207 protein-coding genes, 2 tRNA genes and 4 pseudogenes (1 of these 213 only partly in view) are annotated in these 227,613 nt (G+C 71.2%); 90 read left to right on the top strand and 123 right to left on the bottom strand.

Annotated features, from left to right (window positions below):
* Positions 1-351: 351 nt before the first annotated feature.
* The 14 genes and pseudogenes from ABZ780_RS17570 to ABZ780_RS17505 form a co-directional block, all read right to left on the bottom strand.
* Complete coding sequence (locus ABZ780_RS17570; protein ID WP_357008124.1) at positions 352-759, bottom strand: DUF5130 family protein; 408 nt, start codon at positions 757-759, stop codon at positions 352-354.
* Positions 746-1,042 (bottom strand): hypothetical protein, encoded by a 297-nt coding sequence (locus tag ABZ780_RS17565; protein WP_357486659.1) that lies wholly within the window; start codon positions 1,040-1,042, stop codon positions 746-748. The genes ABZ780_RS17570 and ABZ780_RS17565 overlap by 14 nt, the downstream gene beginning before the upstream one ends.
* Before the next feature lie 72 nt (positions 1,043-1,114).
* Positions 1,115-2,581 (bottom strand): amidase, encoded by a 1,467-nt coding sequence (locus ABZ780_RS17560; RefSeq protein ID WP_357486629.1) that lies wholly within the window; start codon positions 2,579-2,581, stop codon positions 1,115-1,117.
* 119 nt (positions 2,582-2,700) lie between these two features.
* Positions 2,701-3,702, bottom strand: coding sequence for an amidohydrolase family protein (locus ABZ780_RS17555; protein ID WP_357008118.1), 1,002 nt, complete (start codon positions 3,700-3,702; stop codon positions 2,701-2,703).
* Complete coding sequence (locus ABZ780_RS17550) at positions 3,702-4,226, bottom strand: 3-hydroxyanthranilate 3,4-dioxygenase (RefSeq protein ID WP_357486628.1); 525 nt, start codon at positions 4,224-4,226, stop codon at positions 3,702-3,704. The genes ABZ780_RS17555 and ABZ780_RS17550 overlap by 1 nt, the downstream gene beginning before the upstream one ends.
* Positions 4,223-4,645: a RidA family protein gene (locus ABZ780_RS17545; RefSeq protein ID WP_357008113.1), complete on the bottom strand. Its 423-nt coding sequence runs from the start codon at positions 4,643-4,645 to the stop codon at positions 4,223-4,225. Before ABZ780_RS17545 ends, ABZ780_RS17550 begins: the two co-directional genes overlap by 4 nt.
* Positions 4,642-5,415, bottom strand: coding sequence for a fumarylacetoacetate hydrolase family protein (locus ABZ780_RS17540; RefSeq protein WP_357486627.1), 774 nt, complete (start codon positions 5,413-5,415; stop codon positions 4,642-4,644). The genes ABZ780_RS17545 and ABZ780_RS17540 overlap by 4 nt, the downstream gene beginning before the upstream one ends.
* A gap of 125 nt (positions 5,416-5,540) precedes the next feature.
* Positions 5,541-6,593, bottom strand: a pseudogene (gene dmpG, locus ABZ780_RS17535) (4-hydroxy-2-oxovalerate aldolase); the annotation flags it as partial.
* Positions 6,590-7,525 (bottom strand): acetaldehyde dehydrogenase (acetylating), encoded by a 936-nt coding sequence (locus ABZ780_RS17530; protein WP_357486625.1) that lies wholly within the window; start codon positions 7,523-7,525, stop codon positions 6,590-6,592. The pseudogene dmpG and the gene ABZ780_RS17530, both read right to left, overlap by 4 nt.
* Complete coding sequence (locus ABZ780_RS17525; RefSeq protein WP_357486623.1) at positions 7,522-8,319, bottom strand: fumarylacetoacetate hydrolase family protein; 798 nt, start codon at positions 8,317-8,319, stop codon at positions 7,522-7,524. Before ABZ780_RS17525 ends, ABZ780_RS17530 begins: the two co-directional genes overlap by 4 nt.
* A gap of 20 nt (positions 8,320-8,339) precedes the next feature.
* Positions 8,340-9,821 carry a 2-hydroxymuconic semialdehyde dehydrogenase gene (locus ABZ780_RS17520; RefSeq protein ID WP_357008261.1) on the bottom strand — a complete coding sequence of 494 codons (1,482 nt, stop codon included), beginning with the start codon at positions 9,819-9,821 and terminating at the stop codon, positions 8,340-8,342.
* Between the two features lie 23 nt (positions 9,822-9,844).
* The gene (locus ABZ780_RS17515; RefSeq protein ID WP_357486621.1) at positions 9,845-11,182 is read right to left on the bottom strand and encodes an NAD(P)/FAD-dependent oxidoreductase; all 1,338 of its coding nucleotides are present in this window, start codon (positions 11,180-11,182) and stop codon (positions 9,845-9,847) included.
* A complete protein-coding gene (gene kynU / locus ABZ780_RS17510) occupies positions 11,182-12,474 on the bottom strand; it encodes a kynureninase (RefSeq protein ID WP_357486620.1) in 1,293 nt (430 codons plus the stop codon). The genes ABZ780_RS17515 and kynU overlap by 1 nt, the downstream gene beginning before the upstream one ends.
* Positions 12,475-12,495: 21 nt before the next feature.
* Positions 12,496-13,398: a tryptophan 2,3-dioxygenase family protein gene (locus ABZ780_RS17505; RefSeq protein WP_357008098.1), complete on the bottom strand. Its 903-nt coding sequence runs from the start codon at positions 13,396-13,398 to the stop codon at positions 12,496-12,498.
* A 144-nt stretch (positions 13,399-13,542) separates the two neighbouring features.
* On the opposite strand from ABZ780_RS17505, the gene ABZ780_RS17500 reads away from it, so the two are divergent.
* The 4 genes from ABZ780_RS17500 to pyrE all read left to right on the top strand — a co-directional run bounded on the left by ABZ780_RS17500 (position 13,543) and on the right by pyrE (position 16,068).
* Positions 13,543-14,007 (top strand): Lrp/AsnC family transcriptional regulator, encoded by a 465-nt coding sequence (locus ABZ780_RS17500; protein ID WP_357008095.1) that lies wholly within the window; start codon positions 13,543-13,545, stop codon positions 14,005-14,007.
* Between the two features lie 94 nt (positions 14,008-14,101).
* On the top strand, positions 14,102-14,626 hold the full coding sequence (locus tag ABZ780_RS17495) for a hypothetical protein (protein WP_357008093.1): 525 nt from the start codon (positions 14,102-14,104) through the stop codon (positions 14,624-14,626).
* A 12-nt stretch (positions 14,627-14,638) separates the two neighbouring features.
* Positions 14,639-15,475 carry a class F sortase gene (locus tag ABZ780_RS17490; RefSeq protein ID WP_357486618.1) on the top strand — a complete coding sequence of 279 codons (837 nt, stop codon included), beginning with the start codon at positions 14,639-14,641 and terminating at the stop codon, positions 15,473-15,475.
* 65 nt (positions 15,476-15,540) lie between these two features.
* Complete coding sequence (gene pyrE, locus ABZ780_RS17485) at positions 15,541-16,068, top strand: orotate phosphoribosyltransferase (protein ID WP_357008089.1); 528 nt, start codon at positions 15,541-15,543, stop codon at positions 16,066-16,068.
* Between the two features lie 75 nt (positions 16,069-16,143).
* Here the strand turns inward: pyrE and ABZ780_RS17480 are convergent, their stop codons facing one another.
* A complete protein-coding gene (locus ABZ780_RS17480; RefSeq protein ID WP_357008086.1) occupies positions 16,144-16,680 on the bottom strand; it encodes an HNH endonuclease in 537 nt (178 codons plus the stop codon).
* A gap of 839 nt (positions 16,681-17,519) precedes the next feature.
* Between ABZ780_RS17480 and ABZ780_RS17475 the strand changes: the two genes are divergently transcribed.
* From ABZ780_RS17475 to cutA, 3 genes are all read left to right on the top strand, one after another.
* Complete coding sequence (locus ABZ780_RS17475; protein WP_357486616.1) at positions 17,520-18,299, top strand: hypothetical protein; 780 nt, start codon at positions 17,520-17,522, stop codon at positions 18,297-18,299.
* The gene (locus tag ABZ780_RS17470; protein WP_357486614.1) at positions 18,289-19,098 is read left to right on the top strand and encodes a hypothetical protein; all 810 of its coding nucleotides are present in this window, start codon (positions 18,289-18,291) and stop codon (positions 19,096-19,098) included. Before ABZ780_RS17475 ends, ABZ780_RS17470 begins: the two co-directional genes overlap by 11 nt.
* A gap of 479 nt (positions 19,099-19,577) precedes the next feature.
* Positions 19,578-19,940 (top strand): divalent-cation tolerance protein CutA, encoded by a 363-nt coding sequence (gene cutA, locus ABZ780_RS17465; RefSeq protein ID WP_357486657.1) that lies wholly within the window; start codon positions 19,578-19,580, stop codon positions 19,938-19,940.
* 4 nt (positions 19,941-19,944) lie between these two features.
* On the opposite strand, the gene ABZ780_RS17460 is transcribed toward cutA, so the two are convergent.
* A complete protein-coding gene (locus tag ABZ780_RS17460; protein WP_357486613.1) occupies positions 19,945-21,216 on the bottom strand; it encodes an XRE family transcriptional regulator in 1,272 nt (423 codons plus the stop codon).
* 296 nt (positions 21,217-21,512) lie between these two features.
* Between ABZ780_RS17460 and ABZ780_RS17455 the strand changes: the two genes are divergently transcribed.
* The 15 genes from ABZ780_RS17455 (at position 21,513) to ABZ780_RS17385 (ending at position 33,851) form a co-directional block, all read left to right on the top strand.
* A complete protein-coding gene (locus ABZ780_RS17455) occupies positions 21,513-21,845 on the top strand; it encodes a hypothetical protein (RefSeq protein WP_167942991.1) in 333 nt (110 codons plus the stop codon).
* Positions 21,846-21,967: 122 nt separating this feature from the next.
* Positions 21,968-22,900: a hypothetical protein gene (locus ABZ780_RS17450; RefSeq protein ID WP_357486612.1), complete on the top strand. Its 933-nt coding sequence runs from the start codon at positions 21,968-21,970 to the stop codon at positions 22,898-22,900.
* A gap of 116 nt (positions 22,901-23,016) precedes the next feature.
* Positions 23,017-23,895, top strand: coding sequence for an FtsK/SpoIIIE domain-containing protein (locus ABZ780_RS17445; protein ID WP_357486610.1), 879 nt, complete (start codon positions 23,017-23,019; stop codon positions 23,893-23,895).
* Positions 23,892-24,077, top strand: a complete 186-nt coding sequence (locus tag ABZ780_RS17440; protein WP_357486608.1) for a hypothetical protein — start codon at positions 23,892-23,894, stop codon at positions 24,075-24,077. The genes ABZ780_RS17445 and ABZ780_RS17440 overlap by 4 nt, the downstream gene beginning before the upstream one ends.
* Positions 24,078-24,165: 88 nt before the next feature.
* Positions 24,166-24,684 (top strand): hypothetical protein, encoded by a 519-nt coding sequence (locus ABZ780_RS17435; RefSeq protein ID WP_357486607.1) that lies wholly within the window; start codon positions 24,166-24,168, stop codon positions 24,682-24,684.
* Complete coding sequence (locus ABZ780_RS17430) at positions 24,681-25,103, top strand: hypothetical protein (protein WP_357486605.1); 423 nt, start codon at positions 24,681-24,683, stop codon at positions 25,101-25,103. The genes ABZ780_RS17435 and ABZ780_RS17430 overlap by 4 nt, the downstream gene beginning before the upstream one ends.
* A 767-nt stretch (positions 25,104-25,870) precedes the next feature.
* Entirely contained in the window at positions 25,871-26,218 is a 348-nt protein-coding gene (locus ABZ780_RS17425) for an RRQRL motif-containing zinc-binding protein (RefSeq protein WP_357486655.1), read from the top strand.
* The gene (locus ABZ780_RS17420; protein WP_357486603.1) at positions 26,215-27,108 is read left to right on the top strand and encodes a hypothetical protein; all 894 of its coding nucleotides are present in this window, start codon (positions 26,215-26,217) and stop codon (positions 27,106-27,108) included. Before ABZ780_RS17425 ends, ABZ780_RS17420 begins: the two co-directional genes overlap by 4 nt.
* A complete protein-coding gene (locus tag ABZ780_RS17415; RefSeq protein WP_357486602.1) occupies positions 27,105-28,694 on the top strand; it encodes a replication initiator in 1,590 nt (529 codons plus the stop codon). The genes ABZ780_RS17420 and ABZ780_RS17415 overlap by 4 nt, the downstream gene beginning before the upstream one ends.
* Positions 28,695-28,788: 94 nt before the next feature.
* Positions 28,789-28,992 (top strand): hypothetical protein, encoded by a 204-nt coding sequence (locus ABZ780_RS17410; RefSeq protein ID WP_167942983.1) that lies wholly within the window; start codon positions 28,789-28,791, stop codon positions 28,990-28,992.
* Positions 28,989-29,183, top strand: a complete 195-nt coding sequence (locus tag ABZ780_RS17405; RefSeq protein WP_357486601.1) for a helix-turn-helix domain-containing protein — start codon at positions 28,989-28,991, stop codon at positions 29,181-29,183. Before ABZ780_RS17410 ends, ABZ780_RS17405 begins: the two co-directional genes overlap by 4 nt.
* A gap of 1 nt (position 29,184) precedes the next feature.
* Positions 29,185-30,426, top strand: coding sequence for a site-specific integrase (locus ABZ780_RS17400; protein ID WP_357486600.1), 1,242 nt, complete (start codon positions 29,185-29,187; stop codon positions 30,424-30,426).
* 105 nt (positions 30,427-30,531) lie between these two features.
* Complete coding sequence (locus ABZ780_RS17395; RefSeq protein ID WP_357486598.1) at positions 30,532-31,698, top strand: mechanosensitive ion channel family protein; 1,167 nt, start codon at positions 30,532-30,534, stop codon at positions 31,696-31,698.
* A 247-nt stretch (positions 31,699-31,945) separates the two neighbouring features.
* Positions 31,946-33,325: an MFS transporter gene (locus tag ABZ780_RS17390; protein ID WP_357008067.1), complete on the top strand. Its 1,380-nt coding sequence runs from the start codon at positions 31,946-31,948 to the stop codon at positions 33,323-33,325.
* 97 nt (positions 33,326-33,422) lie between these two features.
* Positions 33,423-33,851, top strand: a complete 429-nt coding sequence (locus ABZ780_RS17385; RefSeq protein ID WP_357008064.1) for a globin — start codon at positions 33,423-33,425, stop codon at positions 33,849-33,851.
* A 33-nt stretch (positions 33,852-33,884) separates the two neighbouring features.
* Here the strand turns inward: ABZ780_RS17385 and ABZ780_RS17380 are convergent, their stop codons facing one another.
* The 4 genes from ABZ780_RS17380 to ettA all read right to left on the bottom strand — a co-directional run bounded on the left by ABZ780_RS17380 (position 33,885) and on the right by ettA (position 37,441).
* A complete protein-coding gene (locus ABZ780_RS17380; RefSeq protein ID WP_357008062.1) occupies positions 33,885-34,469 on the bottom strand; it encodes a YbjN domain-containing protein in 585 nt (194 codons plus the stop codon).
* A 131-nt stretch (positions 34,470-34,600) separates the two neighbouring features.
* A complete protein-coding gene (locus ABZ780_RS17375) occupies positions 34,601-35,329 on the bottom strand; it encodes a hypothetical protein (protein ID WP_357486596.1) in 729 nt (242 codons plus the stop codon).
* Positions 35,326-35,772: a thioesterase family protein gene (locus ABZ780_RS17370; protein ID WP_357008057.1), complete on the bottom strand. Its 447-nt coding sequence runs from the start codon at positions 35,770-35,772 to the stop codon at positions 35,326-35,328. The genes ABZ780_RS17375 and ABZ780_RS17370 overlap by 4 nt, the downstream gene beginning before the upstream one ends.
* A complete protein-coding gene (gene ettA / locus ABZ780_RS17365) occupies positions 35,765-37,441 on the bottom strand; it encodes an energy-dependent translational throttle protein EttA (protein WP_357486653.1) in 1,677 nt (558 codons plus the stop codon). Before ettA ends, ABZ780_RS17370 begins: the two co-directional genes overlap by 8 nt.
* 329 nt (positions 37,442-37,770) lie before the next feature.
* Between ettA and ABZ780_RS17360 the strand changes: the two genes are divergently transcribed.
* Both ABZ780_RS17360 and otsB read left to right on the top strand, forming a co-directional pair.
* Entirely contained in the window at positions 37,771-39,171 is a 1,401-nt protein-coding gene (locus tag ABZ780_RS17360) for a trehalose-6-phosphate synthase (RefSeq protein ID WP_357008054.1), read from the top strand.
* Positions 39,172-39,212: 41 nt separating this feature from the next.
* Positions 39,213-41,774, top strand: a complete 2,562-nt coding sequence (otsB, locus tag ABZ780_RS17355) for a trehalose-phosphatase (RefSeq protein ID WP_357486651.1) — start codon at positions 39,213-39,215, stop codon at positions 41,772-41,774.
* Positions 41,775-41,984: 210 nt separating this feature from the next.
* Here otsB and cobA read toward each other — a convergent pair whose 3' ends face one another.
* The 3 genes from cobA to cobC are packed head-to-tail and all read right to left on the bottom strand — an operon-like array spanning position 41,985 to position 45,452.
* Complete coding sequence (gene cobA / locus ABZ780_RS17350; protein ID WP_357486595.1) at positions 41,985-43,235, bottom strand: uroporphyrinogen-III C-methyltransferase; 1,251 nt, start codon at positions 43,233-43,235, stop codon at positions 41,985-41,987.
* A gap of 28 nt (positions 43,236-43,263) precedes the next feature.
* Positions 43,264-44,358 (bottom strand): nicotinate-nucleotide--dimethylbenzimidazole phosphoribosyltransferase, encoded by a 1,095-nt coding sequence (gene cobT / locus ABZ780_RS17345; RefSeq protein WP_357486650.1) that lies wholly within the window; start codon positions 44,356-44,358, stop codon positions 43,264-43,266.
* Entirely contained in the window at positions 44,358-45,452 is a 1,095-nt protein-coding gene (gene cobC, locus ABZ780_RS17340; RefSeq protein ID WP_357486593.1) for an Rv2231c family pyridoxal phosphate-dependent protein CobC, read from the bottom strand. The genes cobT and cobC overlap by 1 nt, the downstream gene beginning before the upstream one ends.
* 122 nt (positions 45,453-45,574) lie before the next feature.
* Here cobC and ABZ780_RS17335 point away from each other — a divergent pair, with 122 nt between their 5' ends.
* Positions 45,575-47,707: a transglycosylase domain-containing protein gene (locus tag ABZ780_RS17335; protein ID WP_357008046.1), complete on the top strand. Its 2,133-nt coding sequence runs from the start codon at positions 45,575-45,577 to the stop codon at positions 47,705-47,707.
* 17 nt (positions 47,708-47,724) lie between these two features.
* Here the strand turns inward: ABZ780_RS17335 and ABZ780_RS17330 are convergent, their stop codons facing one another.
* Positions 47,725-49,137, bottom strand: coding sequence for a cobyrinate a,c-diamide synthase (locus ABZ780_RS17330; protein WP_357008043.1), 1,413 nt, complete (start codon positions 49,135-49,137; stop codon positions 47,725-47,727).
* A gap of 172 nt (positions 49,138-49,309) precedes the next feature.
* On the opposite strand from ABZ780_RS17330, the gene ABZ780_RS17325 reads away from it, so the two are divergent.
* Entirely contained in the window at positions 49,310-50,131 is an 822-nt protein-coding gene (locus tag ABZ780_RS17325) for an SURF1 family protein (protein ID WP_357008040.1), read from the top strand.
* 103 nt (positions 50,132-50,234) lie between these two features.
* Entirely contained in the window at positions 50,235-51,086 is an 852-nt protein-coding gene (locus tag ABZ780_RS17320; protein ID WP_357008038.1) for a hypothetical protein, read from the top strand.
* Positions 51,087-51,096: 10 nt separating this feature from the next.
* On the opposite strand, the gene ABZ780_RS17315 is transcribed toward ABZ780_RS17320, so the two are convergent.
* The 5 genes from ABZ780_RS17315 to ABZ780_RS17295 all read right to left on the bottom strand — a co-directional run bounded on the left by ABZ780_RS17315 (position 51,097) and on the right by ABZ780_RS17295 (position 56,278).
* Positions 51,097-52,689 carry an ATP-dependent DNA ligase gene (locus tag ABZ780_RS17315; protein WP_357008035.1) on the bottom strand — a complete coding sequence of 531 codons (1,593 nt, stop codon included), beginning with the start codon at positions 52,687-52,689 and terminating at the stop codon, positions 51,097-51,099.
* Positions 52,690-52,773: 84 nt separating this feature from the next.
* Positions 52,774-52,980 (bottom strand): hypothetical protein, encoded by a 207-nt coding sequence (locus ABZ780_RS17310; protein ID WP_357008033.1) that lies wholly within the window; start codon positions 52,978-52,980, stop codon positions 52,774-52,776.
* 77 nt (positions 52,981-53,057) lie between these two features.
* Positions 53,058-54,401, bottom strand: a complete 1,344-nt coding sequence (locus ABZ780_RS17305) for a dipeptidase (protein ID WP_357008248.1) — start codon at positions 54,399-54,401, stop codon at positions 53,058-53,060.
* Between the two features lie 36 nt (positions 54,402-54,437).
* Positions 54,438-55,583 carry a M48 family metallopeptidase gene (locus tag ABZ780_RS17300; RefSeq protein ID WP_357008030.1) on the bottom strand — a complete coding sequence of 382 codons (1,146 nt, stop codon included), beginning with the start codon at positions 55,581-55,583 and terminating at the stop codon, positions 54,438-54,440.
* A 77-nt stretch (positions 55,584-55,660) separates the two neighbouring features.
* Positions 55,661-56,278, bottom strand: a complete 618-nt coding sequence (locus ABZ780_RS17295) for a hypothetical protein (protein WP_357008245.1) — start codon at positions 56,276-56,278, stop codon at positions 55,661-55,663.
* A gap of 524 nt (positions 56,279-56,802) precedes the next feature.
* Between ABZ780_RS17295 and ABZ780_RS17290 the strand changes: the two genes are divergently transcribed.
* A complete protein-coding gene (locus tag ABZ780_RS17290; RefSeq protein ID WP_357008242.1) occupies positions 56,803-57,204 on the top strand; it encodes a rhodanese-like domain-containing protein in 402 nt (133 codons plus the stop codon).
* A gap of 86 nt (positions 57,205-57,290) precedes the next feature.
* Here ABZ780_RS17290 and ABZ780_RS17285 read toward each other — a convergent pair whose 3' ends face one another.
* The 3 genes and pseudogenes from ABZ780_RS17285 to ssb form a co-directional block, all read right to left on the bottom strand.
* On the bottom strand, positions 57,291-58,832 hold the full coding sequence (locus ABZ780_RS17285; RefSeq protein WP_357008027.1) for a cobyric acid synthase: 1,542 nt from the start codon (positions 58,830-58,832) through the stop codon (positions 57,291-57,293).
* A gap of 176 nt (positions 58,833-59,008) precedes the next feature.
* Positions 59,009-59,974, bottom strand: a pseudogene (locus ABZ780_RS17280) (cobalamin biosynthesis protein); the annotation flags it as partial.
* Positions 59,975-60,121: 147 nt separating this feature from the next.
* On the bottom strand, positions 60,122-60,922 hold the full coding sequence (gene ssb / locus ABZ780_RS17275) for a single-stranded DNA-binding protein (protein WP_357008024.1): 801 nt from the start codon (positions 60,920-60,922) through the stop codon (positions 60,122-60,124).
* 303 nt (positions 60,923-61,225) lie between these two features.
* Between ssb and ABZ780_RS17270 the strand changes: the two genes are divergently transcribed.
* Both ABZ780_RS17270 and ABZ780_RS17265 read left to right on the top strand, forming a co-directional pair.
* Positions 61,226-61,657, top strand: a complete 432-nt coding sequence (locus tag ABZ780_RS17270; protein WP_357486592.1) for an HPF/RaiA family ribosome-associated protein — start codon at positions 61,226-61,228, stop codon at positions 61,655-61,657.
* A gap of 142 nt (positions 61,658-61,799) precedes the next feature.
* Positions 61,800-62,737, top strand: a pseudogene (locus ABZ780_RS17265) (alpha/beta hydrolase); the annotation flags it as partial.
* 312 nt (positions 62,738-63,049) lie between these two features.
* Here ABZ780_RS17265 and ABZ780_RS17260 read toward each other — a convergent pair.
* Positions 63,050-63,757, bottom strand: a complete 708-nt coding sequence (locus tag ABZ780_RS17260) for a hypothetical protein (RefSeq protein ID WP_357008019.1) — start codon at positions 63,755-63,757, stop codon at positions 63,050-63,052.
* A 159-nt stretch (positions 63,758-63,916) separates the two neighbouring features.
* Between ABZ780_RS17260 and ABZ780_RS17255 the strand changes: the two genes are divergently transcribed.
* A tRNA-Arg gene (locus ABZ780_RS17255) sits at positions 63,917-63,992 on the top strand.
* A gap of 215 nt (positions 63,993-64,207) precedes the next feature.
* Here the strand turns inward: ABZ780_RS17255 and ABZ780_RS17250 are convergent.
* Positions 64,208-64,786, bottom strand: a complete 579-nt coding sequence (locus tag ABZ780_RS17250; RefSeq protein WP_357008016.1) for a hypothetical protein — start codon at positions 64,784-64,786, stop codon at positions 64,208-64,210.
* 237 nt (positions 64,787-65,023) lie between these two features.
* On the opposite strand from ABZ780_RS17250, the gene ABZ780_RS17245 reads away from it, so the two are divergent.
* Positions 65,024-65,176 (top strand): hypothetical protein, encoded by a 153-nt coding sequence (locus ABZ780_RS17245; RefSeq protein WP_357008014.1) that lies wholly within the window; start codon positions 65,024-65,026, stop codon positions 65,174-65,176.
* A complete protein-coding gene (locus tag ABZ780_RS17240) occupies positions 65,121-65,339 on the top strand; it encodes a hypothetical protein (RefSeq protein ID WP_357008012.1) in 219 nt (72 codons plus the stop codon). Before ABZ780_RS17245 ends, ABZ780_RS17240 begins: the two co-directional genes overlap by 56 nt.
* Before the next feature lie 20 nt (positions 65,340-65,359).
* On the opposite strand, the gene ABZ780_RS17235 is transcribed toward ABZ780_RS17240, so the two are convergent.
* Genes ABZ780_RS17235 through ABZ780_RS17225 form a run of 3 tightly spaced genes read right to left on the bottom strand, consistent with a single transcriptional unit; the run spans position 65,360 to position 66,773 of the window.
* A complete protein-coding gene (locus tag ABZ780_RS17235) occupies positions 65,360-66,052 on the bottom strand; it encodes an NAD(P)H-binding protein (protein ID WP_357008010.1) in 693 nt (230 codons plus the stop codon).
* Between the two features lie 36 nt (positions 66,053-66,088).
* Complete coding sequence (locus tag ABZ780_RS17230; protein ID WP_357008008.1) at positions 66,089-66,307, bottom strand: helix-turn-helix transcriptional regulator; 219 nt, start codon at positions 66,305-66,307, stop codon at positions 66,089-66,091.
* Complete coding sequence (locus ABZ780_RS17225) at positions 66,300-66,773, bottom strand: hypothetical protein (RefSeq protein ID WP_357008005.1); 474 nt, start codon at positions 66,771-66,773, stop codon at positions 66,300-66,302. Before ABZ780_RS17225 ends, ABZ780_RS17230 begins: the two co-directional genes overlap by 8 nt.
* A 247-nt stretch (positions 66,774-67,020) precedes the next feature.
* Between ABZ780_RS17225 and ABZ780_RS17220 the strand changes: the two genes are divergently transcribed.
* A complete protein-coding gene (locus ABZ780_RS17220; RefSeq protein WP_357486591.1) occupies positions 67,021-67,440 on the top strand; it encodes an ester cyclase in 420 nt (139 codons plus the stop codon).
* 142 nt (positions 67,441-67,582) lie between these two features.
* Positions 67,583-68,476, top strand: a complete 894-nt coding sequence (locus ABZ780_RS17215; protein ID WP_357486589.1) for a septum formation family protein — start codon at positions 67,583-67,585, stop codon at positions 68,474-68,476.
* Between the two features lie 45 nt (positions 68,477-68,521).
* Here the strand turns inward: ABZ780_RS17215 and ABZ780_RS17210 are convergent, their stop codons facing one another.
* A complete protein-coding gene (locus tag ABZ780_RS17210; RefSeq protein ID WP_357486587.1) occupies positions 68,522-69,112 on the bottom strand; it encodes a hypothetical protein in 591 nt (196 codons plus the stop codon).
* Positions 69,113-69,371: 259 nt separating this feature from the next.
* On the opposite strand from ABZ780_RS17210, the gene ABZ780_RS17205 reads away from it, so the two are divergent.
* The 4 genes from ABZ780_RS17205 to ABZ780_RS17190 all read left to right on the top strand — a co-directional run bounded on the left by ABZ780_RS17205 (position 69,372) and on the right by ABZ780_RS17190 (position 73,226).
* The gene (locus ABZ780_RS17205) at positions 69,372-70,550 is read left to right on the top strand and encodes an ATP-binding protein (RefSeq protein ID WP_357486585.1); all 1,179 of its coding nucleotides are present in this window, start codon (positions 69,372-69,374) and stop codon (positions 70,548-70,550) included.
* A complete protein-coding gene (locus tag ABZ780_RS17200) occupies positions 70,540-71,751 on the top strand; it encodes a hypothetical protein (RefSeq protein WP_357486583.1) in 1,212 nt (403 codons plus the stop codon). The genes ABZ780_RS17205 and ABZ780_RS17200 overlap by 11 nt, the downstream gene beginning before the upstream one ends.
* The gene (locus ABZ780_RS17195; RefSeq protein WP_357007989.1) at positions 71,724-72,437 is read left to right on the top strand and encodes a response regulator transcription factor; all 714 of its coding nucleotides are present in this window, start codon (positions 71,724-71,726) and stop codon (positions 72,435-72,437) included. The genes ABZ780_RS17200 and ABZ780_RS17195 overlap by 28 nt, the downstream gene beginning before the upstream one ends.
* Before the next feature lie 72 nt (positions 72,438-72,509).
* Complete coding sequence (locus ABZ780_RS17190; protein ID WP_357007987.1) at positions 72,510-73,226, top strand: hypothetical protein; 717 nt, start codon at positions 72,510-72,512, stop codon at positions 73,224-73,226.
* Here the strand turns inward: ABZ780_RS17190 and ABZ780_RS17185 are convergent.
* The 6 genes from ABZ780_RS17185 to ABZ780_RS17160 form a co-directional block, all read right to left on the bottom strand.
* The gene (locus ABZ780_RS17185; protein ID WP_357486581.1) at positions 73,108-74,088 is read right to left on the bottom strand and encodes a DJ-1/PfpI family protein; all 981 of its coding nucleotides are present in this window, start codon (positions 74,086-74,088) and stop codon (positions 73,108-73,110) included. The genes ABZ780_RS17190 and ABZ780_RS17185 overlap by 119 nt on opposite strands.
* 4 nt (positions 74,089-74,092) lie before the next feature.
* Positions 74,093-74,701 carry an isochorismatase family protein gene (locus tag ABZ780_RS17180; protein ID WP_357486579.1) on the bottom strand — a complete coding sequence of 203 codons (609 nt, stop codon included), beginning with the start codon at positions 74,699-74,701 and terminating at the stop codon, positions 74,093-74,095.
* An 85-nt stretch (positions 74,702-74,786) separates the two neighbouring features.
* Positions 74,787-75,539 carry a lysophospholipid acyltransferase family protein gene (locus ABZ780_RS17175; RefSeq protein WP_357007980.1) on the bottom strand — a complete coding sequence of 251 codons (753 nt, stop codon included), beginning with the start codon at positions 75,537-75,539 and terminating at the stop codon, positions 74,787-74,789.
* 94 nt (positions 75,540-75,633) lie between these two features.
* Complete coding sequence (locus ABZ780_RS17170) at positions 75,634-77,694, bottom strand: glycogen debranching N-terminal domain-containing protein (protein WP_357007977.1); 2,061 nt, start codon at positions 77,692-77,694, stop codon at positions 75,634-75,636.
* Positions 77,694-78,065: an SCP2 sterol-binding domain-containing protein gene (locus tag ABZ780_RS17165; protein ID WP_357007974.1), complete on the bottom strand. Its 372-nt coding sequence runs from the start codon at positions 78,063-78,065 to the stop codon at positions 77,694-77,696. The genes ABZ780_RS17170 and ABZ780_RS17165 overlap by 1 nt, the downstream gene beginning before the upstream one ends.
* 208 nt (positions 78,066-78,273) lie before the next feature.
* Positions 78,274-78,690, bottom strand: a complete 417-nt coding sequence (locus tag ABZ780_RS17160) for a CBS domain-containing protein (RefSeq protein ID WP_357007972.1) — start codon at positions 78,688-78,690, stop codon at positions 78,274-78,276.
* 91 nt (positions 78,691-78,781) lie between these two features.
* Between ABZ780_RS17160 and ABZ780_RS17155 the strand changes: the two genes are divergently transcribed.
* A complete protein-coding gene (locus ABZ780_RS17155) occupies positions 78,782-79,363 on the top strand; it encodes a nucleotidyltransferase family protein (RefSeq protein WP_357007970.1) in 582 nt (193 codons plus the stop codon).
* Between the two features lie 47 nt (positions 79,364-79,410).
* Here ABZ780_RS17155 and ABZ780_RS17150 read toward each other — a convergent pair whose 3' ends face one another.
* The 4 genes from ABZ780_RS17150 to ABZ780_RS17135 form a co-directional block, all read right to left on the bottom strand.
* Positions 79,411-79,851 (bottom strand): PPOX class F420-dependent oxidoreductase, encoded by a 441-nt coding sequence (locus ABZ780_RS17150; RefSeq protein ID WP_357007967.1) that lies wholly within the window; start codon positions 79,849-79,851, stop codon positions 79,411-79,413.
* A 309-nt stretch (positions 79,852-80,160) separates the two neighbouring features.
* Positions 80,161-81,186 carry an aspartate-semialdehyde dehydrogenase gene (locus ABZ780_RS17145; protein ID WP_357007965.1) on the bottom strand — a complete coding sequence of 342 codons (1,026 nt, stop codon included), beginning with the start codon at positions 81,184-81,186 and terminating at the stop codon, positions 80,161-80,163.
* Between the two features lie 198 nt (positions 81,187-81,384).
* On the bottom strand, positions 81,385-82,722 hold the full coding sequence (locus tag ABZ780_RS17140) for a pitrilysin family protein (protein ID WP_357486577.1): 1,338 nt from the start codon (positions 82,720-82,722) through the stop codon (positions 81,385-81,387).
* Positions 82,719-84,011: a pitrilysin family protein gene (locus ABZ780_RS17135; protein ID WP_357007960.1), complete on the bottom strand. Its 1,293-nt coding sequence runs from the start codon at positions 84,009-84,011 to the stop codon at positions 82,719-82,721. The genes ABZ780_RS17140 and ABZ780_RS17135 overlap by 4 nt, the downstream gene beginning before the upstream one ends.
* Before the next feature lie 96 nt (positions 84,012-84,107).
* Here ABZ780_RS17135 and ABZ780_RS17130 point away from each other — a divergent pair, with 96 nt between their 5' ends.
* On the top strand, positions 84,108-84,863 hold the full coding sequence (locus ABZ780_RS17130) for a phosphodiesterase (protein WP_357007958.1): 756 nt from the start codon (positions 84,108-84,110) through the stop codon (positions 84,861-84,863).
* Here the strand turns inward: ABZ780_RS17130 and ABZ780_RS17125 are convergent.
* Positions 84,833-85,045 (bottom strand): hypothetical protein, encoded by a 213-nt coding sequence (locus ABZ780_RS17125; RefSeq protein ID WP_357007957.1) that lies wholly within the window; start codon positions 85,043-85,045, stop codon positions 84,833-84,835. The genes ABZ780_RS17130 and ABZ780_RS17125 overlap by 31 nt on opposite strands.
* Positions 85,046-85,316: 271 nt before the next feature.
* On the opposite strand from ABZ780_RS17125, the gene ABZ780_RS17120 reads away from it, so the two are divergent.
* The 3 genes from ABZ780_RS17120 (at position 85,317) to ABZ780_RS17110 (ending at position 87,161) form a co-directional block, all read left to right on the top strand.
* The gene (locus ABZ780_RS17120; RefSeq protein WP_357007954.1) at positions 85,317-86,411 is read left to right on the top strand and encodes a 3-deoxy-7-phosphoheptulonate synthase; all 1,095 of its coding nucleotides are present in this window, start codon (positions 85,317-85,319) and stop codon (positions 86,409-86,411) included.
* A gap of 307 nt (positions 86,412-86,718) precedes the next feature.
* Positions 86,719-86,943: a hypothetical protein gene (locus ABZ780_RS17115; protein WP_357007952.1), complete on the top strand. Its 225-nt coding sequence runs from the start codon at positions 86,719-86,721 to the stop codon at positions 86,941-86,943.
* A gap of 23 nt (positions 86,944-86,966) precedes the next feature.
* A complete protein-coding gene (locus ABZ780_RS17110) occupies positions 86,967-87,161 on the top strand; it encodes a hypothetical protein (RefSeq protein ID WP_053653058.1) in 195 nt (64 codons plus the stop codon).
* Positions 87,162-87,225: 64 nt separating this feature from the next.
* Here the strand turns inward: ABZ780_RS17110 and ABZ780_RS17105 are convergent, their stop codons facing one another.
* The 3 genes from ABZ780_RS17105 to ABZ780_RS17095 are packed head-to-tail and all read right to left on the bottom strand — an operon-like array spanning position 87,226 to position 88,486.
* Entirely contained in the window at positions 87,226-87,762 is a 537-nt protein-coding gene (locus tag ABZ780_RS17105) for a DUF1360 domain-containing protein (protein ID WP_357007950.1), read from the bottom strand.
* 56 nt (positions 87,763-87,818) lie between these two features.
* Positions 87,819-88,148, bottom strand: a complete 330-nt coding sequence (locus ABZ780_RS17100) for a hypothetical protein (protein WP_357007947.1) — start codon at positions 88,146-88,148, stop codon at positions 87,819-87,821.
* Positions 88,148-88,486 (bottom strand): DUF6158 family protein, encoded by a 339-nt coding sequence (locus ABZ780_RS17095; protein ID WP_357007944.1) that lies wholly within the window; start codon positions 88,484-88,486, stop codon positions 88,148-88,150. Before ABZ780_RS17095 ends, ABZ780_RS17100 begins: the two co-directional genes overlap by 1 nt.
* Before the next feature lie 130 nt (positions 88,487-88,616).
* Here ABZ780_RS17095 and ABZ780_RS17090 point away from each other — a divergent pair, with 130 nt between their 5' ends.
* A complete protein-coding gene (locus ABZ780_RS17090) occupies positions 88,617-89,054 on the top strand; it encodes a hypothetical protein (protein ID WP_357007941.1) in 438 nt (145 codons plus the stop codon).
* A gap of 26 nt (positions 89,055-89,080) precedes the next feature.
* Positions 89,081-89,407, top strand: a complete 327-nt coding sequence (locus ABZ780_RS17085) for a DUF3817 domain-containing protein (protein ID WP_357007939.1) — start codon at positions 89,081-89,083, stop codon at positions 89,405-89,407.
* A gap of 18 nt (positions 89,408-89,425) precedes the next feature.
* Here ABZ780_RS17085 and ABZ780_RS17080 read toward each other — a convergent pair whose 3' ends face one another.
* The gene (locus ABZ780_RS17080; protein ID WP_357007936.1) at positions 89,426-89,908 is read right to left on the bottom strand and encodes a DUF6232 family protein; all 483 of its coding nucleotides are present in this window, start codon (positions 89,906-89,908) and stop codon (positions 89,426-89,428) included.
* A gap of 537 nt (positions 89,909-90,445) precedes the next feature.
* Here ABZ780_RS17080 and ABZ780_RS17075 point away from each other — a divergent pair.
* Positions 90,446-91,423, top strand: coding sequence for an NlpC/P60 family protein (locus ABZ780_RS17075; protein WP_357007934.1), 978 nt, complete (start codon positions 90,446-90,448; stop codon positions 91,421-91,423).
* A 72-nt stretch (positions 91,424-91,495) separates the two neighbouring features.
* On the opposite strand, the gene ABZ780_RS17070 is transcribed toward ABZ780_RS17075, so the two are convergent.
* The 3 genes from ABZ780_RS17070 to ABZ780_RS17060 all read right to left on the bottom strand — a co-directional run bounded on the left by ABZ780_RS17070 (position 91,496) and on the right by ABZ780_RS17060 (position 94,763).
* Positions 91,496-92,446 (bottom strand): sigma-70 family RNA polymerase sigma factor, encoded by a 951-nt coding sequence (locus ABZ780_RS17070; RefSeq protein ID WP_357007932.1) that lies wholly within the window; start codon positions 92,444-92,446, stop codon positions 91,496-91,498.
* A gap of 449 nt (positions 92,447-92,895) precedes the next feature.
* Positions 92,896-93,852, bottom strand: a complete 957-nt coding sequence (locus ABZ780_RS17065) for an N-acetylmuramic acid 6-phosphate etherase (RefSeq protein WP_357486574.1) — start codon at positions 93,850-93,852, stop codon at positions 92,896-92,898.
* Entirely contained in the window at positions 93,849-94,763 is a 915-nt protein-coding gene (locus ABZ780_RS17060; protein WP_357486573.1) for a MurR/RpiR family transcriptional regulator, read from the bottom strand. The genes ABZ780_RS17065 and ABZ780_RS17060 overlap by 4 nt, the downstream gene beginning before the upstream one ends.
* Before the next feature lie 252 nt (positions 94,764-95,015).
* On the opposite strand from ABZ780_RS17060, the gene ABZ780_RS17055 reads away from it, so the two are divergent.
* A complete protein-coding gene (locus ABZ780_RS17055) occupies positions 95,016-95,708 on the top strand; it encodes an SDR family NAD(P)-dependent oxidoreductase (RefSeq protein WP_357486571.1) in 693 nt (230 codons plus the stop codon).
* Here ABZ780_RS17055 and ABZ780_RS17050 read toward each other — a convergent pair.
* Positions 95,693-96,385 carry a thymidylate kinase gene (locus ABZ780_RS17050; protein ID WP_357486648.1) on the bottom strand — a complete coding sequence of 231 codons (693 nt, stop codon included), beginning with the start codon at positions 96,383-96,385 and terminating at the stop codon, positions 95,693-95,695. The genes ABZ780_RS17055 and ABZ780_RS17050 overlap by 16 nt on opposite strands.
* Positions 96,386-96,504: 119 nt before the next feature.
* Here ABZ780_RS17050 and ABZ780_RS17045 point away from each other — a divergent pair, with 119 nt between their 5' ends.
* The 5 genes from ABZ780_RS17045 to ABZ780_RS17025 all read left to right on the top strand — a co-directional run bounded on the left by ABZ780_RS17045 (position 96,505) and on the right by ABZ780_RS17025 (position 98,999).
* Complete coding sequence (locus ABZ780_RS17045; protein ID WP_357007923.1) at positions 96,505-97,152, top strand: nucleotidyltransferase; 648 nt, start codon at positions 96,505-96,507, stop codon at positions 97,150-97,152.
* The gene (locus ABZ780_RS17040) at positions 97,149-97,424 is read left to right on the top strand and encodes a hypothetical protein (protein WP_357007920.1); all 276 of its coding nucleotides are present in this window, start codon (positions 97,149-97,151) and stop codon (positions 97,422-97,424) included. Before ABZ780_RS17045 ends, ABZ780_RS17040 begins: the two co-directional genes overlap by 4 nt.
* A gap of 10 nt (positions 97,425-97,434) precedes the next feature.
* The gene (locus ABZ780_RS17035) at positions 97,435-98,211 is read left to right on the top strand and encodes a metallophosphoesterase (protein ID WP_357007917.1); all 777 of its coding nucleotides are present in this window, start codon (positions 97,435-97,437) and stop codon (positions 98,209-98,211) included.
* Positions 98,202-98,345 (top strand): GPGG-motif small membrane protein, encoded by a 144-nt coding sequence (locus tag ABZ780_RS17030; protein ID WP_007464364.1) that lies wholly within the window; start codon positions 98,202-98,204, stop codon positions 98,343-98,345. Before ABZ780_RS17035 ends, ABZ780_RS17030 begins: the two co-directional genes overlap by 10 nt.
* Positions 98,346-98,504: 159 nt before the next feature.
* Positions 98,505-98,999, top strand: a complete 495-nt coding sequence (locus ABZ780_RS17025; protein ID WP_357486570.1) for a TspO/MBR family protein — start codon at positions 98,505-98,507, stop codon at positions 98,997-98,999.
* 55 nt (positions 99,000-99,054) lie between these two features.
* On the opposite strand, the gene ABZ780_RS17020 is transcribed toward ABZ780_RS17025, so the two are convergent.
* Complete coding sequence (locus tag ABZ780_RS17020) at positions 99,055-99,828, bottom strand: peptidoglycan DD-metalloendopeptidase family protein (RefSeq protein WP_357486568.1); 774 nt, start codon at positions 99,826-99,828, stop codon at positions 99,055-99,057.
* A 249-nt stretch (positions 99,829-100,077) separates the two neighbouring features.
* Between ABZ780_RS17020 and ABZ780_RS17015 the strand changes: the two genes are divergently transcribed.
* From ABZ780_RS17015 to ABZ780_RS16995, 5 genes are all read left to right on the top strand, one after another.
* Positions 100,078-101,424: an ABC transporter substrate-binding protein gene (locus tag ABZ780_RS17015; RefSeq protein WP_357007909.1), complete on the top strand. Its 1,347-nt coding sequence runs from the start codon at positions 100,078-100,080 to the stop codon at positions 101,422-101,424.
* A 69-nt stretch (positions 101,425-101,493) separates the two neighbouring features.
* Positions 101,494-102,540 (top strand): sugar ABC transporter permease, encoded by a 1,047-nt coding sequence (locus ABZ780_RS17010; RefSeq protein ID WP_357007906.1) that lies wholly within the window; start codon positions 101,494-101,496, stop codon positions 102,538-102,540.
* A 1-nt stretch (position 102,541) separates the two neighbouring features.
* Positions 102,542-103,507: a carbohydrate ABC transporter permease gene (locus ABZ780_RS17005; protein ID WP_357007903.1), complete on the top strand. Its 966-nt coding sequence runs from the start codon at positions 102,542-102,544 to the stop codon at positions 103,505-103,507.
* 66 nt (positions 103,508-103,573) lie between these two features.
* The gene (locus tag ABZ780_RS17000) at positions 103,574-104,620 is read left to right on the top strand and encodes a LacI family DNA-binding transcriptional regulator (RefSeq protein WP_357486567.1); all 1,047 of its coding nucleotides are present in this window, start codon (positions 103,574-103,576) and stop codon (positions 104,618-104,620) included.
* 97 nt (positions 104,621-104,717) lie between these two features.
* Entirely contained in the window at positions 104,718-106,391 is a 1,674-nt protein-coding gene (locus ABZ780_RS16995; protein ID WP_357486646.1) for a glycoside hydrolase family 13 protein, read from the top strand.
* Positions 106,392-106,736: 345 nt separating this feature from the next.
* On the opposite strand, the gene ABZ780_RS16990 is transcribed toward ABZ780_RS16995, so the two are convergent.
* From ABZ780_RS16990 to xylA, 3 genes are all read right to left on the bottom strand, one after another.
* Positions 106,737-108,191, bottom strand: a complete 1,455-nt coding sequence (locus ABZ780_RS16990) for an MFS transporter (RefSeq protein WP_357007896.1) — start codon at positions 108,189-108,191, stop codon at positions 106,737-106,739.
* Between the two features lie 74 nt (positions 108,192-108,265).
* On the bottom strand, positions 108,266-109,693 hold the full coding sequence (gene xylB / locus ABZ780_RS16985) for a xylulokinase (RefSeq protein ID WP_357007893.1): 1,428 nt from the start codon (positions 109,691-109,693) through the stop codon (positions 108,266-108,268).
* 9 nt (positions 109,694-109,702) lie between these two features.
* A complete protein-coding gene (xylA, locus tag ABZ780_RS16980) occupies positions 109,703-110,890 on the bottom strand; it encodes a xylose isomerase (protein WP_357007890.1) in 1,188 nt (395 codons plus the stop codon).
* A gap of 87 nt (positions 110,891-110,977) precedes the next feature.
* Here xylA and ABZ780_RS16975 point away from each other — a divergent pair, with 87 nt between their 5' ends.
* Both ABZ780_RS16975 and ABZ780_RS16970 read left to right on the top strand, forming a co-directional pair.
* Positions 110,978-112,216: an ROK family transcriptional regulator gene (locus ABZ780_RS16975; RefSeq protein WP_357486565.1), complete on the top strand. Its 1,239-nt coding sequence runs from the start codon at positions 110,978-110,980 to the stop codon at positions 112,214-112,216.
* A 128-nt stretch (positions 112,217-112,344) separates the two neighbouring features.
* Entirely contained in the window at positions 112,345-114,018 is a 1,674-nt protein-coding gene (locus ABZ780_RS16970) for a PP2C family protein-serine/threonine phosphatase (protein ID WP_357486563.1), read from the top strand.
* Between the two features lie 55 nt (positions 114,019-114,073).
* Here ABZ780_RS16970 and ABZ780_RS16965 read toward each other — a convergent pair whose 3' ends face one another.
* Positions 114,074-114,805, bottom strand: a complete 732-nt coding sequence (locus tag ABZ780_RS16965; protein ID WP_357007881.1) for a MarR family winged helix-turn-helix transcriptional regulator — start codon at positions 114,803-114,805, stop codon at positions 114,074-114,076.
* 56 nt (positions 114,806-114,861) lie between these two features.
* Here ABZ780_RS16965 and ABZ780_RS16960 point away from each other — a divergent pair, with 56 nt between their 5' ends.
* A complete protein-coding gene (locus ABZ780_RS16960; protein WP_357486561.1) occupies positions 114,862-115,992 on the top strand; it encodes a PP2C family protein-serine/threonine phosphatase in 1,131 nt (376 codons plus the stop codon).
* Between the two features lie 7 nt (positions 115,993-115,999).
* On the opposite strand, the gene ABZ780_RS16955 is transcribed toward ABZ780_RS16960, so the two are convergent.
* The 8 genes from ABZ780_RS16955 to ABZ780_RS16920 all read right to left on the bottom strand — a co-directional run bounded on the left by ABZ780_RS16955 (position 116,000) and on the right by ABZ780_RS16920 (position 126,459).
* On the bottom strand, positions 116,000-117,466 hold the full coding sequence (locus tag ABZ780_RS16955) for a sugar transferase (protein WP_357008234.1): 1,467 nt from the start codon (positions 117,464-117,466) through the stop codon (positions 116,000-116,002).
* A 257-nt stretch (positions 117,467-117,723) separates the two neighbouring features.
* Positions 117,724-119,478 (bottom strand): substrate-binding domain-containing protein, encoded by a 1,755-nt coding sequence (locus tag ABZ780_RS16950; protein ID WP_357486559.1) that lies wholly within the window; start codon positions 119,476-119,478, stop codon positions 117,724-117,726.
* Between the two features lie 165 nt (positions 119,479-119,643).
* Positions 119,644-120,681: a lactonase family protein gene (locus ABZ780_RS16945; protein ID WP_357007872.1), complete on the bottom strand. Its 1,038-nt coding sequence runs from the start codon at positions 120,679-120,681 to the stop codon at positions 119,644-119,646.
* Between the two features lie 142 nt (positions 120,682-120,823).
* The gene (locus ABZ780_RS16940) at positions 120,824-121,426 is read right to left on the bottom strand and encodes an ATP/GTP-binding protein (protein WP_357007870.1); all 603 of its coding nucleotides are present in this window, start codon (positions 121,424-121,426) and stop codon (positions 120,824-120,826) included.
* Entirely contained in the window at positions 121,407-121,793 is a 387-nt protein-coding gene (locus ABZ780_RS16935; protein WP_357007867.1) for a DUF742 domain-containing protein, read from the bottom strand. The genes ABZ780_RS16940 and ABZ780_RS16935 overlap by 20 nt, the downstream gene beginning before the upstream one ends.
* Positions 121,783-122,205 carry a roadblock/LC7 domain-containing protein gene (locus ABZ780_RS16930; RefSeq protein WP_357007864.1) on the bottom strand — a complete coding sequence of 141 codons (423 nt, stop codon included), beginning with the start codon at positions 122,203-122,205 and terminating at the stop codon, positions 121,783-121,785. The genes ABZ780_RS16935 and ABZ780_RS16930 overlap by 11 nt, the downstream gene beginning before the upstream one ends.
* Positions 122,205-124,733 carry a nitrate- and nitrite sensing domain-containing protein gene (locus ABZ780_RS16925; protein ID WP_357007861.1) on the bottom strand — a complete coding sequence of 843 codons (2,529 nt, stop codon included), beginning with the start codon at positions 124,731-124,733 and terminating at the stop codon, positions 122,205-122,207. Before ABZ780_RS16925 ends, ABZ780_RS16930 begins: the two co-directional genes overlap by 1 nt.
* Positions 124,734-124,977: 244 nt before the next feature.
* A complete protein-coding gene (locus tag ABZ780_RS16920; RefSeq protein ID WP_357007858.1) occupies positions 124,978-126,459 on the bottom strand; it encodes a catalase in 1,482 nt (493 codons plus the stop codon).
* Positions 126,460-126,696: 237 nt separating this feature from the next.
* Between ABZ780_RS16920 and ABZ780_RS16915 the strand changes: the two genes are divergently transcribed.
* The 3 genes from ABZ780_RS16915 (at position 126,697) to ABZ780_RS16905 (ending at position 128,991) form a co-directional block, all read left to right on the top strand.
* Positions 126,697-127,293 carry a hypothetical protein gene (locus ABZ780_RS16915; protein WP_357007855.1) on the top strand — a complete coding sequence of 199 codons (597 nt, stop codon included), beginning with the start codon at positions 126,697-126,699 and terminating at the stop codon, positions 127,291-127,293.
* Positions 127,294-127,304: 11 nt separating this feature from the next.
* Positions 127,305-128,363, top strand: coding sequence for a hypothetical protein (locus ABZ780_RS16910; protein WP_357007852.1), 1,059 nt, complete (start codon positions 127,305-127,307; stop codon positions 128,361-128,363).
* 241 nt (positions 128,364-128,604) lie between these two features.
* Positions 128,605-128,991, top strand: a complete 387-nt coding sequence (locus ABZ780_RS16905) for a hypothetical protein (protein ID WP_357007849.1) — start codon at positions 128,605-128,607, stop codon at positions 128,989-128,991.
* Positions 128,992-129,116: 125 nt separating this feature from the next.
* Here ABZ780_RS16905 and ABZ780_RS16900 read toward each other — a convergent pair whose 3' ends face one another.
* Positions 129,117-130,898 carry a glycoside hydrolase family 6 protein gene (locus ABZ780_RS16900; protein ID WP_357007847.1) on the bottom strand — a complete coding sequence of 594 codons (1,782 nt, stop codon included), beginning with the start codon at positions 130,896-130,898 and terminating at the stop codon, positions 129,117-129,119.
* Positions 130,899-131,497: 599 nt separating this feature from the next.
* Between ABZ780_RS16900 and ABZ780_RS16895 the strand changes: the two genes are divergently transcribed.
* Together ABZ780_RS16895 and ABZ780_RS16890 are read left to right on the top strand one after the other, a co-directional pair.
* Positions 131,498-132,658: a hypothetical protein gene (locus ABZ780_RS16895; RefSeq protein WP_357007844.1), complete on the top strand. Its 1,161-nt coding sequence runs from the start codon at positions 131,498-131,500 to the stop codon at positions 132,656-132,658.
* Position 132,659: 1 nt separating this feature from the next.
* On the top strand, positions 132,660-133,367 hold the full coding sequence (locus ABZ780_RS16890) for a class F sortase (RefSeq protein ID WP_357007841.1): 708 nt from the start codon (positions 132,660-132,662) through the stop codon (positions 133,365-133,367).
* 70 nt (positions 133,368-133,437) lie between these two features.
* Here the strand turns inward: ABZ780_RS16890 and ABZ780_RS16885 are convergent, their stop codons facing one another.
* The gene (locus tag ABZ780_RS16885) at positions 133,438-138,516 is read right to left on the bottom strand and encodes an NAD-glutamate dehydrogenase (protein WP_357007838.1); all 5,079 of its coding nucleotides are present in this window, start codon (positions 138,514-138,516) and stop codon (positions 133,438-133,440) included.
* Positions 138,517-138,803: 287 nt separating this feature from the next.
* Here ABZ780_RS16885 and ABZ780_RS16880 point away from each other — a divergent pair, with 287 nt between their 5' ends.
* A complete protein-coding gene (locus tag ABZ780_RS16880) occupies positions 138,804-140,771 on the top strand; it encodes a penicillin-binding transpeptidase domain-containing protein (RefSeq protein ID WP_357007836.1) in 1,968 nt (655 codons plus the stop codon).
* 692 nt (positions 140,772-141,463) lie between these two features.
* Here the strand turns inward: ABZ780_RS16880 and ABZ780_RS16875 are convergent.
* The 6 genes and pseudogenes from ABZ780_RS16875 to ABZ780_RS16850 form a co-directional block, all read right to left on the bottom strand.
* Positions 141,464-142,432 (bottom strand): annotated as a pseudogene (locus tag ABZ780_RS16875) (arginase family protein); the annotation flags it as partial.
* An 87-nt stretch (positions 142,433-142,519) separates the two neighbouring features.
* Positions 142,520-143,443 (bottom strand): tetratricopeptide repeat protein, encoded by a 924-nt coding sequence (locus tag ABZ780_RS16870; RefSeq protein ID WP_357007833.1) that lies wholly within the window; start codon positions 143,441-143,443, stop codon positions 142,520-142,522.
* 172 nt (positions 143,444-143,615) lie between these two features.
* Positions 143,616-145,304, bottom strand: a complete 1,689-nt coding sequence (locus tag ABZ780_RS16865; protein ID WP_357007831.1) for a methylmalonyl-CoA mutase family protein — start codon at positions 145,302-145,304, stop codon at positions 143,616-143,618.
* Between the two features lie 95 nt (positions 145,305-145,399).
* Entirely contained in the window at positions 145,400-145,813 is a 414-nt protein-coding gene (locus tag ABZ780_RS16860) for an Asp23/Gls24 family envelope stress response protein (RefSeq protein ID WP_357007828.1), read from the bottom strand.
* Between the two features lie 115 nt (positions 145,814-145,928).
* Positions 145,929-146,933: a methylmalonyl Co-A mutase-associated GTPase MeaB gene (gene meaB / locus ABZ780_RS16855; protein ID WP_357007825.1), complete on the bottom strand. Its 1,005-nt coding sequence runs from the start codon at positions 146,931-146,933 to the stop codon at positions 145,929-145,931.
* Between the two features lie 55 nt (positions 146,934-146,988).
* The gene (locus tag ABZ780_RS16850) at positions 146,989-148,188 is read right to left on the bottom strand and encodes an acetyl-CoA C-acetyltransferase (RefSeq protein WP_357007822.1); all 1,200 of its coding nucleotides are present in this window, start codon (positions 148,186-148,188) and stop codon (positions 146,989-146,991) included.
* Positions 148,189-148,250: 62 nt separating this feature from the next.
* Between ABZ780_RS16850 and mce the strand changes: the two genes are divergently transcribed.
* From mce to ABZ780_RS16825, 5 genes are all read left to right on the top strand, one after another.
* Positions 148,251-148,724 (top strand): methylmalonyl-CoA epimerase, encoded by a 474-nt coding sequence (mce, locus tag ABZ780_RS16845; protein WP_357007819.1) that lies wholly within the window; start codon positions 148,251-148,253, stop codon positions 148,722-148,724.
* Between the two features lie 403 nt (positions 148,725-149,127).
* On the top strand, positions 149,128-150,483 hold the full coding sequence (ccrA, locus tag ABZ780_RS16840; protein WP_357007816.1) for a crotonyl-CoA carboxylase/reductase: 1,356 nt from the start codon (positions 149,128-149,130) through the stop codon (positions 150,481-150,483).
* 299 nt (positions 150,484-150,782) lie between these two features.
* Complete coding sequence (locus ABZ780_RS16835; protein WP_357007813.1) at positions 150,783-152,045, top strand: cell division protein DivIVA; 1,263 nt, start codon at positions 150,783-150,785, stop codon at positions 152,043-152,045.
* 177 nt (positions 152,046-152,222) lie between these two features.
* A complete protein-coding gene (locus tag ABZ780_RS16830) occupies positions 152,223-154,277 on the top strand; it encodes a hypothetical protein (protein WP_357486557.1) in 2,055 nt (684 codons plus the stop codon).
* Between the two features lie 601 nt (positions 154,278-154,878).
* The gene (locus ABZ780_RS16825) at positions 154,879-155,973 is read left to right on the top strand and encodes an AI-2E family transporter (protein ID WP_357007808.1); all 1,095 of its coding nucleotides are present in this window, start codon (positions 154,879-154,881) and stop codon (positions 155,971-155,973) included.
* Positions 155,974-155,983: 10 nt separating this feature from the next.
* Here ABZ780_RS16825 and ABZ780_RS16820 read toward each other — a convergent pair whose 3' ends face one another.
* The 5 genes from ABZ780_RS16820 to ABZ780_RS16800 all read right to left on the bottom strand — a co-directional run bounded on the left by ABZ780_RS16820 (position 155,984) and on the right by ABZ780_RS16800 (position 160,752).
* Positions 155,984-156,793 carry an alpha/beta hydrolase gene (locus tag ABZ780_RS16820; protein WP_355593790.1) on the bottom strand — a complete coding sequence of 270 codons (810 nt, stop codon included), beginning with the start codon at positions 156,791-156,793 and terminating at the stop codon, positions 155,984-155,986.
* 79 nt (positions 156,794-156,872) lie between these two features.
* Complete coding sequence (locus ABZ780_RS16815) at positions 156,873-157,196, bottom strand: hypothetical protein (RefSeq protein WP_357008231.1); 324 nt, start codon at positions 157,194-157,196, stop codon at positions 156,873-156,875.
* Between the two features lie 55 nt (positions 157,197-157,251).
* Complete coding sequence (locus ABZ780_RS16810; RefSeq protein ID WP_357486555.1) at positions 157,252-159,042, bottom strand: 3-hydroxybutyryl-CoA dehydrogenase; 1,791 nt, start codon at positions 159,040-159,042, stop codon at positions 157,252-157,254.
* 134 nt (positions 159,043-159,176) lie between these two features.
* Positions 159,177-160,238, bottom strand: coding sequence for an alpha/beta hydrolase (locus tag ABZ780_RS16805; RefSeq protein WP_357486553.1), 1,062 nt, complete (start codon positions 160,236-160,238; stop codon positions 159,177-159,179).
* A 97-nt stretch (positions 160,239-160,335) separates the two neighbouring features.
* Complete coding sequence (locus tag ABZ780_RS16800; protein ID WP_357007801.1) at positions 160,336-160,752, bottom strand: FHA domain-containing protein; 417 nt, start codon at positions 160,750-160,752, stop codon at positions 160,336-160,338.
* Between the two features lie 252 nt (positions 160,753-161,004).
* Between ABZ780_RS16800 and ABZ780_RS16795 the strand changes: the two genes are divergently transcribed.
* Positions 161,005-162,501 (top strand): aldehyde dehydrogenase family protein, encoded by a 1,497-nt coding sequence (locus ABZ780_RS16795; protein WP_357486551.1) that lies wholly within the window; start codon positions 161,005-161,007, stop codon positions 162,499-162,501.
* Between the two features lie 80 nt (positions 162,502-162,581).
* Positions 162,582-163,235: a class I SAM-dependent methyltransferase gene (locus tag ABZ780_RS16790; RefSeq protein WP_357007795.1), complete on the top strand. Its 654-nt coding sequence runs from the start codon at positions 162,582-162,584 to the stop codon at positions 163,233-163,235.
* A gap of 4 nt (positions 163,236-163,239) precedes the next feature.
* Here the strand turns inward: ABZ780_RS16790 and nucS are convergent, their stop codons facing one another.
* The gene (nucS, locus tag ABZ780_RS16785; RefSeq protein WP_357007792.1) at positions 163,240-163,899 is read right to left on the bottom strand and encodes an endonuclease NucS; all 660 of its coding nucleotides are present in this window, start codon (positions 163,897-163,899) and stop codon (positions 163,240-163,242) included.
* 71 nt (positions 163,900-163,970) lie between these two features.
* Here nucS and ABZ780_RS16780 point away from each other — a divergent pair, with 71 nt between their 5' ends.
* Positions 163,971-164,588, top strand: a complete 618-nt coding sequence (locus ABZ780_RS16780) for a DUF4126 domain-containing protein (RefSeq protein ID WP_357486550.1) — start codon at positions 163,971-163,973, stop codon at positions 164,586-164,588.
* A 72-nt stretch (positions 164,589-164,660) separates the two neighbouring features.
* Here ABZ780_RS16780 and ABZ780_RS16775 read toward each other — a convergent pair whose 3' ends face one another.
* Complete coding sequence (locus ABZ780_RS16775; RefSeq protein ID WP_357486548.1) at positions 164,661-165,242, bottom strand: hypothetical protein; 582 nt, start codon at positions 165,240-165,242, stop codon at positions 164,661-164,663.
* Positions 165,243-166,046: 804 nt separating this feature from the next.
* Here ABZ780_RS16775 and ABZ780_RS16770 point away from each other — a divergent pair.
* On the top strand, positions 166,047-166,343 hold the full coding sequence (locus ABZ780_RS16770; RefSeq protein ID WP_357007785.1) for a DUF1540 domain-containing protein: 297 nt from the start codon (positions 166,047-166,049) through the stop codon (positions 166,341-166,343).
* Between the two features lie 145 nt (positions 166,344-166,488).
* Here the strand turns inward: ABZ780_RS16770 and ABZ780_RS16765 are convergent, their stop codons facing one another.
* On the bottom strand, positions 166,489-168,495 hold the full coding sequence (locus ABZ780_RS16765) for a protein meaA (protein WP_357007782.1): 2,007 nt from the start codon (positions 168,493-168,495) through the stop codon (positions 166,489-166,491).
* Positions 168,496-168,646: 151 nt separating this feature from the next.
* Here ABZ780_RS16765 and ABZ780_RS16760 point away from each other — a divergent pair, with 151 nt between their 5' ends.
* Together ABZ780_RS16760 and ABZ780_RS16755 are read left to right on the top strand one after the other, a co-directional pair.
* Entirely contained in the window at positions 168,647-169,498 is an 852-nt protein-coding gene (locus ABZ780_RS16760; RefSeq protein WP_357007779.1) for an ABC transporter ATP-binding protein, read from the top strand.
* The gene (locus ABZ780_RS16755; RefSeq protein ID WP_357007776.1) at positions 169,495-170,340 is read left to right on the top strand and encodes an ABC transporter permease; all 846 of its coding nucleotides are present in this window, start codon (positions 169,495-169,497) and stop codon (positions 170,338-170,340) included. The genes ABZ780_RS16760 and ABZ780_RS16755 overlap by 4 nt, the downstream gene beginning before the upstream one ends.
* Before the next feature lie 42 nt (positions 170,341-170,382).
* On the opposite strand, the gene ABZ780_RS16750 is transcribed toward ABZ780_RS16755, so the two are convergent.
* Positions 170,383-171,231, bottom strand: coding sequence for a 3-hydroxyacyl-CoA dehydrogenase family protein (locus ABZ780_RS16750; protein WP_357007773.1), 849 nt, complete (start codon positions 171,229-171,231; stop codon positions 170,383-170,385).
* Positions 171,232-171,331: 100 nt separating this feature from the next.
* Positions 171,332-172,774 carry a UDP-N-acetylglucosamine 1-carboxyvinyltransferase gene (murA, locus tag ABZ780_RS16745; protein ID WP_357007770.1) on the bottom strand — a complete coding sequence of 481 codons (1,443 nt, stop codon included), beginning with the start codon at positions 172,772-172,774 and terminating at the stop codon, positions 171,332-171,334.
* On the opposite strand from murA, the gene ABZ780_RS16740 reads away from it, so the two are divergent.
* The gene (locus ABZ780_RS16740; RefSeq protein ID WP_357007767.1) at positions 172,773-173,345 is read left to right on the top strand and encodes a cob(I)yrinic acid a,c-diamide adenosyltransferase; all 573 of its coding nucleotides are present in this window, start codon (positions 172,773-172,775) and stop codon (positions 173,343-173,345) included. The genes murA and ABZ780_RS16740 overlap by 2 nt on opposite strands.
* A 219-nt stretch (positions 173,346-173,564) precedes the next feature.
* On the opposite strand, the gene ABZ780_RS16735 is transcribed toward ABZ780_RS16740, so the two are convergent.
* The 13 genes from ABZ780_RS16735 to glyA form a co-directional block, all read right to left on the bottom strand.
* Positions 173,565-174,020 (bottom strand): DUF2550 domain-containing protein, encoded by a 456-nt coding sequence (locus tag ABZ780_RS16735; protein ID WP_357007764.1) that lies wholly within the window; start codon positions 174,018-174,020, stop codon positions 173,565-173,567.
* Positions 174,021-174,032: 12 nt separating this feature from the next.
* Positions 174,033-174,314, bottom strand: a complete 282-nt coding sequence (locus tag ABZ780_RS16730) for a F0F1 ATP synthase subunit epsilon (protein WP_357007761.1) — start codon at positions 174,312-174,314, stop codon at positions 174,033-174,035.
* 90 nt (positions 174,315-174,404) lie between these two features.
* Positions 174,405-175,547, bottom strand: coding sequence for an LCP family protein (locus ABZ780_RS16725; RefSeq protein ID WP_357007757.1), 1,143 nt, complete (start codon positions 175,545-175,547; stop codon positions 174,405-174,407).
* Between the two features lie 220 nt (positions 175,548-175,767).
* On the bottom strand, positions 175,768-177,204 hold the full coding sequence (gene atpD, locus ABZ780_RS16720) for a F0F1 ATP synthase subunit beta (RefSeq protein ID WP_357007754.1): 1,437 nt from the start codon (positions 177,202-177,204) through the stop codon (positions 175,768-175,770).
* Positions 177,204-178,133 carry a F0F1 ATP synthase subunit gamma gene (locus ABZ780_RS16715; RefSeq protein ID WP_357007751.1) on the bottom strand — a complete coding sequence of 310 codons (930 nt, stop codon included), beginning with the start codon at positions 178,131-178,133 and terminating at the stop codon, positions 177,204-177,206. Before ABZ780_RS16715 ends, atpD begins: the two co-directional genes overlap by 1 nt.
* Positions 178,134-178,137: 4 nt before the next feature.
* Positions 178,138-179,790 carry a F0F1 ATP synthase subunit alpha gene (atpA, locus tag ABZ780_RS16710; protein WP_357007748.1) on the bottom strand — a complete coding sequence of 551 codons (1,653 nt, stop codon included), beginning with the start codon at positions 179,788-179,790 and terminating at the stop codon, positions 178,138-178,140.
* A 90-nt stretch (positions 179,791-179,880) separates the two neighbouring features.
* A complete protein-coding gene (locus tag ABZ780_RS16705) occupies positions 179,881-180,705 on the bottom strand; it encodes a F0F1 ATP synthase subunit delta (RefSeq protein WP_357008228.1) in 825 nt (274 codons plus the stop codon).
* Positions 180,702-181,229 carry a F0F1 ATP synthase subunit B gene (locus tag ABZ780_RS16700; protein ID WP_357007745.1) on the bottom strand — a complete coding sequence of 176 codons (528 nt, stop codon included), beginning with the start codon at positions 181,227-181,229 and terminating at the stop codon, positions 180,702-180,704. Before ABZ780_RS16700 ends, ABZ780_RS16705 begins: the two co-directional genes overlap by 4 nt.
* A gap of 29 nt (positions 181,230-181,258) precedes the next feature.
* Positions 181,259-181,483, bottom strand: a complete 225-nt coding sequence (gene atpE / locus ABZ780_RS16695; protein ID WP_355591314.1) for an ATP synthase F0 subunit C — start codon at positions 181,481-181,483, stop codon at positions 181,259-181,261.
* Between the two features lie 94 nt (positions 181,484-181,577).
* Positions 181,578-182,357: a F0F1 ATP synthase subunit A gene (gene atpB / locus ABZ780_RS16690; RefSeq protein ID WP_357007742.1), complete on the bottom strand. Its 780-nt coding sequence runs from the start codon at positions 182,355-182,357 to the stop codon at positions 181,578-181,580.
* Between the two features lie 42 nt (positions 182,358-182,399).
* The gene (locus ABZ780_RS16685) at positions 182,400-182,621 is read right to left on the bottom strand and encodes a hypothetical protein (RefSeq protein ID WP_355591308.1); all 222 of its coding nucleotides are present in this window, start codon (positions 182,619-182,621) and stop codon (positions 182,400-182,402) included.
* Positions 182,622-182,812: 191 nt separating this feature from the next.
* Positions 182,813-183,244: a hypothetical protein gene (locus tag ABZ780_RS16680; RefSeq protein WP_357007739.1), complete on the bottom strand. Its 432-nt coding sequence runs from the start codon at positions 183,242-183,244 to the stop codon at positions 182,813-182,815.
* Positions 183,241-184,527, bottom strand: coding sequence for a serine hydroxymethyltransferase (gene glyA, locus ABZ780_RS16675; protein WP_357007735.1), 1,287 nt, complete (start codon positions 184,525-184,527; stop codon positions 183,241-183,243). Before glyA ends, ABZ780_RS16680 begins: the two co-directional genes overlap by 4 nt.
* A gap of 35 nt (positions 184,528-184,562) precedes the next feature.
* On the opposite strand from glyA, the gene ABZ780_RS16670 reads away from it, so the two are divergent.
* Positions 184,563-186,026: an SDR family oxidoreductase gene (locus tag ABZ780_RS16670; RefSeq protein ID WP_357007732.1), complete on the top strand. Its 1,464-nt coding sequence runs from the start codon at positions 184,563-184,565 to the stop codon at positions 186,024-186,026.
* A 126-nt stretch (positions 186,027-186,152) separates the two neighbouring features.
* Here ABZ780_RS16670 and ABZ780_RS16665 read toward each other — a convergent pair whose 3' ends face one another.
* The 4 genes from ABZ780_RS16665 to prmC all read right to left on the bottom strand — a co-directional run bounded on the left by ABZ780_RS16665 (position 186,153) and on the right by prmC (position 190,580).
* Complete coding sequence (locus ABZ780_RS16665) at positions 186,153-188,267, bottom strand: transglycosylase domain-containing protein (protein ID WP_357007729.1); 2,115 nt, start codon at positions 188,265-188,267, stop codon at positions 186,153-186,155.
* A 106-nt stretch (positions 188,268-188,373) separates the two neighbouring features.
* A complete protein-coding gene (locus ABZ780_RS16660; protein WP_357007726.1) occupies positions 188,374-188,985 on the bottom strand; it encodes a phosphotyrosine protein phosphatase in 612 nt (203 codons plus the stop codon).
* Positions 188,986-189,633: an L-threonylcarbamoyladenylate synthase gene (locus ABZ780_RS16655; protein ID WP_357008224.1), complete on the bottom strand. Its 648-nt coding sequence runs from the start codon at positions 189,631-189,633 to the stop codon at positions 188,986-188,988.
* On the bottom strand, positions 189,633-190,580 hold the full coding sequence (gene prmC / locus ABZ780_RS16650; protein ID WP_357007723.1) for a peptide chain release factor N(5)-glutamine methyltransferase: 948 nt from the start codon (positions 190,578-190,580) through the stop codon (positions 189,633-189,635). The genes ABZ780_RS16655 and prmC overlap by 1 nt, the downstream gene beginning before the upstream one ends.
* A gap of 72 nt (positions 190,581-190,652) precedes the next feature.
* On the opposite strand from prmC, the gene ABZ780_RS16645 reads away from it, so the two are divergent.
* Positions 190,653-192,200 carry a GGDEF domain-containing protein gene (locus tag ABZ780_RS16645; RefSeq protein ID WP_357007720.1) on the top strand — a complete coding sequence of 516 codons (1,548 nt, stop codon included), beginning with the start codon at positions 190,653-190,655 and terminating at the stop codon, positions 192,198-192,200.
* Between the two features lie 127 nt (positions 192,201-192,327).
* Here the strand turns inward: ABZ780_RS16645 and prfA are convergent, their stop codons facing one another.
* Both prfA and rpmE read right to left on the bottom strand, forming a co-directional pair.
* A complete protein-coding gene (prfA, locus tag ABZ780_RS16640) occupies positions 192,328-193,416 on the bottom strand; it encodes a peptide chain release factor 1 (protein WP_357007717.1) in 1,089 nt (362 codons plus the stop codon).
* A gap of 136 nt (positions 193,417-193,552) precedes the next feature.
* Positions 193,553-193,777 (bottom strand): 50S ribosomal protein L31, encoded by a 225-nt coding sequence (gene rpmE / locus ABZ780_RS16635; protein ID WP_030333150.1) that lies wholly within the window; start codon positions 193,775-193,777, stop codon positions 193,553-193,555.
* Between the two features lie 275 nt (positions 193,778-194,052).
* Here rpmE and ABZ780_RS16630 point away from each other — a divergent pair, with 275 nt between their 5' ends.
* On the top strand, positions 194,053-194,949 hold the full coding sequence (locus tag ABZ780_RS16630; protein ID WP_357007714.1) for an AAA family ATPase: 897 nt from the start codon (positions 194,053-194,055) through the stop codon (positions 194,947-194,949).
* Between the two features lie 54 nt (positions 194,950-195,003).
* Here the strand turns inward: ABZ780_RS16630 and ABZ780_RS16625 are convergent, their stop codons facing one another.
* From ABZ780_RS16625 to argS, 10 genes are all read right to left on the bottom strand, one after another.
* Positions 195,004-198,528, bottom strand: a complete 3,525-nt coding sequence (locus tag ABZ780_RS16625) for a phosphodiester glycosidase family protein (protein WP_357486546.1) — start codon at positions 198,526-198,528, stop codon at positions 195,004-195,006.
* Positions 198,529-198,814: 286 nt separating this feature from the next.
* Entirely contained in the window at positions 198,815-201,019 is a 2,205-nt protein-coding gene (gene rho / locus ABZ780_RS16620) for a transcription termination factor Rho (RefSeq protein ID WP_357007708.1), read from the bottom strand.
* 295 nt (positions 201,020-201,314) lie between these two features.
* Positions 201,315-202,259 (bottom strand): homoserine kinase, encoded by a 945-nt coding sequence (gene thrB, locus ABZ780_RS16615; protein ID WP_357007705.1) that lies wholly within the window; start codon positions 202,257-202,259, stop codon positions 201,315-201,317.
* 63 nt (positions 202,260-202,322) lie between these two features.
* A complete protein-coding gene (locus ABZ780_RS16610; RefSeq protein WP_357007702.1) occupies positions 202,323-203,567 on the bottom strand; it encodes an MFS transporter in 1,245 nt (414 codons plus the stop codon).
* An 11-nt stretch (positions 203,568-203,578) separates the two neighbouring features.
* Complete coding sequence (locus ABZ780_RS16605; RefSeq protein ID WP_357007699.1) at positions 203,579-204,397, bottom strand: polysaccharide deacetylase family protein; 819 nt, start codon at positions 204,395-204,397, stop codon at positions 203,579-203,581.
* A gap of 162 nt (positions 204,398-204,559) precedes the next feature.
* Positions 204,560-207,859, bottom strand: a complete 3,300-nt coding sequence (locus ABZ780_RS16600; RefSeq protein WP_357007696.1) for an efflux RND transporter permease subunit — start codon at positions 207,857-207,859, stop codon at positions 204,560-204,562.
* A 151-nt stretch (positions 207,860-208,010) separates the two neighbouring features.
* Positions 208,011-209,060, bottom strand: coding sequence for a threonine synthase (gene thrC / locus ABZ780_RS16595; RefSeq protein ID WP_357007693.1), 1,050 nt, complete (start codon positions 209,058-209,060; stop codon positions 208,011-208,013).
* Between the two features lie 138 nt (positions 209,061-209,198).
* Positions 209,199-210,509, bottom strand: a complete 1,311-nt coding sequence (locus ABZ780_RS16590; protein WP_357008221.1) for a homoserine dehydrogenase — start codon at positions 210,507-210,509, stop codon at positions 209,199-209,201.
* Between the two features lie 8 nt (positions 210,510-210,517).
* Positions 210,518-211,903: a diaminopimelate decarboxylase gene (gene lysA / locus ABZ780_RS16585; RefSeq protein WP_357007690.1), complete on the bottom strand. Its 1,386-nt coding sequence runs from the start codon at positions 211,901-211,903 to the stop codon at positions 210,518-210,520.
* A gap of 1 nt (position 211,904) precedes the next feature.
* Positions 211,905-213,578, bottom strand: a complete 1,674-nt coding sequence (argS, locus tag ABZ780_RS16580; protein WP_357007688.1) for an arginine--tRNA ligase — start codon at positions 213,576-213,578, stop codon at positions 211,905-211,907.
* A gap of 97 nt (positions 213,579-213,675) precedes the next feature.
* On the opposite strand from argS, the gene ABZ780_RS16575 reads away from it, so the two are divergent.
* The 4 genes from ABZ780_RS16575 (at position 213,676) to ABZ780_RS16560 (ending at position 216,411) form a co-directional block, all read left to right on the top strand.
* Positions 213,676-214,488 (top strand): DUF3105 domain-containing protein, encoded by an 813-nt coding sequence (locus ABZ780_RS16575; protein WP_357007685.1) that lies wholly within the window; start codon positions 213,676-213,678, stop codon positions 214,486-214,488.
* Positions 214,489-214,497: 9 nt separating this feature from the next.
* Positions 214,498-215,166, top strand: coding sequence for a DUF305 domain-containing protein (locus ABZ780_RS16570; protein ID WP_357007682.1), 669 nt, complete (start codon positions 214,498-214,500; stop codon positions 215,164-215,166).
* Positions 215,167-215,547: 381 nt separating this feature from the next.
* A complete protein-coding gene (locus tag ABZ780_RS16565; protein WP_357007679.1) occupies positions 215,548-216,243 on the top strand; it encodes a winged helix-turn-helix domain-containing protein in 696 nt (231 codons plus the stop codon).
* A 93-nt stretch (positions 216,244-216,336) separates the two neighbouring features.
* Positions 216,337-216,411: transfer RNA gene (locus ABZ780_RS16560), tRNA-Arg, on the top strand.
* Between the two features lie 91 nt (positions 216,412-216,502).
* On the opposite strand, the gene ABZ780_RS16555 is transcribed toward ABZ780_RS16560, so the two are convergent.
* Positions 216,503-217,471 carry a WYL domain-containing protein gene (locus ABZ780_RS16555; RefSeq protein ID WP_357007677.1) on the bottom strand — a complete coding sequence of 323 codons (969 nt, stop codon included), beginning with the start codon at positions 217,469-217,471 and terminating at the stop codon, positions 216,503-216,505.
* A 109-nt stretch (positions 217,472-217,580) separates the two neighbouring features.
* Here ABZ780_RS16555 and ABZ780_RS16550 point away from each other — a divergent pair, with 109 nt between their 5' ends.
* Positions 217,581-218,006 (top strand): VOC family protein, encoded by a 426-nt coding sequence (locus ABZ780_RS16550; RefSeq protein ID WP_357007675.1) that lies wholly within the window; start codon positions 217,581-217,583, stop codon positions 218,004-218,006.
* 55 nt (positions 218,007-218,061) lie between these two features.
* Here the strand turns inward: ABZ780_RS16550 and ABZ780_RS16545 are convergent, their stop codons facing one another.
* Positions 218,062-220,203 carry an ABC transporter permease gene (locus tag ABZ780_RS16545; RefSeq protein WP_357007673.1) on the bottom strand — a complete coding sequence of 714 codons (2,142 nt, stop codon included), beginning with the start codon at positions 220,201-220,203 and terminating at the stop codon, positions 218,062-218,064.
* A gap of 126 nt (positions 220,204-220,329) precedes the next feature.
* On the opposite strand from ABZ780_RS16545, the gene ABZ780_RS16540 reads away from it, so the two are divergent.
* Positions 220,330-220,956: a helix-turn-helix domain-containing protein gene (locus ABZ780_RS16540; protein ID WP_357007671.1), complete on the top strand. Its 627-nt coding sequence runs from the start codon at positions 220,330-220,332 to the stop codon at positions 220,954-220,956.
* Positions 220,957-220,966: 10 nt separating this feature from the next.
* On the opposite strand, the gene ABZ780_RS16535 is transcribed toward ABZ780_RS16540, so the two are convergent.
* The 4 genes from ABZ780_RS16535 to ABZ780_RS16520 all read right to left on the bottom strand — a co-directional run bounded on the left by ABZ780_RS16535 (position 220,967) and on the right by ABZ780_RS16520 (position 226,564).
* Positions 220,967-223,348: an excinuclease ABC subunit UvrA gene (locus ABZ780_RS16535; RefSeq protein WP_357486544.1), complete on the bottom strand. Its 2,382-nt coding sequence runs from the start codon at positions 223,346-223,348 to the stop codon at positions 220,967-220,969.
* A 94-nt stretch (positions 223,349-223,442) separates the two neighbouring features.
* On the bottom strand, positions 223,443-223,892 hold the full coding sequence (locus ABZ780_RS16530) for a helix-turn-helix transcriptional regulator (protein ID WP_357486543.1): 450 nt from the start codon (positions 223,890-223,892) through the stop codon (positions 223,443-223,445).
* 243 nt (positions 223,893-224,135) lie between these two features.
* A complete protein-coding gene (locus ABZ780_RS16525) occupies positions 224,136-225,095 on the bottom strand; it encodes an ATP-dependent DNA ligase (RefSeq protein WP_357486541.1) in 960 nt (319 codons plus the stop codon).
* Positions 225,092-226,564 (bottom strand): MFS transporter, encoded by a 1,473-nt coding sequence (locus ABZ780_RS16520; protein ID WP_357486539.1) that lies wholly within the window; start codon positions 226,562-226,564, stop codon positions 225,092-225,094. Before ABZ780_RS16520 ends, ABZ780_RS16525 begins: the two co-directional genes overlap by 4 nt.
* 74 nt (positions 226,565-226,638) lie before the next feature.
* On the opposite strand from ABZ780_RS16520, the gene ABZ780_RS16515 reads away from it, so the two are divergent.
* Positions 226,639-227,073: a helix-turn-helix domain-containing protein gene (locus tag ABZ780_RS16515; protein WP_357007659.1), complete on the top strand. Its 435-nt coding sequence runs from the start codon at positions 226,639-226,641 to the stop codon at positions 227,071-227,073.
* A gap of 99 nt (positions 227,074-227,172) precedes the next feature.
* Positions 227,173-227,613 carry the 5' portion of a helix-turn-helix domain-containing protein gene (locus tag ABZ780_RS16510; protein ID WP_357007656.1) on the top strand. The gene runs 147 nt beyond the window's last position, so only the first 441 of its 588 coding nucleotides appear in the window; it begins with the start codon at positions 227,173-227,175; its stop codon lies off the right edge, out of view.

Here is a 227,613-nt window from a genome sequence, read left to right as displayed (position 1 = left end):
ACACCCCCACATCGGCGATGTGGTGTGGATCTTCGCCCGGTGCACTGCTCACGGTGCATGCTCAGCCGCGTTCACCAAGCCACGAGACGCACGAGACGGGAGATCACACCCGAACATGGAAGTAGGGGCCTCCCGCGCAGGCGAGACCCCTACTTCCATGTTCGAGCGCGATCTTGCGCGGCGCGGGCCGGGTGCGCGGCGTGGGCTAGGCGCGTGGCGTGGGCTAGGCGCGCCGCGTGGCCGGCCGCGACATGGGCCGGGCAGCAGCCGCGGCGTCAGCAGGGCCTCGGCATAGGCCGCGGCATGGGCCGGGCCTCGGCGTGAGCCGGGCGAGTCCTCGTGGCGGGTGGGTCAGCCCTTGCCGGCGTGGCTGGCCAGCTGGTCTAGGCCGTTGATGATGCCGCCGGCCAGGTCGCCGCCGCTGAAGGCGCCGACCATGGAGAGCGCGGCCAGCTTGGCGTACGTGTCGGGGATGCGCTTGCGGGCGTGCCGCCCGGTGACGATCTCCAACTGGCGCTGGTTGGGTGACACCGCGATCAGCACCGACCGGTCGGGGTCGGCGAGCTGACGGTGCAGCCGCTGGGCGTGCTCGCGGATCGGCTCGTCGAGGCCGCCGACGAAGATCGAGAAGACCAGGCCGGTGCCCTGGTCGGCCAGGCGCAGGGCCTCGTCGATGCGCAGCAGCTGGCGGGTCGAGAACGGCCCGTCCAGCACCTCGGGCGGGTTCGCCGTCTCGGTCTGCTTCTCACCAACGGTCACTTGCGCCTCCGGTTCCACCGGCCGGCGCCTGGACGCTGGCCTGCTCAAGCTTGTGGCTGGTCAGGGCGGGTGCCTGAGCGCCCGCCGTCAGCGCGGCGCCGGCCGAGTCGGCCAGCTGCCCCGGGCGGCCCAGGAACCAGACCGGAGTGAAGTCGAAGGGCCGGCCCGGCCGGTAGCGCTTGGCGCCACCACCGCCGCCGGTGCCACCACCACGGCTTCCGGCGTACGCCAGACCGGTGATCACCAACACCGCGACCACCGGGATGCCGACGAAGACCAGCAACGTCTCGGTAACAGACAATCCCAACGCCCCCAGGCGGAAGAAGGACCTCGAACAACCGGGTCGGATGGACGATCACGATGGCGACCGACCGATTCCGTCGCCATTCACGTTAGCGGAGTCGACCGCCCGCCAGATTGCGGGGTGGTGATCCCACCAGTCACTGGCGTGCTCCAGTTGCGCAGCTGTCGCGATGAGACGCGCATCGTCGCCGTACCGGCCGGTGAGCAGCACCCCGACGGGCAGCCCGTCGGTGGCCGTCGTGCCGACCGGCAGGGACACCGAGGGGTCGCCGGTGACGTTGAAAATGGCGCAGTAGGGCGAGAATCGGCGTTGCCGATCGAAGTCGGCCGCCGGGTCACCGTCGGCCGTGAACCAGCCAACGGGCGCCTGCGGGGCGGCGAGGGTGGGGCAGAGCAGCAGGTCGCAGCCAGCGGTGCGACGGGCGCCGAGACGGACCTGCGCCTGCAACTCGCCGAGGGTGACGGCGAGCTCGCCGGCGGAGATCTCGGCGCCTCGTGCCCGCAGCAGCCGGGTCAGTGGCAGCAGCTCCGCCTCGCGTTGCGGGTGCACCGGGGAGAGCGCCAGGACGTACCAGATGGTCTCGAACAGCGGCCACGCCTCGGGCCCGAGCGGCGGTGGCACCTCGACCACCTCGTGGCCGGCGGCGGTGAGCAGCGCGGCGGCCCGGTCGACGGCGGCCACGCAGTCGGGGTGCACCGGCTCGTCGGCGAGCATCGGCGTGGTGAACCGGCCGATCCGCAGCCGGCCGGGCTCGGCCCGGCGGGCGGCGGCCAGGTATCCCCCGGGCGGGGCGGGCGGCGGCAGGTAGGGCTCGCCGGGCACCGGCACGGCCATCACGTCGAGCAGCGCGGCGACGTCGGTGACGGTCCGTCCGAGCGGCCCGCTGGTGGGCAGGCCGAACGCGCCGGAGCCGAGCGGTCCGCCGGACACCACACCGCGACTGGGCTTGTAGCCGACCAGGCCGCAGAGCGACGCCGGGATGCGCAGCGAACCGCCGCCGTCCGAGCCCTGGGCGACCGGGACCAGCCCGGCCGCCACCGCCGCCGCCGCGCCGCCACTGGATCCACCGGCGGTGTACGCGAGCTGCCACGGATTGCGTGCCGGCGGCGCGACGCGGCCCTCGGAGTAGAGCGAGCAGCCCAGCTCCGAGGTGGTCGTCTTGCCGAGGCTGACCAGGCCGGCGGCCTTGATGAACCGGACCACGTCGGCGTCGACGGGCGGGACGAAGTCGGCGAACGCCGCCGAGCCGAAGGTGGTGCGGACCCCGGCGGTGAGGGTGAGGTCCTTGATCGCGGTGGGTACGCCGTGCAGCGGGCCTCGCCCCTGCACGGGCGCGGCGTCGGCGGCGCGGGCGGCCTCCCGGGCCAACTCCGGGGTGACCGTGACGAACGCGCCCACGGTGTCGCCGATGGCCGCTACCCGGCGCAGGTAGTGCTCGACCAACTCGACGCTGGACAGCTCACCGCCGGCGATGGCGGTGGCCTGCTCCAACGCGGTCAAGTCGTGTGGCTCGGCCATCCCGTCATCCTGCCGCCCGTCAGCCCTCGGCGCACTCGACACGCGCCGACAAACAGATCTTGGACAGTTTCCGCTCGCCCCGAACGGAAACTGTCCAAGATCTGCTCATGCCAGGGCGCTCAGCCGTACAGGAAGCGCCTGGCGTTGGCGGACAGCAGCTTGCCGCGCTGGTCGTCGGTGAGGAAGTCGGCGTCGCGGACCACCGCGCCGGCCGGGCGCTCACCCAACGGGTACGGGTAGTCGCTGCCGACGAGCACCCGGTCCTCCCCGATGGTGTCGACCAGCAGCCGCAGCGCCGGAGGCGCGAAGACGACCGAGTCGACGTGGAAGCGGTCGACGTAGCTGCTGGGCGGGCCGGCGGACGCGCCACGGACCAGGTCCCCGCGCCGGTGCCAGGCGTTGTCGGCGCGACCGAGCCAGAACGGGAAACTGCCGCCGCCGTGCGCGAAGCAGATCCGCAGCGTGTCCGGCACGCGGTCGAAGACGCCGCCCAGGATCATCGCCAGCACCGACAGGTGCGTCTCGGCGGGCATTCCGGTGAGCCAGCGGGCCATCCATCGGTCCAGCCGAGGGCTGCCCGGCATGTCCCACGGATGGACGAAGACCGGCGCGCCCACCTCGGCGCAGTGTTGCAGGAAGGTGACCACGCCGGCGTCGTCCAGGTCGCGGTCGCCGACGTGGTTGCCGATCTCCACACCGACGTGCCCGGCGGCCAGGGAACGGTCCAGTTCGGCGCAGGCGGCGTCTGGGTCCTGCAATGGCACCTGGCAGAACGGCACCAGCCGGTCGCCGCCAGCCGCGGTGACCTCCAGGGTCAGGTCGTTGAAGATCCGGGCGACCTTGACCGCCTGGTCAGCGGGGCGGTCGTAGCTGAAGAAGACCGGGGTGGGCGAGACGACCTGCACGTCCACGCCGTCGGCGTCCATGTCGGCCAGCCGCTGGGACGCGTCCCAGCACTCGGCGCCGATCGGACGGAACTCCGTCTCCCCCACCATGATCATCGCGGCGCGTTCGGAGTCGACCCGCAGCCACGGCCACCCGGACCCGCCGCACGCGGCGCCGAGGTCCGGCCAACCCTTCGGTACGACGTGCGTGTGCACGTCGACGACGCCTGCCGCCATCAGCCCTTACCCGGGTGCAGGGTGCCGCAGTTGGCGCAGGTACGAGCCTGCTCGTCGGCGTAGAACGCCTGGAACACCGGCGGCAGGTCGGCCGCGATGTCGCGGACCTGCAACTCCACCTCGTGCACCTTGTGCCCGCACTCCGGGCAGTACCACTGGAACTTCTCCAGGGTGCCGTCCTCGCGGATCCGCTCGACGACCACACCGATCGAGCCGGGCTCCGGCCGCTGCGGAGAGTGCGGGGTGTTACGCGGCAACATCCACATCTGCCCCTCGCGCACGTGCACCGTACGCGGCCCCTCGGGGGTCATCAGGTTGACGTGCATGTTGCCCTTGACCTGGTAGAAGAACTCCTCGTACGGGTCCACGTGGAAGTCGGTGCGCTGGTTGGGCCCGCCCACCACCATCACGATGAAGTCGTCCCCGCCGGGGAACATCTCCTTGTTGCCCACCGGCGGCTTCAACAGGTGCTGGTTGTCCGCGATCCAACCCGGAAAGCTGAACGGTTCGGCGATCTCACTCACGACTGACCTCCGGAGGGAAGAAGGGCCACGGCCTGGATTTCGATGAGCAGGTGCGGGTGGGGCAACTGGTGTACCGCCACCGTCGTTCGGGTCGGCCCCGACGCGTCGAAGAACTCCGCCCACACCTCGTTGTAGCCACCGAAGTCATTCATGTTGACCAGGTACGACGTCATCTGCACCAGGTCGGCGAGGTCCGCGCCGACCGAACGCAGCAGGTCCTGGATGTTCTCGATGACCGCACGCGTCTGTGCCCGGATGTCGAGGTTCGTGGTGCCGAGTTCGTCGACCGACACACCGACGAACGTGTTGTCCGGCCGCCGTGACGACGTACCGGAGACGAAGACGAACCCGCCCGCGACCTTGACGTGCGGGAACGCGCCGCGTGGCACGGCCTTGCCGGCCACCACCCGCGCGGTCACTCCGACGCCCGCAGGGAGGCGGTGCCGAGCTTCTCCACGACGGCACGGACATGGGCGCCGGGCCGCAGCGGAACAGCCGCCGTGGCGGCGCCGGCCAGGAAAACCCATCCGGATTCCAGGCGTACCCCGTGTCGGCCGGCCAGCCGGATGCCCTCGTCGAGCGCCCGGCGCGGGTCGCCGAGGATCGCCGCCGTCGAGCCGACCTGCGCCACCCGACCGTCGACCTCCAGCAGCACGCCGAGGTTGTCCAGACCCGCCGGCACCGGCGACCACGGCCCGATCACGAACGCCGCCGCCGAGGTGTTGTCGGCGATCACGTCCGGAAGCGAGAAGCGGAAGTCGGCGTACCGGGAGTCGATCAGCTCGATGGCCGGGGCGACCGCGCGGACCGCGCTGGCGAAGTCGCCGACCGGCTCGCCCGGCTCGGGCAGCCGGTCCAGCAGGAACGCCACCTCCGGTTCGACCCGGGGATGGATGTACGCGGACGGGTCGACGACACCGCCGTCGGGCACCCGCATCGCGTCGGTGAGCCGCCCCCAGATCACCTCGTCCACGCCGACCTGGGCCATCTTCGCCCGGCTGGTCAGCCCCATCTTCAGACCGATGAGCCGTTCGCCGCGCTCCAGCCGGCGCTGCACCAGCGCGGCCTGCACGCCATACGCGGTCGGCACGTCCAGGCCCACCTCGTCGGCGAGCTGCGGAATCGCCGTGGCGGTGTCGGCGGCCTCGCCGAGCTTCGCCGCGACGCCCAGGGTGTCCACGCCGATCATGCTGCATCTTCCTTCGTTCGCGACTGCGGGGCTCGCAGACCCGGCTCACTCCTCGCGCTCACGGGCTCATCCTTCGTTCGCGACTGCGGGGCTCGCAGACCCGGCTCACTCCTCGCGCTCACGGGCTCCTTACCGGCAAGGTCGAGTGCCACGTCCACGATCATGTCCTCCTGGCCGCCGACCATCCGACGGCGACCCAACTCGACCAGGATCGACCGGACGTCGACGCCGTAGCGCTCCGAAGCTCGCTCGGCGTGCCGGAGGAAGCTGGAATAGACCCCCGCGTACCCCAGGGAGAGCGTCTCCCGGTCCACCTGGACCGGGCGGTCCTGCAAAGGGCGGACGAGGTCGTCCGCGGCGTCCATCAGCGCGAACACGTCGCAGCCGTGCTTCCAGCCGTGCAGCTCGGCGACCGCCACGAAGACCTCCAGCGGCGCGTTGCCGGCGCCCGCGCCCATGCCGGCGAGGGAGGCGTCGACGCGGACGGTACGCCCGTGTGTCGCGTCGGCGCCGACGGGTGCGGACCCGGAGATCCGGCCGTGCTCGACGGCGAGCACGCTGTTGGCCACCCCGAGCGACAGGTTGTGGTGGGCGTGGATGCCGATCTGCGTATCCGGATCGAGGACCTGCCGGTACGCGTCGACCCGCTGCGCCACGTCGGACATCAGCAACCGCCCACCGGAGTCGGTGACGTAGACGCAGTGCGCCCCGTACGACTCCATGAGCTTGGCCTGCCCGGCCAGCCCGGCCGGGTCGTTCATGTGCGACATCATCAGGAACCCGGCCACGTCCATGCCGTTCTCCCGCGCCCAGGAGATGTGCTGGGCGGAGATGTCCGCCTCCGTGCAGTGGGTGGCGATCCGCACGCTTGTCACGCCGAGCGCCTTCGCGGCCTTCAGGTCGGCGATCGTGCCGATGCCCGGCAGCAGCAGGGTGGTCAGCTTCGCCGTGGTCAGCACCTCGGCGGCCGCCGAGATCCAGTCGGCGTCGCTTGCCGCGCCGTGACCGTAGTTGACGCTGGACCCGGCGAGCCCGTCGCCGTGCGCCACCTCGATCGCGGCCACCCCGGCGGCGTCCAGCGCGGCGGCGATCGCGCGCACCTGGTCGACGGTGTACTGGTGCGCGACGGCGTGCATGCCGTCGCGCAGCGTCACGTCCTGGATGTACAGGTCGGTCATTGCGCAGTCACCTCCGAGGAGCGCAGGGCCACCAGCCGCTCGGCGGTGCGCAGCGCGGCGGAGGTCATGATGTCGAGATTGCCGGCGTACGCCGGCAGGTAGTGTCCGGCGCCGGAGACCTCCAGGAAGACCGACACCTGCAACGCGGTGAGCTCCCGCCCGAGCGACGGCAGGTACGCCCGCACCCGCTCGAACTGCACGTCCTGCTTGAGGCGGTAGCCGGGGACGTACTCCTGGACCCTCGCCACCATGTCCGCCACGGAGGCGGCGATGGCGGCGGTGTCGGCGTCGGCGTCCGGGCAGAGGCAGTAGACGGTGTCGCGCATCAGCAGCGGCGGGTCCGCCGGGTTCAGCACGATGATCGCCTTGCCCCGCTCGGCGCCGCCGACCACCTCGATGGCGCGGGCCGTGGTCTCGGTGAACTCGTCGATATTGGCCCGGGTGCCCGGACCGGCCGACTTCGACGCGATCGACGCGACGATCTCGCCGTACGCCACCGGGGTGATCCGGCGTACCGCGGCGACGATCGGCACGGTCGCCTGCCCGCCGCAGGTCACCATGTTGACGTTCGGCTCGTGCAGGTGCTCGTCCAGGTTGACCGGTGGCACCACGTACGGGCCGATGGCGGCCGGGGTCAGGTCGACCACCGTGCGGCCGTGCGCCCGCAGCACCTCGTCGTGGTGCCGGTGTGCGCCGGCCGAGGTGGCGTCGAAGACCAGCTCGACGTCGGCGAACTCGGGCATCGCGACAAGCCCGTCGACGCCTTCGGCGGTGGTGGCGACGCCCAGCCGGCGAGCCCGGGCCAGGCCGTCGGAGTTCGGGTCGATGCCGGCCATCGCCACCATCCGCAGCTCGTCACTGAGCCGCAACACCTTGATCATCAGGTCGGTGCCGATGTTGCCGGAACCGAGCACCGCCACGCCGACGCTCATGCCGAACCCTCCTTGCTGAAACAGGTCCGCACCGAACCGAGGCCGGAGATCCGCGCCTCGTACGCGGCCCCCGGGGTGACCGACACCATCGGGCCGAGCGCCCCGGAGAGCACCACGTCCCCGGCGCGCAGCGGGTCGCCGGCGCGGGCGAGGGTGCCGGCCAGCCAGTGCAGGGCGTGCAGCGGGTTGCCCAGGCAGGCCGCGCCCGCGCCCACCGACACCGGCTCACCGGCGTGCTCCAGCACCATCCCGCACAGCCGCAGGTCGACGTCGGCGAGCCGGCGCGGCGTGGTGCCGAGCACGAAGAGCCCGCTGGAGGCGTTGTCGGCGATGGTGTCCACGATGGAGATGTCCCAGGCGGCGATCCGCGAGTCGACGATCTCGATGGCCGGCAGCAGATAGTCGACGGCGTGGATCAGGTCGGCCGTGGTGATCTGCGGATCCGCCAGGTCCTTGTCGAGCACGAACGCGATCTCCGCCTCGACCCGCGGCTGGAGCAGCCGGTCGATGGGCACCTCGACGCCGTCGCCGACCGCCATCGCGTCGGTCAGCACGCCGAAGTCCGGTTGGAACACCCCGAAGGCTTCCTGCACCGCCCGGGAGGTCAGCCCGATCTTCGCGCCGACCCGGCGTTCGCCGCGGCCCTGCCAGGCTCGCGCCTGGAGTTGCTGCACGCGGTACGCCGACTCGATGTCCCCCTCCGGCAGCAGCCGGCCGCGCAGTGGCGGGCACGGCTTGCCGGTGCTGCGGGCCTCGGCCAACTCCCGGTTGGCGGCCTCGATGTCAGCTTCCATGCCCGCTCTCTCGCTAGGGCTCACGACAGGTCCACGCAGACGTTGGTGAGTTCGGAGTAGAAGTTCAGCGAGTGCACGCCGCCCTCGCGGCCGATGCCGGACGCCTTCACCCCGCCGAACGGGGTACGCAGATCCCGCAGGAACCAGGTGTTGACCCAGACGATGCCGGCGTCCAGGCGGGCACCGGCGCGGTGCGTCACGCCCACGTCCCGGGTCCACACCGTCGCGGCCAGGCCGTACTCGGTGCCGTTGGCCAGGGCGTACGCCTCGTCCTCGGTGTCGAACGGCGCGACGTGCACCACCGGGCCGAAGATCTCCTCCCGGTTGGTGCGGGCGCCCGGCCCGAGGCCGGTGAGCACGGTCGGCTGCACGTACGACCCGCCGTCACGGGCGTCGCCGAAAGTGGGCGCGCCGCCGCCGGTGAGCACCTCGGCGCCCTCGGCGCGGGCCAGGTCGTAGTGGCTCAGCACCTTGGCCCGGTGCTGACGGGAGATGAGCGGCATGGTCGCCGTGGCCTCGTCGGTCGGCCAGCCGTACGCCAGCTCGCCGGCCCGCTTGGCGAGCCGGGCGGTGAACTCCTCGAAGACCGGGCGCTGCACGTAGATGCGTTCGGTGCACAGGCACACCTGCCCGCCGTTGGTGAAGCTGGAACGCACCGAGCCGGCCACCGCGGCGTCCAGGTCGGCGTCGGCGAAGACCAGGCCGGCGTTCTTGCCACCCAGCTCGAAGCTCACCGCCTTCACGCCGTCGGCGGCGGCCCGCATGATGGCCCCGCCGGTGGCCGACTCGCCGGTGAAGGTGATCGCGTCCACCCCGGGGTGGCGGGTGAGGAACTCGCCCGCCGAGTCGGGTCCGAAGCCGTGCACCAGGTTGAACACTCCGGCCGGTACGCCGGCGGCGGCCATCACCTCGGCGAGCACCGTCGCCGAGGCGGGCGTCTCCTCGCTGGGCTTGACGATCACCGCGTTGCCGCAGGCCAGCGCCGGGGCCACCTTCCAGGTGAGCAGCAGCAGCGGCAGGTTCCACGGCACGATGACCGCGACCACGCCGACCGGCTTGCGGACCGCGTAGTTGAGCGCCCGGCCGCCGGTCGGGGTGACAGTGGTGAACGACTCGGTGGGCGCGGTCGCCACGATCTCCGCGAACGCCCGGAAGTTCGCCGCGCCGCGCGGAATGTCCAGCGTGCGGGCCTGGGCGATGGACTTGCCGGTGTCGGCGACCTCGGCGGTGACCAGATCGTCGAAGCGACGCTCCAGCTCGTCGGCGACCCGGCGCAGCACCTCGGCGCGTTCCCGCTCCCCCATCCGGCCCCACGGGCCGCGCAGCGCCGCACGGGCGGCGGCGACCGCGTCGTCGACCGTGGACCGCGATGCCTCGTCGACCTCGAAGACCGGCTCGCCGGTCACCGGGCTGACCTTGGTGAACGTCGACCCGCCGTCGACGAACTCGCCGCCGACGAAGTTGCGCAGCCGCGGTGGCCCGGCCGGCGCGCGGCCGGTCATCAGCTCGGGATCCCAGTGGCCGGTCATCCGCGCCGTCCTCGACTGAGCGCCGCGCCGACCGCACCGATCAGCAGCAGCGCGGCACCACCGGCGAGCGCACCGAGCACCCGGTGCTGCCGCCGGACCCGGCGGCGCACCTCGGCGTACGGGGTGGTGGAGAAGGACACCAGCTCGTACTGGGAGACGTACCGACCGGGCAGGGCCCGCTCCAGCGCGTGCTCCACCCGGCGGCTGAGCTGGAAAACCGGCGAGGCGACCTTGTCGCGCATCTCCACGAAGTTGGTAAGCGCCATCTGCGCGATGGCCTCGGCGTTCTCCTGCCGCCGCTGCTGCAACAGTGGCAGCGCCGCCGACCACTCGTCGTCGCACTCGTCGAGGCAGCGGTCCAGCTCGACGATGTCCTCGAAGGCGCAGTTGGCGCCCTGGCCGTAGAACGGCACGATGGCGTGCGCCGCGTCGCCCAGCAGGCCGACGGTGCCGTTGACCTGCCACGGGGCGCAGCGGACGGTGCCGAGCACACCCACCGGGTTGTGCTCGTAGTCGTCCACCAGGGTCGGGGCCAGCGGCACCACGTCCGGGTAGTGCTCGGCGAAGTACTGCTCGATCGCCGCCGGATTGTCCAGCGCCGCGAAGCTACCGACACCCTCGTTGGGCCAGAACAGCGTGCAGGTGAAGGAGCGGTCCGGGTTCGGCAGGGCGATCATCATCGAGGTGCCGCGCGGCCAGATGTGCAGCGCGTCCGGGTCCAGCGCGAAGTCCCCGCCCAGCGGCGGGACCGTCAACTCCTTGTAGCCGTAGTCGAGGAGGTCCACGTCCTCGGTCAGCAACCCGTCGGCCAGCAACTGCGCGCGTACGGCGGAGCCCGCCCCGTCGGCACCCAGCACCACCGACGCCTTGGCGGCGACCGGGCCCTGCGGGGTCTCGAAGCTCAGGCTGCCGTTGTTCGGGTCGAGCCCGACGAGACGGTGGTCGAAGACGATCCGCACACCGGGCAGCTCGGCTGCCGCGTCGAGCAGCGCGTTGTTCAGCGCGCCCCGGCTGATCGAGTTGATCGCCCGGTCGCCGGCCAAGCTGTACGACTGGAACTGCGGCTCCCCCTCGACCGGGTGGATCATCCGGCCGCGCATCGGCAACGCGTCGGTCATCACCTGCTCGGCGAGGCCGATCCGGCGCAGCGCGTCGAGGCCGCGCTCGGAGAGCGCCAGGTTGATCGAGCGCCCGCGCTCGGCCGTGCCGTTACGCGGGTCGGGCCGACGCTCGTACAGGGCCACCGGGTAACCGCGCCGGGCCAGGAAGCAGGCGGCCAGGCTGCCGGCCAGCCCGGCGCCGATGATCGCGATCTCGTCGCGCTGGGAGGTCATCAGGACTGACCCTTCGTCGAGGACTGACCGACCGTCGCGGCGAGCGCGACAGCGGCCCGCCAGCAGTCGTGGTACGTGGAGTAGAGCGGCACCGGGGCGAAGCGGACGATGTCCGGTTCCCGGGCGTCGGCGATGACGCCGTGTTCGTGCCGCAGCCGCTTGGTCAGCTCGGCGGCGTTGCCGGCGCCGACCCGTACGGAGAGTTGGCAGCCCCGGCGGGCCGGATCACGCGGGGTGACCACCTGCAGCGGCCGGTCGGCGGTGACCTCGTCGAGCAGGCGCTCCAGCCAGCCGGTGAGCCGCAGGCTGCGTTCGCGCAGCGCCGGCATGCCGACCGCGTCGAACAGCTCCAGCGAGGTGCGGACCGGGCCGATCGCGAAGATCGGCGGGTTGGAGATCTGCCAGGCGTCCGCGGTGGCCGGTGGCCGGGAGACCGGGGTCATCTCGAAGCGGGTGGCCGCCGCGGTGCTCCACCAGCCCTCGAAGCGGGGCAGGTCGGGGTCGCCGAGGTGCCGCTCGTGCACGAAGACGCCGCCCAGCGCACCGGGGCCGGAGTTCAGGTACTTGTAGGAGCACCAGGCCGCGAAGTCGACGTCCCAGTCGTGCAGGGCCAGCGGCACGTTGCCGGCGGCGTGTGCCAGGTCCCAGCCGACCACCGCGCCGGCGGCCCGCCCGGCGGCGGTGATCGCCGGGATGTCCATCAGCTCGCCGGTGAGGTAGTTGACGCCGCCGAGCATCAGCAGCGCCACGGTGTGACCCTCGCGGGCCAGGAAGTCCAGGACGTCCTCGGTGCCCAGCGTGTCGGTGCCGGGGCGCGGCTTGAGCCGCACGACCGTGGTGTCCGGGTCCAGGCCGTGGAAGCGGGCCTGGCTGCGCACCGCGTAGCTGTCCGAGGGGAACGCGGTGTCCTCGATGACGATGCGGGTGCGCTCCCCGGCCGGGCGGTAGAAGCTGACCATGAGCAGGTGCAGGTTGACCGTGAGGGAGTTCATCACCACGGTCTCCGCGGGCCGGGCGCCGACCAGTCGGGCGGCCGGGGCCGTCAACAGCTCGTGGTACGGCAGCCAGGCCCGCTCCGCCTCTACATGCCCCTCGACGCCGAGCCGCCGCCAGTCGTCCAGGTCGGCGAGAAGTTCGTCGCGGGTCGCGCGTGGCTGTAGGCCGAGCGAGTTGCCCGCCAGGTACGCCGACTCGGGGTGGTCGCCGCCGTCGGCGGGCGGTACGTGGAAGAGGTGCCGGTGGCCCGGGTCGGCCTCGTCGAGGCGGCGGGCTTCACTTTCAAGGGTGTGCACAGGGGTGTCTCCGCTCTCGGGTCACATCGCGGTACGGGCCGACCACAGCTCGGGGAAGACCACCCGAGCCATGCTGCGCTGCAGCCACGCCAGGCCGGCCGAGCCGCCGCTGCCGACCTTGGCGCCCATGGTCCGCTGCACCGCCTTCACGTGGTTCCACCGCCAGTCGCCGAACTCCTCGGCGACGCCGCTCAGCGCCTCACCGAGCAGCCGCAGCGGGTTGTCCGGGCCGCCGTCGGCGTAGATCCGCACCCACGCCGCCTCGACCGCCGGGTGCGGGTCGTGCTCGACCCCCACATCCCGGTTCAGCAGGTCGGCGGGAAGGTCGAAGCCCTGCCGGGCGAGCAGCGCGACCACGTCGTCCCAGAGGCTCGGGGCGGCCAGCGCGGCGGTCAGCTCGGCGTGCACCTCGGCCTGCCGGCGGAACGGTCGGATCAGCGCCGGGTCACGCAGACCGAGCAGGAACTCCAGGTGCCGGTACATCGCCGACTGGAAGCCGGAGCCCTCGCCGAGCAGGTTGCGGAACCGGTTGAAGTCGGCCGGGGTCATCCAGCGCAGACCCTTCCAGGAGGCGTTGAGCCCCTCCAGGTGCAGGGTGGCGCGGCGCAGCGGGGCCAGGGCGTCCGACAGCCGGTCGTCGCGCAGCAGGCGCTGGGCCTCGCGCAGTTCGTGGCAGGTCAGCCCGAAGTACAGCTCCATGATCTGACTGACCATGAGGAAGGACATCTCGCCGGGGTCGTCGCTGAGCGGCTGCTGCAACTGGTGCAGTGCGCTGGCCCGCACGTACGCGTCGTAGGGCACCAACTCGGCGAACTCCAGCGTCGGCTCGCCGCCGTTGCGCGCGGCCCGCGCGGCCCGCTGCCGCGGGGTCACCGGTCGTACCGTGACGCCGCCGTTGGGCGCCCGCCGCTCCGTCTGATCCACCAGTTGTCTCCCTCCGGATGTGCCGACAACATGATCCCGCGGTTGGAACGGCAGATGGAATGCCGGATCAACGGCTCTTGCCGGCCCTTGGTGGCCAACCCAAGGCAGGTGGGCGAATCCGCTTCACGAAAGTAAAGTCGCAGCGTGGACGACATGGACTGGGCGCTGCTGCGCGAATTGCAGGCCGACGCGAGGCTCTCCTTCAGCGAGCTGTCTCGGCGGGTGCACCTGTCCCCACCAGCGGTTGCGGAGCGGGTCCGCCGGCTGGAAGAGACCGGCGTGATCACCGGCTACCACGCCCACGTCGACCTGACCCGGGCCGGCCGCACGGTGGTCGCGCTGATCCGAATGTCCTGTTATGGGCCCCGCTGCATCCTGCACGACCCCGAAGTGGCCGGCTGGCCGGAGATCCTGGAGATCCACCGAATCACCGGGGACGCGTGCAGCATGCTCCGAGTGGCCGCCGGCTCGATCGGCGACTTCGAGGCGGTCATCGACCGGCTCGCCCCGTACGGCCAGCCATCGAGCACGATGGTCCTGTCGTCCCCGCTGGACTGGCAGCCGATCACCCCACTCCCGCCCGCCAGCCCCGCCGCCCACCGCCGCTGACCCTGCTCGTCGGCGGGTTTGCCTCCGAGCCAGCGGGAACTCAGCGGCGTGCCCAGGGGAGGGTTCCGGCGGTAGTCGCCGGGAGGGGGAAATCATGCAGGGTCTTCGCACGATCAACCGCGCGCTCTCGTCCGCACTGACACTGTTGGGGCTGGTCGGAGCGTTTGTCCTGTTGTCGGTCGCGCCGGCACGCGCCGGTGAGAACACCTTCGTCGAGGTGACGCCGAACAGCGTCCAGGCCGGCAGCCGGGTCACCATCCGGGCGAGCTGCGACAACAACAACAACGACCGGCAGGCCAACGTGCACTCCGACGCGTTCGGGCACGTGATGCTCAGGCCGGACAACGGCTTCCTCAAGGGAGAGGTCACCGTTCCGGGCAACAAGCAGCCCGGCGACTACCCGGTCGAACTGCGCTGCCAGAACAACCAGACGGCCTCGACCATGCTGACCGTGCTGAACATGGCCTCGCCCAGCAAGGGACCGGCGACCGGGGGCGGCGGCACCGCCGGCGGCCGGGGCACCGGCTCGATCCTGCTGCTCGGCGGCGCGGCCCTGGTGGCCACCGCGGTCGTGCTGGGCATGGCGGGCGGCCGGCGCCGGACCGGGGCCGGCTCCTGAGCCGGATACGCCATGACCCGCAGATCCGCGCGTGCGCGGCCGGAGCGTCGTGCCCGCCTGCGGGCCGGGAGGGCGCTGCGCGCCTCCGGCCGGCTGGTGGTCCGGGCCTCGCACCGGCTGCGCCGGGTCGCCAGCCAGGCGGTGTCCGCCAGCGTCGCCACCACCGACCCGGACGCCCGCCCGCTGCCGCCGAGCCGTCCGGCCGGGTCGCCGCTGGCGCGCCGCCGCTTCGACGCCGGGCCGGGGCTACCGGTGCTGGCCGTCGCCGCGTTGATGGTGCTGATCGTCGCGATGCTCGGCGTCGAGCAGGTCACTGGGATCAGTGTGCTGCCCGACAGTCTCAGCGCCGGCCTGCGGCCACCGCCGAAGAAGTTCCCGGTGCTGTCGGCCAGCCGCCCGACGAGTCTCGCCATCCATACGATCGATCTACAGGCGCCGGTGCATGACGTGGGCATCGCCTCCGACGGCACCATCGCCGTGCCGGACGCCGGCCGCGCCCAGGAGGCCGGCTGGTACGACCAGGGCCCCACCCCCGGCCAGTACGGCCCAGCGGTGATCGTCGGACACGTGGACACCACCAGCGGACCGGCCGTCTTCCATCAACTGGGGGAACTGCGCTCCGGCGACGAGATCGAGGTGACCCGCTCCGACAACAGCGTGGCGGTCTTCGAGGTGGACTCGGTGGAGCGGTTCGACAAGGAGCGGCTGCCCGTCGACGAGGTGTACGGCGACTTCAGCCGACCCGGCCTGCGACTGATCACCTGCGGGGGCCGGTGGGTCGGCGGTCACACCGGCTACTCGGACAACGTCGTGGTCTTCGCGTCGCTGGTCAAGGCCCGATCTGGCTGACGCGCGAGCCGTGCCACGATCCGGGCGGGATCGCGCGGTACCGGTCCGGATGCGACGCTGAGGGCGTGACTTCCTCCCTCGGGCGTCGTGTGTACGAAACCTGCCATCTCACCGGGTCCTTCCGCCTGCGGTCCGGGCAGGTGAGCGCCGAGTACTTCGACAAGTACCTGTTCGAGGCGCAGCCCACTCTGTTGCGGGACGTGGCCGAGGTGATGGTCGCGCTGCTGCCGGAGTGCGACGTGCTGGCGGGGATGGAGATGGGCGGCATACCGATCGCCACCGTGATGGCGCAGATGACCGGGCTGCCGACGGTCTTCGTGCGCAAGCAGGCCAAGGAGTACGGGACCGGCAAGGCGGCCGAGGGCGGCCCCGTCAGTGGCCGGCGCGTCGTCGTGGTCGAGGACGTCGTCACGACCGGCGGGGCGCTGCTGGCGTCGTGCCGGCAACTGCGAGCCGACGGCGCCCTGATCGACACGGTCGTCTGCGCCATCGATCGCGAGCAGGGCGGGCAGGAGAACCTGGCGGCGGAGGCGCTGCGGTTACGCCCCGCCCTTCGCCGTCGCGATCTTGAGCCGCCGGCCGCTCGGCTGTAGCACCACGACAATGACCACCAGCACGGCTGACCTGGACGCGCAGCCGGCACCGACTTCCGCTGCTCTCGGTCAGGCTCAGGCGGCGGCTTCGGGCTCCCGCAGGTCGAGCCAGTCGGCCCAGCGAGGGTCGGGGACACGGTGCCCGAGGACCCGCCAGGCGGTGCCCTTCGGAGCAGCCGGGAGCGCGTGCAGCCGCCAGCCCAACTCCGCCGGCGTCTTGTCACCCTTGGTGTGGTTGCACCTCGCGCACGCGGCGACCACGTTCTCCCAGGCGTGCCGGCCGCCCCGGCTGCGGGGGAACACATGGTCGATGGTCTCGGCCGGACCCCGGCAGTAGGCGCACCGCCAGCCGTCCCGGGCGAAGATCGCCCGCCGGGACAGACCGACGTGGGTGCGGTAGGGCACCCGGACGAACCGGGTCAGCCGGACCACGGACGGCACCGGGAGCGCGTCGCGGGCGCTGTGCAGGATGCCGTCGCCGTCGGCCACGCAGACCGCCTTGGCGGAGAGTACGAGGATCGCGGCGCGACGCACCGACACGACACACAGGGGCTCGTAGGTGGCGTTGAGGACAAGCGCGCCAGAGCCCACCGTGGGTCGTATGTCAGGCATCGCGGTCACCCTCCCGGTTCAGCGGCTGCTGCGGAGCGACGCCGACCGGGGCCGGGCACGACGGCCCGCACGGTCGACGCCGGTCCGATCACCGACGTCCGTTGCGCCAATAGTCCCTGATCGGACCCCGGATTGCACGTACTAATCCCTCATGGGGTATGAGGATCATCCGCATCGGGGCGGATCGCCGTCCGGGCCTGGGAGAACTCTGCCGCTGCCTGACACTGGTTGACAGCCCTTGCCGGCCTCAGTTGTGCCGGATCTGTGCCCGATGATCTTCGGCCGCACCCTCCCCCCGGCTGCACCCCTCAGCCATCCCGTCGGCCTTCGTCCGCACACCGTGGAGTGGGTGGGGCCTGCCCGGTCAAGGTGGAGCACCCCACCGTCTGAACGACCTTGACCGGGCAGGCCCCACCCGCTCGGCTTTGCCCGGACGGAGGGTGTCGGGATGGCGCCAACCATCCCGGAGTGTCCGAGGCCCCGCCGGAGGTTCTAACCAGAACAGCAGAGGTTGTTTGAGAGCCTACGCGGCGAGTCGCGATAGGCCTTTAGCCTGGGCAAACAGCCATCTCATCGGGCAGCGCGTGCGGGTCGGCGACTGCCGGCATCCCTGCGAAGTTGTCGGAGGCTAGCGTTATCGTTCGATGGTGGACAGGACGATGCGCCGTACCAGCCCTTGGCGTGGCTTCGTGCTGCCACGTCCGCCGTACGGTGACCTGACTACCCTGCCTGCTTCGACTGGCGAACATGTTAGCCGAACGTGCCTGCATGTCCGGTTCACGGGGGCTACAACACTCGCTACCCTGGGCGATCTGACGGTCGAGCCGGGAGGTGGGGGCATGGCCTCAACTGGTAGTCGTCGTTCCGCCGACGGGCTCGGCTTCTACGGAATCGCCAATCACGGCGCACAAGTAGAAGGCTCCCTTGGTGTGAGCGCCGTCCGTGTCGCCGCATATGCTCGCAGGAACACCGCTGACCGTCCTTTTGGCGTCTTAAACGACTATGTCGCCAGCACCTTGGGCACTGCCATAGGCCTTCCGGTCCCTCCTGGTACGTTGATCCGCTTTTACCAAGACGAACCTGGCTACTTGTCGCTCGGCTTCAGCGATAAAGGGGACAGACCTCCTCCAGTTATCCTGCAGGACTTCGCACGCGAGCGCCCCTGGGAGGCTAGTGGCGTTATCGCGTTCGATCAGTGGGTACTTAACACGGATCGCCACGACGAGAACCTAGCGTATATCCCGACCCTCGGCGTTGCTGTCTTCGACCACGACTTGTCCTTGGTAAATCGGCCGCCCGATGGGAACGCCTGCGCTTCCCTTGAAGCCGGCCTGGACCAAGCAGTTAAGGGCCACGTCCTTGCACCGCATCTGCAAACCTCCGAGCATTTTCCGGAGTGGTGTGAACGGATCGGCAGCATCGGAAGGCGGGAGATCCGCCGTGTCGTTGGGACATGCCGAGACGCCGGCCTCATCGACGTCGCCACCCGGGACAAGCTGGCGTCCTTTCTTGAGCACCGTCAAACTCGTGTCAGATCCTATGTCGATCGCACAATCTCCGAATATGTCAAGGTAACCTCCTGGACCTTGGGGAGTGGCGAGGTGGACGATGAAAGCTAACTGGTATCTCGTCAAGTACGTTCGAGATGCGTTCCGGAACGAACCAGTCAACATCGGCGTGATCATAACCCTAGATCAGCACGGTGTTGCCCGCTTTATTGGCCAACGTGCTGACGGCCAGATAGATGGCCGGCGTGCGCGAAGCGCGGTTGCTAGCCCTGATACTTTACGTGCTTGGGCTAATTACATTCGTCACCACCTAGCCGAAGGTACGTTCGAGGAGAAGCTAGCCTCCCTGAGCGCACGGTCGTTGGATAACTACCGTATTGAGCGGAGGGGCGCCCTCTTAGAACCGCTGACCTCAGAGCGGCTACCGCAGATGGCAGAGGACCTGTTCAGAGAGCTGGTACGGGAAGAGCCAGAAAAGCCAGCACCGACGCTGGATGATCTAACGAACCAGCTCCTATACCAGAAGCTTCAATTTCCGCCAGACCACAAAATCGAGGAGAACGTACGATACGTCATCGATCTACGTGGAGCTCGCCGTGAGTTCAGTTTCGACTACCGATACGTGAACGGTAGAGCTTCTCTGCTGGAGAAGATCAGTCTCGCCGATCGTGAGAAGAGCGTTGAGACGAGGGTCAACGATCTACTCTTTCGGATGGAGCACATAGCTGAGAGTCCCGATGCTGGGGTAACCAACTTCATATCCCTGTTCGATGTCGGCTCCAACGGATCGACCGCGCAGGTAGAGCATCACCTTCGTGCCATCGAAAAATTCTCGCATACCATTAACGTTCGATCCGCGAAAGCTGCAGACGAAGTCGGTGATTGCTTGGGAGTTCCTGTGCTCCGTTAGCTTGTCTGCCGCATCGAAGGCCCCGGGCTTTGCTGAGATCAGCGGCCCGGGGCTTCGTCGTATGTCGCGCCGCCGGCGGGCTAACACCGACGCGCCGGCGGCCGAAGGCCAGAGGCGCGGCGGCGGGCCACCGGCCCGGCCCAGGTTCGGCGGCGCGAGCGGTCCGCGACGCGGGCCGCCTTGACCTCGTACAGAAAGTTCTCACAACATGGGGATCACCCTGGATCACCCTGAAGCCACCTCGGCTGGGTGGCAAAGTCAGGCTGACTTGGCATAATGCAGGCGTGACGACACCTGACCCAAACGCTGAGTGGTGGACGACTTCCGACGTTGCCGCATATCTCGGCGTTCAGATCGGAACGGTCAGTTCCTACCGGAATCGCAACCAGATGCCAGAGCCTGACCAAACTCTTGGCCGCACTCACCTCTGGCGTCCGGAGACCATCACCACGTGGAACGAAGGACGGCCAAGGCTCGGGATCGGTGGAAGAACTGCCGACGCTGATCCGCGTGGCACGTTCTTGCAGGTATCGACAGCGCTAGAATCCCGTGAAGCCGCCGAGAAGCTGGCTCGTGAGATTGTCGAGGCGAAGCTGTCAGCGGGAGCCCAAATCATCGGACCCGTGACATCGGCCTTCTGGCACCTAGGCGAGTTCGGCACGGGCGAAGAATGGCAACTCCTGCTCAAGACTCATTCCGACCGGTTCGAAGATCTTCAGGCGTATCTCACGGAGCATCACCCCTGGGACAATCCAGAGATTGTTGCCGTTCCGATCGTCGCGGGATCTGACGCCTATTTGTCGTGGGTACGGAAGACAGTCGACCCAGGCGAGGAAAGCTAGCGGATCAAGACCTGGCCTTCTCTAGCAAGTCGGCCACCATCGGCACGCTGTGGTGACTTGCGAGCTGCCGCAAGATGGGTTGCAGCCTTTGTCGCGGACGAACGGATGCAACCCCTGCTGAGAGGTTGAGAACTCGGTCCGCGATCCCTGCTGCCGCCTCGATCTCGCCCGCTGTCAGGTACGCGTCTGCGAGCCAACACGAATACAAGGCTTTGTCCCGAGCATGGGCGTCATCGAAGCCGCGGAGAGCATCCTCCAGGAGCGGAACGGCTCGCAGCGGTCGACGCAACTCGGTCCAGCACCTACCCGCCATGATCTGTAGTTCCTGTTCATCTACCCAGCTCGACCAGTCCGGCTGAGCCGTGCCTTGGTTGCTCGCCAGGGCAGCCTGGGCAGCGGCCAGCGCCTCGTCTGCTTCCCTGGCGTTCCCTGCCACCGCGTGTGCCCAGGCTCGCCGCTCATGCAGCAACGCCCCGACGGTGGCCGGCACTCCCCCATCGGCTGCCGCACATGAGGCTTCCGCGACCTCCACGGCCGTCCTTGGATTACTACCGATCGTCTGGTAGGCCAAGAAAGCTAGAGCGTTTCCAGCAAGGGCGGGATCCGATATCCGCGTCGACACACTGTGGCTCTCCTTGTACAGGTGTTCGGCGGCGACGTGGTCACCAGCATCGAAAGCCGCCCATCCAGCCTGCTGAGCCTGCTCTGCAAGAATTGCTAGGAGCTTGCTCTCGGTAGCGGCCGAATAGCTACTGCCACGCAAGATTGCCTTAGTTGCCTTGTATTCGGCGAGATAGATACCTGACGTATCGCCGCCGCCTAGGACGTCGTCCAGGCGACGCAAACGAGCGGTTCGCCGTGCGAGCATCGCTGGCATATCGGAACCGATCCGGCCTCGTGGGAGTTCCTCCAGCAGGGAAGGAATACCGAGAGCCGTTCCGGCTCCAATAGCCGAAACACGCAGGAAGTCTCTTCTTTTCACGGCTTCATCTCCGCTCGACCTAACCGCCTCCAAAGCGGAGGGCGCCTCCCAGCCTCGGGGAGATAGACCCAGCATATGGCCGGGAATCCGTAGAGCATCAGAAATAGCGGCGATTTTTTCGTATGTCGCTATACTTCCCTGCCCCCGGGCGAGAGTCCCGACTCGTTCGGGCTTTATTGCGCAAGCCTCGGCGATCTTCGAATAGCTAATACCTGCCCATTTGCGGGCAAGGACGAAGACTGCACCAAAATCGTGGCGAGCAATTGCATCCTGCATATCCGCGCGTTGCAGCACGTGCGGGGGGATAGCGGTTGGTGAGGCCTGAGGATGCATCAACCCTCCACGTCCTGACAGCTCATGCATTGGTACCACTCGCTCCCGACCCTACCCACCATGGGTACCCCCACGCGAGGCAAGAAACAGACCCCACCCCGGGGCCATGCTGATGCACATGGATCGGTCAGGTCCACCGAAGGACCGAGAGGATCGATGCTTGACGTGTGCTGAGTCAGTCAGTACGTTGTAGTCAGTACCGAGTGGGTACTGAGTCTAACCCGGGGCGTCTGCCCCCAGTCGAGAAGGAGTCAGTCATGGGACGTCTGCTGCTGGACACCTCGCGGGTGTCGTACGAGGTCGCGGTGAACCCGGTTCCGAAGCTGGACCAGACGGGTCAGCAGAAGTTCGACCGGGAGACGAAGCAGCCGATGTGGGCGGTGCAGCTCTACGCCCTGTCGGAGGGAAGCGCGGAGGTCATCAACGTGACGGTGGTCAGCCCGGTGATGCCGGCGGTGGCTGTTCGTCAGCCGGTGGTGCCGATGGACCTGGAGGCGCTGCCCTGGGTCAACGACCGGGACGGCAAGGTCCGCTCCGGTGTGGCGTTCCGGGCGTCGGCTCTGACCGCGCTGGAGACCGCCGCCGTCTAGCGGCCGGAGGTTCCTGTTCGGCTCCACAAGAGGTGAAGAGGTGGACACGGGGTCGCCGTTGATTGGCGTCGTCTGCGACCCCGCGTCCTGTCCAACAAGGTCCCTACTAGGGAGGACTTGTCGTGTCCAAGTCTAGCCAGAGGTCCCCGTTCGGCTGGTCGAACCGTGGGGGCAACAACGTCACTGTCATCGAAGCGCCGGTTGCCCGCTCGTACCGTCGTCGGGCTGTCATCGCGTTCTGGGTCACCCTCGGTGTGGTCGGCCTCCTGGCCGCCACGGTGGCCTCTGAGTACATGCACCCGATCCTGGGTGGTCTGCTCGGCGTCGTCCTCGGCGCGGTGCTTGGCGCGGTGGTGTTCGCGCTGATCGTGGCGTGGCCCGTGCTGCGGGTCTTCTGGCACTGGCTGCCAGAGATCCTGCTCGGCCTGGCCGGCGTCTACGGCTGGACCACGGTGATGCAGTCGACCCCGCTGTGGGGCTCGCTGCTCATCGTCGCCCTGGCCGTCGGCGTCCCCGCCGCGATCGCACCTGTGCGTCGGCGGGTCATGTCCTGGATCTGGTGCCTGGTCGTGCGGCACCGGCTGCGGATGTGCTTCGCGGCGTTCATCGCCACCAACCGGCACGGCTCACTGCCGCTGATCCTGCCCGCCCAGCCGACCCCGGCCGGTGAGCGGGTCTGGGTGTGGCTGCGTCCCGGTCTGTCTCTGCGGGATCTGGAGCAGGACGGGCAGATGCAGAAACTGGCTGTGGCGTGCTGGGCCAACGAGGTCCGCGTCATGCGCGCCGGTCGCAAGTACGCGGCGCTGATCCGCATCGACATCACCCGCCGCGAACCTCTCGCGGGCAAGGTCGTGTCGCCGCTGCCGGACTACGTCCCCACGGACATGCCGGCCAACGCCCCTACCTCTCCGGGCATGCCGCCTGTCGGCCTGGACCTGCCCGACGTGCCCGATCAGCCGGCCACCACGCCGGCCGACACTCCCCGCCAGCGCAAGCCGCGCAACAACCCCACCACTGCGAGCCCGGCCGGGTTCGACCCCTCCGACTACGCCTAACCAACCTCCGGGACGGCGCGGACCAAGCACCCGACGACGGGTCGAGCGTCCGCGCCCCTCCCAATCCCCCACCCGCCTGTGACACGTACGTGTCAACCGACCCCGGGAGCCCTGCCATGGACCTCACGGACACCATCGAACTGCCCACGCCCCCGGACGCGCCGCAGACGGTGCCGGTCGGCGCGGGCCTGTCCATCTTCGACCCGGTCTTCCTCGGCATCGACGAGTTCGGCCAACCCGCCTACCTCCCGATGATCTACCGCAACATCCTCATCGGCGGTGAACCCGGCGCGGGCAAATCCTCGCTGCTCAACACCATCGTTGGGCACGCCGCCTTGTGCCCGGACGTGCGGCTGTGCCTGCTCGACGGCAAGCAGGTCGAGCTGGGTTTGTGGAAGGACGCCGCCGACGTGTTCGTCGGCCCCGACATCGACCACGCCATCCGCACCCTGCGCCGCGTCCAGACCGTGATGGACAACCGGTACGCGTTCCTGCTGTCCCGGCGTCGCCGGAAGATCGGCCCCAACGACCTGTTCGGTCAGATCCTCGTCGCGTGCGACGAGATCGCCTACTTCTCCGCCACCGCCGGAGACAAGAAAGACCAGGACCTGTTCGCCGCACTGCTACGCGACATCGTCGCCCGAGGCCGCGCCGTCGGCATCATCGTCGCCGCCGCCACTCAGCGCCCGTCCTCGGACATCATCCCGCCGTCACTGCGGGACCTGTTCGCGTGGCGGTTCGCCGGCCGCTGCACCAACGACGTGTCCTCCGACATCGTCCTCGGACACGGCTGGTACGCCCGCGGCTTCTCCTCCAACAGCATCGACCCGAACAACCAGGGCGAGGGCTACCTCATCGCCGAAGGCGGCATCCCCAACCGCGTCAAGGCCGCCTACATGACCGACGCCGACATCATCCGCGTCGCCGACTACGCCACCTGGACCCGCCGCCGCTCCGGCCTCGCCGCCCCCGCCGACCTGCGGACAGCGGCATGAAGACCCGGACCGCCAACCCGACTCGGGTCCTGGACCTCGTGCTCATCGGCGACGGCGAAGACATCGCCGCACTCACCGCCATCGCCCGCCACGCGGGCGCGCTCGTCTTCCGCTCCGCACCCACCGCCGCCACCGACGGCCGGCAACGGGTGACTCTCCGGCTCCACCTGCACCACCGATAGAGGAACGGCCGACAGACCGGGATCTGCCCTAGGAAAGCTGCCCGACCTGCCGGCCACCAACCAACGCCCACGAAAGGACGTGGCCGCCATGAACCCTACCCAAAAACAGCTCACCACCCCCGCCGCGCTGGCCGACCTGACCCCGGCCGACACCCTGCGCTGCGCCGCCCGCTACCTCGAAATCCGGGGCTGGACCCAGGGCAGCTACTACGACTGCACCACCGAAACCGCGTTCCCGCCGGCCTGTGTGACCGGCGCTATCGGCATGGCTGTCTACGGCGACCGCATGGCCGTCCTGCTCGGCGAAAGCCCCGACTGCGACAGCACCTTCCGGCACCTGGCCGACTACCTGTGGCGCGACGGCCGCACCCCTGAACACAACTACTACGGCGCGCTGTGCTCCTCCGACCGCGAGATCGTCGCCGACTTCAACGACCACGCCGGCCACACCCTCGCCGACGTCCTCGACATCCTCCGCGACGCCGCCGACGACTACGACTGGACCCACGCCACCGAGGACGACCTCGAAACCTACGCCGACGCCTGCGTGTGGGCTGAGAAGAACCCCACCCGCGCTGGGTTCCTCGCCTGGCGGGCCGCCCGATGAACACCGTCTCTGCCCTGCCGACCGGCAACGTTCACGCCGTCCTCGACCGCGCCGCCCTCTACCTGGGCCGCTACGGCTGGACTCCGACTGGCCTCTACGACGCCCACGACGCCTGCCCGGCTAAGTGCGCTTGTCACCGCACCGGCACCTACCCGGCGTCGATCCTCGGCGCGATCCGGGCCGCCGTATTCGGCCGCCCTCGCTGGTACCTGACCGGCATCACCGACGCCGACCAGCACTCCTACAGCGCCGCCGTCGAGTGGTTCAACACCTACCTCATCGCGGTCGGCCACGCCGGCCTACACGCCCCGGTCTTCGCCTGGGAGAGCACCCCTGGCCGCAAACCGGCCGACGTCATCGAGGCGCTGTGCGCCGCCGCCATCGCCTACCGCCGACACACCATCCGGAGGGCCGCATGAGCACCGCCGCCCACACCCCCGACCTGACACGTACGTGTCAAAACGACATCTCCACTGCCGCGCTTGTCGGCGCGCTTGAGTCCGCCTGGTCTGCGATCCGCGACCAGCATTCCGAAGTTCCGGCCGCCGTCCTCGTGGTCGGCTCCGGCTCCCCCAGCAAGCCCAATCAGGGCATGAAGTGGGGTCACTTCGCCGCCCTGCGCTGGCAAGCCGGCGAGCAGCAGTTGCCCGAAATCCTCATCTCCGGTGAAGGGCTCTCCCGCGAACCGGAAGCCGTTTTCACCACCCTCCTGCATGAGGCCACCCACGCTCTCGCCGATGTGCGCGGCGTCCAGGACACCTCGCGGCAGGGCCGCTGGCACAACAAGAAGTTCGCCACCCTCGCCGCCGAACTCGGCCTGTCCACGACCAAGGACGACAAGCTCGGCTACTCGCCCTGCACACTGACCGACCTCACCCGCGCCCGCTACAAGGCCGCCATCGCCGGTCTCTCCGTGGCGCTGCGCTTCTACCGCCACCCGGAACCGACCGGGGAAGGCAAGACCCGCACGAACAACAACAACGGCGTCTCGTGTGAGTGCGAGTGCCCGCGCAAGCTGCGCATCTCCAAGGCCGCCTTCGAGGAAGGCCCGATTGTCTGCGCGGTCTGCTCGGCGGCGTTCCTGCCCGAGGACATCGACCGCGACACCTACGAACACCCCACCTTCACCACCGGCAGCACCCCTGCCGGCAACGACCAGGCCGACGCCGACGACTCGGAGGACCCGATGGTCTTTTACGACCCGACCGGCGAGCGCTACGGCCTGCCGACCTACCCGTTCAAGTTCGCCCCCGACGGGCTCCTGACCCGCCGGCAACTGCGCACCCGCAACCTGCGCCCCGGCGGCCAAGACCCCGCCGCGCAAATCATGTGGCGGCGCGGTAAGCGCGTCGCCTACCTGTTCCGCCTCGACCTCGCTGTCCCGAAGCGGACCGCGACCGCCGCCCAACAGGCGGCCATCGCCAAGGCGCTCACCGCCCGGCGTACCTGCCCCGACTGCCGGCAGGTCAAGCCCTACTACATCCCCCGCCGCACCGGCTCCTGCCTCGACTGCACACCTGAGGTGACCCCATGACCACGACGAACCTCCGCCCCACCCGCTGGGCCTACCTCGGCCTCGTCCTCGGCGGACTCGTCTCCGTCGCCGCGAACATCGCCCACTCCTTCGTCCCGCCCAAGGGCGCACCGCAGGACTGGAGTCCTGAGCCTGGCGCGGTTGTCTCCGCGATCGTCTGGCCGCTGTTCCTGTTCATCGCCATCGAAATCCTTGCCCGCACCCCCTGGCCTTCGGGCTGGGGCTGGGACGTCCTGCGCTGGGTCGGAATGCCGCCCGTCGCCCTGGTCGCCGCGTTCGTGTCCTACCAACACCTGTCCGGACTCCTGCGTCACTACGACGAAGGAACCCTCGTCATCTGGTTCGGTCCCATCGCCGTCGATGGCCTGATGCTCATGGCCACCGCCGCTCTACTCGCCGCCAAACACGCCAACACCCGGCCCACCGAACTCGTCCCGGCATCTGCGCCGGCCACCCTCGCTGAGGCGTCGTCATCCGACATCACCGCCTCGCCGACGGTCCGCCCGGCCGCCGCGACCCCGGCCACCAACCCCACACCCGAGATCACAACGCCTGTCCACGAACCCACGACCCTGCCCACCTCTGGCGAGGACACCGACACCCCGACGACGGTCGAGCCCACCCCGGACACCACCGACAAGGACCCGACCCCGGAACCAGCAGCACCCGCGACGGTCACCACCGGCCCTGCGCCGGCAGTGCTGTCCAACGCCCGCATCGTCGCCACAGCCCACGAGAAAGCCCACGGTGAACCCATCACCCCCGGCCAACTCGCCGTAAGGCTGCGCGTCCCCACCGCAACGGCCGCCGACATCCTGACGGCCCTCAACACCCAACCGACCACCAACAACCGACCCCACAACGGCACCACTGTGGGAGCCACCGCGTGACGTCCTCGACGTTGCCTCTCGCGCCCGAAACCACCACGGTTTCGGGCACGGGAGCCTCCGCTGAGTCCGCCGGCTACTGGCCCTGGGCTGCCCCCACCCGCACCACCCGCAACCCCGCCGCCGACGGGTGGGTACGCGGCCACGACCCCCGCACCGTCGCCACCGGCCGCGCCCGCGCCCAAGACCCCAACTACCCCGAATGGCTCGGCCACGTCCGCGCCGCCTCAGCCTGCAAGCACCCGATCCGCCTCGCCGGGCAGATCCACGTCAACGACGCCGACGGCAACCGCATGGCCACCGTCGACACCGAGGACATGCCCGACGGGGCGATCTACACGCCGTGCGGCAACCGCCGCGCTGCGGTCTGCCCGTCGTGCGCGGAGCTGTACCGCCGCGACACCTACCACCTGATCAAGGCTGGCTTGCAGGGCGACCGGTGGGGACTGCCGCCGCTCAACGAGCACATTGCGATCTTCCTGACCGCCACCGCGCCGTCGTTCGGGCCGGTGCACCACCGGGTGGTGAAGGTCCACGCGGCGGACTGCCGGAAGAAGGACGGCTGCACCTGCCGGGCCTCGGTGTGCCACCCGTTCGGCCGCGCCTGCCCGCACGGCGTCGACCTGCGCTGCGGCCAGCGGCACAAGGCCGCAGACGCCCACCTGGGGCAGCCGTTGTGCCTGGACTGCTACGACCACACCGGCCAGGTCGTGTGGAACCACGAGGCACCCGAGCTGTGGCGCCGCACCATCCAACAAGCCGACCGGGAACTACGCCGCCTCGGCCGCAGTCTCGGCGTGGACCTGCGCCGCCGCTACATCAAGGTCTACGAATTCCAGGTACGCGGCGTCATCCACTACCACGCCCTCATCCGCCTCGACGGCTACAACCCCGACTGCCCCGAAGCCATCGTCCCCCCACCTTCGGTGATCACCCGCGACATGTTCGAAGAGGCAGTCCGGACCGCGTTCCTCAAGACGGCCTACACCTCCGCACCGCACCCCACGAACGGCGGGCAGGGCTGGCACATCGCCTGGGGCGACAAGGGCCTGGACCTCAAGCACGTCAACGCCCCCGGCCACGAGGTCAACCTCGCCCAGATCACCGGCTACATCGCCAAGTACGTCACCAAGAGCACCGAGGTAACCGGCCTGAGCCTGCGCCGCGTCGACGACCTCTCCGTCGAAGTACACGGCGACCCGGCAACACACCTCGGGCGGCTCATCCGGGCGTGCTGGGACATCGGGGAGCACCCCGACTACGCCCGGCTTCGGCGGTGGGCGCACCAGTTCGGCTACGGCGGACACATTGCCACCAAGAGCCGCGCCTTCTCCGTCACCCTCGGCTTCCTGCGCCTCCAACGCACCATCTGGCGACGCACCGAGGGCCACCCCCACACCTGGGACGACGAGCAGACCGAACGCGTCATCTACGAACTCGGCTACCAGGCCACCGGCTGGATCACCACCGGCGACGCGCTGCTCGCCAACACCGCCGCCGCCATGGCCCGCGCACAACACCTCGCCGGCATCGACGCCCTGGCCGACGAACTCGCCGCCGCTCGCGCGGTCCAACCCCTGGCCGCTTGACACGTACGTGTCAACGCCTGTGAAGCCGTTCCTTGACAACTCCACAGCGCGCGCAACAACGAACCCACCCGCACGACCTGGAAGGAGCACGCCCGTGCCTACACGCCCCCGCCCCCTGGTCGCGGTCCGACTCATCGGCCCGACCGCCACCGTCACCGCCCACGCCGCCACCATCGCGGCCCAACTCACCGCCCACTACGGCCGCGAACGGGTCACCTGCCGCACCAGCACCCGCCACGCCGGCTACAGCGGCGAAAGCCGCACCTACATCACCATCACCCGAAAGGAGCCACGATGACCGCACACACCCCCCTCCCGCTGCCGGACCTCTGGTCCATCAGCGACACCGCCGCGTTCCTGCGCATCCCCGTCGGCACCCTCTACCAATGGCGACACCGCCGCACCGGCCCCCGCGCCTTCAAAGTCGGCCGGCACCTCCGGTACGACCCGGCCGACGTCCGGGCCTGGCTGGAAGACCAGGCGGCCTGACATGCCCATCGATGATCTGTGGTACCTCAAGAAACGCGACCCGGACACGAAAAAGTTCATCCCGTCGAAACGGCACGGTCGGGGGAAGCGCTGGCGCGTGCGTTACACCGACGCCGACAGCAATGAGCGAGACAAGCTGTTCGATCTCAAGCGCGACGCGGAAACCTTCGACCTCAATTGCCGCTCGGGCGTCGCGGCAGAGGTCAAGGTTGGCCGCGAGATGGAACAGCTCACCTTTGCCGAATACGCGCAGCGATGGAAGGAATCCCGCGAGTCCGGGTGGAGCGTCGAGACACGGCGACGCGTCCCGCAGAATCTTCGCAAGCGTCTTGTGCCGGCCTTTGGCGAGCAGTCCATCCGGTCGATCACCCTTACCGATGTGATGGCCTGGCTCGGTCGGCTGCTGGACGATGGCACCGCGAAGTCGTCCATTGGCCTCTACTTCGGTGTTCTCAAGACCATCCTGAACGCTGCCGTCATCGATAAGGTGCTTGACGACAACCCCTGCGACGGCGTGAACCTCGCGCAAGTGCTGCGGGGGATGTCACGAGCACCGAGATGGGTACCGACTGAGGACCAGGTGCTCAAGCTCACCGAGGTCGTACCCCGACGATTCCGCGCGGCCATCTGGCTGGGAGCCGGTGAAGGCTTGCGCATCGGTGAAGTCCTGGGCATGGAAGACAGCCCACGGTGCCTGGATGTTGCTCACGAAGAGCTTCATGTCGTCCAGCAGTTGCGGCACTCCCGGGAGCACTTCGGCGGCTTCTACCTCGCCGCGCCAAAGAGCGGATCGACAGGGACAGTCGACCTGGACGCCGTGGTCGCCGAGGAAGTGGCGACCCACATCAAAGAGGTCGGCCCCGTCGAATTCGAGCTGCCGGACATCACCAGCGAAAGACGGGTTTCTCGTCCCGCAGCTCTCCTGTTCACCACTACAAGCGGAAAGCTGATAACCGACCGCTACTGGTCTGAGCTGTGGGAGGGCTGGCGTTCCGCCGCAGGCTGGCCCAAGTCGGGAACCTTCCACTCCCTGCGCCACTTCTTCGCCACCACGCTGATGAGCAACGGCGTCGAGCCCCAGGAGGTGCAGCACGCACTGCGGCATGCCAGCCTCCGGATCACGCTGGAAACCTACGTGCACTGGCTGCCGAAGAAGGACCGGCCGCGCGGCCTGATCGGGCAGATCCTCCGCCCGACCAAGGGCAGCCACACGGGCGCTCCCGCCGCCCAAGATCGGAACTAATTTGTGCCCTGGTTGTGCCGGATGATCTTCGATCGGCATTCTTGCAGGTCAACGGCGGTCCGGGCCGCCAAATCAGGGATTGCACGTACTAATCCGGGGTCGGACATGAAGCTCCTTCCCGCACCTGTCACGATGGCCGGTTCACACCGGTCCGACCCCGCCCTCGGCGGGATCTCACCCGGCCGGTGGGTCGGCGGCGGGCGGCCGGGCCCCTTGCGGTACGAAGACAGGGTGAGTGCCGCCAGCGTGACCCCCCTCGCCCTGTCCACCGTCGGATCGGTGAACTGTCAGGGCAGCTCCTCCTGCGAGTTCCTGTACCGCATGACCAGGTCCGAATGGTTCGCGGAGGGCAGCTACTGGATCCTGCTCAAGCCACTGCGGGTGCTGGTGATCGTGGCGCTGGCGATGGTGGCCCGCTGGGCGCTACACCGGACGATCAGCCGGCTGGTCCGGACCACCACCGAGGGTGCCGTGCCGACGATGCTGCGGCCACTGCGCGAGCGGGTGCCCACCGCTGCGGTCGACCCGGCCGAGTTCGTGCCCGAGCGGCGTCGGCAGCGGGCCGAGGCGATCGGCTCGGTGCTGCGCAGCCTGACCACCGCGTTCGTCTTCGGCATCGCGCTGCTGATGATCCTGCGCGAGTTCAGCTTCGATCTCGCTCCACTGCTGGCCAGCGCCGGCATCGCCGGTGTCGCGCTGGGCTTCGGCGCGCAGAGCCTGGTCAAGGACCTGCTCGCCGGGCTCTTCATGCTCATCGAGGACCAGTACGGCGTCGGCGACAACGTCGACCTGGGCGAGGCGACCGGCGTCGTCGAGGCGGTCGGGCTCCGGGTCACCACCGTCCGCGACGGCCGGGGCGTCCTCTGGTACATCCGCAATGGCGAGATCATCCGGGTGGGCAACAAGAGCCAGGGCTGGGCCCTGGTGGTGGTGGACCTGCCGATCGGCTTCAGCGGCACCGAGGAGGCCAGCGCCGTGCTGCGGACGGCCGCCGCCTCGGTGGCGCTGGACCCGGAGCTGTCGCCGGAGATCGTGTCGGCGCCCGAGGTGTTGGGTGTCGAACAGATGACGGTGGATGGCGCCGTGATCCGTACGGTGGTGAAGACGACCGCTGACGGTCAGTTCGCGGTGGGCCGGGAGCTGCGCCGCAGACTGGCCGAGGCGCTGGAGAACTCGGGGATCACCGCGCAGATCGCCGCGGCCCGCATCTATCCCGGCGCGCCGGCCCGTCCGTTGCCCGAGGGTGAGACGGGTCAGGGCGGCGCCACCTGACCTCGGCGGTCTGGCCCGGCAGCACTGTCCGCCGATGCAGGGGTCGCGAGCCGCCCGGCCCCTCAGGTATCGTCCGTTCGTTCAGTCGGGGATGCGACGAACGAGCCGTTCGCCCTAGCTAGTTGTCAGACGATCGGGCAGAATCCGAAAGACGCGTTCCCCCCGGAACGTGGTCACATCCTCGCTGATCCGTAGATCTGACGAGTGTTCCCGGCCGGGCTGTCACGAGCGGCTGCTCCGGGGGCCGATGGAGGCGACGGTGCCTGACGAGCGACCTTCCGCGGAAGGCCCGGCCACTTTTCGCGAAGTGTTCGCCCAGCGCGAGTTCCGGGCTGTCTTCGCCGCTGGGGCCCTCTCCTGGATTGGTGACTACGTCGCCAAGGCTGCCGTCACCCTTCTCGTCTACCGGCAGACCCAGTCCGTCGCGCTCTCCGCCGCCGCGTTCGCCATCAGCTACCTGCCGTGGCTGGTCGGTGGCCCGCTGCTCGCCGCGCTGGCCGAGCGATACCCGTACCGGCGGGTGATGGTGCTGTGTGACCTCATCCGGATGACGTTGATGTTGCTCATCGCCCTCCCGAACCTGCCGGTCCCGGCGCTGCTGGTGCTCATCTTCGCCACCACGCTTGCCAACCCACCGAGCCAGGCCGCGAAGTCCGCGCTGATGCCGCAGATCCTCGCCGGGGACCGGCTGGTGGTCGGGTTGTCGCTGAACAGCAGCATCGGGCAGGCCGCACAGGTCGTCGGCTACATGTTCGGCGCGGCCATCGCCGCGATCGACCCGAGGGTCGCGCTGTTGTTCAACGCGGTCACGTTCGGCGTCTCCGCGCTGCTGGTCCGCCTCGGTGTGCGCAACCGCCCGGCGGTGATGACCAGCGCGCACCGCAGCCACCTGCTCCGGGAGACCGCCCAGGGGTTCCAGATCGTGTTCGGCACGCCGGTGCTGCGGGCCATCGCGGTGCTGGTGTTCAGCGCGATGCTCTTCTCGATCGTTCCGGAGGGGCTGGCCGCCGCCTGGGCCAACAAGCACCCCAGCGTCGACATGAACCCCGGCACGGCGCAAGCGGTGATCATGGTCGCCAACCCGGTGGGCTTCATCCTCGGTGGGCTGCTGGTGAGCCGGCTGTTCGGCCCGGCCCGCCGATTAGCCCTGATGCGGCCACTCGCGGTGCTCTCGCCGCTGGTGCTGGTGCCGGCGCTGTTCGACCCGCCTCCGTTGGTGGTGGCGCTGCTGGCCGCCCTCTGCGGGTTCGCGGTCGCTGGCATGCTGCCGATGGCGAACGGGCTGTTCGTCCAGGCGCTGCCAGCCGGGTTCCGGGCCCGCGCGTTCGGCGTGATGGCGACCGGCGTGCAGGTCATCCAGGGCATCGCGGTGCTGGTCACCGGAATGCTCTCCGAGCGGTTCCCCATCCCGGTGGTGGTCGGGGTGTGGAGCGCGGTCGGGGTGGTGCTGATGACGGTCGCCGCGCTGCGCTGGCCGGACAAGCAGACGATCGACGAGACGATCGCAGCGGCCACCGCGGCCAACGCCGCGCCGGCCCCCGAACAGCGTGCCCCGGCTGCCGACGACACGACGACGGGCACCGATCCGCGCTCCGGTGACGACCGTCACCGGCAGGTGGTCACCTGACCGCTGCCCCAGCGCCGAGGCCCAGGCCGAAACGACGTGACCCGACGCACGGCGTCCGGGTCGGGTCGGGTCGGAACGCACCTGGCAGGATGGAACGGTGAACCCCGCAGGTGAATCCGACCGTCCCGGTGCGTCGATGACCCTCTTCGAAGCGGTCGGCGGCGAGCCCACCTTCCGCAGGCTGGTGGATGAGTTCTACGTCGGCGTGGCCAACGATCCTCTGCTGCGGCCGATGTATCCCGAGGAGGACCTGGGGCCGGCTGCCGACCGGATGACCCTGTTCCTGATGCAGTACTGGGGTGGGCCGAACACGTACTCCGCCCAGCGCGGGCACCCGCGCCTGCGGATGCGGCACGCCCCGTTCCGGATCGGCGCGGCCGAGCGGGACGCCTGGCTGCGGAACATGCGCCGCGCGGTGGACCAGCTCGATCTGGAGCCGCAGATCGCCAGCACCCTCTGGGACTATCTGGAGCGGGCCGCGTACTTCATGGTCAACGCCACGGACGACCCGGCCGAGCCCGCCTGACGGCCCGCACCGGGCACCCGGCCCGCGTGACGCTCAGAGCAGCGCGCCCTCGTCGTGCAGCCAGTCCACGAAGCTGGTGGCCACCGCCGCGCCGCAGTCGAGCATCTCGACCAGCAGCGCGTCATGGGTGCCGGCGCCGAGCGGCACCTGGAGCTCGGCATAGATCGGCAGTTGCCCGCGCTCGGTCGGGTCGCCGATGTACGCCTTGCAGAACCGGCGGGTGTGGTTCCACTCGTTGACCACCCGGTAGGCCCGGTCGGCCCAGTCCGGTGGGACCGTGGCGTGCGGACGGGCCCGCATCACCAGGATCTCGTCCTCCGGGCCCTCGAGGGTCACCAGCACGGCGTGCCGCTCCCACATGGCCAGCAGGTTGCCGTCGCCGTCGGCCAGATAACGCACGTCGAGTAGATCGAGTGCGTCACAGACCCGGCCCAGGCTCACCGGCTCGATGGTTGCCGACATTTCGGCCAGCACGGGCCGGTCGCTGCCCGGGCAGTCGTCCCCCGGCTGGCGAGGACTCGGCGGCCCGACCCGGACCGCGCTGTCGACTGTGATCCCGCTTCCGGTTCCCGGATCGCCGCCGTCGGCGGGACCGGGGCGCCATGACCACCACGGCATCGCTCGCGCACCTCACTCCCCAGCGGATCCAGTCGCCTACGGTGCGTTGGATCCGAGGATGGACGGTACCCGGACAGCCGAGTTGAAGCACCCCCCCAACGACAGCACCGAACCAGAAGAATGATCCGGGGTCATCCGTTCGGACGAGTGATCAGGGGTTTCAGAGCAAGATCGGTGGCCTTCTGCAACCAGGCGGCTCCGTATGGTCCCACCAGGCCGACCCAACGGCCGGCGACCCGCACCTGCACCTCGGAGCGCGCAGGGCCGCCAGCCGAACCGTCGACCGCGCTGCCGGCCGGCCCGAGGAAGCCCATCCGGACCAGCCCCTGCACCAGCCGCTGCGGCACCTCCACGTCCGGGCCCGGCGGGGCATCCGGGGTGACCAGCACGGCCACGTGGTCGAGCAGCGCGTCACGCAGCGCCCGCTGGCCCACCGCACGGCCGGCAACGCCCTGCTCGCTCGCCTCGCGCAGCGTGCCCGCAGCCGCGTCCGCGATCCGCCGCACCTCGACGCTGGGCAGCACCTCGACGGGCCGGCTGCCCGTCGGAGGCAGCGGCCAGCGCCACTGCGCGTCCCGACGGGCCGGCAACGTCGCGCCACCGCGTTCCAGCTCGGCCAGCAGTTTCGCGGCCTCCACCGTGACGTCCACGGCGCCGCCGTCGGTCGGCCCGCCGGCCACCGTCCGGACCACCAGCACCTGCCACGGCAGCCGGGCCCAGAGGGCGACCCGGCCGGGCGTATCGCCCGGCCGCAGCCGCACCGGCGCACCCGGATCCAAGCGGACCAACCGAGCCAGGAACGCGCCCGCGTCGGCCACCCCGGTCAAGCCGTGCCCCGCTGCCGGGTCCGGCCGGGTCATCCGCCGCCGCCCTGTGGGGCGTACGTGAGCAGGAAGGCCCGCTCCTCGGCGCTGATCCGTCGGGGCACCTGGCGGGTGAGGTCGAACGGCACCAGCACCGAGCGGGCGCGGCTGGCCAGCACCTCACCGTCGTACATCTCGTAGGCGACGGTGAACCGCGAGGCCCTGATCTCCTCCACCCACAGCTCGATCCGCACGGTGGGCGCGGCCTCCGCGGTGGCCCGACCGAGCGCGTAGTCGACCGGGCGCAGGTAGTCCACCTCGTGGCGGTGGATCACCACCCCGTCGGCGAACGAGCCGACCCCCCAGGCCCGGCCGCCGGAGAACATCAACGCCACCCGCGCCTCCTCGTAGAGCGTGAGGAAGCGCGAGTTGTTGACGTGGCCGTACGCGTCCAGGTCGGACCAGCGCAGCGTGCAGTGGTAGACGAAACGGTCAGTCACGGGTCAGCTTGCGGTAGGTCACCCGGTGCGGTCGGGCGGCCTCCGCGCCGAGGCGGTCGATCTTGTTCTTCTCGTACGCCTCGAAGTTGCCCTCGAACCAGAACCACTTGGCCGGGTCCTGGTCGTCGCCCTCCCAGGCCAGGATGTGCGTGGCGACCCGGTCCAGGAACATCCGGTCGTGCGAGATGACCACGGCGCAGCCGGGGAACTCCAGCAGGGCGTTCTCCAGGCTGGAGAGCGTCTCCACGTCCAGGTCGTTGGTCGGCTCGTCGAGCAGGATGACGTTGCCGCCGATCTTCAGGGTCAGCGCCAGGTTGAGCCGGTTGCGCTCGCCACCGGAGAGCACCTTGGTCGGCTTCTGCTGGTCCGGGCCCTTGAAGCCGAACGCGGCGATGTACGCCCGCGACGGCATCTCGACCTTGCCCACCATCAGGTAGTCCAGCCCGTCGGAGACGACCTCCCAGACGGTCTTGTCGCCGTTGAGGCCCTCACGGTTCTGGTCGACGTACGACAGCGAGACGGTGGGGCCGACCCGGACCTCGCCGCTGGTCGGCTCCTCCAGCCCGACGATGGTCTTGAACAGCGTGGTCTTGCCGACGCCGTTGGGGCCGATGATGCCGACGATGCCGTTGCGCGGCAGCGAGAACGACAGGTTGTCGATCAGCAGCCGGTCGCCGAAGCCCTTGCTGAGGTTGTTCGCCTCGATCACCGTGCTGCCCAGGCGCGGGCCCGGCGGGATCTGGATCTCCTCGAAGTCGAGCTTGCGGGTCTTCTCCGCCTCGGTGGCCATCTCGTCGTACCGGTCCAGGCGGGCCTTGGACTTGGTCTGGCGAGCCTTGGCGTTGGAGCGGACCCACTCCAGCTCCTCGGTGAGGCGCTTCTTCATCTTGGCGTCGCGCCGGCCCTCGACGGCCAGCCGGGCGGCCTTCTTCTCCAGGTAGGTGGAGTAGTTGCCCTCGTACGGGTACGTCCGGCCGCGGTCCAGCTCCAGGATCCAGTTGGCCACGTTGTCCAGGAAGTACCGGTCGTGGGTGATGGCCATGACGGTGCCGGCGTACTTGGCGAGGTGCTGCTCCAGCCAGGAGACACTCTCGGCGTCCAGGTGGTTGGTGGGCTCGTCGAGCAGCAGCAGGTCGGGTGCCTCCAGCAGCAGCTTGCAGAGCGCCACGCGGCGGCGCTCACCACCGGAGAGCTGGGTCACGTCGGCGTCCGGCGGCGGGCAGCGCAGCGCGTCCATGGCCAGTTCGAGCTTGGAGTCGACGTCCCACGCGTCGAGGTGGTCCAACTCCTCCTGGAGCTTGCCCATCTCCTCCATCAGCTCGTCGGAGTAGTCGGTCGCCATCTGCTCGGCGATCTTGTTGAACCGCTCCAGCTTGGCCTTGGTCTCGGCGACCGCCTCCTCGACGTTGCCGAGCACCGTCTTGGATTCGTTGAGCGGGGGCTCCTGGGCGAGCATGCCGACGGTGTAGCCGGGCATGAGCCGGGCCTCGCCGTTGCTCGGCTTGTCCAGCCCTGCCATGATCTTGAGGAGGCTGGACTTACCGGCGCCGTTCGGACCGAGCACACCGATCTTGGCTCCCGGCAGGAAGCTCAACGTCACGTTGTCGAGCACGACCTTGTCGCCGTGCGCCTTGCGCGCCTTTTCCAAGACGTAGATGTACTGGGCCACGGTGCGGGCTACCTCCATCGGTTGCGCTGTCGCTGATCGGCGGCGCGGCGCGGGCCAGGACCTCCACCCGCCGCCGCCGGCCGGGAGCCGGCCACACGCACGCCATCGTCAATCCTGACAGGTACGGCGCGCATCGCCCACATCACCCCGCCCGAGGAGTACGCGGGCGAGCCACATCCTCACCTGCGACCGAAGCTGTCGACAAGATCACCTCTAGGATTCGGCGAACACGGGGCGGGTAGGAGACTCCGGCACGGGGGCCTAGAGGCCGCAGCTACGCTCAGTACGCTCATCGCGGTGGACCCGTCAGTACCCGGAGGTGGCCGATCGTGACCGTCCGTAGCTCCTTTGTCGTAGTGGCGAACCGTCTGCCGGTCGACGAGGTGAGCACACCCGAGGGACGGCAGTGGCGACGCAGCCCCGGCGGGCTGGTCACCGCGCTGCATCCCGTGCTCGCCGAACATCAGGGCACCTGGGTCGGCTGGGCCGGTGGCACCGGCGCCGCTCCCGAGCCGTTCGACCTGGAGGGCATCCGACTCCACCCGGTGCCGCTCAGCGCCGAGGAGCTGGAGCGCTACTACGAGGGCCAGTCCAACGCGACGATCTGGCCGCTCTACCACGACGCGGTCGAGACGCCGGCCTACAAGCGTCGCTGGCGGGAGGCGTACCGGCTGGTCAACGCCCGGTTCGCGGAGGCCGCGGCGGACGTGGCGGCCGAGGGCGCGACGGTCTGGGTGCAGGACTACCAGCTCCAACTGGTCCCGGCGATGCTCCGCGAGCTGCGTCCGGACCTGCGGATCGGGTTCTTCCTGCACATCCCGTTCCCGCCGATCGAGCTGTTCATGCAGATGCCGTTCCGCACCGAGATCCTGCGCGGCCTGCTCGGCTCCGACCTGGTCGGCTTCCAGCAGCGGCTGGCCGCGCAGAACTTCGTCCGGCTGGCCCGGCACCTGCTCGGGCTGCGCTACGAGGGGCAGATGATCCAGGTCGACGGTCGGCAGGTGAAGGCGGGTGCCTTCCCGATCTCCATCGACACGCAGGAGATGGAGCGGATGGCCGCCGACCCGGCGATCCAGGCCCGGGCCAAGCAGATCCGCGCCGAACTGGGCGACCCGAAGACGATAATCCTGGGTGTGGACCGGCTGGATTACACCAAGGGCATCGAGTTGCGCCTGAAGGCCTTCCGCGAACTGCTCGCTGACGGAAAGTTGACAGTTCCGGACGCGGTTATGGTGCAGGTCGCCACGCCGAGCCGCGAGCGCGTCGAGCACTACCAGGCACTTCGAGTCAAGGTAGAGCGCGAGGTTGGTCGGATTAATGGCGAATTCGGCAGGGTCGGCGTGCCTGCCGTGCATTACCTGCATCAGTCGTACAGTCGCAGTGAACTGGCCGCGATGTACGTCGCTGCCGACGTGATGATGGTGACCCCGCTGCGAGACGGAATGAATCTGGTGGCCAAGGAGTACGTCGCATCGCGCGCCGACCAGGGTGGCGCGCTCGTGCTCAGTGAGTTCGCCGGCGCCGCAACCGAGCTGCGCCAGGCATTTTTGTGTAACCCGCACGATCCGGACGCGGTCAAGGACGCCCTGCTCCGGGCAGTGCACGTGGAGAAAACCGAGGCACGCCGCCGGATGCGGACAATGCAACGTCACCTGCGTACCCACGACGTGGGGCACTGGGCCAAGTCTTTCCTCTCCGAACTCGGAGTCTCCGAGGCGGAGGCCGCGTGAACACGTCCGTCAACGACGGAGCGGCGATCGCCGCCGGAGTGATGGACTCGGAGCTGAGATCCGCCATCGGCCGGATCGCCCGGGTTCCCCAACTCCTCATCGCCTGCGACTACGACGGCACGATCGCGCCGATCGTGGAGGACCCGAGCACGGCCGTACCACTGCCCGAGGCGGTGGCCGCGATCCGCGCGCTCGCCGCGCTGCCGCAGACCACCGTGGCGGTGATCTCCGGCCGGGCGCTGCGCGACCTGGCCGCGCTCTCCCGCCTGCCCAGCGAGGTGCACCTCGTCGGCAGCCACGGCTCCGAGTTCGACATCGGCTTCGTCGAGCGACTCTCCCCCGAACTGGTGGCGGTACGCACCCAGGTGCGCAACGCGCTCCGTGAGATCGCCGCCGAGCACCCCGGCATCCGGCTGGAACGCAAGCCGGCCAGCGTCGCCATGCACACCCGGGGTGTCGACCCGCAGATCGCCGCCTCGGCCATCGAAGCGGTCCGCAACGGCCCGGCCACCTTCGACGGCGTCACGGTCACGCAGGGCAAGGAGGTCATCGAGCTCTCCGTGGTGGCCACCCACAAGGGCACCGCGATCGACCAGCTGCGGACCCAGCTCGCGGCCAGCGCGGTGCTCTTCATCGGCGACGACGTCACCGACGAGAACGCGTTCGGCAACCTGCACGGGCCGGACCTCGGCATCAAGATCGGGCCTGGCGAGACCCAGGCCGGCTACCGGGTGGCCGAGCCGATCGAGGCTGCCCGCGCGCTCGGGCTACTGCTGGAAACCCGCCGGCACTGGTTGTTCGGCGAGCGGGCGGTGCCGATCGAGCGCCACTCCATGCTGGCCAACGGCCGAACCGTCGCGCTGCTCACCCCCGAGGCCAAGGTCAGCTGGCTCTGCCACCCCAAACCGGACTCGGCGGCGATCTTCGCCGACCTGGTCGGCGGCAGCCCCGCGGGCCACTTCAGCGTCGCCCCGGAGCGCGGCGGCATTCCGCTGGGCCAGCGTTACCGCTCCGGCACGATGACCGTAGAGACCCGGTGGTCCGGCCTCACCGTCACCGACTGGCTGGACAAGCCGACCCGGGAAACCAACCCGGACGGGCCGGCGGTGGTCACCGGCGACTCGACCCTGATCCGGGTGCTGACCGGCAGTGGCAAGGCCCGGGTGGAGTTCGCGCCGCGGCCCGAGTTCGGTCAGGTCGCCGTGCAGTTGCAGCCGCTCGGCGACGGCCTGCTGGTGCTCGGCTCCAACGAGCCGGTCGCCCTCTACTCCCCCGGGGTGGAGTGGCAGGTCACCAACGACGGCGGGTACGAGACCGCCAAGGCGCTCGTCGACCTGTCGGCGGCCGGTGGGCAGGTCGTGCTGGAGCTGCGCTTCGCCACGCACAGCCTGGAACACCACCGGGTGCCGATCCACGAACGGCAGGCCGCGGCCGAGCAGCCGTGGAAGGACTGGGTGGCCTCGCTGCGGCTGCCGTCCACCGCCCGGGACCTGGTCGTCCGCAGCGCGCTCACCCTGCGCGGGCTCTGCCACGAGGCGACCGGCTCGATCCTGGCCGCGGCGACCACCTCGCTCCCCGAGGAGTTGGGTGGCGTCCGCAACTGGGACTACCGCTACTGCTGGCTGCGCGACGCGGCGCTGACCGCCCGCGCGCTGGTCGACCTGGGCTCCGTCGAGGAGGCCGAGGCGCTGCTGCGCTGGGTGGACGGCTGCATCGAGCGCACCGGCGGTCACCCGGAGCGGCTGCACCCGCTCTACACGATCGACGGCTACGAGCTGGGTGCCGAGGCGGTCATCGACACGCTGCCCGGGTACGCCGGCTCCCGGCCGGTCCGGGTCGGCAACCTCGCCAACCACCAGCTCCAACTGGACGTCTTCGGCCCGATCGCCGACCTCATCGCGGCCGTCGCCGACGCTCGCGGCTCGGTCCGCGACGACGAGTGGCGGGTCCTGGAGAACATGGTCGAGGCCGTCCGGCGGCGCTGGCACGAGCCCGACCACGGCATCTGGGAGGCCCGGCTGCCACCCCGGCACCACGTCTTCTCCAAGGTGATGTGCTGGATGACCGTCGACCGGGCGCTGCACGTGATGCGCGAGCACGGCGGCGAGGACCGGCCGGAGTGGAAGGACCTGCGCGACCGGATCGGCGCCAACGTGCTGGAGCACGGCTGGCACTCGGACGTCGAGGCGTACAGCGTCGCGTACGGCGACGAGGACATGGACGCCTCGTCGCTCTGGATCGGGCTCTCCGGCCTCCTCCCGGGTGACGACCCGCGCTTCCTCTCCACCGTCCTACGGATCGAGGCGGACCTGCGCAGCGGCCCGGTCGTCTACCGCTACCACTGGGACGACGGCCTGCCCGGCCGCGAGGGCGGCTTCCACATCTGCACGGCGTGGCTGATCGAGGCGTACCTGCGCACCGGCCGCCGCACCGACGCCGAGGAACTGTTCGCGCAGATGGTGCTCACCGCCGGCCCGACGGGGCTGCTCCCCGAGCAGTACGACCCGCTCGCCGAGCGCGGTCTGGGCAACCACCCGCAGGCGTACAGCCACCTGGGTCTGATCCGCTGTGCCCTGCTGCTGGACAACATGCTCAAGCAGTAGCCGACAGGCAGTTCGACGACGGGCCGGAGCAGCGCTGCTCCGGCCCGCGCGTCCTTTGCTCTGCTTCACTCCACGCAACACAAACAGCTTCTCCGTGTTGCGCCGGTTGAAGCAGAGCAAAGGACGCGCAAGGGACCTCGGACCTCCCGCTCTCGTGCCGGCGGCGCCACCCGGCGCCGCGCTGACGCCCACCGGGACCGATGTCACCGGTCACCCGTCGAGCGCGCCCACCACGTCACCGACCACCACGACGGCTGGCGGGCGCAGGTCGGCGGCGAGCAGGTCGGCGGCCACCGCGCCGAGCGTCGACCGCAGGACCCGCTGCGCGCCCGTGGTGGCCTCCTGGACGACGGCGGCCGGCGTCTCCGGCGGTCGGCCGTGCGCGATCAGGGTGGCCGCGATGGCGGCGAGGTTCTTCAGCCCCATCAGGATCACCAGGGTGCCGCGCAGGCCCGCCAGAGCCTCCCAGCGCACCAGCGAGGCCGGCGAGTCGGGTGCCAGGTGCCCGGAGACCACGGTGAACTCGTGCGCCACCCCCCGGTGGGTGACCGGGATGCCGGCCGCGGCCGGAGCGGCGATCGAGCTGGTCACCCCGGGGACCACGGTCACCGGTACGCCGGCCTCCGCGCACGCCAGCAACTCCTCGCCGCCCCGGCCGAAGACGTACGGGTCGCCGCCCTTGAGCCGGACCACGGACGCGCCGGCCAGCGCCCTGTCGACCAGGATCTGGTTGATCTCCTCCTGGGCGCGGGACGGACCGTAGGGGATCTTCGAGGCGTCCACCAGTTCGACGTCGGGGCGTAGCTCGTCCAGGAGCAGCCCGGGCACCAACCGGTCGGCGACCACCACGTCCGCCTCGGTGAGCAGCCGCCAACCCCGCACGGTGATCAGCTCCGGGTCCCCCGGACCGGACCCGACCAGCGCCACCCGCCCGGTCGGCCGCCCGCCGGTCGTCCCGGTCGCGACGTCGGCCCGGCTCCGGGTCGGTGTGTCCCCGTCCGGTTCCAGGCGCACGGCGAGAAGGTCGCGGATCGCGTCGCGGACGGTCATCGCGCGCCGGGGATCACCGCCGCCGAGCACCGCCACGGTGACCGGGCCGTGCCGGGTCACCGCCGGAGTCCAGGCCGTCGCAGCCGTGCGGTCGTCGGCACGGACGCAGAAGATCCGTCGTTCGGCGGCGGCCACGGTCACGGACTCGGCCGCGACCGGGTCGTCGATGGCCACCTGAACCAGCCATGCCCCGTCCAGGTCGTCGGGTGCGAACCGGCGCGGCACCCAGCGCAGTCGGCCCGCGTCCGCCCGGGCGCGCAGCGCCGGGGTCAGCTCCGGGGCCACGAGCAGGACGTCCGCGCCGGCGTCCAGCAGCGCGGGCACCCGCCGGGTGGCGACCGCGCCGCCGCCCACCACGACCACCCGCCGCCCGTCGAGCCGCAAACCGAGGGGGTACGGGCTGGCGCTCACGCCGTGCCCCCTCGCTCGCCGCGCGTGGTCACTTCTCGGCCACGCCTGCGGAGTCGAAGGTGGCGACCTCGTGCAGCACCCGGACCGCGCCGGTGACCACCGGCAGCGCCAGCAGCGCGCCGGTGCCCTCGCCGAGACGCAGCCCCAGGTCGATCAGCGGGTCGAGGCCTAGTTGGCGCAGCGCCACGGTGGCGCCCGGCTCGGCCGAGCGGTGCCCGGCGATCATGGCACCGACCGCGTCCGGCGCGAACGCGGCGGCGGCGAGCGCGGCGGACACCGCGATCACACCGTCCAGCAGCACCGGCGTGCGGCGCGCAGCAGCGCCCAGGATCAGCCCGGCCAGCGCGGCGTGCTCCAGGCCGCCGACGGCGGCCAGCACGCCCAGCGGGTCGGCCGGGTCGGGCTCATGCCGGGCCAGCGCGGCCCGCACAACGGCCACCTTGCGGGCGTACGTCGGGTCGTCGACCCCGGTGCCCCGGCCGGTCGAGTCGAGCGGGTCGACGCCGGTGAACGCGGCGATCAGCGTGGCGGCCGGGGTGGTGTTGCCGATGCCCATGTCGCCGGTGAGCAGGATGCCGGCACCGGCGTCGATCAGCTCGTCGGCGATCCGGATGCCGGTGCACACCGCCGCGAGCGCCTCGTCCCGGGTGAGGGCGGCGGTCACCGCGAAGTCCCGGGTGCCCTGGCGCACCGAGGCGACGACAAGTCGGGGCGCGGTCGGGTCGAGGACGGCTGGGTCGGCTCCGTCGACGGTGGGCGGCTCGGGCAGCGGGTTGGCCACCCCGACGTCGACCACGGTGACCGAGGCGCCGGCCTGCCGGGCGAACGCGTTGACGACCGCGCCGCCGGCCAGGAAGTTGCCGATCATCTGCCCGGTGACCTCCTGTGGCCACGGGGTCACCCCCTGGGCGTGCACCCCGTGGTCACCGGCGAAGATCGCCACCGCGGCCGGCTCGGGCAGCGGCGGCGGGCAGACCCCGGCCAGTCCGGCGAGGCGTACCGACAGGTCTTCCAGCGCGCCCAGCGAGCCCGCCGGCTTGGTCAGTCGGCCGTGCAGCTCACGGGCGGCGGCCATGGCCGACTCGTCCAGTGGCGCGATGGCCGCGATCGTGGTCTCCAACATCATGCCTCCATGATCTCGCGCAGCACCTCGACGAACGCGTCGGTGGTGTTTCGGTCCCGTACCGCCACCCGCAGCCAGTCCGGGCCGAGGCCGGGGAACGTGTCGCCGCGACGTACCGCCCAGCCCCGCTCCCGCAGGGCCGCCCGGACCCGCGTCGCGCCGGGCAGGTGCAGCAGCACGAACGCGCTGGCGGGGCGGCCTGCGACGCGTACACCGGGGAGGCTGGCGAGGCGTGCCACCAGATGGTCGCGGTCGGCGGCGAGGTCGACGGCGATCGCGCGTTCGGCCTGGACGGCGGCGGGCGTGGCGCAGGCCGCGGCGGCGGCCAGCGCGGGTGTGGAGACGGCCCAGAGCGGCTGGACGGCGGCCAGCCGGGACAGCAACTCCGGGGCGCCGAGCAGGTAGCCGATCCGCAGACCGGCCAGCCCCCAGGTCTTGGTGAGGCTGCGCACCACGAGCAGGCCGGGCAGGTCGCGCCGCTCGGCCAGCGACTCCGGTTCGCCGGTGTGCCCGCCGGTGGTGTCGGCGAACGCCTCGTCGACCACGAGCACCCGACCCGGGCGGGCCAGCGCGGCCACGGCCCGCGCGGGGTGCAGCACCGAGGTGGGGTTCGTCGGGTTGCCGATCATCACCAGGTCGGCGTCGGCGGGCACCCGGGACGCATCGAGCCGAAAGCCGTCGGCCGGGTCCAGCAGCACCCGCTCGACCGGGTGACCGGCGGCCCGCAGCGCCGCCTCCGGTTCGGTGAACTGCGGGTGCACGACCACCGGTCGGCGGATGCCGCGCAGCGCCTGGGCGATCAGCACGAAGCCCTCGGCGGCCCCGGCGGTGAGCAGCACCTCGTTCGGGGGACGCCGGTGCCGGGCGGCGACCGCGGCCCGGGCCGGCGCCGGGTCCGGATAGCGGGCCAGGTCGGTGAGGGTGGCGGCGATCGGGTCGGCGAGCCAGTCCGGCGGTGACGCCTGGCGGACGTTGACGGCAAGGTCGATCAGGCCGGCGCCGACCTCCGCGTCCCCGTGGTGCGTCAGATCCGGCTCGGGCGCCGCCGCAGGGTCGGCCTCGGCGACCGGCACCTCGCTCGGCTCATCACGCATGTCCGAGATCCTGCCGGGAAGGTGGCCGGTGGGACAGTCGATCTCCGCGTAAGCCACGTCACCACCTCACGGGTTTATGAGTTCGTCTCATGTTTGATTCGGAAATGTCATAACTTTGCCACGTGAGCAACCGACCCCTTGCTGCTGCTGGTCGACTCGTCCCTCTCCTGCGTGCCGGGCTCATCGCCGGCATCGTGATCGCCGCCGTCGCGTACCCGCTGGTCGCCTTCACCGGGCTCGGCGCGAAGGCCACCGCGCACGCCATGGAGCACAAGACCAGACTGCTGACCACCGCCCTGCCCGCCGAGACCTCGTACCTCTACGCCCCGGACGGCAAGACCGTACTGACCATGTTCTACGAGGAGTACCGGCAGTACACGAAGCTGTCGGACATGTCGCCGAACATCCAGCAGGCGATCGTCGCCGCCGAGGACAACCGCTTCTACCAGCACCACGGCGTCGACCCGAAGGGCGTGGCCCGCGCCTTCGTGGCCAACGCCCGGTCCAGCGGCGTCTCCCAGGGCGCGTCGACCCTGACCATGCAGTACGTCCGGATGGCCCTGCGGGACAGCGCGACCACCCCCAAGGAGGTCCAGGAAGCCACCCAGCAGACCAGCCTGCGCAAGGTCAAGGAAATGCGGATGGCGATGGACCTGGAGAAGGAACTGAGCAAGGAGCAGATCCTTGAGCGCTACCTGAACTCGGCGTACTTCGGTCACCGGGCGTACGGCATCTACGCGGCCAGCGAGATCTTCTTCTCCAAGACCCCGAAGGACCTCACCCCGGTCGAGGCCGCCACCCTCGCCGGCCTGGTCAAGTCCCCGTCCGAGTACGACCCCGCCGACTCCGACCAGAAGGAGGCCACCGCGCGGCGCAACTACGTGCTGGACCGGATGAGCCAGCTCGGTTACCTCTCCCCCGACTCGGCCACCGCCGCCAAGTCCGAGCCGATCCGGCTGAAGCTGACCACCCCGCCGCACGACTGCGCGGCGATCCCGGAGAAGTACAACAGCTGGGGCTTCGCCTGCGACTACCTGAAGAACTGGTGGAGTGCGCAGCCCGCGTTCGGTGCGAACCGGCTGGAACGGATGGACAAGCTGCGCCGTGGCGGCTACCGGATCGTGCTCAGCCTCGACCCGAAGATCCAGGAGGCGGCGGAGAAGAACGTCGGTGCCAAGGAGGCCACCGGCAGCCCGTTCGCCAACGGCATCGTGGTCTCCGAGCCGGGCACCGGGCGGGTGAAGGCGATGGCGGTGAACCGGACGTACTCCCTCGACCTGGCCGACAACCCACCCAGCTCCAACCCCGAGGCCGGGCCGAAGGTGAAGGCCAACTACCCGAACACGGTGGCGCCGCTGCTCGGCGGCGGTGACCTGGCGGGCTACCAGGCCGGGTCGACGTTCAAGATGTTCCCGATGCTCGCCGCCCTGGACTCCGGGATGACGCTCTCCACCTCGTTCAACGCCCCGTACCGCTACCGGTCGGAGGTCTACGACGGTTGGGCGCCCTCCAACGCCAGCGGCGCGATGACCGGCCAGCAGACCATGTGGTCCGGTTTCGGCAAGTCGGTAAACACGTACTTCGTGTGGCTGGAGGAGAAGGTCGGCGCGGAACGGGCGGTCCGGTTGGCCGAGCAGCTCGGGCTGCGCTGGCGCACCGACGTGGACCGGGACCACGCCTCACCCGCGAAAGCCTCGAAGTGGGGTGCCTTCACCCTGGGCGTCTCCGACGCCACCCCGCTGGAGATGGCGAACGCGTACGCCGCCATCGCCGCCGACGGCCGCTACTGCGAGGCGATCCCCGTGCAGGCGATCATGAACCGGGACGGCACCCCGGCGACGTACGCCACCCCCGGCGGCATCCATCGTGAGGTGGCCAAGCCTCGGTGCCGGCAGGTGGTCAACGCGGACGCCGCCCGGGCGGCCACCGACGCCGCCCGCTGCCCCACCGGGGACACCCCGGCACGCGGCAGTTGCGGGGGCTGGTCCACCGCTGACAGCGTCCGAGGCACGGTCGGCCGCCCGGTCGCCGGCAAGACCGGCACCACCGACAGCACCCGGTCGGCCTGGTTCGTCGGCTACACCCCGGAACTGGCCGCGGCGAGCTTCATCTCCGACCCGGACAATCCGTTCAACGCGGTCGGTGACGGGCAGTCCCAGATCCCCATCGCGGCGGTCGCCGAGACCCTGCGCGACGGCCTGAAGGGCACACCGACCCGTCAGTTCACCCCACCCTCGGACGCCATCGTCGGCTGACCGGGAGTGGACCAGGATCAGTGCTTGTCGGCGAGGACCTCACCGGCCGCAGCCGCGTCCGCCTCGCCCACCGGCTCGCGCACCGCCGCCGCGACCAGTCGGGCGGCGGTCGCCGCGTGACCGGCCCAGTGCAGGGCGAGCTGTGAGGCGTGGACGTTGCGCCAGACGAACCCCTCCGGCGTGCCACCGTCCCAGCTCCACGCCGGCCGCTGACCGGCGCGCGGGGTGAGCACCGCGCGGTGCTCCTTGTGCCCGACCAGCACCGTGCCGCGCGCCGCGACCACGCTGTCGGTCTGGGCGGTCGCCTCCCGGTAACCCACCACGAGACCGTCCCGGCTGACGCCGACCGCGTCCAACACACCGCACATCGGCAGCCCGTCCAGCTCCCGGGCCAACCAGAGCAGACCGGCGCCCTCGGCGACCACCGGCCGCCCGGTGCGCGCCAACTCGGCAACCGCGATGCAGAGCCGCCGGTTGGCCGACAACTGCTCGGCGTACGCCTCGGGCAGCGCGCCACCCACGACCAGCGCGCGGACACCGACCGGCAGCGCCTCGTCGCGCAGCGGATCGATCGTGACGACCTCGGCACCGGCGGCCCGCAGCAACTCCGCGGTCTCCGGGTGGCTGAAGCTGCCGCCCGGCCCACCCGCGATCGCCACCAGCGGGCGCTCCGCCGGAACGACCAGTTCGCCGAGCGCCTCCTGCGGCGACCACGCCGCGGCCGGCAGCGGTGGCGCGGAGCGGGCCAGCCCGAGCAGCCGTTCCAGGTCGACCGTGGCGGCGACCGCCTCGCCAAGACGACGAACCGCACGGGAGGCGTCAGCGGACCCGTCGACCACCGGGGCCACCCCGTGCCGGCGCGACGGCAGCACGGACGGCAGGTCCTGGCGACGCAGCGCGCCGTAGACGGGCACCCCCACGTCCTCCAGCGCCTCGCGCAGCATCCCCTCGTGCCGCGAGGACGCCACCCGGTTGAGGATCACCCCGCCAAGCCACAACTGCTCGTCGTACGAGCGGAAACCGTGCACGAGGGCGGCCACCGACTGCCCCATCGCGGCCACGTCGACCACCAGGACCACCGGGCTGCGCAGCGCGGTGGCGGCCGCGGCCGTGGACTCCTGCGTGGGACGGCCGCCGACCGAGTCGTACAGGCCCATGCTGCCCTGCACCACGGCGAGCCCGGCACCCGCCGCACCGTGCGCGACCAGCGGAGCGAGCCGGTCGGTGCCGACCAACCGGGGGTCGATCACCCGGCCCGGCCGACCGGCGGCGAGACCCAGGTACGCGGCATCGACCTGATCCGGGCCGAGCTTGAACCCGGCGACGTCGACACCCCGCTCAGCCAGGGCGGCGAGCAGCCCGATCGCGAGCGCGTTCTTTCCGTGCCCGGAGGACGGCGCGCTGAGCACCAGGCGCGGCACGACGGTCATCATCGACTCCCTGGCGGGCGGCGGCGGGTACGCGACGACCGGCTGAGGGCCGCGCCGTCCGCGTGACGATACCTGCCCGATCCGACGGGCGAGCACCCCCGACCCGACCCGCCGACCGCTACCCGGCCCGGTCCAGGTCAGTGGCCCCGGTCATACGAGTAGCCTCGGTGCCGTGTACCGGTTCCTGCTGAGCCCACGCTGGCTGGGCGCCCTCGCGCTGACTCTGGTCGCCTCTGCCGTCATGGTCTGGCTGGGCAACTGGCAGCTGGACCGCTACGAGGGGCGCACCGAGATCAACGAGCGGATCGACGCGGGCCTGCGAATGGCCCCGACGCCCCTGGCCGACGCGTTCCGCGCTCCCACGGGCGGCCCGGGGACGGCCGGCCCGCCGCCCGCGAAGGACAAGGTCTGGACCCGGATCACCGTCACCGGCCGGTACGACCCGTCGAACACCGTCCTGGTCCGTGGCCGGACGGTCGACAGCCGGGTCGGCTTCGAGGTGCTCACCCCGCTGGTGCTCGCCGACGGCACCGCACTGCTGATCGACCGGGGCTGGATCCCGCCGGCTCCGGGTGGGGCTACCGCCCAGCCGTCGGTGCCCGCCGCGCCCAGCGGCGACGTGACGGTGGTCGGCCGGGTGCACGAGACCGAGAGCGGCGCCGGCGCGGTGGACCGCCGCGACGGGCTGCTGGAAACCCGGCGGGTCGGCGTGCCGCGTCTCGCCCGCGAGCTGCCCTACCCGGTCTACGGCGGCTATCTGCTGCTGGACGAGCAGACCCCGGCAGCTGACCCGCTGTTCAAGGCGGTGCCGGTCGGGCACACGAACAACTGGCAGAACTTCGGCTACGTCGTGCAGTGGTGGCTCTTCGCCGTGATGGCCCTCTTCGGCTACGGCTGGGTGGCCCGCCGGGAGGCCCACCGGGCCGCCGGCATCGGCACGACGGCCGCCCCGCTGGATCGGGCGGCCGAGCCCACGCCCAGCGCCTCCGCCTGAAACGGAGGCCGAGTCGGCGTCGCAATCGGACGCTCGGGGGAACACGGCACGCCACGGCAGCCGGTAATCTCCGCCGGGTGATCAATCCGTGTGGGGTGCGCCGGTGACCGTCGATCCCACGGCGCCGTTTCCCGAGTCGGAGCCGGCGACCCCGCCGACCGACCCGTGGGCCTCCGCGCCGCTCACCGACGCGTGGTCGGCCAGCCCGCTGGCCACGCCGCACCCGACCGCCGCGATCTTCGGCACGCCGACGGCCGCACCGGCGCCGGCCACACCGGCACCGGCCGCGCAGTTCCCGGCCACGCCGGCGCAGTTCCCGGCCACGCCCGCGCAGTTCCCCGCCGCGCCCGCGCCGTTCCCCGGATCGCCGGCCCAGCCGTCCGCGCCACCGACGCCGTTCTCCGGGCCGCCGGCCCAGTTCTCCGGCCCGCCCGCGCCGTTCTCCGGGCCGCCCGCGTCCTTCTCTGGGCCGCCCTCGCCCTTCTCCGGCCCGCCCGCGTCCTTCTCCGGGCCGCCCGCTCAGGCCCCGGGATCGTGGCCGGCGGTCGGGCCGTACCCGCCGGTGGCGGCGCACCCGGTCGCGGCCGGCTTCGCCGCCGGGCCGGAGGTGGTCGCGGTGCAGATCGCCGAGATCACCGTGACCCCGCCGGTCATCCGCACACCGGCCGGTGTGCTGCCGCTGGCCGGTGCCACCTGGCACGTGGCCGACTACTGGCAGCGCGAGGAGAAGATCGCCACCTGGGCGCTGGTCTGCGCCATCGTCGGCTTCTTCTGCGTGGCCGTCTTCAGCCTGCTCTTCCTGCTGGTCAAGGAGACCCGGCACCACGGCACCGTCCAGGTGACGGTCACCAACGGCGCCCAGCAGTATGTGGCCCGGATCCCGGTCACCGACCAGAGCCAGGTGCAGCACCTCAACAACCAGGTCAACTACGCCCGGTCGCTGTCCAGCAGGTGACCCGGGCCGGTCAGCCGGTGGACCGACCGGCGTGGATGGCCCGGACCGCGTCGATGGTGTCCGCCTCGGCGGCGGACTTGTCCTCGCGGTATCGCACCACCCGGGCGAACCGCAGCGCCATCCCGCCCGGGTAGCGCGAACTCGTCTGCACCCCGTCGAAGGCGATCTCGACCACCTGCTCGGGACGGACCCGGACCACCCAGTCGCCGCGCTCCACGGCGAGGCCGAGGAAACGCTCGGTCTGCCAGCGCAGCAGCTCGTCGGTGAGCCCCTTGAACGTCTTGCCGAGCATCACGAAGTCGCCGTTGCGCGGGTCGCGGGCACCCAGATGCAGGTTTGACAGCCAGCCCTCGCGCCGACCGCTGCCCCACTCGACGGCGAGCACCACCAGATCGAGTGTGTGCCTCGGTTTGACCTTGACCCAGGCCGCTCCCCGCCGGCCGGCGTCGTACGGGGCGTCCGGTGCCTTGACCACCACGCCCTCCTGGCCGGCGTCGAGCGCGGCGGCGAAGGCCGCCCCGGCCTGCTCCGGGCTGTCGACCTCCAGTCGCCCGACCAGCAGTGACGAATCGACCGCGCCGGCGAGCGCGGCCCACCGCTCACGGCCGGGCAGGTCGATCAGATCGTCACCGTCGAGGTGCAGCAGGTCGAAGAAATATGGCGTCAGGACGGTCTGGCCGGTGGTGGCGGCAGCCGCGAGCACCGCCGGGGCGACCGGTGTGCCCCCGGTGGTACTGGGTGTGGTGCGCCGGGCGGCCCGGCTGGAGGTCTGCTGGAACGGCAGTGGGCGACCCGTCTCGTCCAGGCCGATCGCCTCGCCGTCGAGCACCAACTCCCGGCCGGGCAGGGCGCGGACGGCGGCGACCACCTCGGGCACCCGAGTCGTGATCTCGTCGAGGCTGCGGGTGAACACCGCGATGTCGGCGCCGGAGCGGTGCACCTGGATGCGAATGCCGTCGAGTTTCACGTCGACCACGGCGGGCGTGCCGGTCGCGGCCAGCGCCTCGTCGACCGAGGGGGCGCTCTGCGCCAGCATCGGCGCCAGCGGTCGGCCGACCCGCAGGCCGAACCCGGCCAGCTCGGCGGCGCCCCCGGCCAGCGCGGCCACCGCCACCGCGCGCAGGTCACCGGCGAGCAGCAGAGCCCGACGGACCGTCGCCACCGGCACCTCGGCGGCCCGGGCCACCGCGTCGGCCAGCAGCCCCGCCTGGGCACCCTGGCGCAACTCGCCACCGAACAGGTTGGTGAGCAGTCGCTGCTCGTCGGCGGTCGCCGCCGCGAAGAGGGCACCGAGCAGCGCCCGGCGTCGGGCCTGCGAACCCGCGCCCCGCACAGCGGCGATCTGCTCGATGGCCGCGTCGACAGCGGCCACGGTCAGCGTCGGCTCGGCGGCGGGAGGCGGCAGGTCACGCAGGCTCGCGTAACCCACGCCGGTCTGCCGCTGGCGCAGCTCACCGGCGAGATAGCCGGCACCGGGCTCCACCTCGGTCGGGTCGAGCCGGCGCAGCGCGTCGGCGAGCAGCTCCACCTTGGCCCGCCGGCCGCTGGTGGCGCCCACGGCGGCGGAGGTGGCCGCCAGGTCGATGAACCGCACGGAGTTCATCCTGCCAGCCACCTCCGACACCGCCCGGGCATTGCCGTGCCCGGGCGGTGTCGGCAGGGTGCCGCCACCACGGCGGACGGCGGATCAGGCGGAGACGGGCTCCTCGATGCGCAGCCCTCGGGCGCGGACCTCGCCGGCGACCCGGGAGAGCACCGAGTCGAGGGCGACCAGGGCGGCGGAGAGCTCGCCGAGCTGTTCGTTGAGCGTGGTCTCGGACCACGCGGAGACGTCAACGTCCCCCAGCGCATTGACGGCGGCCCCCAAGCGGGCCATCACCTCGTTCGTACTCATGTTCGAAAGGCTATAACAGCCGATCGTCCGACACGCCGTGAACTCCCAGAACAAACCCAAAGTTGCCGTTCCGACACCTAACTGCCCGCTGCGGCCACCTTGCCCAGCAGCAACGCCTCGGCGAGGCAGACCCGGGCGAACTCGCCGAGGTGCAGGCTCTCGTTCGGCCCGTGCGCGCGGGCGTGCGGGTCCTCCACACCGGTCACCAGGATCGCCGCCCGGGGGAACATCTCCTGGAAGGTCGCGATGAACGGGATCGAGCCACCGACGCCGATGTCCACCGGGTCGGTGCCGTCCCAGGCTGCCCGGAACGCCGAGCGGGCGGCGTCGAACATCGGCCCGGACGCGTCGATCACACACGGGTCACCGTCGTGTTCGAAGCTGACCGTCACCTGGGCGCCCCACGGCGCGTGCTTCTCCAGGTGTGCGCGCACCGCCGCGTACGCCCCCTTGGGGTCGTCGCCCGGGGCGAGCCGGATGCTGAGCTTCGCCTTCGCGGCCGGCACCAGGGCGTTCGGCGCCTCACCGGTCGACGGCGCGTCGATGCCGAGCACGGCCAGCGCCGGCTTGGTCCAGAGCCGGTCGGTGATCCGGCCGGTGCCGATGAACTGCACGCCCTCGGCCAGCCCGGCCTCGGCCCGGAACCGGTCCTCCGGGTAGTCGACGGCGGCGCCCGCACGGCCGACCAGCCCGTCCACCGCCACGTCACCGGCGTCGTCGTGCAGGGTGGCCAGCAGCCGCACCAACGCGGTGAGCGCGTCCGGGACGGCGCCGCCGAACATGCCGCTGTGCACGGCGTGGTCCAGCGTACGAACCTCGACGAAGCAGTTGACGATGCCGCGCAGCGAGGTGGTCAGCGCCGGTACGCCGATGTCCCAGTTGCCCGAGTCGGCGATCACGATGACGTCCGAGGCGATCTCGTCGCGGTGCTCGACCAGCAGCCGCTCCAGCGAGTCGGAGCCGTACTCCTCCTCGCCCTCGATGAACAGGACCACGCCGACCGGCAGCGCGTCACCGTACGCCCGCAGCGCCGCGACGTGCGCCATGATGCCGGCCTTGTCGTCGGCCGCGCCCCGGGCGTAGAGCCGGCCGTCCCGCTCCACCGGCTCGAACGGGTCGGACTCCCACAGCGACCGGTCGCCGACCGGCTGCACGTCGTGGTGGGCGTACAGCAGCACGGTCGGCGCCCCGGGCGGGGCGGCCCGCCGGCCGATCACCGCGGGCTGACCGCCGGAACGCACGATGTCGACGTCCAGGCCGCAGCCGCGCAGCAGCTCGGCGACGGCCTCGGCGGAGCGCTCCACGTGCGAGTGGTCGAAGCCCTCGAAGGCGATGCCGGGGATGCGGACGAGGCGTTCCAGATCGGCCCGGACACCGGGCATCTCCCGCTCGACGGCAGCCCGCACCTCGGACTCGGACATGATCGGTGAGGTCATGACCGGAATCGTATGCTGGCCTTACCCCGCCGCGCCGGCCGAGCCCGTACCCTCGCCGCCTCCGGCGGGGCCCGCGCCCGCGGTCGCGCCCGGCGCGGCCCGACCGGCGCGGTGCGCGCGGCCGGCGGCCTCGGTGGCGGCGTCCATCCAGGAACGAGCCCGACCGGCGGTGCCGCCCACCCACTCGCCGACGTCGTTGGCGCCGTCGCCGAGGCGGCGCAGCAACCCGACCAGCGGATCGGTGGACCGGCTGAACTCCTCCCGGTACGAATCGGCGGCTGCCTTGATCTCCTCCGACACGCTTGTCGAGGCGTCGTCGTCGCGACGCGGATAGTCCCCGGCCAGCACCCGCCCGTACGCCCCGGAGTCGATCCACTGCCGCAGCTGGGCGGCCCGCGCGACCGGCGCCGGGTGGGTGCTCCAGGCGGTCATCCGGATCTTGTGCAGGCTGTCCCGCAGGTCGCCGCCACCGGCGTACTCGGCGGCCTGCTCCAGGAAGGCGGTGGTGTCGATCTGGGACAGGTCGCCGCCACCGGCGAGCTTCATCAGCAGCCGCAGCGCGGCGGCCGGGTCCTGCCCGGCGAGCAGACCGGCCCGGTCGGCGGACAGCTCCGCCTTGCGCCACCACTCCAGCATCGCCGCGATGATCGCCCGCAGTGCGATCGCGCCCACCGGCAACCAGCTCAGGTTCGCCGCCCACCGGGTGAGGATCATGAGCATGGTCTTGTAGACCGCGTGCCCACTGCCCACGTGCCCCAGCTCGTGGCCGAGCAGGCAGCGCAGCTCGTCCTCGTCGAGTTGCTGCACGCACGCGGAGTTCAGCACGATGAACGGCCGGTCCAGGCCGACCGCTTCGGCACCCAACCACGGCGACTGGGTCACATACAGCTCGGGCAGCTCGGCCACGTCGAGCGCCGCGCCGGCCTCGGTGTAGCGCTGCCACACCGCCGGGTACTGCCGGTGGTCGACGCGGATGCCGGAGGCCAGCACGGAGAGCCGGAACCCGCGCTCGTTCCACATGCCGAAGAACGACCGCACCACGTCGTCGAACCCGCGCAGCTCCCGCAGCGCGACCAGAGCGCCCCGGTCCGCCGGGTGCTCCCAGGCCCGGGAGCTGATGCCGGTCAGGGTGATCCGTCGCCGTGCCGGTGTGTCCGCTGTCGACATGTGGCTCCCCTTCGCCCGTACCCGACCTTTCCCGCATCGTGCCCCAGCCGGTGCCCGGCGTCCATGCCCCGCTCACGTCAACGGTTGCGCACGTAGTACCTCTCGGCGTCGTACGGCAGCGTCGGCGCACCGTCGATCACCAGGTCGACCCGGTCGACCGTGCCGTCGGCGGCGAAGTGCGCCCGCTCCCCCGCGTGCCAGCGACGCAGCTCGGGCAGGATCTCCGGCCCGTCCCGGGCCACCGCGCGGGCAAGCCGCGTCGGCGCGGGCGCGGTGACGAAAATGCCCAGGGTCAACTCGGGCCGAATGGCGGCACGCGCCGCGCTGACCCCCTCCAGGACCAGCACCGGCGCGACAGGCACCGGGATCGGGCGGGGCAGGAAGGAGCGCCGGACCCAGCTGTAGCGGCGGTACGCCCCCGGCCGCCCGGCGCGCAGCGGGGCCAGCACCTCCCGGTCCAGTCGGTGCCAGAAGGTGAGCTGGTCGTCCCACCCGTCGAGCAGGTCGTCGGTGTGCACCACCGGTGGCCGCCCACCGCCCGCCAACACGGCCAGAGCGTCCGCGAGGTGCGCGGCGAACCGGCTCTTGCCCGCGCCGCTCGGCCCGTCCACCGCGACCAGCCGCGTCCGCCCCAACCGCGCCGGGCCCGCGAGCACCCGGCGGGCCAACTCGGTGTACGCCTCGACGACCGCCACGGCCGACCCACCACCCCAGCGGTCGGCCGTGGCCCCGACGTCCTCGGCCGCGCCGGCCGCATCGGCTGCGCCGGCCGTTCCTGCGAAGCCCTCGGCCGCGCCGGACGTTCCTTCGAGGTGCGCGGGCTCGTGGCCTGGCGCCGGCCCGGCGGTTTCGGGGGTCAACTCGCCCTCGCCTGTTCCCACCGCCGCAGGGCGGGATGGTGGATGCCGTGGGCGAGCGGCCCTCGGCTGGCGAGTTCGTACACGACCGAAGTATGCCGTCGCCGCCGCAGGTCAGGGTGATCGACTCCAGATCGCCGATATCGGGGCATCCCGTCGATCGGACACCGCCACATCGGGGACATGGAGTCGATCTCGCTGGACCAGCGGCCATCGTTGCCGGGCTGACACGTCCGGCTGACCGCCGTGGCCGGGTGCCCGTCACGTCCGGGGGATTTGCGGCAGCGACGGGTGACGCGCGACCCGTTCGCCACGCGGGCTGGTACCCGGCTCGGCATGATCGGGTGGTGCTCCGAGACGTGATGAGCCCCGGCATCGACGCCCTGCTCGAACAGGCCCGCGCCGGGCTGCACCGATTGACTCCGCAGCAGACCGTCGACGCGGTCCGCGGCGGCGCACTGCTGGTCGACACCCGTACCGACACGCAGCGCCGCGAACAGGGCGACCTGCCCGGTGCCGTCGTCATCGACCGGACAGTGCTGGAATGGCGACTCGACCCGGCCAGCGCCTGGCGCATTCCGGAGGCCACCGGCTACGACCGGGAGATCGTGCTGGTGTGCCGCCAGGGTTACAGCTCCAGCCTGGCCGCCGCCAGCCTCCAGACCCTGGGGCTGCGCCGCGCCACCGACATGATCGGCGGCGTGGACGCCTGGCTGGCCGCGGGCCTGCCCACCACAGATCGCCCCGCAGACATCCGCCCCTGAGGCCCCAGCCGCCCCGGCGCTGAGTCGTCAATCAGGCAGGTGCGGGCCGCGAAACTGTCCGCACGCACCCAACGCTGAGTCGCCGGTCAGGTCGACGGCGGACCTGGTGGGATGAAGGGGAGTCCGGGGGTTGGGCCGGCTTCGATGAGCTTCCAGAGGGCGTCGGTGTCCAGGTGCTCCTCGACGAGGTCGCCGAGCAGGTCGAGTGAGCGTTCCCGGGCTGCGGCGAAGCTGGTGTCCGGCGAAACCCGGAACCCGGTTCGCCCGGCCAGCCGGGCCGCCTCGGTGAGGAACCAGCGACGGAACCCGTCCGACTCGAACGCCCCGTGCCAGTGCGTGCCGTGCACCGCCCCGAGCATGGCGCCCTCGCCGATGCCGTCGACCCCGGTCAGCAGCGGGGTCAGGGTCGGGTCGGCCTGCGAGACGTACCCGTGGTGGATCTCGTAGCCGCGGACCGGCAGGCCGCCGGGGGCGGTGCCCACCGACTGCCGGACGGTCTTGCGCGGGTCGAAGGTGATCTCGATCGGCAGCAGGCCGAGCCCTGGCACGCTGCCCTGCCGACTCTCCACCGGGTCGTGGATGGCCCGGCCGAGCATCTGGAAGCCGCCGCAGAGGCCGAGCAGCGGCTTTCCGGCCGCCGCGTGCGCGTGGACCGCGTCGGCGAGGCCGGTCTCGCGCAGCCAGGCGAGGTCCGCGACGGTGGACTTCGAGCCGGGCAGGATGATCAGGTCGGCGGCGGCGAGTTCCGCCGGTTCGACGGTGAGACGTACGCGGACGCCTGGCTCGGTGGCCAGCGCCTCCACGTCGGTGGCGTTGCTGACCCGGGGTAGCCGCACGACCGCCACGTCCAACCACTCGGTGCCGTGCGGCGCGGCGGGACGGCCGAGCACCCGGCCGTAGGCGAGCGAATCCTCCGCATCGAGCCACAGGTCGAGCGCCCAGGGCAGCACCCCGTACGTGGGGCGGCCGGTCACCTGGCGCAGCATGTCCAGCCCTGGCTGCAGCAAGCCGAGATCACCCCGGAATTTGTTGATAACGAAGCCGGCGATCAGTGCCTGGTCGGCGGCGTCGAGCAGGGCCACCGTGCCGAACATCGAGGCGAACACGCCCCCTCGGTCGATGTCGCCGACCACAATGGTGGGCAGGTTGGCGCGCCGGGCCAGGCCCATGTTCACGTAGTCCCCGCCCCGCAGGTTGATCTCCGCCGGGCTGCCCGCGCCCTCGCAGATCACCACGTCGTACGCGGTCCGCAACTCGGCCAGCGCGGCGTACGCGGACTCGGCGAGCCGGGGCCGCAACTGCCGGAAGGTGCTCGCGGTGATCGTGTCGACCGCCTCGCCGAGCAGCACCACCTGGCTGTCCAGATCGCTGCCCGGCTTGAGCAGCACCGGGTTGAAGCGCAGGTCCGGGGCGAGCCCGCAGGCCGCGGCCTGCATGGCCTGAGCTCGGCCGATCTCGCCGCCGCGCCCGTCCGGCCCGACCACGACGGCCGAGTTGTTCGACATGTTCTGCGCCTTGAACGGTGCCACCTTCACGCCTTGGCGGTGCAGCCACCGGCAGATGCCGGCGGTCAGCACGCTCTTGCCGGCGTCGGAGGTGGTGCCGGCGACCAGCAGACCGCCGCTCACCGCCCGATCCCCCGCGCAGCCGCCCCAGCCCGCAGCCCACGCCGGCCGACCGCCGCGCCCAGCCCACGCAGACCGACCGCCACGCCGAGCCCGGTCCGATCGACCGCCGCATCCAACCCACGCCGGCCCATCGCCGCCCCCAGCCCGGTCCGGCCGATCGTGGCGGCCAGCCCACGCCGGCCCACGGCGTTGACGAGGCGGCCGACGGTCACCGGGTAGGCGGCGGCCAGCCCGAGGGCGGCCAGCCCCACGGCGCCGGAGACGCGGGCGGCCCGCTTGAGGTGGCGCGCCTCGGGGCGCGGACCGTCACCCAGGAGGGGGCGAACCTCGGAGCGCCCGAAGTAGATGTTGCGGCCGCCGAGGCGGACGCCGAGCGCACCGGCCATCGCCGCCTCGCACTGACCGGCGTTGGGGCTCGGGTGGTCGTTGCGGTCGCGCCGCCACACCCGCCAGGCCCGCTCTCGGTCACCGTGCGCGACCGGGGCGACGGCGATTGTGAGCAGCCCGGTCAGCCGGGACGGCACCAGGTTGAGCAGGTCGTCCAGCCGAGCGGCAGGGGTGCCGAACCGCGCGTACCGCTCCGACCGGTGCCCGACCATCGCGTCGAGGGTGTTCGCCGCGCGGTAGCCCAGGAGCCCGGGAAGGCCGGCGACCGCACCCCAGACCAACGGGGCGACCACCGCGTCGGAGGTGTTCTCCGCGACCGACTCGACGGCGGCTCGGGCCAGCTCCGACTCGCCCAGGGTCGACGGGTCCCGGCCGCAGAGGTGACCGAGGCGTCGCCGGGCGGCCGGCAGGTCACCGTCGCGCAGCGTCCGACCCATGACGGAGGCCTCGTGGCGCAGGGTACGACCGCCCAGCACGGTCCAGGTGCCGGCGGCGACGAGGACCGCGCGGGCCACGGGCCGGTGCCGGGTGGCCACGGCGGCGACCGCCCCGAGCACCACCGGCCCGCCCACGGCCAGTGCGGTGAACGCCGCACCCGCTGCCCGGTCCGGCCGGTAGAGGCGACGCTCCAACGCTCCGGCGGCCTGCCCGAAGCCGGCCACCGGGTGCCACCGGCGGGGGTCGCCGAGCGCCCTGTCCAGCGCGTACCCGGCCAACAGCCCCACCGCGTTCGCCACCGGCGCTGTCTGCCGCACGCGCACCACCTCCGGCCGGCCAGCCTAGACGAGCATCCCGTGAACCAACTGCGCCCGCCGCTGGCGTCACGCGGGGTGACGACGCCTGTCGCGTCGCCACCCCGCCCCCGTCGTGCCGCGCCCTTGGGGCGCCCGGAAGCTGAACGGTCACGCCGGCTGCGGCACCCGTCCTCGGCCGCGCCGCCCCCGGCCGGACGGCGCGGGATCCGGCCGACCCTCGTCGGGCACCGGCCCCAGCTCGCCGTCGGGGTCACCGTCGTCCGAGTCGCCGGGAGGGGCAAGTTCGTCGTCGTCGAGGGCGGCGGGCACGTCGTGCTCACCGCTCTGCGCACGACCGGGGCCACCCGCGACGCCGCCGCCCAGGTCGCCGCCGATCCCGCTGCCAGGGAGGAAGACATCGTCGAGCGGACCGTGGTCGACCGGGCTGGTCCGCAGCGAACCGAACTCGGACAGCTCGAAGTCGTCGTCCAGCGGGCGATCGTCGGGCAACACGGGCGCCTGCCCGACCGGCACCGGCTCGGTGGGCTCGCCGTGCACCCGGCTCTCGGCCTCCGCGTCCTCGACCGTGCTGGTCGTCATGGTCGGCCGGTTACGCAGGAAGCGGGCCCGGCCACGGGACAGGTCGTGGCCGACGGCGACCGCCTCCAACTCGTAGACCGTGCGGTGGTTGCCGGCGTCGTCGGTCCAGTCGCGGGTGTAGAGGCGGCCACAGATTACCACCGGGTCGCCGACCATCACCGAGGCCGCCACGCCTTCGGCGAGCTTGCGCCAGCAGTTGACGCGGACCCGCAGCGAATTGCCATCGACCCAGCGACCGCTGTCGCGGTCGAGCCGGCGGGCGGTGGAGGCGACCTTGAAGTTGGCCACCAGGGTGTTGCTCTGGGTGGTACGCCGCCACTCCGGCGCGGTCAGCACATTGCCGACGATCGTGACGTAGGTGTCGAACATCGTCCCTCCATGGGATCGGGGGTCTGCCAGCGCGAGTCGACTCGGCCCTGAGCCTGAGCGCTGTCGACGAGGGCCGCCAGCGCCCCACCCCCGACCTGTGGACAACGGGGCCACCTGTGGACAACGCCCTGATCACGCCCCGATGTGGTACGGCCGACCTCACCATGTCGGGTGACGGCGGTTCCGGCGTCACCGGAGTGGGTATGGACTTGATCAAGCACCACCGACAGCTCCACGTCGACGAGAGGTCAGCGCCATGATGATCACTACTTTCGGCTCCGCGACCGCTTCCGAGGTGCGGCGATGAGCGCCGTGGCGAACCCGGCCACCGTGGCCGAGTGCCTGCGGGTGGGCGCCGGGTTCTCCCAGGGCGACCGCAACTGGATCGCCGAGCAGTTCGCCACCCTCGACTCCCGGTTGGCCGGCTTCCACGCCGACGCCACCGAGTTGGAGGTCTCGGTGAAGGACCGGGAAGCCCGAGGCCAGAAGGTCACCCTGGAGTGCTGGATCGCCGGCCGACAGAAGATCGTCACCACCTCCGCAGAGGAGGACCTGCACGCCGCGCTCAACGACGTTCGCGACGACCTGCGCCGGCGGCTCAACGACGCCAAGACCCGTCAGGAGCCGCGCCACAACAAGCACCTGCGCGACGTCAGCCAGCCGCAGGGCCAGGTCGAGGAGGCCGAGGACCTACCCGCCGCCGATCCAATCCGAGCCGACGCGGAAACGGCCTAACCTCGCCGCCGCCTCGCGATCTTGCACTTTCGAACCTCGTTTCGTGCCTTTTAGGCCTTATGAGGGGGCAACGAGTGCAAGATCGCGGGGCAGGGAGGCGCGGGGGTACCGCTGGGTAGGTTGCCGGCGTAGCGTCGATTTCGTGGAACCGGACGTGTTGGGGCCGCCCTACGAGCGGCAGACGATCGACCTGGGCACCGACGACGAAGGACCTGTCGTCGCGACCCTGGTCCGGCGGCGGGCCGAGCGCCCCACCGGGCGGGCGGTGCTCTACGTGCACGGCTTCGTCGACTACTTCTTCCAGACCACCTGGCCGACTTCTTCGTCGAGCGTGGCTGGGATTTCTACGCCCTCGACCTGCGCAAGTACGGCCGCAGCCTGCTCCCGCACCAGACTCCGAACTTCTGCCAGGACATCAGCGACTACTTCCCCGAGTTGGACGCCGCCGCCGAGATCATCCGTGCCGACGACGGGCACGACACGCTGCTGGCGATGGGCCACTCCACCGGCGGCTTGATCATCTCGCTCTGGGCGGACGCCCGCCGCGACACCGGCACCGTCGACGGCCTGGTGCTCAACAGTCCCTTCTTCGACCTGAACGCCCCCTGGGCGGTCCGCCGACCCATCGCGGCCGCCGCGGCCCGGCTGGGCCGCAGGGCGCCGCACCGCATCCTGCCGTTCGGGCTGGGCACGGTGTACGGCGAGAGCCTGCACACCGATCACCGCGGCGAGTGGACCTACGACCTGGCGTGGAAGCCGCTGGCCGGGTTCCCGGTCCGAGCCGGCTGGCTGAACGCGATCCGCACCGGCCAACGTCGGCTGCGTGCCGGGCTGGACATCCAGGTGCCGGTGCTGCTGGCCTGCTCGACCCGATCCTTCCGGGGCACCAAATGGCACGACAGCGCGACCCTGGCCGATGCCGTGCTGGACGTCGAACACATGGTCCGGTACGCGCCCCGCCTCGGCCGGCACGTCACCCTGGCCCGCTTCGACGGCGGGCTGCACGACCTGATCCTCTCTGGCCCGACCGTACGCCGGAAGGTCTTCGACGAGGTCGGCCGGTGGGCCGAGGCGTTCCTCGCCGCCGGCCCCACCGCCCCGGCCGATCCCCCGGCCGTGACGGACCCGACCGACGCCACCCCTGCCGCGCCGACCGACGGCGGCTCGACCAAGGCCGACCCGGCCGGCACCGCTTCGACCGACGCCGACCCGGCCGGCACCGCTTCGACCGGCACCGCTTCGACCGATGATGAGCACCGGCTGCCCGAAAGCCGGCGTCCGACGGACGATCGGGCCGGGGCGACGGCCAACGACTGACCCACCAGCACCGGCGGTCCGCGGTCGACCCGCCAGCACGGCGCTGCTCGGCTCGGCCGGCAGCACAGCGACAGCTCAGACGTCGCCGGGCGTGGCAGGGATGACGGCCCGGATCCGGTCGAAGGTCGCCACCGGGTGGCCGTCGACGCCGGGCAGCACCAGGCCGAGGCAGTACAACGACACGTGCCCGGTGGCGTCGGCCTGCACGACAAAGACCGGCGCTCCGACGTACCCCAGTGGTAGCTCCGTGGTGATCCGCACGATGTCCCCCTCCCGGACCACCCGCTCGATCGCCACCTCCAACGGCCGGGAGCCGTCCTCGCGTACCCCATGGGCCAGCACGAAGGCGGAACCGGCGGCGGCGGTGAGGCGCGCGACCACCTCGGGCCCGGCGGCGATCTCGGCAGGAACCGGCTGCACCCGCCACCGCCAGCCGCCGTCACCGGCGTAGCGGTGCAGGCCGCCGGTTGCAAGCACCGCGACGCCGTCGCCCGGGAAGCGGACCCAGCCGGGCCTGATCTCACCCGCCGCGACGGCGCCCGGGGCCACCCCGGCCGGCTCGGTGACGCTGGCCCGCAGGCCCAACTCCCCACCCGCGCCGCCGACCAGGTCGGCCGCCGTCAGCAGCGACTCCCCCACCGGGTCGTCGCTGCCCTGGAAGAAGAACGCCGTGCCGAAGCGCTGGTCAGTGGCGTCCGTTAACCGGTACGGCAGGATGGCGCGCCCGACGATCTGGCACAGCTCGTAGGCGACGCCGCTCTCGGCGTCGGGGTCCAGCAACACCAGCCGAGGGTACGGGCCAACGCCGGGCCGATCGGCGGGAACCCGGATGCCCACCACCCGGCCGTCGTGAGACTCTGCTCGGCGACGTGGACGCGAGCACCCTTTTCCCCGCGGCGAGGTGGGGCGGCGGTACCCTCTTGGCGCGTACAACCACGCCGCGCGCCCGTAGCTCAGCGGATAGAGCAGGGGACTTCTAATCCCAAGGCCGCAGGTTCGAATCCTGCCGGGCGCACCACCGTCACCGCAGGTCAGCGGCTTTCCGCTCCCGGTCGAGACGATCACCACGGCCTCTGTACAGCCAAGTCAGCCGAAGAGGTGCTTCGCGGCCTCGTCCACGGCGGCCCGTTCGATCTCCGGCAGATGCCGCCGCGGATCACCTCGCCGGGCACCACAGAGGCTGGACGGTCTACGAATGCCCAACGAGGAGATCCGCTTCCTGGATACAGCCAGTCACTCCGTCGCCGCAGGCGAGGCGTTACAGAGTGCGTCGGCGCGCTCGCGCCAAGCGCTTACTTGAACCGGCATGGTGAGCTCGGCGGTTTGCTGGTCGGGGGTCTGCACCGAGAAGCGCATCGGCAGAGGATTCGGGCTGGCCATGCGGCAATCAACCATCAGCCGGACGTCTATCCCGCCTGTGCTGCCCGGGACCAACAACAGTGACTGGCCGGTGTCACGCACCAGCACGCCCGTCTCCTGAGCTCCAACGAAACGGACCATGACCGGTATGGAACCAGCATTCACCACCGTGAGCTGGGCGTCCACCTGAGCATTCCCGTCGCGTCCAGTGCCCCCGCTGGTTGGGCCGGCCAGAGCGTTGACCGCGACCGTGGCCGACTGTGCCTGTTGTTCGCGGCGTTCCTGGAACTTGGCAACACCGACACCGCCAAGCGCCGCACCGAGAGCGAAGGTACCGACGAGGTACAGCGCCACACGTTGTCTGGACGGCATGCGCTCACCCGGACTCTCGTCCGATCCGGCAGGATCACCCTCTCTCTGATCTAGGTTGATGAACCCATGCTCCGTTGCCATGCCGAGAGCATAGGGCCGACCTGTCCACCGCCGTCCTCGTCGCCGGTCCGCATCCAGTCCGCAGGAGGCCGACGGACAGCAACAGAGAAGTGTGAGGTGTCGCGAAGCATTTCCGCTGCTGGGATCCCCGACGCCAGGTCGCCATAGCGGTCAACTTGGTCTCGTAATGCGCAGGTCAGCCAACGTCAGCCCGCCGGTGTCTACCGCCGCGTCGGGCACAGCGGGCAGACTGCCGGCATGAGTTACGACTTGGCGGTCTGGGAGGGCGAGCTGCCTGCCGACGACGGCGCTGCGGGTGTGGCCTACGACCAGCTCTACGCCACGTACATGGAGGGTGAGGAACTTCCGCCGACCCCCGCGCATCCGTGCCTACGTCCTGGCGCTGCTTGAGCGGTGGGCGCTGGCTGGCCGGTTGGCGGCGGCCGGCAACGACGTGGAGGTCCGCATCTACCCCGAGTCGCCGCACGGCTTCACGGGCCACCCCACGGCAATCGCCGGTACGGCGCTCAGCGGTGTCAACTCCTGGCTGCGTGACCGGATCACCCAGTCGTAGAGCGCAGCGCAGGCCGGACCCTATGCGGCCAACGCCGAGGGCGTCCGGCAGCCGACGATCGCCGGCGCCTCGTGGACCAGTTCGTCGTTCGTCAGCGCGTCCACCATGAACAGGGCGAAATCCGCGCGGCGCGTGATGTTGCTCTTGAGTACGGGATCACCAACGTGCCGGCTCCACACGGGTAGGCCCTGACTCTCGCCCTCCTCAAGGTCACTGCCGCGCACGACCGTCCACCGGGTGTCGCTGGCGAAGATCTGCCGGCACGCCTCCACCTGGTCGCGGATGTCGGCGAAGCGGGCCAGCCGCGCGAGCACACCGAAGACTTTGACGAACGCCCTGAGCGTCCACGGGTACACGTCCTGACCGTCGCGCGTGATGTGCCAGCCGCACGAGAAGACCAGGCGTGCTCCCGGATCGGCGTGGTCCAGGACCGCCCGCGCCGTGCCCGTCGCGTAGCCGTGCACGCCCCAGGGGACCAGGACGGTGAGCACACCGTCGCACCCGGCGACCGCCCGCCCGATGACGTCACGGTCGTTCGTCGGCCCCTCGACGACGGTGATGCGGTCCTTGAACTCGTCCAGTTTGCCCACGCTGCCCTCGCGGCACACGCCGACGACCTCGTAGCCCCTGTCCAGCGCGTGCCGCACCATGTACCGGCCGAGTTTTCCCGAGGCTCCGACGACGCAGACCCTCAACCTGTCACGACTGCTCATGATCGTCCTCTCGTTGCCATGTCGGCCCCGAACCGCCTACTCCTCGGGGTATTGGAAGACCTCGTCCAGTGGCACGCCGAACGCCCGGGCGATCTGGAACGCCATCTCCAGCGATGGCGAGTAGCGCCCCTGCTCGATGGCGATGACCGTCTGCCGGGTGACACCGACGCGCTCGGCCAGGTCGGCCTGGGTCATCTCGTCGCTGGCGAACCGGAGAGCCCGGATCCGGTTGGTGACGCGGGTCGGTCTAACCATGGAAGACACCGTGGTACGCGCGGATCTTCGCGACGGCCCCCCACGTCGCTCCGATGGCGCCGATCAGGAACAGGGCGTTGCCGATCCAGAAGTGATCCACTTCGAGCATCACCAGCGCCAGGACGACCGCGCCACCGAAGGCGGTGATGGCCTGGGCCAGGCGGTCGCCGTAGCGGTCGATCTGCCTGTCGCGCACGTCCGCTTTGGACTCCACGTCCCGGTTGGCGATGGCCGCCGCGATCGAGATGAGGATGGTCCCCACGATGGTGCCGATGACCGTCGCGCCGATCGTCCACAGCATCGGCCCCACCCAGGAGACCTCCGCGGCGGGCTGGTCACCCAGTCGGGGAAGGACCACGGCGAGGTACGCGATGGATGCCGCAGGCATGACGATGGCGGACACCCACGCGTTCCTCTGCCCGAACGTCATGGCGACACGTCCATCTCGATTGGCGTCGCAGATCATCACCCACTCCCTCCGTGTCAAGGATTCTTTACACACTCCAATGTAAAACATCGTTTACATCACGTCAACCATCTTCGACATCCGCAAACGCGCGGGCGTGGCTGTGACCTGACCCACCCTGACTACCGATCAGTACAGAACCTGTTATGGTTGACACTACCGAGCGGTACAAAACATGGACGAGGGTCCACTCCAGCCGGCCGACCTGGATCAACCAGCCGGCACCGACAGAACGGGAAGACTGATCATGAGCACCAACGCGACGGGTTCGGGCATGACCACTCAGGAACTGCGCGACTTCTACCTGCGGTACGTCGAACTGGCGAACAAGCGCGAGTTCGACAGCATGGCCGACTTCGCCCACGAGGAGGTGATCATGAACGGCACGCCGGTCAAGATGGCCGACATGGTCGCCGAGTTCTACAAGCACGTCGACGCGGTGCCGGACCTCCACTGGGAGATCCAGGAACTCATCGTCGAAGGCGACCGGGTAGCCGCCCGCCTGATCGACACCGGAACGCCGGTCCAGGAGTGGAACGGCCTGGCCCCCACCGGAAAGTCCGTGAGGTTCGCCGAAACCGCCTTCTACCAGGTCCAGGACGGCAAGTTCAAGCACATGTGGTACCTGATGGATGCCGACACGGTACGGCGACAGCTCGCCGCCTGACCCGCCAACCGAACAGCACGCCGCGACGACCGCCGCCGACCTCGTTCATCGAGGTCGGCGGCGCGCCCGAAAGCCGGTGCCAACTCGTCGCTCCGGTGCCATATGCTGCGCGCGTCGGCACGGGGGCCACGGGGAGATTCACATGCGACGGCACGTCAAGGCAGCGCTCGCGGCTGCGTTCATCACGGTGGCGTTGGCGGGCTGCGGCACGCCGGCCGGCACGGACGGCGACCTGTCCGACGACTGGCGACCGATGGCCCAGGCGCAGCAGTTCACGCCGAAGGCCGGCGAGTGCCACGTCGATCCCGAGGCGAGCGGGTACCTGGCCACCTACGCCCCGGTGGACTGCACGAAGACCCACCTGGTGGAGACGTTCCACGTCGGCACCTTCACCGGCGCGCTGGCTGCCCGAAGCACCCCGCCGCCGGTGGAGTCGGCAGCGATGCGCGCCACCTTCGCCGACTGCGACACCCGCGCCAAGGAGTTCGTCGGCGGTGAGTGGCGCAGCGCCCGACTCTCCGTGCAGGTCGCGCCGACCTCACCGGCCGGCTGGGCGGGCGGCAGCCGCTGGTACCGGTGCGACATCTTCGAGCTGGACGAGGTGGACGGCGCCAACGGCGACACCGACCGGGCCATCCACCGGGCCAGCACGCTGCGCAACGCGGTGGGCAGCCGCTCCCCGCTGACGTACGGCTGCATGAACGAGGACGAGTGGGGCCGGTTGCTGCCGGCTGGCTGCACCACGGCGCACCAGTACGAGTTCGTCGGCATCTGGACCGCCCCGGACCGCTCCTACGAGGACGCCGTCCGTGACGAGGCCGCGATTCATTCCGCCTGCCGCACCGTGGTCGCCCGCTACGCCAAGGTGCCCGTCGACGCCAACCTGCGTTACCGCACCGGCACGACGTACCGCTTCCCCTCCCAGGAGTTGTGGGCGCGCGGCGACCGAGGTGTGCGCTGCTACTTCTGGTCCGGCGGCGGAACGGTCAAGCGGTCGATCGCCAACGGCGGCCCATCGGTGCTACCGATCGACTGAGCCGGGCCCGGCACCGACCGGCCGGCGAGAGAGCGGGGTGCTGGCTCAGATCGGCCCGAGCAGCGCGGCCGTGGTCAGGCGCAGCCCGTCCAACGCCGCGCGCACCTCCGCGCGAGGTTTACGGCAGGAGTCCATCGGCAGGTACGGCCGCAGCCAGCGACCCTGCTCGTCGAGCAGGGCCAGCCAGGGCGGCACGAGCAGGTCGAGGGTGCAGGCGACGTCCCTGTCCGCCCGCTGGTCCGGCAGCCGCAGCGCGGCGACCAGCGACGCGATCTCGTCGGCGCGTCGTTCGGTGGCCACCTGTTCCTGGCCGCCACCGGGACCGGGCCGGAACTCCCGGCCGCAGAGCACGGCGGCGACCGGGGTGAACGCGGGATCGATCCGTCCGACCGCCGGCTCGGTCGGGGTCGGGGACACCAAACCTTCCGGGGCCGGGGACGCCGACCCGTCCGGTGCCGGTGGGGCGGGCAGCACGGTGCCGGCCTGGGGTGCGGCCTCGGCGCAGGAGGTCCACCTGTCCGCGATCTGGGCGGGGCCGGGATCGTCCACTCCGTTCGGCCCGGTGCCGGAGCCCGCACAGCCGCTCAGTGCCACACCGAGCAGAGCCGCCGCCAGTGCCGTTCGACCCGAGCGCATCTCGACCCTCCATCTCGCCGCCACCACGCTCGGACGGGCTGTGGCGGCATCGGGTTCCCCTCGGGGACGCCCGGCGGCGGCGTGACCGACCTTGTACGGCAATCGGGCGAGATCAGCACCAGCCCTGACAGCGGAGCGTCACGATAAAGAGACACCATGCGGACAGTGGGTGAACACTCACAGTCCGCCATGCTATTCTCCGATGTCGATCTCCGCCGCGCGGACCCGGACCGGGTCGTTGTCGGAAGGACACCTCCCGATGCCGGCGTCAGCCGCCCCGACCGTGCCGCCTCCCGCGCTGGACAATCCGGCGGGTGGCGCGTTCGGTCTCATCTTCACCACGTTGCCCGCGCTGCTGCGGCTGACCTGTGGGCTGGTCGGTGCGGCGGTGGCGCTGTCGGTGCGTACCCCACCGGTCGAGCCGGCCCTGCTGTGGCCCGCCGTGGCCGTGCTGACCGGATGGTCGCTCTGGTACGGCCTCCGCGCGCTGCGCCACGGCATCACCCCGGCCCTGGTCGCCGGTGACGTCGCGATCACCGCGGCGGCCTGCCTGCTCATCCCCCGGCTGGTGGCACCCGAGGTGCTGCCCGGCGAGGGCAGTTGGATCGCGGTGCTGGCCAGCACCACGGTGATCAACGCCCAGGCCACCGCCCTCGCCCGCTGGTCAGTCCCGGCCGGGCTGCTGGTCACCGTCACGTACGTCATCGGCACGCAGGCGGCCGGCAACGTCACCGAGGCGCGGGCGCACGCCACAACCCTGGTGGTGCAGACGGCCGTCACGGCCCTGATGACGACGGTGATGCGCCGCCGGATCGGGCGGGCGGACCAGGCGTTCGCCGAGCACCAGCGGCTGACCCGGGAGGCGTTGGTCGCCCGGACGGCCCGGGAGGCGGAGCGGCAGCAGAATCGCGACCTGCACGACACCGTGCTCGGCACGCTGACGATGGTGGGGCTCGGCGCGGTGGCCGGCCCGTCCGCCGCTTTCCGCGACCGGTGCGCGGCCGACCTGCGTACCCTCGTCGCGTTGACCGACAGCGGCCCGGCGCCCGGCGACGGCCCGGTGTCCCTCGACGGTCGCCTGCGGACGGTGCCCGACCGGCTGCCCGACCTGCGGGTGAGCATGGACCTGGCGGCGTGCGCGGTGCCCGCCGGGGTGGCCGACGCGATCACCGAGAGCGCCTACGCGGCGCTGTCCAACGTGGATCGGCACGCGCCCGGCGCGCGTGCCACGCTGCGGCTGACCCGCGACGCGGTAGCCGTCGTGGCCGAGGTCGTCGACGACGGCCCCGGGTTCGACCCGGCCACCGTCCCACCGCACCGGTACGGGCTGCGCGAGTCGATCCACGGCCGGATGGCGGCGGTCGGCGGGCGGGCCGAGGTGCGTTCCGCGCCCGGTGCGGGCACCCGGATCCGACTGGAGTGGCCCGGTGTCGGCTGACCTCGATGTCCCAACGGACCGCACCGCCACCCGCGCGGCACCGGACCCCCAGCAGCAGTACGGCACGGCGTCGGAGCCCCGGGAGGCGGCGGCGCTCGCCGCGCCGGCGGCCGTGGCGCGGGCCTCGGACCGAGGTGCCCGGATCGTTGTCGTCGGCATCGCGTGGGCCTGGCATGTCGCGATCGGGCTCCCGGCGGTGCTGGGCGTACGCACGGAGTTCGCCGCGCCGGCGGTCGTGCTCGGCTGTTGGGGGCTGGTCGCCGTGGCCGGCGCGGCGGCCGGCATCCTGCTGCTGCGGGGTACGCCGCTGCCGCCGTGGCCGCTCGCCGGGCTGCTGCTCGCCGCCGACGCGGCGGTCTTCGCCGCGGTCGGTGAACAGCACCTGTTCGGTGCCCCCAACTGGGTGTGGAGCACGCTCGGCTGGTTCTTCGTGCTCATGCTGTGGGGCCGCCGGGTCGTCGGGCTAATCGCGCTCCTGACCGCGCACACGTTTATCGCGCTGGTCGCCGTCCTCGCCCACGGCCCCGGCACCGCCGACCTGGCCCGATTCACCATGTACGTCTACGGCACCTTCTCCCTCCAGGTGGCGGTCTTCGTGGGCGGCACGACGATCGTCGGGTTGGCCCGGGACCGGGCCGCCACGGCCACTGCGATGCACACGATGGCCGCCGAACGGGCCGCCGCCGAGCGGGGCCGTCGGGAGCGCCGCGACCGGCTCGCCCTGGCCGGCGCGGCGGCCGGGCGGGTGCTCGGTGAGCTGGCCGACGGCACGGCCGACCCGGACGACCCGGAGGTGCAGCGGCGGTGCGTCCTGGCGGCGGCCCGATTACGCCGCATGATCGCCGAGTCCGACGACGTGCCCGACCCGCTGCTGCACGAGCTGCGGGCCGCCGCCGACCTGGCTGAACGCAACGGGCTACCGATCGACCTGGTCACCATCGGCAGTCCGCCGCCGCTGCCGGTCGAGATCCGCCGTCGGCTGGCCGACCCGCTCGCCGGGCACCTGGCCGACGCACAGGGATGGGCTCGGCTGACCGTCGTCTCCGGCCCCGACGAGGTGGTGATCAGCCTGGTCACGCCGGACCAGGAAGGGCCGGAGGCGACCGGCCCACCGCCCGGGGAGTACGACCACGGGCCGGTACAGCACCTCTACGAACGGGACGGGGACATCAGATGGGCGCAGACCCGGTGGCGGAAGTGACCGGCGACCGGCCGGTCGGGGTGGCGATCGTCGACGACCACCCGGTGGTCGTCGACGGGGTCCGCGCCTGGCTGGCCTCCGAGCCGCGTCTGACCGTGCTGGCCACCGGCGACGACCCGGACGAGGTGCTGCGCGCGGCGCCGGACGCCGACGTCGTCCTGCTCGACCTGCGGCTGCACGGCCGGATGGCGCTGGACAAGCTGGCCGAGTTGAGTGCCGCCGGCCGGCGGGTGGTCGTCTACTCGGAGCACACCGATCCGGAGACGATGCTCGCCGCGCTGGACGCCGGGGCGGTGGCGTTCCTGGCCAAACACGAGGGCCGGGAACACTGCGTGGAGACCGTGCTGGCGGCGGCGAGCGACCGCCCGTACGTGCCACCGGCGCTGGCCGGCGCGATGGTCGGTGATCCGAGGCCGGACCGGCCCGTGCTGTCCGACAAGGAGCGTGAGGCGCTGCTGCTCTGGTTCCAGTCGATGTCGAAGGCGTCGGTGGCCCGGCGGATGCGGATCAGCGAACACACCGTGAAGCAGTACGTGGACCGTGCGCGGATCAAGTACACCCGTGCGGGGCGACCGGCCGCCACAAAGGCGGCGCTGCTCGCCCGTGCGATCGAGGACGGGCTAGTCCGCCCGGAGGAGATCGGCATCTACCGGTCACAGGCGATGCACGACCGGCCGACCCCCTAACGACCGTCATGACAGTGGCCCCGTGATCCGCGAGGCTCAGACGCACAGCCAGCTGACCGGGAGGTCGTGACGATGCATACCGACGCGTCCCCCTTCTTCATCGGTCCACACCGGTTCGACGCACCGGACGACGATGCGGGTCCGGTTCTGGACCGGCACTACGACATGCGCCCGCTGCCCGGTGAGAAGGTGCTCGGCCGGCACCGGCTGTTGGTTGCCGGCTATCTGCTCGGGCCGACGGACGCGCGGCTCGGCTGGCAGCTTCCCGGCGCGGTCTCGGTGACTGTCACCGACCAGCGGATCTGCTGGGTGGGCACCGGCTCCCAGCTGTCCCTGGTCGCCGGCGACAACACGCCCCGGTCCCGGCCCGGGAGCCGGCTGACCGGCCTGATGACCGGGCAGGTCCGCTGGCAGTGGCCGTCCCGGCTGGAGCTCGCGCCGACCGATCCGGCGGAGTTGCTGATCGTCTGCGACGCGCTGCGCACCATCCAGCAGCCGGCGCTGGCCCTCGGCGGGTCATTCGGTGAGCTCATCGCGCTGGCCCGGCAGATCCGCCGGGCGGTGGCCCTGTTCCGGCTCACCCGCCCGGAGCTCGTGGACCTCTCGGCGCAGGAGCGCGACGTGTTGCTGCTGCGGGCCGGCCCCGCGTTGCTCGCCGGGGAGACCCGGATCACCCTGCCCGGTTCACTGCCGGTGGAGTTCCGCTCCCGGGACGACTACTACCGCTCGGGGCCGGATTCGAGCTCCTGGGACGGGTTCGCAGGCGGCGCAGCATCCGGGCGTCGGTGAAGCCGACGGTGCGCGCGGCGGCCTCCACCGTCGCGCCGTGCCCGATCAGGTGCTCGGCGCGTTCCACCCGCAGCGACTGCTGGTAGCCGAGCGGGGTGAGCCCGGTGGCCGCACGGAACAGCCGGGTCAGTGTCCGCTCCGCCACGCCACCGGCGGTGGCCAGCTCGGCCAACGGCAGGGGCTCGGCGTACCGGGTGTCGATCACGTCCTGCACGCGGTGCACCGCGTCGGACAGGTGGAAGCGGTGTCGCATCATGGCGCTGGCCTGCGGCTCGTGCCCGTTGCGCCGGGCGTAGACGACAAGCGTGCGGGCGATCCGGGCAGCGGTGGCCGGGCCGTGCCGGGTCGCCACCAGGTGCAGCGCCACATCGATGCCGCTGGCGATGCCGGCCGAGGTGACCACGCGGTCGTCGACCACGTACAGCACGTCGCGGGCCACCCGGGCCGCCGGATACCGGCGGGCCAGGTCGTCCTGCACCTCGTGGTGGGTCGTGCAGCGCCGGCCGTCGAGCAACCCGGCGCGACCCAGCGCGTACGCGCCGGCGCAGACGCTGGCCACGGTGCCACCGGATGCGTGATGGCCGGCCAGGCGCCGCAGGTCGACCGGCGACACCGGCCCCTGCGGGCCGTGCGCCGCCGGCCGCCAGCCGGGCACGATCAGCAGGTCGTCCGGCGTCAGCTCGGGCCACCGGGTCTCGGCGACCAGGGGTACGCCCTGCACGGTGGGCACCTGCTCCCGCTCGGCCACGTAGTGCAGCCGGTAGTCGTAGCCAAGATCGGCGGCGCTGGAGAAGACCTGGGCCGGCCCGGCGAGGTCCAGCAGGTGCAACTGCGGGACCAGCAGGAAGACGACCCGGGTCATCGGGTCAGCCCCGGGCGTCGGCGAGGGTCACGCCGGTCACCTCGTCGACGGTACGGATGGCCGCGAAGCGGCCGGCCAACGCGTACTCGGTGCGGGTGACGATCTCCTCGACGGTCAAAGTGCGCGGGTCGGCGAGGATCTCCTCGACGGTCGCCGTCTCCGGCATGTCCCAGTGCGCGATGGGGAAGGTCAGCGTGGCGTCGGTGACGAAGGTCATCCGGTAGCCGAGGTCCGCGCCCACCCTCGTGGTGGTCTCGACGCACTGCTCGGTACGGATGCCACAGACGGTGAGGTCGTACACACCGGCCAGGGTGAGCAGCTGCTGGAGGTTGGTGGTGGTGAACGCGTTGTGCGCGGTCTTCACCAGCCTCGGCTCACCCTCGACCGGCGCCAGCCCGTCGAGGAGGCGGACATAGCCCCGCGCCGGGTCGAACAAGCCGCCCGTGCCGGGCTCGGCGTGCAGGACCCAGACCACTAGGTCGCCGCGCTCGCGGGCGGCGGTGACCAGCCGGTCGACCTGCCCGACGAGGTCGGGGTTGGAGCCGTGCGCCCAGATCGGGCGCTGCCGGAACGATTCCTGGACGTCGATCACGATGAGTGCTGCTCTGCTCATGACACCGATCCTGGCCGGGCGGCCGCCGCGGCGGCAGACACCATCATGCCCGGTTGCGGAACGATCTGGTCACCGAGCCGGCCGCTCAGACGCTAGGCGTGCGGCGCTCTCCGGCGGCGTCCATGGCGGCGGCCTCCTCCGGCGTCGGGGCGCTGCCGCCCAGGTGCGCCGGCAGCCACCAGGTGTCGTCCGGGCCGGCCGGCGCGTCCGGGTACTCCCGCTGGGCCCGGTCGACGAGCGCCGTGAGCCGGGTCGTCAGCTCGGCGGCCAGCACGTTCGGATCCCGGAAGTCGGCCGGCTCGATCGGCTCGCCCACCAGGATCGTGATCGGCGTGTGCCGACGGGTAAGCGTGCGCGGGCGACCCTTCGTCCAGAGCCGCTGAGTGCCCCACACCGCGACCGGCAGCACCGGCACCTTCGCCGAACGGGCCATCCGGACGGTGCCGCTCTTGAGCTCCTTGACCGTGAACGACCGGCTGATCGTGGCCTCCGGGAAGACGCCGACCACCTCGCCGCGCTTGAGCGCGTCCACCGCCGCGCGGAACGATGCCGCGCCGGCCTCACGGTCCACCGGAATGTGCTTCATCCCGCGCATCAACGGCCCGCCGATCCGGTGCTCGAAGACCGAGTGCTTGGCCATGAACCGGACCAGCCGACCCGACGGGTTCGCACCGAGGCCCGCGAAGATGAAGTCGAGGTAGCTGACGTGGTTGCTGGCCAACACCGCCCCGCCGGTGCGGGGTACGTGGTGGGCGCCCTCAATATTGATCTTCAGGTCGAGGACCCGGAACAGCGTCTTGGCGGTGGCGATAACGGGCGGGTACACGAGCTCCGGCATTCGCAGAATCTACCGTGCCCGACTGTGGGTCGGCTGGGTGGCGGGCGGCGGCGGCGCGGGTTGCTCGCGCCGCCGCCGGTTCGTGACTGGTGGCTCAGTCGGCGAGGTTGTTCAGGTCGAGCCGACCCCGCGCGAACGCGTCCACCCGACCCCACCGGCCCGGGATGTCCAGCACCTCGATGCGGCCCATCCCCACCGGCAGCCGTGGCTCGACCGCCAGGTGCCCCTCGTGGGGCTCCAGGCCGAGCATGGTCCGCAGCAACAGCAGCGGCGTACCGGTCGACCACGCCTGAGGGCTGCACGCCGTCGGATACTCCACCGGGAACTTCGTCAGCTCCCGCGGGTAGCCGCCGAACGCCTCCGGCAGTCGCCCGTCGAAGTACGTGGCCGCGTCCAGCATGCCGTTGGCGATGGTCGCGGCCTCCTCGGCGAACCCGTACCGGCGCAGACCCCAGGCGATGAAGGAGTTGTCGAACGGCCAGATCGTGCCGTTGTGGTAGCCGATCGGGTTGTACCGGGCCTCCCCCTCGGCCAGGGTCCGGACGCCCCAGCCGGAGAAGAGACGAGGTCCCACCAGGTGTTGCGCGACCTGCTCCGCCCGCGCGGGATCGACGATCCCGCTCCACAACAGGTGCCCGATGTTGGAGCTGAGGACGTCACACTGGCGGCCGTCCGGGTCCAGGGCGAGCGCGTAGTATCCGCCCTCGGCGACCCACCAGTCCCGGTTGAACCGCTCCTTCAGCTCCGCCGCCTCCCGCTCCAACTCCTCGGCGAACTTCGGGTCGTCCCAGAACTCCCGGGCCAGCCGCGCCCCGCGGATCTTCGCGTCGTACGCGTACCCCTGCACCTCGCAGGTGGCGCGGGGGAAGGGCGGCAGCGTCCCGTCGGAGTAGGAGATCGAGTCCCAGGAGTCCTTCCAGCACTGGTTCTCCAGGCCCGTCTCGGTGTTGCGCCGCTCGTACCAGATGTAGCCGCTGCCGACCAGGTCGGCGTAGCTGTCGATCCACCGCAGCGCTGCCCGGGACTCCCGCTCCAACTCCTTGACCAGGGCGGCGTCGCCGGACCACCGCTCGTACTCGTCGAGCAGCACGACGAACAAGGGCGTCGCGTCCACCGAGCCGTAGTACGGCGTGTGCGGCTGCTCCTCGAAGGCCGCGGTTTCCCCGTAGCGCATCTCGTGCAGGATCCGCCCCGGGTCCTCGTCCCGGAAGTCGTCGAAGCGGCTGCCCTGCAGGGACGCCAGGATGCGCAGGGTCGTCTTCGACAGCTGCGGGGTGAACGGCAGCGTCTGCAGGCAGGTGAGAATGCTGTCCCGGCCGAACATGGTCATGAACCAGGGCAGGCCGGCGGCGGGCAGGGTGGCGCCGCCCAGCGACAGCGGCGAGAAGCGCAGCGCCGCCAGGTCGATGAGGCTGCGCCGGTAGGTGGCCGACACTCGACCGTGCTCACTGTTGACCTTGGGTGCGTCCGCGATCCACTGCTCCAGGTCGTGCTGGAGGGCGAGCCGCTCGTTGCCATGGATTCGAAGCCCCATCCGCAGGTCCCGACCGCCGGGTCCGACCGCGTGGGTCTTGACGTCGATCGCGGTTTTCCACTGTTCGTTGGGCTCCAGGTGCACGGTGTACGCGAACCCCTTGCTGTCGTACCGGGCCGCGATCGACGAGGAGATGACCGTCTCCCGGCGGAAGTTGCCCCGCCGGTAGCCCAACCGCAACTGCTCCGCTTCGACCTCGGTGTAGATCTCGCCCTTCTTGTTCAGGATCTCGTCCTTGACCTGGAACAGGTCGGCGAAGTCGGACGCGGCCTCCATCCGTATTTCCAGGTCCACCGGTCTCTCGTCGTGGTTGAGGATGGTGAGATGCTCCCGGAAGCTGCCGCCGACCGCGCGCTCGCGGATGATCGACAGCTTCGCGTCCACGTAGTGCGTGGCCATCCCCGGGACGAGGAAGAACCTCGACTCGAAGTACTGGAGGTCGTCGAAGGAGAGCGAGTTGAGCCGCTCACCGTTCACGGTCAGCACCCAGGTGGACAGGAACCGGGTGTCGAGGGAGAAAAGCCCGGTCGGCTCGCTCGGCGTCGCCTCGATGTCACCGGTGTCCTCGCAGACGACGAACGTGTTGCCGTCGAGGATCCGGACCGTGTTGCTCTGTCCCATCAGTGCGCCTCCCCCACGAAGCGGCGACGCGGCCCTTGGGCATCCGGCGGCCCGGGGAAGATCCGCTCCACCTGCACCACCAGTCGGGCGTCACCCGACACCGTCACGTCACCGCGAAACAGGGCGGCCAGGCCGTGCTCGCGGCCGGAGACGATGTCCTCGAACAGCGCCGGGCTGGTCCCGACCACCGTGTCGGCCTCCCGGTCGTCCTGAGTCACGTTCAGCCGACCGTGGTCGATCGCCAGCAGCCAGTGTCGGGTCTGTGCCCCCTCCTGCAGGTCGATCCGCAGTGTCCCGGACGTCTTTGCCAGCAGGGGCTCGTACCCCCGCCGGTTCAGGTCCTCGAAGAACCTTGTGGTCGCGTCCACCATCGGGTCCACTCCTCCCCAGTCGGCCGGGTCGGGATCCCACCCGGCGCGCTCGCTTCGCGCACGGCCGGCGTTGCACGTCCCCACCCGGGTCCCCGCCGGCCGCGCGGTCAACCTCGCCCGGATCGGGTGAAACGCCGGGCGGGGCGGCCAGAGGCGACAACGCCGGCCCTCCCCGCATGGGGAGAGCCGGCGCGCCCGCGGTGGACGGTCAGTTGTTCGGGTCGTCGGCGCTGATGTCGGCCAGCACCGACTGCGGTTCACGCTCGACCGCGAGGTCGCCCATCGAAACCAGGCCGATCAGGCGCCCGTCCTCGATTACCGGCAACCGGCGTACGGCGTAGGTGCGCATCAGGTCCGCGGCGGACACCGCGTCGTCGTACTGGCTCACGGTGATCACATCCCGGCTGGTGATCTCGTTCAGCCGGGTCGAGCCCGGATCCATGTTCTCCGCGACACCCCGGACCGTGATGTCCCGGTCCGTGACGATACCGACCACACTGTCGCCGTCGGTCACCACCACGTCACCAATCGCGCTGTCGCGCATCTCCTGCGCGGCGGCAGTCAGCGTGTCGTTGCCGTCCATCGTCACCAACCGGGTCGTCATGAACTCTCCGACCGTTGTCATGGTGCTCCCCTCTCGGTGTCGGCACGGCCCGTCTACCCGCCGCCCGGGGCGGGGTAACGCGTGCGTGGCGGTGCGCGCCTACCGTGGTCGGATGACCACTGGTGAGCGTGAGCTGCGGGAGTTGGTCACCGGCAACGAGTGGCTGACCCAGGCGCTGACCGTGGTTCGCGACTCCGGCCTGCCGGACGCCTGGATCGGCGCGGGCGCCCTCCGCGACCTGGTGTGGGGCGAACGGTACGGCGACGGGTTCGACCCGGCGACGGTCCGCGACGTGGACGTGGTCTTCTTCGACCCGACCAGGCTGAGCCGTGACGACGACAACCGCGCCACCGCCCGACTCGCGGCGGCCTGGCCCGAACCGCGGTGGCAGGCGCGCAACCAGGCGGCGGTGCACACGTGGTACGCGACAAAGTTCGGCGGCGACCCCATCGCCCCGTACCGCAGCGTCGCCGAGGCGATCGCCACCTGGCCGGAGTATGCCACCGCCGTGGCCGTCCGGCTGGGCCCTGCCGGGCGGTTCGAGGTCTGCGCCCCGTACGGCCTGGGGGATCTGCTCAACGGTGTGTGGCGGCACAATCCGGCCCGGGTGGACGTGGCCCGGTCCCGGCAGCGGTTGGCCCGGCACCGGCCCGCGCAGCGCTGGCCCGGGGTGACCGTGATCGACCCGGGCTGACCCGGGGAGTCGAGTGGCAACTGCCGTGGCCGGCGCCGATCGGCCGGTCAGGCGCGCGGCGGCATCCCGTAGACCCGCTCCACGTGCAGGCGCAGCACCAGCCGCCGCTCGGCGACCATGGCCCGGCGATAGTCGTCCCAGTCCGGGTGCTCGCCGCGCAGTGACCGGTAGAGCCCCACCAACTCCTCGACGGTGGCGTCGCCGAGGTCAGCCGACAGGGCGGTCAACTCGGCGCGCCCCTCGACCACCGCGTACGCCCAGCCGTCCTCGCTGCCGACGTGGAAGCTCGCGCGTGGGTCCCGACGCAGGTTGGCGGTCTTGGCCCGGCCGTCGGTGACGGACACCCGGATCAGGCCCGCCTCCCGGTCGAACGAGTAGACCACGGTGGACATCTGTGGCCGACCGTCGCGCTTGATCGTCGCCAGCACGCCCATCGAACGGCCGGCGATCAGGTCGGTCAGCGACTGCTGGGTGCGATCATCCGGCACGGGTTCCTCCAGGTGGCACGGTCGGCTCCGTCCATCCAAGCACGACCGGAGGCGTCCCGCGCCCGCCCAGCCCGGGACCCCGGACCGAGGCACCCACCCGGGCGTGCCACCGGGACGACGACGGGCCAGCGCTGCTCGACGGCGACGGCCAGCACCGCCGACGCCCCCGCCCAGAACGACGACGGCCAGCACCGCCGAGGTCCGTCGAAAACGGCGACAGCCCAGCACCGCCGAGGCCCCCGCCGTTTCCGGCGGGGGCCTCGGCTGACGGTGACGGTCAGCGACGGCTCAACGCCGTCCAGCGGCAGGTCAGCGGCGCTCGGCAGCGACCAGTTCGGCGAGCTGCACCGCGTTGAGAGCGGCGCCCTTGCGGAGGTTGTCGTTGGAGCAGAACAGCGCCAGCCCGTACTCGACGGTCTCGTCGGCGCGGATCCGTCCCACGTAGGTCGGGTCCTGCCCGGCTGCCTGCAACGGCGTCGGCACCGCGGTCAACGCGACGCCGGGGGCGTCGGCGAGCAGTTCGTGGGCTCGCTGCGGGGTGAGCGGCCGGGCGAACCGGGCGTTGATCTGGAGCGAGTGGCCGGTGAAGACCGGCACCCGGACGCAGGTGCCGGACACCTTCAGGTCGGGGATCTCCAGGATCTTGCGGCTCTCGTTGCGCAGCTTCTGCTCCTCGTCGGTCTCGAACGAGCCGTCGTCGACGATCGAGCCGGCGAGCGGGAGCACGTTGAAGGCGATCGGCTCGGAGAACGAGCGCGGCGCGGGGAATTCCACGGCCGACCCGTCGAAGGCGAGCCCGGCCGCGTGTTCGGCGACCTTGCGGACCTGCTCGTCCAGCTCGGCGACGCCGGCCAGCCCGGCACCGGAGACCGCCTGGTACGTCGAGACGACCAGCGCCACCAGGCCCGCCTCGGCGTGCAGTGGGCGCAGCACCGGCATCGCGGCCATGGTGGTGCAGTTGGGGTTGGCGATGATGCCCTTCGGGCGGTCGGCGGCGGCGTGCGGGTTGACCTCGGCGACCACCAGCGGCACCTGCGGGTCCGTGCGGAATGCCGAGGAGTTGTCGATCACCACGGCGCCGGTCTCGGCGACCCGGGGCGCAAGCTCCTTGGCGGTGCCCTTACCAGCCGAGAAGAGCACGATGTCCAGCCCCGCGTAGTCCGCGGTGGTGGCGTCCTCGACGGTCACCTCGCCGTCACGCCATGGCAGCGTACGGCCAGCGGATCGCGCTGACGCGAACAACCGCACCTGATCCGCCGGGAACTCCCGTTCCGCCAGCACCTGCCGCATTACGCCACCGACCTGGCCGGTGGCCCCCACAATGCCGATCCTCATCTCGCGAGGCTACCCAGCCCACCCGCACAACCGGGAGCCCTTTCCCACCGCCCGCGTCCCGCATCACACCCCACCCCCGCTTGCCCCACCCACCGCCCACCCGCGTTGATCATGAAGTTATTGTCACGACGCGCCGCGCCGAGTGACAACAACTTCATGATCAACGGGAGATCCGGGCGGGGAGGGCCCGGCCGGGGGTTAGGGGATCAGGTCTCCTAGGGCTGCTGCTGTTAGGTCGTCTCGGATGAGCGCGGCGTCGCCCTCGATGACCAGGGTCATCGCGTCGGGGTGCAGGTGGGTCGCCGCCGCTGCGGAGACCTGGGCCACGTCGGCGGAGAGCAGGGCCTCCCGCAACTGGGCGTGATAGTCGTCCGGCAGGTCGTGCACCACCAGCGTGGTCAGCGCGGAGGCGATGGCCCGCGGGCTCTGCAACTCCACAGAGAGCTGCCCGGCCCGCCAGGAGCGCGCCACCGCCAGCTCGTCCTCGGTCACTCCCCCCGCCTGGGTACGCGTGATCTCCCCCACTGCCTCGACCAGGGCCGGCGCGGTGACCGCAGTCTGCACCCCGGAGCTGACCGCGAACCGGCCGAACCGTCGGGACGAGGCGAACTCGCCCCGGATGCCGTACGTGTAGCCACGCACCTCACGGATCAGGTGGTTGAGGCGGGAGGTGAACGCCCCGCCGAGCACCGTGCCGGCCAGCGTCATCGGCACATGGTCGGGGTGCGCCCGGTGCGGCGACGGGTGACCGAGCCGCAGCGTCGACTGCACCGAGCCGGGCCGGTCCACCAGGATGATCCGCCGGCCGGTGCGCAGCGGCACCTCGATCGGGCCGCCCCGCTCGGCCGGGCCACCGCCGGTGCCGGCGAAAGCCGCGCCGGCCAGCGCGTCCAGGTCGATCCGGTCGAGGTCACCGGCGACGATCAGGGTGCCGGGCCGCAGGAACCACTCGGAGTGGAAGACCGTGACGTCCTCCACGTCCAGGCCAGCCACCGAGTCCGGGTCCCCGTACATCGGTCGTCCCCACCGGTTGTCCGGGCCGTACAGGTCCGCGCGCAGCGCTGCGTCGGCGCGCGGCCCCGGGTTGGCCCAGTCCATCCGCAGCGCGGTGGCCTCGTCGTCGCGGACCCGCCGGACGTCGGCCGGATCCAGCCGGGGCGTCCGGACGGCCTCGGCGAGCAACTGCACCGCGGCGGTCAACCGGTCCACCGGGACCTGGACGCTGACCTGGAACGAGTCCCAGTCCAGCCCGGTCACCAGTTCGGTGCCGAGCGCCTCGATGGCCAGCGCGTACGAGGTGGCGTCCCGCTGCGCGGTGCCCTCCTCCAACGCCTTGGCCAGCACCCCGCCCAGCCCCTCCTTGCCGGTCGACTCCCGGGCGGCGCCGGCGTCGAGCAGCAGCAGCGCGACGGCGAGGTTCTGCCCGGGCAGGTGCGCGGCGACCACCTGGCCGCCGGCCACCGTGCGGCGGACCACCGGCGGGAACCGGTACGGGCGAGCGGCACCCGGGCCGGGACGGTCGGCGATCAGCGTCATGCGGTCTCCTCGGGCAGGTAGGTCAGGGTCACCCGGTCGGCGGCGCCGAGCACCTCGGCGGCGGTCTCGGCGATCTGCTCGGCGGTCACCGCGAGCCAGGAGGGCAGCCGGTCGGCGGCCCGCGCGGGGTCGCCGAACTGGGTGGCGTACCGGCCGAGCGTGTCCGCCCGACCGTCCACCGTCGACATCTGCCGCCACCACGCGGTGCTCAGCAACGCCTTCGCCCGGTCCAGTTCGGCGGCGGTCACCGGCACGGTGGCCAGCTCGTCGACGACCTCGGCCAGCCCTTCGGTGAGCCGTTCGGCGCTGACGCCGGGGCGGGCGGTGGCGGTGGCGATCAGCGGCGCCGGCGCGTGTGCCAGGTCCACCCCGTACGCGCCGACCAGGTCCGGCTGGGCGATCCGTTCCCCGTCGGCGAGCCGCTGGTAGAGGCGGCTGCCCCGGCCGCTGCCGAGCACGGTGGCGAGCACGGTGAGCACGTCGTACCCGGGGCTGCCGAACGGGTGGCCACGGTGGGCGATGTAGACGCGCGGCGCCGGCACTTCGGCGGTCACGGTCTCCACGGCGGGCTTGCCGGTCGCCGGGACGGTCCGACCGTCCGGCGCGGGCGGGATGTCGTCGCGGGCGGGCAACGCCCCGAAGTACTTGTCGGCCAGCGCGAACACCTCGGCGGCCTGGGCGTCGCCGACGACGGTGAGCACCGCGTTGTTCGGCGCGTAGTACATCTCGTGGAACGCCTGGAAGGTGGCGAGGTCAGCGGCGTTCAGGTCGGCCATCGAGCCGATCGTCGAGTGGTGGTACGGGTGCCCCGGCGGGTAGAGCAGCGGCAGCAGCCGCAGCCACGCGTCCCCGTACGGGACGTTCTCGTAGCGCTGCCGACGCTCGTTCTTCACCACGTCACGCTGGTTGTCCAGGGTCTCCTGGGTGAGCGCGGGGACCAGGCCACCCATCCGGTCGGCTTCCAGCCAGAGCGCCAACTCCAGGTGCTCGGCCGGGACCGTCTCGAAGTAGTTGGTCCGGTCCGGGTTGGTGGTGGCGTTGAGTGAGCCGCCGGAGCCCTGAATCAGCTTCATGTGCTCGGTCTTGGCCACGTTCACCGAGCCCTCGAACATCAGGTGCTCGAAGAGGTGGGCGAAACCGGTTTGCCCCTCCGGCTCGTGTCGGGAGCCGACGTCGTACCACAGATTGACGGCCACGGCGGGTGCTGTGCGGTCCTCGCTCACCACCACACGCAGGCCGTTGTCCAGTCGGGACGTCTCGATGGGCCAGGGGTAACCACTGTCGGGCATGCCACGACGCTATCCGATCTCGCGGGCGGAAAGGTGACGTGTGGTCGGCCGGCGAGCCGCCCGCATCGAGCCCGCCGGTCGGGGTACCGGAGGGGCATGACCCCGCCGACCGCCACCTCACCCAGGCGCCGGGCCGCCGGGCTGGCCGCCACCGCCGTCGAACGCGCCAGCGCCGCGCTCGGCCGGCTGCGCCGCGGCCGGCTGCTGCATCCGGCCGGTGCGTCGTTCGTCGCCGAGGTGACGATCTGGGGTACGCCCGGACCGCCCACCGGGGTCGGCCTGCTGGACGACCCCGGCCGGTACGGGGGCACGGTGCGGCTCTCCAAGGGCACGCCCACGCCCGGCGGTTGGCCGGACGTGCTGGGCCTGGCGCTGCGGGTGCACCTCGACACCGGCGCACCGTTCGACCTGCTCGTCAGCTCCAGCGGCGCCGCCCCGGTGCTGCGGACCCTCCCGCTGCCCCGGCGGCGCTTCAGCGGGACGTACAGCACGATCATGTGTTACCGGGTGGGTCCGCGCCGGCTCTGGCTGGCCGCGTTGGCCGACCCCGAGTCGGCCGACCTCGGCCGCAGCCTGGCCTCGGTGGCCGCCTCGGCCCGGACGGACGCGCCGCGACTGGTGCTCGCGGTCGCGTCCGCCGTGGGGCCGTGGCGGCCGGTCGGACAGCTCAGCATCGGTGCCCAGCTCAGCGCCCGGGAGGATGCCGCGCTCGCCTTCGACCCGGTGCGCAACCTGCCACCCGAGCTGCGGGCGGCCGGCCCGCTGGCCTGGCTGCGGGAGCAGACGTACCGGGGGTCACGTCGGGCGCGCGGCGCGGCCGATCAGTCGGGAGGCTCGACGGCCACGGTCTGATCCGAGGTACGGCGCTCCAGCACCGTGTCGGGGGCCGCGTTCTGGTCCGCCTCGCGGATGTCCGATTCGGTGAGGATGGCGTCCGCCTGCGCCTCCGGGTCGTCGCTGCCCACCGCCGCCTCTTCGGGTAGCAGGTGTGCGCGGGACTCCACCCGCTCCTGGTCGCTCTGCTCGTGTGTCATGGCACCCCTGTTACCCCGACCTCGCCTCCGGCACGCGGTGTTCACCCCGCATCTTGGGACGACAATCGCGTTGCGCAGCCGGTCGGGTACGCTAGGCCCCGTGACGAGGTCGTATCGATGGTTTAGGCAGCCGGCTGGCACGCCGGTGACTTCTCCATGATCTGACGTCACCACGGACCAAGCCGGCCGGGCAGGAGCTCTCGTTCCTGCCCTTTTGCGTACGAGCAGCCGGCTCGTCCCGGGCACCGGCCCCGGCACGGTCGGCGGAAGGATGCCCACCGTGACCACCCCGGAGACCGATCGCGTCAGCGATCAGCGGATTGACCGTGTCGTCCCGTTGACCACCCCCGCGTTGCTGCACCACGAGTTGCCCCTGGACGCCTCGCTGGCCTCGGCCGTGCTGACCGGCCGTCGCGCGGTGAGTCGCGTACTGGACCGCGAGGACGACCGCCTGCTGGTGGTGGTCGGCCCCTGCTCGGTGCACGACCCGGCAGCCGCCCTCGAGTACGCCGAGCGTCTGCGCATCGTCGCTGACCGGCTCGCCGACGACGTGCTGATCGTCATGCGGGTCTACTTCGAGAAGCCGCGCTCGACGGTGGGCTGGAAGGGCCTGATCAACGACCCGGGGCTGGACGGCAGCGGCGACGTCAACACCGGCCTGCGGCTCGCCCGTGCGCTGCTGCTCGACGTGCTGCGCCTCGGCCTGCCGGTGGGCTGCGAGTTCCTCGACCCGATCTCGCCGCAGTACATCGCGGACACGGTGGGTTGGGGGGCGATCGGCGCCCGCACCGTGGAGAGCCAGGTGCACCGCCAGCTCGCCTCCGGGCTGTCCATGCCGATCGGCATGAAGAACCGCCCTGACGGCAGCATCGGCACCGCCGTGGACGCGATCCGCGCCGCCGCCGTGCCGCACGTCTTCCCCGGCATCGACTTCTCCGGCACCCCGGCGATCATGCACACCCGCGGCAACACGGACGGGCACCTGGTGTTGCGCGGTGGTGGCGGCCGACCCAACTACGACGCCGAGTCGGTGGCCGGCGCGCTCGACCTGCTGCGCGCGGCCGGGCTGCCGGAGCGGCTGGTGATCGACGCCAGCCACGCCAACAGCGGCAAGGACCACCGCAACCAGCCGAAGGTCGTCGCGGACGTGGCCGCCCAGATGGCCGACGGCCAGCGCGGGATCACCGGCGTGATGCTGGAGTCGTTCCTGCTGCCCGGCCGGCAGGATCTCGACCCGACCCGCGAGCTGGTGTACGGCCGCTCGGTCACCGACGCCTGCCTGGGCTGGGATGACACCGCCGAGGTGCTCGACCACCTGGCCACGGCCGTGCGTGCCCGCCGGGCCACCCTGCCGGCCCACTCCTGACGGTGTGAGAGCGGTCACGACCATGGCCGGAACACAGGCGGGGGTTGGTCCGTTGACAGGGGTGTCGGTGTGTCAAGTGTCCCCGGGCCTCACCTAAATAGCCCTCGCGGAATACCGTTCGGCTGGAGCCGCGTCGCGCCACTCGCCGAGAGGCGACCTGCACACCGACACCAGCGCCGCCCCCGGCTCACGAGGCTCGGGGGCGGCGCTGTCTTTCCTCCCGACGAGCGCAGAGGAAAGACGCCACGGTCCGGTGCGAGCCGCTGGGGCGGCGTTTGACCGATTCTGGCCCGGGTAGCTGATCCGCGTGACCGACGACGCATCCGTGGCCGGCGAGCCGGACACCCGAGCCCTCGACGACCTGCTCGACGACCTCTACCGGGGTCAGGAGCGGATCACCCAGGCGGACATCTACCGCCGGGCGGTCGCCGCCGAACTCCCGCCGGACCTGCTCGCCCGGATCGACGCGCTGCCCGAGGGCGAGTACGCGGTGGACGAGGCCAGCGACCTGTTGGGCGGTTCCGTCGGGTGAGCGACCTCAGAAGGGACATCGACATGACGCACCACGAGGACCACGACGAGAAGGTGCCCGCGCTCGGCCAACCGCCGAAGGGCAGGGACACCACGCCCGAGCCGGACTTCGCCAACGAGCACGACAAGACGGCGGTGGACCGGGACATCATCACCGGGGCGGACGAGGACGAACGGGAGCCGGAGTCGCCGCACGGCTGGTCCGGCATGCAGCGCTGACGCGCCGACGAAAGCGAATGCGGGGGCTGGCGATGGCCAGCCCCCGCATCGTTCGCCGTAGGTCTCAGTCGTCGTGCCCGCCCTCGGCGGCCTGCTGCGCCGTCGCGTACGCCATCTGGAGGAAGTCGGACGCGGCGACCGCGGTCAGCGCGGTGGCCACCAGTCGGGTCAGCCGGGGAGCGAGCACCAGACCACCGGTCAGCCCGGTCGCCACCCACACCGCCAGGCAGAACGGGCAGCTCAGCAGCTCCCCGATCGCGTGCCGGGTGGAGCTGCCCGAGTCGCGGACCTGCTCCATCACCTCGCCGCTGCCGATCGGCCGGTCATACCGGGTGAACGGCGCCCGCAGCGGGCTGGTCACCGCGTCCTTGGACAGCAGCCGGCTGAGCTTGTGCGTGGCGATGGAGAGCAGCACCACGTCGGCCGGGGCGGGCCGCTCGGGCACCGGCCGACCGGTCGCCTTGACCAGACCGGCGAGCGCCCCGGTCACTCCTGCATAGGTGCCCATCGCCACCAGGTATCCGCCGAGCGGACGGTGTTCGTGCGGCGCGTACGCCCGGCGCAGCCGCGCCACCCTGTGTCGCAGGCCAGTGTCGGTCACCCGGTCTCCTCGCATGTCGTCGTGGTGCGGGGTTTCGGTGCGGGGTCGGGGCGCTCTCAGCCGGCCTGGAGGTTGTCGGCGACCTCGCGGACGAGGTTGGTCAGCGCCTCGTCGGCCAGTTGGTCCGGACCCGACCCGCCCGAGCCGTCGGTCAGGTCGAGTTGGATCCGAGCGCCACCGGAGTCCGCGGGATGCACCCGGATCTCCGCGGACCAGTCGGCGTCACCCCAGCGGGCTCGCAGTTCCTCGCCGTCGATCTCGGCGGCGGGGCTGCCGTCGCCGCGCAACGGCTCGGGCAGCCACGCCGAAGCCCGGGACGGGTCGGTTGCCGTGTTGAAGACCACCTCGGGTGGCGCGGACATGCCTCGTACCGCACGCGCCGCCATCAGTCACCCCGCAGGCGGCTCGGGTCGACCTCCCGGCCGGGGTGACGGGCCAGGTACTCGGTTTCGAGTTCGGCCGTGCGCCGCAGGTGGCTGGCGAGGGCGGAGTCCGAGGCGTGGCGGAGGGTGTCCAGCCGCGTGCGGTGCAGGCTGTGCATCTCGCGGATCAGATCCTCGTCGGTCAGCTCCGTCGGGTCGACGCCGAGCGCGTCGCCGTCGAGAACCGCGCCGCCCGGGTCGGCGAGATGGTCGCCGCTCCATTCGGACACCCGCTGCTCGGGGCTCATGTCCGCGCTGCCGCTGGACACGGAACCGTCCTCGCGTACCGATCCGGTCATCATCGCCCCCCTGGTCTCGTTTGGGCTGGCGTCTAGACGGATGCCCAAAGCCGGTGATGCCAAACCACCCCGGCCCCGCGACAACTACGACACGGTGTCGGAGAGCGGCACGGTCCCCGGTACTCTCGACGGCATGAGGTGGCTCTGGACCCCGGCGTGGATCGCACGTCACGTGGCCATGGTCGTGCTGGTCGTGAGCTTCCTCGGGCTGGGCTGGTGGCAGATCAGCCGGGCCGCCGCCGGCAACAGCATCAGCTGGGGGTACGCGGTCGAGTGGCCGGTCTTCGCCGCCTTCGTGGTCTACGTCTGGTGGCGGGAGGTGCGACTGGCCCGCCGCAACGCGGAGGCAGCCGCCGAGCCCCCGGCCGACACCGCCGAGCTTCCGGCCGACACCGCCGAAGCGCCGGCCGCGACCAGCGGTGGCCGCCCGGCGGTACGCCGACCGGTACGGGTGTCCCGGGTGCCGGCGACCGCCCCGCCGGCCGACGACGCCGACCTGGCCGCCTACAACGACTACCTGTCATGGTTGAACGCCAATCCGGGCGCCCGGCCCGGTGACTATCCCGGCTGAGCCGGGGCTCGGAAGGACGGACGACGGTGGGCGCAGCCCTTACCCGCTACCGCGTGATCGCCTGGATCGTGGGCGTGGCGCTGATCCTGCTGGTCGTGATCGGCATGCCGCTGAAGTACGGGTTCGACGAACCGATCGTGGTGGAGTTCGTGGGGCAGGCTCACGGCTTCCTCTACATGGTCTACCTGCTGGCCGCGTTCGACCTGAGCCGCCGGGCCGAGTGGCCGCTGAAGCGGATGATCCTGGTGATGCTGGCCGGCACCGTGCCGTTCGTCTCGTTCTACGCCGAGCGCCGGGTCAGCGGCTGGCTGAACCGGCCCGCGGACCGTACGCCGGAGCCGGTCGCCAGCTGACCGCTGCGACGGGTCGGGTCAGCGGCTGGGCCGCCACGGCTCGGCCGAGGCGACCGGGTCCGCCCAGCCGCCGTACCGGTTGACCTCCCGTGCCCGCAGCAGCGCCCGGGTGACCTGGCCGAACTGCCGCTCGTCGTCGGCGCTGAACAGCAGCGTCTCCGTTCCCCGGTACCACCCCCACAACTCGTGCGGCGGTGGCCGCCAGCGATCGCCGACCAGGGCCAGCGCCGCCGGCAGCAGGAACACCGCACCGAGAATGAGGTACGCCCCGGCGGTCAGCCGTTGCAGGCCGCCGGTGAAGCCGAGCAGCAGACCGACCGCGCCGATCATGGAAGCGGTGATCACGACGGCCCGGACGGCGATCCGGTCGTGCGGGCCTCGGGTGGTCCGCAAATGGGTCAGGTCGACGATGCGGTAGCTGGTGCGGCCGACGGTGAACCGGTCGACGGTGACGATGATGCCGGGTCGCGCGTACAGCAGGGTCGACCTGGCACTGGGCACCGTTCGCTGCGGTCGCGTCCCTGCGCCTTCACGATTCACGGTTCCTCCCGCGGGGGCGGCTCGCCGGGGCCCGCCAACCACGGGCATCGTTGTCTATCGACGGGATTCCCGGCTCCGGCCTCAATTGTGTTCGGCCTCCGCCAGCCCACCTGGGCATTTACCGGCTTCCGACAGCTCACCCGGACGGACGACATGGTTGTGAAACAGCATCCATTTCAGGTTTTGTCGGTTATCACGGTCCGCTATCCGGCGGCATACGCCCGGAACGACGAAAGTCGGATACCAGTCAATTGGCGACAGAAGGGACTCTCGACGCCTTGTGCCCGCGTCAGCAGCCACGATTGAGTCACCGACCGCAGCGGTACTTCCCGTCACTTCGCCAACATTCGCCCCTGCTTCAACTGCGAGCGACAACCGTCCCGGGTTAGGTTGGGCGAGCCGGTCTGGCCCAGTGCCGTCCGCCCGGATGGCCCCGGCCGGTGTCGCCGAGGGCGTCAGCAGCCCCGTCGGCGACCGTGGGAGAGGGGCCTTTCGCTCTTGTCATCCCTGAGATACCTGCTGCGCACCATGGCGCTGGTCGGCATGTCGGCCGCGCTGATCGCGCCGACGGCGGTGGCTCACGCCGAGCCGTCCCCCGCCGACCTGACCCGCCGGATCGAGACGTCCTCGGCCGAGTTGGAGCGGGTCGTGGAGTCGTACAACAAGCTCAACGAGCAGATCAAGGCAAACAAGAGCACGGTGGCCCGATTACAGGCCCGCATCGGCCCGCTGGAGCAGCAGGCCGAGCAGAGCAGGGCCGACGTCGCCGAACTGGCCAACTCCGCGTACAAGAGCGGTGGTCTGCGGACCGCGGACGCGCTGCTGCGCCCCGGCGGTTCCGCCGCGCTGCTGGACCGGCTCGGCACGCTCGACCAGCTGACCCGTCAACGGCAGGAGCGCATCTCCGGTTTCACCGCGGACCAGCGGCGGTTGCTCGACGAGAAGGCGCGTCTGGACGCCACGCTGGCCCGGCAGGCCGCGCAGGCCCGCGAACTCGCGGCGGGCAAGAAGCGCATCGAGAACGACCTGGCCAAGCTCTACGAGCTGCGCCGACAGGCGTACGGCTCGGCCACCGAACGGCCCGCGCCCCATACGGCGAAGGCCGAGGCCAAGAACGTGCCGGCCGTGTCCGGGGATGCCGGCACGGCGGTGCGCTACGCCTTCGGCGCGCTGGGCAAGCCGTACGTGTGGGCGGCCGACGGTCCGAACGGCTACGACTGTTCCGGACTGACCTCGGCGGCCTGGCGGGCCGCTGGCAAGTCGCTGCCGCACAACACCCGCATGCAGTGGAACGCGGTCACCCACATCGGCAAGGGCGACCTGCGGCCGGGGGACCTGGTCTTCTACAGCGGGCTCGGGCACGTCGCCCTCTACGTGGGTGGCGGCCAGGTGATCGACGCACCGAGCGCCGGCCGCAACGTCCTCAAGCGCGGCATGAACATGATGCCGATTCAGGGCTACGGTCGGGTCCGCTAGCAACGACCGGATACGGCGAACGGCCGGCGTCCCCCTATCGGACGCCGGCCGTTCGCCGTCATTACTACCAGGTCAGGCTGCCTGCAGCCCCTCCGCGCGGGCAAGCTCACGCAGCCGGCCGAGGGCCTGGATCTCCAGCTGGCGGATCCGCTCGCGGGACAGCGAGAACCGGGACGCGACCTCGGTGAGCGAGTGCTCGCGGCCGTCCTCCAGCCCGTAACGGGCCCGCATGATGCCGGCGGACCGGTCGTCGAGGTGGTTGAGCAGACCCTCGATGCGCTGCCGCTCCAGGCCGCTGAGGACGATGTCCTCCGGCGACGGCGCGTCACTGTCAGCGACCAGGTCGCCGAGACTCGTGTCGCCGTCGTCGCCCACCGGAGTGTCCAGCGAGACGGTGTCCTGCGACCAGCGGCGCAGCTCGTTGACCCGCTCGACGGTGACGCCGAGCGACGCCGCGATCTGCTCCGGCTCCGGGTCGGCACCGAGCTCACGGGTGAGCTGCCGGGCCACGTTGCGCATCCGGTTGACGTCCTCCACCAGGTGCACCGGCAGTCGGACGGTGCGCTCCTGCTGGGCGATCGCCCGGCTGATGGCCTGGCGGATCCACCAGGTGGCGTAGGTGGAGAACTTGTAGCCACGCTCGTAGTCGAACTTCTCGACCGCCCGGACGAGGCCGGTGTTGCCCTCCTGGATCAGGTCCAGCATGGGCATGCCCGAGCGCACGTAGCGGCGGGCGATCGACACGACGAGTCGCAGGTTGGCGCGGATGAAGAGGTCCTTCGCTCGCTCGCCCTCGACGACCAGCCACTCCAGGTCGGTCAGGTCGACGCTGGCGGGAACGGCGTCCTCACCGAGCAGGTGCTCGGCGTAGAGGCCGGCCTCGATCGCCTTGGAGAGTTCGACCTCCTTGGCGGCGTCCAGCAGTGGCGTCCGGGAGATCTCGTGCAGGTAGACGCCGACCAGGTCGCGCTCCTCGGCCACCTCGTCGGTGCGCATGCCGATGTTCTTGTCCACGTTGCCCACGGTCCCCTCGCTCGCGCCGGTTGCCCGGTTCCTTGCCAGTCCCCACGTCAGTCAGCCCCTGGTAACTTCTGCTGTGCCCATCGGTGCTGACACCTACACAACAGATGAGACGTCTCGGGGATTCCATGTCGTGAGTCGAAAGTGTCACGAATGCCTGAGTAGTTGCTGAGAGCACGGTCCATGTTTGCTGTCAGCACCCGCCGGGTAGCTCGCCGCTGGGCACCTCAAACGGGTTGGCGGGTCGACGAATCGCCGAACGCCCGCACCATGGCAACACCGCCCGCCGCAGGGGCACAGCGACCCGGGTCACCACCGCGCTGCGATCCTGGTCACTGCCAGATACGCACCGGCGGACCGGTCGGTTCATTCACAGGGTGTTATTACCCCCCGCCCCGATGAACAATCCGGAGCCCCGTTCGCTTCCCGCCGGCAGGGGTGGGTGCCGCGGGCTAGGAGGCGAGCAGGGCGAGGGCGCCGCGTACCTGGTCAGCGGAGCGCGCCAACGCGACCCGCGCGGCAGCGACCTCGGCACCGGAGACCAGCGAAACCAGCGCCGTCTTCAGGTCGCCGTCGGCCTCGTTGAGTGCCCGCCGAGAAACCTCCTCGGAGCATCCGGTCGCCTCGACCAGGATCGAGATCATTCGTCCGCGAAGCTTCGCGTTGGTGGCGACCATATCGATCATGAGGTTCGAGTAGACCCGCCCCAGGCGCACCATGACGGCGGTGGAGAACGTGTTGAGCACCAACTTCTGCGCTGTGCCCGCCTTCATCCGGGTCGACCCGGTGACCACCTCGGGTCCGGTGTCCACCCCGATGAACACGTCGACGGACCGGGCCGCCTCCGCCTCCGGATTGGCGCAGAGCAGCACCGTCGAGGCACCCGTGACGCGGGACGCGGCCAGCGCCCCGAGGACGTACGGGGTGCGCCCGCTGGCGGCGAGACCGACCACCAGGTCACCCGCGCGCACACATCCGGCGGCCTCGACCGCGCCGCCCTGATCGTCGTCCTCGGCGTCCTCCACGGCCCGCCACATGGCGTCCGGCCCGCCGGCCAGGTGGGCGCAGAACCAGTGCCGGGGCGAGTTGAAGGTGGGTGCCAGTTCGGCCGCGTCGAGCACGCCCAGCCGACCCGAGGTGCCGGCACCGAAGTAGTGCACCCGGTGGCCACCGCGCAGCGCCGCGACGGCCAGGTCGACCGTGGCGGCGATCTCGTCGAGCACCGCCGCGACCGCCCCCGGCACCCGCCGGTCGGCTTCGTTGATCACGGTGAGCACGTCCCGGGTCGACATCAGGTCGAGGTCGACGCTGAGCGGGTTACGGCGTTCGGTGGGGGCGCCCACCCGGACCGTCGGGCGGGCGGGTGGTGCTGACATTGCCTCGTCCGGCTCCACCGAACCGGGCGTCATGCCCGCCTCCGGTTGGCACCCACCCGGTGGGACTGGACCGCCTCGGCGGTCGCCTCAAGGGCCTTGCGGGCGCGGGACCGGTTGCGGGCCGCCACCCCGACGAAGAGGCAGTCGACCACGGTGAGCTGGGCCAGTCGGCTGGCCGTCGCACCGGAGCGGTACGTCGTCTCCCGGGCTGCGGTGGTCAGCACGAAATCGGCCACGTCGGTGATCGGCGAGCGCGGGAAGTTGGTCAGCGCGACCGTGCTGGCGCCCCGCGTCCGGGCCTGCTCCAGCACCTCGATCACGTCGGAGGTGGTGCCGGTGTGCGAGATGCCGATCGCCACGTCACCCCGGCCGAGCAGGGCGGCCGACGTCAACGCGGTGTGCACGTCCGGGAAGTAGAAGGCGATCCGGCCGATGCGGTGCAGCTTCTGCTGAAAGTCGGAGGCGACGAAACCGCTGGCGCCCGCGCCGTAGATGTCGATCCGTCCGGCGCCCGCGATCGCTTCGACCACCTGCTCGCAGACGGCCGGGTCGAGCTGCTCGGCGGTCTCCTCGACCGCGCGGGCGTCGTTGAACGCGATCGTGGCGATGATCTGCGCGAGGTCGGCGCCGGGCGGGATGTCACCGCCGACCACCCGGGCGTCCGGCGGCTCGATCCGGCGGGCGGCCTCGGCGGCGAGCCGGATGCGCAGCTGCGGGTAACCGTCCATGCCGACCGACCGGCAGAACCGGATGACGGTCGCCTCGGATGTCTCGGCGGCGGTGGCGAGATCGGTGATCGTCCGACGTGCGGCGGCGGCCGGGTCGGCGACGACCAGGCGGGCGACCCGCTGCTCGGCCGGCGACAGCGAGGGCAGCAGCCCACTGATGTGGACGATCAGCCCACCGGGCTCGTGATTCACAGAAATCTTCGGACTCTTCGCCACGGATGAAACTTACTTTCACCAAGCGTGAGCGTCAACCATGACTCCACGTGTTGGGGAAAGTACCGCCGAACGGGCGACTCCGTCCGGCCAAGCGTGCCACCGTCCAGACGGCACCGCCTCCCCCGGCGGGTCCGGTCACCTCGCCGTACGGTGCCGCGGGTGCGGCGATCCGGGTCCGGCCGGACCGTACAGCCGACCCGACCGCCCACACCGGGCAGGGCCACGGGCTCCCAAGGCACTAGCGTGGGCCGCATGGCGGAACGCAGTGTGCTGGTCACCGGAGGTTCGGGCGGGCTGGGCGGGGCGGTCACCAGCACCTTCCTGGCGGCAGGCTGGCGGGTGGTCGTACCCGAGAGGCAGGGTCGGCCCGGGTCGGAGCCGGCGGCGGACGACCTGGTCCGACTGATCGCGGACCTGAGCGACCCGGCCGGCGCGGCCCGCGCGGTCGAGGCGGCGACCGACGACCCGGCGGCGCCGCTGCGGGCGGTGGTCAACCTGGTCGGCGGGTACGCCAGCGGCGGGCTGGTGCACGAGACGCCGGTCGACGAGTTCGAGCGGATGCTCACCGTCAACCTGCGGCCCACCTACCTGGTCACCCAGGCCGCGTTGCCGCACCTCGTGGCCGCCGGCGGCGGCGCGGTGGTCTGCGTGTCGGCCCGCGCGGCGGTCGCACCGTTCCCCGGCGCGGCCGGCTACGTCACCGCGAAGGCTGCGGTGCTCGCCTTCGCCAACGCGGTCGCGGTGGAGTACCGGTCCCGGAACGTGCGCTGCAACACCGTGCTGCCCAGCATCATCGACACCCCGGCGAACCGGGCTGCCCAGCCCGCCGCCGACCACTCCCGCTGGGTCTCCCCCGCCGAGATCGCGCCGGTGGTCCACTTTCTCGCGTCGGCCGATTCGGCGCCGACCAGCGGCGCCTCCGTCCCGGTCTACGGACGCGCCTGACCCACCAGCGGGCCGGCACGCTCCGATCGCTGCCCCGTTGACCGGGCGTCGAGGCTGTCATCCGAGGGCAGCCAGGTGGCCAGGTGCGCCCGGATCTGCTCGGTCACCTCGTCGGCCGAACGACCAGCGTCCACCAGCACGAAGGTCGGGTACTCGGGCAGGGTCCGGTACGCGGTGTCCGCCGCGGTGAGCCAACCCATCGTCTCGTGGTCGGTGCCCCGCCGCTCGATGCGTTGGTACGCCTCGGCGGGGTCGACGGCGAGCAGGAACGTCACCTGCGGTGTCGGGAACAGCCGGTAGCCGGCTCGGGCCAACCGCTCCCAGCGTTGCCCGCCGTGCGCCCGGATGCTCGCGTACTGGCAGGCCGAGTAGCGGTCCATCACCGCCGTGCGGCCGGTGAGCAGGCAACTGAGCAGGGCCAGCGCGATGGCGAACCAGCGCAGCACGGACTCCACCGCCATGACGCCGTCGCGCCCGACCAGCCGCTGAGCGTCCGGGCGGCCGAACCGCTGCGCGAGCCGGCCGAGCCAGCGACGCCCGCTGGCGTTGCGGCGGTACTTCGCGGGACGGCCGGCGGCGGTCAGCGCGTCGGCCAACCGGTGTGCCTGCGTGGTCTTGCCCGAACCGTCGATGCCGATCAGGGCGATGGTGCGTAATCGGGTCTTGCCGCGTCGCATCCCCGGTGATCTGGCCACCCTTGACAGGTTATCCGACCCACGCTCAGGTCCTGCGAGGTTTATAGAGCTTCGTCCCCGTTGACACCCGACCGCTACCCCGCCAGGTGTGGGCAACCGGAATGCCGGGTACGGGAGTTCGAATCCAACCGCCTGTCCACCAACATGACCGACGGGAGAGCCAGATGGCTGAGCGCGGGGACGAGAGTCTGGTGCACACCCTCAAAAAGGTCGCCGCCGTGCTCAAGCAGTCCGAGATCCCGTTCGCCCTGGGCGGCAGTTTCGCCGTCTATGCCCACGGCGGCCACTCCAGCGATCACGACGTCGACTTCCTGATCCGCGAGGCCGACGTCGAACGGTCGTTGGAGGCCCTGGTGGCCGCCGGTTTCCGCGCCGAGCGCCCGCCGGAGGACTGGCTGGTCAAGGTCTTCGACGACGAGCGGATGGTGGATCTGATCCACCGGCCGATCGAGACGCCGGTGACCGAGGAGACGTTCGCCGACACGGTCGTGCGACCGGTGGACGCCATCCACATGCCGGTGCTGTCCGCCACCCAGCTGATGGTGCACAAACTGCTGAGCTTCTCCCAGCACTACTGCGACTTCGCCCGCGGCCTGCCGTTGGCCCGGTCGCTGCGGGAGCAGATCGACTGGGAACGGGTACGCAAGGAGACGCAGCACTCGCCGTACGCGGAGGCGTTCCTGGTGTTGCTGGACCGGCTGGAGGTGGTGCCGGACAGCGGCACCCAGCAAGGAGAGGGGACACCGTGACGCACCATCGCGACACCGGCGTCGGGCCACCCGACGAGTACGTCGAGGCGGAGATCCAGCGGCTGCTCGCCGAGGACCCCGCCGTCGCCGAACAGGGGATCACCGTGGTCCGGCGGGAACGCGCCCTCGTGCTCTACGGCGAGGTGGAGAGTCCACATCGGCGCGAGGAGATCCTGCGCCGGGTGGCCGAGCGCTTCCCGGACGTGCCGGTCACCAGCGACATCGGGGTGATCCGCGTCCAGGCGCCCACGGAGATCGAGCAACTGCCCTGAGGGAGGTTCCATGGTGATCCGGATCGCCGCCGTGGGCGACGTGCATCTGGACGAGGACGTGGTCGGTCGGTTCCGTCCGGCGTTGGAGGAACTGCCGGACTGCGCCGACGCGCTGCTGCTGGCCGGGGACCTGACCCGGCACGGCACCGAGGCCGAGGCGCGCTGCGTGGCGCAGGAGTTCGGTGGTCTGGCCGTTCCGGTGGTGACCGTGCTGGGCAACCACGATCATCAGTGTGACGAGGTGCCACAGGTGGTCAAGGTCCTTGAGGACGCGGGCATCACCGTGCTGGAGGGCGACGGCGTCGTGCTGGACTGCGCGGGCGGCCGGCTCGGCATCGCCGGCGTCAAGGGCTTCGGCGGTGGGTTCGCCGGGCGCTGCGCGAGCGACTTCGGCGAGCCGGAAATGAAGTCGTTCGTCCGGACCACCAACGAGAGCGCGGACCGCCTCGGCGCGGCCCTGCGCTCACTGGACTGCGACATGCTGGTCGCGCTCACCCACTACTCGCCGGTGCCCGACACGCTGGCCGGCGAACCGCTGGAGATCTACCCGTTCCTCGGCTCGTACCAGTTGGGGCAGGCGATCGACTCGGCACCCACCGCGCTGGCCCTGCACGGGCACGCGCACGCGGGCAGCGAGCGCGGCACCACCCCGGGCGGGGTACGCGTCCGCAACGTGGCGCACCCGGTGATCAAGCAGGCGTACAGCGTCTTCCATATCGGGGATCAACTCGACACGGACCAGGTTTCCCCGATTGGCGGGTCGGGTAGTCAGAGGTCATGGAGCTGATTCTCTGGATTCTCGCAGTCGTACTCGTGGTCGCCGGTATCCTCGCGCTGTTCCGCCGGCAGATCCTGTGGGGCATCGTCCTCATCGTTGTCGGGCTGTTGGTCGGCCCTGGTGGTGTCAGCATCTTCAATTGACGTCCGCACGTCGTAGGACCGGGACCCGCCGGGGTCGCCGCGACCGGAGCTCCGTCCTCCCGACAGGAGCATCGGCCGCAGCGGCCCCGGCGCTGTCATGTCCGTCGAGGTGCCGACCGATCCGGTTTGATCCGCCGGTGAATCGGCAATATCTCGATGATGGAGGCAACTCAGCACGCGCGACCCACCTCCGGCCGGCGGTCCCTCTGGGCACTTGTCGCCTTCGCCGCGGCGGTCTTCGTCGCGGCCGCGATCGGCGGGCTGGGTGTGCAGGGCACCACCGACGAGTACGCGAGCCTGCAACAGCCCACCTGGGCGCCACCCTCCTGGCTGTTCGGCCCGGTCTGGTCGGCGCTCTACGCGCTGATCGCGGTGGCCGGCTGGCTGGTGTGGCGGCGGGTCGGCTTCTCCCCCGCGCTCTGGGCGTGGACCGCCCAACTGGTGCTCAACGCGATCTGGACCCCGCTGTTCTTCGGCGCGGGGCAGTACGGGCTGGCGTTCGCGGAGATCGTGGTGATGTGGCTGGCGATCGGGCTCACCGTGGTGCTCTTCGCGCGGGTGTCCCGGGTCGCGGCGGCACTGCTGCTGCCGTACTGGGCGTGGGTCACCTTCGCCGCCGCGCTGAACCTGTCGATCTGGCAGCTGAACTCCTGACCCGCGCCGGGTCTCCGGCGGACGGGTGCCGCCGGAGACCCTTGTCGCCGACCGGTCAGCAGCGAGGCACGTTCGGGATGTAGCCGTCGTAACCGGTGTAGACGTACGCGTCGGCGATGAACCGGCCGCTGCCGATGCGGTCCCAGATCGTGCTGGTGCCGTAGGTGCCGGTGACGCTGGTGCCGCTGGTCTGGCAGGCGATGGTCACCTTGGTGCCGTCGGCGACGGTGCCCACCGAGGCGTACCCCGTGCCGGGGCCGGAGCGCACGGTCAGCGGCGTGCCGCTGGTGTCGACAGTGCCGGAGCCGGCGCCCGAACTGCAACCGTTGCCGCTCGTGTAGTTCTTGGTGCCCCAGTAGAGCGCCAGGCTGCCGTTGAACCGGACCTGGATGTCGCTGCCGTTGAGGCGCTGCTCGTAGTGCAGGTGCGGGCCGGTGGACCCGCCGGTGCTGCCGACCCAGCCGATGACCTTGCCGTAGCCGACCGTCTGCCCGACCGAGACGTTGAAGCCGCTGAGGTGGGCGTAGTAGGTGCTGTAGCCGCCGCCGTGGTCGATCCGGACGTACTTGCCGTAGCTGGTGTCACCGAGGTTTGTCACCCGGTCGACGGTGCCGGGGGCGCTGGCCACCACCGGATCGCCGACGTCGTCGGTGCGGTTGAAGTCCACGGCGTACGCCGGGCTGTGGGCCGATCGGGTCTGCCCGGACCAGGTCTGGCCGCAGGGGAACGGCACTCGGAAGGTCGGCGCCGCCATCGCCGGGCTGACCGGCGTGAGGACTCCCGCGACGAGCAGACCCGTCGCCAGCAGGCTGATCCACCGCATGCGCATACAGAACCTCCTATGTCGAAAACCTTCGATGCAATGGAATCAGCCTGACAGATATCGCCACTCTTCGAAAGCGCGAATGTTTGACCCCCTGGGAGCGCGCCCAGCTGCGGGTTCCAGGTTTCGGGATTGTTACTCGCTCGTGTCTGACGGGGGGTGGACCCGGACGGATGCAAGCGCTTACATGTGTGCACGCCCAATCGGACCGGCGAGGGTCTCAGCACGACCACGCCGGCTAGGAAGGAGGACGGCATGGCGGTCTTTACCAGACCACGCCAGGCCTTCGTGATCGCCGGTGTGCTCGGGCTGGCGCTCAGCGCCACCGCCTGCGGCACCGGTGACGACAAGAAGAGCGACAAGGCAGGCTCCGCGGAGTGTGCCCCGTACGAGAAGTACCAGGGCAACGACGGCAAGAAGGTCTCGATCTACGCGTCGATCCGTGACGCCGAGGCCGACCTGCTGGAGCGGTCATGGGCGCAGTTCACCGACTGCACCGGCATTGAGATCAACTACGAGGGCAGCGGCGAGTTCGAGGCGCAGCTCCCCGTGCGGGTCGACGGTGGCAACGCCCCCGACATCGCCTTCGTACCCCAGCCTGGCCTGGTGAAGCGCTTCGCGGACGCCGGCAAGCTGAAGTCCCTCGGTGCCGACACCAAGGCGATGGCCGAGCAGAACATGCCGGCCGACTGGCTGAAGTACGGCACCGTCAACGGGACGCTCTACGGCGTGCCGCTCGGTGCGAACGTCAAGTCCTTCGTCTGGTACTCGCCGAAGACGTTCAAGGAGAAGGGCTGGGAGGTTCCGACCAGCTGGGAGCAGCTCATCGCCCTGAGCGACAAGATCGCCGCCAGCGGCATGAAGCCGTGGTGCGCGGGCGTCGAGTCCGGTGACGCCACCGGCTGGCCGGCGACCGACTGGATCGAGGACGTGCTGCTGCGTACGCAGACGCCCGACGTCTACGACCAGTGGACCACCCACGCGATCCCGTTCAACGACCCGCGGATCATCGACGCGGTTGACCGCGCCGGCACGATCCTCAAGAACGACAAGTACATGAACGGCGGGTTCGGCGGCGTCAAGAGCATCACCACCACCTCCTTCCAGGAGGCGGGCGTGCCGGTGACCAACGGCAAGTGCGCGATGCACCGGCAGGCGTCGTTCTACGCCAACCAGTTCCCCGAGGGCACCAAGGTGGCCGAGGACGGCGACGCGTTCGCCTTCTACTTCCCGGCCATCGACGCCGCCAAGGGCAAGCCGGTGCTGGGCGCGGGCGAGTTCGTCGTCGGCTACGCCGACCGTCCCGAGGTCCAGGCGGTGCAGACCTACCTCGCCTCCGGCGAGTACGTGAACAGCCGCGCGAAGCTCGGCAACTGGGTCACGGCGAACAACAAGCTGGACATCGCCAACGTCGCCAGCCCGATCGACAAGCTCTCCGTCCAGATCCTGCAGGACAAGACCGGCGTCTTCCGCTTCGACGGATCCGACCTGATGCCGGCCGCGGTCGGCGCGGGGACGTTCTGGAAGGGCATGGTCGAGTGGCTGAACGGCAAGGCGACCGCCCCGGTGCTCCAGGGCATCGAGAGCAGCTGGCCTAAGTGATCCCGGCGGTGGCCCGGCCCGCTGATCGCGGGCTGGGCCACCGGCCGAGCGGACCTTGAGGGAGGGTTGATGGAGTTCGACTTCGCCGATGAGCAGCCGAAGCTCCTCATGCTGATGTACGGGCTGGTCGCCTTCGTGGTGGTGGTGGGCGGTCTGCTCCTGCTGCTCGACGTCGTACCGGCCTGGTTCGCCCGGCGGCGGGAGGCGCAGCTCGTGGCGGCCTCGACGAGTGGGGGCCCACTCCCCCGCCGCCCCAAGCGGCGGGAAGGACTCTTCGCGTTCTTCTTCCTGCTGCCGACGCTGCTGCTGCTCACCATCGGCCTGGTCGTGCCGGCCATCCGCACCATGATGCTCTCCCTGATGGACGGGAGCAGCACCAACTGGGTGGGGTTGCGCAACTACGGCTGGATGTTCTCCGACAACTCGATCGTCCGGGTCCTGATCAACACCCTGGTCTGGGTGGTCCTGGTCCCGCTGGTGGCGACCGCGTTCGGCCTGATCTACGCCGTCCTGGTGGACAAGGCCCGGTTCGAGGCCGTGGCCAAGTCGCTGATCTTCCTGCCGATGGCGATCTCGTTCGTCGGCGCCAGCATCATCTGGAAGTTCGTCTACGCCTACCGCGGCGAGGGCGACCAGATCGGTCTGCTCAACCAGATCGTGGTCAGCCTCGGCGGCGAGCCGAGGCAGTGGCTGCTCGAATCACCACTGAACACGCTGCTGCTGATCGTCATCATGGTCTGGATCCAGGCCGGTTTCGCCATGGTGGTGCTCTCCGCCGCGATCAAGGCGATCCCCGGTGACATCGTGGAGGCCGCCCGACTCGACGGCGTCAGCCCATGGCAGATGTTCTGGCAGATCACCATGCCGGGCATCCGGCCGGCGCTGATCGTCGTGGCGGTGACCCTCACGATCGCCACGCTCAAGGTCTTCGACATCGTCCGGACCGCGACCAACGGCAACTACGACACCAGCGTGATCGCCAGCGAGATGTACAACCAGGCGTTCCGGTACGGCCAGAACGGGCAGGGCTCCGCGCTCGCGGTCTTCCTCTTCATCCTGGTCATCCCGGTCGTGATCTACCAGATCCGCAACCTCCGTCAGCAGCGGGAGGGCTGAGATGACCACCGCAACGCCGACCGTCGCCGCCGGCACACAGAAGACCGACACGCCGAAGACCGCCGCCGGGCGGGTCCGTCGACGACTCAACAGCCGTACGGCGACCCTGGTCTCCATTGTCATCGCGGTGGTCTGGACCATCCCGACCTTCGGCCTGTTCATCTCATCCCTCCGGCCGGAGGACGAGATCAAGACCACCGGTTGGTGGACGGCCTTCACCAACCCGCAGTTCACGCTGGAGAACTACCAGCAGGTCCTGTTCGGGCGGTCGTCGTCATCCGGGCAGCTCGCCAGCTACTTCATCAACTCGCTGGCGATCACCATCCCGTCGGTGCTCTTCCCGCTCGCCTTCGCGGCCCTGGCCGCGTACGCGCTGGCCTGGATGAACTTCAGGGGCCGGGACTGGCTCTACATCGCGATCTTCGCGTTGCAGATCGTCCCGCTGCAGATGGCCCTGGTGCCGCTGCTGAGGTTCTTCTCCACCGGCGTCTCCCTCGGCGGTGTCACCCTGATGCCGGCCTGGGACCTGGTTGACGAGCAGAAGTTCGCCCAGGTGTGGTTCGCGCACACCTGCTTCGCGCTTCCGTTCGCCGTCTTCCTGCTGCACAACTTCATTTCGCAACTGCCGGGCGACCTGATGGAGGCGGCCCGGGTCGACGGGGCCACCCACCCGAAGATCTTCCGCACCATCGTGCTGCCGCTGATCACCCCGGCGCTGGCCGCGTTCGGCATCTTCCAGTTCCTCTGGGTCTGGAACGACCTGCTGGTCGCGCTGATCTTCGCCGGTGGCGGCAACGAGACCGCCCCGCTCACGGTGAGGCTGGCCGAGATGGCTGGCACCCGCGGCAACGAGTGGCAACGGCTGACCGCCGGCGCGTTCGTATCGATCATCGTTCCGCTCGTCGTGTTCCTGTCCCTGCAGCGCTTCTTCGTGCGAGGTCTGCTCGCCGGCAGCGTCAAGGGCTGACCCGCTTGCCCGCCGCCGCCTGGCCCCTCGGGCGGCGGCGGGCGCCGGGTACGAAGCGAGGGAACCGTGACGAAGATAGATGATGTCGCCCGGTTGGCCGGGGTCTCCACGGCCACCGTCTCACGGGCCCTACGCGGGCTGCCGACAGTCTCCGCCGCCACCCGACGCCGCGTGCTCGCCGCCGCCGAGCAGCTCGACTACGCGGTCTCGCCGAGCGCGTCCCGGCTGGCCGGAGGCCGCACCGGCACCGTCGCGGTCGTCGTCCCCCGGATCACCCGCTGGTTCTTCAGCACCGTCGTCGAGGCGGTCGAGGAACACCTCCACCAGTCCGGCTACGACCTGCTGCTCTACAACCTCGGCGGCCGGAAGCAGATCCGCCAGCGGGTGCTGCGTACCGCGAACCTGCACAAGCGGGTCGACGCCATGATGCTTGTCGCCACCCCGCTGCGACCGGCCGACCTGACCGCGCTGGCCGCCCTGGACCTGCCGGGGGTGACCATCAGCTCCGGCAGCAGGGTGCCCAACTGGCCGTGCGTACGCATCGACGATGTGGCCGCCGCGCGGACGGCGACCCGCCACCTGCTCGACCTGGGCCACCACCGGATCGCCCACATCTCCGGTGACCCGGAGGACGAGTTGGCGTTCACCACCCACCTCGACCGACGCCGGGGCTACCAGGCCGAGTTGCGGGCCGCCGGCCTGCGACCCGACCCGAGCCTGGACGTCGAGTCGTCGTTCACCATCGACGGCGGCAACCGGGCCACCGCCGAACTGCTGGCCCGCGGTGAACCTCCGACCGCTATCGTCGCGGCCTGCGACGAGATGGCGATGGGCGCGATGACCGCGCTGCGCGACGCCGGGCTGCGCGTACCCCAGGACGTCAGCGTGATCGGCATCGACGACCACGACCTCGCCGGTCTGCTGGGGCTCAGCACCATCGCCCAGCCCGCCGCGGAGCAGGGCCGGCTCGCCGCCCGCATGCTGCTGGACCCGCTCGGGGCTGGCAATCTTGACCCGATCGTCGGCCAACGGGGTACCGGCCCCGACACGTCGGTGATCCTGCCCACTCGGCTGGTGGTCCGCGAGTCAACCGCACCACCACGGGCACACTGAAACCTCAACCACCCGCCACCGGTCGGCGGCTGGCGGCGACGCGGCCGGCAACAGCACCGCCCGGCAGTCCACCCACAGCTCGACACGGGAGACCACCCTGAACACCGACCCGACGCAGCAGACCTCCTCCGCCGGCCCGATCACCGGCTGGTGGACCGAGGCCGCCATCTACCAGATCTACCCTCGCTCGTTCGCCGACTCCGACGGCGACGGGATCGGCGACCTGCCGGGCATCACCGCCCGCCTCGACCACCTGGTCGAGCTGGGCGTGGACGCGGTGTGGCTCTCCCCGTTCTACCCGTCGCCACAGGCCGACGCGGGCTACGACGTGGCCGACTACCGGGACGTCGACCCGCTGTTCGGCACCCTCGCCGACGCGGACAAGCTGATCTCCGAGGCCCGCTCCCGCAGCCTGCGGGTGATCGTCGACCTGGTGCCGAACCACACCTCCTCGGCGCACCGCTGGTTCCAGGCCGCGCTGACCGCCGCGCCGGGCAGCCCGGAGCGGGCCCGATACATCTTCCGGGACGGTCTCGGCCCGGCCGGCGACCAGCCGCCGAACGACTGGCAGAGCGTCTTCGGCGGCCCCGCCTGGACGCGGACCACCGACCCGGACGGCCAGCCCGGCCAGTGGTACCTGCACCTGTTCGACACCGGCCAGCCGGACCTCAACTGGGACAACCCGGAGGTGCACGCGGAATTCCTGGACGTGCTGCGGTTCTGGCTGGACCGCGGGGTGGACGGCTTCCGCGTCGACGTGGCACACGGCCTGGTCAAGCAGGCAGACCTGGCCGACTGGCAGGACCCGCAGGAGATCCTCTCCGGCCAGGAGGTGGACAAGCCCCGCCCGCCGATGTGGGACCAGGAGGGCGTACACGAGATCTACCGGCAGTGGCGGCAGGTCCTGGACGGCTACCCCGGCGAGCGCGTGCTGGTCGCCGAGGCGTGGGTGGAGCCGGCCGAGCGGCTGGCCCGCTACGTCCGCCCGGACGAGATGCACCAGGCGTTCAACTTCGAGTACCTGCTCGCCGCCTGGTCCGCGCCGGCCCAGTACGCGGTGATCACCCGATCTCTGGAGGCGACCGATTCGGTCGGCGCGCCGACCACCTGGGTGCTGTCCAACCACGACGTGGTGCGGCACGCGTCCCGGCTCGGTTTGCCAATCGGCGGCGGCCGGCCCAACGGCATCGGAGCCGACGACCCACAGCCGGACGCCGCGCTCGGCCTGCGCCGGGCCCGGGCGGCCACCCTGCTGATGCTCGCCCTGCCCGGCTCTGCGTACCTCTACCAGGGCGAGGAACTGGGCCTGCCCGAGCACACCACGATGCCCGACGAGGCCCGGCAGGACCCGACCTGGGCGCGCAGCGGGCAGACCCAGCGGGGCCGGGACGGCTGCCGGGTGCCGATCCCGTGGGAGGCCGACGCACCGTCGTACGGCTTCGGGCCGACCGACGCCAGTTGGCTGCCGCAACCCGCGTCCTGGGCGGAGTACGCGCTGGACCGGCAGCGTGACGTGCCCGGCTCGACGTACGAGCTGTACCGCACGGCGCTGCGGCTGCGCCGCGACCACGGTCTCGGTCGCGGCACCCTGGAGTGGTTGTCCTCGAACGACGAGGTGCTGGCCTTCCGCAACGCTGGGCTGACCGTGCTGACCAACTTCGGTGACGCCCCGGTGCCGGTGCCGGCCGGCGCCGAGGTGATCGCGGCCAGCGCACCGCTGGACGACGACGGCGCGGTCCCGACCGACGTGACGGTCTGGCTGCGCGCCTGACCTCACCCGATCGGCCCATCTCCGCCGGCCCATCCCCGCCGACTCATGCTCCTGACCGGGGCGGCGGGGGTGGGCCGGCTCCCTATAGAGCTGATGCCGCAAACGAATCAGCCCCGCCTCGCCGCGCCCCGGAAGCCCTCCCAGGGAGTTCCCCGCCATGCGGACCGACCAAGATCGCGCCAGATCAAGGATGTAGTGGCCTCACCTCGGTGAGAGGCCACTATTTCCTTGATGCAGTGGCCTCAACCCGGCGGGGACGGCGCGCGGCGGGGACGCGCGGCGGCGGGCGGGGCGGCAGGGGATCGCGGGGCGCGGGCGGCGGGGCGCGGGGCGGGGCGCGGTGGGTCAGAGGCGGTCGGCGCGGGCGTGCAGGAGGTCGTGCACGTTGTCGATGTCCGCCGGCGAGGTCCGTGAGGCGAGCCAGTACATGATGCCGGTGGGGATGAAGAAGAGCTGGAACGCGGCCAGCCCGACGGCGAAGTTCAACGGTGGCGGGAACGCGGCGCGCAGTCCCTGGAACGCCACGCCGACCAGCCCGTTGCCGGCCGCCCGGCCGACACCGTTGACCAGGTTGCCGAGGCTGTAGACGGTGCCCCGGTGCTCCGGCGGGTTGACGTCGGCGATCAACGCGAACCAGTTCGGCGAGTTGGCCGAGGTCAACGCGAGCGCCACCACCGCGGTGAGCAGGCTCAGCCCGACCGACGGTTCGGTGAACACACTGGACAGCACCGCGCCGATCACCGCGCCGCCGCTGGCGCCGTCCGGCACGTCGATGGTCACCGGCACGAAGAACAGCACCAGGTAGAACGGCACCGCGGCGAGGATGCCGACCGCTGCGACCAGGGCCCGACCCCTCGGGGTACGCCGTTGCAGCGCGTCGCCGATCAGCCCGCCGACGATGGAGAGCACCCCGCCGAGCTGGAACAGCGTGGCGAAGACGCTGCCCACCACCACCGCCGTCGACGCCGAATAGCCCTGGGCTTCGGCCCGTTCGGCGAAGAGCACCGGCAGCCAGACCAGTGAGCCGAAGGCGGCCTGCGCGGTGAGCCCCTGCAGGATCAGCCACCGGTTGGTCCGTCGGGCCAGGATCCGTGGCAGGTCGGCCCGGCTGATCCGATAGTCGTAGTCGGCGCCGGCGTCCAGCCTGTCGGCCAACTCCGGCTCACTCTGGCCGCGCCGGATGTCGTAGGTGAACAGGTAGGCCATCGTGGCGACCAGGCCCACACCGGTCAGCACCCAGAACGGCCGCCGCCAGTCGGTCGCCCCGAGCAGCCCGCCGACCAGCGTCCCGGCCAGCGTGCCGATCCCCTGGGACAGCCCCCAGAAGCTCATCACCAGCCCGCGTCGCGTCGGCGAGATCAGGTCGGTGACGACGGAGAAGCCCACCGAACCGACCGCGCCGAGACCGATCGCCGCGACCAGTTGGGCGGCCAGGAACGTCAGGTAACCGCCGGCGAGGGCAGTGCCGCCGGTGCCCGCCGCCCAGAGCAGCGTGCCCACCATCAGCAGCGGCTTGCGGTTGGTCCGGTCGCCGACGTACGCCCAACCGACCGCCGCCACCGCGCTGACCAGGAAGCTGGCCGCCGTGACCAGGCCCAGTAGTCGCCCCGACACGTCGAACGTGTCGGCGATCGGGCCGTACAGCGGCGGGACCAGCCCGATCGCCACGTTGTCCAGCGAGGCGAGCAGCACGAACACCACGACGCTGTACAACCGGTGCGCCCGGCCACCGCCCCGGCCGTGCGGGCGCTGGCCGAGCTGCCCCCGGCCCGGGTCCGGCCCGCCACTGGTCACGGTCATGACCGGCAGCCAACCAGACTCCGCTGAGGGCGTCGTCACGTGGGTGGCAGTCGTCGGTCACCCACACCGGTTGGTCAGCGGCGGTCCAGGACCAGCCCTCGGGCGGCGGCGTACTGGTCACGGACTGCCGGGACGGGCTCGGCGGCGTACTCCTCGGTGCCCTCGACCGCCCAGGTGGGCGGCGTCGGACCGCCCAGGGCGACCCAGGCGGCCTGGCGGGCGGCGCCGTCGGCGACGTACTCGCCGGGTGGCGGGACGACGACCGGGCAGCCGAAGACCTGCGGCGCGATTCGACGGACCGCCGCCGACCGCGCTCCGCCGCCGACCAGGATGACGCGGCGGGCCGTGGCGCCCTGCGCGGTCAGCGCGTCGAGGCCGTCGGCGAGCGCGCAGAGCATGCCCTCCACGGCGGCGCGGGCCAGGTGCGCCGGGGTCGAGGTGCGCAGGGTCAACCCGTGCACCGCACCGGTGGCCAGCGGCCTGTTCGGCGTGCGCTCACCCTCCAGGTAGGGCACCATGACCAGCCCGTCCGCGCCGGCCGGCGCGGAGAGCGCCAACTCGGCCAACTGGTCCAGGTTGACGCCGAGCAGCGCGGCGGCGGCGTCCAGCACCCGGGCGGCGTTGAGCGTGGCGACCAGCGGCAGGAAACGACCGGACGCGTCGGCGAAGCCCGCCACCGCACCGCTCTCGTCGGCGGCCGGCACGTCGGCGACACTGAACACGGTGCCGGAGGTGCCGATCGAGACGACCACGTCACCCGGGCCGGCACCGACGCCGAGAGCGGCGGCGGCGTTGTCCCCGGTGCCCGCGCCGAGCAGCGCGCCGCCCGGCCCACCCAGTTCGTCTGCCAGCTTTCCCGCCGACTCCGCCGGACCGATCACCTCGGGCAGCACCAACTGCCGGCCGAAGCCCCTCTCCAGCAGGTCCAGCCGGTATTCGCCGGTGGCCGGCGACCAGTAGCTGGTGCCGCTGGCATCGCCCCGGTCGGTACGCAGTGCGCCCAGCCCCGGTGCCCCGGCCAACCGCCAGGTCAGCCAGTCGTGCGGCAGGCAGACGGCCGCCACCTGGGCCGCCCGCTCCGGCTCGTGTGTGGCCAGCCACCGCAGCTTGGTGAGGGTGAAGCTGGCCACCGGCACGCTTCCGGTGGCCTCGGCCCAGAACCGACGCCCGACCGCGCCGCCGCCGGCCTCCTCAATCAGGTCGGCGGCGGCGTCGGCGGAGCGGGTGTCGTTCCACAGCAGGGCCGGGCGGACCACCCGGCCGGCCTCGTCGAGGCAGACCATGCCGTGCTGCTGGCCGGCGACGGAGACCGCCGCCACGTCGGCCAGCCCACCGGCCTGCTCGGCGGCGCTGCGCAGCGCCTGCCACCAGGCTTCCGGATCGACCTCGGTGCCGTCCGGGTGCGGTGCCCGGCCCTGCCGGACCAGGGCACCGGTCTCCGCGTCGCGGATGACCACCTTGCAGGACTGCGTGGACGAGTCAACGCCTGCGACCAGCGGCATGGCGGGGCCTCAGCGGGCGCCGAGCAGGTGCTCGACGGCGAGCTGGTTGAGCCGGACGAAGCCGAAGCCCCGGGCGGCCACCGCGTCGACGTCGAACTCCTCGAACGCGGACCGGTCGGCGCGCAGGTCCTCGTACCCCTCACCCGCGTTGAGCGTCGGCGTGCTCAGCTCGCCGACCTTGCTGGCGGCGAGCGCCTCGACCACCTCGGGGTCGGCGCGGAACGCCGCGGCCCGCTCCTTGAGCAGCAGGTAGGTGGCCATGTTGGCGGCCGCCGACGCCCACACGCCGTCCATGTCCTCGGTGCGGGAGGGCTTGTAGTCGAAGTGCCGAGGGCCGTCGTAGGTCGGGCCGCCGTTGGGGCCGCCGTTCTCCAGCAGGTCCACCAGCGCGAACGCGTTCATCAGGTCGCCGTGGCCGAAGACCAGGTCCTGGTCGTACTTGATGCCGCGCTGACCGTTGAGGTCGAGGTGGAACAGCTTGCCCTGCCAGAGCGCCTGGGCGATGCCGTGGGCGTAGTTGAGCCCGGCCATCTGCTCGTGGCCGACCTCCGGGTTGAGGCCGACCATCTCCGGGTGTTCGAGCTGGGAGATGAAGGCGAGCGCGTGCCCGACCGTCGGCAGCAGGATGTCGCCGCGCGGCTCGTTGGGCTTGGGCTCCAGCGCGAAGCGCAGGTTGTAGCCGCGGTCGATGACGTACTGGGTGAGCAGGTCGACGGCCTCGCGGTAGCGGTCCAGGGCGGCGCGGACGTCCTTGGCGACGTCGTACTCGGAGCCCTCACGACCGCCCCACATCACGAAGGTGCTCGCGCCCAGCTCGGCGGCCAGGTCGACATTGCGCAGCACCTTGCGCAGCGCGTAGCGGCGGACGTCGCGGTCGTTGCTGGTGAAGCCGCCGTCCTTGAAGACCGGGTGGGTGAAGAGGTTGGTGGTGACCATCGGGACGACCAGGCCGGTCTCGTCGAGGGCCTTGCGGAACCGGGCGATGTGCTGGTCCCGGGTGGCGGCGTCGACGCCGAACGGGATCAGGTCGTCGTCGTGGAAGGTGACGCCGTACGCGCCCAGCTCGGCGAGCCGGTGCACGGCCTCGACCGGGTCGAGCTCGGGGCGCGTCGCGTCACCGAACGGGTCACGGGCCTGCCAGCCCACCGTCCAGAGCCCGAAGGAGAACTTGTCGGCGGGGGTGGGGCGTGGTGCCATGAGGACCTCCGGGGTGGTGGTGGGTGCGCGGTGTCGCTATTTGTTCAGCGATTGAATTATTTGCCCACCATATGGCACTGTCAAGGGGTGAGCCCCACCCACTCCCCGGCCGGCGCCGCCCGTCAAGGCAGCCTGCGCGAGCTCAACCTCGCCCTCGTCCTCGGTCGGATCGCCGCCGCCGAGCGCCCCCCGTCCCGCGCCGACCTCGCCACTGCCACCGGCCTGACCCGGGCCACCGTCTCCGCGGTGGTCGAGGACCTGCTCGCCGGCCAACTCGTCAGCGAGGCGGAGCCAGCGCCCCGGGTCGGCGCCGGCCGCCCGGCCCGCGGGCTGGTCCTGGCCGACCAGGGGCCGGCCGGGCTGGGCCTGGAGGTCAACGTCGACTACCTGGCGGTGTGCGTGGTCGACCTCGCCGGCCAGGTGCGGCACCACACCGTGCACCGCGCCGACCTGCGCCCGGTGGCCCCCGCCGACGCCCTCACCCACCTGGTCGAGCTGGCCGGGCAGGCCCGCGCCGACGCCGCCCGGCAGGGCCTCACCCTGGCCGGCGCCGCGCTCGCCGTGCCCGGCCTCGTGGACGACGCCGGGCTGGTCCGGCTCGCACCGAACCTCGGCTGGCAGGACGTACCGGTTCCGGAGCTGCTGGGTGCCCACCCGCCGCTGACCGATCAGGTGCCCGGCGTACCGCCGCTGGTGGTGGACAACGAGGCCAACCTCGCGGCGCTCGGCGAGTTACACGGTCGGCCCCCCGGCCCGGCCAGCTTCCTGCACATCTCCGGTGAGGTCGGCATCGGTGCGGGGATCGTGCTCGACGGGGCGCTGTTCCGCGGCGTCCGTGGTTGGAGCGGTGAGATCGGGCACCTCCCGGTCGACCCGCAGGGTCGACCGTGCCGCTGCGGCGGGCGTGGCTGCCTGGAGCAGTACGCCGGCCAGGAGGCGATCGTGGCCGCCGCCGGGCTGGCCCGGGCGGAACTTCCGGCGGACACCGCCACCGCGCGGCTGGCGGAACTGGCCGAGGCCGGCGACCCGGACGCCCTGCGGGCGCTGCGGGACGCCGGCACCGCGCTCGGTGTCGCGGTGGCGGGCGTGGTCAACCTGCTGGACCTGGACACCGTGGTGCTCGGCGGCGGGTACGCCCCGCTGGCGCCCTGGCTGTGCCCTCCGGTGCTCACCGAGATCGCCGGCCGGGTGCTCACCGCCGCCTGGTCACCGGTCACGGTCCGACCGTCGACCCTCGGCCCGGAGGCCGCCGCGGTGGGCGCGGCCGGGTCGGTGGTCCGCCACATCGTCGGTCGGCCCGCCGGCTGGCTGACCCGCTCCGCCTGACCACCGACACCGCGCTCTGGGTGCCCGTCGGCGGGGCTCGGTACGCTTGCCCTCAGGCAACGATCCGCGGGCAAGGAGTGCAGGAGCAGCATGCGCACAGGGCGTCAGACGCGGGCCGGCGTCGGGCGATGAGCACGACCCGAAGGGGCGGCAACGCCGGCCCGGTCAGCGACGAGGGGCAGGCGTCCCGCCGACCTGCTGGCCCGCCCACCGGCGATCCACTTCCGGCCGATTCGCCGTTGGCTCGCGAGCTGCTCGACGGGCTCGCCGAGGCCGTCGTGACGACCGACGAGGCCAGCCGGGTCACCCTGGTCAACGCCATGGTGGCGGAGTTGCTCCCGGAGATCGTCGCGGGCACCGAGTTGTCCGGGTGCCCGGTCGCGGCACTGGCCCGGGCGGTCACCGACGGCGCCGAGCGCTTCGACGCCGAGCACCGTGGCCGACAGCTACGCGGCTTCCGGCAGCAGCTCTCCGGCAGCCGGTACGCCTGGTACGTCCGAGACGTCACCGAGGAGCACGCCCGCACCGACGCCCTGCTGGCCGAGCGCTCCCGCACCGCGTTCCTCGCCCAGGCCGGCAGCCGGCTCGGGCTCTCCCTGCACCGGGACCAGACCCTGCGGACCACCACGACCCTCGCCGTGCCGTACCTGGCCGACGCCGCCGTCGCGCTGCACCGCCCGCTCGCGCCGGCCGAGCCGCACCCCCGCTGGACCCGGTACGTCGAGGGCGGCCCTGCCCCCGTCACGGGGCGTGCCGCTCCGGAGCTGACCGCCGTCGTCCCCGGCCTCGCCGAGGCGCTCGACGGCGAACTCACCGAGCCGAGCCTGTGGCGGGACGTCGAGCCCGACGATCTGGCCGCCGTGCTGCCGCCCGAGTTCGGCCGGCCCGGCGCCGTGCTGGTCTGCCCGATGCGCGGCGCCGGCGGCCCGGCCGGCGCCCTGCTGCTGATCCGCCGGGACGGGCGGGCCGGATTCGACCCGCGCGACGTCGAGCTGGCCCGCGAGTTCGCCGCGCGGGCCGGGGCGGCGCTGGCCACCGCCGAGCTGTACGGCGAGCAGGCCCACCTCGCCCGGGTGTTGCAGACCAGCCTGCTCCCACCGGAACTGCCGACGGTGCCCGGCGTGAGCATCGCCGGGGGCTATCGTGCCGCCGGGGACACGCTGCGCATCGGCGGTGACTTCTACGAGGTGTTTCCGCACTCGCGCGGCGCGCTGTTCGCGCTCGGCGACGTGTGCGGCAAGGGTGTCGGCGCGGCCGTGCTGACCGGCCGGGTCCGCCAGTCGTTGCAGACGTTGCGGCTGGTCGAGCGGCGACCGCTGGAGCTGATCCACCTCCTCAACCAGGCCCTGTTCGACACACCCGACGCGGCGCGGCGCGGTCAGTTCACCACCCTGCTGCTGGGCTCGCTGGAGCGCGGACCGGCCGGGGTGGACATCCGGATCAGCGGCGGGGGCCACCCGGCGCCGCTGCTGGTCACCGCCACCGGCTCGGTCACCCCGGTCCCGGTCGGCGGGATGCCGGTCGGTGCGCTGGCCGACGCCCGGTTCGCCGAGACCCGGGTGCACCTCGACCCGGGTGACCTGCTGCTCGCGTACACCGACGGGGTGACCGAGGCGCGGGGCGGTCCGTTCGACGGCGAACTGTTCGGCGAGCACCGGCTGCGCGCCGCGCTCGCCTCGGCAGCGGGGCTGCAGCCTGCCGTGCTGGTCGACAGGCTGCTCCAGTTGGTGGACGAATGGCTGGGCGGGCAGGCCGAGGACGACATCGCCATGCTGGCGGTGTGCGCGTCGACACCGGGGTGATCGACGGGGTACGGCGGGCGGCGTACCGCCGGCGCGGGGCCGACCATGGGTCGGATCAGGCGGTCCGCGCCACCGGAGGCTCGCCCGTAGGCCACTCGCGCGGGCTGCCCATCGGCCGCTCGGGGACGGCCGGCCCGCTCTGCCGCATCGTGCGGGAGGGCCGCTCGGGGTCCGCCGGCCAGTCCCTCGGCCGCCCGGTGGGACGATCCGGGTCCCCTGGCCACTCCCCCGGGCCGCGCGGCTCGTCGGCGCCGTCCGGCCAGTAGCCCTCGCCCGGCCAGTCTCCGCGCCCGCGCGGCTGGCCCCCGTCGTCCGGCGTCGACGTGCTCTGCGTCCGCTGTCGGCGGGCGGCCTCGTCGAAATCCCGAATTCCGCGCAGCAGCGCCGTGCGACCTGCCGGGCTCATCTCGGCCAGGACGGCGGCAAGTCGCGCCTGGCGGTCCGCCCGCAGCTCCGCGAGGAGCCGACGGGCCTCCGGGGTGAGGTGCAGGGAGATCTCACGCCGGTCGAAGCGGCCCGGCTCGCGTTCCAGCATGCCGGCGGCGACCAGCCGGTCGCAGAGCCGGCTGGCGGAGCTGAGCAGCATGTCCAACCGGGTGGAGAGCCGGCGCAGGTTGATCCCGTCGTGGTGCTCGACCACCATCACAGCCCGTAGCTGGACTCCGGACAACCGGTTGGCGGTCGCCTCCCGGGCGGAATCCCACACGCTCAGCAGTGCACCCGCCGCCGCGTCCAACGCGGCAGCCATACTCGTCTCGGGGTCCGGTGGACCGGGCAGTTCGGCCATGGTGGCCCGAGACTACTCCGAACCCGCTGGTGGTCGAGCTTGATCAAGGAGCCCTGATGAACGAACCGGTCAATCAGGCACGACGTACCCTGAACGAGACACCTGCCGACCGACTCGTGAGCGGGGTCGCGCAGGTGCTCGCCGAGGCGTACGGGATCAGCGAGGCTGAGCTGTACCAGGTCGACTATCGGCTCTCGGAGCTGCTTCCCCTCACCGAGGGTGAGCCCTTGCGGGGTCCCGGGCACCCCGCCTGGCGCGCCTTCGACCACCAGTCGCCCGTGCGGGTCGACGACACCGCGTGGTTGCCGGTCAGCATGCGCGGCGAGCGCCGGGGCGTGCTGCGCCTGACGCCGGTGCCGGACGACCCCACAGTCCTCGGCGACCTCGCCGAGATCGCCACCGCGCTCGCCCACGAGCTGGACGCCGTGTCCCCCGGCACCGACGTCTACCGTGCCGCACGGCGCAGCCAGCGGCTCACCCTGGCCGCCGAGATGCAGTGGGACCTGTTGCCCGGCCGCAGCCGGATCCGGCCGTCGTTCAGCCTGGCCGGGCAGTTGGAGCCGGCGTACGCGGTGCGGGGCGACAGCTTCGACTGGTCCGACGACGGGCAGCGACTCTGGCTGTCCACCGTCAACGGGACCGGGGAGGGTGTCGCGGCGTCCCTGCTCACCTCACTGGCCACCCACGCGCTGCGCAACGCCCGCCGGGCCGGGCTGGGCCTGGCCGACCAGGCAGCCCTCGCCGACCAGGCCCTCTACGACGAGTACCGGGGCAAGCGGCACCTGTCCGCGCTACTGCTGGAGCTGGACCTCCGTACCGGGACGATGACCGTGGTGGACGCGGGCTCACCGCGGCTGGTCCTGCTGCGCGGCGGTGAGGTCACCGAGCAGCCGTTGGAGGCGCAGTTCCCGCTCGGCATGTTCGAGGCGACCGACTACCACGAGCAGACGTTCACGCTGGAGCGCGGCGACCGGCTGTTCGTGGTCAGCGACGGGGTGGTGGACGCCACCGGGCAGGATGTGCGCTACGGCGAGACGGCACTCGACCGGTTCCTGCGCCGGACCGGCCCGATGGAGCCGCTGGACGCCGTCCGCTCGCTGCTCGGTGACCTGCGCGCCTTCGTGGCCGGCGATCTGATCGACGACGCCGTGGTGGTCTGCCTCGACTGGTACGGCCCGCAGGCGTGACCGCCGGTCAGTACGCGCCGCGGCTGTTCAGCACCGCGCCGAAGGTCTTCCAGAGGATGGTGAGGTCGGCGGCGAGGGACCAGTTCTCCACGTAGTAGAGATCGAGCCGAATGCCGTCCTCCCAGCTCAGGTCGGAGCGCCCGCTGACCTGCCACAGCCCGGTCATGCCGGGCTTGACCAGCAGCCGGCGGGCGACGTCGCCGTCGTAGCGGGCCACCTCCGAGGGCAGCGGCGGGCGCGGCCCGACCAGGCTCATCTGGCCCAGCAGCACGTTGACGAGCTGCGGCAGCTCGTCCAGCGACCACTTGCGCAGCAACCGGCCGACCCGGGTGACCCGCGGGTCGTCGCGCATCTTGAACATGAGGCCGTCGGTCTCGTTGCGGGCGGCCAGCTCGGCGAGCAGCGCGTCGGCGTTCACCACCATGGTCCGGAACTTGAAGACGCCGAACTCCTTCCCGCCCCGGCCGACCCGGACCTGCCGGAACAGCACCGGGCCCCGGCTGTCCAGTTTGATGGCCAACGCGATGAGCCCGATCAGCGGCAGCAGCAGCGCCAGAGCCAGCGACGACACCGATCGGTCGACGAACCCCTTGACCAGCTTGCGCGCACCGCGGAACTCGGGCGCCTCGACGTGGATCAGGGGCAGCCCGGCGACCGGGCGGGTGTGGATCCGAGGGCCGGCCACGTCGGTCAGCGCGGGCGCCACGACGAGGTCAACGCCGGTGCCCTCCAACTGCCAACCGAGCCGGCGCAGCCGGGCAGCGGTCAGCTCACCGGAGGCGGTCACGGCGACCGTGTCCGCGCCGATCGCGGTGGCGGCCTCCGGGATGCCCCGGAACGACCCCACCACCGGCACGTCACCGAGCCGCTGCGCCACCGGCGCCAGCAGCGCGTCGGGGATGCACGCGCCAACCACCTGATAGCCGGCGTACGGCTCCCGGCGCAGGGTGTGCACCAACTCCAGAACGTGGGCGGTGTCGCCGACCACCAGCACCTTGCGGGACCAGCCGAACCCTCGGGAGCGGGCCCGGTGCAGGCGTTTGCGGGCAGCGAACCGGGCCACCTCCAGCCCGACGGTGCCCACCGCGAAGGTGATGCCGAGGAAACCCCGGGAGACGCCGACGTCGGCGATGTATCCGGCGATGGCGATCGCACCGGCCAGTCGCAGACTCGCCGAGTTGACCCGCCGGTACTCGTCCGCCCCGTAGCCGATCACCCGGTCGTCGTAGCAACCGAGCGCCTTGAGCGAGAGCAGCCAGGCCAGGACCAACCCCGGCGCCACCAGCACGTACGGGATCTTCGAGCCGCTCGGCTCATCGTCACCGAACCGGGCGATGTACCCGACGAGCAGTGCGATGGTGAGGATGACGGTGTCCAGCACCACCAGGACCCGGACGTAGGACCGTTGGTCGGCGCGGGCCACCAGCCCGGCCGGACCGCCGTCCGGCTTGGTCGACGTGCTGGCGGGGGTCATCAGTGTCGTCGCGGGCACTGGCCCTCCCCACTCTGTTCAGGTCGACCCTGGCCGACTGGTCGCGTCGAGGCGGACCGACGGCCGGGGCAACCGGGGCGGACCGACAATGCCGGGACACGTCGACATCCTGCCCTGATAACTATGACTACCGATTGCTTCCGACGTATTGCCGTCACTTTTCCTCAACCCCGTGGCTACACAAGGAGTCCGCCGTACCGGATTGGCGGTCCGGCGGGCCCCTCGTGCTGTGCCTCGGCTCAGCGCGGCGCCGGCGGGCGGCGGGCGATGGCGCTGAGGAAGATGCTGCCGATCTCACTCGGGTCCTTGGTGACGAAGACATCGCCACCGGTGACCTTCGTGATCGACTCCAGCTCGGCCTTGCTGACGCTCTCACCGATACCGATCATGATGACCTGCACCGGTCGCTCCGGGTCGGCGATCTGCTTCAGCTTGGCCAGCAGCTGCTGCTGGTTGAGGCCGTTGTCGTCCTCGTTCTTGCCGTCGGTGAACAGCACGATCGAGTTGACCCGGCCGGGCTGCCAGTCCTCCTGGACCGCCTGGTACGCGGCCAGCATGGTGTCGTAGAGGCCGGTGTCACCGTTGGAGGGCTTGATGGTGCCGAGCGCCGCCTCGAGCTGACCCCGCTGGCTGGAGAGCGGGCCGATGGGGACCAACTCCCGGTAGTCCCGGTTTCCCACGAGCCTGGTGGAGAAGGTCCAGAGGCCGATCGACCAGGAGTCGTCGAAGAGGCCGAGGCCGCGACGCGCCGCGTCCACGGTGACCTCCTCCCGGCTGCGCTTGTTGGCGCTGGGCACCTCTTCCTTCATCGAGCCGGAGACGTCGATGACGCAGAGCATCCGGCCGGACTGGGTAGCGATCGACCAGCTGGAGACGACGCGCTGGATCGCGGCCGGGTCCAGGCCACCCGCCGCCGTGCCGCCGGCCGCCGGCGCGGACGACGCGCCGCCGGACGGGCTCGGGGCGCCCTGTGGCGCGTTGAAGCCGGCGCCCCAGTTGCCGTCCGGCCCGCGCAGCGCCTGCGTCGCCAACCGGTCCCGGAACTTCGGGGCGGTGAGCAGCTCGAACAGCACCTTGGCCGCCGACGCCTTGGCCGGCTCGATGCCGGGCAGCACCGCGTACGGGTAGTCCAGCGGCATCGGCGCCGGCTCCATGTAGAGCGCGGCGAGCGGCACCGGCGGCTTCTTGCTGTTGTAGGCGATCACGTCTTCCTCGGACAGCGCCGCCGCACCGAGACCGCTCGCGATGGAGGTCGGGTCCGTGGCGGTCGGGAAGCGTGCCACCAGGTCGCTGCGCAGTGACGACCGGCCCGTGGCCAGCGCCCGCAGCGCACCGACGGTGTTGCGCTGGGTGTCGCCACCGGCCGCGCTGGCGGCCGCGGTCAGCGAGAGCAGACCGGACAGGCCGGCCGCGTCCCGGGTCGGCTCGACGATGCCGGTACGAAGCGGCTTGCTGCTGTTGACCTGCTTGAGGAGGTCGGCCCAGGTGAACTTCGCGTTGGGCCAACCCAACCGGGTGGCCACGGGCTCCGGCATCGCGACGACGACAGGGCTGCGCGCGATGGAGGCGCCGTTGGTCGGGGCGAACGCGGTCGCGTCCTTCTTGAGCCTCAGCAGCCAGGTCGAGGAGTCCGGCACCCAGACGTCCGGGGTGACGGCTGTGCCGCTGGCCTGCCCGACACCCGCCAGGACGGCGCCGTGCTTCGCGGCCACCACGGCTGCCACGTCGACCGGGTCGGACGCCGAGACATCGACGCGGATGCAGGTGGGGCCTACCGCAGCGCCGTCCTTGACCCATTGGGACGCGGCGGCGTCCACCGCGGGCGCGAGCTCGGAGGCGACCGCCACGGCGAGTCGGATCTCACCGGAACAGCTCGGCTGAATCAGTTCCTTGTAGCCGAACCAGACGCCGGTGGTCACGACGAGAACCGTCGCCGTTACTCCGGCGGCGGCGAGGTGGAGTTTCGAACGCATGCGATGGCGGCCTGCTGACACGCTGACCATCTTGCGTATTAGATGCCGTCTCTGCCACAACCGTTCGGACTAAAGTTACGCAGGAGAAACAGTTGATCACCATTTAGCGACACAGAGTGATGAAGCCGCCCCGAGCGGTTGTCAAACCGGCATCATCCTCACGTCTCGCTCGGGCGACGCATCGACTCACGGCAGTACGCAGGTCGGGCTCGGCACCGCCACGGGCTCGCCGACCGGCACCGGAATGCCGGTGCTCGCGTCCAGCCGGAAGACCCGCACCATGTCCGCCCGCTCGTCGGCGACGTAGAGATGCTCCCCGACCAGCGCGAAGTGTCGAGGCCACTCGCCATCGGTGTCCACTTCGGCCACCAGCTCGGGCGGCTCCCCGGCGAGATTGAAGACCGCGATCGTGCCCACCCCACGATTGGCGACATAGAGGAAACGGCCATCCGGGCCGACCGCGACCTCCGACGGCTGGACGTGGCCGGTCCGCTCGCTCGCCTCGACCCGACCGCGCTGGTGCAGCGTCCCGTCGTCGGTCAGCTCGTACGCGGCGACCGAGGCGTCCAGCTCGCCGACCAGATAGCAGCGCCGCCCGTCGGGGTGACGGGCCAGGTGCCGCGGCCCGGTGCCCGGCGCTGTCCGCATCCGTGGCCCGCGCGGCGTCAACCGCCCGCTGGAGCCGTCCAGGTCGTACCGGTAGACCGAGTCGGTGCCGAGGTCCACCGCGAGCAGCGGCGCTCGGCCCGGCCCCGGCGAGACCATGTGGGTGTGCGCCCGGTCCTGGCGTTCCGGGTCGGGACCGTGCCCTTCGTGCACCACGAGGTCCGTGCGCTCGCCGGGCACGCCCTGTGCGTCGAGCGGGAAGACCGCGACGCTGCCGCCGCCGTAGTTCGCCGCGACCAGGTGCCCGCCGTCGGGCAGCACCGCCAGGTGACAGGGCTCGGCGCCGCCGGTCGAACGGCTGCCGAGCGGGTCGAGTGCACCGTCGGGACCGACGCGCCAGGCGCTGATCGCCCCGTCGGTCACCTCGTTGACCGCGTAGAGCACCGGCTGGCTGGGGTGCCGCACCAGGAACGAGGGGGACTCGGTGACCGCCGCCGTGCCCAGCGGGGTCAGCGCCCCGGTGGCCGCGTCCCGGTGGGCGGCGACGATGCCGCTGCCCCGCCCGCCGCTGTGCGCGGTGTAACCCCCGATGTGGACGATCTCACCCTGACCACTCACGCCCCACCCCTTCGCCGGCATCCTCGGTTGATCCAACCAGAGCTGCCCACGATGCCGGCCCGCTAACCAGCTTTCCGGCACCGGATCGGCGTCGGCGGCCCCCGTGCCGGCAGACGACCAGGTCGCCGCCCGCGGCAGCGGGTCAGGCGGCCGGCACCGGCTCACCGCGCTGGCGCGCCACGTGCTCGACCAGGGAGATCAACACCAGCTTGCCGGACTGCCGGTCCCGGGCGTCGCAGAGCACCATCGGCACGTCCGGATCCAGGTCGAGCGCCCGGCGTAGCGTCTCCAACTCAAACCGACGGGTGTCGTCGAAGCAGTTCACGCCTACCACGAACGGGATGCCGCGCTGCTCGAAGTAGTCGATGGACGGGAAGCAGTCGGCCAGCCGCCGGGTGTCGGCGAGCACCACCGCGCCGAGCGCGCCGAAGGCCAGCTCGTCCCAGAGGAACCAGAACCGGTCCTGGCCCGGGGTGCCGAACAGGTAGACCTGAAGGTCGTCGTTGATGGTGATCCGGCCGAAGTCCATCGCCACCGTGGTGGTCGACTTGCCCTCCACGCCGGAGAGGTCGTCGGTGCCGATCCCGGCCCCGGTCAGCACCTCCTCGGTCTGCAACGGGCGGACCTCGCTCAACGCGCTCACCAGCGTCGTCTTGCCGGCCCCGAAGCCTCCGGCGATGAGGATCTTCAGTGCCAGCGGGATGGTGGTGCGAGTGCCCGCATGGTCATAACGCACGGAGTCCACTGACCACCGCCTTGAGGATGTCGTAGTCGGGAAGATTGCCGTCGGCCGGCGGCTCGTGCACCGCGACCAGGCCCTGAGCGAGAAGGTCACCGAGCAGCACCCGGATCACCCCGACCGCGAGGTCCAGCTCGGAGGCCAACTCGGCCACCGAGATGGGCCGACTGGCGAGCGCGACCAGCCGCCGGTGCTCCGGGAGCAACTGCGGGTGGTCCGTCGGGTCGAGGTCCGCGCTGGCCAGCACGAACGCGACCAGGTCGAACCCGACGGCGGCGCGTACCCGGCCGCCGGTGAGCGTGTACGGGCGCACGACCGGGCCCGCGTCGCCGTCCAGCCACTCGTGCTGGGGCCCGGGCGGTTCAGCCCGCATCACCGGCACCCGCCGACGGTCGGGCCGGCGCGCTGAGGTTCTCCCCCACGCGGATGACCAGCATCGCCATCTCGTATGCGACCAGGCCGATGTCCGCGTCCGAGTCGCTGACGACCGCCAGGCAGGCACCCTGCCCGGCGGCGGTGACGAAGAGGTACGCCGACTCCATCTCGACCACGGTCTGCCGAACCGGACCACCGTCCACGTGTCGGCTCGCGCCCCGGGCCAGGCTGGAGAAGCCGGCGGCGAGCGCGCAGAGGTGCTCGGCGTCGGAGCGCTCCAGCTCGGTCGAGGAGCCGAGCAGCAGCCCGTCGGCGGAGAGCACCACCGCCTCCCGGGCGGCTGGCACCCGTTGCACCAGCTCGTCGAGCAGCCAGTCGAGGCTGGCGCCCTGCTTCGTCGTTTGCCGCACTAGGCGTCCCTCTCAATCTCGGTCGGGCGTTCGGTGGTGTCCCGGTCCGCTCTGGCGCGGTCGACCGGAGCCGCCCGAGCCACCGGGTTCGCCGAGACGGTCGCGGCAGTCGAGGTCGCGGACGGAACCGAACCAGCCGCCCCTCGCGGGGCGGCCGAGGTCGGAGGTGAGCCGGTGGCCCGGCCACGGGCGGTGCCGGCCTGCAGTGCCGCCATGATTCGGCGAACCTCCTCCGGCGACCGGGGTGTGGGCGCGTCGGTGGCCGTCGACCGGGGCACGGCGGTGGGGGTACGCCGTCGCACCCGGCGGGGCAGGCCGTCCAGGTCGTCCCCCGCCTCGTCCGAGGACGCCGTCACCTCGGAGCCCGGCCCGTCGCCGCCCTGTCGATCGGCGTCGGACCCGTTGGTGCCGGAGCCGTTGGTGCCAGGCGCGTCAGCGCCAGACCCGTCAGCGCCGGAGCCGTTGGTGCCAGGCGCGTCGGCGCCGGGCACGTTCTCGGGCGGTGGCGCCGCAGCCGGGGTGGCGGGCGGTGCCGCCGGAGGGCGGGTGCGGCCGGGCCGGGGCACGGTGACCCGGCGGACGGGCCGGGCCAGTCGCCGCTCACCCGAGGCGGCGGCCGGCGCGGCGGGGTCGTGCCCGGCCGGCGGCTCGGCGGTCACCAGGTCGCTGGGGACCAGCACCACGGCGGTCACCCCGCTCTCCCTGCCGGGGCGCAGCTGGACGCGTACCGCGTGCCGGGCCGCCAGCCGGGCCACCACGAACAGGCCGAGTCGGGCGCTCTGGGTCGGGTCGAACTCGGGCGACGTGGCCAGCCGGGTGTTGGCGCTCTCCAGTGCCGCCTCGGACATCCCCAGCCCCTGGTCGGTGATCTCCAGGACGTACCCGTTGGCCACCTGCTCGCCCGTCACGGTGACCCGGGTGTCCGGCGGCGAGAAGGCGGTGGCGTTCTCGATCAGCTCGGCGAGCAGGTGGATGACGTCACCGACAGCCCGGCCCAGCACACCGGCCGGCTGCACGGCCGTGATGTCCACCCGGTCGTACGCCTCGACCTCGGAGATCGCGCCGCGAACCAGGTCGACCATCGCGACCGGGTTGCGCCACCCCCGGCCCGGCGCGGAGCCGGCGAGGATGACCAGGTCCTCGGCGTGTCGGCGGAGCCGGGTGGCCAGATGGTCCACCTGGAACAGTTCGGCCAGCTCGTCCGGGTCCTCGGCGCGTCGCTCCATCCGGTCCAGCAGGTGCAGCTGCCGGTGCACCAGCCCCTGGCTGCGCCGGGCGATGTTGAGGAACACCTCGTTGAGGCCCCGGCGCAGGGTTACCTCGTCCACTGCGGCCTGGACGGCGGTGCGCTGCACCTTGGTGAAGGCCCGCCCGACCTCGCCGATCTCGTCGTCGCCGTACTCCAGGGGCGGCGCCTCCCGCGCGACGTCGACCAGCTCGCCGCGGCGCAGCCGGGTCACCACGTCCGGCAGGCGGTGCTCGGCCAGCTCAAGCGCGGCGGTACGGACCCCGCTGAGGCGCTGGACCAGCGTGCGGCCGACCCGCACCGCCACCAGCACCGAGACCACCACGGCGACGAGCCCGAGCACACCGGCGGCGGCCAGCCGGATCAGGATCCGGACGGCCATCGGCACCGAGCGGTCGGTGAGCCCGTCGGCCTCGGCCAGCTCGAAGTCGCGGAGCTGCTGCTGCACAGTGTCGTGGCTCGCCTGCCAACTGGCCGCGTCCACGGGTGGCCTGCCGGTGCGGTCGGCCACGACCAGCGCGTCCTGCATGGTGCGCAGCCGGGTGAACGCCTCGGTCTCGGTCAACCGCTGGTACGCGAGTCGGCCGGCCTCGGGCAGGTCGGCGACCGCGCTCTCGGAGAGCCACCGCTGGTTGCCGATGGCCTGCACAAGTTGGGTGTGCTCCCCCTCGGCGAACCGGCCGGCGGTCAGTGCGCCGGCCAGCAGGGCGTCGGCCTGGCCGAGCAGCTCCCGGGAGCGGCCCAGCGCGGTGAGCGCCAGCGCCTGCCGGTTGATGCCGGGATCGCTCAGGTTCGCCATCGCCGCGAACGCCTGGAAGGACGACGAGACCATGCCGCTGTAGAGGCCGATGGCACCGGCCCGGTCCAGCTTGCGGTCGTCGATGAAGTCCCGCCCGCTGGGCAGCGCCGCCAGGGCGTTGAGCAACTGGTCGACGCGGGCGTCGAGCAGGTCGTCGCCGGCGTCGCGCAGCTCCTCCCCGCTCGCCCGGCGGCGCAGTTCGGCCACCGCGCGGTCGGTGCGCTGCCGTTGCTCGGCGAGGGCGGGCAGCTCGGTGGTGCCGGCGAGTTGCACCACCGACAGCCTGCGTTCCCGTTGCAGCTCGGTGACCACGGTCTCGCCGGGGCGGCCCAGGTCGTAGAGCAGGGTGCGCGCGGAGAGCAGGTCCAGGGCGGGGCCGAAGGTCAGCGTCGTCGCGAATATCCACAGCGCCAGCAGCGCGGTCACCGGCGCGACGACCAACGCGGTCAGCTTCGAGCGGATCGGCCAGTCGCGGGTTCTCATCAGACCTCGCCCGTCAAGGGGTGGCAGGAGGGGCGCCGGCACCGCCGGGCAACGCGCTCGCCGGGTGCGCGCCCGACCGTCCAGGTCGGGCACCGGCGCGGGCGCCTTGGGCAGGATACGTAATCGCGCGCCGTTGCACTACCGCCCGTCGCACGGACATCGACGCTGCGGAATGCAGCCCTGGCCGGGACGACGAACGCCCCGCCGGCGGACCGGCGGGGCGCTCGTGGTGACGCGGTACGGATCAGGCGATGCCGAGGCCCTCGGCGACCCGCCGGCCGTAGTTCTCGTCGCACTGGCTGAAGTGCCAGACCATCTTCTCCTGGATGTGCTTGTCGCACTGGGCCAGCAGCGTGGTCAGGTTGAGGATGAGGTCGTCGCGCTCCCAGTCCGCCATCTCGCGGAAACGGCGGCCGGCCTGCGAATAGTTGTTCTGCCGCTCGATCGGGGCCTTCATGATCTGACCCGAGACGAACGGCCGGTACTCCCGATAGGACTCGTCGGCCTCGGCGAGACCGGCGACCGAGGACGGCTCGAAGTTGATGTGCGGGTTGTCGCCCCGGTTGTCCACGTCGTACGACATCTGGCCGCCGCCCTGGTTGGTGCTGACCCGCACGTCCTCCCGCGGCCGGTTGATCGGCAGTTGGAGGTAGTTCGGGCCGACCCGGTAGCGCTGGGTGTCCGAGTAGGAGAAGGTTCGGCCCACCAGCATCTTGTCGTCGGAGAAGTCGATCCCGTCGACCAGCACGCCGGTGCCGAAGGCGATCTGCTCGTTCTCGTTGTGGTGGTCGGTGATGTTGCGGTTGAGCGTCATCATGCCGACCGGCAGGTACGGGAACTGCTCCTCCGGCCAGATCTTGGTGTCGTCGAGCGGGTCGAAGTCCAGCTCCGGGTGCTCGTCGTCGCTCATGATCTGCACGTTGAGCTCCCACTGCGGGTACTCGCCGCGCTCGATCGCCTCGTAGAGGTCCTTGGAGGCGTGGCCCAGCTCGGTGGCCTGGATCGCGTCCGCCTGGGCCTGGGTCAGGTTCTGCTCGCCCTGCTGGGTGAGCCAGTGGAACTTGACCAGCACGCCCTCGCCCTGGGCGTTGACGAGGCGGTAGGTGTTGACGCCGGAGCCGCGCATGGTGCGGTAGTTCTTCGGGATGCCGTACGGGGAGAAGAGCCAGGTCAGCATGTGCATCGACTCCGGCGTGTTCGACATGAAGTCGAAGATCCGGTTCGGCTCCTGGCGGAAGGTCACCGGGTCCGGCTTCAGCGAGTGGATCACGTCGGGGAACTTGATCGCGTCGCGGATGAAGAAGACCTGGAGGTTGTTGCCCACCATGTCCCAGTTGCCGTCCTCGGTGCGGAACTTGACCGCGAAGCCGCGCGGGTCGCGGGCGGCCTCGGAGGAGTCCCGGCCACCGATGACGGTGGAGAACCGGATGGTGACGGGGGTCTTCGTGCCCTTGGTCTGGAACAGCTTGGCGCGGGTGTACGTGGCGGCGGGCTCGTCACCGATCGTCCCGTACGCCTCGAACTCACCGTGCGCGACGAAGCCGCGCGCGTGCACGACCCGCTCCGGGATGCGCTCCCGGTCGAAGTGGCTGATCTTCTCCAGGAAGTGGTAGTTCTCCAGCGTCGCGGGGCCGCGCGAGCCGACCGTCCGCTGCTGCTGGTTGTTGTGCACGGGGTGACCCTGGCGGGTCGTGAGGATCGGCTTGCTGGCCTGTGGGTCGCTCATCGCTCTCCTCCGGATGCGTGGTGTGCGGTGTGCCGGACCGACGACATCAACCAACTCAAGCGCGCAATCTGGAATGAGTCAAGTTTTGGCCGGCGGCCGCCCTGTGTCCCTCGTCATCACCACGCCCGAAAACACCCCCGGTCGGCGAAACCAGACACGGATCGGCGCGGAAAGTGCCTCGGATCGGGATTGGCGATCAGTACGCGGAGGGAATACCAGGTAGCGAAGGAGGAGCCCATGTCGTCCACGCAGATAATCGTCATCGTCATCGTCGTGCTGGTGATCGTCGCAGCACTGGCCGTGGCCGCCCGGTCGGTGAGCCGCCGCCGCCAACTGCAGAGCCGGTTCGGGCCGGAGTACGACCGCATGGTCCAGGAGCAGGACAGCCGGTCCGCCGCCGAGCGCGAACTGCGCGATCGGGAACGCCGGCACGCCGAACTCACGCTCACCCCACTCAGCCCGGAGTCGCGGTCCCACTACGCCGCCGCCTGGGAGGAGCTTCAGATCCGCTTCATCGACTCGCCCGGCGAGACCGTGGGCGACGCGGATGAACTCGTCACCCGACTCATCGAGGAGCGGGGCTACCCGACCGGGGACTTCTCCGACCAGATCGCCCATCTCTCCGTCGAACACGCCCGCACGCTGACCAACTACCGGGACGCGCACGAGATCCACCTGCGCAACTCCCGGGGCGAGGCCGGCACCGAGGAGCTGCGCCAGGCGGTCGTGCACTACCGGGCCCTCTTCGCCGATCTGCTCGGCGAAGAGCCGGTCGGCCAGCACGCACCCGAACAGCGCCACCCGGACACTCCGCACGACGCCACGAGCCGCTGAGGAGGCCATCCATGCGCCAGGACGAGCAGGTGAGCAACGACCACCCCGAGGCCATCCGGTCCGCGCCGGTACCGGTGCCGCCGAACGGCGACCGGGACGACCGCACCGACCGCGCCCACCGGGACGACCGCTCGGACGTACCCGAGGACGCTCTGGACGACCGGGGCACCTTCGACGACCCGACCGCCGACCACGACCGGACCGACGACTTCGACCAGGACCTCGACGACGAGACGGCCGCCGACCGGCGCCACCGGGCGGACGACCGCGGCACCGACCCGACTGACGCCCGCGACGACGAGGGCGGCTTCCACGAGCCCGGGCCCCTGCCGACCGCGTTCGGCGCGACCACGGTGGGGGACGCGGTGGCCGCGTCCGCGCTGGCCAGCCCCCGTCCGCAGGACCAGCCCGACCCCCGGGCCGAGCGGACCGCCGAGCCCGGCGACGGCGCCGAGGACGGCGAGCGGGTGGGTCTGACCGCCGACCCCACCGCCGAACTGCACCGCCGGGACACCGACCCGGAAGCCGACTGGGACGCCGACGACCGGGACGCCGACGGGTCGACCCGGACCGTCGTACCGGCGGGGAGCACCGACGGTGCGGCCGAGCGGCGCGGTGACCTGACCGAATGGGCCGGGGATCCGGACGCGACGGCGGCCGGCGCGGCCGGCTACGGCAGCGCGACGCCGGAGATGGTCGACCCGGACGCGGACGCCGAAGCGGTGCCCGTCGTCGGTGGCGCCACCGGTTCGTTGGAGTCGGCCGGAACGTCGCGGCCCACCGGTTCGACCGTGGCCGACGAGCCTGCGACCCTGCTCGAAGCGGACGCGGCCCAGGGATTCCGGGACCGTTGGCGGGACGTACAGCTGCGGTTCGTGGACGACCCGCACTCGGCGGCCGGCGAGGCGCAGTCGCTGGTGGAGGAGGCCATCCAGGCGCTCTCCTCGGCGCTGGCCGCGCAGAAGACCAAGCTGGGTGGATGGCAGGACGCCGGCTCGACGGACACCGAGCAGCTGCGCATGGCGGTCCGCAACTACCGGGACTTCCTGGACCGCGTGCTGGGTCGTTGAGGACGCGTGCCTGATCGCTGAGCGAGCCACCGGGCGCCCCGGCCGACACCGGCCGGGGCGCTCCCGCACGTCCTGCCCCACGTCGCCCGTTCGGGCCGACACCACCCGGGCGGACCCGGAGGTGCCGGACACGCCGTCGAGGACCAGCCCGGCAGCTGACCGCGGGTGGGGCCGGGCATGGGCGCCCCGGCATGGGGTACGCGAGGGATCAGGCAACGTGTCGGACCCAGGAGGCAGCACCATGACCGATCGCGACCGCCGACCGCCGCTGGAAGAGAGCCCGCAAACGGCCGCTGCGGTGGACGACGACAGCACCGTCCCGCAACTGCGGACCGGGGGCGGCCCGGACCGCGACACACCGGGCTTCGCCGAGCCCCGGGGCCGACCGGATGATCTCGCGCCGGACACCGACGAGCTGATCGGCGATCCCTACGCTGCCGGCACCGGCGCGACCGGGACGGGCACCGGCGCGGGCGGGGACAACATCCGCACCGGGGCGGAGCAGCCCTGGGAGCCGGAGGACCTGGTGATGGCCCGCGGGCAGGACCTCACACCGGAGAACCTCGACAAGGCCCGGCGTGACCTCGCCGAGCAGGGCCGGGCGGCGATCGAGCGCACTGTGCCCTGACCGAGGGGTGACAAGGGGTGGGTCCCCGGCCCGACCGTGATGGTCGGACCGGGGACCCGGGGGGAACCTACCGCCAGCAGTGCCTCACCTACTGCCGGCGGCGGTTCGGTGCGTGCGCTACCCGGTCAGAGCGCCGGGTACGCGTTGCGCATGAGCTCCTGGAACTGGGCGGAGAACCACGCACCGGAGATCGGCGCGTCCGGCAGGGCACCGGAGAGGCTGTTGCCGTTGCGGGCGTTGCCGCCGTACGTCGGGTCGCACATCCGGTCGAAGCCCTTGCCCTCGTTGTTCGGGATCTCCCGGCTGGAGCCGTCCGACTCACCCGGCGGCTTCACCCAGACATACGCGTCGATGCCCGGCTCCGGGTTGGCCCGAGGACGCTCACCGAGACCGGCGCCGGCCTGGTTGCACCAGTTGCCGAGGTGGTGCCGGCGGTCGACGCGACCCCCGTTGACGTACGTGTCGACGCTGGTCGTCGCGCCCGGTCCGGTGGGCCGCGCGGAGCCGCCCCAGCCGTTGCGGGACGTGTCGATCAGCATGCCGATGCCGGAGTTGAAGCCGATCGAGACCAGCTTGTCACGGAACGCCTGGGCGAAGGACAGCTCGTCGACGTAGTAGTTCCAGTCCACCCACTTCGACTGCCGCACCGTCTGGCCGTTCACGTTGTCGGTGACCTTGAAGTACGGCTCACGCAGCGCCGAGTAGTTCGCCGTGTTGACGATGAACCCGTGCACGTTGTTGACCGTGCTGCCGGAGGCGACCGCGGCGGTCTTCAGGATGTCGGCGGTCGGGCCGAAGTTGGTGTCCCAGCCGAGCCAGCCGTGGTGGCCGGCGTCGACGTAGTTGTAGACGTTGCCGAGCGAGCCCAGCTTCGCCAGGGCGTAGCCGACGCCGTTGACGTAGGCGCCGTTGGCCTTGACCGTGTCACACATCACGGTACCGCCGGCGTTGCCCGAGGTGTTGGTGACCAGGTTCGGCAGTGAGTCGATCTCGATGACGTTGATGATCCGCAGGTTCCGGTACTTCGAGTCGGACTGGATCGCGAAGATCGGGTCGATGTACTCGGCCTTGTACCTGGGCAGCTCGTTCGGGCCGAGCTCACCGTTGGAGGCGAGCGCGGAGCAGTCCCGGCCGGGCAGGTTGTAGATCACGAACTGGATGTAACCGGCGCCCTGGCGCAGCGCCTCGTCCAGGTGGTCACGCACCCCGAAGGCGCCGTTGGAGCTGCTGTCCGGCGTGCCGTTGATGGCGGCGATCCGGTCCAGCCACACCGCGGTGGGGTTGTTGGAAACCCGGCTTCCGCCCGCCTCGGCGTCCGCCTTGGCCTTCCACTCCGGGTTCACGTACCCGGGAACACCGGCGTACGGGTTGTCCACCTTGGTTCCGGGCGGCGGCGTGGTCGGCGGCGGGGTGGTGGGCGGAGCCGTGGTGGGCGGAGCCGTGGTCGGCGGAGCCGTGGTCGGCGGGGTGGTCGGGCCACCGCCGTTGCAGACCACGCCGTTGAGGGTGAACGACGTCGGCTTCGGGTTACTGCCGCTCCACGCGCCGTTGAACCCGATGTTCGTCGACGCGCCGGTGGCGAGGCTGCCGTTGTAGGACAGGTTGCGGGCGGTGACCTGGCTGCCGGACTGGGTGAACTCGGCCGACCAACCCTGCTGCACCCGCTGGCTGGAGTTGGGGAAGGTCCAGCCCAGCGTCCAGCCGTTGACCGGGTCGCCGAGGTTCTTGATGGTGATGTTGCCGGTGAAGCCACCGGGCCAGTCGTTCGTCGTGTAGACGATCTCGCACTGCGTCGCGGCCTGCGCCGCGGTCACGGGGATCGTCACCAACCCTCCGGCGACCAGCACACCCGCGCCTGCGAGCGCGAAGGTCCGGCGTGGGCCGGACAGCCTTCTCCACACATTCATGCCACTGATCTCCTTGGGCGAGACCGGGCTCGCGTACGGCCCGGCGTGGGACGGCCCGGTGAGACGTCCTGGAGCGGACGGCCGCCGGCGCCAACGGGATTTTTGGGGGTGCCCGACCCGGACGGGCTGCGGTGGTGGTGAACGACCGGCGCGGGGCCGATCCCAGTGCGGCTGGATGTCGTCCGGCGAAGCCGGATGCCCTCGACGCCCTGCCTGCGCGGTGTGGCTCCCCGAACCGCGTGCGCCGATTCTTGCATGGGAGCGCTTCCATGGCAATGGCTCGATGCGTGAGCGGCCCTGCGACTCGGACGATACCCCCGAGCGGGACCGACCGGCACGAGCACAACAGGCTCGGTCCTTACCGGATGAGCACTGGCGGGCAGGCACTGCGGGCGCGGAACACCATGATCGCCCCGGAATGCGGTTGTGCGCCCAAGACGCCCTGCACGCCAATAAAGCCGCGTAGCACTCCTTTGCCGCCTACCAGCAGTAAAGGTCAAAACGCGAATGTTTCCGTTCAAACTTCATGAAACCGTCTAACGTCGGTCTTAGCTCGGCTGTCGCCGGGCTCAGGACAATAGGGATGGAGTACGCAGGTCATGGCTAAGAAGATGCTCGGGAAGGTCGTTGCGGGCGCCGCGCTCGGCGGGGCATCGCTCCTGGTGTTCGCGCCCGGGATCGCGTTCGCCGACGGGCACCACGACGGCGGCAAGCACCGTGATGGCAAGGTCTTTGCCAAGCCGCACGTCGTGAAGGCTGGCGAAGAGGTCAAGCTCCTGGAGATCTGCCCGGATCGGCAGGAGCACGCGTTCGTCTGGTCCAAGGTCACCGGCAAGGTCAAGCTCAAGCCGGTGCGGGACGACCGGGGCGAGGACCGCGGCGAGTGGAACAAGGAGGACGGCTCCTACGACCACGAGGACCGGAACAAGGACGAGCACGGCAAGGACGACAAGGGCAAGAAGGACGAGCACGGCAAGAACGACAAGGACGACAAGGGCAAGGGCCACGAGGGCAAGGACGAGAACGGCAAGGACAAGCCGCAGCCGCCCGTCGACGGTGCCCAGCCCGGTGGCCAGGGCGGCGGCGCTGCTGCCGACGCCCACGGCGACGAGGGCGGCAAGGACAGCAAGGACTGGAAGGGCGAGGAGCACGGCCAGGACGCGGAGAACAGCCGCGACAAGGACTGGGGCTCCAAGGACGAAGGCAAGAAGGACTGGGAGTCCAAGGACGAAGGCAAGAAGGACTGGGAGTCCAAGGACGAAGGCAAGAAGGACTGGGAGTCCAAGGACGAAGGCAAGAAGGACTGGGACTCCAAGGACCACGACGAGTACGGCTCGGACGAGTACGGCTCGGACAAGGGCTGGGAGAACAAGGGCTCCGACGAGTACGGCTCCGACGAGTACGGCTCGGACAAGGGCTGGGAGAACAAGGGCTCCGACGAGTACGGCTCCGACAAGGGCTGGGACTCGAACGGCGACGACCGCGGCAAGGACGGCTGGGAGCGCGAGCGCGAGTTCGTGTACTACGGCGAGGCCAAGGTCGACAAGGACGCCAAGCCGGGTCGCTACGAGCTCAAGGGTTCGTGCGGCGAAGGCGAGCTCGTCGTGCTGCCCCACGGCGGGGTCGACGGTGGTGACGGTGGCGCCAGCACCGGCACCGACCGGGGCCTGGCCACCGGCGGCGCGAGCCTGCTCGGCGCTGCCGCGCTGGGCGGGATCGTTCTGATGCGTCGTCGGCGGACCGATGGTTCCCTCGTCTGACGTGACGATGGCACGGGCCGGCGGCCGTCACGGGAGACCGTGGCGTGCCGCCGGCGCGGCCGTCGTCGTCACCCTGGCCATGATCGGCGCCGGCATGATCGGCGCGGCGCTGAAGACCACGCCCCCTCCCCGCCCCCCGCAGCCGCTGGCCCAGGCCGGCCCAGAGGTCAGCCAATCGGCGGTCACCGGCACCGACGCCGGCCGGCTCGACGACGGAGAGGGCGCCGCGCGGGGGGACGCTCCGGTCGGGCTGGGCCGCTCCGCCCCGACGAGCATCGAGATCCCCCGGATCGGCGTCAACGCGACGATCATGTCGCTCGGCACCAACCCGGACGGCACCGTCCAGGTCCCCCCGTTGGAGCAGGCCGAAAAGGCCGGCTGGTACGAACCGGGCGCGAGCCCCGGCGAGACCGGCAACGCGGTTATCGTCGGCCACGTGGACTCGGCGGTGCTCGGCCCGGCCGTCTTCTTCGACCTCGGCTCCCTCGTCCCGGGAGACACGATCACCGTCCAGCGTGCGGACGGAAAGCCCGCCACCTTCCAGGTCGACTCGGTGAAGTCGTACCCGAAGACGTCCTTCCCCACCGATCTCGTGTACGGGCCGAACGACCGGCCCGGCCTGCGGGTGGTCACCTGCGGCGGTCAGTTCGACGAGACCGTCAAGAGCTACCCGGACAACGTGGTCGCGTTCGCCACCCTGGTGGAGTGACCCGGCGTACGAAAACGGTCCGGCCGGTCGGGGTGACCCGACCGGCCGGACCGCGTCCGGCGTACCCGACTCAGGCGGCGGCGGAGGTCCGCACCAGGGTGCGGATCTGGCGCAGCAGCACGGACAGGGCGGCGAGATCCGCCCGCGACTCGTCGAACTCCCCCATTGCCCTGCGGGCCCGATGGATCGGGGTGGCGTTCGACTGCTCCCACTGCTGCACCCGCTCGTGCGGCGGCAGCTCGTCCGGGGTGGAGTCGAGCACCTCCGCGGTGAGCGCGGCCAGCGCGGCGTACAGGTCGTAGCGCAGCGCCATCCGGGCCAGCGTCTGCCAGCGGTCCTCGCGCGGCAGCAGGGAGATCTTCGACAGCAGCGAGTCCACCCGGAACAGGTCGGAGAGCACGTAGTAGACCGATGCCACCTCGCTCACGTCCCGCCCGCTGCGGGTCGCGGTCTCCACCACGTCCAGCAGGCCGAAGCTGTACATCAGCCGGGTCGCCTGCTCCGCCAGCTCGCGGGGCAGCCCACGCTCGGTCGTCGAGTCGATGTGCGACGCGATGGCCTGCCGCTCGCTGCCGTAGAACAGATCCTCCAGCCCGGGCAGCAGCCGGGCCACCCCGTCGCGCAGCCGGGCGATCTCGGTCGGCACGTCGATCGGCGAGCGACGGTTGGTGACCAACCATCGGACCGCGCGGTCGAGCAGCCGGCGAGTGTCCAGGTAGACGCTGGTCTGCAACTCCGGGGAGATCTTGTTGTCCAGAGCCTCCACCGCGTCCCACAGCTCACGCAGCCCGAACACCTCACGGACAACCACGTACGCCCGGATCACGTCGGCGGCGCTGGCCGCGGTCTCCTCGACAACCCGGAAGACGAACGAGATCCCGCCCCGGTTGATCGACTCGTTGACCAGCACCGTCGTGACGATCTCCCGGCGCAGCCGGTGCCGGCCCATCCGGTCGGCGAACCGCTCGCGCATCGGCGTCGGGAAGTAGTTGACCAGTACGTCGGTCGTCCACTCCTCGTCGGCCAACCCGTCGGCGAGGATCTCCCGTTCCAGGGCGATCTTCACGTACGCCAGCAGCACCGCGAACTCGGGCGCGGTCAGCCCGGACTCGCTGCGCACCGCCAGCTCCTCGTCCGCCGGCAGCGCCTCCAACGCCCGGTCCAGCGCGCCGGAGCGCTCCAGCTCGTTGAGCATCCGGCGGTGCACCGGGAGCAGCGAGGCCGCCTGGGCCTGGGCGTTGTTGATCGCCCGAGCCTGGTCGTAGTTGTCCCGCAGCACCAGCTTGGCGACCTCGTCGGTCATCCCCGCCAGCAGTTCGTCCCGCTCGGCCGTGGTCAGCTCGCCGTCGGCGACCGCCGTGTTCAGCAGGATCTTGATGTTCACCTCGTGGTCGGAGGTGTCCACCCCGGCCGCGTTGTCGATGAAGTCGGTGTAGATCCGGCCACCGGTCAACGCGTACTCGATCCGGCCGAGCTGGGTCCAGCCCAGGTTGCCGCCCTCGCCCGCCACCCGGCAGCGCAGGCTGCGCCCGTCCACCCGGATCGCGTCGTTGGACTTGTCGCCCACCTCGGCGTTGGTCTGAGTGGACGCCTTGACGTACGTGCCGATGCCACCGTTCCAGAACAGGTCCACCGGGGCGGTGACGATCGCCTTCATCAACTCCTGCGGCGACAGGTGCGACACGTCGTCGTCCAGGCCGATCGCCGCGCGGACCTGCGGGGTGATCGGGATGGACTTCGCGGTACGCGGGAAGATGCCACCGCCGGCCGAGATCAGCTCCGGGTTGTACTCCTCCCACGAGGACCGGGGCAGGTCGAAGAGCCGCCGTCGCTCCGCGTACGAGGTGGCCGCGTCCGGTTCGGGGTCGAGGAAGATGTGCCGGTGGTCGAACGCGGCCACCAGCCGGATGTGCTCGGAGAGCAGCATGCCGTTGCCGAACACGTCGCCGGACATGTCACCGACGCCGACCACCGTGAAGTCCTGGGTCTGGGTGTCCAGGCCCAGCTCCCGGAAGTGCCGCTTGACCGACTCCCAGGCGCCCCGGGCGGTGATGCCCATCTTCTTGTGGTCGTAGCCGGCCGAACCGCCGGAGGCGAACGCGTCGCCCATCCAGAAGTTGTGGGTCTTGGAGATCTCGTTGGCGATGTCGGAGAACGTCGCCGTGCCCTTGTCCGCCGCCACCACCAGGTACGGGTCGTCGCCGTCGTGCCGGACCACGTCCTCGGGCGGCACGATCTGCCCGCTGACGATGTTGTCGGTGACGTCCAGCATCGCGCCGACGAACTCCTGGTAGCAGGCGACCGCCTCGTCCCGGTCGCCCGGCTTCTGCTTCAACACGAAGCCGCCCTTGGCGCCCACCGGCACGATCACGGTGTTCTTCACCATCTGCGCCTTGACCAGGCCGAGCACCTCGGTACGGAAGTCCTCCCGACGGTCGGACCAGCGCAACCCGCCCCGGGCCACCGGCCCGAACCGCAGGTGCACACCCTCGAAGCGGGGCGAGTAGACGAAGATCTCGAACTTCGGCCGCGGCGCCGGCAGGTCCGGAATGGCCTGCGGGTCGAGCTTGAACGCCACGTACGCCTTCGGCCGCCCGTCGGCGCGCTTCTGGTAGAAGCTCGTCCGCAGGGTCGCCTCGATCACCGTCAGGTACGAGCGCAGGATCCGATCCTGGTCGAGGCTCGCCACGTCGTCCAGGGCGGCCCGGATCGTCTCCACCAGCTCACCACTGCGCTGCTGACGCTGCTCGGTGCTCTGCGCACCCGGCTCGAACCGGGTCTCGAACAGCTCCACCAACAGCGCGGCGATCTTCGGGTACGCGATGAAGGTCTGCTCCATGTAGTCCTGCGAGAAGACCGTGCCGGCCTGCCGCAGATACTTCGCGTACGCCCGCAGCACCACCACCTGCCGCCACGTCAGCCCGCCGCGCAACACCAGCTCGTTGAACCGGTCCACCTCGGCCTCGCCACGCCAGGCCGCCGCGAACGCGTTCTCCACGTGCGGGCGCACCTCGGACAGCTCGTGGTGGCCCTCGGGCAATCGCAGGCCGAAGTCGTACAGGTAGACCCGACCGTCGATCCGGTCCACCTCGTACGGGTGCTCGTCGACCACCCGCACGCCGAGCGAGTGCAGCACCGGCAGCACGGCGGAGAGCATCATCGGCTCGCCGTACCGGTAGACCTTGAACCGGACGTCCATCGTCTCGGCCAGGTCCGCGCCGGGCACTCGGGTGCCCGGCCGGGGCGCCAACTGCTTACGGAACAGGTGCATCTCCAGCTGGCCGGGCTCCTCCAGCAGCTCCAGCTTGGCCAGGTCCTTCATCGCCTCGTACGGCGTGTGCCCGTCCTTGTAGCCCTCCGGGAACGCGTCGGCGTACCGGGTGAACAGGTGCTTGGCCTGCTCGTCGCCGAGCTTGCGCTCCAGCACCAGCCGGTAGTCGTCGTCCCAGAGCCGGGTGGCATCCGCCAACTCCTCGGCCAGCAGGTCGGCGTCGATGTCACCGGGAGGCCGGGTCGGGTCGGTACGGACGATGAAGTGCACCCGGGCCAGCATCGACTCGGTGACCCGGGTCGTGTAATCCACCCCGACACCGTTCAGCTCGCGCAGCAGGATGTCCTGCATGCGCAGCCGGTTCTGCGTGGTGAACCTGTCCCGGGGAAGGTAGATCAGGCAGGAGATGAACCGCCCGTACGCGTCGCGGCGCAGGAACACCCGCAGCTGCCGGCGACCCGCCATCCGCAGCACGCCGACCACCGCGTGGTACAGGTCGTCGGTCTTGATCTGGAACAGCTCGTCGCGCGGGTACGTCTCCAGGATCTGGAGCAGGTCCTTGCCGGAGTGGCTGCGTTGGCTCAGGCCGGAGCGGTCCAGCACCTCGGCGACCTTGCGGCGCACCACAGGCAGCTCCTGGACGCTGGTCCGGTACGCGGCGGTGGAGAACAGCCCCAGGAAGCGCCGCTCACCGATGACCTCGCCCGCCTCGTTGAAGATCTTGAAGCCGATGTAGTCCAGGTACGCCGAGCGGTGCACGGTGGCCCGCGAGTTGGCCTTGGTGATGATGAGCAGGCGCTTCTCCAGCACCTTCTCGTGCGCCTCGTGCGTCATCGACGCCAGCGACCGGGCCTCCGGCGAGTCCGAGCGCAGGATGCCCAGACCGGTGCCGAGCACCGCCTCCAGCGCCTTGCCGTCGACCGGATCCGAACCATTCGCGCCGGGCGCGTCCACCAGCCGGTACTCGCGGTAGCCCAGGAAGGTGAAGTGGTCGTGGGCAAGCCAGCGCAGCAGCTCCACCGAGTCGGTGATGTCCTTCTCCGGCACCGGCGGGCGGTTGTCGGAGGTACGGGCCGAGGCCAGTTCGTCGGCGAACGCGAGGGCACGCTGACGCATCTTCGGCCAGTCCTCCACGGCCTCCCGCACGTCGGTGAGCACCCGTTGCAGCTCACGACGCAGCCGGTCCCTCTCGGCCGTGTCCCGGACCGGGTCGATCTCGATCCGCATCCAGCTCTCGACGATGTCGCCGGCGATCGCGTCGTCCGGCTCCACGTCCGCGGAGACCTCGGTGAGGCGACCCAGCGGCTCGCGCCGGACCACCACCAGCGGGTGCACCAGCAGGTGCACGTCCAGGTGGTGAGAGTTGAGCAGCGCGGTGACCGAGTCGACCAGGAACGGCATGTCGTCGGTGACGATCTCGACAACGGTGTGGTGCTGGTCAGCGTGCGGCTCGTGGATCCGTAGCTTCAGCTCACCGGGGACCCGCTGCTGGGCCAGGTCCCGGTGTGCCCGGGCCGCGTCCAGCATCTCCTCCGCCGTGAAGCCGACCAGCTCCTCGTCCGGGGCGAACCGCCAGAAACGGCCGACCAAGGTCGCCGCGTCGTGGTCGTCCCCGGCGAGCGCGACAGCCTGGGCCACCAGACGCTCCGCGTTGGGGACCGGCTCGTCGAGCTCGGCGTCCTCCACATCGTCGGCCAACGCCTCGGGCGGCAGGCCCAGATCGTAGATGGTGTCGATACTCGACCCGGTCAGCCCGGTGACTCCCGTTTCGAGCCGGCCGTAGCCGTCCCCGTCGGTAGCCGAATCGAAGCTGTCGTCCCGGCTGGTGTCATCCTGCCGGAGGTCGGGTTCCGGTTTGATCGCCGGACGCCGGTCCATCGGTGCCACTCCCCTCGACCCACCGCGTTGTGGGTCACTCTGCCGCCCAGCCTAGGCCTGTCACTCCGCTCGATCATCGGCGGACCACTGGCCGGACGTCGGATACGGGACTCTGTCCTTTCACCCGTTGCGGGTCCGAGGTTGGCCGGTTGCGGGATACCCCGCCGCGCGATGTTCATCACATGGGCGCGCTCCGTCTTTCGGCACATCGGATGTCACACGGGACGTCTCGGACACCGTTCGCGTACTACCGTGCAGGGCAGCCCGAGACCGGAAGGACCCGCTCCATGACCTTGTCCTACCCCCGGCGCGACCGGCCGAATCGTGCCCGCCGGGTTACCGCCGCACTCACCGCGTCCCTGCTCACCGCCGGTGTCCTGGCGGCCTGCTCGGCCGACGACGGGCCGCAGAGCAGCGTCGACGCCTTCTTCGCCGGCTGGCGCAGCGGCGACCTGCGAGCAGTCGGGGTGGTCGACACGGTCGGTGCCAAGCTGCCCGCCGCCGAGGTGACCCGCGAGATCAAGGAGCTCTCCGGCGAGTTGGCGGCGACCCCGCCCACGCTGACCCGCCGCGGTGACCCGAAGATCACCGCCGACATCGCGACCGTGCCCATCCGGGTGGAGTGGGACCTGCCCGGCGGCACCCGCTGGGCGTACGACCGGGAGCTGCGGCTCGCCCAGGGCGACGACGACCAGTGGCAGGTGATGTGGGAGCCCCGGGTGCTGCACGAGCAGCTCACCAAGGGTGACCGGTTGGGGTTGCGCCGCGACACCGGCCCCCGCGCCGGGCTGCTGGATGCGGCCGGGCAGCCGATCGTGTCGCCCCGTCCGGTGGTCCGGGTGGGTGTGCAGCCGAGCGAGGTCACCGACATCAAGAAGCTGGCCAAGGATCTCGACGCGGGCTTCAGGGCGATCCGTCCGGCCCTGGTCCCCGCCGTCGACCTGACCGATCTGCCCGCCCGGGTGGCCAAGGCCGACCCGGGCGCCTTCGTCGAGGTGGTGACCCTGCGCGAGGAGGCGTACCGGCAGATCAAGTCCCGGATCTACGACCTGCCCGCCACCAAGTTCCAGTCCGACAAGGTCGACCTGGCGCCGACCCGGGAGTTCGCCCGCGCGCTGCTCGGTTCGGTCGACCCCGCGCAGGCCGACGACCTCGCCGCGCACCCCGACCGGTACGCCGTCGGTGACCTGGTCGGGCACGGTGGTCTCCAGGGCCGCTACGACGAGCGGCTGCGTGGCGTCCCCGGCCTGACCGTCGTGGTCGAGCGGCCCGCCGAGGACGGCAAGCTGGCGCCCACCGGCACCGAACTGTTCCGCCGGGAGCCGCAGCCCGGTCAGGCGCTGAAGACCACCCTGGACGTGGCCGCCCAGAACGCGGCCGACGGGGCGCTGCGCGCCGAGTCACGGCGGGCCGCGTTGGTAGCGGTACGGATCAGTGACGGCGCGGTGCTCGCCGCCGCGAACGGCCCCGGGCCGGCCGGGGAGAACCTGGCCTTCACCGCCCAGGTGCCGCCGGGCTCCACGTTCAAGATGGTCAGCGCGCTGGGCCTGCTGGACCGGGGCGCGGTCACCCTGGACGGGCCGGTGGAGTGCAAGAAGACCTTCACCGTCGACGGCCGGTCCTTCAAGAATTCAGACAACTTCGAGCTGGGCTCAGTGCCGTTCCGTACCGATTTCGCCAAGTCCTGCAACACGGCGTTCGCCTCGCTGGCCCCGAAGCTCGGCGGCGACGGCCTGGCCGCCGCCGGCCGCTCGCTGGGCCTGGAGGCACCGTGGGACCTCGGCGCGGACGCCTTCACCGGCAAGGTGTCGACCGGTGGCAGCCTCGCCGAGCAGGCAGCCGCCTCGTTCGGTCAGGGCACCACGCTGGTCAGCCCGCTGGCCATGGCCGGCGCCACCGCGGCCGTCGCCCGGGGCCGGTTCGAGCAGCCGAAGCTTCTGCTCGACCCCGCGCCGGCCAAACCTGCCCCGGCCGGCGAGCAGCTCAAGCCCGAGTCGGTCGAGGCGCTGCGCACGATGATGCGCGAGGTGGTCACCGCCGGCACCGGCAGCGCGCTCAAGGACGTGCCGGGTGGCGAGGTGTACGGCAAGACCGGCACCGCCGAGTACGACGACAACCCGGCCCACACGCACGCCTGGTTCGTCGGCTGGCGGGGAGATGTCGCGTTCGCCGTCTTCGTGGAGAAGGGCGGCGCCAGCACCTCCTCAGCCGTCCCGATCGCCGAGCGCTTCCTCCGCGCACTGCCCGCCACCTGAGCACGGCGCGGGCTGATCGACTCCAGGTCGGCGATGTGGGGGTGTCCAGTCAGCTGGACACCCCCACATCGGCGATACGGAGTGGATCACCGCCTGGGCGGCCCGCCGGAGGGTCAGGCGGTGTCGGTGTCGGGACGGTTTCGGTCTGCTGGGGACGGCCGCCGCAGCAGACCTGGGCCGGCCGACGCGGGTGGACCGACCGGTTCCGGCTCGACCGGAGAGCCGGAGTCGGCCCGCGCGACGCCGGAGGACCCGGAATCGGCCTGCGTAACGTTGGCCGGGCCGGAGCCGGCCAGCTCAGCGCCAGCAAGGCCCGGCCGGGCCGGGCCGGAGCCGGCCAGCTCAGCGCCAGCGCGGCCGTTCTGCTCGACCTGCTCACTGGCGGCTGCGGCTTGACCGGGGCTGAACGACTCGACGTCGGAGCGCGGGCCGGCGGTGGCGAGTTCACCGCCGGAGAACACGGCCTCGGCAGGGCCACCACCGGAGGAGAGGCCACCTCCCGAGGGCTCGGCGGCGGGCGTACCGGCACCGGTTGACGAGTCGCGCGAGGCGGCGTCGGCGAGCAACGCCAGGCCGCCGACCACGCCGCGTGGTCCGTCGCGGCGGCCGGTCTGCTCGACCCGCGCGGAACGGTCAGAGCGTGCAGACCGCTCGGCGGAGCCCTCGGAGCGGCCGTCCCCGGAACGGCTGTTGGCGCGCCGGGGAGTGGGGGTCGGCCGGGACGACAGCAGCCGGGGTGGCAGCGCCTCCGGGGCGGTGACCGGGGTGAGCCCGGCGACCACCGTGTTGACGATCTCGGCGGCGTACGACCCGTCCGGGTCGTAGTCAGGGTCGAAGACGGTCAGCTCGACGCCGAGGCAGTGTGGGGTGTCGACCAGGCCGGCGAGGAGGATCTCCAGCTCGGCGAAGGCGATCCCGCCCGGGTCCGGTGCATCCACGGCGGGCATCACCGCAGGGTCGAGCACGTCGACGTCGATGTGCACCCAGTAGCCCGCGCAGTCGGCGAGTTGCTCGTGCGCCCACTGTGCCGTCCGGGCGGCACCCTCGGCGCGCAGCGCCGGCACCGGCCGGGTGATGATGCCCGCGGCCTGGAGGTCGAGCCGGTATTCGTCCTGCGCCCGGATGCCGAGCACCACCACGTCGATGTCGCGGAAGTAGGGTCGGCGGCCCTCCAGCGCGGCCAGGTCGGCCTGCCCGCGCCCGGTGACCAGGGCCAGGTCTTCGCCGGCCGCCGCGCCCACGTAGGAGGCGTTGCCGGGGTGCCGGAAGTCGGAGTGCCCGTCCACGAAGACCAGCCCGATGCGGCCGCCGACGGCCTCACCGAGGCGGTGCATGGCGAGCGCGGAGCCGAGCAGCACCGAGCAGTCGCCGCCCAGCACGACGGGGAACTCGCCCCGGTCGATGATCGAGCCGATCCGCTCGGCGAGGGCCAGCGAGTAGTTGGCGATCTCCCGGGCGTGGCACACACCGTCGCCGGGCCGCCAGTCACCCGGGTCGTACCGAGGTGGGGTGATGCAGCCGGCGTCGCGGGCGCGCAGCCGGGCCAGCAGGTCGTGGTCGCGCAGCGCGCCGGGCGCCTTGGCGCAGCCCGGGACGGAGGTGGGCGTCGGCGGACGCAGGCCGAGGTTTGTCGGCGCGTCGAGGACGGCGATCCGGCGCATCGTGAGCTCCCGTCCCCGGTGGTCGGGCGGGCCGGCGGATCGCCGGCCCGCACTGGCGTACTACGAACTCATAACCGTGCGTGGAACTCAGAACAGGGCGCTGGCCAGGGCTCGGCGGGCCGAGGCGACCGCCGGGTCGTCCGGGCCGGCGATGGAGAACAGGGACACGAGGTGCTGGCGCACCGTCTCGCGATCCTCACCAGCGGTGCGTCGGACGAGACCGACGAGTCGGGCGTACGCCTGCTCGGCCAGGCCGCTGAGCACCTCGATGTCGGCAGCGAGCAGTTGCGCCGCGACGTCGTCGGGGGCGCTCTCGGCGGCGGCCAGCGCGGCGGCGGGGTCCGCGCCGGCCACCCGGCGGGCCACCCCGACCTGGGCCAGCCCCGCCGTGGCGGCGGCGTCCGCCGGTGCGTCAGCAAGGATCTTCCGGTACGCCTGCTCGGCAGCGTCCAGGTCACCACTCATCAGGGCGTCGTCCGCCTCGTCGAGACGCGGGTCCTCCGGCTCGGCGACGGCCACGCCACCGGCCTTGAGCACGGCCTGGAGCCACTGGCGGAGCTGAGGCTCGGGCACCACGCCGGAGAACGCGTCGATCGGCTGGCCGCCGACCACCGCGTAGACCATGGGGATGCCCTGGACCCGGAACATCTGGGCGATCCGTGGGTTTTCCTGCACGTCGACCCGGGCGAGCACCCAGGCGCCGCCGCTCTCGGCGGCCAGCCGTTCCAGCACGGGGGCGAACTCGTCGCTCTCCGGGTAACCTGCCGCGCCGAAGAAGACGATGACGGGCATGGCCATCGACCGTTCGAGCACCTCGGACTGGATGGTCGCCTCGGTGACGTCGACGATGAGGGCGTTGCCGCCGGCTGCCTGTGCGCCGGGGGTGCTGGCGGAGGGGCCGCCCTGCGGGGGTGTGCCGGGGCGAGTACTGGCTGGTGCGGGGCCGCGCAGCGTGCTGAGGTCGACCGCGCCGCGGGTGAAGATCGACGAGGTGATCCGTGGGTCGCTCATGGTTACCTAGTCTCGCACGTGCGCCGACGATCTCAGCTCACCCGCAACCCCGACGTTGCAACTCTCACGCCCCCACCCCCACCCCCGCGATCTTGCACTTTCGGTCCTCGATACGCGCCATATGCGGCATATGCCGAGGCAGCAAGTGCAAGATCGACGGGGGTCTGTGGGGTCAGAAGCGGGCGGGCTCGCGGTAGGTGCCCCACTCGGCGCGCAGGGCGTCGCAGATCTCGCCGAGGGTCGCTTCGGCGCGGACCGCGTCGAGCATGGCGGGGATCATGTTCTCGTCGGTGCGGCTGGCCTCGACCATGCGGGTGACCGCCGCACTGACAGCGGCCTCGTCCCTCGCGTTCTTGCGCTCGGCGAGCACCCGACGCTGCTCCAGCTCCACCTCGTGCGAGATGCGCAGGATCTCCAGCTCCTTGGCGACCGTGCCGGTGTGGCAGTTGACGCCGACGATCTTCTTGTCGCCCTTTTCGAGGGCCTGCTGGTAGACGAAGGCCGACTCGGCGATGTGCCCGGTGAACCAGCCGTCCTCGATGCCGCGCAGGATGCCGGAGGTCATCGGGCCGATCTGGTGCGGCCCCTCGCCGCCGAGCTGCCGAATCCGAGCGAAGATCTCCTCCGCCTCGGCTTCGATCTTGTCGGTGAGCGCCTCGACGTACCAGGAGCCGCCGAGCGGGTCGGCCACGTTGACCACGCCGGTCTCCTCCATCAGCACCTGCTGCGTACGCAGGGCGATCTCGGCGGACTCGTCGGTGGGCAGCGCCAGGGTCTCGTCGAGCGCGTTGGTGTGCAGCGAGTTGGTCCCGCCGAGCACCGCCGCGAGCGCCTCGACGGCCGTCCGCACCACGTTGTTGACCGGCTGCTGGGCGGTCAACGACACCCCGGCGGTCTGCGTGTGGAACCGCAGCCACAGGGCCTTCTCGCTGGTCGCGCCGTAGACGTCGCGCAGCCAGCGGGCCCAGATCCGGCGGGCGGCGCGGAACTTGGCGATCTCCTCGAAGAAGTCGAGGTGCGAGTCGAAGAAGAAGCTCAGCCCCGGCGCGAAGACGTTCACGTCCAGGCCACGCGACAGGCCCAACTCGACGTAGCCGAACCCGTCGGCGAGGGTGTACGCCAACTCCTGCGCGGCGGTCGAGCCGGCCTCTCGGATGTGGTAGCCGGAGACCGACAGCGGCTTGTAGCGCGGAATCTCGGCGGCGCAGTATTCCATCAGGTCGCCGATCAGGCGCAGATGCGGCTCCGGGTCGAAGAGCCACTCCTTCTGCGCGATGTACTCCTTGAAGATGTCGGTCTGCAGCGTTCCGTCCAGCTTGGACAGGTCGGCGCCCTGCCGCTCGGCGGCGACCAGGTACATGCAGAACACCGGGACGGCCGGGCCGGAGATGGTCATCGAGGTCGTGACGCCGGCCAGGTCGATGCCGTCGAAGAGCGCCTGCATGTCGGTGGCGGTGTCGATGGCGACGCCGCAGTGGCCGACCTCGCCGAGCGCCTGCGGGTCGTCGGAGTCGCGGCCCATCAGGGTCGGCATGTCGAACGCGACCGAGAGGCCACCGCCGCCGGCACCGAGGATCATCTTGTAGCGCTCGTTGGTCTGCTGCGCGTTGCCGAAGCCGGCGAACTGCCGGATCGTCCAGGTCCGCCCGCGGTAGCCGGTCGGATACAGACCCCGGGTGTACGGGTACTCGCCCGGCCAGCCGATCCGCTCGAAGCCCGGATAGGAGGCACCCTCCGGCGGGCCGTAGACCGGGTCGACGGTCATCCCGGAGAGGGTGGTGAAGTCGGCGTCCCGCTTGCGCGCGGAGTCGTACCGGGCCTGCCAGCGGGCCCGTCCGGCGGCGATCTCGTCGGCGTCCATGCGCGGGGCTCCTCCTCGGTTCGTCGATGCACGTCGAGTGTAGAGCCCTGACCTGAACGATCGCTAAGTCAGTCCGTACCGGCAGGTAACCACCCTCAGGCGGTCGAAGCGGCCGGCCCGCCGCCCATCGCCACGTCGTCGACCCGGATGTTGACCTCGTCGACCCGCAGCCCGTACGCCTCGACCGCCTCGGTCACCCGGGCCCGCACCTGGCCGGTGATCTCCGGAACCGGCTGACCGGCCTGAATCACCAGCACCAGGTTGACCACGGCAGCGTCCCCGGTCACGTGGGCCGAGCAGCCCCGCCGGGCGTCGCCCACCTGGTCCAGCCCGACCCGGTCGAGCACCGCGTTGAAGAACCGGGCGACATCCCCGCCCAACTCGGCCACGCCGGGCACCGCACGGGCCGCCGCGACAGCGATCTTCTCGACCACCTCATCGGAAACCTGCGTCGTCCCGCCAGCCACCGCCGGCACCGTGGTCAGCTCTCGCGTCGCCTCGTGGTCCACGTGCCACTCCCCTGCTTCTCGCGCCGCCCAGCCGGCTCACCGACCCGACCCCACGGCCGTGGGGCGGTGCGAGCCTACAAGGACATGACGGCCACGAGGTGTCCGCCGTGGACGGTCAGCGGGCGAGCTGGGCGAGCAGGGTGTCCGCCGCCGTGTACGGGTCGATCCCGCCCTCGGCAACCTTGGCGGCGAGCGTGGTCAACTCCGTACCGTCGCGAAGTGAGCCGATCCGCGCGCGGAGCACGCCGAGCGCGATCGCCTCGATCTCGGCGGCGGCCCGCGCCTCCTGGCGGCGACGCAGCTCGCCGTGCTCGACCAGCCAGCCGCGGTGCTTGTCGATGGCGGCGGCGATGTCGTCGATGCCCTCGGCCCGCGCCGCGATCGCACGGACCACCTGCGGTCGCCACTGCCCCGGGCCACGCTCACCGAGGGCGATCATGCCCTGGATGTCGCGGACCGTGGCGTCGACGCCGTCCCGGTCGGCCTTGTTGACCACGAAGACGTCGGCGATCTCCAGGATGCCGGCCTTGACCGCCTGGATCGCGTCACCCATGCCCGGCGCGAGCAGCACGAGCGTGGTGTCGGCCAGCGAGGCGACCTCCACCTCGGCCTGCCCGACGCCGACGGTCTCCACCAGCACCACGTCGCAGCCGGCGCCCTCCAGCACGCGGACTGCCTGCGGCGTAGCCGCCGACAGCCCGCCGAGATGCCCCCGGCTGGACATCGACCGGATGTAGACGCCCGGGTCGGTCGCGTGGTCCTGCATCCGGACCCGGTCGCCGAGGATCGCACCACCGGTGAACGGGCTGGACGGGTCGACCGCCAGCACGCCGACCCGGTGGCCGCGCGCCCGCAGCGCGCGGACCAGCTCGTTGGTGGTGGTCGACTTGCCCACCCCCGGTGAGCCGGTCAGCCCGACCACCTGGGCCTGCCCGGCGTACGGCGCCAGCGCGGCGGCGATCTCCGGCAGCAGCGCGTCGCCGTTCTCCACCAGGGTGATCAGCCGAGCCACCGCGCGAGGGTCGCCGGTGCGGGCCCGCTCGACCAGCAGCGGCACGTCCCGGCTGCGGCGCACCGAGGTGGTGACCGCCGCCGGCACGTTCTCGACCGCTTCGCTCACTGTGTCATCTTCGTTCACGACCGCGGGGCTCGCAGAACCGACTCACCCGTCGCGCTCACCGGTCGGCCGCTGCACTTCCCGGCACGTGGATGATCAGCGCGTCGCCCTGGCCACCGCCGCCGCAGAGCGCCGCCGCGCCGGTGCCGCCGCCGCGCCGCTTCAGCTCCAGCGCGAGGGTGAGGACGAGACGTGCGCCGGACATGCCGATCGGGTGGCCGAGCGCGATCGCGCCGCCGTTGACGTTGACCCGGTCCGCGCTGATACCGAGGTCACGGGTGGACTGGATGCCGACCTGCGCGAACGCCTCGTTGATCTCGATGAGGTCCAGGTCCTCCACGCTCAGGCCGCCCTTCTTGAGGGCGTGGTTGATCGCGTTGGACGGCTGCGAGTGCAGGGAGTTATCCGGACCGGCCACGTTGCCGTGGGCGCCGATCTCGGCCAGCCAGGTCAGCCCCAGCTCGTTGGCCTTGGCCTTGCTCATGACGACCACGGCGGCGGCACCGTCGGAGATCGGCGAGGAACTGCCGGCGGTGATGGTGCCGTCCTTGGCGAACGCGGGACGCAGCTTGGCCAGCGACTCGACGGTGGTGTCCGGACGGATGCCCTCGTCGTCGCTGATCACCAGCGGGTCACCCTTGCGCTGCGGGATCAGCACCGGGGTGATCTCCTCGGCGAAGTGGCCGTTCTTCTGCGCGGCGGCGGCCCGCTGGTGGCTGGCGGCGGCGAATGCGTCCTGCTCCTCGCGGGAGATGCCGTGCTTCGTGCCGAGCCGCTCGGTCGACTCGCCCATCGAGCAGCAGTCCCAGGCGTCGCTGAGCCCGTCGTGGGCCATGTGGTCCTTGATCACCACGTCGCCGTACTTGTAGCCGGAGCGCTGGCCCAGCAGCAGGTGCGGGGCGTTGGTCATCGACTCCATGCCGCCGGCCACCACGATGTCGAACTCGCCGGCCCGGATGAGCTGGTCGGCCAGGGCGATCGCGTCCAGGCCAGAGAGGCAGACCTTGTTGATGGTCAGCGCCGGCACGGACATCGGTACGCCGGCCTCGACCGCCGCCTGCCGCGCCGGGATCTGGCCGGCGCCGGCCTGGAGCACCTGCCCCATGATCACGTACTGGACCTGGTCCGGACTGACACCGGCCCGCTCCAGCGCCGCCTTGATGGCGATCCCGCCGAGCTTGGTGGCCGGGAGGTCCTTGAGGTTGCCCAGCAGCCGCCCCATGGGGGTACGCGCGCCGCTGACGATCACCGAAGCCATGCCTGCCTCCGAGGGGGGTGCCGAGCTGTACGCCTGAACGATGGTTCGGTCAGACTAGCGCCATGGCAGAAAACCTCCCCGTCGAGCCCCGTGCGGACTACGTCACAGATATCGGACTTCGCAAGATCGATCACGTCGGCATCGCCGTGAGCGATCTGGACGCCGCGATCGACTTCTACGAGCGCACGTTCGGGATGCGCTGCGTGCACACCGAGACCAACACCGAGCAGGGCGTCCGGGAGGCGATGCTGGCCGTCGGATCGACGACCGAGGGCGGCTGCGTGCAACTGCTCGCCCCACTCACCCCCGAGTCGACGATCGCCAAGTTCCTCGACCGCAACGGGCCCGGCGTGCAGCAGGTCGCGTACACGGTGGTCGACATCGACGCGGCCTGCGCGGCACTGCGCGCCCGCGGGATGCGGCTGCTCTACGACGCCCCACGGCGCGGCACCGCGGACTCCCGGATCAACTTCGTGCACCCCAAGGACGCGGGCGGCGTCCTCGTCGAACTCGTCGAGCCGGCCGCCAGCCACTGACCGCCCCACCCACGCCAGCACGCCGCGCCGCCCGCTGACGGCCGGACTTTGATCAACTCCAGGTCGCCGATGTGGCGGTGTCCAAGCCATCCGATACCGCCACATCGGCGAGATGGAGTCGATCAAGCGCCCCGGCGACACGAGCGAGGGCCGGGGCAGCCCGGGGCCGGGGTGCGCGAGCGCGGCGGTGCGCGGTTCACGGGGTCGTCGGACACCTTCACGCATCGGCCGATGCAGTTTTTCACAGAGACTTCCCGCCCTAGCTACCGTTCAGTAACGTCCGGCCCACAGGAGCGCGAAGGGTGCCGGATGTGTCGAATGACGACATGGCGGTCGTGCCCACCGGCGCCGACGATGGCAGCACCCAAGCCCGTGCGGGTGCGGGGACGAACCGGAGGTCACCGTGCAGGACATCCTCGAAGCGATCATGGCCGCGGAGGAATCGAACGACCCGGACCGTGAACTTGCCGGCGTCGCCGGACTGCCCGTCCCGGAGAGCTACCGGGGCGTGGTCGTCCGCGCCGAGGAAGCCCGGATGTTCGACGGCATGGCCACCCGGGACAAGGACCCTCGCAAGGCGCTGCACGTGCAGGAGGTGCCGACGCCGGAACTCGGGCCGGGCGAGGCGCTGGTCGCGGTGATGGCCAGCGCGATCAACTACAACACGGTGTGGACCAGCATCTTCGAGCCGCTGCCCACCTTCAAGTTCCTCCAGCGCTACGGCCGGATCTCCGAGCTGACCCGCCGGCACGACCTGCCGTACCACGTGGTCGGTTCGGACGCCGCCGGCGTGGTGCTGCGCACCGGCCCCGGGGTGACCCGGTGGGCACCCGGCGACGAGGTCGTCGCGCACTGCCTCTCCGTCGAACTGGAGGACGCGGCGGGGCACGACGACACCATGCTCGACCCGCAGCAGCGGATCTGGGGCTTCGAGACCAACTTCGGCGGGCTGGCCGAGCTGGCCATCGTCAAGGCCAACCAGCTGATGCCGAAGCCGCGGCACCTGAGCTGGGAAGAGGCGGCCAGCCCTGGGCTGGTCAACTCCACCGCGTACCGGCAGCTCGTCTCGCACCACGGTGCCAACATGAAGCAGGGCGACGTGGTGCTGATCTGGGGCGCCTCCGGCGGCCTCGGCGGGTACGCCACCCAGATGGCGCTCAACGGCGGCGCGATTCCCGTCTGTGTCGTCTCCTCGCCGGAGAAGGCCGAGCTGTGCCGCAAGATGGGCGCGGAGCTGGTCATCGACCGGGCGGCGGAGGGCTTCCGGTTCTGGAAGGACGAGGAGACCCAGGACCAGGACGAGTGGCGTCGCTTCGGCGAGCGGATCCGCGAGCTGACCAGCGGCGAGGACCCGGACATCGTCTTCGAGCACCCGGGCCGGGAGACGTTCGGCGCGAGCGTCTACGTGGCCCGGCGCGGCGGGACCATCGTCACCTGCGCGTCCACCAGCGGCTTCCAGCACCAGTACGACAACCGCTACCTGTGGATGCACCTCAAGCGGATCGTCGGCAGCCACTTCGCCAACTACCACGAGGCGTGGCAGGCCAACCGCCTCGTCGCGCTCGGCAAGGTTCACCCGACGGTGTCCCGCACCTACCCGCTGGAGCAGACCGGCCAGGCCGCGTACGAGGTGCACCGCAACGCCCACCAGGGCAAGGTCGGCGTGCGCTGCCTCGCACCCGCCGACGGGCTGGGTGTGCGCGACGGGGAGCTGCGGGCCCGACACGAGGACGCGATCAACCGGTTCCGGGGGCAGTGAGCGGCAACCCGTTACCTGGCACCGGCCGGATGGACGAGGACCGGATGGCCAATGCGGTGATCGACCATTGTTCTTCCGCCCTCATTAGCGGAGAGCCGGTCCGGAGCGAAGAAAGGGCCACGGGGCGTACCCGTGGCCCTTTTTATCCTCACTCTGCGTGGCGTCCGTCCCGCCCGGGACCTGCCAAGATCGCCCATTGGTCCGGCCTTGCTGAGCGAGGGAGTTGACCATGTAAAGAGGACACGAAAGCTTCGTACCGCTCTTGCGAAGCACCCTGGGGCGTCTGCCAGTATGTCCCAATGCCCCAGCAGCAGTCCTCCCCTCTCGCGTTCTTCGATAACGCGAACTCGCAGCCAGATTTCACCGTTGGCCTGCGCGGATACAACACTCACCAGGTCGATGACTTCATCGGCCGGATGACGGCCGCGCTGACCCAGTCCGAGCAGGCCCGTGCCGAGGCCGAGCAGCGGATGAACGACGCCCAGCGTCGACTCCGCCAGGCCGAGCAGCGCATGAGTGCGCTGGAGCAGAAGCTCACCGACACCAACAAGCAGCTCGAAGAGAACAGCCGGCCCACCCTCTCCGGGCTCGGCACCCGGGTCGAGCAGATCCTGCGGCTCGCCGAGGAGCAGGCCAACGACCACCGCAACGAGGCCAAGCGCGAGTCGGAGGGCATTCTCTCCGCCGCCCGCCTGGAGGCTCGCGAGATCACGGACAAGGCCCGCGCCGAGGCCGCCGCGATGAAGGCCAGCGCCGAGCGCGAGGCCGGAAACCTGCGCACCGCCGCCGAGCGCGAGGCCGCCGAGGTCCGGGTGCAGGCTCGCCGTGAGGCCGACACGCTGCGCGCCGACGCGGACCGTGAGACCAAGCAGCTGCGTACCGTCACCGCGCACGAGGTGGCCGAGCTGAAGTCGACCGTCGAGCGGGAGGTGGCCACCCTCCGGGCCACCGCCGAGCGGGAGATCACCCAGCAGCGGGCCAAGGCCGCCCGCGAGGCCGAGGAGAAGCGCGCCGAGGCGACCAAGCTGCTCACCGACGCCCGGGACAAGCGCGACAAGGACCTGCAGGCCCTTGAGCTGCAGCTGGCCGAGCGTCGCGAGAAGGCCGAGCGTGAGGAGTCCGAGCGGCACGCCTCCCAGGTCGCGCAGACCCAGAAGATGGTCAGCGAGGCCGAGCAGCGCGCCCGGGCCGCGCAGGAGCGCGCCAAGGAGATCGAGCAGCGCGCCGAGGCACGCCGGGTCGAGTCGGAGCGCAACGCCGCCGAGACGGTCGACAAGGCCAAGGCGCACTCCGAGAAGACGCTCAACGAGGCCAAGGCCGAGTCGCAGCGCCTGCTCACCGAGGCCCGCACCGAGGCCGAGCTGACCACGCAGGCCGCGCGCCGCGAGGTCGAGGACCTCACCCGGCAAAAGGACGCGGTCACCTCGCAGCTCGGGCAGATGCTCTCCGGGCTCGCCGGCATCGTTCCCGGCGTGCCGGCGGCGGCAGCTCCGGCGGCCAAGCCGGAGGCGAAGAAGGCCGATGGCGGTCAGGAGCGGGTGACCGCGGAGACCGCTGGCTGACGCGAGGCGTCAGCGCGGGGCATCGACGGCGCGAGGTGACACCGGGTGACCGGTGTGACCTCGCGCCGTGTGCGTTTCCCACCCACTGACATCGCCTACTCCTCACGGAGTGAAGTAGGTCCCACAAGGGCCGTCCGTATCGCCCCAGCAGGGTCCGATGCGTGTGAGGATGGGGGCATGTCGCACGGCGAGGAACTGTTCGCTCTCGGCGGGGACGTGACCACGGAGCCCAGCTTCGAGTCCGCTCTGCGGGGGTATGAGAAGAAACAGGTCGACCGGTACGTCGCGCGTGCCGAGCACGAGATCGCGACCCTCGCCGCCGAACGGGAACAGGCCTATACACAGATCCACAAGCTCGCCGGCCAGGTCGAGGTGCTGCAACGGGACCTGACACAGGTCCGCAAGCAGATGAACGTGGTGGACCGGGCCTCGTTCCGGCACCTGGGCCCCCGCGTCGAGTCGATCCTCACCCTGGCCGAGGAGCAGGCCGAGCAGATCCTGTCAGCGGCGAACGAGGAGATCGAGGCCCGTCGCGCCGCCGCCGAGCACATCATCGAGGAGGCCCGCGAGCAGGCCGCGCGGGCGCTGAAGGACTTCGAGATCGCGCTCGCCGCCCGCCGCCAGGAGGAGGAGCGGCACAGCGCCGCTCGACGCGCCGAGGCGGAAGCGACCGTGCGGTCCGCGAAGGACGAGTCGGCGAAGCTGCGCAAGGCGGCGCAGGACGCGCTCACCAAGGCCCAGCAGGAGGCCACCCAACTCCGCGACACCGCCAAGGAGATCCACACTCGCGCCCAGCAGGAGGCCACCAAGCTGCGCGAGGCGGCCCGCGAGGCGTTGGCCACCGCCCAGCAGGAGGCCGGTGACCTGCGTGAGGCGGCCAAGGAGGTGCACGCCAAGGCCCAACTGGAGGCCAAGCGGCTCACCGACAACGCGACCGAGGCCGGCCGGGCGACGCACGCCAAGGCACAGCAGGAGGCCAAGCAGATCATCGACGATGCGTCGATGGCGGGCCGGGCTGCCCGGGCCAAGGCGCAGCAGGAGGCGGAACGCCTGACCACGCAGGCGTCCGAGTCGGCAAAGCGCAGCCGGGCCGAGACCGAGGCGTACGTGCAGCGGATGCGCAGCGAGACCGAGGCGTACGTGCAGCAGTCGCGGGCGCAGACCCAGCAGGAGTTGGGCGCGTGGCGGGCCGGCGTGGAGCAGGAGGTCAACTCCCGGCGGGAGGCGGCCGACCGGGAGCTGGCCCAGCGACGGTCCACGGCCGAGCAGGAGTTCGCCAAGCGCCGCGACGAGTTGGACAAGCAGCACACGGCACGCCAGCAGGAGTTGGAGACCGGGTTCGCCAGCCGTCAGCAGGAGCTGGAGACGACCTGGGCCACGCGCAGCGACGAGCTGGAGACCGAGTACACGGCCCGTAAGAACGAGCTGGAGACCGAGTACACCAGCCGCAAGAACGAGATCGAGCAGGGCGCTGCCGCGATCCGTCAGGCGGCCGAGCAGGACGCCTCGGCGATGCGCGAGCGGGCCGAGTCGGAGGCCGCCGAGCTGCTGAGCCGCGCCGAAACCGAGGCGGGCGACAAGCGCCGCAAGGCCGACGAGCATGTCGCGGCTTCCCGCCGGCAGTTCGAGGAGTACGCGGCCACCACCCAGCAGCACCTGGCCACCACGCAGCAGCACCTGGCGGCGACGCAGCAGGAGGCGGCGGCCGGCCGGCAGCAGCTCGCCCAGGTCATGTTGGAGATCGCCCAGGCCCAGCAGCGGCTCGCCGACCTGCGGCAGGAGACGTGGAAGGCCCGTCAGGAGTCCGACGAACTCGAGCGGCAGATGGCCGAGCTGCGGTTGCAGAGCACCACCGGCCCGGTCGACGGTCCGACTACGCCGGCTGCCGATGACGGCGTGATGGTGACCGCCGACGTCGGTTCGGCCGGCGGTGCGGCCACCGGCCTCAAGGCCGAGCCCGCCGACGCCACGCAGCCGGTGGCCGCCACGGCGGACGGCGCCGGGCAGTCGACGACCCGACCGGTCGCCGAGCCGGTGACCACGGTCGACGGCGGCGCGGCCAGCGCAGGCGTCGACGGCGAGCCGACGGTGGCGGCAGTGCCGGGCGAGGGTGGCAGGGGCGCCAAGCCCACCAAGATCACCAGCACCGGCGAGAACGGCAAGCGGCCCACCAAGCCGACCACCGACGAGCGCAGCGCCAAGCCGAGCAAGGTCACGATCGAGAAGGACTGACCGGTCACTGCCCCAGCGCGGCCCGTACCCCACACAGCGCCCGGGTGCCCCCGTAGAGCTCACGCAGCCACTCCGGGGAGGGCCGCGCCGCATGATCGACACGACATCGCCGATGTCGGGCTGTCCTGCCGCCCCCGACACCCCCATGTCGGCGATGTCGAGTGGATCACTTCCCGGATGGCCGCGGAGGGTGGGCCCTGCCCTGACGAGCGTGATGTCTGTGGGACATCAAAATGTCTCACAGACATCAGGCATTTCCGGGGAACGCCCCGGCGCCGCCGACACCCGCAGCCGACCGCGACACGCGCCGACGGTGGTTAAGGCACACGGAGGACCAGATTGACGGTCTCGTGGTCGATGGCGACCATGAGGTGTCCACCCTGCTGACGCGCTGCCCCACCGGCAGGCGACCGTCGCCCGTCGTCCCCACCGCCTGACCCGGAGGTCCCTGGTGCCACAGCACGGCCAGCCCGCCGACGACCCGGACGCCACTCCCGGCCCTCCACCCGCCAAGACGCCACGGAGCGAGACGCCGCACGACCAACCGCCGCACGACCAACCGCCGCACAACCAAGCGCCGCACACCGAGGTGCCGCGTGCGGTGCCGGTTCCTGACCTTGACCCGGAGGATCTGCCGGCGGTCCCGTCTGGGAAGTTCGGCACGCCGGGGCGTCCGCTGCGGCGCAACAGCTTCCTGCTCGGCTTCACCGGCGCGTTGGGCGTGCTGCTGGCGTACACCCTTTATCTGGGGATTCGGAATGCCGGCGGCATTCTGGTCCTGGTGGTGATCGCGCTGTTCCTCGCGGTCGGCCTGAACCCGGCGGTGGTGCGGCTGCGCCGCTGGGGTGTGCCGAACGGCCTCGCGGTCGCGGTCGTGGCGCTGACCGTGGTACTGCTGCTCTGCGGCGGGGTGGTGGCGCTCGTCCCGCCGGTCGTGACGCAGTCGGGGCAGTTCATCGAACAGTTGCCCAGCTACGTCGAGGATCTGCGCCGCAACCCGACGGTCAACGACCTGGTGGAACGGTACGACGTGATGGAGCGGGTGCAGAGCGCGGCCAACGCGGACACGATCGGCCGGGCGCTCGGCGGGGTCCTCGGCGGCGCACAGTTGATCTTCGGCACCGTGTTCCGGACGCTTACCGTGCTGGTGCTGACCATCTACTTCCTGGCGTACTTCAACCGGCTGCGCTCGCTGAGCTACTCACTGGTGCCCCGGTCGCGGCGGGAGCGGGTGCAGCTGATCGGCGACGAGATCCTGGCCAAGGTGGGCGCCTACATGGTGGGCGCGCTGAGCATCGCGGTGCTGGCCGGCACGACCACCTTCGTCTTCGCCTTGATCGTCGGGTTGCCGTACCCGTTCGCGCTGGCCGTGGTGGTCGCGGTGACCGACCTGATCCCGCAGATCGGCGCGACCCTGGGCGCGGTGATCGTGAGCCTCGTCGGGTTCGCCACCAGCCTGCCGGTGGGCATCGCCTGCGCGGTCTTCTTCCTCATCTACCAACAGGTGGAGAACTATCTGATCTACCCGAAGGTGATGCGGCGCTCGGTGGAGGTCAACGAGGTGGCCGCCCTGCTGGCCGCGTTGCTCGGGGTGGCGCTGCTGGGCGTGGTGGGCGCGCTGATCGCCATCCCGACCGTGGCCGCGCTGCAACTGATCCTGCGCGAGGTGGTGCTCCCCCGCCAGGAGACCCGCTAACGCGTGCGGGTCAGTCGGCCTTGCCGGCAGCCGGCCCAGGTACGGGCGTGTCGGCGAAAGCCGCCACCGTCCGGTCGGCGTACGCGCTGACGTCACCGGACTCCATCGGCCCGTCCCAGGTGGTCGGCAACGGCACCTCGACCGCCGGGTTGACGCGACGGACGATCTCGTCGAGCACCGTCTCCGCGTCGCCCACCCACAGGTGCTTCGCGCCCGGCACCCCTACGACCTCGGCCTGCGGCACGGCCGCGAACCGCTCCCGCGCTTCGGCCGGGCGCAGGTAGTCGTCGAACTCGGGCACCAACGCCACGAGCGGCCGACCGGAGCCGGCCCAGGTGGCCAGGTCCTCAGGGGCCGAGAAGCGCAGCGGTGGGGAGAGCAGGATCGCGCCGACGATCGCCGGGTCGCAGCCGTACTTGAGGGCCAGGTCGGTGCCGAACGACCAGCCGACCAACCAGATGTTGGGCAGTTCGGCGAACTCCGCGTACTCGATGGCGGCGGCCACGTCGAAACGCTCACCGACGGCACCGTCGAACGCACCCTCACTGGTGCCACGCACGCTGCTGGTGCCCCGGGTGTTGAACCGGAGCACGGCCACGTCGGCCAGCGCGGGCAGCCGCCAGGCCGCCTTGCGGAACACGTGGCTGTCCATCATTCCGCCGTGGGTGGGCAGCGGGTGCAGGCAGACCAGGGTGGCCACCGGCGGCCGTTCGGCCGGTAGGGCCAGCTCACCGACCAGCCGCAGACCATCGGCGGTGTGCAGCTCGATGTCCTCCCGGCGGCCGGGCAGGATCGACGACGCGCGGATCGTTGTGCTCACCGCTCAAGTCTGTCGCGAAGTCACCGCCACCGCCCGCCCAGACGCGAACAGCGTGATCCAGATCGCTCAGGCGCGACGCTCAGTAGCGCGGCGTGCCCCGCCCACGTTGCACCGCCGGGCCGCGTCGCTCCCGGGCACGCCAGCAGCCGCTGTGCCAGTGCCGCCGGTCGGTCAGGTCACCCAGGCCGTCCGCCGGCCAGGCCACCAGGTGCGCCACCCCGGGCCGGATCTCCTGGTTACAACCCGGGCAACGGTACGTCTTGACCGACGCGCCCGCGCCGATCCCACGGACCTGCCAGGCACCGTCAGTCCACTGCTGCACCGAGGCGACGCCCTGCCGGACGCGGTCGTCGTCCAGGTTGGCGTTCTCGTCCCGGCGAGGGCGATTGCGACGGGGGCTCACAGTCACCAAGCGTACGGTCCGTCGGGCGGGACGGCCCGTCCGGCGTTGACCCCGGTCAGCGGTGTGAGTGGTCGCGGAAGCCGCGGCGGGTCTTGCGGCCCAGGTAGCCGGCAGTGACCAGGTGCTCCAGCAGCGGCGCGGGCGCGAAGCCCGGCTCGCGCAACTCCAGGTACAGCTCCCGCTGGATGGCCAGCGAGACGTCCAGCCCCACCACGTCGAGCAGTTCGAACGGGCCCATCGGGTAGCCGCAGCCCAGCTTCATCGCGTGGTCGATGTCGTCGGCCGTGGAGTAGCTGGCCTCCAGCATCTTGACCGCGTCGTTGAGGTACGGAAAGAGCAGCGCGTTGACGATGAACCCGGACCGGTCGCCGCAGACCACACCGGTCTTGCCCAGCGCGGCGCAGACCGCGCGGGCCGTGGCGGCGGCCTCCGGCGAGGTGCGGATGGTGCGAATGACCTCAACCAGCGGCATGATCGGCGCCGGGTTGAAGAAGTGCAGCCCCACCACGTCGGCCGGCCGCTGGGTGGCCATCGCCACGTCGATCACCGGCAGCGAGGAGGTGGTGGTGGCCAGCACGACGCCCGGCTTGCAGATCTCGTCGAGGCTCGCGAAGAGCGCCTTCTTGACGCTCAACTCCTCGACCACCGCCTCGACCACCAGGTCGACGTCGGCGAGGTGGTCGAGCGTGGCCGACCAGCTGATCCGGCTGAGCGCGGCGTCCCGGTCGGTCTCGGAGAGCTTGCCGCGCACCACGCCCTTGTTCAGCGACGTCTTCACCGACTCGCAGACCATCGCGGACTTCTCCGCGCCACGGGTCACCGAGACGACCTCGTAGCCGGCCTTCGCGAAGACCTCGATGATGCCGGTGGCCATCGTCCCGGAACCCACCACGCCGACCTTCGCGATGGCGCGGGCCCCGTCGGCGAGCGCGGCCTCCGTGGCCACCGGCGTCGCCTCATCGGGTACGACCTTCGGCGAGCCGGGCCGCTCGTAGGTGTAGAAACCCCGGCCGGACTTCCGGCCGAGCAGCCCCGCCGTCACCATCTGCTTGAGCAGCGGCACCGGGGCGTGGCGGCGGTCCCGCCCGCCGCGCCGGTACATGGTGTCCAGGATCTCGTACGCTGTGTCCAGACCGATCAGGTCCATCAGCGCCAGCGGGCCCATCGGCAGGCCACAGCCGAGCTTCATGGCGGCGTCGATGTCCTCCCGGGTCGCGTAGTGCGACTCGAACATGCCGACCGCGTGGTTGAGGTAGCCGAACAGCAGCGCGTTGGCGATGAAGCCGGCCCGGTCGTTGATTGTCACGTCGACCTTGCCGAGCCGGGCGCAGAGTGCCTCCACGTCGGCGACCACCTCGGGTGAGGTGACGACCGTGCGGACCACCTCGACCAGCTTCATCACCGGCGCCGGGTTGAAGAAGTGGATGCCGATCACCTGGTTGGGCCGGGTGGTGGCGACCGAGATCTCGGTGACGCTCAACGACGAGGTGTTGGTGGCGAGGATGGCGTCCGGCCGGCAGACCCGGTCCAGCTCCGCGAAGATCCGCTGCTTGAGGTCCAGGTGCTCGGGCACCGCCTCGATGACCAGGTCGACGGAGTGCAGCGCGTCCAGGCCGACCGCGAAGTGCACCCGGTCGTGCAGCGCGTCCCGGTCCGCTTCGGCGAGCTTGCCCTTGGCCACCGCGCGATCGGTGGAGCCGGCGAGGGTGGCACGGCCACGCTCCAACGCTGGCGCGGAGATCTCGACGGCCACCACGTCGATGCCGTTGCGGGCGAAAACCTCGACGATGCCGGCACCCATGGTGCCCAGCCCGACCACACCCACGGTGGTGAACTCGCGTGCCACGACCGGCCTCCCCAGACACTCCGCACGACCGCTGAACGGTCGCTAAGTTATGCGCGCGAGTCTGCCACGTGACGCTCGGTTGTCGAGACGCCGTGGCATATTTCACCCATCGCGCCGCGTGCCCGGACCGTCGTTCAGGCGGCCGGCACGGTGGTCAGGGCCAGCAACTCCGCGACGAACTCCGCCGGCCGCTCCAGGTGCGGGCTGTGCCCGCAGCCGGGCAGCACCACCTCGTGGTACGCGCCGCCGGCCGCCGCGTACCGCTCCAGCACCGCCCGGGTCTGGCCGACCATCGGCTGCGGCGGGCAGGCCTCCTCGCCCGGCCAGCCGGGTACGACACCCAGCGAGCCCAGGTACGCCAGGTCGAACAGCGAGGTGTCCGAGACGATCACGTCGGCGTCGCCGCGTACCCAGGTGACCGGAGGTTTCTCGGCGACGGCCACCAGCTCGTCGGCGAGCCGGAACCAGGTCGGCGCGAGAGCGTTGAGCACTCCGCGCTCCCCCGGCGCGGTGCCCGGCCAGTTCTCCGACGGCACCGCCGTTCCGGGGTAGTTGTCGTCGCCGGTCGCCGTGGAGAGCACGCTGTCCAGCAGCAACTCCTCGTCCGCGTCGAGCGAGGCCGGGTCGGCCACGTAGGCCGCCCGCAGCACGGCGCGCGGGCTCGCCTGCGTGTCGGCGCCGCGGTCACCGTCCGCGAGGCGGGTGACGAAGTCGCGGTTGGCCGTGCCGGCGCCGGTCCCGGCGAAGTCGGGCGTGGTCGGCGTGCCCACCAGGTCGCGGGTGCCACCGAAGCCGTACGGGGAGACCGGTGCGGCCAGCAGCAGCGCGCTCACCCGGTGCGCGTTGTCGACGAGCAGTCGCATCGCCACTCCCCCACCGAGGGAGTGCCCGACGACCACCACCGGGCGGCCGGCGCCGAAGAGCGTCGGCTCGTCGAGCAGGGCGGCCACGTCGTCGGCGAAGTCCCGCAGACCCCGGGTGGCGTTCACCGGGGCGGTTTCGGAGTCGCCGTACCCGCGCAGGTCCGGAGCGACCACCCGCAGCGTCGACGGCAGCCGCCGGACCAGCGGCTCCCAGAACAGCGAGGACGAGCAGTTGCCGTGGATCAGCAGCACCGGGATGCCGTCGGGCGGGCCGGCCACGCGTACCGCCTGGGTGATGCCGTTGGCCGTGATGGTCCGCTGTTCGGTCTCCATCCGCGGCATGCTGCCACGGCGGTACGCGCCGGTCCAGGTGCGCGGCAGCCATCCGGAGCGCGCTGACCGTGTGGGCCGACCAACCCACGAGGTGCGCTCAGCGGCGCGTGGTGGGCGGTACGGCCAGCGGCAACGGCAGTGTCGGCCGAACGTCCCGCCGGGGCGGGCCGAAGCTGAGCCCGACCGGGTCCGTGAGGGCCACGCCCGGGTCGAACAGGCGCAGCTCGGTACGCCCGAGCCGGATCACGTCGCCGTCCGAGAGGAGTTCCACGTCGGTGATCCGGCGGTCGTTGAGCCAGGTGCCGTTGGTGGAGCCCAGATCCCGCAGCGAGGCGCCCTGCGGGGCCAGCCACACCTCCGCATGGCAGCGACTCAGATGCGGGTCGTTGACGACCAGCTGGCCGGTGGCCGCCCGACCGATCACCAGCGGCTCGGCCCGCACCCGAAAACTCGCTCCGCGCATCGGCCCAGCCGCGACAGTCAATAACGGCAGCAGTTCCGGATGTTCGTCCATGGACACTTAACCCTCCCCCGTACCATTACTCCGCGCGTCAGCCTGCCATCAGACGGTAATCGTCAATACCGACCGGCCGGTCAGCTCCTCGTCACCTCCCGGCCATGTGCTGTTCGACGGTTCGGGCGGGCGGACGCGACATACGCCGCCTGACCTGCCCTGATCAACGAGCGGGCTGGTCGGCGCGACTCCCGCCCACGAAGCCCTGATCACGACCTACCAGCGAGTAATTTTCGGGTCTAGACTTCGGCCATGACGGCTGTGCGTGTCCCGGGCATCCCGATCATCGAGGCGGGTCAACTGGTTTCCACCAGCCCGGCCACCGGCGCCGAGGCCGGCCGCCTCCCGATTGCCACAGCCGCCGACGTCCGGCAGGCCGTCGACCGGGCTCGCGCAGCCAGCGAGTGGTGGGTCGGCCTGGGCTTCACCGGCCGCCGCCAGCGACTGCTGCGCTGGCGCGCACTGCTCGCGCAACGGATCGAGCAGCTCGCCGAGCTGGTGCACGTCGAGGGTGGCAAGCCGGTCGCCGATGCCATCGTCGAGATCGTCACCGCCATCGAGCACATCGACTGGGCCGCCCGCAACGCCCGCCGGGTGCTCGGCCCGCGCCGGGTACGGTCGCGGCTCATCCTCGCCGAGTTCTCCGCGCACCTCGAATACCAGCCGCACGGCGTGGTCGGCGTCATCGGGCCGTGGAACTATCCGGTCTTCACCCCCGTCGGCTCCGCCGCGTACGCCCTCGCCGCCGGTAACACGGTGGTGCTCAAGCCGAGCGAGTACACGCCCGCCGCCGGCCAGTGGCTGGTGGACAGCTTCGCCGAGGTCGTCGACGGGCAGCCGGTCTTCACCGCCGTGCACGGGCTGGGCGACGTGGGCGCGGCGCTGTGCCGTTCCGGGGTCGACAAGATCGCCTTCACCGGCTCCACGGCGACCGCCCGGAAGGTGATGGCAGCCTGCGCCGAGTCGCTGACCCCGGTGCTGATCGAGGGCGGCGGCAAGGACGCCATGATCGTCGACAGCGACGCCAACCTGGACGCCGCCGCCGAGGCGTGCGTCTGGGGCGGCATGACCAACGCCGGTCAGACCTGCATCGGCATCGAACGGGTCTACGCCGTCGACCCGATCTTCGACGCCTTCGTCGACAAGGTGGTCGCCAAGGCCGGCCGGCTGACCGTCGGCCCGGAGGGCACCGACATCGGCCCGATCACCATGCCCAGCCAGATCGACGTGATCCGCCGGCACATCGATGCGGCGGTCAGTTCCGGGGGGCGCGCCGTGCTCGGCGGCCCGAGCGCCGTGCAACCCCCGTACGTGCATCCGACCGTCCTGGTGGACGTCCCGGAGGACTCGGCCGCCATCCGCGAGGAGACCTTCGGGCCGACGCTGACGATCAACCGGGTCCGCGACGCCGATGAGGCCGTCGCCCGCGCCAACGCCTTGTCGTACGGCCTGGGTGGTTCGGTCTTCGGCCGACGGCGCGCGGTGGCGACCGCCCGGCGGCTCCGCTCGGGGATGGCCTCGGTCAACTCCACCCTGACCTTCGCCGGGATGTCCACCCTGCCGTTCGGCGGGATCGGTGACTCCGGCTTCGGGCGGATCCACGGCGAGGACGGGTTGCGCGAATTCGGCCGCACCAAGGCCATCACCCGCCGCCGGGCCCGATCGCTGCTTCCGTCGATGACCTTCGAACGGACCCCGGCCGACGTGGCCCGACTCGTCAAAGCCATCAAGGTGATGTACGGCAGGTGAGTGTCGGATAACCGATCTTCGGCAGAGATCGGCGTATAAGTATATTTGCTTGTCGTGTCCGCAGCCGTACATTGCGTTAAATGGGCCACAATCGATTGCGCTACCGCCTTGTCGACAGCGACCGGTCATGGAGCGCCCGGCAACGGCGACGTCGCTCGGAATGGTTGGTGCGCACTTTTCCCGACATCGGCGACATGCACGTTGTCGACCTCGGCGGCCGGCTCGGCACCTGGCAGCGCGCCACCGTCCGGCCGGCCCGGGTGACCGTGGTCAACCTGGAGCAGCCGCCCGCCGTCGTGCCGGAGTGGGCCCACGTCGAGCAGGCCGACGCCTGCGAACTGCCGGCACACGTCAGCGGGGGCGACTACGACCTGGTCTTCTCCAACTCGGTGCTGGAGCACGTGGGAGGGCACGAACGTCGGCTGCGGTTCGCGGCTGCCGCCCGCGCACTGGCCGACCGACACTGGGTGCAGACGCCCTACCGGTACTTCCCCATCGAGCCACACTGGATCGCACCCGGAATGCAGTTCCTTCCGGTACGGCTGCGCACCGCGTTCGCCCAGCGCTGGCCGCTCGGGCACAAGCCGACCCGCAGCCACGAAGCCGCCATCCACCAGGTGCTCTGGACCGAATTGCTGGACCGCTCACAGATGCGCCACTACTTTCCCGACTCGCGGCTGCTGATCGAGCGGGTGGCCGGGCTGCCGAAATCGCTGATCGCCGTGCGCAGCTGAGCCCTCAGAAGAGGGTCAGCTCGTCCTTCTCGATGCCGCGCAGCTTGTTGTAATCCACGACCACGCAGCGGATGCCGCGATCGGCGGCGAGCACCCGGGCCTGCGGCTTGATCTCCTGCGCGGCGAAGACCCCGACCACCGGGCTGAGCAGCGGATCGCGGTTCATCAGTTCGAGGTAGCGGGTGAGCTGCTCCACCCCGTCGATCTCACCGCGACGCTTGATCTCCACGGCGACCGCGCCGGAGTTGGCGTCCCGGCACAGCAGGTCGACCGGCCCGATCGCCGTCATGTACTCGCGGCGCACCAGCGTGTACCCCTCGCCCAGCACACTCGGGTTCGCCGCCAGCAACTCCTGCAGGTGCGCCTCCACCCCGTCCTTGCGCAGGCCGGGATCCACCCCCAACTCGTACGAGGTGTCCTGGAAGACCTCCTCCAGGGTGATCCGCAGCTCCTCACCGGCCTTGTTGACCACCCGCCACACGCCGGGAGCCTCCTCCAGCCGGCACGGAGGGCTCATCCAGTTCAACGGCTTGTACGCCCGGTCGTCGGCGTGGATGGACACCGACCCGTCCGCCTTCACCATCAGCAACCGGGTCGCCAACGGCAGGTGAGCCGAGAGTCGTCCGACATAGTCCACCGAGCACTTCGCAATGACCAACCGCACCCGACGAGGGTAGCCGAGCGACCGGCGACCGCCACCGAGCGGCACTGGCGCGTCGATGCGATGCTGAGATCGTGTTCGAAGTCCTCACCGGCACCGGCCTCGCCGCCTCGGCGGGGCTGAACGCCTACATCCCCCTGCTCGCCCTCGGCCTACTCTCCCGCTACAGCAACCTGATCGACCTGCCCAGCGGCTGGACGTGGCTCGGCAACGGATGGGTCATCGTCATCCTGGCCGTACTGCTCGCCGTCGAGATGGTGGCGGACAAGGTGCCGGTGGTCGACCACATCAACGACGTGGTGCAGACCGTGGTCCGGCCGACAGCCGGCGGGCTCGCGTTCGGCGCCGGGTCGTCGTCGGAGACGGTGACCGTCAGCGACCCGGGAAGCTTCTTCTCGTCGCACCAATGGGTACCGGTGGCCGTGGGCGTCGTGCTCGCCTTCGGCGTACACCTGCTCAAGTCCGCGGCGCGGCCGGTCGTCAACGCGACCACCGCCGGGTTCGGTGCGCCGGTCGCCAGCACCGCCGAGGACGCCACCAGTGTCGTCGTCTCCCTGATCGCCATCCTCCTGCCAGTGCTGGTGCTCGCCTTCCTGGTCGGCCTGTTGGCCTTCACCTACTGGTTCCTGCGCCGGCGCTCGGATCGTCGGCGAGAACGAGAGGCCGCCCGCGCTGCTGGGTTCCGCGTCTGACGCACGGATATGCCGCTGGCCGGCGCCCCGTGTTCGGGGTGCCGGCCAGCGGTCGGTGTCGTGCGGGCGGGGTCAGCTGTTCCAGTACTGGCCGACCAGGTCGGCGGCCTGCTGCTCCCACTGGGCGTAGGCATCCGGGTAGGCCGAGACCTGCACGGTCTGCGCGGCGTCGGTCAACGGCATGTCCTGCCAACCATCAACCTGCTTCAGACCCTTCAGGAACGCGGTCGTGGAGTAGTCCGGGTCGGTGATCTGCTCCGGCGTACCCCAACCCGAGCTCGGGCGCTGCTGGAACAGGCCCTGCGAGTCGTGGTCGTTACGGTCGCCGAGGTGGCCCAGGTTTTCCAGCTTCGACTCCTGCAGGCTCGTCGCGATCGAGATGACCGCGGCGCGCTCGGGCAGGCCGGCCTTCTTCGTGGCGGCGATGATCGCCTTGACGTTGGCGGTCTGCTCGTCGTTGAGGGTGATGTGCGACTGGGTGCCCTGCACGCCGTGCGGGATCAGCTTGGCGGTGTCGGGCTTGTCGGCCTGCACCACCGCGACCGGCTTGGCATCCACCGGGGTGGCGGCGTGGGCGATCGGGCCGGCGAAGACGCCACCGGCGAACGCGAGACCAGCAACAGACAGCACGCTCTTACGAATGATCGTGTTCATGAGGGTTAGCTCCTTCGGGGGTAAGGACACCCACCCACCAGGGGGACGGTGGCGCGGGTGTGAGCACCTCGTCCGGCGCTGCACATACAAGGGGGAAAGTCTTGGGGTTCGGCGGCCTACGGGCGGGGGCTCGTGGCGCCGGGTCCATGTGTAACGACCGGCGGGCCGGGGTCATTCCGGGGGCGGCCCATCCACACGTCGAACCTCGATCGTGGGGGATGTAACGACCGAGGGGCCGAAGTCATTCCGGCGGCCCGTCGAGCCAGTGCGGTCGGTCGTGGGAGATGTAACGACCGGGCCGGGCCGGGCATTCCAACCCCGGGTGCGGGGCGGGCTGGCGGCCGGTGGCACTGCGATCGTCAGGGTATGTAACCCGTCCGGGGCCGCCACGATTCCGGCTTCAGGATGCCGCCGGTCACACCCCGGGGCCACCCATAAATGGACAACCTGCCCAACAAGCGCGGTGCGGCCCGGTCAGACCGGCCGGTCGGGTGATGATCCACTCGACATCGCCGATATCGGGGTATCCCCGGCACCGGGATACACCGACATCAGGGAACCCGAGTCGATCAACACGCCCCCGCCCGATCTTGGGGTCGGATCGTCCGGTCTGGGGGCTGATCCACTCCAGATCGCCGATGTGGGGGTATCCGGCGAACGGGACGCCGCCACATCGGCGACCTGGTGTCGATCAACCGCAAACCAGGTGCATTCGGCCAGGGGCCACTGACGGGACGGCGGGATACCGAGCCCGGAAAGGCCGACAAATGCCTAGGATCGGGCAAGAAACCTATGGAGGTCGAGATGACTGCAGCATTGGAGATGCCCCGGGTCCAGGAGTGTGTGGTCGCGGCGTGCGCGTACAACCAGGCCGGTGACTGTCACGCCTTCGCGATCACGATCGGCAGCATGGACCACGCGCACTGCCACACGTTCGTCGAGTCACCCGTCCAGGGCGGCTTGGGCAGCCTGATCGCCCAGGTGGGCGCCTGTCAGCGCGCGGACTGCCTGCACAACGAGCAGCTGGAATGCCACGCGCCGTCGATCAGGGTCGGACCGGACAATGACATGGCCGACTGCATGACCTACGACCACCGCTGAGCTGGGGCGGCCAACAACGCAGGGTCCACCAAACGACGCAGGAACCAAAACGACTACGCGGGCCCCAACGACCACGCAGGATCGACCGACCACGCCGGCCTGACCGCGCGGGGCTGGTCGAGCGCGGAGGTTGGTGAGCTGCGGGTCAGGGCAGGGCGTTGGCGTGGCGGATGACCGTCACCAGGTCGTCGATGATGGTGGTGAGGGCGAAGTCCTTCGGAGTGAAGACCCGGGCCACCCCGGCGGCCCGCAGCGTGTCGGCGTCACCGGCGGGGATGATGCCGCCCACCACCACGGGAAGGTCAGCCCGGCCGGCGGCGCGGAGGCCGTCGAGCACGGCCGGCACGGCGGCCAGGTGCGAGCCGGAGAGCACCGATAGCCCCACCAGGTCGACGTCCTCCTGGACTGCGGCGGCGACGATCTGCCCTGCGGTCAGCCGGATGCCCTGGTAGACGACCTCGAAGCCGGCGTCGCGGGCGCGTACCGCGATCTGTTCCGCGCCGTTGGAGTGTCCGTCCAGGCCGGGCTTGCCGACCAGCAGCCGCAGACGACCGCTGCCCAGCTCGCGGGCGGTGGCGGTGACCCGTTCGCGGACCGTCGCGAGGCCGGGGTCGCCGCCGGTCCCGGTGCCGCCGGCCAGGCCGGTGGGTGCCCGGTACTCGCCGAAGACCTGGCGCAGCGCGCCGGCCCACTCGCCGGTGGTCACGCCGGCCCGTACACATTGCAGGGTGGCTGGCATGAGGTTGGTGGTGGTCGCGGCGTCCGCGCGGAGCCGGGCCAGTGCCGCGTCGGCGGCTGCGGCGTCACGTTCGGCCCGCCACCGGTGTACGTCGTCCACGGCGGCAGCCTCGACGGCCGGATCGACCTGCTCGACGGCCTCCGCTCCGGCGGCGGTCAGCGGGGAGGGTTCGGTCTCGACGTAGCGGTTGACGCCGACCACCACGTCGGCGCCGGACTCCATCCGGCGGCGGCGCTCGGCGAGTGAGGCGACGAGTGCGCTCTTGAGGTAGCCGGTCTCCACCGCGGCGACCACGCCGCCCAGTTCCAGCACCTTGTCCAGCTCGATCCGGGCTCCGGTGACGATCTCCTCGACGAGCGCCGTCATCACGTGCGAGCCGGCGAAGATGTCGGGGTATTCGAGCAGGTCCGACTCGTACGCCAGGACCTGTTGCATTCGCAGCGACCACTGCTGGTCCCAGGGGCGGGGCAAGCCGAGCGCCTCGTTCCAGGCCGGCAACTGCACCGCGCGGGCGCGGGCGTCGCGGGACATCGTCACGCCGAGCATCTCCAGCACGATGCGCTGGATGTTGTTCTCCGGCTGCGCCTCGGTCAGGCCGAGCGAGTTGACCTGTACGCCGTAGCGGAACCGGCGTTGCTTGGCGTCGGTGACCCCGTACCGGTCCCGGGTGATCTCGTCCCAGAGCGCGCCGAACGCGCGCATCTTGGCGATCTCCTCGACGAAGCGCACCCCGGCGTTGACGAAGAACGAGATGCGCTGCACCACGTCGCCCATCCGCTCGGCGGGCACCTGGCCGGAGTCGCGGACGGCGTCGAGCACGGCGACGGCGGTGGCCAGCGCGAAGCCGACCTCCTGCACGGGCGTGGCGCCGGCTTCCTGGAGGTGGTACGAGCAGATGTTGACCGGGTTCCAGCGGGGCATCTCGCGCAGCGTGTAGGCCACCACGTCGGCGGTGAGCCGCAGCGACGCCGCCGGCGGGAAGATGTACGTCCCCCGGGACAGGTACTCCTTGATGATGTCGTTCTGGGTGGTGCCGGCGCAGCGGGCCAGCTCGGCGTCCTGCTCCAGCCCCACGGTGCCGTAGAGGGCGAGCAGCCACATCGCCGGGGCGTTGATGGTCATCGAGGTGTTCATCTCGGCCAGCGGGATGCCCTCGAAGAGCGCCCGCATGTCGCCGAGGTGGGCCACCGGCACGCCGACCCGGCCGACCTCACCGGTGGCCAGCTCGTGGTCGGGGTCGTACCCGGTCTGGGTGGGCAGGTCGAAGGCGACCGAGAGGCCGGTCTGCCCCTTCGCCAGGTTGCGGCGGAAGAGGGCGTTGGTCGCGGCGGCCGACGAGTGGCCGGCGTAGGTGCGCATCACCCACGGGCGGTCCCGCTCGGGCAGCCGGCTCACAGATGCCTTCTCGTCCATGGCCGGAGTCTAAGTTACCGTTCAGTAAAACGGGCTGTGCAAAACCACACAGGTCCATGTCGCGGACATCCGGGTGTGCACGGCACACCGTGGTTGCTACCGCCACACCCCCGACGCCGCACCCTCCCAGTTCAGGAGGGACACTGGCGCTATGGATGACGAGCTGGCCATCTCAGTTCGGGGACTGCGCAAGTCGTACGGCGACAACGTGGCCGTCGCGGGCGTGGACCTCGACGTCCGCCGTGGCGAGGTGTTCGCCCTGCTCGGCCCGAACGGCGCCGGTAAGACCACCACGGTGGAGATCCTGGAGGGCTACCGGGGCCGGGATGCCGGCGAGGTCTCGGTGCTCGGTGTGGACCCCGCGCATCCCGGCCCGGACTGGCGCTCCCGGGTGGGCATCGTCTTGCAGGGCACCGGCGAGTTCGACGAGCTGACGGTGGCCGAGGTGATCCGGCACTTCTCCGGCTTCTACCCCGACGCCGACGACCCGGACAAGGTGATCGAGCGGGTCGGGCTGGCCGGTAAGGCCAAGGCCCGCACGCACACCCTCTCGGGCGGGCAGAAGCGCCGCCTGGACGTGGCGCTGGGCATCATCGGCCGCCCGGAACTGCTCTTCCTGGACGAGCCGACCACCGGCTTCGACCCGGAGGCCCGCCGCGAGTTCTGGGAGCTGATCCGCGACCTCGCGGCGGCGGGCACCACCATCGTGCTGACCACCCACTACCTGGACGAGGCGGAGTCGCTGGCCGATCGGGTCGGCGTGATCACCGCCGGCCGGCTGGTCGAGGTGGCCACCCCGAACCGGCTGGGCAACCGGCAGGAGGCCCTGGCGACGGTGTCCTGGCGTACCCCGGACGGGACGCTGGAGAGCGCGCAGAGCGCGACGCCGACGGCCCTCGTGGCCGACCTGGCCGCGCGCTACGGCGGCGAGGTCCCGGGGCTGACCGTGACCCGGCCGACCCTGGAGGACATCTACCTCACCATGATCGGACACGCGCGATGACGACCACGACGAGGCCGGCGGCGCCGGTCGCCGCGAGCCGTGGGCGCCGGCCGGGTGCGGGCGCGCTCGCCCTGCGTCAGGGCCGGCTGGAGATCACCCAGTTCCTGCGCAGTCGGGAGTCCGTGGTCTTCACGATGGGCTTCCCCATCATCATGATCCTGATCTTCGCGTCGATCTTCGGCGGCGAGATCGGCGGCGGGGTCAAGTTCACCCAGTACTTCATCACCGGCATGATCGCGACCGGCCTGATGACGGTGAGCTTCCAGAACCTCGGCATCTGGATCCCGATCGAGCGGGACCGGGGAGTGCTCAAGCGCTACCGGGGCACGCCGATGCCGAAGTGGGTCTGGTTCGCCGGCAAGGTGATCATGGTGGTGGCGATCGGCATCGTCGAAACCGCGCTCCTGCTGGCCGTCGCCGTGGCGCTGTTCGACCTCGACCTGCCGGGCACCGCCGCGAAGTGGCTCACCTTCGGCTGGGTCTCCGTGCTCGGGGTCACCGCCTGCACCCTGTGCGGAATCGCCATCTCGTCGCTGGCCCGTACGGCCCGCAGCGGCTCGGCGGTGGTCACCCCGGTCTCCCTGGTGCTCCAGTTCATCTCCGGGGTGTTCTTCGTCTTCACCGAACTGCCCACCTGGATGCAGCAGGTGGCGGCGCTGTTCCCGCTCAAGTGGATGTGCCAGGGGCTGCGCTCGGTCTTCCTGCCGGAGAGCTTCGGCGCACAGGAACCGGGCGGCTCGTTCGAGCTGGGCCGGGTGGCGCTGGTGCTGGCCCTGTGGTGCGTGATCGGCCTGGTGCTCTGCCTGACCACCTTCCGCTGGACCACCAAGCGCGACGGCTGACCGGTCGGCCGGGGCGGTCACCCGCCCCGGCCGCCGTGAACCTCAGTACGTGTAGAAGCCCTTGCCGGTCTTGCGGCCCAGGTCGCCGGCGGTGACCATGCGTTGGAGCAGCTCCGGCGGGAAGAACTTCTCGTCGGCGGTGTCGGTGTAGATGTTCTTCGACGCGTGCAGCAGCACGTCCACGCCGGTCAGGTCGGTGGTCGCCAGCGGGCCCATGGCGTGCCCGAAGCCCAGCCGGCAGGCGGTGTCCAGGTCCTCCGCCGACACCACGCCCGACTCGACGAGCTTGACCGCCTCCACCACGAGGGCGGAGATCAGCCGCGTGGTGACGAAGCCGGCGATGTCCCGGTTGACCACCACGACCGTCTTGCCGATCTCCTCGGCGAAGGCCCGTACGGTGGCCAGCGTCGCGTCGCTGGTCTTGTAGCCGCGAACCAGCTCACAGAGCTGCATCATCGGCACCGGCGAGAAGAAGTGGGTGCCGACGACCGCCTCGGGCCGCTCGGTCACGGCGGCGATCTGGGTGACCGGGATGGCCGAGGTGTTGGTGGCGAGCACCGCGTCGGACTTGCAGATCTTGTCCAGGGCGCGGAAGACCTCGTGCTTGATCTCCAGCCGCTCGAAGACCGCCTCGACCACGATGTCCGCGTCCGCCGCCGCCTCCAGGTCGGTGGTCGGGGTGATCCGGGCGAGCGTCGCCTCGACCTCGGACGCCTCGATCTTGCCCTTCTCGGCGAACTTCTCCAGCGACTTCCGGATGCCGCCGAGCCCTCGGGAGGTGGCCGCGTCGTCCAGGTCGCGCAGCGTCACCTGCCAGCCCGCCTGCGCCGCCACCTGGGCAATGCCGGAGCCCATCAGTCCGGCCCCGACGACCGCGAGTCGACCCGCCATCTAACTTCTCCCTCGCTGCGATTGAGTGCCTGCCTGCACCCTAGTCGGCGAGCCTGAACGACGGCTAAGGGGCGGTCGGGAGGCCCCAGAGCCGCCGGCGTCAGATCTCCAGCGACGGCTCCTCCGGCGCGGTGCCCCGCTCGACCGGCACCCCGAGTGCGCGCAGGTCCGCCACGAAATCCGGGTAGCCCCGGTCGACGTGGTGCACGTGGGAGACCTCGGTGGTCCCGTCCGAGCAGAGCCCGGCAATGATCAGCCCAGCCCCGGCGCGGATGTCGGTGGCCCGCACCGGCGCACCGGACAACCGCTCGCGCCCCCGGACGACCGCGTGGTGCCCGTCGGTCTTGATGTCCGCGCCGAGCCGCATCATCTCGTTGGCGAACATGAAGCGGCCGTCGAAGATGTTCTCGGTGATCAGGGACGCCCCGTCGCTGACGGCGGCGAGCCCGATGGCCATCGGCAGCAGGTCGGTGGCGAAGCCGGGGTACGGCAGTGTCACCACGTCCACCGCCCGGGGCCGGTCGTCCATGCGTACCCGGAAGCCGTCTGCCCGGGTCTCGACCAGGCCGCCGGCCGCGACGACCTTGTCCAGCGCGACCTCCAGGAAGGCCGGGTCCAGCCCGGTCACCGTCACGTCGCCCCTGGTCATCGCCGCTCCGAACGCCCACGTGCCCGCGACGATCCGGTCCCCCACGGTGGCATGCCGCACCGGGCGCAGCCCGGGTACGCCGGTGATCCGCAGGGTGGACGTGCCGGCGCCGGAGATCCGCGCGCCCATCTGGTTGAGCATCGTGCAGATGTCGACGATCTCGGGCTCCCGGGCCGCATTGTCGATCATCGTGGTGCCCTGGGCCAGCACCGCCGCCATCACCAGGTTCTCGGTCGCTCCCACGCTGGGGAAATCCAGCATGATGTCCGCGCCGCGCAGGCCGTGCGGGGCGGCGGCGATGACGAACCCGTGCTCGCCGGAGATCTCCGCGCCCATCCGCGTCAGCCCGGAGATGTGCATGTCCAGCCCACGGGAGCCGATCGCGTCGCCGCCGGGGTGGGCCACCCGCACGAACCCGCGACGGGCCAGCAGGGGGCCCAGCACGCAGATCGACGCGCGCAGCCGCCGGACCAGGTCGTAGTCCGCGTCCGCGCCGGGCTGTTCGGGCACGTCGATCGTCACCGAGCGGGACCGGGCTACGCCACCTCGGGCGACCATCGGGTCGACCGGGTCGTCCGCGTCGAACCGGACGTCGCAGCCCAGCCGGCGCAGCACCTCCCCCATGATCGCGATGTCGGTGATCCGTGGGACGTTGGTGATCACGCTCCGACCCGGGGCGAGCAACGCGGCTGCCATCAACTTCAGCGCCGAGTTCTTGGCGCCCACCACGTGCACGGTGCCGGCCAGCCGGGCATCACCGCGCACCCGGATGACGTCGACATCGTTGACCGCCGGATCGCCGGCGTCGCCGGGACCCACCACTGCCGGCCAGCCGGCAGTGGTGTCCGGCCGCGCAGGGATCGTCAGATCCGGTATCCGTAGGCTGTGCGTCATGGCCGTCCACCTCACGCGCATCTACACCAAGGCCGGCGATGCCGGCATGACCAGGCTGAGTAACAACGAGCAGGTGCCGAAGACCGATCCACGGATCGCCGGGTACGCGGATGTCGACGAGTGCAACGCGGCGATCGGCGTCGCGCTCGCCCTGGGACAGCTCGACGACGAACTGCGGGGAGTGCTGGAGTCGATCCAGAACGACCTGTTCGACGTGGGCGCCGACCTGGCCACCCCGGTCGAGCCGGACCCGAAGTATCCGCCGCTGCGGGTGACCGAGGAGTACGTGGAGCGCCTGGAAGGCTGGTGCGACGAGTACAACGCACGCCTGAGCAAGCTCGACTCCTTCATCCTCCCCGGCGGCACCCCCGGTGCGGCGCTCCTGCACGTGGCGCGGACCATCGCCCGGCGTGCCGAACGGGCCGCGTGGGCACTGGTCAGCCACGATCCGGAGCGAACCAGCCCGCTCCCGGCAAAGTATCTCAACCGGCTCTCCGATCTGCTCTTCATCCTGTCAAGAACGGCAAATCCGGCGGGCGATGTGCTATGGGTGCCGGGCGGCAAGCGCTGATCGTGGGCGCCTCGCCGGCACGTGGAGGTGTGGGTTCCCGATCTGGCCGCCGCCACGCGTAGTTGGGGGCGGCTCCTCGCCGGGCAGGGCTGCGCTCAGCCCTCAGCACCGACCTCTTGATCGACACGGGGTCGCCGATATTGGGGTATCACGACAGCAGGACAGCCCCAGATCGGCGATTCCGTGTCGGTCACGCCGGCCAGCGACCGGAGCCGCGGCTCAGGCAGCCGGCCAGTCCTGGGAGGCCATACGCGGCGAGACCGCCCCCGGAGGGGCGGCCTCGAGCCAAGAGAGGAAACCGGTCACTGTCGACCGCGCCATGGCGATCTCCACCGGTGCGTGGTGACTGGTACAGCGGAGAATCACCCAGTCTGCCGGCATGGAGAGCCGTTCCTGGCCCTCCGGCAAACGGCGGCGCTCCACCGCGAGCCCTTTGCGGGAGAGCACCCGCTTGGGCCGCAGCGCGAAGCTGAACATCCGGTACCAGCGCAGCTCGTCACCGGCGAACCGGCCGAAGCCCGGTGACCAGCCGCGGCCGTCGAGCATGGTGGTGACCCGGACGCTGAGCCGGATGATGCCACCAGTGCGGGTGACCAACGCCCGGCGGACGAAGAGGACGAGAATCGCAACGAGGACGACGGCGACGCCGATCCCGATTCCTTCGACGATCTCCATCCCCGGTACGACTCAGTGGCTCTGCGCGGAAACCGGGGTAGCGCTCTCGGCCAGCACCGTGACACGGTCGGGGCTCACCGACAGGAAGCCACCGGCCACGTCGTACGAGATCTGCTCACCACCAGCGAGCTTGATCCGGACCTGACCGGGCTCGGCGAGCTGACCGAGCAGCGGCGCGTGCCCCGGCAGGACACCGAGCTCACCCTCGGTGGTCCGGGCGACGAGCATCTCGGCGTCACCGGACCAGACCTTCTCCTCGACGGCGACGAGCTCGACGTGCAGCTGCTGTGCCACGCTGTCTCCTTGCTGCGGCGGGCGGATTTCCGAAAGTCTAGTCCTGACGACGACCCGCCCCCAACGCGGGTGGGGAGAGTTGCGCCACGACTACTTCGCCTTGTTGTGGAATTCCGGGTGCTCCAACAGGAACGGGTCCAGTTGTTCATTGTGCAGGGCGGTGAAGAAGTCCGCGACGCCTGCCTCGAACTGCTCACCCTTGTATTTCTTGCCGTCGTAGACCCCACCACCGGGGAGCTTGATCATCTGGATGGTGTTCGGGCGGATGTCCTTGAGGGCGATCCCGAAGTCGACGACGCTGTTGCCCCGACCGTTGAAGATCAGCGACTGCCCGGCGGCGCGGAGCACCTTGTCCAGCTTGATCGGGTTGGCGACCACGTCGGCGCTGAACGCCTGGCCGACCATCGCCTTGACGAACTGCTGCTGATGCCGCTGCCGGCCGTAGTCCCCGTCCGGGACGCCGTTCTTCGGGTAGCGCTGCCGGACGTAGTCCAGCGCCTGCCACCCGCTGAGGTGGTGGGTGCCCTTCGGGTAGACCGCCTGCGGACCGATGTAGCCCTCGCCGCGCGGATTGCCCGGACGGGCCTTGCCGTCCGGCTGCTTGTGCTCGGACTTCACCTCCCGCTCGACGGTCATGGTGACGCCGCCCATCGCGTCGACGATCTTCTGGAAGCCGGTGAAGTTGATGATCGCGCCACCGTCGAACCGCTTGATGCCGGTCACCTTCTGCACCGTCGTGGCCAGCAGCTCGAAGCCGCGCGCCGCGTCGGGATTTTCCCCCGGCACCTGGCTGCCGAACGACATGGCGGCGTTGATCTTGGTCTTCTCGCCGTGGAAGTTGGCCTTCTTGAACGGCGGGATGTCGACGTACAGGTCGCGGGGCACGGAGAACAGGTAGGCCCGGTCCATCGAGGCGGGCACGTGCAGCACCATGATCGAGTCGGCCAGCGGCGCCGCCGTCGGCGTACGCGGGTCGATGCCGACCAGCAGAATGTTGAGCGGACCCTTGATTTCGCTCTTCTTCGCCTGGGCGCCGGCGGCCTGGTCACCGAAGAGGTCGGCCTTGCCGACCGCGCCTTCGTAGCGGGCCATCAGCACCTCGGTACCGACCAGCACCATCCCGCTGAGCATGGTCAACACAGTGCCGAACACCGTGCAGACCCGAGCCCAGCGCGGCACGCCCCGCCAGATCGACGACTTGCGGCCACTCTTGCCGGCCTTACCCACGAGCATCTCCGTTCGTCACGCCCACGAGTAGAAGACGGGCGCGCGTCGCCGAAAGGTTGCAAAAAACAACGCTCGTTCGGGTGAACGCGCGCAACGACCGTATCTCGCCGGTCGCCCGAGCGCCGACCACGAGTAACGGACCGCGACGATGGTAAGGCGCGAAGATGAACAAAAGACTGCCCCGGCATTGCCGGGGCAGTCTTTTGTGTCAGCTCTGGTCGAGCTGTCAGCTCTTCATCAGTTCCTCAGCCTTGCTCTCCAGGTCCTCGAGACCGCCGCACATGAAGAACGCCTGCTCGGGGAAGTGGTCGTACTCGCCCTCGCTGATCTTGCGGAACGCCTCGATGGTCTCCTTGATCGGGACCGTCGAACCCGGCACGCCGGTGAACTGCTCCGCAGCGTAGGTGTTCTGCGACAGGAAGCGCTCGATCCGCCGGGCGCGGGCCACGGTGATCTTGTCTTCCTCGGAGAGCTCCTCGATGCCGAGGATGGCGATGATGTCCTGCAGGTCCTTGTAGCGCTGCAGGATCCGCTTCACCTCGGTCGCGACCTGAAAGTGCTCGGCGCCGACGAACTCCGGGGCGAGGATCCGGGACGAGGACGCCAGCGGGTCCACGGCCGGGTAGATGCCCTTGTCGGAGATCGACCGCTCCAGGTTGGTGGTCGCGTCCAGGTGGGCGAACGTGGTGGCCGGGGCGGGGTCGGTGTAGTCGTCCGCCGGCACGTAGATCGCCTGCATCGACGTGATGGCCTGGCCCCGGACGGAGGTGATCCGCTCCTGGAGCTCGCCCATCTCGTCGGCCAGGGTCGGCTGGTAACCCACCGCGCTCGGCATACGGCCGAGCAGGGTGGAGACCTCCGAACCCGCCTGGGTGAAGCGGAAGATGTTGTCGATGAAGAGCAGCACCTCCTGCTTCTTCACGTCCCGGAAGTACTCGGCCATGGTCAGCGCGGAGAGCGCCACCCGCAGCCGGGTGCCCGGCGGCTCGTCCATCTGGCCGTAGACCAGCGCGGTCTTGTCGATGACGCCGGACTCGGTCATCTCGGCGATGAGGTCGTTGCCCTCACGGGTGCGCTCACCCACGCCGGCGAAGACCGAGGTACCACCGAAGTTGCGGGCCACACGGGTGATCATCTCCTGGATGAGCACCGTCTTGCCCACGCCCGCGCCACCGAACAGGCCGATCTTGCCGCCCTTGACGTACGGGGCGAGCAGGTCGATGACCTTGATGCCGGTCTCCAGCATCTCGGTCTTCGGCTCCAGGTCCGCGAAGGCCGGGGCCTTGCGGTGGATACCCCACCGGTCGTCCGGGGTCAGGGTCTCGCCCTCTTTGAGGTTGAGCACCTCGCCGATCGCGTTGAACACGTGGCCCTTGACCGCGTCGCCCACCGGCACGGTGATCGGCTCGCCGCGGTCACGCACCTCCGCGCCGCGGACCAGGCCGTCCGTCGGCTGCATCGAGATGGCGCGGATCAGGTTGTCACCCAGGTGCTGGGCGACCTCCAGAGTCAGCGTCTTCTCACCGCTGGACAGGTTCACGTTGACGTTGAGGGCGTTGAACAGGGCCGGCATGGCGTCGCGCGGGAATTCGGCGTCGACGACCGGGCCGATGACCCGGACCACGCGACCCGTGGCCGTCTTGGTCTCTACTGGTGCAGTCATCACACTTCACTTCCCGACGCGGCCAGCGCGTTGGCGCCGCCGACGATCTCGCTGATCTCCTGGGTGATCCCGGCCTGGCGAGCCGAGTTCATCTCGCGCGTGTACTTCTCGATCATCTCTTCGGCGTTGTCGGTGGCGCTCTTCATCGCCCGCCGCCGTGCCGCCGACTCACTCGCCGCCGACTCGATCAACGCCGCGTAGATCCGCGTGTTGATGTACCTCGGCAGCAGCGCGTCGAGCAGCGCCTCCGCCTCCGGCTCGAACTCGTACGCCGGCAGCAGCCCCTCGGAGCGCGGCCGGTCCTCCACCTGCATCGGACCGATCACCTTGGTGACCGGGGTCTGCGTCATCAGCGAGTGGAACTCGGTGTAGACGATGTGCAACTCGTCGACGCCGAGCACCCCGTCCGCACCGGCACCGCCGTCGACGTCGTCCGCGCCGGCCGTGAACGCCTTGATCAGCGTCTCACCGACGGCACGGGCGTCCTCGAACGACGGCTGCTCGCTGAACCCGGTCCAGTTCGCCTCGATCGGCCGGTCACGGAACCGGTAGAACCCGACGCCCTTACGCCCGATGACGTAGAGCACCGGCTCCTTGCCGTCCGCCTTCAGTCGCGCGATCAGCGACTCGGCCATCCTGATCGCGTTGGAGCTGTAGCCGCCGGCCAGGCCACGGTCGCTGGTGACCAGCAGGACGCCCGCCCGCCGCACCCGCTCGCGCGGGGTGAGCAGCGGGTGGTCGATCCGCGCGTTGGACGCCAGCGCCGTGAGCACACCGGTGATGGCCTGGGCGTACGGCAGGGACGCCTGCACCCGGGCCTGGGCCTTGGCGATTCGGCTCGTCGCCACGAGCTCCATCGCCTTGGTGATCTTCTTCATCGACTTCGCCGAGCGGATCCGTTGACGAAGAACGCGTACCTGGGCCGCCACGGGATCAGCTCTCGGCCGAGCCGGCGGGCGCGCCGTCGCGGTAGCGGGTCACCGTCTCGCGGCTCTGGTCACCCTCGAGCGGCTTGGCCGGCGCGTCGTTGATCCGAGGCTCGTCCTCCTTGCCGAGGAAGACCTTCTTGAACTCGCTGATCGCGTTGTCCAGGGAGCCGATGATGTCGTCGTTCCACTGGTTGTCGGCGATCCCGGCCAGCACCCCCGCGTGCTTGTGCCGCAGGTACTGGAGGAACTCCGACTCGAAGCGACGGACCTCGCCCACCGGGACGTCGTCCAGCTTGCCCTCGGTGCCGGCCCAGACCGTGACGACCTGCTCCTGCACCGGGTACGGCGAGTAGTTCGGCTGCTTGAGCAGCTCGACCAGGCGCGAACCGCGGTCCAGCTGGGCCCGGGAGGCCTTGTCCAGGTCGGAGGCGAAGGCGGCGAACGCCTCGAGCTCGCGGTACTGGGCCAGGTTGAGCCGCAGCGAACCGGCGACCTTCTTCATCGGCTTCACCTGCGCGGCGCCACCGACCCGGGAGACCGAGGTGCCGACGTTGATCGCCGGACGAACGCCCTGGTTGAACAGGTCGGTCTCCAGGAAGATCTGGCCGTCGGTGATCGAGATGACGTTGGTCGGGATGAAGGCCGAGATGTCGTTGGCCTTCGTCTCGATGATCGGCAGGCCGGTCATCGAGCCGCCACCCAGCTCGTCGGAGAGCTTCGCGCAACGCTCCAGCAGGCGGGAGTGCAGGTAGAAGACGTCACCCGGGTACGCCTCACGGCCCGGCGGGCGGCGCAGCAGCAGCGACACGGCGCGGTACGCCTCGGCCTGCTTGCTCAGGTCGTCGAAGACGATCAGAACGTGCTTGCCGCCGTACATCCAGTGCTGCCCGATGGACGAGCCGGTGTACGGGGCGAGGTACTTGAAGCCGGCCGGGTCGGAGGCCGGGGAGGCCACGATGGTCGTGTACTCCATCGCGCCCGCCTCCTCGAGCTGCCCCTTGATGGAGGCGATCGTGGAGGCCTTCTGGCCGATGGCGACGTAGATGCAGCGGACCTGCTTCTTCGGGTCGCCGGTACGCCAGTTGTCCCGCTGGTTGAGGATGGCGTCCAGGGCGACCGTGGTCTTACCGGTCTTCCGGTCACCGATGATCAGCTGCCGCTGGCCCCGACCGATCGGGGTCATCGCGTCGATGGCCTTGATGCCGGTCTGCAGCGGCTCGTCGACGGACTGCCGGGCCATCACGTTCGGAGCCTGCAGCTCCAGCTCGCGGTAGCCCTCGTTGGCGATGTCGCCGAGCGCGTCGATCGGCTCGCCGAGCGCGTTGACCACGCGGCCGAGGAAGGCGTCGCCGACCGGAACGGAGAGAACCCGCTCGGTGCGCTTGACGCGCTGCCCCTCCTCCAGCTTGGCGGAGTCACCGAGAACGACGACGCCGATCTCCCGGACGTCGAGGTTCAACGCCACGCCGAGCGTGCCGTCCTCGAACTCCAGGAGCTCGTTGGTCATGGTCGAGGGCAGGCCCTCGACGTGGGCGATGCCGTCACCGGTGTCGGCGACGGTGCCGACCTCCTCGCGGGAGACGTCGGGCGAATAGGAGGAGACGTAGCGCTCCAGGGCGCCGCGGATCTCCTCCGTCGAGATGGTCAGCTCGGCCATCCTCTGCTTCCTTAAAATTCAGGGGCCCGGGGATACCTAGTACCGACCGGTCCGAATGGCGTCTGTCATTCAGGTGCTTCGCGGGAGCCGTCAGCGCTTGGCGAACGCGTTACGAGTCTCGTTGAGTCGGCGCAGGATCGTCCCGTCGTAGAGGTCGGAACCGACCCGGACGCTCATGCCACCGAGGATCTCGGGGGCGACCGTCTGCTTGATGTCGACCTGTCGACCGTATAGCTCGGCGAGTCGAGCGCCCAGCCGCTGCTCCTCGGCGTCATCCAGCGGGGCCGCCACGGTCACGTACGCGACCTGCCGGTCCCGCCGGTCGGCGGTGAGCTCGACCAGTCGGGTGAGCGCGCCGCTGAAGGAGCGTCCGCCGAACCCGGAGAGAGCCACCTCGATCAGGCGGACCGTCACCGGGTGGGCCTTGCCCACCAGCAGCTCACGAACCAGCCCGGCGCGCTGAGCCAGCGGCGCGATCGGGTCGGTCAGCACGGTGGCGAGCTGCGGCTGCCCGGCGACCAACTGGCCGAACCGGAACAGCTCGTCCTCCACCTCTCCGAGGTCACCGGTGGCGTCGGCGCTGGCCAGCAGCGCCTCCACACCGAGCCGCTCGGTGCCGTCGAGCAACTCCGACGGTGCCGACCAGCGGCTGGCGACCAACGTGCTGGTCAGGTCGAGCGCCTGCTCGTCGAGCTTGCCGCGCAGCATGGTGCCGAGCAGACCGGCGCGGTCCTCGCCGGACCGTGCCGGGTCGGAGAGCGCCCGGCGCAGCCGGACCTCCCGCCGCAGCAGATCCGCGACGGAGAGGACGCCGTCGGCGGTGGCGGCGACCGCCTGCGGCTGGGCGCCGCGGGTGTAGGCCTCCAGCCGCTCGACGGCTGCCTTGTACGACTCCCGGCTGGCGGCGTGCATCAGCGGGCCCCCGCGCTCTCAAGATCGGTGAGGAAACGCTCGACGGTGCCCTTGCGACGGGCCTCGTCGGCGAGCGACTCCCCCACGATCCGGCTGGCCAGGTCGACAGCGAGACCGCCGACCTCCGCACGCAGGTCGCGCACGATGGTGGCCCGCTCGGCGATGAGCTGCTCCTTGCCCGCGGCGACAACCCGCTCGGACTCCTCCCGCGCCTTGGCGAGGATGTCCTGTCGGATCCCCTCGGCGTCGGAGCGGGCGTCGTCACGGATCTTGGCGGCTTCGGTACGCACCTCGGCCAACTGCGCGCGGTACTGCTCGAGCAGCTGGTTCGCCTCGGCCTGGGCCGCCTCCGCACGCTTGAGGCCACCCTCGATCGCATCGACCCGTGCCTGGTACATCGCCTCCATGCGCGGCATGACGAACTTCAGCAGGATGAAGACGAGCAGGGCGAAGGAGATCGAACCAACGACGATCTCCTGCCAGATCGGCAGGATCGGGTTGTGCGCGCCTTCCGCAGCGAGATACATGTCAGACCTCCGGGTCGAAGAGCGGACGGTCAGTTGACGGCGAAGGCGAGCACCAGGCCGAACAGGGCGAGCGCCTCGACCAGGGCGAAGCCCAGGACCAGCCAGGTCCGGTTGAAGCCGGCGGACTCGGGCTGACGGGCGCTCGACTGGATGTAGGCCGCGAAGACCAGGGCGACGCCGATACCGGGGCCGATGGCGGCGAGACCGTAGCCGATGGTGTTGACGTTACCGTTGATGGCGGCGAGAACGTCCATTGCGGGTATTCCTCCTAGTTCACACGTGAGTTCTCACGTGTACGCGGTCGGTATCCAGAAGCTTGGTCGGGCCGGGTGACCCGCCGAGCGGGTCTCAGTGCTCGTCTGCCAGCGACGACCCGATGTAGTTGGCGCTCAGCGTGACGAAGACATAAGCCTGCAGCACCGCGACCAGGACCTCGAAGAAGGCCATCACGATCGCCATGGCGAAGGAGAAGACCGAGGTCACCTGGACGAAGATGCTGTCCGAGGCGAGCATCACGAACCCGCCGACGGTGAAGACCAGCAGGAGCAGGTGGCCGGCGAACATGTTGGCGAATAGCCGCAGGGCCAGCGTGACCGGCCGGACGATGAAGTTCTGCAGGAACTCGATCGGGATCAGCAGGAAATGCATTGGCCACGGGACGCCGGGCAGGATCAGCATCATCTTCAGGTATTTGCCGAAGCCGTGCTTCCGGACGCCGATGTAGAGGTACATCACGTAGGAGATGGCCGAGAGCACGATCGGGAAGGCGATGTGCGAGTTGGGCGAGATCTGCAACCCGGGCACGATGCTGAAGAGGTTGGTCAGCAGGATGAAGCTGAAGAGCACCGTGAAGTAGGGCGCGAAGCGAATGCCCGCGTTGCCCATCTGCTCGCGGGCGATGTTGTCCCGGACCAGGCCGTAGACCGACTCCGCATACCACTGGGCCTTACCGGGGACCAGCTTGGGCTTCCGGTAGGCGAGCATGAAGAAGATGATCAGCAACGCGACCGCGAGCCAGATCATGATCCCGAACTTGGTGACCCAGGGGCCGGCCACGTTCGGCGGGTAGAAATCTCCGACGCTGGGGGGCCAGGGAAGCCCCTCGGCGGCGACGAGCTGTCCACTCACCGTGTCATCCTCCGCACTCGACAGACCCGCGTGTGCTGGAACTCAAGCACCGAGCCTCTTCATGATCAAGTAGATCGCTCCGGCTGCGCCGAACATCATGCCCGTGGCGATCCCGATGCCCGTGGGAAATCCGATAAGGCGTCCCGCTAGCCATCCGAGGAAACCCCACACCACAATTCCGGCGATGAGATAGCCAAGAACGGTGCCGGCAACGCCCTCCGATGAGTGCTCATCGGACTTCTTGGGGTGAAGGTCGTCGGCCATGACGCCGCGAACGATATCAGCCTGCCTGCGCCAGGGTGTGCGGCACCCCCCACACTGCGGGCAGCGTGCGGGTCGCACTACGGGCGCGTCAACCGTCGCCAAGGCTACTCCCGTCAAGTCCGCCGAGGCAGCCCGACGGGACCGGCAAATTGCCGACAATCGTCCGCTGAGGAGCCCGCAATCGGACGTGATTAGTCGCGCCGCGACCGGAATGTCGGCAGCGGAGACCGCAGCGCCCAGGTCAGGTGGGCTCCGGTCCAGACCACCACGGCCGCGATGACGCCCACGCCCATGGCCCGTAAACCACCCCAACCGGTGGCCGCGATGGCGGACATGGTCAGACCGAGGATCACGATCTTCACGCTGTAGGTGACCAACCCGACGGACATGATCATGCGCGGGTTGATGGCGTCCGCCCAGGCGACGGAGAACCCGGAGATGAGATAGCTCACCACCACCAGCGCGATCCCGGCGGCCACTCCGGCGGCGCCCTCGGCACCCTGGAGGACTGCCGCGAGAGGGACCGCCAGCACCGCCAGCACCGCACAACTCAGCAGCGTAAGGGGAAGGTACGGCAGCCGAACCCGGATCGCGCCCGGCTCACCCGCCCGTGGCTCGCTCATCGGGGGTACGCCGGGAACGTCGCGACCAGCTCGGCCACCTCGGCGCCGATCCGGGTCAGCTCGTCGGCACCGCCGGGCGCCCCGGCATCGGTGCGTACCGCACGGGCGATCAGGGCGGCCACCTGCCGCAACTCCCCCTCCCGCATGCCCTGCGTGGTGACGCTCGGCGTGCCCACCCGGATGCCGGAGGCCACCATCGGCGGCTGCGGGTCGTACGGGATGGCGTTCTTGTTCAGGGTGATCGACGCGGCGTCGCAGCGTCGCTCGGCCTCCGCGCCGGTCACCCCCACCTCCCGCAGGTCGATCAGGGCGAGGTGGGTGTCGGTGCCACCGGAAACCGGGCGCATCCCCTCCTCGGCCAGCCCGGCGGCGAGCGCCTGGGCGTTGCTGACCACCTGCCGGGCGTACGTCTGGAACTCGGGCTGGGCGGCCTCGCGCAACGCGACCGCCTTGGCCGCGACCGCGTGCATCAGCGGGCCGCCCTGGGTGAACGGGAAGACCGCCTTGTCGATCCGCTGGGCCAGCGACTCACGGCACAGGATCATGCCGCCGCGCGGGCCGCGCAGCACCTTGTGGGTGGTGGCGCAGACCACGTCGGCGTACGGCACCGGGGACGGAATCGCCCGGCCGGCGACCAGGCCGATGAAGTGCGCCGCGTCCACCATCAGGTACGCGCCGACCTCGTCGGCGATCTCCCGGAACCGCGCGAAGTCGATCAGGCGGGAGTACGCGGTCGCGCCACAAATGATCAGCTTGGGACGGTGGGCACGTGCCAGGTCCCGTACCTCGTCGTAGTCGATCAGCTCAGTGTCCGGCCGGACCGGGTAGCCGACCGGGTGGAACCACTTGCCGGAGAAGTTCACCCGGCTGCCGTGGGTGAGGTGCCCGCCGTGCGGCAGATCCATCGCCAGGACCGTGTCCCCCGGCTGCACCAGCGCGGCGTACGCGGCCAGGTTGGCGCTCGCCCCGGAGTGCGGCTGGAGGTTGGCGTGCTCGGCCCCGAACAGCTCCTTGGCCCGGGCGACGCCGATCTCCTCAGCCCGGTCCACCTCCGCGCAGCCGCCGTAGTAGCGGCGGCCCGGGTAACCCTCGGCGTACTTGTTGGTAAGCGTCGAACCGAGCGCGGCAAGCACCGCCGGCGAGGTCAGATTCTCGCTGGCGATCAGCTGCAGACCACCCCGCAACCGGTCCAGCTCGCCGAGGACCACCCCGGCGATCTCCGGATCGGTTGCCCTGAGCTGCGCAAAATCCGGCCCCCAGAAGGTGCTCGTCTCGGTCTCCACAGCGAACGAGTCTAGAGGGACGCACACTGGGACCCGTGAGATGCCTCGTCACCGGTGCCACGGGATACATCGGCGGGCGACTGACGCCGCTCCTGCTCGCCGACGGGCACACCGTACGCTGCCTGGCCCGTAAGGCAGTGCGGCTGCGCGACGTGCCCTGGGCCTCGGCCGCCGAGATCGTCGAGGGCGACCTCAGCCGGCCGGAGACGCTGCCCGCCGCGTTCGCCGACGTGGATGTCGCCTACTTCCTGGTGCACTCGCTCGGCCGGCCCGACTTCGAGGCGGCCGATCGCGCGGCGGCGACCAACTTCGCGACGGCGGCCCGCGCGGCCGGCGTACACCGGATCGTCTATTTGGGCGGCCCGGAACCGGCCTCCGACGAGGAGGTCCCCTCCCCGCACCTGCGGTCCCGGGCCGAGGTGGGTCGGATCCTGCTGGCCAGCGGGGTGCCCACGGCGGTGCTCCGCGCCGCGGTGATCATCGGAAGCGGCTCGGCGTCGTTCGAGATGCTGCGCTACCTGACCGAGCGGCTGCCCGCCATGGTCACCCCCCGGTGGGTGGGTAACCGGATCCAGCCGATCGCGGTCCGTGACGTGCTGCGCTACCTGGCCGGCTGCACCGCCCTGCCGCCGGAGGTCAACCGGGGCTTCGACATCGGCGGGCCGGACGTGCTGACCTTCCGCGACATGATGCAGCGGTACGCGCGGGTGGCCGGGCTGCGCCGGCGGATCATCGTGCCGGTCCGGCCGCTCACCCCGTCGCTCTCCTCGCACTGGGTCGGCCTGATCACCCCGGTGCCGAACGCCATCGCCCGCCCGCTGGTCGAGAGCCTGATCCACGAGGCGGTCGCGCACGAGCACGACATCGCCCGGTACGTCCCCGACCCGCCCGGCGGCCTGACCGGCTTCGACCAGGCGGTGACGCTGGCGCTGGCCAAGGTACGCGACGCCCAGGTGGAGACCCGCTGGTCGAACGCGAGCGGCCCGGACGCCCCCGCCGAGCCGCTGCCCAGCGACCCGGACTGGTCCGGTGGGACCGCGTACACCGACCTCCGCGAGCGGACGGTCGACGCGTCACCGGCGGCGCTCTGGCGGGTCGTCGAGGGCGTCGGCGGCGAGAACGGGTGGTACTCGTTCCCGCTCGCCTGGTCGATCCGTGGCTGGCTCGACCGACTCATCGGCGGAGTGGGGCTGCGGCGCGGCCGACGCGACCCGCACCGGTTACAGGTCGGCGAGGCACTGGACTTCTGGCGGGTGGAGGAGATCATCCCGGGCGAGCTGTTGCGGCTGCGCGCCGAGATGCGCCTGCCCGGCCGTGCCTGGCTGGAGATGCGGGTGCTGCCCGCCGACAACGGGCGCAGCCGCTACCAGCAACGCGCCGTCTTCCTGCCCCGAGGGCTGAGCGGGCACGCCTACTGGGCGTCGGTGGCACCGTTCCACGCGGTGGTCTTCGGCGGAATGGCCCGCAACATAGCCCGAGGCGCAGAACAGAACCCCTAAACCACCCCACCCCACCCCCGCGATCTTGCACTTTGGGTCGCAGGTTTGGGTGCTTTGGCACCTTTTGTCGCGGCAGAAAGTGCAAGATCGCGAGGGCGGGGCGGGCGGGGCGGGGTGGGGTTGGGGTTAGTTGCCGGTGCGGGCTCCGGTTACCTGGAAGGCGGCCCGTTCGCTGGGCGGGACGAAGTCGCGCACCGGCTGGCCGCGCAGGCCGGAGGCGAGCACCTCGCCGACCGCGTCCACCATTCGGGCCTGCACCGCCTGACCGACCGCGTCGCGGGGATCATCCGGGTTGGCCGCCATCGAGGCGACCGCGAGCTGCGGCGTGAAGGCCACCACCGTCTCCGTCTCGTACCGCTCGGAGCTGCCGGTCTTGCCGGCCACCGGACGGCCGAGCCGGGCACGCAGGTCGGGCGCGGTGGCACCGTCGCACTGCCGGTACATCGACTGGTCGCCCACCGGGCACCGGGACGCGTCGATCGCCGCCCGGGCCACGTCAATGTCCAGGACCTGCCGGCAGTCCGGCTTGGCGGCGTCCACCGGCCGGCCGGTCGAGTCGCTGATCGAGACCACCGGCAGCGGCCGGCACCAGGTCCCCTCGGCAGCCACCGTGGCGTACGCGGTGGCCAGGTCGAGCGGGGTCGTCGCGGCGACGCCCAGGGTGAACGGGCCCCAGTTCTTCGCACCGTAGCGGGCCAGCCGTTCGTCGGCGTCGGCGCGCAGCACGATGCCGAGCCGTTCGGCCATCTCCACCACCCGGTCGGCGCCGACCCGCTCGGTGAGCCACGCGAAGTAGGTGTTCACCGAGCGACCGAACGCGGTCCACATGGTGCGGGGGCCGTCCATCGACGAAGGGCTGGCGTTCGACGGGCACCACTGCCCGTCGCAACTCGCCTCCCCGGTCACCGGGAACCGGGTGAGCAGTTGCGTCGGCGCCGTGAACTCCGTGGACAGCGGCAGGCCGGACTCCAGCGCGGCCAGCAGGGCGAAGAGCTTGAACGTCGAGCCGCCCTGGTAACCGTCGATCGCCCCGCCGCCGGCGACGAGTTGGTTGACCGTGTTCGGGTGGTTCTTCTGGCCGACCGGATTGTCCTTGACGCTGTAGGTGCGGTTCACCGACATCGCCAGCACCCGGCCGGTGCCGGGCTGCACCACCGTGGTCGGCATCGCCCGCGCGTCGGTCGTCCGGTAGATCTTGCGCACCTGCTCGGTGGTGGCCCGCTGCAACGCCGGGTCCAGCGAGGAGACGATGGAGAAGCCGCCCCGGCGCAACGTGCGCTGGCGCTCGTCGGCGGTCGACCCGAACGCCGGCTGGCTGCTCCACCAGCGGGTGAACCAGTCGCAGAAGAAGCCCCAGTCGTTGTTTCCCTCGGGCACTCCCGTGCAGTCGTTCGGGGTCTCGCTGGGCCGCAGTTGCAGCGGCTCGGCCCGCGCCGCCGCAGCCGCGTCGGCCGGCACCTGGCCCGACTCCACCAGCCGCTCCAGCACGTACGTCCGACGGTCCAGCGCGCTGTCGGCGTCGCCGTTGATCGGGTCGTCGCTGTCCGGCGACTGCACCAGGCCGGCCAGCAGCGCCGCCTGGGCCAGGGTCAGCTCGGCCGGGGACCGGGAGAAGTAGCGCTTGCTGGCGGCGGCGATCCCGTACGCCCCGGCGCCGAAGTAGGCGATGTTGAGGTAGCGGGTGAGGATGTCCTCCTTGCTCAACTCCCGCTCCAGCGCGAGCGCGTACCGCATCTCCTGGAGCTTGCGGGCGGTGGTGACCTCGGTGGCCGCCCGGCGCTGCCGCTCGGTCAGCCGGGGATCGCTGGCGAGCACGTTGCGGACGTACTGCATCGTCAGCGTGGAGGCGCCCTGCCGGGTCTGGCCGTCGCGCCGGTTCACGGTGAACGCGCGTACCACGCCGCGCAGGTCCACCCCGCTGTGCTGGTAGAACCGGACGTCCTCGGCCGCCACGATGGCCTGGCGCATCACCGGCGCCACCTCCTGCAGGGGCACGTCCACCCGGTCCTCCTGGTAGAAGGACGTGATCAGGGTGGTGCCGTCGCTGGCGTAGAGGTTGGAGCGCTGGGCGGTGGGCGGCGTGCGGAGCGTGTTCGGCAGCTCCGAGTACGGCGTGGACAGGGCGCTGAAGCCGATCCCGAAGACCAGGGCCGCGGGCAGGGCAGCCCCGGCCAGCACCAGCCCGGCCAGCACGCCGGCGATCACCACGGTCAGTAGTTTGTCGAGTCGGGCCCGGATCATCAGCTCTCCCCGCAGGAGCCGGTCACACTAGGACCCGTTCAGAATGACCCGGAAGACCCCTTTCGCCCCTCGTTTTCCCCAAACCCGGAGAAAACTCGCACGGCGCTCAGGGCAGCAGCGCGGCGGCCAGCGGGTGGACCGTCTCCTCGATCTCGTCGGCGACCCGGCTGAAGCACTGGTCACCGCGACCCCAGGGGTCGTCCAGATCATCGGTGGGCAGCAGGCTGGTGCCCAGCCGGTTGCCGTGGGCCGCCGCCACCAGGGCCACGCCCCGGGCGTACACCCCCTCCGGGGTCGCCTCCGCCGCCGGCAGCGCGGCGGTGTCCACCGCGGCGAGCAACCGGCCGAACTCACCGAGCACGAACGTGCGGGCCGCCGCGTCCGGACGCAGCGCCACCACGTACTCCTGCTGGTCGGCCGTGGCCGTCAGGACCAGGTCTGCGGCGTCGATGAGGTCCGAACGCAGCTTGCGCGCCGCGAAGCCCTCGACGTCCCCGCCCCGGCCGATGACCTGCCGGGCCGCCGGCGGGTTCATCTCCTCACCGGCGTGCCAGCCGCCGGTGCCGGCGCTGTGGCTGTGCAGCAACTCCTCGGCCCCGGCCGGGTCCTGCGAACGCCGCGCCAACCGCTCCCGGACCGCGAGGGCGAGCAGCCGCTCGGCCATCGGCGAGCGGCAGATGTTGCCCATGCAGACGTGCAGAACGGTGAACGGGGGCACTCAGACCCCCTGGATGTCGACGAGATCCGGAACCACGTCGCGCAGCTTCTCCAGCGGGATCGCGCCGGCCCGCAGCAACTGCGGCACCTCGCCGGTCAGGTCCACGATCGTGCTCGGCACCGGGTCCGGGCAGGGCCCGGCCTCCAGGTACGCCCGCACCGAGTAGCTGAGCTGGTCGCGTGCCTCCTCGGCCGTCACCGCCGCCGGTTGGCCGGTCTTGTTGGCCGACGAGACCGCCATCGGGCCGGTCTCCCGCAGCACCTCAAGCGCCACCGGGTGCAGCGGCATCCGCACCGCCACCGTGCCCGACTTGTCGCCCAGGTCCCACTGGAGGCTCGGCGAGTGCTCGACCACGATCGTCAGGGCACCCGGCCAGAACGCCTCCACCAGCTCGCGAGCGGCCGTGGGCAGCGAAAACACCAACCCGTCCAGGGTGTGGCGCGAACCGATCAGCACCGGCGGCGGCATCTGCCGGCCCCGGCCCTTCGCGTCCAGCAACGCCTTGACCGCGTACGGAGTGAACGCGTCCGCGCCGATTCCGTAGACGGTGTCCGTCGGAAGGACGACCAGCTCGCCGTTCTTGACCGCCTCGATGGCCGCAGCGATGCCGCGGTCCCGATCGGCGGGCGACCGGCAGTCGTAGAGCATCACGAGGAGTCAGTCTGCCACGCCGAGCCGGAAGCGGCGTGCTGGCCGTCCGCCGATCGGGACGCGGTGGCATATCGAGGGCGCCCGGTGAGGTCCCGATGCTCCGTGACGGCGGTGAACCGGCCGTCCGCGACGAGCAGCGCGGGCACCGCCACGTCGTGCGTGTCGTCGTGCTCGATCCCGACCACGCCGCCGGGGCGCAGCAGCTCCGCCGCGCGGGTGAGCACCGGCCGGATCACCGTCAGGCCGTCCACGCCGCCGAAGACCGCCTCCGCCGGATCGTGCCCGGCCACCTCCGGCGGCACCACCACCTCCACCGGCACGTACGGCGGGTTGCAGAGCAGCACGTCCACCCGGCCGACCAGGTCGGCCAGCAGATCCGGCGCGGTGACGTCGGCCTCGACCACCTCGATGGGGCGGTCCCCCGCCGCGGCCCGCTCGGCGGCGTTGCGGCGCAGCCACGCCAGCGCCGCCGGGGACCGCTCCACCGCCACCACCCGCGCCCCGGGCAGCTCCTGGGCCACCGCCAACGCGATCGCGCCGGAACCACTGCACAGGTCCACCACCAGCGGCTCGGGCCGACCCCGGCCCTGCTCGACGCCCCAGCCGGCCAGCAACTCCGTCTCCGGGCGGGGCACGAAGACACCCGGGCCGACCGCCAGCTCCAGGTGCCGGAACCCGGCCCGACCGGTCAAGTGCTGCAACGGCTCCCGGCTGGCGCGGCGCTCGACCAGTTCGTCGAGCCGGGCCACCTGGTCGTCGTCCAGGTCGTCGGCGAGCGCCAGCCGGCCCCGGGGCACCCCCAGCACGTACGCCGTCAGCAGCTCGGCCTCCACCCGCGCCGGGCCCACCCCCGCGGCGGCGAGCGCCCGCGCGGCCCGGACCACGGCGGCGGACGGACGGACGCGGCCTGTCCCTTCGGGGGTGTGTTGCGGCAAAGTACTCACGACATAATCATGAAGTGTCACCGGCGATGTCACGAACGGCCGCGTCGAGGCGCACACGACAGGAGGTTGTGAGTGGGCTGGCTCGACCGGGTCGATGACCAGGTTGACGCCCTCACGCATGCCCGGGCGTTGCAGGAGGCCAGCCGCTCCGCGGAGTCGTACGCCCTGTTGGAGCGGGTGATCCGCACCACCAACGATCCGACGGCGCGCGCGGACGCCATGGTGCAGCGGCTCTCCGCGCTGATCAATCTCGGCCGCACGGCGGAATTCACCCGGGCCATCGAGGAGGCGTCGGCGGCTGTCCGCGACCTCAACGAGCCCTACCTGCACGGGCACCTCAACGCACTGGCAGCCCTCGCCGCGCACCACCAGGGCGCGCTGGACCGCTGCGTCACCCACCTGGTCAAGGCCGCCCGGGCGCTGGGCGCCGTGGAGGACCCCGACCGGGACACGGCCTGGGGCTGGCACGACCTCGCAATGGCCTACAGCTATCTCAGCTTCCACGGGTACGCCCTGGGCGCGATCGAACGCGCCCGGCAGCTCGGGATGACCGCCGGCATCCCGGAGGAGACGTTCGCGGCGCCGGGCATCAGGCTGCGCAACGCCGTGGCGCTGGACCACAACGGGGACAGCGACGGGTGTCTGCGCGTACTCCGGGACGTCGCCGCCGACCTGACCCGCTTCGTCCGCACCGGGCGGGCCGGCAACCTGCGTCCCAGCAGCCTCGCCGCGTACGGCTACTCGGCGGCGCGGCAGGCCGCACTCGGCGACCCGGTGGATGCGACGGGCGAGGCCGAGCCGTCCCGGCTGCTCAGCCACGGCGGCGACAGCGCCCGCGCCCGTGACATGCGGCAACTCGGGATGGTCTGCCTGGCCGTGGCCGACGGGCGGCCCATCGAGGCGGTCGCCCGGCTGGACACCATCCGGGTGTCCACCGAGACACTCGGCTCGGCCGAGTCCGCACGGCTGCGCAGCATCGCGCTGAGCCGGGCCGGCGACCACTCGGCGGCGCACCGGGCCGACCGGCTGGCGTTCCGGCTCGCCGCACAGCGCAACGACCGGCTCCGCGACGTCTACATCGACGGCATCGCCGCCCGGATCGACCACGAGGAGATGCGCCGGGAGGCGGCACGGTACGAGGGTGAGGCGCTGACCGACCCGCTCACCGGGCTGCCCAACCGGCGTCGGCTGGAGCGGTACATCACCGCCGTGGTCACCCGGGGCGACCGGGTGGTGATCGGTGTCTGCGACCTGGACGGCTTCAAGGCGGTCAACACCCGGCACGGGCACCACTCGGGCGACCTGGTCCTGCAACGCATCGCCGGGGTGATCAACCGAGTGATGCGCCGGGGTGACTTCGTGGCCCGCTACGGCGGCGACGAGTTCGTGGTGGTGCTGCCGGACACCGGCATGGTCGAGGCCGCCGAGGTGGCGCGTCGGATCGAGGCGGCGGTGAGCGCCGAGGACTGGGAGTCGCTGGTGCCGGGCACCCCGGTCGGGATGAGCATCGGCTTCGCGGAGGTCTCCGGCGGCAGTGGGCTGCGCGACGCCCTCAGCGTCGCCTTCGAGGAGGCCGACCGGGAGATGCTGCGCGCCAAGTCACGCCCCCGCGCGAGCTGACCGCGAGAGCTGGCGTCGATCAAGGAGTTGTGGTGCCTCATCAAAGGCCCACGGCGTGACAAACCGCCCACCACAACCCCATGATCGACGGGGCGCGGGACGGGACGGGACGGGACGGGGCGCGCGGTCAGCGGCGCGACAGCTCGGTGTCGCCGGCCAGGCGGGCCGCGCGGTCGGCCTCGGCCAGCGCGTCCAGCACCCCGTCCAGGTCCCCGGCGAGCGCCAGGTCCAGGTTGTACGCGGTGTAGCCGATCCGGTGGTCGGTGATCCGGTTCTGCGGGAAGTTGTAGGTGCGGATCCGCTCCGAGCGGTCCACCGTGCGGACCTGCGCCTTGCGGGCGTCCGAGGCGGCGGCGTCGGCCTGCTCCTGGGCGGCGGCGAGCAGCCGTGCCCGCAGGATCCGCATCGCCTGCTCCCGGTTCTGCAACTGGGACTTCTCGTTCTGGCAGGAGACGACGATGCCGGTCGGCAGGTGGGTGATCCGCACGGCCGAGTCGGTGGTGTTCACCGACTGACCGCCCGGCCCGGACGACCGGAACACGTCGATGCGTAGATCGTTCTGGTCGAAGGTGACGTCGACGTCCTCGGCCTCGGGCAGCACCAGCACTCCGGCGGCGCTGGTGTGGATCCGGCCCTGCGACTCGGTGACCGGGACGCGCTGCACCCGGTGCACGCCGCCCTCCCACTTGAGCCGCGACCAGACGCCGTTGCCGCCGTCCGGCACACCCTTGGTCTTGATCGCCAGCGAGACGTCCTTGACGCCGCCGAGGTCGGAATCCTGGGCGTCGATCACCTCGGTGACCCATCCGTGCCGCTCGGCGTACCGGGTGTACATCCGCAGCAGGTCACCGGCGAACAGCGCCGACTCCTCGCCGCCCTCACCGGCCTTGATCTCGACGATCACGTCCTTGGCGTCGTGCGGGTCGCGCGGGATGAGCAGCTCGGCGAGACGCTCCTCCAACACCGGCAGGGACGACGCGATCGACTCCACCTCGCTGGCGAAGGAGGGGTCCTCGGCCGCCAACTCGCGGGCGGCGGTCAGGTCGGCACGCGCCTGCTCCAGCTCGCCGGCGGCCTTGTTCAGCGGCACCAACTCGGCGTACCGACGGCCGACCCGACGCGCGGTGGCCTGGTCGGCGTGGATGGCCGGGTCAGCCAACCGCTTCTCCAACTCCGCGTACTCGTCGAGGAGACCGGCCAGACGCTCGCTGCTCATGCTGCGGATGCTCCTTCGACGGTACGGGGGGGCGCCGGCCGGGCCGGGCGGACAGCCGGTCGCCGGACGAAAACAGGGCGGAACGCGGACGGCGCCCGCATCCGGCAGAAACCGGACGCGGGCGCCGAACGGTGAGTTACTTGGCCTTCTTGGCCTGAACCTTGGCGTACTTCTGCTGGAACTTCGCGACCCGGCCGGCGGTGTCGAGAACGCGCTGCTTACCGGTGTAGAACGGGTGGCAGGCGCTGCAGGTCTCGGCGTGGATCGCCCCGCCCTTGGCGGTGCTGCGGGTCGTGAACGTGTTGCCACAGGAGCAGCTGACCTCGGTGGTCACGTACTCCGGGTGGATGTTTGCCTTCATCTCGCCTCGGTCCTCTCGTTGGTGGTCGCCGGGTCGCCGTCATCGCTCGTCGCGCCGTACGCGACGGGCTCGGGCGTGAACCGGAACCGGTGGCCGATTGACCAGTGTGCCATGGGCCTGAGCCGACCCGATAATCGGGCCACACACCTCGTCCGGCATCGTCAACACGTGCCTCCTCGTCCGCATTCCCGCCGCCCAGCCCGGCATTCGTCCACCCAACGAACCGCCGTCGCGTGCCCCGCCGGGGGTACGCCCGTCGAGCCCGAGGTGCCCCGATGACCCGCCTGATCGCCACCCGGGGCCTGCCGGCCTCGGGCAAGACGACCTTCGCCCGCACACTCCAGCCGTCCGTCCTCCGGGTCAACCGGGACGACCTGCGGCGGATGCTGCACGGCGAGCGGCTCTTCACCCAGTGGGCGGAGGCGCAGGTGACAGTCGTGCAGCAGGCTCAGGTCGAGGCGCTGCTGCGGGCGCGGGCGAACGTGTGCGTGGACGACACCAACCTGCGGGCGCGGACGCTGCGGGGCTGGGCCGAGCTGGCTGCCCGCCACGGCGCGGAATTCGAGGTCCACGACTTCACCGACGTACCGCTGGACGAGTGCCTGCGCCGCGACGCCGCTCGCCCGGTCGACGACCAGGTCGGCGCGGACGCGATCCGCCGGCTGCACGAGCGGTACCTACAGTGGCGCACGCTGCCCCTGCCGGTGCCGCAGGCCCGCACCGGACGGCCAGCCGCCGTGCACCCGCCGTCGGCCGAACCTCGGGAGATCGTGCTGGTGGACATCGACGGGACTGTCGCGCTGGCCGTCTCCCGCAGCCCGTACGACATGACGCGGGTGGGCCAGGACCACCCCAACCCGGCGGTGATCGCGGCGGTCCGGGCGATGCACGCCGCCGGGTACGGGGTGGTCTTCTGCTCCGGGCGGGACGCCTCCGCCCGAGCGGCGACCGAGGCGTGGCTGGCCCGGCACGTCCGGGTCCCCTACCTCGGCCTGCACCTACGCGCGGTCGGCGACTCCCGCAAGGACTCGATCGTCAAGCGGGAGATCTACGACCGGGAGATCCGGGACCGTTACCGGGTGGTCGGCGTGTTCGACGACCGCGTCCAGGTGGTCCAGATGTGGCGTGCCCTCGGCCTCACCGTCTTCCAGGTGGCGGACGGCGACTTCTGACCCTGGCCCGCCGCCCCGGCCCGTGCGGCTCGACGGGGCGGGGCGGCGGCGGGGTCAGGCCGCGGGCGCGGCGGCCCGAGCGGTGAGGGTGACCGCGGTTTCGGTGCGGACGCCGTTGACGGTGACCGCCAGAACCACCGACCCGGGCCGCAGCGCCGTGAGGGTGCCGGTGGCCGGGTCGAAGCGGGCGGTGTGCCACGGGCGCACCCCGGCCGCGGAGCCGATGTGCACCCCCGGCGAGGCCGACCAGTCGGCGCTGACCGGCGCGGCCACCGGCACCGTACGCCCGTCGGGTTGGGTGAGCGTGGCGTCGACCGTCGCCGGGCTGCCGACCGCCACGCTGGGCGGAGCGTTCAGCGTGAGCCGGTCCAGGTGTGCGTGGAACTCCGCGTCCACCCAGCGTGGCCCCTCGGCGAGCGGGTCACGGCGGGCCCGGTCGGCCTCGGCCGGGGTGACCGGGTCCACACCGAACTCCGTCCAGCCGGTGAAGCCGCCCTGGTCGGCGGGGGTGGAGGGCGTCTTGCCCGCGTTGCCGTTGATCACGTAGGGCACTCCGTCCACCCGGTCGGCGTGGAAGGTGCCGACGTGCCCGCCGACGAACAGCGCGCCCTTGCCGGTGCGGTGCTGGAAGTCGGCCAGCCACTGCTCCAGCAGCGCCGCCTCCTTGCGGTCGCCGAGTTGGCTGGCCTGCGCCGGGCTGGGGTCGCGCGCCGGATGGTGGTGCAGGACGACGACCGAGCCGACGCGCCGGTCGGTGGCCGCCGCGTCAAGCGTCTCGCGCAGCATCCGTACCTGGTCGAAGCCACCGCCGCGCAGCATCCCGGTGGACGAGTTCAGCGTGACGAACCGGGTGCCGTTGTGGTCGAACACCCGTGCGGTGGCCCCGAACGCCGCCTCGAAGTTGCTGATCGGGGCACCCATGATCTCGTGGTTGCCGGGCACGTAGTACCAGGGCAGCGCGTCGCCCAACTCCTCGTCGAGGATCCGCCGGGCCAGCGCGAAGTCGGCCGGGTAGGCGGTGTCCACGAAGTCGCCGTTGATCAGCAGGAAGTCCGGTCGGGCCGCGCGCACCTCGCGCAGCGTCCGCCGGGCCTGGGCGACCAGGTCGCTGTCCGGCGCGGCGGCGACGAACTGGGCGTCGGAGAGCACCGCGAACCGCCACGGCGCGCCGTCCACCGTGCCGTCGCGGACCACCACCCGATCGGTACGCGGGTTCGCCGCCGGCACGTCGACCGTCGGCGGCACCTTCGCCACCAGGTCGTCGATGATCACTTCGCTGGTGTACTGCGCGGCGGCGTTCGTCTCGGCCACGTAGAAGCGGCGCACCCGCACCGGGTACTGCACCCCGGCCGGCACCGCGAACTCCACGTACCGCCAGCCGGTCCAGGTGATCAGCGGGCCGCGCAGCACGTGCTGGGTGTCCTGGGCGTCGTGCAGGTGCAGGCTGGGCCACTCACCGGTGCCGTTGCCGTGGATCCACATGCCGAACGCCTGCGGCTGGCCGGGCACCTCGATCCAGGCCGGCGGGTCGGCATACGCGGCCCGGGTGCCGGTGGACTGGCTGAAGTCGTACGACATTCGCAGGCCGGTGCCGGTATGGCCCGGCGCCGGCGCGACCGACCCGCTGGCCCGGGCCTGGCTGAACCGCCAGGACGCGGCGTCGTCGAAGCCCGCGACGGGCACGTCGGTCAGCCCGACGGTGATCGGCAGGACGGTGCTCTGCCGTCCAACGTGGATGGTCACCAGGGCGGAGCCGTTGTCCCGCACCGCGCTGACGCTCAGGTTGCCGTCGCCGGTCGGGGTTATCCGCAACAGGTCCCGGTCGTAGTCGACTGTCACATCGACCGGCTCGATCGGCGCGGTGTTGCCTTCGGCGTCGTATCCGACCACGCCGACCAGGGCGTTGCCGTCGCGGCCGGTCAACCCCACCCTCGGCACGGTGGAGCCGATCCGGGCCAGTGGGCCGAGCACGGTGAGGTTCAACGAGCCGGTGGCCCGGCCCCGCGCGGCGGTGACCGTGCTGGCCCCCGGCGTGCCCGCGTGGAACACCCCGTCGCGGTCGACCCGACCGCGTACCGCCGGGGTCGCCCGCCAGGTGGGCGCGCCGGCCGCCGGGCCGTACGTCTCGTCGTAGCCCGCCGCGGTGAGGGTGCGGGTCAGTCCGGGGAAGACCCGGTCGGGCCGGCCGCCGCGCACCGGCGAGACGCCCGGGGCGACGGTGGGGTCGCTGGCCGTCTCGACCCAGAAGCCGGTGAGCCGGCCGCTGCCCTTCGGCGCGTAGATGGCCAGGCCGTTGGGCACGGCCCGTTCGCTGCCGTCGGAGGGGCCGTTCTCCACCTGCACGGCCGGCGCGCCGGGCTCCCGGGCCAGCAGCGTGGACGAGCCACCACCGTCCAGGTTGAGCGCGTGGTGGGCACCCAACTCGGCCATCATCCGGCCCATCTCGGTCTGCGTCACGCCGCGGCTGTCGACCTGACGGCCGTCCACCGTCAACATGATCATTTTCCGGCCGTCGGCGCTGAACCCGACGGCGGTGCGCGGAGCGAGCGTCGGGTCGGCGATGCCCTGCACGACGCTGTCGCGGACCAGGACGTTGCCGCCCCCGACCGCCGCGTGCAGGGTGCTGCCGTCGGACGGCTTCGGCCGCCAGGCCACCGTCACCGGGTCACCGGGGCGAAGCCCCGCGAGGGCGTCCGCGCCCGCGTCGCGGCCGAGCAGCACGGTGCTGCCGGCGACGATCGGGCCGCTGCCGGCCGCGCCGGTCACCGAGGCCACACGACCGCCGGTCACGGTGACCTCGACCACGCGGGCGGCGCCCTCCACGGCGCGCTGCCGGGAGTACGTCCCCCACAGCTCGGTGAACGCCCCGACGCCGTCGGCCTGCACCAGGTTGTTGAACTGGGTCAGCGGGACCGGCCCGGTGGGCAGGGTGGCGGTGCCGTCGAAGTTCACCTCGATCACCCGGCCGAGCCCGTTCACGGTGATCGCCGCCGCGTTGCGATGGCCGCTGACCGCCGACTGGATCAGCTCGCCGTCGCGGACTCCGACGCCCTGGGCGGCACCGGAGTTGTTGATGTCGAAGAAGTCGCCGTTGACCGCGGCGACCGCGCGGGAGGCGTCCACCGCCTTGCGCAGTGGCTCGGCCCGGCTGACCGCCCCGGAGTTGACGTAGTCGACGGTGGCACCGCCGGCGAGGTCCGTGGTGAGCGCGTCGGCGCGCAGCCAGCCATCGGCGTCGTACCGGTCAAAGGACGTGAGCTGCACGCCTGGCGCGACCGGGCGGGTGGCCTTCGTGGTCTCCAGGCCGCCGGCCGGTTCCAGGCCACCAGCGGCGGCGGCAGGGGTGGTCGCGGCTGCCGGGTCGGCGGCCAGGCTGACCGAGCCGGCCGGCCGGGAGGACGCGGGCGGCGCGTCCTCCGCGACGGTGGGCGCGGTCCCGGGCAGCGAGGCCCCGGTAGGCGCGGAGGCGACGGGCGGGGCCGCGGGTGCGGCGGCGGCCGGCAGCGGCGCGGCCAGGGCGAGCAGCGGCGTCAGCAGCAGGACGCCGGTGCGACGGGCGGATCGTCTGCGGGTACGCATGGACGACAGTCAACCCGTCAAGGAATAGAAGTTTCAAGACCTGCCGACTGAACCGAAGGAAAATTCCGCCAGCCGGGCTCCTGGCTCCCCGCCGAACCCCTCTGGTGGCGTGCGAGCAGGGCCGGCCACCCCCTCTCGGTCCCCTTTGCTCTGCTTCAACGGGCGCAACACAAAGCGCCCCGACGTGTTGCGCCGGTTGAAGCAGAGCAAAGGACGACGGGCGGACACGACGAAGGGGCACGGCCGCGATGGCCGTGCCCCTTCGTCGTCGGTCAACCGGGGATGGTCACTCCCCCGGCGTCGACTTCGCGATCTGCATCAGGAACTCGATGTTGGTCCGGGACTGCTTGAGCCGGTCCAGCAGCAGGTCCATCGCCGCCTGCGAGTCCAGCGAGTGCAGCACCTTGCGGAGCTTGTGGATGATGGCCAGCTCCTCGGGCGCGAGCAGGACCTCTTCCTTACGGGTACCGGACGGGTTGATGTCGATGGCCGGGAAGGTGCGCTTGTCAGCGATCTTCCGGTCCAGCTTCAGCTCCGCGTTGCCGGTGCCCTTGAACTCCTCGAAGATGACCGTGTCCGCCATGGACCCGGTCTCCACCAGGGCCGTCGCGATGATGGTCAGCGAGCCGCCGTTCTCGATGTTGCGAGCCGCACCGAGGAAGCGCTTCGGCGGGTAGAGAGCGGTGGAGTCGATACCACCCGACATGATCCGGCCGCTGGCCGGCGCCGCCAGGTTGTACGACCGACCGAGCCGGGTCACCGAGTCGAGCAGCACGACGACGTCGTGCCCCAGCTCGACCAGGCGCTTCGCCCGCTCGATCGCCAGCTCGGCCACCGTGGTGTGGTCCTGCGGCGGACGGTCGAACGTGGCCGCGATGACCTCGCCCTTGATCGACCGCTGCATGTCGGTGACCTCTTCGGGCCGCTCGTCCACCAGCACCACCATCAGGTGGCACTCCGGGTTGTTCCGGGTGATCGCGTTCGCGATCGCCTGGAGCACCATCGTCTTACCCGCCTTCGGCGGCGACTGGATGAGCGCTCGCTGGCCCTTGCCGATCGGCATGACCAGGTCGATGACCCGGGTGGTGAGGATGTGCGGCTCGGTCTCCAACCGCAGGCGCTCCTGCGGGTAGAGCGGCGTGAGCTTGTAGAACTCCGGCCGGCGCCGCGCCTCCTCCGGCTCCATCCCGTTGATGGTGTCCAGCCGCATCAGCGGGTTGTACTTGTCCCGCCGCTGGTCACCGCTGTTGCCACCCTCACGGTTGGCACGCACCGCGCCGGTGATCGCGTCACCGCGACGCAGGCCGTACTTCTTGATCTGGGACATCGAGACGTACACGTCGTTCGGGCCGGCGAGGTAGCCGGTCGTCCGCACGAAGGCGTAGTTGTCGAGCACGTCGATGATGCCGGCCACGGGGACGAGGACGTCGTCCTCGCCGACCTGCGGCTCGCGTCCACCGGTGTCGCCACCGGTCTCGGCGCGCTCGCCACGGCCACGTCGGCGGTCGCGGAAGCGGCTGCGCCGGCCACGCCGGCCGCCGCCCTCACCGTCGTCGTCGTCGTTGTCCCGCTCGACCCGCTCGACCCGCTGACCACGGTCGTTGCGGTCGCCGCGGTCGGCGCGCTCCGGCCGGTCGTTGCGCTCGGCACGCTCGCCCCGGTCGGAACGCTCGCCCCGGTCGTTGCGGTCGCCCCGGTCAGAGCGCTCGCTCCGCTCGTTGCGGTCGCCGCGCTCGGCCCGGTCGGAACGCTCACCCCGCTCGCCCCGGTCAGAACGCTCGCCGCGCTCGGCCCGGTCAGAACGCTCGCCACGGTCGGAACGCTCGGCCCGGTCGGAACGGTCGGCCCGCTCGCCCCGGTCAGAGCGCTCGTTCCGGTCGGAACGCTCGGCCCGCTCCCGGCGGCCCTCACCGCGGTCGGCCCGCTCGCCGGTCTCCACCTCGTCGGTACGCGCCTCAGTGCTGCGCGCCTCAGTGGCGCGAGGCTCGGTGGCGGGAGCCTCTGTGGTGCGGGGCTCAGCGGCACGGGGTTCGGTGCTGCGGGGCTCGGTGCTGCGGGGCTCGGTGCTGCGCGCCCTTGTGGTGCGCCCCTCAGCCGGGGCGGTCCGGGTACGACGGGTACGACCCCGGGTCTCGGTCTCGGCAGCCGGCTCGGCCGGCGCCTGCTCAGCGCTGCGGCTCTCAGCCGCCGGGCGATCCACGGTCTCGCGCACCTCCTCACGGGCCGGAGCGGCCGCGGCCGCGACCTCGGCTCGCGGTCGAGGGGTCCCGGCGGCGTTGCCGCCCTGCCGCTCGGAGATCGCGGCGATCAGCTCGCCTTTACGCATGCGAGCCGTGCCGGAGATGCCGAGCGACGCAGCCAGGCTCTGCAGCTCTGGCAGCAGCATCGCCGACAGACCGGTGCCGCTGCGCCGACGACGGGCGGGGGCGGCTGCGGTGGCATCGCCAGCGACGTTGGAAACATCCGACGTCACGTCGGTGGTGTCGCTCAATGGATTCCTTCCCTCGATAAGGCCGGGACTGCCCGGAGTCGGAACTCAGGTGGCCGGGCGGCCTCGGTGCACCCGCCTCGCAAGGACGCGTCGCGGGAGTCTGTGACACAGCAGCCGGTGGTTTCCCGACTCACCAACGTCGGTGAGCAGGTCTCGCCGTCTGCGGCGACCTGTGGCAACTGCGGTGCGGCGTGGGCCTTGGGCAGGGGTGACGGGCTGACCGCCGAGAGCTTCGGGGGTGCGCCGCCCCGCAGGAGATCGCGTGCTTCGCGGCTGTGCTAGGCCTAGAGCGTAATCAACTCTTCCGACCTGCGGCAACAGGGTCCCGCTCGGCGTGTCCCAGTCTACCCCGGGCGACCCGGGCACCGCTGACGTCTATCGGTAACTTCCAGAACTCCCAGTCTGTTCCCAGGTGGAAGCCCGCTGGCGGCTCGCTCAGCGCCAGCACTGTCGGGCCGGCCCCACTGACCACAGCCGCCACACCCGCCGCGCGCAACTCGTTGACCAGCGCAGACGTGGCAGGCATCCCGGCTGCACGGTAATCCTGGTGTAGTCGGTCGACGGTGGCCGGCAGCAGCAGCGACGGATCTGCGGTCAGCGCGTGGACCAGCAGGGCCGCCCTCCCGGCGGTCAACGCGGCGTCGGCGTGCGGGACGGTGGCCGGCAGGGCGGCCCGCGCGGTCGCGGTCAAGCCACGCTCAGCCGGCACGAAAACCGTGGGCCGCACCCCGTCGGCGACCGGCAGGGACACCGCGCGGGCACCGGTCGGCTCGGACCAGGCGAGCGTGAAACCGCCGAGCAGGCACGGCGCGACATTGTCCGGATGGCCCTCGATCTCGGCGGCCAGCCTGAGCACGCCCGGCTCGTCCAGCCGGTGCTCCCCATCGGCGACCAGTGCGCGGGCCAGGAGCACCCCGGCGACGATCGCGGCGGACGACGAGCCCAGCCCGCGCGCCTGCGGGATCCGGTTGACGCACTCCACACTCAGCCCGTCGGGCTGCGCACCGAGCACGTCGAAGGCCGCGCGCATGGCTCGTACCACCAGGTGCCGGTCGTCGTCCGGCAACTCGCCGGCGCCCTGACCGGTCACCGTCACCCGGACGCCGGCGGGCGCGACCTCGGCAGCCAGGTCGTCGTAGAGCCCGAGGGCGAGACCCAGCGCGTCGAAGCCTGGGCCCAGGTTGGCGCTGGTCGCGGGGACCCGGACCCGAACCGGCCCGGCGGTGAAGTTCGTCGGCACGCGCCCATGCTAGGGGTCCGCACCGACGTTCCGGTCCGCTGCCCGCAGCATGGGACCGCCAGGTCAACCGGTCGGGTTCGGAACCGGCTCGGTAACCGGGTCGGTGAGCGACAGCCGGCGGGTGGCGATCCGCCAGCCGATCGCGTACACGAGGGTGACCAGCCCACAGCCCGCCAGCACCACCCGTTCGTCCACCACGTCCACCACCAGGGCCACCGCCAGTTGGCTCACCGAGATGGCCAGCGTCGCGAGCATCATGTCGGTGGCGAAGACGCGCCCGCGCAACCGGTCCGGCACCTCGCCCTGGAGGGCGAAGTTCGACATCACCCAGTTGCTGCCGCCCGCGAAGTGCGCCACGAAGACCAGCAGCAGCACCAACGGGAACCAGCGGACCACCGACGTGCCCAGGTAGGACAGGCCATAGAGCGACATGGACAACGCGAGCCCGGGCAGCAGCCAGGAGCGGTTGGTCAGCACCCTGCGCATCAGGATCGGCCCCACCAACGCCCCGGCCCCGCGTACCGCGAAGAGCAGGCCGGCGCCGAGCGGACCGGCCCCGTACACGCTGGCGAGCAGCGGGAACACCGTCAGCACCCCGTTGCCCAGGCCGACCGCCGACTTGACCGTGACCAGCGCCAGCACGCGGGGCCGGTGCCCGATGTAGCCGAGCGCCTCGCGGACCGCCGACCAGGTCCGCTGGGCCGGCAGTTCCGGGTCGCGGGCCGCCTGCAACGGCCGGCGGATCCGCGTGGCCAGGCCCGCGGCCAGCACCAGGCCCACCCCCGCCACCCAGAAGCAGACGTACGGGCCGGTGGCCGAGCTGAGTACGCCGCCGAGTGAGGCGCCGACCACCGTCATGGTGCCCCAGGCCGAGCCCGCCACCGCGTTGCCGGCGGCCAGTTCGTGCGGCTGGAGCACGTTGGGCAGCGCGGCCTGGGCGGCCGGTGAGTAGAAGGCCTTGGCCACGGCGACCACGCCGATCGCCACCAGCGCCAGCCACGCCGTGCCGGCGCTGCGGACGCCGAGCAGCAGCAGTACGCCCACCAGGGCGGCCACGTTCGCGGCGATCATGATCTTCCGCCGGTCGAACCGGTCGGCGACCGTGCCGGTGTACGGCAGCAGGAGCGCCACGATGCCGGTGTCCACCGCCAGCACCAGCGCGCCCCAGACTCCGCTGCCGGTCAACTGGGGCAGCAGCACCAGCAGCGGCACCATGACGAACCAGTCGGCGCCGAAGACCACCAGCTCGGCCAGGAAGAGGTTGCGGAAGCTCCGATTGCCGGTGAGGACGGAGAGGGTGGTCGCCACGGAGCGGGACCCTACCCGGTCAATGCGGGGCCTACTCCGGTTGCGAGGAGTGTCGATACGGTCACGAAGGTGTAACCCTGGGCCCGCAACCCGGTGATCATGTCAGGGAGGCCGTGCAGCGCGACCAGGCGCCGCCGTGCCCCCACGTCGTGCCCGAGCAGGATCGTTCCCGGCCGGACGTCGGCCACGATCCGGCGGGCGTGCCCGGTCGGGTCATCGGGAAATTCCCGTTCCACCATCTGCAGTGACCAGAGGACCAGGCGGCAGCTCAGCCGGGCCGCCGCGTGCAGCACCGCGCCGCCCAGGTGGCCGTACGGCGGGCGGATCAGCCGGGGCGGCGTTCCGATCAGGTCGGCGATGGTGTCGTGGCTGCGGCTCAGGTCGTCGTACGCCTCGCCGGCGTCCATCCGGGCGAGGTCGTGGTGCGCCCAACTGTGGTTGCCCACCTCGTGCTCGGCGAGTCGGTCGCGCAGGAGGTGGGCGTGTTGTCTGACCTGCACGCCGACCAGGAAGAACGTGGCGGGCACCTGGTGCCGGGCCAGAGCGTCCAACACCATTGGCGTCCACTGTGGAGATGGTCCGTCGTCGAAGGTGAGCGCCACCAGTCGCCTCTCGGTCGCCACCGACCAGACGGCCGTGAGCGTTCCGCTGCCGACGTCCTGCTGCCTGTTACCGACCGTGGCGCCGGCCGGGCCATCGCCGAGCGGCAGCCCGCGGCGATCGACCCGCCACGCCTCGGACGCTCCCGCGCCGACGGCGGCCCCGCCTGCCAGCAGCCCGCCCCGGCGCAGCAGGTCGCGACGGGACCACCCCCGCGCGCCCTCGCTCATCTGCCGCCCCGCTCCGCTCGCACCCTCGAATGCCTACCAGAAGTATGCAAGAGGTGACATAAAGTGCAGGCCGGTTGTTCGATCGGAGTGTCGGCGCCCGCGAACGGGACCGCCCCCGGCAGGTCGAGGCCTGCCGGGGGCGCCGTGGTGTTGCCGGGTCGACTACTCGGTCGGCTCCGACGGGGGCAGCGGCGAGGTGCGGCTGCGGGGCAGCCGCAGCACCTCGAACTGGTCCGTGCCGTCCACCAGCGCACCGGAGGGTCGCGCGGCCGGCTGCGAGCCCTCCGCCGTGGCCGACGCGGACCCGGAGCTCGACGCCGATGCGGCGGCGGGCACCGCCACCTGGTTCGGACTGGACGGCCCCGCGGTCTCCGACCCGGTCGGCTCGGGCACGGCCGCGTCCCCGGAACGCCGAGCGCGACGCCGATCCCGCAGCGACCCCTTGGTGTGCTCCACCATCGTGTAGAGCGTCGGCACCAGGATCAGCGTCAACAGCGTCGAGCTGAGCAGGCCACCGATCACCACCACCGCCAGCGGCTGGGAGATGAAGCCACCCTCGCCGGTCAACCCGAGCGCCATCGGCAACAGCGCGAAGATGGTCGCGATCGCGGTCATCAGGATCGGGCGCAGTCGACGCCGGCCGCCCTCGACCACCGCCTCCTGGACGCCCATGCCCTGCGCCCGGTACTGGTTGATCAGATCGAGCAGCACGATCGCGTTTGTCACCACGATGCCGACGAGCATCAGCACACCGATCAGGGCCGGCACGCCCATCGGCGTCCCGGTGATCAGCAGCAGGCCGATCGCGCCGGTCGCCGCGAACGGGATCGAGATCAGCAGGATCAACGCCTGGGTGAGGCTACGGAACGTGGCCACCATGATCAGGAACACGATCGCGATGGCGGCCAGCACGGCCAGCCCCAGGTCGGCGAAGGCGTCCGCCTGGTCGGCGCTGACCCCACCGATGGCGAAGGTCGCACCCGGCACGTTGATGGCGTCCAGCCGCTTCTGCAGCTCCTGGCTGGTCGCGCCCAGGTTCGAGCCGGTCGCCGTGCCCGTCACCGAGACGCTGCGCTCACCGTCGATCCGGGTGACCTGCTGCGGCCCCTCGGCCTGCGTGATGTCCGCGATGTCGTCCAACTTCACCGGGCCGACCGGAAGGGCGCGCAGCTCCTCCAGCGACACCGGCGCCGTCGCGCTCAACCGCAGCACCACGTTCTGCTGACGGCCGTCGAGCGAGACCTGCCCCAGCGGAGCGCCACGGAACGCCTGCGACACGAGCTGACCCACCGCTGCCTCGGTGAGCCCGACCCGGCCGGCGGCGACCCGGTCGACTGTCACGTCGACCCGCGGCACCCGCTCAGCGAGGCTGGTGGACACGTCCTCGACGCCCGGCACCCCGGCCATCGCCGTCCGGGCGGCCTCGGCGGCGCGGGTCAGCACCTCCGGGTCGCTGCCCTGGACGATCACCTCCAGCTGACTGGTCGAGGCGTCCTGCCCGCCACCGAAGGTGATCTGCTCCTTGTCGATGCCGAGCTTGTCGAACTCCTCGCGCAACGTCGTACGCATCTGCTTGGCATCGGTGTCACCGTCGAGCGCCAGCGACCAGGTCGCGACGTTGTTGCCGCCGCCGCCCGCGAACGGGTTGTCCCCGCCGCCCGCGGTCACCTGGTACGTCTCGACCCCGTCGATACGCCCGAGCACCGCCTCGACCCGCCTGGCCGCCTCGTCGGTGGCGACGAGACCGGTGCCCGCCGGCAACTCCTGGCGGAAGCTCAGCGTGTCCTGACCGGAGTCGTCCAGGAAGTTGGTCTCCAGCTTCTGCGCCAGCCCGAAGGTGCCGAAGAGCACCAGCAGGCCGACCCCGACCGTGATCCAGCGGGTCGACCGCTCGCGGGTGGCGAAGCCGATCACCGGCAGGTACGCCCGCTGCAACGGATTGCGCAGCTCCTTCTCCTCCGCGCCGCGCCGCACCGCCTCGTCGTCGACCGTGCCGCCACGCGGCTTGAGGAACCAGTACGCCAGCACCGGGATCACGGTCAGCGAGACCAGCAGCGAGGCGAGCAGGGCCACCGTCACGGTGATCGCGAACGGTGCGAAGAGCTGCCCGACGAACCCACCGACAAGCGCGATCGGCGCGAACACCGCCACCGTCGTGAGGGTGGACGCGGTCACCGCGCCGGCCACCTCACGGACGCCGGTGATGATGGCGTGCTGCTTCTCCTCGCCGTACTCCAGATGCCGTTTGATGTTCTCCAGCACCACGATCGAGTCGTCCACCACCCGGCCCACCGCGATGGTCAACGCGCCGAGGGTGAGCAGGTTGAGCGAGTAGTCGCCGATCCACAGGGCGAGCAGCGCCACCAGCACGGAGAGCGGGATGGAGACCGCGGTGACCACGGTCGAGCGCACCGACAGCAGGAAGACCAGGATGACGATGACCGCCATCACCAGGCCCAGCAGACCTTCGGTGGTCAACGCCTCGATCGACTTCTCGACGAACGGCGCCTGGTCGAAGACCACGGTCAGCTCCGCGCCGGAGGCGTCCTTGAGGTCGGCCAGCCGGTCCCGGATCTCGTGCGAAATCTCCACCGCGTTGCCGTCCGGCGCGGCGGTGACCATGATGCCGAGGCTTTCCTTGCCGTTGGTCCGGGTGATGGCGGTGATCGGGGCGAGTGTCTGCTCGACGGTCGCCACGTCACCGAGACGGACCGGGACCGCGCCGGGCGCGACCACGATGCCGCGCAGGTCGTCCATGGTGGCGATCGGCGTACCGACCTGCACCGGGAGGGTCAGGCCGCCCTCGGCGACCGCACCGGCCGGCATCGACACGCCGTTGGTCTTGAGCGCCGAGCCGATCGCGGTCGGCGGGAGCTTCGCCGCGGCCAGCTTGGCCTGGTCCGGGGTGACCACCACGACGTCGTCGCGGGCCCCGGTCACCTCGACCGCGCGTACCCCGTCGATGCTCTCCAGCTCCGGCACCACCGCCGAGCGCAGCTTCTCGGCCAGGGCCCGTTCGTCACCGGTGCCGGCAGCGGCCAGCACCATTGCCGGCAGGTCGTCGGTGCCGCCCGCGATGACCTGCGGGTCGACGTTCTCCGGCAGTTGGGCGTCGATCCGGCTCAGCGCGGTCTGCATCTTGTTGACCGCGTTGTCCAGGTCCGTGCCGAACTCGTACTGGACCTGGACGGTCGCCGATCCCTCACGGGACGTGGAGCTGATCTTGTCCAGACCGGGGATGCCCTGCAGGGCGTTCTCGATCGGTTCGGTCACCTGCGACTCGACGATCTCGGGTCCGGCGCCGGGGTAGGCGGCCACGATGAACGCGCCCGGGAACTCCAGTGATGGCAGCAGTTGCTGCTTCAACGACGGCACGGCGAACGCTCCGAACGCCGTGATCACCACCGCGATGAGGGCGACGAGCCCTCGGTTGGCGAGGCTGAATCTGGCGAGCAGCGACATCGGCCTGGTTCACTCCTGAACGAGATTACGGGCGGGGATATCCGAGAGTGTGCCGGACTCGATCACGCCGACCCCCGCCGCCCCCACGCCCGCTCGTCGGCGGCGGCGGGACGCCGCCCCCCGCCGCCCACCCGGCCGGGTGGTTACCGCCTTATGCCAGGTCGAGGGCGCGTGCCGCCGCCAGCGGGTCGTTCGCGATGGTCAGCGGGGACGGCGCCGTGGAGATCGCCCACTCCGGATCCTTCAGGCCGTGACCGGTCACCGTGCAGACGACCGTCGACCCGGCCGGCACCGCACCCGCCGCAGCCTGTTGGAGCAGGCCGGCCACGCTGGCCGCGCTGCCCAGCTCCACGAAGACCCCGACCTCGCGGGCGAGCAGCCGGTACGCGGAGAGGATCTCCCGGTCGGTCACCGCGGCGATCAGACCACCGGAGGCGTCCCGGGCGTCGAGGGCCTTGGTCCAGCTCGCCGGGTTGCCGATCCGGATCGCGGTGGCGATGGTCGACGGCTCCGGCACCACCTGACCGGTCACGATCGGGGCCGCCCCGGAGGCCTGGAAGCCGTACATCTTCGGTGCGCGGGTGGTGGTGCCGGCGGCGTGCTCCTCCGAGTAACCCATCCAGTAGGCGGAGATGTTGCCGGCGTTGCCGACCGGCAGGCAGTGGATGTCGGGCGCGTCGCCGAGCGCCTCGACGATCTCGAAGGCGGCGGTCTTCTGGCCCTGCAACCGGTCGATGTTGACCGAGTTGACCAGCGCGACCGGGTGGTCCTGGGCCAGCTTGGCGGCGAGCGCCAGGCAGTCGTCGAAGTTGCCGTTCACCTGGAGCAGCTTCGCCCCGTGCACCAGCGCCTGGGCCAGCTTGCCCAGCGCGATCTTGCCCTGCGGCACCAGCACCGCGCAGGTCAGCCCGGCACGGGCCGCGTACGCCGCGGCGGACGCGCTGGTGTTACCGGTGGAGGCGCAGATGATCGCCTTGTTACCGGCCTCGACCGCCTTGGACACCGCGACGGTCATCCCCCGGTCCTTGAAGGAGCCGGTCGGGTTGGCGCCCTCCACCTTGAGGTACACGTCGCAGCCGAGCCGCGCCGACAGCACCGGCGCCGGCAGCAGCGGGGTGTTCCCCTCGTGCAACGTGACGACGGGCGTGGCCGCGGTGACCGGCAGCCGATCCCGGTACGCCTCGATCAAACCCCGCCACATGTCGCTCTCCTCGCCTCTGACCCTCGCGCCGACCTGCGCACACGGTCACCCTGGACCAGCCTGTCGGAGCGTCCGGTGGCACACCCCGGGTTACCCACCTGGCGGGACGAGCGAGCGCCCCACGACCGGTGCAACGATTCAGGCCCCGCCCTCGACCCGCAACACACTGGTGACCGATCGCACGATGTCCAGGCCACGCAGTTCACCCACGGTCGCGGCGAGCGCGGCGTCCGGCGCGACGTGCGTGACGATGACCAGTTCGGCGTCGCCGTCCCGGCCGGGCGCTCCGCCCGCGGAACCCTGCCGCACCGTCGAAATCGACACGTCGTGCCGGGCGAACACACCGGCCACCGCGGCCAGCACACCCGGACGGTCGGCCACGTCCAGGCTGATGTGGTAGCGGGTCAGCGCCTCGCCCATCGGCCGGACCGCCAGGGCCGCGTACGCGCTCTCGCTGGCCGCGCGGACTCCGGCGAGCCGGTTGCGGGAGACCGCCACCACGTCGCCGAGCACGGCGCTGGCGGTCGGCGCGCCACCCGCGCCCCGGCCGTAGAACATCAACTGCCCGGCCGCGTCGGCCTCCACGAAGACAGCGTTGAAGGCGTCACCGACGCTGGCCAGTGGGTGGCTGCGGGGGATCATCGCCGGGTGCACCCGGACGCTGACCGTCTCGCGGCCGGCCGTGTCGACGCCCCGGGCCGCGATGCAGAGCAGCTTGATCGTGCAGCCCATCGCCTGGGCGCTGGCCATGTCGGCGGCGGTCACCTCGGTGATGCCCTCGCGGTGCACGTCGGCGGCGCCGACCCGGGTGTGGAACGCCAGCGAGGCGAGGATCGCCGCCTTGGCCGCCGCGTCGAAGCCCTCCACGTCGGCGGTCGGGTCGGCCTCCGCGTACCCCAGTTCGGTTGCCTCTTCGAGCGCCTCGGCGAAGCCTGCGCCGGTGGCGTCCATCGCGGAGAGGATGAAGTTGGTGGTGCCGTTGACGATGCCGGTGACCCGGTTGATCCGGTCGCCGTGCAGCGACTCCCGCAGCGGGCGCAGCAGCGGGATGGCCCCGGCGACGGACGCCTCGTAGTAGAGGTCGCCGCCGCCGTCGGCGGCCGCCTCGTGCAGGGCCACGCCGTCCTCGGCGAGCAACGCCTTGTTGGCGGTGACCACGCTCTTGCCCGCGCGCAGCGCCTCGACCAGCCAGGTTCGGGCCGGCTCGATGCCACCGACCACCTCGACCACCACGTCCACGTCGTCGCGCTTGACCAGGCCGAGCGCGTCGGTGGTGAACAGGGACTCATCGACCGGCAGGTCACCGCGGTCGCGGCCGAGCCGGCGCACGGCGATGCCGGCGATCTCCAGCGGAGCGCCGATCCGGGCAGTCAGGTCGGCCGACTGCTCGTGCAGCAGCCGGACCACCTCCTGACCGACCGTGCCGCAGCCGAGCAGAGCCAAACGCACAGGTGACGTCATCCAACATCCAATGCGAGCAGGTCCTCTTCCGTTTCCCGCCGGACGATCAGACGCGCCTGACCGTCACGTACCGCGACGACCGCTGGTCGGGGCACGTGGTTGTAGTTGCTGGCCATGCTCCGGCAGTAGGCGCCGGTGCCGGGCACTGCGACAAGATCTCCGGGCTGCACGTCGGCGGGCAGGAATTCATCCTTCACCACGATGTCCCCGGACTCACAATGCTTTCCCACCACGCGGGCGAGCAGGGGCTGCGCGGTCGATGCCCGGGAGGCCAACGTCGCCGAGTAGGACGCGTCGTAGAGCGCCGTGCGGATGTTGTCGCTCATCCCGCCGTCGACGCTGACGTACGTCCGGATGCCGTCGAGGTCCTTGACCGTGCCGACCTCGTAGAGGGTGAACACGGCCGGCCCGACGATGGCCCGGCCGGGCTCGATCGACAGCCGGGGCACGGCCAGGCTCTCCGCCGCGCACTCCGAGTCGACGATCTTGCGCAGCCGCTTGGCCAGGTCCTGCGGAGTGGCCGGGTCGTCCTGGGTGGTGTACGCGATACCGAAACCGCCGCCCAGGTCCAGCTCGGGCAGCTCCACCCCACGCGCGTCGCGGATCTGCGCCTGTAGGCCGAGCACCCGCCGGGCGGACACCTCGAAGCCGCTCGCGTCGAAGATCTGCGAGCCGATGTGCGAGTGCAACCCGCGCAGCTCCAGCACGCCCTCGTCGAGGACCCTGAACGCGGCCTCGGCGGCGGCGCCGCCGGCCAGCGAGAAGCCGAACTTCTGGTCCTCGTGCGCGGTGGCGATGAACTCGTGGGTGTGTGCCTCGACACCCACGGTGACCCGGATCAGCACCCCGGGCCGGACGCCCCGCTCACGGGCCAGCGCGGTGAGCCGGTCGATCTCGGTGAACGAGTCGAGGATGATCCGGCCCACACCCGCGTCCAGCGCCCGACTCAGCTCGGCCACCGACTTGTTGTTGCCGTGGAAGCCGATCCGCTCCGGCGGCATCCCCGCCGAGAGCGCCGTGGCCAGCTCGCCGCCGGTGCAGACGTCGAGGTACAGCCCCTCCTCGGCGATCATCCGGACCACCGCCCGGCAGAGGAACGCCTTGCCGGCGTAGTAGACGTCCTCCTTCGGGAAGGCCGCCCGGAAGTCCCGGCAGCGCGAGCGCAGGTCGGCCTCGTCGAGGACGTACACCGGGGTGCCGAACTCGGCCGCGATGTCGCGGACGCTCAGGCCCGCGACGGCGACCGCGCCGTCGGCGCCGCGCGTCACGCTGCGCGGCCACAGCGCCGGCATCAGGGCGTTGACGTCCTCCGGGGTACGCAGCCACGCCGGCCCCCGGCTGCCGATGTCGCCGTGCAGCGCACCAGCCTCGTGAGCCCTCATGTCACATCCTCTCGGGTGCGGAGACGCCGAGCAGGTGCAGGCCGTTGGCGATCACGGTGCGGGTGGCGTCGTTGAGCCAGAGCCGGGCCCGCTTGGCGTCGGAGACCGGCTCGTCGCCGCGCGGGAGGATCCGGCAGGCCGGCTCGTCGTAGAAGCGGTGGTACGCCTGCGCGACGCGCTCCTCGAGGTAGCGGGCGATCCGGTGCGGCTCGCGCAGCTCGGCGGCGGAGGCGACCACGGCGGGGAACTCGGCGAGCGCCTTGAGCAGCTCGTTCTCCTTCTCGTGGCCGAGCAGGTCGGGGCGGAACGCCTCGCCCTCGCCCCGGGTGAGGCCGACCTCGGCGGCGTGCCGGGCCACGCTGGCCGTCCGGGCCGCCACGTACTGCACGTAGTAGACCGGGTTGTCGCGGCTCGCCCGCGTCCACAGCTCGATGTCGATGTCGATCGGCGAGTCGCTGGAGTAGCGGGCCAGGGCGTACCGGGAGGCGTCCACGCCGATCGCGTCGACCAGGTCCTCCAGCGTGATGACCGTGCCGGCCCGCTTGCTCATCCGCAACGGGGCGCCGTCGCGCAGCAGGTTGACCAGCTGCCCGATGAGGATCTCCAGGTTGCGCTCCGGGTCGTCGCCGAAGCAGGCCGCCATCGCCTTCATCCGCCCGACGTAGCCGTGGTGGTCGGCGCCCAGCATGATCACGACCCGCTCGAAGCCGCGCTCCCGCTTGTCGAGGTAGTAGGCGCAGTCCGCGGCGAAGTACGTCCACTCGCCGTTGGACTTGCGCAGCACCCGGTCCTTGTCGTCGCCGAAGTCGGTGGTCCGCAGCCAGGTGGCGCCGTCGGACTCGTAGACCCGACCCTGCTCGCGCAGCCGGACCAGCGCGAGATCCAGCTCACCCCGGTCGTGCAGGTCCTTCTCGTTGAAGTAGGTGTCGAACTCCACCCCGAAGTCGCGCAGCGTGGAGCGGATCTCGTCGAACATCAGCGCGACGCCCTCGACCCGGAACACCTCCTGGGCGGCGTCGTCGTCCAGGGTCAGCACGTCGGGCCGCCGGGCCTGCACCTCGGCCGCGATCTCGGCGATGTACGCCCCGCCGTAGCCGTCCTCCGGTGCGGGCTCGCCCTTCGCCGCGGCGAGCAGCGAGCGGGCGAACCGGTCGATCTGGGAGCCGGCGTCGTTGAAGTAGTACTCCGTGCCCACCTCGGCACCGGCGGCCCGCAGCAGCCGACTGAGCGCGTCACCGACGGCCGCCCAGCGGACGCCGCCGATGTGCACCGGGCCCGTCGGGTTGGCCGACACGAACTCCAGATTGATCTTCTCGCCGGCGAGCCGGTCGCTGCGGCCGTACTCCGCGCCGGCCTCGACGATCAGCCGGGCGAGCTGGCCGGCGGCGGCGGCGTCGAGCCGGATGTTGAGGAAGCCCGGCCCGGCGATTTCCACCGACTTGATGCCGGATGCCCGACCCAGTTGGTCGGCTAGGGCGGCGGCCAGATCCCGCGGCGGGACGCCCACCTTCTTGCTCAACTGCAGAGCGAGCGTCGACGCGTAGTCGCCGTGCTCGGGGTTGCGCGGTCGCTCCACCACCGTGCGCTCCGGCAGCGCGGCGTGGTCCAGGCCACGCTCGTCGAAGACGGCGTGGGCGGCGGTGAGGACGACCGAGGCGAGTTCTGCAGGAGTCACTCCCCCATGTTATCGGGGGTAGACTCGGGCACTCGGCGGCAACCCTGCGCGTCATCGGCCCGCCATCTCCCCTGACCGACCGACCTGACGAGGCACGATGAGCATCAGCACCCCGGGCGGCCCTGAGCGCCGCCCGACCGTGGTCAGCACCGGCAAGAAGCCGGCTGCGGGCCGGCCTGCGTCCGGCGCCAAGGCCGGCTCCAGCAAGCCGACCGGCAAGCCTGCAGGCAGCCCGCGGGCAGGCGGCAAGGGCCCCCGCAAGCCGGTCACCCCGGTCAAGGTGAGCCAGGGTCGGGCCTGGGGCCCGATCGCGCTCTTCGTCGCCGTGGGCGTGCTGGCGGCCGGCATCATCGGGTACGGCGCCTGGGCGTCGTTCCAGGGCGCCAAGCCGTGGGACAAGCGGGCCAACGCCATCGACGGCATCGTCAACATCCGCAAGTCCGACCCGGACAGCCTGAAGTACGAGTCGCACAAGTCCGGCCCGCTGACCTGGAACTACTCGCCGCCGGTGGGCGGGGTGCACAACGCCACCTGGCAGAACTGCATGGGCGACGTGTACGACGCCCCGATCGCCAGCGAGCACGCGGTGCACAGCATGGAGCACGGCGCCGTCTGGATCACCTACCAGCCGAACCTGCCGCAGGACCAGGTCGACAAGCTCGCCGGCAAGGTGCGCGGCGTCGAAAAGATGATGCTGAGCCCGTTCGAGGGCCTGGACAAGCCGATCTCCCTCCAGGCGTGGGGCTACCAGCTCAAGGTCGACAACGCCGACGACGGGCGGATCGACGAGTTCATCAAGGCCCTGCGGGTGAACGCCTCCATCGAGGGTCCGACCGCACTGTGCAACCAGGGTGTGACGGCCACCGGCACCACGCCGCGTGACCTCCAGGCCCAGACGCCCACCCAGTAAGGACGGCGAATGACTGCCCCCGCCACCACCGACAGCGAGCACAACGCGGCACCGGCCGACCCCGACGAGGACGGCCGGGGGCCGGCACGTCGCTACGGCGTCCCGGCGCTCGCCATCATGGTGGTGGTGGGCCTGCTGCTCGGGTACGCCGGCGGCCTGCTCACCCCGCAGCTCACCCGCCCCGGCGACACCTCGGTCGAGGCGGGCTTCGCGCGGGACATGACGACGCACCACACCCAGGCGGTGGAGATGAGCCTCACCGCCTACCGGTCGGCGACGATGCCCGCGGTGCGGCAGATGGCCGTGGACATCGCCACCGGGCAGCAGGGCGAGATCGGCGCCATGCAGACCTGGCTGCGGGAGTGGGGCCTCAGCCCGACCGGGTCGCAACCGCCGATGGCCTGGATGTCCGACGGGGCGACCGTCAAGGACGGGCTGATGCCGGGGATGGCCACCCCGCAGGAGATGACGGCGCTGCGCGACGCCCAGGGCATCGAGGTCGACCGGCAGTTCCTGACCCTGATGATCAACCATCACCTGGGCGGGATCCACATGATCGACGCGGTGCTCGGCGAGACCGACAACGACGAGGTGGTGCGGGTGGCGCAGACCATGAAGGCCACCCAGCAGACCGAGTTGAACAACCTCCGGCAGCTCCAGACGCAGGCCAAGGGCTGACCCTCCGCACGGGCACATCGGGCCCGCGTCCCCGCCGCACGTCGGCGGTGGCCGCGGGCCCGCGCCATGTCGGGCGCTGCGCGCGGCAGACGGCAGCCCTTGATCCACTCCAGATCGGCGACATGGGGGTATCCCTGCGGGTGGATGCCCCCACATCGGCGACCTGGAGTGGTCAAGGGCTGGCCACTGCGTCGAGGCTTGGTCGACCCGTCGCAGCGACTACGCCGGCCCGCTGCGGCGCGTACCGGCAGGGCGACTTGTAGACGTTTGTCGCCTAGCGACCGGTTTGGTCGATTGGAGCGGTCCAACCTATTACGTTGCTTAGAGAGTTTTCTCCCCACATATCGTGACCAGTTGCGATTCGGGCTCGTTGCCAAAGACGTGGGGGTTGCACTCAGAGACGCACGGCGTTCGGTCACCAGTTGGTGCCGACGCCACACCATCGGCGGTGACGGGGCGGTGGCAGCCGTCCGTCGCGGACAGCGGCAGGGCGAGCCGGGAATGCTCAGCCGCGAACAGGAACTCGAACTGATCGACGCGCTGCGGGGCGTCCACCCCGACGAGTTCGGCCTGGATGAGGAGCTGTGGACGCGGCAGAGCCTCACCACGCTCATCCAGCGCCGGTTCGACCTGCCGCTGGACGCGGGCGCCGTCGGGGCGTACCTGCGAGCCTGGGGGTTGGGTCCGCGGGAACCGCGCGAGCGGGCCTGCGGGCTATGCGTCAGCGCGGTCGAGCGGTGGGTCCGCAGCGAATACCCGGCGATCACCCGGGCGGCCCAGGAGCACCTGGCGGAGGTCTACTGGATCGGCCGGGTGCGACTGCGCGGCACCATGCCGGCCGCCGACGTGATCTCCGCCGTCTCGTCCCGAGGCCGGGTGCGGTTCATGATCACCACACCGACGGTCGACCCGCCACTCCCCCGCGACTTCGTGCTGCGGCTCAGCGGCGAGGAGCAGCGCACAGTGCACCTGATCGTCGACGGCTCCTGGCCGCGCAACGAGTGGCCGCGCCGCCTGCCCCGACGGATCGTCCTGCACCCGCTGCCCAGCTGCGGTCGGGCGATCGCGGCGGCCTGAGCACCCGGGTGAGCCGGTCTCCGACACGATCGGCTCACCCGATACCGATTCGGCGTTCGCGCAGCAGGTTTGCTAGTCTTCTCCAGTCGCTGAGCCCCCGTAGCTCAGGGGATAGAGCACCGCCCTCCGGAGGCGGGGGCGCAGGTTCGAATCCTGCCGGGGGCACCAAGAATGACCTCGCCGGGCGCAGGAGCATGTCGGCTCCCCGCGCCCGGTTTTGCGTTTCCGCTGGTAGGAAACCCTGCGCGACGCCGTGGCGTCATCCTGCCGCGTCGGCATAGCGGCGGGCGAGCCCCGCGAAGGCGGCCTTGAGCTCCGCGGGCCTGATCACCTCGATGCCGGTGTCGAACCTGCCGAGGGCTGCTGCCAGACCCGTCCAGGACCAGGAGCCCTGGACGAGCTTGCAACGGTCGGCGCCGAGTTCCTCGACGATCCCGTCGCGGGTGTACGCGGCGACGACTGTGGCGGGAAGGTCGAGGATGACCTCGCCGACGCAGGGCCACTCCGAACTGTCCGCGGAACCCCGGAAGCGGCCGGTGACGAACGTGGCCACGTCTGCCGTGGGCAGCTGCCGTGGGGTGAAGCGTGGTCCGGTGGGGGTACGCGGGCTGATCCGGTCGCAGCGGAAGATCCGCCAGTCGTCGCGGTCGAGGTCCCAGCCGACCAGATACCAGCGTCCCTTCCAGGTGACGAGGTGGTGGGGCTCCACCCGGCGCGGCGGCGCGTCCGTCTCGGCGGTCGCCGCGACGTAGTCGAAGCGGAGAACGTCGTGGGCGTGGACGGCCGCGCCGATGGCTGTCAGGACGGTGCTGTCGACCCAGGATCCCGGGCGGGTGGTGGGCTGGTCGACGGCAGTGACCTGGAGGGTGTCGATGCGGTGCCGCAGTCGGCTGGGCATGACCTGCCGCATGGTGTTCAGCGCTCGTTCCGCGCCCTCCTGGACGTCCGCCCCGGAGGCCGAGACCACCTGGAGTGCGACGGCGATGGCAACCGCCTGCTCGTCGTCGAACAGTAGCGGCGGCATCTGGGCTCCGGCGTCGAGCCGATAGCCGCCGTCGGGTCCTTTGAAGGCCCGGATCGGGTAGCCGAGCTCGCGCAGCCGGTCGACGTCGCGCCGCACCGTACGCGGACTGATGTTCAACCTCTCGGCGAGCAGGCCGCCCGGCCAGTCACGCCGTGCCTGAAGGAGAGAGAGCAGCGCCAGCAGTCTCGCCGAGGTGGTGGGCATGAACCAGATTCTTCCCCAAGTAGCGGCCACAACCTGACCGCTACCCCTGCCACTGTCTGTCCCGCGCCGGGGCAACAGCCGCGGATCATCCGTAACACGAGGAGCAGCAATGAGCATCACCACCGTCGCGCACATCAACCTTCGGGGCAACGCGCGGGCCGCTCTCGAGTTCTACCGGTCCGTGTTCGGCGGGGACCTGGTCGCGGTGACCTACGCCGAGGCCCACAACGTGCAGAACCCGGACGAGGCCGACCAGATCATGTGGGGCCAGGTCACCTCCCCCGAGGGCTTCCAGATCATGGCGTACGACGTGCCGGCGGCGCGGCCGTGGAGCCAGGGTGAGAGCCCGTTCTTCGTCTCGGTCCGGGGCAGGGACGCCGACGAGATCACCGGCTACTGGAAGAAGCTCAGCGAGGGCTCGACCGTCGTGGTGGACCTCGCACCGGCCGGCTGGGCACCCCTCTACGGCATGCTCACCGACCCGTTCGGCATCACGTGGGTGCTCGACGTCGCTGTCGAGTACAACCCCGCCTGACGAGATCGAGCAGTCCACCGCCGACCCGGGCGGGTCGGCGGTGGACTGTCGTCGCTCAGTGCACCTCGACGGGCACCAGCTTCGAGGGCACCTCCGGAGCCGAGCCAGCGTCCGGGTCGTCGGCACCCGAGCGACGCTCGCGGCGCTTGAGCCACTGATCGATCAGCAGGTTCAGGACCAGTCCCACGGCACCCCAGATGGCGATGACCAGCAGGTTCTGCCCGACGCCGACACCGTCGAAGTAGCGCAGCGAGCGGGCGATGTCGACCGCCGCCGGCAGCGGCAGCATGTCCTGGAGGGGGCGGAACACTTCGGGGACCATGTAGACCGACAGGCCACCGCCGGAGGCGGGCACGCCGGCCATCATCAGCACCACCATCATCGGGATGATCCCGGCCAGGCCGACGGTGCGGGTGAGCACTCCGGTGGCCAGGGCGACCGAGAAGATGGTCAGGGCGCCGTACGCGATCATCTCCAGGGCGTTGCCACTGATCGCGCCGATGAGGACGTCGAAGAGGAACCACAGCCAGACGGACATGCCGATCGCCCAGCCGCCCAGGAGCGGCAGGAACTGCGGCAGGCGGCGCACGTGCGGGGCACCGCCGCGCAGGACGGCCAGGAACAGGAAGCCGGCCATGATCCAGGACATGCCGACGTACATGCTGTTGCTGCCGCCGGTGTCGTTCTCGCTCAAGGGCTGCACGTCGGTCAGCGTGAGCGGAAGCTCCTGGGCGGCGGCGATCGGCTCGAAGATCGCGCGGATCGTGGACTGCTGGCTCGGGTTGGCCGCGGAGGCCGAGTACAGCGTCGCCGGGGCGTCCGGTGCCGACGGCAGGACGAAGGCGGCGACCACGTCGCGGGCGCGAATCTGCTCGGTGGCCTCCTCAGCGGTGTTCGCGACGGTGACGTCGAGGATGCCGTCGAGCTGGGTGTTGAGGCCGTCGGCGGTCTGCTGGGCCACCTCGGGCAGCGCGGCGACCACGACGACCGGGATGTCGTGCGGCTGCGGCTTGTGCATGGAGAAGCCCATGGCGCCCACGACGGCCACGAGGATGGCCAGCGGGAAGGCGGCCGCGGCGACGTACCGGAACCGCTTGGAGCGCGGCGGGCCGCCGGCGAGGGCGGGAGCCTTGGCGTCGGGGTCGGAGATCGGCGGGACGCCGGGGATGACGTCCCCGGTCGCGCTGCGCTCCTTGAGCAGGCAGAGCGCGAGGGCAGCGATGATCCACACGCCCAGGACGATCAGGTGGCCACCCAGGCCGGTGCCGTCGAAGTAGAGGACCGAGCGCAGCGCCTCGCCGGCCGCCGGGAGCGGGAGCACGCCGTGCAGGAACTGGAAGAACCCGGGCATGTTGTGCACGGACAGCGCCAGGTTCGACGCGGGCATGCCGAACACGACCCAGAGCAGCATGCCGGGGAGCACCGCGAGGGGCCCGACCAGCTTGGAGAACAGCAACTGGGCCATGCCGACGGCTGCGGTGGCGAGCATGCCGACGCCGAGGAAGGTGAGGTAGTGGCCCTCGACGGCCCCCACGATGGGCCCGAGGATGAGCCAGATGATCGAGCTGGTGGCCGCGGACCAGCCGGCCAGCACGGGCAGGAACCGCCGCAGCCGCAGCAGGTGGGGAGTGCCCATCACCATCATGCTCAGCGGCACGTAGCCGGCCAGCATCATGCCCATGGCGGCGAACAGGACCACGATGCCGGCGCGGTCACCGTCGGGTAGCGGTGCCACGTCCTCGGTGGTGGCCTGCCAGTTGTTCTCGACGGTCACGGGCGCGAGCAACTGCTGGACGGTGGCGCCCTGCGAGGCGCCGGCCGCCGAGGCGGTGAGGATGGTCGCGCTGGTGCTGCCCTCGGAGGGCAGGATGAGCGCGCCGGCGGCTTCCTGGTCGTGCAGCAGGTCGACCGCGTCGTCCCGGGTGGCCACGAGCGTGGCCTCGGTGGTGTCACCCGGAGCGGCGTTGAGCCCGTCGACGATCGCCTGCGCCGTCGCGCCGCTGCCGACGACCGCGACCGGCATGTCCCGGGGGTGCGGTGAGTGCATGGTCGCCATGTAGGTCGCGAACATCATCGTGACCATGAGGAACGGCATCACGAACAGGGCAACCATTCGGATGATCTGTTCCTTGCGGTCCGCGCCGGGCGGGCGGCCGTCGATCACGTCGGCAGCCTCGATCACGGCTTCGGTATCCATGCATGCTCCAGACCATGTTTGTACGCCAGGTGACTTACAAACTGTAGGTGGCGGATGCCGAGAGTGGGAATCCAGCTAGGTTGACCTCAGTCACACATCTCGGCGGACACACGAGGGGGCCAGGTCATGAGGCGGTCCGGGGCGGCACGCACCGCGCTGCTGGACGCGGCCGAGCGGCTGTTCGCCGAATCAGGCGTCGCGGAGATCTCCGACCGGAGGGTGGCCGAGGCAGCCGGGAACACCAACCACTCGGCGGTGCGCTACTACTTCGGCGGGCGCGAAGGGCTGCTGAAGGCGCTTCTGGCCCGCCACGTGCACGACGTGACGCAACAACGCGCCGGGATGCCACCACCCGACGACTCCGTCCTCGGCGACATACGCGGTCTCGTGGCGCCCAGCATGCGGGTCCTCGACCAGCTACCGCGCCCGAGCTGGCGGGCCCGGTTCCTCGACCACGTACTCCACAACCCCGCCACTGAGCCGATCATGCGGGAAGCCCAGGACATCACGCCACAGGCACTGCAACTGCGCGCGTCACTCGCCGCGCGGCTGCGGCACCTCGACCCGGACGTGGTCGCCGGCCGGGCGCGACTGATCACCCGCATCGTCAGCACCGCGACCGCAGAGGTCGAGGCACGCGCCGAACGTGACGGCGAAGACCCCCGATGGCCCGAGGTCGGCGACTTCCTCGTCGACGCCATCACCGGCATGCTCACCGCCCCCATCAGCCGACCAGGCCGAGCCGAGACCTGATCTCGCGGGCTCAGCCGCCGACGTACGCCGCGAGGTGCTCGCCGGTGAGCGTCGAGCGGGCGGCGACGAGATCGGCCGGGGTGCCCTCGAAGACGATCCGGCCGCCGTCGTGACCGGCACCCGGACCCAGGTCGATGATCCAGTCGGCGTGCGCCATGACGGCCTGGTGGTGCTCGACGACGATCACCGACTTGCCGGAGTCGACGAGCCGGTCCAACAGGCCGAGCAACTGCTCGACGTCGGCGAGGTGCAGGCCGGTGGTCGGCTCGTCGAGGACGTAGACGCCGCCCTTCTCGGCCATCCGCGTGGCCAGCTTGAGCCGCTGCCGCTCGCCGCCGGACAGGGTGGTGAGCGGCTGGCCGAGGCTCAGGTAACCGAGGCCGACGTCGGCGAGCCGGTCGAGGATGGCGTGCGCGGCCGGCGTACGCGCCTCGCCGTCGGCGAAGAACCGCTCCGCCTCGGTCACCGACATGGCGAGCACCTCGCTGATGTCGCGGCCACCGAACCGGTATTCCAGGACCGAAGCCTGGAAACGCCTGCCCTCGCACTCCTCGCAGGTGGCCGCCACACCGGCCATCATTCCCAGGTCGGTGTAGATGACGCCGGCGCCGTTGCAGCCGGGGCAGGCGCCCTCGGAGTTGGCGCTGAACAGTGCCGGCTTCACACCGTTGGCCTTCGCGAACGCCTTGCGGATCGGCTCCAGCAGCCCGGTGTACGTCGCCGGGTTGCTCCGACGCGACCCGCGGATCGCGCTCTGGTCGACCGACACCACGCCCTCCCGGTCGGACACCGAGCCGTGGATCAACGAGCTCTTACCCGACCCGGCCACCCCGGTCACCACCACCAGCACGCCCAGCGGAATGTCGACGTCGACGTCCCGCAGGTTGTGGGTGCTCGCGCCCCGCACCTCCAGCACGCCCGACGGCGTCCGTACCGATGTCTTCACGCTGGCCCGGTCGTCCAGGTGCCGGCCGGTGAGGGTGTCGCTGGCCCGCAGCCCGTCCACGGTGCCCTCGAACACCACCTCGCCACCGGCGGTGCCGGCCCCGGGGCCGAGATCGACGACGTGGTCGGCGATGGCGATCGCCTCCGGCTTGTGCTCCACGACCAGCACGGTGTTGCCCTTGTCGCGCAGCCGCAGCAGCAGGTTGTTCATCCGCGCGATGTCGTGCGGGTGCAGCCCGATGGTCGGCTCGTCGAAGACGTAGGTGACGTCGGTGAGTGACGAGCCGAGGTGGCGGATCATCTTGGTGCGCTGCGCCTCGCCACCGGAGAGGGTGCCCGACGGCCGGTCGAGGGACAGGTAGCCCAACCCGATCTCCTCGAACGAGTCGAGGAGGTGTTGCAGCCCGGCGAGTAGCGGCGCCACCGAGGGCTCCGCGATGCCCCGGACCCAGTCGGCCAGGTCGCTGATCTGCATCGCGCAGACGTCGGCGATGTTCCTACCGTTGATCTTCGAGGACCGGGCCTCCGCGCTGAGCCGGGTGCCGGCACACTCCGGGCAGGTCGTGAACGTCACGGCCCGCTCCACGAAGGCGCGGATGTGCGGTTGCAGCGTGTCGATGTCCTTGGCCAGGAACGACTTCTGGATCTGCGGGATCAGGCCGACGTACGTCAGGTTGATGCCCTCGATCTTGATCTTGGTTGGCTCCTTGTGGAGCAGGTCCTGCAACTCTTTCTTGGTGAATGTGCTGATCGGCTTGTCCGGGTCGAAGAAGCCGCAACCACGGAAGATCCGCCCATACCAGCCCTCCATGCTGTAGCCGGGGATCGTCACGGCACCCTCGTTGAGCGACTTGCTGTCGTCGTAGAGCGCGGACAGGTCGAAGTCCGTGACGGAGCCCATGCCCTCGCAGCGCGGGCACATGCCGCCGAGCCGGTTGAAGGTCGCCTTCTCGGTCTTCGTCTTGCCGGCGCCACGCTCGACCGTGATCGCGCCGGTCGCCCGGACCGACGGGACGTTGAAGGAGAACGCGTTCGGCGAGCCGATGTGCGGCTGCCCGAGCCGGCTGAAGAGGATGCGCAGCATCGCGTTGGCGTCCGTGGCGGTGCCGACGGTGGATCGGGCGTTGGCGCCCATCCGCTCCTGGTCGACGATGATCGCCGTCGTCAGCCCGTCCAGAACGTCTACCTCGGGCCGGGTCAGCGTCGGCATGAAGCCCTGCAGGAAGGCGCTGTACGTTTCGTTGATCATGCGCTGCGACTCGGCGGCGATGGTGCCGAACACGAGCGAGCTCTTGCCCGAACCGGAGACGCCGGTGAACACCGTCAACCGACGCTTTGGCAGCTCGACCGTGACGTCCTTGAGGTTGTTGACGCGAGCGCCCTGCACCCGGATCAGGTCGTGGCGGTCGGCGGCATGCGGCGCGGACGAGTCCGTGGCCTTGCTCATCGTGTCTCCATCTGTCGGGCGGGCGCTGCGCCTCCGGGTGGCGCCGGTCGGGTCGCGCTCGACGGGTCACCCACGCCGCGTCGACCCGTGACGGTCACGTTAGGCGCGGTTGCGTGACCTGCGCTTCTCGATTTCTGATCGGTCTGGTCACCTGTTTGGCCGTGCAGGATGGCATGCCGTCGGTCGCGTCCGCCGCTTCCCGGCGGTAGGTGCTGGGCGGCACGCCGACGAGCTCGGTGAAGCGGGTGCTGAAGGTGCCGAGCGACGAGCAGCCGACCGCGAAACAGACATCGGTGACGCTGAGGTCACCCCGGCGCAGCAGGGCCATCGCGCGTTCGATGCGGCGGGTCATGAGATAGCTGTACGGAGATTCGCCGTAGGCGAGCCGGAACTCCCTGCTGAGATGCCCAGCTGACATGTGGACACCCCGGGCGAGCGCCTCGACGTCCAGCGGCTGCGCGTATTCCCGGTCGATCCGGTCGCGGACACGGCGCAGCCGCGCGAGATCGCTCAGGCGCTGGGCTGCGGCGGGTCTGCTGCTCACCCGGAAAATCGTGCCACATGGCACCGACAAACCTGGATCGCCGACCCGCCCGGCACCGCGGATCGCGGCAACGCCCCAGCGGGCAGGCGGGCCGAGCCGAGCGGGTACGGGCAGAGCCGAGCGGGTACGGGCAGAGCCGAGCGGGTACGGGCAGAGCCGAGCGGGTACGGGCAGAGCCGGGCGGGTACGGGCAGAGCCGAGCAGGCCGCGCCGCGCTGGGCAGCGCCCCGTCGAGGCGTACCGTCAGGCGGTTTCGCGGCGGGCGCGGGCCCGGCGCTTGCCCTCGTGCATGGCCTGCACGCGGGCCACCGGGATGGTGCGCCCCTCGGCCACCAGGTCGGCGGGCAGCGCCTGCGGCGCCGGCATCAGCGCGGCCCACGGGTCGGCGGCGGCGACCAGCGGCGGCACGGTCCGGATGGTGAAGTCGGCCGGGGCCACCTCGGTCAGGTCGGCCCAGTCGACCGGGAAGGAGACCGGCATCCCCGGACGCAGCCGAGGGCTGTACGCGGCCACGACCGTCGCCCCGCCGGCCCGGGTGGCGTCCACGAAGACCTTGCCGCCCCGGTCCTCCTTGATGTACGCCGTGGTGGCGAGCGCCGGGTCCAGCCGTTCGGCACGGGCGGCGAGCGCGCGGGTGGCGGCGGCCAACTCCTCCGCCGTGGGCTCGTCGGCCACCGGGACGAAGACGTGCACGCCCTTGGCGCCGCTGGTCTTGACCGCCCCGGCCAGACCGGCGTCGGCGAGCGCCTGGCGGACCAGCAGGGCCGCGCCGACCGCCGCGCGGAACCCGTCGCCCTCGGGTGGGTCCAGGTCCAGCACCAGGTGGGTCGGGCGGCCCAGGTCGGTCGCGGTGGCAAGCGTCGGGTGGTACTCGACCGCCCGCTGGTTGGCGAACCAGAGCAGGGTCCGTCGGTCGTCGCAGAGGGCGTACGAGATCTCCCGCTGCGACGCCTCGGCCCAGACCGGCACCCGGTGGACCCAGTCCGGGGTGTACTTCGGCAGGTTCTTCTGCATGAACGGCGGCTGCCCCGGGCGGACCCGGATCACCGACAGAGGCCGGTCGCGCAGTTGCTTCAGGATCGGCTCCCGGACCGCGTCGAGGTAGTCGACCAGGTCCCGCTTGGTCGCGTCGGCGCGGTCGGACAGCGGCTGGTCCAGGTTGGTCAGGGCCACGCCGTCCCGGGTCTCGTCAGCCTCGGTCACCCGATCACCCTCCCGGCCGGGGAGCTGTCGGTCAACCGGACGCGGCGCTTCGGCGCGGGTCGGTTCCGGCGATCCGCGCGGGGCAGGGTGGCAAGCGCGACCAGCAGCGCGGTGACCACCAGGGCGGCGGCCACCGCGAACGCGGTCCGGTAGCCGCCGGCCAGCGCGGCCACCTCGTCCCAGCCGGCGGTCCGCAGGCCGTCGGCGCGTGCGGCGGCCAGGGTGCTCAGCGCGGCCAGGCCGACCGCGCCGCCGATCTGCTGGGTGGTGTTGGCCAGCCCGGACGCGAGCCCGGCGTCCGTGTCGGTCGCGCCGGCCATGGCCAGGGTGGTGACCGCCGGCAGGGTCAGGCCGCCGGCCACCCCGAAGACCACCATCGCGGGGAGTACGTCGGTGAGGTAGCCGCCGTCGGCGGGCAGCCGGGCGAGCAGCAGGAAGCCGACGGTCGCCAGGCCGAGCCCGACCAGCAGCACGGTCCGGGCACCCCAGCGGGCGATCAGCCGACCGGCCAGGCCGAGCGAGATCACGGCGATCACCACCGGGGTGGGCAGGAAGGCCCAGCCCGTGGCTGCCGCGTCCAGCCCGAGGACCAGTTGCAGCTCCACGGCGAGCAGGAACTGGAAACCGAAGTACGCGGCGACCATGAGGAACTGCACGGTGTTCGCCGCGACCAGGCCCGGTATGCGCAGCACCCGGCCCGGCAGCAGCGGGGTCGCCGTCGTGCGCTGGCGGACGGCGAACCCGCCGAGCAGCAGTGCCGCGAGCGCCGCCGCGCCGAGGGTCCGAGGGCTGGTCCAGCCGTGCTCACCGGTGCCCACGATGCCCAGCACAGCGGCCATCAGTCCGGAGGTGGCGAGCAGGGTACCGGGTACGTCGAGGCCCGCCCGCAGGCCGATCCCCCGTTCGGCGGCAAGGGTGCGGACGGTGGCGACCAGGATGAGCACGCCGATCGGAAGGTTGACCAGGAAGATCGACCGCCAGCCGGCCAGTTCGGTGAGCAAACCGCCAGCCACCGTCCCGATCGAGGCGCCGGCCGCGCCAGTGAAGCTGAAGACCGCGATGGCGCGAGCCCGCTCGGCTGGCCCGGGATAGAGCCGGACGATCATGCCGAGGCTGACCGCCATGGCGAGCGCGCCGCCGACGCCCTGACCGAACCGCGCGGCGACGAGCAGGGCTGGTCCGGTCGCCACGGCACAGCCCAGCGAGGCCAGGGTGAACAGCGTGACGCCGGCCAGGAAGACGCGCCGCCGGCCGAGCAGGTCGCCGAGTCGGCCGGCGAGCAGCAGCAGCCCGCCGAACGCGACCAGGTAGGCGTTGACCACCCAGGCCAGGCCGGGGGCGGTGAAGCCCAGGTCGCGCTGGACGGCGGGCAGCGCGACCGCCACCACACTGCCATCCAAGATGATCATCAGGCTGCCGGCGCAGAGCACGAGCAGCGCCGGCCAGCGGGACGGGACGACCCGGTCCATGGAACCCTCCTAGGTGCACGCTTTGTTACCGACGCCATCGTCTGTGACCATGAGTCGGAGCGGAAGGAGGCACTGTGATGTCCCAGAGGAACAGCGATGTGTCCGCGCTGGTCGAGGCGGAGCTGACCTGCGCCGCCGGCGACGTGCCGTTCACCCCGGGGCAGGCCCGGGCGTGCACCGTCCGCGAGGTGCTCGACCGGGTCGGCGGCAAGTGGAGCATCAGCATCCTGGTGGCCGCCTCCAACGGACCGGTGCGCTTCACCGAGTTGGAGCGGCACATCGAGGGGATCAGCCGCCGGATGCTCACGCTGACGCTGCGCAACCTGGAACGCGACGGTCTGCTGCACCGCCGGGTCTATCCGACCGTGCCGCCCAAGGTCGAGTACACGGCGACCCCGATGGCGATGGAGCTGTACGAGTCGCTCGTCGCCCTGACCAACTGGGCCGAGCGGCACCGCCGGGCCATCGCCGAGGCGCGGACCAGGTACGACCGGGAGCACGCCGGGTAAACCCGGTCCGGGTGTGGGGAACGCCACCACAGATCTCTGACCGATCGGTCAGGTCTGACCGATCGGTCAGGCATGCTGGTCTGCGGAGGTGGATCAGTGATGGCGAGAGCAGTGTCCGAGACGCACGGCGAGATCCTCGCCGCGGCGGCGCGACAGTTCGCGGTGACCGGCTACCGGGGCACCTCCCTGCAGGACATCGCCCGCGAGGTCGGCTGCTCCAAGGCCACCGTGCTCTACCACTTCGCCAACAAGGAAGCCCTGCTCGCCGAGCTGATGGCACCGGCCATCTCGGTGCTGCGGGACCTCGACGAGCAGCTCGCCGGCCACACCGGCGCCGACGGCCAGGCAGCCGCGGCAGCCGGCTTCGTCGACCTCGCCGTCCGGTTCCGGCGGGAGATCGCGCTCCTGCGCGGCGAATTCGCGGAGCTGCTCTGCCAACCGGCCTTCGCCCACATCCAGCAGATCTCCGAACGCCTGCGAGACGCCCTGGCCGGGCACTCCGATCTGCCAGCCGCCCGCATCACCGCGTTCGTGCTGCTG

It is taken from the genome of Micromonospora sp. NPDC047467, from assembly GCF_040643095.1.
Classification (GTDB): domain Bacteria; phylum Actinomycetota; class Actinomycetes; order Mycobacteriales; family Micromonosporaceae; genus Micromonospora.
This window is presented reverse-complemented; position numbering and strand designations above follow the sequence as displayed.

What these genes read in the sequence shown, in the direction of transcription:
- ABZ780_RS17560 (WP_357486629.1), bottom strand. Translation starts at nt 2,581, where the DNA reads ATGGCCGAGCCACACGACTTGACCGCGTTGGAGCAGGCCACCGCCATC.
- ABZ780_RS17555 (WP_357008118.1), bottom strand. Translation starts at nt 3,702, where the DNA reads ATGGCGGCAGGCGTCGTCGACGTGCACACGCACGTCGTACCGAAGGGT.
- ABZ780_RS17540 (WP_357486627.1), bottom strand. Translation starts at nt 5,415, where the DNA reads ATGATCGGCGTGGACACCCTGGGCGTCGCGGCGAAGCTCGGCGAGGCC.
- ABZ780_RS17530 (WP_357486625.1), bottom strand. Translation starts at nt 7,525, where the DNA reads ATGAGCGTCGGCGTGGCGGTGCTCGGTTCCGGCAACATCGGCACCGAC.
- ABZ780_RS17525 (WP_357486623.1), bottom strand. Translation starts at nt 8,319, where the DNA reads ATGGAAGCTGACATCGAGGCCGCCAACCGGGAGTTGGCCGAGGCCCGC.
- ABZ780_RS17520 (WP_357008261.1), bottom strand. Translation starts at nt 9,821, where the DNA reads ATGACCGGCCGCGCGCCGGCCGGGCCACCGCGGCTGCGCAACTTCGTC.
- ABZ780_RS17515 (WP_357486621.1), bottom strand. Translation starts at nt 11,182, where the DNA reads ATGACCTCCCAGCGCGACGAGATCGCGATCATCGGCGCCGGGCTGGCC.
- ABZ780_RS17495 (WP_357008093.1), top strand. Translation starts at nt 14,102, where the DNA reads ATGCAGGGTCTTCGCACGATCAACCGCGCGCTCTCGTCCGCACTGACA.
- ABZ780_RS17490 (WP_357486618.1), top strand. Translation starts at nt 14,639, where the DNA reads ATGACCCGCAGATCCGCGCGTGCGCGGCCGGAGCGTCGTGCCCGCCTG.
- ABZ780_RS17480 (WP_357008086.1), bottom strand. Translation starts at nt 16,680, where the DNA reads ATGCCTGACATACGACCCACGGTGGGCTCTGGCGCGCTTGTCCTCAAC.
- ABZ780_RS17475 (WP_357486616.1), top strand. Translation starts at nt 17,520, where the DNA reads ATGGCCTCAACTGGTAGTCGTCGTTCCGCCGACGGGCTCGGCTTCTAC.
- ABZ780_RS17470 (WP_357486614.1), top strand. Translation starts at nt 18,289, where the DNA reads ATGAAAGCTAACTGGTATCTCGTCAAGTACGTTCGAGATGCGTTCCGG.
- ABZ780_RS17455 (WP_167942991.1), top strand. Translation starts at nt 21,513, where the DNA reads ATGGGACGTCTGCTGCTGGACACCTCGCGGGTGTCGTACGAGGTCGCG.
- ABZ780_RS17445 (WP_357486610.1), top strand. Translation starts at nt 23,017, where the DNA reads ATGGACCTCACGGACACCATCGAACTGCCCACGCCCCCGGACGCGCCG.
- ABZ780_RS17440 (WP_357486608.1), top strand. Translation starts at nt 23,892, where the DNA reads ATGAAGACCCGGACCGCCAACCCGACTCGGGTCCTGGACCTCGTGCTC.
- ABZ780_RS17435 (WP_357486607.1), top strand. Translation starts at nt 24,166, where the DNA reads ATGAACCCTACCCAAAAACAGCTCACCACCCCCGCCGCGCTGGCCGAC.
- ABZ780_RS17430 (WP_357486605.1), top strand. Translation starts at nt 24,681, where the DNA reads ATGAACACCGTCTCTGCCCTGCCGACCGGCAACGTTCACGCCGTCCTC.
- ABZ780_RS17425 (WP_357486655.1), top strand. Translation starts at nt 25,871, where the DNA reads ATGGTCTTTTACGACCCGACCGGCGAGCGCTACGGCCTGCCGACCTAC.
- ABZ780_RS17420 (WP_357486603.1), top strand. Translation starts at nt 26,215, where the DNA reads ATGACCACGACGAACCTCCGCCCCACCCGCTGGGCCTACCTCGGCCTC.
- ABZ780_RS17405 (WP_357486601.1), top strand. Translation starts at nt 28,989, where the DNA reads ATGACCGCACACACCCCCCTCCCGCTGCCGGACCTCTGGTCCATCAGC.
- ABZ780_RS17400 (WP_357486600.1), top strand. Translation starts at nt 29,185, where the DNA reads ATGCCCATCGATGATCTGTGGTACCTCAAGAAACGCGACCCGGACACG.
- ABZ780_RS17395 (WP_357486598.1), top strand. Translation starts at nt 30,532, where the DNA reads ATGAAGCTCCTTCCCGCACCTGTCACGATGGCCGGTTCACACCGGTCC.
- ABZ780_RS17390 (WP_357008067.1), top strand. Translation starts at nt 31,946, where the DNA reads ATGGAGGCGACGGTGCCTGACGAGCGACCTTCCGCGGAAGGCCCGGCC.
- ABZ780_RS17380 (WP_357008062.1), bottom strand. Translation starts at nt 34,469, where the DNA reads ATGCCGTGGTGGTCATGGCGCCCCGGTCCCGCCGACGGCGGCGATCCG.
- ABZ780_RS17375 (WP_357486596.1), bottom strand. Translation starts at nt 35,329, where the DNA reads ATGACCCGGCCGGACCCGGCAGCGGGGCACGGCTTGACCGGGGTGGCC.
- otsB (WP_357486651.1), top strand. Translation starts at nt 39,213, where the DNA reads ATGGACTCGGAGCTGAGATCCGCCATCGGCCGGATCGCCCGGGTTCCC.
- cobT (WP_357486650.1), bottom strand. Translation starts at nt 44,358, where the DNA reads ATGTTGGAGACCACGATCGCGGCCATCGCGCCACTGGACGAGTCGGCC.
- cobC (WP_357486593.1), bottom strand. Translation starts at nt 45,452, where the DNA reads ATGCGTGATGAGCCGAGCGAGGTGCCGGTCGCCGAGGCCGACCCTGCG.
- ABZ780_RS17330 (WP_357008043.1), bottom strand. Translation starts at nt 49,137, where the DNA reads ATGACCGTCGTGCCGCGCCTGGTGCTCAGCGCGCCGTCCTCCGGGCAC.
- ABZ780_RS17315 (WP_357008035.1), bottom strand. Translation starts at nt 52,689, where the DNA reads ATGAACTCCGTGCGGTTCATCGACCTGGCGGCCACCTCCGCCGCCGTG.
- ABZ780_RS17310 (WP_357008033.1), bottom strand. Translation starts at nt 52,980, where the DNA reads ATGAGTACGAACGAGGTGATGGCCCGCTTGGGGGCCGCCGTCAATGCG.
- ABZ780_RS17305 (WP_357008248.1), bottom strand. Translation starts at nt 54,401, where the DNA reads ATGTCCGAGTCCGAGGTGCGGGCTGCCGTCGAGCGGGAGATGCCCGGT.
- ABZ780_RS17300 (WP_357008030.1), bottom strand. Translation starts at nt 55,583, where the DNA reads ATGTCGACAGCGGACACACCGGCACGGCGACGGATCACCCTGACCGGC.
- ABZ780_RS17290 (WP_357008242.1), top strand. Translation starts at nt 56,803, where the DNA reads ATGAGCCCCGGCATCGACGCCCTGCTCGAACAGGCCCGCGCCGGGCTG.
- ssb (WP_357008024.1), bottom strand. Translation starts at nt 60,922, where the DNA reads ATGTTCGACACCTACGTCACGATCGTCGGCAATGTGCTGACCGCGCCG.
- ABZ780_RS17270 (WP_357486592.1), top strand. Translation starts at nt 61,226, where the DNA reads ATGAGCGCCGTGGCGAACCCGGCCACCGTGGCCGAGTGCCTGCGGGTG.
- ABZ780_RS17250 (WP_357008016.1), bottom strand. Translation starts at nt 64,786, where the DNA reads ATGGCAACGGAGCATGGGTTCATCAACCTAGATCAGAGAGAGGGTGAT.
- ABZ780_RS17245 (WP_357008014.1), top strand. Translation starts at nt 65,024, where the DNA reads ATGAGTTACGACTTGGCGGTCTGGGAGGGCGAGCTGCCTGCCGACGAC.
- ABZ780_RS17235 (WP_357008010.1), bottom strand. Translation starts at nt 66,052, where the DNA reads ATGAGCAGTCGTGACAGGTTGAGGGTCTGCGTCGTCGGAGCCTCGGGA.
- ABZ780_RS17230 (WP_357008008.1), bottom strand. Translation starts at nt 66,307, where the DNA reads ATGGTTAGACCGACCCGCGTCACCAACCGGATCCGGGCTCTCCGGTTC.
- ABZ780_RS17225 (WP_357008005.1), bottom strand. Translation starts at nt 66,773, where the DNA reads ATGATCTGCGACGCCAATCGAGATGGACGTGTCGCCATGACGTTCGGG.
- ABZ780_RS17220 (WP_357486591.1), top strand. Translation starts at nt 67,021, where the DNA reads ATGAGCACCAACGCGACGGGTTCGGGCATGACCACTCAGGAACTGCGC.
- ABZ780_RS17215 (WP_357486589.1), top strand. Translation starts at nt 67,583, where the DNA reads ATGCGACGGCACGTCAAGGCAGCGCTCGCGGCTGCGTTCATCACGGTG.
- ABZ780_RS17210 (WP_357486587.1), bottom strand. Translation starts at nt 69,112, where the DNA reads ATGCGCTCGGGTCGAACGGCACTGGCGGCGGCTCTGCTCGGTGTGGCA.
- ABZ780_RS17205 (WP_357486585.1), top strand. Translation starts at nt 69,372, where the DNA reads ATGCCGGCGTCAGCCGCCCCGACCGTGCCGCCTCCCGCGCTGGACAAT.
- ABZ780_RS17195 (WP_357007989.1), top strand. Translation starts at nt 71,724, where the DNA reads ATGGGCGCAGACCCGGTGGCGGAAGTGACCGGCGACCGGCCGGTCGGG.
- ABZ780_RS17190 (WP_357007987.1), top strand. Translation starts at nt 72,510, where the DNA reads ATGCATACCGACGCGTCCCCCTTCTTCATCGGTCCACACCGGTTCGAC.
- ABZ780_RS17185 (WP_357486581.1), bottom strand. Translation starts at nt 74,088, where the DNA reads ATGACCCGGGTCGTCTTCCTGCTGGTCCCGCAGTTGCACCTGCTGGAC.
- ABZ780_RS17180 (WP_357486579.1), bottom strand. Translation starts at nt 74,701, where the DNA reads ATGAGCAGAGCAGCACTCATCGTGATCGACGTCCAGGAATCGTTCCGG.
- ABZ780_RS17175 (WP_357007980.1), bottom strand. Translation starts at nt 75,539, where the DNA reads ATGCCGGAGCTCGTGTACCCGCCCGTTATCGCCACCGCCAAGACGCTG.
- ABZ780_RS17170 (WP_357007977.1), bottom strand. Translation starts at nt 77,694, where the DNA reads ATGGGACAGAGCAACACGGTCCGGATCCTCGACGGCAACACGTTCGTC.
- ABZ780_RS17165 (WP_357007974.1), bottom strand. Translation starts at nt 78,065, where the DNA reads ATGGTGGACGCGACCACAAGGTTCTTCGAGGACCTGAACCGGCGGGGG.
- ABZ780_RS17160 (WP_357007972.1), bottom strand. Translation starts at nt 78,690, where the DNA reads ATGACAACGGTCGGAGAGTTCATGACGACCCGGTTGGTGACGATGGAC.
- ABZ780_RS17155 (WP_357007970.1), top strand. Translation starts at nt 78,782, where the DNA reads ATGACCACTGGTGAGCGTGAGCTGCGGGAGTTGGTCACCGGCAACGAG.
- ABZ780_RS17145 (WP_357007965.1), bottom strand. Translation starts at nt 81,186, where the DNA reads ATGAGGATCGGCATTGTGGGGGCCACCGGCCAGGTCGGTGGCGTAATG.
- ABZ780_RS17140 (WP_357486577.1), bottom strand. Translation starts at nt 82,722, where the DNA reads ATGACGCTGATCGCCGACCGTCCCGGCCCGGGTGCCGCTCGCCCGTAC.
- ABZ780_RS17135 (WP_357007960.1), bottom strand. Translation starts at nt 84,011, where the DNA reads ATGCCCGACAGTGGTTACCCCTGGCCCATCGAGACGTCCCGACTGGAC.
- ABZ780_RS17130 (WP_357007958.1), top strand. Translation starts at nt 84,108, where the DNA reads ATGACCCCGCCGACCGCCACCTCACCCAGGCGCCGGGCCGCCGGGCTG.
- ABZ780_RS17125 (WP_357007957.1), bottom strand. Translation starts at nt 85,045, where the DNA reads ATGACACACGAGCAGAGCGACCAGGAGCGGGTGGAGTCCCGCGCACAC.
- ABZ780_RS17120 (WP_357007954.1), top strand. Translation starts at nt 85,317, where the DNA reads ATGCCCACCGTGACCACCCCGGAGACCGATCGCGTCAGCGATCAGCGG.
- ABZ780_RS17110 (WP_053653058.1), top strand. Translation starts at nt 86,967, where the DNA reads ATGACGCACCACGAGGACCACGACGAGAAGGTGCCCGCGCTCGGCCAA.
- ABZ780_RS17100 (WP_357007947.1), bottom strand. Translation starts at nt 88,148, where the DNA reads ATGGCGGCGCGTGCGGTACGAGGCATGTCCGCGCCACCCGAGGTGGTC.
- ABZ780_RS17095 (WP_357007944.1), bottom strand. Translation starts at nt 88,486, where the DNA reads ATGATGACCGGATCGGTACGCGAGGACGGTTCCGTGTCCAGCGGCAGC.
- ABZ780_RS17090 (WP_357007941.1), top strand. Translation starts at nt 88,617, where the DNA reads ATGAGGTGGCTCTGGACCCCGGCGTGGATCGCACGTCACGTGGCCATG.
- ABZ780_RS17065 (WP_357486574.1), bottom strand. Translation starts at nt 93,852, where the DNA reads ATGACGCCCGGTTCGGTGGAGCCGGACGAGGCAATGTCAGCACCACCC.
- ABZ780_RS17055 (WP_357486571.1), top strand. Translation starts at nt 95,016, where the DNA reads ATGGCGGAACGCAGTGTGCTGGTCACCGGAGGTTCGGGCGGGCTGGGC.
- ABZ780_RS17050 (WP_357486648.1), bottom strand. Translation starts at nt 96,385, where the DNA reads ATGCGACGCGGCAAGACCCGATTACGCACCATCGCCCTGATCGGCATC.
- ABZ780_RS17045 (WP_357007923.1), top strand. Translation starts at nt 96,505, where the DNA reads ATGCCGGGTACGGGAGTTCGAATCCAACCGCCTGTCCACCAACATGAC.
- ABZ780_RS17035 (WP_357007917.1), top strand. Translation starts at nt 97,435, where the DNA reads ATGGTGATCCGGATCGCCGCCGTGGGCGACGTGCATCTGGACGAGGAC.
- ABZ780_RS17030 (WP_007464364.1), top strand. Translation starts at nt 98,202, where the DNA reads ATGGAGCTGATTCTCTGGATTCTCGCAGTCGTACTCGTGGTCGCCGGT.
- ABZ780_RS17025 (WP_357486570.1), top strand. Translation starts at nt 98,505, where the DNA reads ATGGAGGCAACTCAGCACGCGCGACCCACCTCCGGCCGGCGGTCCCTC.
- ABZ780_RS17020 (WP_357486568.1), bottom strand. Translation starts at nt 99,828, where the DNA reads ATGCGCATGCGGTGGATCAGCCTGCTGGCGACGGGTCTGCTCGTCGCG.
- ABZ780_RS17015 (WP_357007909.1), top strand. Translation starts at nt 100,078, where the DNA reads ATGGCGGTCTTTACCAGACCACGCCAGGCCTTCGTGATCGCCGGTGTG.
- ABZ780_RS17010 (WP_357007906.1), top strand. Translation starts at nt 101,494, where the DNA reads ATGGAGTTCGACTTCGCCGATGAGCAGCCGAAGCTCCTCATGCTGATG.
- ABZ780_RS17005 (WP_357007903.1), top strand. Translation starts at nt 102,542, where the DNA reads ATGACCACCGCAACGCCGACCGTCGCCGCCGGCACACAGAAGACCGAC.
- ABZ780_RS16990 (WP_357007896.1), bottom strand. Translation starts at nt 108,191, where the DNA reads ATGACCGTGACCAGTGGCGGGCCGGACCCGGGCCGGGGGCAGCTCGGC.
- xylB (WP_357007893.1), bottom strand. Translation starts at nt 109,693, where the DNA reads ATGCCGCTGGTCGCAGGCGTTGACTCGTCCACGCAGTCCTGCAAGGTG.
- xylA (WP_357007890.1), bottom strand. Translation starts at nt 110,890, where the DNA reads ATGGCACCACGCCCCACCCCCGCCGACAAGTTCTCCTTCGGGCTCTGG.
- ABZ780_RS16970 (WP_357486563.1), top strand. Translation starts at nt 112,345, where the DNA reads ATGAGCACGACCCGAAGGGGCGGCAACGCCGGCCCGGTCAGCGACGAG.
- ABZ780_RS16965 (WP_357007881.1), bottom strand. Translation starts at nt 114,805, where the DNA reads ATGGCCGAACTGCCCGGTCCACCGGACCCCGAGACGAGTATGGCTGCC.
- ABZ780_RS16960 (WP_357486561.1), top strand. Translation starts at nt 114,862, where the DNA reads ATGAACGAACCGGTCAATCAGGCACGACGTACCCTGAACGAGACACCT.
- ABZ780_RS16955 (WP_357008234.1), bottom strand. Translation starts at nt 117,466, where the DNA reads ATGACCCCCGCCAGCACGTCGACCAAGCCGGACGGCGGTCCGGCCGGG.
- ABZ780_RS16935 (WP_357007867.1), bottom strand. Translation starts at nt 121,793, where the DNA reads ATGCGGGCTGAACCGCCCGGGCCCCAGCACGAGTGGCTGGACGGCGAC.
- ABZ780_RS16925 (WP_357007861.1), bottom strand. Translation starts at nt 124,733, where the DNA reads ATGAGAACCCGCGACTGGCCGATCCGCTCGAAGCTGACCGCGTTGGTC.
- ABZ780_RS16920 (WP_357007858.1), bottom strand. Translation starts at nt 126,459, where the DNA reads ATGAGCGACCCACAGGCCAGCAAGCCGATCCTCACGACCCGCCAGGGT.
- ABZ780_RS16915 (WP_357007855.1), top strand. Translation starts at nt 126,697, where the DNA reads ATGTCGTCCACGCAGATAATCGTCATCGTCATCGTCGTGCTGGTGATC.
- ABZ780_RS16910 (WP_357007852.1), top strand. Translation starts at nt 127,305, where the DNA reads ATGCGCCAGGACGAGCAGGTGAGCAACGACCACCCCGAGGCCATCCGG.
- ABZ780_RS16905 (WP_357007849.1), top strand. Translation starts at nt 128,605, where the DNA reads ATGACCGATCGCGACCGCCGACCGCCGCTGGAAGAGAGCCCGCAAACG.
- ABZ780_RS16900 (WP_357007847.1), bottom strand. Translation starts at nt 130,898, where the DNA reads ATGAATGTGTGGAGAAGGCTGTCCGGCCCACGCCGGACCTTCGCGCTC.
- ABZ780_RS16895 (WP_357007844.1), top strand. Translation starts at nt 131,498, where the DNA reads ATGGCTAAGAAGATGCTCGGGAAGGTCGTTGCGGGCGCCGCGCTCGGC.
- ABZ780_RS16885 (WP_357007838.1), bottom strand. Translation starts at nt 138,516, where the DNA reads ATGGACCGGCGTCCGGCGATCAAACCGGAACCCGACCTCCGGCAGGAT.
- ABZ780_RS16880 (WP_357007836.1), top strand. Translation starts at nt 138,804, where the DNA reads ATGACCTTGTCCTACCCCCGGCGCGACCGGCCGAATCGTGCCCGCCGG.
- ABZ780_RS16870 (WP_357007833.1), bottom strand. Translation starts at nt 143,443, where the DNA reads ATGAGCGACCCACGGATCACCTCGTCGATCTTCACCCGCGGCGCGGTC.
- ABZ780_RS16865 (WP_357007831.1), bottom strand. Translation starts at nt 145,304, where the DNA reads ATGGACGCCGACGAGATCGCCGCCGGACGGGCCCGCTGGCAGGCCCGG.
- ABZ780_RS16850 (WP_357007822.1), bottom strand. Translation starts at nt 148,188, where the DNA reads ATGGCTTCGGTGATCGTCAGCGGCGCGCGTACCCCCATGGGGCGGCTG.
- mce (WP_357007819.1), top strand. Translation starts at nt 148,251, where the DNA reads ATGGCAGAAAACCTCCCCGTCGAGCCCCGTGCGGACTACGTCACAGAT.
- ABZ780_RS16835 (WP_357007813.1), top strand. Translation starts at nt 150,783, where the DNA reads ATGCCCCAGCAGCAGTCCTCCCCTCTCGCGTTCTTCGATAACGCGAAC.
- ABZ780_RS16830 (WP_357486557.1), top strand. Translation starts at nt 152,223, where the DNA reads ATGTCGCACGGCGAGGAACTGTTCGCTCTCGGCGGGGACGTGACCACG.
- ABZ780_RS16805 (WP_357486553.1), bottom strand. Translation starts at nt 160,238, where the DNA reads ATGGAGACCGAACAGCGGACCATCACGGCCAACGGCATCACCCAGGCG.
- ABZ780_RS16800 (WP_357007801.1), bottom strand. Translation starts at nt 160,752, where the DNA reads ATGGACGAACATCCGGAACTGCTGCCGTTATTGACTGTCGCGGCTGGG.
- ABZ780_RS16795 (WP_357486551.1), top strand. Translation starts at nt 161,005, where the DNA reads ATGACGGCTGTGCGTGTCCCGGGCATCCCGATCATCGAGGCGGGTCAA.
- ABZ780_RS16790 (WP_357007795.1), top strand. Translation starts at nt 162,582, where the DNA reads ATGGGCCACAATCGATTGCGCTACCGCCTTGTCGACAGCGACCGGTCA.
- ABZ780_RS16775 (WP_357486548.1), bottom strand. Translation starts at nt 165,242, where the DNA reads ATGAACACGATCATTCGTAAGAGCGTGCTGTCTGTTGCTGGTCTCGCG.
- ABZ780_RS16770 (WP_357007785.1), top strand. Translation starts at nt 166,047, where the DNA reads ATGACTGCAGCATTGGAGATGCCCCGGGTCCAGGAGTGTGTGGTCGCG.
- ABZ780_RS16765 (WP_357007782.1), bottom strand. Translation starts at nt 168,495, where the DNA reads ATGGACGAGAAGGCATCTGTGAGCCGGCTGCCCGAGCGGGACCGCCCG.
- ABZ780_RS16760 (WP_357007779.1), top strand. Translation starts at nt 168,647, where the DNA reads ATGGATGACGAGCTGGCCATCTCAGTTCGGGGACTGCGCAAGTCGTAC.
- ABZ780_RS16755 (WP_357007776.1), top strand. Translation starts at nt 169,495, where the DNA reads ATGACGACCACGACGAGGCCGGCGGCGCCGGTCGCCGCGAGCCGTGGG.
- ABZ780_RS16750 (WP_357007773.1), bottom strand. Translation starts at nt 171,231, where the DNA reads ATGGCGGGTCGACTCGCGGTCGTCGGGGCCGGACTGATGGGCTCCGGC.
- ABZ780_RS16740 (WP_357007767.1), top strand. Translation starts at nt 172,773, where the DNA reads ATGGCCGTCCACCTCACGCGCATCTACACCAAGGCCGGCGATGCCGGC.
- murA (WP_357007770.1), bottom strand. Translation starts at nt 172,774, where the DNA reads ATGACGCACAGCCTACGGATACCGGATCTGACGATCCCTGCGCGGCCG.
- ABZ780_RS16735 (WP_357007764.1), bottom strand. Translation starts at nt 174,020, where the DNA reads ATGGAGATCGTCGAAGGAATCGGGATCGGCGTCGCCGTCGTCCTCGTT.
- ABZ780_RS16725 (WP_357007757.1), bottom strand. Translation starts at nt 175,547, where the DNA reads ATGCTCGTGGGTAAGGCCGGCAAGAGTGGCCGCAAGTCGTCGATCTGG.
- atpD (WP_357007754.1), bottom strand. Translation starts at nt 177,204, where the DNA reads ATGACTGCACCAGTAGAGACCAAGACGGCCACGGGTCGCGTGGTCCGG.
- atpA (WP_357007748.1), bottom strand. Translation starts at nt 179,790, where the DNA reads ATGGCCGAGCTGACCATCTCGACGGAGGAGATCCGCGGCGCCCTGGAG.
- ABZ780_RS16700 (WP_357007745.1), bottom strand. Translation starts at nt 181,229, where the DNA reads ATGTATCTCGCTGCGGAAGGCGCGCACAACCCGATCCTGCCGATCTGG.
- atpE (WP_355591314.1), bottom strand. Translation starts at nt 181,483, where the DNA reads ATGGACGTTCTCGCCGCCATCAACGGTAACGTCAACACCATCGGCTAC.
- ABZ780_RS16685 (WP_355591308.1), bottom strand. Translation starts at nt 182,621, where the DNA reads ATGGCCGACGACCTTCACCCCAAGAAGTCCGATGAGCACTCATCGGAG.
- ABZ780_RS16680 (WP_357007739.1), bottom strand. Translation starts at nt 183,244, where the DNA reads ATGAGCGAGCCACGGGCGGGTGAGCCGGGCGCGATCCGGGTTCGGCTG.
- ABZ780_RS16665 (WP_357007729.1), bottom strand. Translation starts at nt 188,267, where the DNA reads ATGATCCGGGCCCGACTCGACAAACTACTGACCGTGGTGATCGCCGGC.
- ABZ780_RS16655 (WP_357008224.1), bottom strand. Translation starts at nt 189,633, where the DNA reads ATGCTCTACGACTGCCGGTCGCCCGCCGATCGGGACCGCGGCATCGCT.
- prfA (WP_357007717.1), bottom strand. Translation starts at nt 193,416, where the DNA reads ATGAGCAGCGAGCGTCTGGCCGGTCTCCTCGACGAGTACGCGGAGTTG.
- rpmE (WP_030333150.1), bottom strand. Translation starts at nt 193,777, where the DNA reads ATGAAGGCAAACATCCACCCGGAGTACGTGACCACCGAGGTCAGCTGC.
- ABZ780_RS16630 (WP_357007714.1), top strand. Translation starts at nt 194,053, where the DNA reads ATGACCCGCCTGATCGCCACCCGGGGCCTGCCGGCCTCGGGCAAGACG.
- ABZ780_RS16625 (WP_357486546.1), bottom strand. Translation starts at nt 198,528, where the DNA reads ATGCGTACCCGCAGACGATCCGCCCGTCGCACCGGCGTCCTGCTGCTG.
- ABZ780_RS16605 (WP_357007699.1), bottom strand. Translation starts at nt 204,397, where the DNA reads ATGAGCGAGGGCGCGCGGGGGTGGTCCCGTCGCGACCTGCTGCGCCGG.
- ABZ780_RS16600 (WP_357007696.1), bottom strand. Translation starts at nt 207,859, where the DNA reads ATGTCGCTGCTCGCCAGATTCAGCCTCGCCAACCGAGGGCTCGTCGCC.
- thrC (WP_357007693.1), bottom strand. Translation starts at nt 209,060, where the DNA reads ATGTGGCGGGGTTTGATCGAGGCGTACCGGGATCGGCTGCCGGTCACC.
- lysA (WP_357007690.1), bottom strand. Translation starts at nt 211,903, where the DNA reads ATGAGGGCTCACGAGGCTGGTGCGCTGCACGGCGACATCGGCAGCCGG.
- ABZ780_RS16575 (WP_357007685.1), top strand. Translation starts at nt 213,676, where the DNA reads ATGAGCATCAGCACCCCGGGCGGCCCTGAGCGCCGCCCGACCGTGGTC.
- ABZ780_RS16570 (WP_357007682.1), top strand. Translation starts at nt 214,498, where the DNA reads ATGACTGCCCCCGCCACCACCGACAGCGAGCACAACGCGGCACCGGCC.
- ABZ780_RS16555 (WP_357007677.1), bottom strand. Translation starts at nt 217,471, where the DNA reads ATGCCCACCACCTCGGCGAGACTGCTGGCGCTGCTCTCTCTCCTTCAG.
- ABZ780_RS16550 (WP_357007675.1), top strand. Translation starts at nt 217,581, where the DNA reads ATGAGCATCACCACCGTCGCGCACATCAACCTTCGGGGCAACGCGCGG.
- ABZ780_RS16545 (WP_357007673.1), bottom strand. Translation starts at nt 220,203, where the DNA reads ATGGATACCGAAGCCGTGATCGAGGCTGCCGACGTGATCGACGGCCGC.
- ABZ780_RS16540 (WP_357007671.1), top strand. Translation starts at nt 220,330, where the DNA reads ATGAGGCGGTCCGGGGCGGCACGCACCGCGCTGCTGGACGCGGCCGAG.
- ABZ780_RS16535 (WP_357486544.1), bottom strand. Translation starts at nt 223,348, where the DNA reads ATGAGCAAGGCCACGGACTCGTCCGCGCCGCATGCCGCCGACCGCCAC.
- ABZ780_RS16520 (WP_357486539.1), bottom strand. Translation starts at nt 226,564, where the DNA reads ATGGACCGGGTCGTCCCGTCCCGCTGGCCGGCGCTGCTCGTGCTCTGC.